The sequence below is a fragment of the Spartinivicinus marinus genome, from assembly GCF_026309355.1.
GTDB classification, from domain to species: Bacteria; Pseudomonadota; Gammaproteobacteria; order Pseudomonadales; family Zooshikellaceae; genus Spartinivicinus; species Spartinivicinus marinus.
This window is the reverse complement of record NZ_JAPJZK010000001.1, coordinates 115344-346029: the sequence shown is the minus strand read 5'-3', so window position 1 is coordinate 346029 and position 230686 is coordinate 115344. Positions and strand designations below refer to the sequence as shown.

The 230686-nt window shown below is 41.7% G+C and carries 204 protein-coding genes, 6 tRNA genes, 2 pseudogenes and 1 riboswitch (2 of these 213 only partly in view); of the genes and pseudogenes, 152 read left to right on the top strand and 60 right to left on the bottom strand.

What is annotated here, in order from left to right; all coding sequences use genetic code 11:
- The 3 genes from OQE68_RS01620 to OQE68_RS01610 form a co-directional block, all read right to left on the bottom strand.
- Positions 1-659, bottom strand: partial view of a PqiB family protein gene (locus OQE68_RS01620; RefSeq protein ID WP_180568477.1) — the 5' portion only. 1684 nt of this gene lie to the left of the window's left edge; 659 of the gene's 2343 nt are visible here — the first part of the coding sequence; it begins with the start codon at positions 657-659; its stop codon lies off the left edge, out of view.
- Between the two features lie 144 nt (positions 660-803).
- Positions 804-1460, bottom strand: a complete 657-nt coding sequence (locus OQE68_RS01615) for a paraquat-inducible protein A (RefSeq protein ID WP_266195431.1) — start codon at positions 1458-1460, stop codon at positions 804-806.
- Positions 1450-2058, bottom strand: a complete 609-nt coding sequence (locus tag OQE68_RS01610) for a paraquat-inducible protein A (protein ID WP_180568478.1) — start codon at positions 2056-2058, stop codon at positions 1450-1452. The genes OQE68_RS01615 and OQE68_RS01610 overlap by 11 nt, the downstream gene beginning before the upstream one ends.
- 115 nt (positions 2059-2173) lie before the next feature.
- On the opposite strand from OQE68_RS01610, the gene OQE68_RS01605 reads away from it, so the two are divergent.
- Together OQE68_RS01605 and OQE68_RS01600 are read left to right on the top strand one after the other, a co-directional pair.
- On the top strand, positions 2174-2683 hold the full coding sequence (locus tag OQE68_RS01605) for a GNAT family N-acetyltransferase (RefSeq protein WP_180568479.1): 510 nt from the start codon (positions 2174-2176) through the stop codon (positions 2681-2683).
- A 13-nt stretch (positions 2684-2696) separates the two neighbouring features.
- The gene (locus tag OQE68_RS01600; protein ID WP_180568480.1) at positions 2697-2948 is read left to right on the top strand and encodes a YkgJ family cysteine cluster protein; all 252 of its coding nucleotides are present in this window, start codon (positions 2697-2699) and stop codon (positions 2946-2948) included.
- A gap of 138 nt (positions 2949-3086) precedes the next feature.
- Here OQE68_RS01600 and gltA read toward each other — a convergent pair whose 3' ends face one another.
- Positions 3087-4373: a citrate synthase gene (gene gltA, locus OQE68_RS01595; RefSeq protein ID WP_180568481.1), complete on the bottom strand. Its 1287-nt coding sequence runs from the start codon at positions 4371-4373 to the stop codon at positions 3087-3089.
- Positions 4374-5112: 739 nt separating this feature from the next.
- Between gltA and sdhC the strand changes: the two genes are divergently transcribed.
- From sdhC to OQE68_RS01505, 18 genes are all read left to right on the top strand, one after another.
- Positions 5113-5487, top strand: coding sequence for a succinate dehydrogenase, cytochrome b556 subunit (sdhC, locus tag OQE68_RS01590; protein ID WP_180568482.1), 375 nt, complete (start codon positions 5113-5115; stop codon positions 5485-5487).
- On the top strand, positions 5481-5849 hold the full coding sequence (gene sdhD / locus OQE68_RS01585) for a succinate dehydrogenase, hydrophobic membrane anchor protein (protein ID WP_180568483.1): 369 nt from the start codon (positions 5481-5483) through the stop codon (positions 5847-5849). Before sdhC ends, sdhD begins: the two co-directional genes overlap by 7 nt.
- Before the next feature lie 3 nt (positions 5850-5852).
- On the top strand, positions 5853-7625 hold the full coding sequence (sdhA, locus tag OQE68_RS01580; RefSeq protein WP_180568484.1) for a succinate dehydrogenase flavoprotein subunit: 1773 nt from the start codon (positions 5853-5855) through the stop codon (positions 7623-7625).
- A 10-nt stretch (positions 7626-7635) separates the two neighbouring features.
- The gene (locus OQE68_RS01575) at positions 7636-8343 is read left to right on the top strand and encodes a succinate dehydrogenase iron-sulfur subunit (protein ID WP_180568485.1); all 708 of its coding nucleotides are present in this window, start codon (positions 7636-7638) and stop codon (positions 8341-8343) included.
- Positions 8344-8996: 653 nt separating this feature from the next.
- On the top strand, positions 8997-11834 hold the full coding sequence (locus OQE68_RS01570) for a 2-oxoglutarate dehydrogenase E1 component (RefSeq protein ID WP_180568486.1): 2838 nt from the start codon (positions 8997-8999) through the stop codon (positions 11832-11834).
- Between the two features lie 80 nt (positions 11835-11914).
- Positions 11915-13135 (top strand): 2-oxoglutarate dehydrogenase complex dihydrolipoyllysine-residue succinyltransferase, encoded by a 1221-nt coding sequence (gene odhB, locus OQE68_RS01565; RefSeq protein ID WP_180568487.1) that lies wholly within the window; start codon positions 11915-11917, stop codon positions 13133-13135.
- A gap of 107 nt (positions 13136-13242) precedes the next feature.
- Positions 13243-14685 (top strand): dihydrolipoyl dehydrogenase, encoded by a 1443-nt coding sequence (lpdA, locus tag OQE68_RS01560; protein ID WP_180568488.1) that lies wholly within the window; start codon positions 13243-13245, stop codon positions 14683-14685.
- A gap of 75 nt (positions 14686-14760) precedes the next feature.
- Complete coding sequence (locus OQE68_RS01555) at positions 14761-14892, top strand: hypothetical protein (protein WP_255490858.1); 132 nt, start codon at positions 14761-14763, stop codon at positions 14890-14892.
- Positions 14889-16055 (top strand): ADP-forming succinate--CoA ligase subunit beta, encoded by a 1167-nt coding sequence (gene sucC / locus OQE68_RS01550; protein WP_180568489.1) that lies wholly within the window; start codon positions 14889-14891, stop codon positions 16053-16055. The genes OQE68_RS01555 and sucC overlap by 4 nt, the downstream gene beginning before the upstream one ends.
- Before the next feature lie 2 nt (positions 16056-16057).
- Positions 16058-16933, top strand: coding sequence for a succinate--CoA ligase subunit alpha (sucD, locus tag OQE68_RS01545; RefSeq protein WP_180568490.1), 876 nt, complete (start codon positions 16058-16060; stop codon positions 16931-16933).
- Between the two features lie 455 nt (positions 16934-17388).
- Complete coding sequence (gene ald / locus OQE68_RS01540; RefSeq protein ID WP_180568491.1) at positions 17389-18510, top strand: alanine dehydrogenase; 1122 nt, start codon at positions 17389-17391, stop codon at positions 18508-18510.
- A gap of 240 nt (positions 18511-18750) precedes the next feature.
- A complete protein-coding gene (locus OQE68_RS01535; protein WP_180568492.1) occupies positions 18751-19443 on the top strand; it encodes a DUF599 domain-containing protein in 693 nt (230 codons plus the stop codon).
- Between the two features lie 112 nt (positions 19444-19555).
- A complete protein-coding gene (locus tag OQE68_RS01530; protein WP_180568493.1) occupies positions 19556-20272 on the top strand; it encodes a hypothetical protein in 717 nt (238 codons plus the stop codon).
- 136 nt (positions 20273-20408) lie between these two features.
- Entirely contained in the window at positions 20409-22328 is a 1920-nt protein-coding gene (gene htpG / locus OQE68_RS01525) for a molecular chaperone HtpG (RefSeq protein WP_180568494.1), read from the top strand.
- A 462-nt stretch (positions 22329-22790) separates the two neighbouring features.
- Positions 22791-23042: a BufA1 family periplasmic bufferin-type metallophore gene (locus tag OQE68_RS01520; RefSeq protein WP_180568495.1), complete on the top strand. Its 252-nt coding sequence runs from the start codon at positions 22791-22793 to the stop codon at positions 23040-23042.
- A gap of 21 nt (positions 23043-23063) precedes the next feature.
- Positions 23064-23942: an MNIO family bufferin maturase gene (gene bufB, locus OQE68_RS01515; RefSeq protein WP_180568496.1), complete on the top strand. Its 879-nt coding sequence runs from the start codon at positions 23064-23066 to the stop codon at positions 23940-23942.
- 260 nt (positions 23943-24202) lie between these two features.
- Positions 24203-24979 (top strand): HvfC/BufC N-terminal domain-containing protein, encoded by a 777-nt coding sequence (locus OQE68_RS01510; protein WP_180568497.1) that lies wholly within the window; start codon positions 24203-24205, stop codon positions 24977-24979.
- Positions 24980-25026: 47 nt separating this feature from the next.
- Positions 25027-25485 carry a DoxX family protein gene (locus OQE68_RS01505; protein ID WP_180568498.1) on the top strand — a complete coding sequence of 153 codons (459 nt, stop codon included), beginning with the start codon at positions 25027-25029 and terminating at the stop codon, positions 25483-25485.
- A gap of 94 nt (positions 25486-25579) precedes the next feature.
- On the opposite strand, the gene OQE68_RS01500 is transcribed toward OQE68_RS01505, so the two are convergent.
- Both OQE68_RS01500 and OQE68_RS01495 read right to left on the bottom strand, forming a co-directional pair.
- On the bottom strand, positions 25580-25789 hold the full coding sequence (locus OQE68_RS01500; protein WP_180568499.1) for a hypothetical protein: 210 nt from the start codon (positions 25787-25789) through the stop codon (positions 25580-25582).
- Between the two features lie 41 nt (positions 25790-25830).
- Positions 25831-27045, bottom strand: a complete 1215-nt coding sequence (locus OQE68_RS01495) for a hypothetical protein (protein WP_180568500.1) — start codon at positions 27043-27045, stop codon at positions 25831-25833.
- A 175-nt stretch (positions 27046-27220) separates the two neighbouring features.
- Here OQE68_RS01495 and OQE68_RS01490 point away from each other — a divergent pair, with 175 nt between their 5' ends.
- Positions 27221-28030 (top strand): substrate-binding periplasmic protein, encoded by an 810-nt coding sequence (locus OQE68_RS01490; RefSeq protein WP_180568501.1) that lies wholly within the window; start codon positions 27221-27223, stop codon positions 28028-28030.
- Positions 28031-28096: 66 nt separating this feature from the next.
- Entirely contained in the window at positions 28097-28567 is a 471-nt protein-coding gene (locus tag OQE68_RS01485; RefSeq protein WP_180568502.1) for a hypothetical protein, read from the top strand.
- A 91-nt stretch (positions 28568-28658) separates the two neighbouring features.
- Here OQE68_RS01485 and fabB read toward each other — a convergent pair whose 3' ends face one another.
- Both fabB and fabA read right to left on the bottom strand, forming a co-directional pair.
- Complete coding sequence (gene fabB / locus OQE68_RS01480; RefSeq protein ID WP_180568503.1) at positions 28659-29873, bottom strand: beta-ketoacyl-ACP synthase I; 1215 nt, start codon at positions 29871-29873, stop codon at positions 28659-28661.
- 12 nt (positions 29874-29885) lie between these two features.
- The gene (gene fabA, locus OQE68_RS01475) at positions 29886-30401 is read right to left on the bottom strand and encodes a 3-hydroxyacyl-[acyl-carrier-protein] dehydratase FabA (RefSeq protein WP_180568504.1); all 516 of its coding nucleotides are present in this window, start codon (positions 30399-30401) and stop codon (positions 29886-29888) included.
- Between the two features lie 791 nt (positions 30402-31192).
- Between fabA and OQE68_RS01470 the strand changes: the two genes are divergently transcribed.
- The 6 genes from OQE68_RS01470 to OQE68_RS01445 all read left to right on the top strand — a co-directional run bounded on the left by OQE68_RS01470 (position 31193) and on the right by OQE68_RS01445 (position 36023).
- On the top strand, positions 31193-32218 hold the full coding sequence (locus OQE68_RS01470; RefSeq protein WP_180568505.1) for an NAD(P)H-dependent glycerol-3-phosphate dehydrogenase: 1026 nt from the start codon (positions 31193-31195) through the stop codon (positions 32216-32218).
- A complete protein-coding gene (locus OQE68_RS01465; RefSeq protein ID WP_180568506.1) occupies positions 32219-32569 on the top strand; it encodes a DUF4389 domain-containing protein in 351 nt (116 codons plus the stop codon).
- Positions 32570-32700: 131 nt separating this feature from the next.
- The gene (gene sixA / locus OQE68_RS01460) at positions 32701-33189 is read left to right on the top strand and encodes a phosphohistidine phosphatase SixA (RefSeq protein ID WP_219340026.1); all 489 of its coding nucleotides are present in this window, start codon (positions 32701-32703) and stop codon (positions 33187-33189) included.
- 129 nt (positions 33190-33318) lie between these two features.
- Positions 33319-34116 carry an alpha/beta fold hydrolase gene (locus OQE68_RS01455; RefSeq protein WP_219340027.1) on the top strand — a complete coding sequence of 266 codons (798 nt, stop codon included), beginning with the start codon at positions 33319-33321 and terminating at the stop codon, positions 34114-34116.
- On the top strand, positions 34076-34978 hold the full coding sequence (locus OQE68_RS01450; protein WP_180568508.1) for an alpha/beta hydrolase: 903 nt from the start codon (positions 34076-34078) through the stop codon (positions 34976-34978). Before OQE68_RS01455 ends, OQE68_RS01450 begins: the two co-directional genes overlap by 41 nt.
- 34 nt (positions 34979-35012) lie before the next feature.
- On the top strand, positions 35013-36023 hold the full coding sequence (locus tag OQE68_RS01445; RefSeq protein ID WP_255490859.1) for a patatin-like phospholipase family protein: 1011 nt from the start codon (positions 35013-35015) through the stop codon (positions 36021-36023).
- A gap of 225 nt (positions 36024-36248) precedes the next feature.
- Here OQE68_RS01445 and folE read toward each other — a convergent pair whose 3' ends face one another.
- Both folE and OQE68_RS01435 read right to left on the bottom strand, forming a co-directional pair.
- Positions 36249-36791: a GTP cyclohydrolase I FolE gene (folE, locus tag OQE68_RS01440; protein ID WP_180568509.1), complete on the bottom strand. Its 543-nt coding sequence runs from the start codon at positions 36789-36791 to the stop codon at positions 36249-36251.
- 42 nt (positions 36792-36833) lie between these two features.
- Positions 36834-37451 (bottom strand): Smr/MutS family protein, encoded by a 618-nt coding sequence (locus OQE68_RS01435; protein WP_180568510.1) that lies wholly within the window; start codon positions 37449-37451, stop codon positions 36834-36836.
- A gap of 104 nt (positions 37452-37555) precedes the next feature.
- Between OQE68_RS01435 and prmB the strand changes: the two genes are divergently transcribed.
- Positions 37556-38497, top strand: a complete 942-nt coding sequence (gene prmB, locus OQE68_RS01430; protein WP_180568511.1) for a 50S ribosomal protein L3 N(5)-glutamine methyltransferase — start codon at positions 37556-37558, stop codon at positions 38495-38497.
- Positions 38498-38508: 11 nt separating this feature from the next.
- Positions 38509-39606 carry a chorismate synthase gene (gene aroC, locus OQE68_RS01425; RefSeq protein WP_180568512.1) on the top strand — a complete coding sequence of 366 codons (1098 nt, stop codon included), beginning with the start codon at positions 38509-38511 and terminating at the stop codon, positions 39604-39606.
- Positions 39607-39699: 93 nt separating this feature from the next.
- Here aroC and OQE68_RS01420 read toward each other — a convergent pair whose 3' ends face one another.
- The 3 genes from OQE68_RS01420 to OQE68_RS01410 form a co-directional block, all read right to left on the bottom strand.
- Positions 39700-40725, bottom strand: coding sequence for a sphingomyelin phosphodiesterase (locus tag OQE68_RS01420; protein WP_180568513.1), 1026 nt, complete (start codon positions 40723-40725; stop codon positions 39700-39702).
- Between the two features lie 491 nt (positions 40726-41216).
- Positions 41217-41723: a SixA phosphatase family protein gene (locus tag OQE68_RS01415; RefSeq protein ID WP_180568514.1), complete on the bottom strand. Its 507-nt coding sequence runs from the start codon at positions 41721-41723 to the stop codon at positions 41217-41219.
- A 3-nt stretch (positions 41724-41726) separates the two neighbouring features.
- Positions 41727-42602 carry a LysR family transcriptional regulator gene (locus OQE68_RS01410; RefSeq protein WP_180568515.1) on the bottom strand — a complete coding sequence of 292 codons (876 nt, stop codon included), beginning with the start codon at positions 42600-42602 and terminating at the stop codon, positions 41727-41729.
- 172 nt (positions 42603-42774) lie between these two features.
- On the opposite strand from OQE68_RS01410, the gene leuC reads away from it, so the two are divergent.
- From leuC to OQE68_RS01345, 13 genes are all read left to right on the top strand, one after another.
- Positions 42775-44196: a 3-isopropylmalate dehydratase large subunit gene (leuC, locus tag OQE68_RS01405; RefSeq protein ID WP_180568516.1), complete on the top strand. Its 1422-nt coding sequence runs from the start codon at positions 42775-42777 to the stop codon at positions 44194-44196.
- A gap of 10 nt (positions 44197-44206) precedes the next feature.
- Positions 44207-44845 carry a 3-isopropylmalate dehydratase small subunit gene (gene leuD, locus OQE68_RS01400; RefSeq protein ID WP_180568517.1) on the top strand — a complete coding sequence of 213 codons (639 nt, stop codon included), beginning with the start codon at positions 44207-44209 and terminating at the stop codon, positions 44843-44845.
- 18 nt (positions 44846-44863) lie between these two features.
- Positions 44864-45943: a 3-isopropylmalate dehydrogenase gene (leuB, locus tag OQE68_RS01395; RefSeq protein WP_180568518.1), complete on the top strand. Its 1080-nt coding sequence runs from the start codon at positions 44864-44866 to the stop codon at positions 45941-45943.
- Positions 45944-46010: 67 nt separating this feature from the next.
- Positions 46011-47033 (top strand): aspartate-semialdehyde dehydrogenase, encoded by a 1023-nt coding sequence (locus tag OQE68_RS01390; protein ID WP_180568519.1) that lies wholly within the window; start codon positions 46011-46013, stop codon positions 47031-47033.
- Between the two features lie 430 nt (positions 47034-47463).
- Entirely contained in the window at positions 47464-50367 is a 2904-nt protein-coding gene (locus OQE68_RS01385) for a FimV/HubP family polar landmark protein (protein WP_180568520.1), read from the top strand.
- Between the two features lie 91 nt (positions 50368-50458).
- A complete protein-coding gene (truA, locus tag OQE68_RS01380; protein ID WP_180568521.1) occupies positions 50459-51319 on the top strand; it encodes a tRNA pseudouridine(38-40) synthase TruA in 861 nt (286 codons plus the stop codon).
- A 104-nt stretch (positions 51320-51423) separates the two neighbouring features.
- Positions 51424-52062, top strand: a complete 639-nt coding sequence (locus OQE68_RS01375) for a phosphoribosylanthranilate isomerase (RefSeq protein WP_180568522.1) — start codon at positions 51424-51426, stop codon at positions 52060-52062.
- Positions 52040-53263 (top strand): tryptophan synthase subunit beta, encoded by a 1224-nt coding sequence (gene trpB / locus OQE68_RS01370; RefSeq protein ID WP_266195430.1) that lies wholly within the window; start codon positions 52040-52042, stop codon positions 53261-53263. The genes OQE68_RS01375 and trpB overlap by 23 nt, the downstream gene beginning before the upstream one ends.
- Before the next feature lie 11 nt (positions 53264-53274).
- On the top strand, positions 53275-54072 hold the full coding sequence (gene trpA, locus OQE68_RS01365; RefSeq protein ID WP_180568524.1) for a tryptophan synthase subunit alpha: 798 nt from the start codon (positions 53275-53277) through the stop codon (positions 54070-54072).
- Positions 54073-54244: 172 nt separating this feature from the next.
- Positions 54245-55264 carry an acetyl-CoA carboxylase, carboxyltransferase subunit beta gene (accD, locus tag OQE68_RS01360; RefSeq protein WP_180568525.1) on the top strand — a complete coding sequence of 340 codons (1020 nt, stop codon included), beginning with the start codon at positions 54245-54247 and terminating at the stop codon, positions 55262-55264.
- Entirely contained in the window at positions 55254-56555 is a 1302-nt protein-coding gene (gene folC, locus OQE68_RS01355; protein ID WP_180568526.1) for a bifunctional tetrahydrofolate synthase/dihydrofolate synthase, read from the top strand. Before accD ends, folC begins: the two co-directional genes overlap by 11 nt.
- A 3-nt stretch (positions 56556-56558) precedes the next feature.
- On the top strand, positions 56559-57218 hold the full coding sequence (locus OQE68_RS01350; protein ID WP_180568527.1) for an SPOR domain-containing protein: 660 nt from the start codon (positions 56559-56561) through the stop codon (positions 57216-57218).
- A 358-nt stretch (positions 57219-57576) separates the two neighbouring features.
- Positions 57577-60132, top strand: coding sequence for a hypothetical protein (locus tag OQE68_RS01345; RefSeq protein ID WP_180568528.1), 2556 nt, complete (start codon positions 57577-57579; stop codon positions 60130-60132).
- A 73-nt stretch (positions 60133-60205) separates the two neighbouring features.
- Here the strand turns inward: OQE68_RS01345 and OQE68_RS01340 are convergent, their stop codons facing one another.
- Complete coding sequence (locus OQE68_RS01340; protein WP_219340028.1) at positions 60206-60829, bottom strand: hypothetical protein; 624 nt, start codon at positions 60827-60829, stop codon at positions 60206-60208.
- 360 nt (positions 60830-61189) lie between these two features.
- Between OQE68_RS01340 and OQE68_RS01335 the strand changes: the two genes are divergently transcribed.
- A complete protein-coding gene (locus OQE68_RS01335; protein WP_180568529.1) occupies positions 61190-61975 on the top strand; it encodes a type IV pili methyl-accepting chemotaxis transducer N-terminal domain-containing protein in 786 nt (261 codons plus the stop codon).
- Between the two features lie 40 nt (positions 61976-62015).
- Here the strand turns inward: OQE68_RS01335 and OQE68_RS01330 are convergent, their stop codons facing one another.
- The 10 genes from OQE68_RS01330 to OQE68_RS01285 all read right to left on the bottom strand — a co-directional run bounded on the left by OQE68_RS01330 (position 62016) and on the right by OQE68_RS01285 (position 71063).
- Positions 62016-63584: a cytochrome D1 domain-containing protein gene (locus OQE68_RS01330; protein ID WP_353618538.1), complete on the bottom strand. Its 1569-nt coding sequence runs from the start codon at positions 63582-63584 to the stop codon at positions 62016-62018.
- Between the two features lie 22 nt (positions 63585-63606).
- A complete protein-coding gene (nirJ, locus tag OQE68_RS01325) occupies positions 63607-64785 on the bottom strand; it encodes a heme d1 biosynthesis radical SAM protein NirJ (protein WP_180568530.1) in 1179 nt (392 codons plus the stop codon).
- A 38-nt stretch (positions 64786-64823) separates the two neighbouring features.
- On the bottom strand, positions 64824-65354 hold the full coding sequence (ahbB, locus tag OQE68_RS01320; RefSeq protein WP_180568531.1) for a siroheme decarboxylase subunit beta: 531 nt from the start codon (positions 65352-65354) through the stop codon (positions 64824-64826).
- Positions 65329-65775 carry an Lrp/AsnC family transcriptional regulator gene (locus tag OQE68_RS01315; RefSeq protein WP_219340029.1) on the bottom strand — a complete coding sequence of 149 codons (447 nt, stop codon included), beginning with the start codon at positions 65773-65775 and terminating at the stop codon, positions 65329-65331. Before OQE68_RS01315 ends, ahbB (OQE68_RS01320) begins: the two co-directional genes overlap by 26 nt.
- 111 nt (positions 65776-65886) lie before the next feature.
- Positions 65887-66396, bottom strand: coding sequence for a siroheme decarboxylase subunit beta (ahbB, locus tag OQE68_RS01310; RefSeq protein ID WP_180568532.1), 510 nt, complete (start codon positions 66394-66396; stop codon positions 65887-65889).
- Between the two features lie 14 nt (positions 66397-66410).
- Complete coding sequence (locus OQE68_RS01305; RefSeq protein WP_180568533.1) at positions 66411-66863, bottom strand: Lrp/AsnC family transcriptional regulator; 453 nt, start codon at positions 66861-66863, stop codon at positions 66411-66413.
- A gap of 13 nt (positions 66864-66876) precedes the next feature.
- A complete protein-coding gene (locus OQE68_RS01300; RefSeq protein WP_289623316.1) occupies positions 66877-68187 on the bottom strand; it encodes a cytochrome D1 domain-containing protein in 1311 nt (436 codons plus the stop codon).
- The gene (locus tag OQE68_RS01295) at positions 68148-68501 is read right to left on the bottom strand and encodes a c-type cytochrome (RefSeq protein WP_219340030.1); all 354 of its coding nucleotides are present in this window, start codon (positions 68499-68501) and stop codon (positions 68148-68150) included. The genes OQE68_RS01300 and OQE68_RS01295 overlap by 40 nt, the downstream gene beginning before the upstream one ends.
- Before the next feature lie 275 nt (positions 68502-68776).
- Positions 68777-70477, bottom strand: coding sequence for a cytochrome D1 domain-containing protein (locus OQE68_RS01290; protein ID WP_180568534.1), 1701 nt, complete (start codon positions 70475-70477; stop codon positions 68777-68779).
- 274 nt (positions 70478-70751) lie between these two features.
- Entirely contained in the window at positions 70752-71063 is a 312-nt protein-coding gene (locus OQE68_RS01285; protein WP_180568535.1) for a c-type cytochrome, read from the bottom strand.
- A gap of 263 nt (positions 71064-71326) precedes the next feature.
- Between OQE68_RS01285 and OQE68_RS01280 the strand changes: the two genes are divergently transcribed.
- The 3 genes from OQE68_RS01280 to OQE68_RS01270 all read left to right on the top strand — a co-directional run bounded on the left by OQE68_RS01280 (position 71327) and on the right by OQE68_RS01270 (position 74228).
- Positions 71327-72130 carry a CbbQ/NirQ/NorQ/GpvN family protein gene (locus tag OQE68_RS01280; RefSeq protein ID WP_180568536.1) on the top strand — a complete coding sequence of 268 codons (804 nt, stop codon included), beginning with the start codon at positions 71327-71329 and terminating at the stop codon, positions 72128-72130.
- A 236-nt stretch (positions 72131-72366) separates the two neighbouring features.
- Entirely contained in the window at positions 72367-72807 is a 441-nt protein-coding gene (locus tag OQE68_RS01275; RefSeq protein ID WP_180568537.1) for a c-type cytochrome, read from the top strand.
- A 2-nt stretch (positions 72808-72809) separates the two neighbouring features.
- The gene (locus OQE68_RS01270; RefSeq protein ID WP_180568538.1) at positions 72810-74228 is read left to right on the top strand and encodes a cbb3-type cytochrome c oxidase subunit I; all 1419 of its coding nucleotides are present in this window, start codon (positions 72810-72812) and stop codon (positions 74226-74228) included.
- Between the two features lie 89 nt (positions 74229-74317).
- On the opposite strand, the gene OQE68_RS01265 is transcribed toward OQE68_RS01270, so the two are convergent.
- The gene (locus OQE68_RS01265; RefSeq protein ID WP_180568539.1) at positions 74318-74530 is read right to left on the bottom strand and encodes a hypothetical protein; all 213 of its coding nucleotides are present in this window, start codon (positions 74528-74530) and stop codon (positions 74318-74320) included.
- A 357-nt stretch (positions 74531-74887) separates the two neighbouring features.
- On the opposite strand from OQE68_RS01265, the gene OQE68_RS01260 reads away from it, so the two are divergent.
- From OQE68_RS01260 to OQE68_RS01240, 5 genes are all read left to right on the top strand, one after another.
- A complete protein-coding gene (locus OQE68_RS01260) occupies positions 74888-76717 on the top strand; it encodes a nitric oxide reductase activation protein NorD (RefSeq protein ID WP_180568540.1) in 1830 nt (609 codons plus the stop codon).
- Positions 76718-77031: 314 nt separating this feature from the next.
- Positions 77032-77535 (top strand): CvpA family protein, encoded by a 504-nt coding sequence (locus tag OQE68_RS01255; RefSeq protein ID WP_180568541.1) that lies wholly within the window; start codon positions 77032-77034, stop codon positions 77533-77535.
- 133 nt (positions 77536-77668) lie between these two features.
- Complete coding sequence (purF, locus tag OQE68_RS01250) at positions 77669-79183, top strand: amidophosphoribosyltransferase (RefSeq protein ID WP_180568542.1); 1515 nt, start codon at positions 77669-77671, stop codon at positions 79181-79183.
- 8 nt (positions 79184-79191) lie between these two features.
- Positions 79192-80412 carry an O-succinylhomoserine sulfhydrylase gene (locus OQE68_RS01245; RefSeq protein ID WP_180568543.1) on the top strand — a complete coding sequence of 407 codons (1221 nt, stop codon included), beginning with the start codon at positions 79192-79194 and terminating at the stop codon, positions 80410-80412.
- Positions 80413-80657: 245 nt separating this feature from the next.
- The gene (locus tag OQE68_RS01240) at positions 80658-80963 is read left to right on the top strand and encodes a hypothetical protein (protein WP_180568544.1); all 306 of its coding nucleotides are present in this window, start codon (positions 80658-80660) and stop codon (positions 80961-80963) included.
- A gap of 170 nt (positions 80964-81133) precedes the next feature.
- Here OQE68_RS01240 and OQE68_RS01235 read toward each other — a convergent pair whose 3' ends face one another.
- A complete protein-coding gene (locus tag OQE68_RS01235; RefSeq protein WP_180568545.1) occupies positions 81134-81460 on the bottom strand; it encodes an antibiotic biosynthesis monooxygenase in 327 nt (108 codons plus the stop codon).
- A gap of 241 nt (positions 81461-81701) precedes the next feature.
- On the opposite strand from OQE68_RS01235, the gene OQE68_RS01230 reads away from it, so the two are divergent.
- Positions 81702-83666: a cellulase family glycosylhydrolase gene (locus OQE68_RS01230; protein ID WP_180568546.1), complete on the top strand. Its 1965-nt coding sequence runs from the start codon at positions 81702-81704 to the stop codon at positions 83664-83666.
- Positions 83667-83754: 88 nt separating this feature from the next.
- On the opposite strand, the gene OQE68_RS01225 is transcribed toward OQE68_RS01230, so the two are convergent.
- Positions 83755-84132: a hypothetical protein gene (locus OQE68_RS01225; RefSeq protein WP_180568547.1), complete on the bottom strand. Its 378-nt coding sequence runs from the start codon at positions 84130-84132 to the stop codon at positions 83755-83757.
- Between the two features lie 280 nt (positions 84133-84412).
- Here OQE68_RS01225 and OQE68_RS01220 point away from each other — a divergent pair, with 280 nt between their 5' ends.
- The 3 genes from OQE68_RS01220 to OQE68_RS01210 are packed head-to-tail and all read left to right on the top strand — an operon-like array spanning position 84413 to position 88367.
- The gene (locus OQE68_RS01220; protein ID WP_180568548.1) at positions 84413-85333 is read left to right on the top strand and encodes an AAA family ATPase; all 921 of its coding nucleotides are present in this window, start codon (positions 84413-84415) and stop codon (positions 85331-85333) included.
- 13 nt (positions 85334-85346) lie between these two features.
- Entirely contained in the window at positions 85347-86300 is a 954-nt protein-coding gene (locus tag OQE68_RS01215) for a DUF58 domain-containing protein (RefSeq protein WP_180568549.1), read from the top strand.
- A gap of 6 nt (positions 86301-86306) precedes the next feature.
- Positions 86307-88367 carry a transglutaminase TgpA family protein gene (locus OQE68_RS01210; protein ID WP_180568550.1) on the top strand — a complete coding sequence of 687 codons (2061 nt, stop codon included), beginning with the start codon at positions 86307-86309 and terminating at the stop codon, positions 88365-88367.
- A 6-nt stretch (positions 88368-88373) separates the two neighbouring features.
- Here OQE68_RS01210 and moeB read toward each other — a convergent pair whose 3' ends face one another.
- From moeB to OQE68_RS01195, 3 genes are read right to left on the bottom strand one after another with little or no spacing between them, the layout of a single operon-like run.
- Entirely contained in the window at positions 88374-89795 is a 1422-nt protein-coding gene (gene moeB, locus OQE68_RS01205; protein WP_180568551.1) for a molybdopterin-synthase adenylyltransferase MoeB, read from the bottom strand.
- The gene (locus tag OQE68_RS01200) at positions 89779-90225 is read right to left on the bottom strand and encodes a M67 family metallopeptidase (protein ID WP_180568552.1); all 447 of its coding nucleotides are present in this window, start codon (positions 90223-90225) and stop codon (positions 89779-89781) included. The genes moeB and OQE68_RS01200 overlap by 17 nt, the downstream gene beginning before the upstream one ends.
- Positions 90222-91112 carry a PLP-dependent cysteine synthase family protein gene (locus OQE68_RS01195; protein ID WP_180568553.1) on the bottom strand — a complete coding sequence of 297 codons (891 nt, stop codon included), beginning with the start codon at positions 91110-91112 and terminating at the stop codon, positions 90222-90224. The genes OQE68_RS01200 and OQE68_RS01195 overlap by 4 nt, the downstream gene beginning before the upstream one ends.
- Positions 91113-91411: 299 nt before the next feature.
- On the opposite strand from OQE68_RS01195, the gene OQE68_RS01190 reads away from it, so the two are divergent.
- The 3 genes and pseudogenes from OQE68_RS01190 (at position 91412) to ribA (ending at position 93329) form a co-directional block, all read left to right on the top strand.
- Positions 91412-91897, top strand: a complete 486-nt coding sequence (locus OQE68_RS01190; RefSeq protein WP_180568554.1) for a hypothetical protein — start codon at positions 91412-91414, stop codon at positions 91895-91897.
- A gap of 385 nt (positions 91898-92282) precedes the next feature.
- Positions 92283-92702: pseudogene (ybiA, locus tag OQE68_RS01185) on the top strand (riboflavin biosynthesis intermediates N-glycosidase); the annotation flags it as partial.
- Entirely contained in the window at positions 92694-93329 is a 636-nt protein-coding gene (gene ribA / locus OQE68_RS01180; protein ID WP_255490860.1) for a GTP cyclohydrolase II, read from the top strand. The pseudogene ybiA and the gene ribA, both read left to right, overlap by 9 nt.
- Before the next feature lie 65 nt (positions 93330-93394).
- Here the strand turns inward: ribA and acnB are convergent, their stop codons facing one another.
- Both acnB and OQE68_RS01170 read right to left on the bottom strand, forming a co-directional pair.
- Positions 93395-95980, bottom strand: a complete 2586-nt coding sequence (gene acnB / locus OQE68_RS01175; protein ID WP_180568556.1) for a bifunctional aconitate hydratase 2/2-methylisocitrate dehydratase — start codon at positions 95978-95980, stop codon at positions 93395-93397.
- A gap of 448 nt (positions 95981-96428) precedes the next feature.
- A complete protein-coding gene (locus OQE68_RS01170; protein ID WP_180568557.1) occupies positions 96429-97298 on the bottom strand; it encodes a universal stress protein in 870 nt (289 codons plus the stop codon).
- Positions 97299-97476: 178 nt separating this feature from the next.
- Between OQE68_RS01170 and OQE68_RS01165 the strand changes: the two genes are divergently transcribed.
- A complete protein-coding gene (locus OQE68_RS01165; protein ID WP_180568558.1) occupies positions 97477-98097 on the top strand; it encodes a MiaE family protein in 621 nt (206 codons plus the stop codon).
- 178 nt (positions 98098-98275) lie between these two features.
- Here OQE68_RS01165 and OQE68_RS01160 read toward each other — a convergent pair whose 3' ends face one another.
- Together OQE68_RS01160 and OQE68_RS01155 are read right to left on the bottom strand one after the other, a co-directional pair.
- Positions 98276-99007 (bottom strand): UDP-2,3-diacylglucosamine diphosphatase, encoded by a 732-nt coding sequence (locus tag OQE68_RS01160; protein ID WP_180568559.1) that lies wholly within the window; start codon positions 99005-99007, stop codon positions 98276-98278.
- 2 nt (positions 99008-99009) lie between these two features.
- Positions 99010-99507: a peptidylprolyl isomerase gene (locus tag OQE68_RS01155; protein ID WP_180568560.1), complete on the bottom strand. Its 498-nt coding sequence runs from the start codon at positions 99505-99507 to the stop codon at positions 99010-99012.
- Between the two features lie 301 nt (positions 99508-99808).
- Here OQE68_RS01155 and OQE68_RS01150 point away from each other — a divergent pair, with 301 nt between their 5' ends.
- Entirely contained in the window at positions 99809-101512 is a 1704-nt protein-coding gene (locus OQE68_RS01150) for a glutamine--tRNA ligase/YqeY domain fusion protein (RefSeq protein WP_180568561.1), read from the top strand.
- Between the two features lie 27 nt (positions 101513-101539).
- Positions 101540-102922 carry a cysteine--tRNA ligase gene (cysS, locus tag OQE68_RS01145; RefSeq protein ID WP_219340036.1) on the top strand — a complete coding sequence of 461 codons (1383 nt, stop codon included), beginning with the start codon at positions 101540-101542 and terminating at the stop codon, positions 102920-102922.
- Between the two features lie 87 nt (positions 102923-103009).
- On the opposite strand, the gene folD is transcribed toward cysS, so the two are convergent.
- Complete coding sequence (gene folD, locus OQE68_RS01140) at positions 103010-103867, bottom strand: bifunctional methylenetetrahydrofolate dehydrogenase/methenyltetrahydrofolate cyclohydrolase FolD (protein WP_180568563.1); 858 nt, start codon at positions 103865-103867, stop codon at positions 103010-103012.
- 296 nt (positions 103868-104163) lie between these two features.
- Here folD and OQE68_RS01135 point away from each other — a divergent pair.
- The 11 genes from OQE68_RS01135 (at position 104164) to OQE68_RS01085 (ending at position 113889) form a co-directional block, all read left to right on the top strand.
- Positions 104164-104240, top strand: a tRNA-Pro gene (locus OQE68_RS01135).
- A 33-nt stretch (positions 104241-104273) separates the two neighbouring features.
- Positions 104274-104350 (top strand) — tRNA-Arg (locus OQE68_RS01130).
- Between the two features lie 75 nt (positions 104351-104425).
- Positions 104426-104501, top strand: a tRNA-His gene (locus tag OQE68_RS01125).
- A 24-nt stretch (positions 104502-104525) separates the two neighbouring features.
- Positions 104526-104610, top strand: a tRNA-Leu gene (locus OQE68_RS01120).
- Positions 104611-104762: 152 nt separating this feature from the next.
- Complete coding sequence (gene tig, locus OQE68_RS01115; RefSeq protein WP_180568564.1) at positions 104763-106127, top strand: trigger factor; 1365 nt, start codon at positions 104763-104765, stop codon at positions 106125-106127.
- 82 nt (positions 106128-106209) lie between these two features.
- Complete coding sequence (clpP, locus tag OQE68_RS01110) at positions 106210-106848, top strand: ATP-dependent Clp endopeptidase proteolytic subunit ClpP (RefSeq protein WP_180568565.1); 639 nt, start codon at positions 106210-106212, stop codon at positions 106846-106848.
- 120 nt (positions 106849-106968) lie between these two features.
- Positions 106969-108258 carry an ATP-dependent Clp protease ATP-binding subunit ClpX gene (clpX, locus tag OQE68_RS01105; protein ID WP_180568566.1) on the top strand — a complete coding sequence of 430 codons (1290 nt, stop codon included), beginning with the start codon at positions 106969-106971 and terminating at the stop codon, positions 108256-108258.
- A gap of 451 nt (positions 108259-108709) precedes the next feature.
- Positions 108710-111136 (top strand): endopeptidase La, encoded by a 2427-nt coding sequence (lon, locus tag OQE68_RS01100; RefSeq protein ID WP_180568567.1) that lies wholly within the window; start codon positions 108710-108712, stop codon positions 111134-111136.
- Positions 111137-111372: 236 nt separating this feature from the next.
- Positions 111373-111645 carry a nucleoid-associated protein HU-beta gene (gene hupB, locus OQE68_RS01095; RefSeq protein ID WP_163834458.1) on the top strand — a complete coding sequence of 91 codons (273 nt, stop codon included), beginning with the start codon at positions 111373-111375 and terminating at the stop codon, positions 111643-111645.
- An 82-nt stretch (positions 111646-111727) separates the two neighbouring features.
- Positions 111728-111804: transfer RNA gene (locus OQE68_RS01090), tRNA-Asp, on the top strand.
- A 189-nt stretch (positions 111805-111993) separates the two neighbouring features.
- Entirely contained in the window at positions 111994-113889 is a 1896-nt protein-coding gene (locus OQE68_RS01085) for a SurA N-terminal domain-containing protein (RefSeq protein WP_180570761.1), read from the top strand.
- 281 nt (positions 113890-114170) lie between these two features.
- Here OQE68_RS01085 and fabI read toward each other — a convergent pair whose 3' ends face one another.
- Together fabI and OQE68_RS01075 are read right to left on the bottom strand one after the other, a co-directional pair.
- Positions 114171-114968, bottom strand: coding sequence for an enoyl-ACP reductase FabI (gene fabI / locus OQE68_RS01080; RefSeq protein WP_180570760.1), 798 nt, complete (start codon positions 114966-114968; stop codon positions 114171-114173).
- Positions 114969-115247: 279 nt separating this feature from the next.
- Positions 115248-115679 carry a hypothetical protein gene (locus OQE68_RS01075; protein WP_180570759.1) on the bottom strand — a complete coding sequence of 144 codons (432 nt, stop codon included), beginning with the start codon at positions 115677-115679 and terminating at the stop codon, positions 115248-115250.
- A gap of 117 nt (positions 115680-115796) precedes the next feature.
- Between OQE68_RS01075 and ybaK the strand changes: the two genes are divergently transcribed.
- Positions 115797-116276 (top strand): Cys-tRNA(Pro) deacylase, encoded by a 480-nt coding sequence (ybaK, locus tag OQE68_RS01070; protein WP_180570758.1) that lies wholly within the window; start codon positions 115797-115799, stop codon positions 116274-116276.
- Between the two features lie 11 nt (positions 116277-116287).
- Here ybaK and OQE68_RS01065 read toward each other — a convergent pair whose 3' ends face one another.
- The 7 genes from OQE68_RS01065 to gloB form a co-directional block, all read right to left on the bottom strand.
- Entirely contained in the window at positions 116288-117886 is a 1599-nt protein-coding gene (locus OQE68_RS01065; RefSeq protein WP_180570757.1) for an ABC transporter ATP-binding protein, read from the bottom strand.
- On the bottom strand, positions 117883-118908 hold the full coding sequence (locus OQE68_RS01060; RefSeq protein ID WP_180570756.1) for an ABC transporter permease: 1026 nt from the start codon (positions 118906-118908) through the stop codon (positions 117883-117885). Before OQE68_RS01060 ends, OQE68_RS01065 begins: the two co-directional genes overlap by 4 nt.
- 5 nt (positions 118909-118913) lie before the next feature.
- Entirely contained in the window at positions 118914-119996 is a 1083-nt protein-coding gene (locus OQE68_RS01055) for a microcin C ABC transporter permease YejB (protein WP_180570755.1), read from the bottom strand.
- A gap of 18 nt (positions 119997-120014) precedes the next feature.
- On the bottom strand, positions 120015-121886 hold the full coding sequence (locus OQE68_RS01050) for an extracellular solute-binding protein (protein WP_180570754.1): 1872 nt from the start codon (positions 121884-121886) through the stop codon (positions 120015-120017).
- Positions 121887-121920: 34 nt separating this feature from the next.
- Positions 121921-123801 carry an extracellular solute-binding protein gene (locus tag OQE68_RS01045; protein WP_219340180.1) on the bottom strand — a complete coding sequence of 627 codons (1881 nt, stop codon included), beginning with the start codon at positions 123799-123801 and terminating at the stop codon, positions 121921-121923.
- Positions 123802-124077: 276 nt separating this feature from the next.
- A complete protein-coding gene (locus OQE68_RS01040; protein ID WP_180570753.1) occupies positions 124078-125763 on the bottom strand; it encodes a LysM peptidoglycan-binding domain-containing protein in 1686 nt (561 codons plus the stop codon).
- A 401-nt stretch (positions 125764-126164) separates the two neighbouring features.
- Positions 126165-126944, bottom strand: coding sequence for a hydroxyacylglutathione hydrolase (gloB, locus tag OQE68_RS01035; RefSeq protein WP_180570752.1), 780 nt, complete (start codon positions 126942-126944; stop codon positions 126165-126167).
- Positions 126945-127008: 64 nt separating this feature from the next.
- On the opposite strand from gloB, the gene OQE68_RS01030 reads away from it, so the two are divergent.
- Genes OQE68_RS01030 through dnaQ form a run of 3 tightly spaced genes read left to right on the top strand, consistent with a single transcriptional unit; the run spans position 127009 to position 129020 of the window.
- Positions 127009-127785 (top strand): class I SAM-dependent methyltransferase, encoded by a 777-nt coding sequence (locus OQE68_RS01030; RefSeq protein WP_180570751.1) that lies wholly within the window; start codon positions 127009-127011, stop codon positions 127783-127785.
- Between the two features lie 29 nt (positions 127786-127814).
- Entirely contained in the window at positions 127815-128252 is a 438-nt protein-coding gene (gene rnhA / locus OQE68_RS01025) for a ribonuclease HI (protein WP_180570750.1), read from the top strand.
- Positions 128253-128291: 39 nt separating this feature from the next.
- Entirely contained in the window at positions 128292-129020 is a 729-nt protein-coding gene (dnaQ, locus tag OQE68_RS01020; RefSeq protein ID WP_180570749.1) for a DNA polymerase III subunit epsilon, read from the top strand.
- A gap of 31 nt (positions 129021-129051) precedes the next feature.
- On the opposite strand, the gene nhaB is transcribed toward dnaQ, so the two are convergent.
- The gene (gene nhaB / locus OQE68_RS01015; RefSeq protein WP_180570748.1) at positions 129052-130557 is read right to left on the bottom strand and encodes a sodium/proton antiporter NhaB; all 1506 of its coding nucleotides are present in this window, start codon (positions 130555-130557) and stop codon (positions 129052-129054) included.
- A gap of 550 nt (positions 130558-131107) precedes the next feature.
- Between nhaB and OQE68_RS01010 the strand changes: the two genes are divergently transcribed.
- From OQE68_RS01010 to OQE68_RS01000, 3 genes are all read left to right on the top strand, one after another.
- On the top strand, positions 131108-132805 hold the full coding sequence (locus OQE68_RS01010; protein WP_180570747.1) for a FimL-related protein: 1698 nt from the start codon (positions 131108-131110) through the stop codon (positions 132803-132805).
- 75 nt (positions 132806-132880) lie between these two features.
- Positions 132881-133708, top strand: a complete 828-nt coding sequence (nudC, locus tag OQE68_RS01005) for an NAD(+) diphosphatase (protein WP_219340179.1) — start codon at positions 132881-132883, stop codon at positions 133706-133708.
- A gap of 12 nt (positions 133709-133720) precedes the next feature.
- A complete protein-coding gene (locus OQE68_RS01000) occupies positions 133721-134329 on the top strand; it encodes a hypothetical protein (RefSeq protein WP_180570746.1) in 609 nt (202 codons plus the stop codon).
- An 84-nt stretch (positions 134330-134413) separates the two neighbouring features.
- Here the strand turns inward: OQE68_RS01000 and OQE68_RS00995 are convergent, their stop codons facing one another.
- Positions 134414-134728, bottom strand: a complete 315-nt coding sequence (locus OQE68_RS00995) for an SCP2 sterol-binding domain-containing protein (protein WP_180570745.1) — start codon at positions 134726-134728, stop codon at positions 134414-134416.
- Between the two features lie 305 nt (positions 134729-135033).
- Here OQE68_RS00995 and sohB point away from each other — a divergent pair, with 305 nt between their 5' ends.
- Both sohB and OQE68_RS00985 read left to right on the top strand, forming a co-directional pair.
- On the top strand, positions 135034-136101 hold the full coding sequence (gene sohB / locus OQE68_RS00990) for a protease SohB (RefSeq protein ID WP_180570744.1): 1068 nt from the start codon (positions 135034-135036) through the stop codon (positions 136099-136101).
- A gap of 55 nt (positions 136102-136156) precedes the next feature.
- On the top strand, positions 136157-137155 hold the full coding sequence (locus OQE68_RS00985; protein WP_180570743.1) for a YhdH/YhfP family quinone oxidoreductase: 999 nt from the start codon (positions 136157-136159) through the stop codon (positions 137153-137155).
- 53 nt (positions 137156-137208) lie between these two features.
- Here OQE68_RS00985 and OQE68_RS00980 read toward each other — a convergent pair whose 3' ends face one another.
- The 3 genes from OQE68_RS00980 to OQE68_RS00970 all read right to left on the bottom strand — a co-directional run bounded on the left by OQE68_RS00980 (position 137209) and on the right by OQE68_RS00970 (position 140877).
- Positions 137209-138375, bottom strand: a complete 1167-nt coding sequence (locus tag OQE68_RS00980; protein WP_180570742.1) for a cation:proton antiporter — start codon at positions 138373-138375, stop codon at positions 137209-137211.
- Positions 138376-138728: 353 nt separating this feature from the next.
- Positions 138729-139235: a DUF934 domain-containing protein gene (locus OQE68_RS00975; RefSeq protein ID WP_180570741.1), complete on the bottom strand. Its 507-nt coding sequence runs from the start codon at positions 139233-139235 to the stop codon at positions 138729-138731.
- Positions 139219-140877 carry a nitrite/sulfite reductase gene (locus OQE68_RS00970; RefSeq protein WP_180570740.1) on the bottom strand — a complete coding sequence of 553 codons (1659 nt, stop codon included), beginning with the start codon at positions 140875-140877 and terminating at the stop codon, positions 139219-139221. Before OQE68_RS00970 ends, OQE68_RS00975 begins: the two co-directional genes overlap by 17 nt.
- Positions 140878-141411: 534 nt before the next feature.
- Between OQE68_RS00970 and OQE68_RS00965 the strand changes: the two genes are divergently transcribed.
- Positions 141412-141558, top strand: coding sequence for a hypothetical protein (locus tag OQE68_RS00965; protein WP_180570724.1), 147 nt, complete (start codon positions 141412-141414; stop codon positions 141556-141558).
- A gap of 21 nt (positions 141559-141579) precedes the next feature.
- On the opposite strand, the gene OQE68_RS00960 is transcribed toward OQE68_RS00965, so the two are convergent.
- Positions 141580-141876, bottom strand: a complete 297-nt coding sequence (locus tag OQE68_RS00960; RefSeq protein WP_180570739.1) for a DUF2970 domain-containing protein — start codon at positions 141874-141876, stop codon at positions 141580-141582.
- A 104-nt stretch (positions 141877-141980) separates the two neighbouring features.
- On the opposite strand from OQE68_RS00960, the gene OQE68_RS00955 reads away from it, so the two are divergent.
- Positions 141981-143138, top strand: a complete 1158-nt coding sequence (locus tag OQE68_RS00955; RefSeq protein WP_180570738.1) for a tyrosine-type recombinase/integrase — start codon at positions 141981-141983, stop codon at positions 143136-143138.
- A 177-nt stretch (positions 143139-143315) separates the two neighbouring features.
- Entirely contained in the window at positions 143316-144266 is a 951-nt protein-coding gene (locus OQE68_RS00950) for an isoaspartyl peptidase/L-asparaginase family protein (protein ID WP_180570737.1), read from the top strand.
- Positions 144267-144324: 58 nt separating this feature from the next.
- Here OQE68_RS00950 and OQE68_RS00945 read toward each other — a convergent pair whose 3' ends face one another.
- The gene (locus tag OQE68_RS00945) at positions 144325-144897 is read right to left on the bottom strand and encodes an opioid growth factor receptor-related protein (protein WP_180570736.1); all 573 of its coding nucleotides are present in this window, start codon (positions 144895-144897) and stop codon (positions 144325-144327) included.
- 230 nt (positions 144898-145127) lie between these two features.
- Between OQE68_RS00945 and OQE68_RS00940 the strand changes: the two genes are divergently transcribed.
- The 3 genes from OQE68_RS00940 (at position 145128) to OQE68_RS00930 (ending at position 146758) form a co-directional block, all read left to right on the top strand.
- Positions 145128-145204, top strand: a tRNA-Arg gene (locus OQE68_RS00940).
- Positions 145205-145425: 221 nt separating this feature from the next.
- Positions 145426-146127, top strand: a complete 702-nt coding sequence (locus OQE68_RS00935) for a TIGR04283 family arsenosugar biosynthesis glycosyltransferase (RefSeq protein ID WP_180570735.1) — start codon at positions 145426-145428, stop codon at positions 146125-146127.
- 16 nt (positions 146128-146143) lie between these two features.
- Positions 146144-146758, top strand: coding sequence for a TIGR04282 family arsenosugar biosynthesis glycosyltransferase (locus OQE68_RS00930; RefSeq protein ID WP_180570734.1), 615 nt, complete (start codon positions 146144-146146; stop codon positions 146756-146758).
- 10 nt (positions 146759-146768) lie between these two features.
- On the opposite strand, the gene OQE68_RS00925 is transcribed toward OQE68_RS00930, so the two are convergent.
- The 4 genes from OQE68_RS00925 to flgA form a co-directional block, all read right to left on the bottom strand.
- Positions 146769-147512, bottom strand: a complete 744-nt coding sequence (locus OQE68_RS00925; RefSeq protein ID WP_180570733.1) for a flagellar brake protein — start codon at positions 147510-147512, stop codon at positions 146769-146771.
- A 184-nt stretch (positions 147513-147696) separates the two neighbouring features.
- Positions 147697-148176 carry a flagella synthesis protein FlgN gene (locus tag OQE68_RS00920; RefSeq protein WP_180570732.1) on the bottom strand — a complete coding sequence of 160 codons (480 nt, stop codon included), beginning with the start codon at positions 148174-148176 and terminating at the stop codon, positions 147697-147699.
- A gap of 29 nt (positions 148177-148205) precedes the next feature.
- Complete coding sequence (gene flgM / locus OQE68_RS00915) at positions 148206-148523, bottom strand: flagellar biosynthesis anti-sigma factor FlgM (protein ID WP_180570731.1); 318 nt, start codon at positions 148521-148523, stop codon at positions 148206-148208.
- A gap of 84 nt (positions 148524-148607) precedes the next feature.
- Complete coding sequence (gene flgA, locus OQE68_RS00910) at positions 148608-149330, bottom strand: flagellar basal body P-ring formation chaperone FlgA (protein WP_180570730.1); 723 nt, start codon at positions 149328-149330, stop codon at positions 148608-148610.
- A 1060-nt stretch (positions 149331-150390) separates the two neighbouring features.
- Here flgA and OQE68_RS00905 point away from each other — a divergent pair.
- From OQE68_RS00905 to OQE68_RS00785, 25 genes are all read left to right on the top strand, one after another.
- Entirely contained in the window at positions 150391-153108 is a 2718-nt protein-coding gene (locus OQE68_RS00905) for a DNA-directed RNA polymerase (RefSeq protein WP_180570729.1), read from the top strand.
- 277 nt (positions 153109-153385) lie between these two features.
- Entirely contained in the window at positions 153386-154114 is a 729-nt protein-coding gene (locus OQE68_RS00900) for a phage antirepressor KilAC domain-containing protein (RefSeq protein ID WP_180570728.1), read from the top strand.
- Positions 154115-154722: 608 nt separating this feature from the next.
- A complete protein-coding gene (locus tag OQE68_RS00895; RefSeq protein ID WP_180570727.1) occupies positions 154723-155343 on the top strand; it encodes a hypothetical protein in 621 nt (206 codons plus the stop codon).
- The gene (locus OQE68_RS00890) at positions 155343-155702 is read left to right on the top strand and encodes a RusA family crossover junction endodeoxyribonuclease (protein ID WP_266195429.1); all 360 of its coding nucleotides are present in this window, start codon (positions 155343-155345) and stop codon (positions 155700-155702) included. Before OQE68_RS00895 ends, OQE68_RS00890 begins: the two co-directional genes overlap by 1 nt.
- Positions 155683-155964, top strand: coding sequence for a helix-turn-helix domain-containing protein (locus OQE68_RS00885; protein ID WP_266195428.1), 282 nt, complete (start codon positions 155683-155685; stop codon positions 155962-155964). Before OQE68_RS00890 ends, OQE68_RS00885 begins: the two co-directional genes overlap by 20 nt.
- Positions 155965-156106: 142 nt before the next feature.
- Positions 156107-157594 carry a toprim domain-containing protein gene (locus OQE68_RS00880; RefSeq protein ID WP_266195427.1) on the top strand — a complete coding sequence of 496 codons (1488 nt, stop codon included), beginning with the start codon at positions 156107-156109 and terminating at the stop codon, positions 157592-157594.
- Between the two features lie 3 nt (positions 157595-157597).
- Positions 157598-158305, top strand: coding sequence for a phage antirepressor KilAC domain-containing protein (locus tag OQE68_RS00875; protein WP_180571883.1), 708 nt, complete (start codon positions 157598-157600; stop codon positions 158303-158305).
- A gap of 10 nt (positions 158306-158315) precedes the next feature.
- Positions 158316-158696 (top strand): hypothetical protein, encoded by a 381-nt coding sequence (locus OQE68_RS00870; protein WP_180571884.1) that lies wholly within the window; start codon positions 158316-158318, stop codon positions 158694-158696.
- Positions 158697-158708: 12 nt separating this feature from the next.
- Complete coding sequence (locus tag OQE68_RS00865) at positions 158709-159251, top strand: Gabija anti-defense Gad2 family protein (RefSeq protein ID WP_180571885.1); 543 nt, start codon at positions 158709-158711, stop codon at positions 159249-159251.
- A 10-nt stretch (positions 159252-159261) separates the two neighbouring features.
- Positions 159262-161139, top strand: coding sequence for a DNA polymerase (locus OQE68_RS00860; RefSeq protein WP_266195426.1), 1878 nt, complete (start codon positions 159262-159264; stop codon positions 161137-161139).
- Positions 161140-161416: 277 nt separating this feature from the next.
- Positions 161417-161845 carry a cell wall hydrolase gene (locus OQE68_RS00855; protein WP_266195425.1) on the top strand — a complete coding sequence of 143 codons (429 nt, stop codon included), beginning with the start codon at positions 161417-161419 and terminating at the stop codon, positions 161843-161845.
- Between the two features lie 178 nt (positions 161846-162023).
- Entirely contained in the window at positions 162024-162275 is a 252-nt protein-coding gene (locus OQE68_RS00850; RefSeq protein ID WP_180571940.1) for a hypothetical protein, read from the top strand.
- A 116-nt stretch (positions 162276-162391) separates the two neighbouring features.
- A complete protein-coding gene (locus OQE68_RS00845) occupies positions 162392-162586 on the top strand; it encodes a hypothetical protein (protein WP_180571941.1) in 195 nt (64 codons plus the stop codon).
- Positions 162567-162758 carry a hypothetical protein gene (locus tag OQE68_RS00840; protein WP_180571942.1) on the top strand — a complete coding sequence of 64 codons (192 nt, stop codon included), beginning with the start codon at positions 162567-162569 and terminating at the stop codon, positions 162756-162758. The genes OQE68_RS00845 and OQE68_RS00840 overlap by 20 nt, the downstream gene beginning before the upstream one ends.
- 22 nt (positions 162759-162780) lie before the next feature.
- Positions 162781-162975, top strand: a complete 195-nt coding sequence (locus OQE68_RS00835; RefSeq protein ID WP_180571943.1) for a hypothetical protein — start codon at positions 162781-162783, stop codon at positions 162973-162975.
- A gap of 184 nt (positions 162976-163159) precedes the next feature.
- A complete protein-coding gene (locus OQE68_RS00830) occupies positions 163160-163999 on the top strand; it encodes a hypothetical protein (RefSeq protein ID WP_266195424.1) in 840 nt (279 codons plus the stop codon).
- Positions 164000-164069: 70 nt separating this feature from the next.
- Entirely contained in the window at positions 164070-164567 is a 498-nt protein-coding gene (locus tag OQE68_RS00825) for a DUF3310 domain-containing protein (RefSeq protein WP_266195423.1), read from the top strand.
- A gap of 150 nt (positions 164568-164717) precedes the next feature.
- Positions 164718-164855: a hypothetical protein gene (locus tag OQE68_RS00820; protein WP_180572059.1), complete on the top strand. Its 138-nt coding sequence runs from the start codon at positions 164718-164720 to the stop codon at positions 164853-164855.
- Entirely contained in the window at positions 164855-165040 is a 186-nt protein-coding gene (locus tag OQE68_RS00815; protein ID WP_180572060.1) for a hypothetical protein, read from the top strand. Before OQE68_RS00820 ends, OQE68_RS00815 begins: the two co-directional genes overlap by 1 nt.
- Positions 165040-165273, top strand: a complete 234-nt coding sequence (locus OQE68_RS00810; RefSeq protein ID WP_266195422.1) for a hypothetical protein — start codon at positions 165040-165042, stop codon at positions 165271-165273. Before OQE68_RS00815 ends, OQE68_RS00810 begins: the two co-directional genes overlap by 1 nt.
- A gap of 3 nt (positions 165274-165276) precedes the next feature.
- On the top strand, positions 165277-166821 hold the full coding sequence (locus OQE68_RS00805) for a portal protein (protein ID WP_266195421.1): 1545 nt from the start codon (positions 165277-165279) through the stop codon (positions 166819-166821).
- 3 nt (positions 166822-166824) lie between these two features.
- Positions 166825-167508 (top strand): capsid assembly protein, encoded by a 684-nt coding sequence (locus OQE68_RS00800; protein ID WP_180571853.1) that lies wholly within the window; start codon positions 166825-166827, stop codon positions 167506-167508.
- Positions 167509-167592: 84 nt separating this feature from the next.
- The gene (locus OQE68_RS00795; RefSeq protein ID WP_180571852.1) at positions 167593-168618 is read left to right on the top strand and encodes a major capsid protein; all 1026 of its coding nucleotides are present in this window, start codon (positions 167593-167595) and stop codon (positions 168616-168618) included.
- Between the two features lie 60 nt (positions 168619-168678).
- Positions 168679-169242 carry a phage tail tubular protein A gene (locus tag OQE68_RS00790; RefSeq protein ID WP_266195420.1) on the top strand — a complete coding sequence of 188 codons (564 nt, stop codon included), beginning with the start codon at positions 168679-168681 and terminating at the stop codon, positions 169240-169242.
- Positions 169242-172007 carry a phage nozzle protein gene (locus OQE68_RS00785; protein ID WP_266195419.1) on the top strand — a complete coding sequence of 922 codons (2766 nt, stop codon included), beginning with the start codon at positions 169242-169244 and terminating at the stop codon, positions 172005-172007. Before OQE68_RS00790 ends, OQE68_RS00785 begins: the two co-directional genes overlap by 1 nt.
- A 4-nt stretch (positions 172008-172011) precedes the next feature.
- Here the strand turns inward: OQE68_RS00785 and OQE68_RS00780 are convergent, their stop codons facing one another.
- On the bottom strand, positions 172012-172335 hold the full coding sequence (locus OQE68_RS00780) for an STAS domain-containing protein (protein ID WP_180571605.1): 324 nt from the start codon (positions 172333-172335) through the stop codon (positions 172012-172014).
- A 78-nt stretch (positions 172336-172413) separates the two neighbouring features.
- Between OQE68_RS00780 and OQE68_RS00775 the strand changes: the two genes are divergently transcribed.
- Positions 172414-172881: a hypothetical protein gene (locus tag OQE68_RS00775; protein WP_180571604.1), complete on the top strand. Its 468-nt coding sequence runs from the start codon at positions 172414-172416 to the stop codon at positions 172879-172881.
- 4 nt (positions 172882-172885) lie between these two features.
- Here the strand turns inward: OQE68_RS00775 and OQE68_RS00770 are convergent, their stop codons facing one another.
- On the bottom strand, positions 172886-173278 hold the full coding sequence (locus OQE68_RS00770) for a hypothetical protein (RefSeq protein ID WP_180571603.1): 393 nt from the start codon (positions 173276-173278) through the stop codon (positions 172886-172888).
- 26 nt (positions 173279-173304) lie between these two features.
- On the opposite strand from OQE68_RS00770, the gene OQE68_RS00765 reads away from it, so the two are divergent.
- From OQE68_RS00765 to OQE68_RS00690, 16 genes are all read left to right on the top strand, one after another.
- Positions 173305-173850, top strand: a complete 546-nt coding sequence (locus OQE68_RS00765; RefSeq protein WP_180571602.1) for a virion core protein, T7 gp14 family — start codon at positions 173305-173307, stop codon at positions 173848-173850.
- A complete protein-coding gene (locus OQE68_RS00760; protein ID WP_180571601.1) occupies positions 173851-175785 on the top strand; it encodes a hypothetical protein in 1935 nt (644 codons plus the stop codon).
- 49 nt (positions 175786-175834) lie between these two features.
- The gene (locus tag OQE68_RS00755; protein ID WP_266195418.1) at positions 175835-177706 is read left to right on the top strand and encodes a hypothetical protein; all 1872 of its coding nucleotides are present in this window, start codon (positions 175835-175837) and stop codon (positions 177704-177706) included.
- Positions 177707-177849: 143 nt separating this feature from the next.
- Complete coding sequence (locus tag OQE68_RS00750; protein WP_266195417.1) at positions 177850-179250, top strand: transposase; 1401 nt, start codon at positions 177850-177852, stop codon at positions 179248-179250.
- Positions 179251-179390: 140 nt separating this feature from the next.
- Positions 179391-180581, top strand: coding sequence for a hypothetical protein (locus tag OQE68_RS00745; protein ID WP_266195416.1), 1191 nt, complete (start codon positions 179391-179393; stop codon positions 180579-180581).
- 3 nt (positions 180582-180584) lie between these two features.
- A complete protein-coding gene (locus OQE68_RS00740; RefSeq protein WP_180571952.1) occupies positions 180585-181628 on the top strand; it encodes a phage tail fiber domain-containing protein in 1044 nt (347 codons plus the stop codon).
- 3 nt (positions 181629-181631) lie between these two features.
- Entirely contained in the window at positions 181632-182489 is an 858-nt protein-coding gene (locus OQE68_RS00735; RefSeq protein WP_266195415.1) for a hypothetical protein, read from the top strand.
- 11 nt (positions 182490-182500) lie between these two features.
- Positions 182501-182965 (top strand): tail fiber assembly protein, encoded by a 465-nt coding sequence (locus tag OQE68_RS00730; protein WP_266195414.1) that lies wholly within the window; start codon positions 182501-182503, stop codon positions 182963-182965.
- Positions 182966-183196 carry a hypothetical protein gene (locus tag OQE68_RS00725; RefSeq protein WP_180571971.1) on the top strand — a complete coding sequence of 77 codons (231 nt, stop codon included), beginning with the start codon at positions 182966-182968 and terminating at the stop codon, positions 183194-183196.
- The gene (locus tag OQE68_RS00720; RefSeq protein WP_266195413.1) at positions 183183-183413 is read left to right on the top strand and encodes an HNH endonuclease; all 231 of its coding nucleotides are present in this window, start codon (positions 183183-183185) and stop codon (positions 183411-183413) included. The genes OQE68_RS00725 and OQE68_RS00720 overlap by 14 nt, the downstream gene beginning before the upstream one ends.
- Positions 183403-183552 carry a hypothetical protein gene (locus tag OQE68_RS00715; RefSeq protein WP_266195412.1) on the top strand — a complete coding sequence of 50 codons (150 nt, stop codon included), beginning with the start codon at positions 183403-183405 and terminating at the stop codon, positions 183550-183552. Before OQE68_RS00720 ends, OQE68_RS00715 begins: the two co-directional genes overlap by 11 nt.
- Positions 183545-183718 (top strand): hypothetical protein, encoded by a 174-nt coding sequence (locus tag OQE68_RS00710; protein ID WP_180572228.1) that lies wholly within the window; start codon positions 183545-183547, stop codon positions 183716-183718. The genes OQE68_RS00715 and OQE68_RS00710 overlap by 8 nt, the downstream gene beginning before the upstream one ends.
- 11 nt (positions 183719-183729) lie before the next feature.
- Positions 183730-183969, top strand: a complete 240-nt coding sequence (locus OQE68_RS00705; RefSeq protein WP_266195411.1) for a hypothetical protein — start codon at positions 183730-183732, stop codon at positions 183967-183969.
- Positions 183970-184034: 65 nt separating this feature from the next.
- Positions 184035-185714, top strand: a complete 1680-nt coding sequence (terL, locus tag OQE68_RS00700) for a phage terminase large subunit (protein WP_266195410.1) — start codon at positions 184035-184037, stop codon at positions 185712-185714.
- Between the two features lie 98 nt (positions 185715-185812).
- Positions 185813-186448: a hypothetical protein gene (locus OQE68_RS00695; protein WP_180571675.1), complete on the top strand. Its 636-nt coding sequence runs from the start codon at positions 185813-185815 to the stop codon at positions 186446-186448.
- Positions 186429-186773 carry a hypothetical protein gene (locus OQE68_RS00690; protein ID WP_180571674.1) on the top strand — a complete coding sequence of 115 codons (345 nt, stop codon included), beginning with the start codon at positions 186429-186431 and terminating at the stop codon, positions 186771-186773. The genes OQE68_RS00695 and OQE68_RS00690 overlap by 20 nt, the downstream gene beginning before the upstream one ends.
- Before the next feature lie 25 nt (positions 186774-186798).
- On the opposite strand, the gene OQE68_RS00685 is transcribed toward OQE68_RS00690, so the two are convergent.
- Complete coding sequence (locus tag OQE68_RS00685; protein ID WP_180571673.1) at positions 186799-187845, bottom strand: DUF4917 family protein; 1047 nt, start codon at positions 187843-187845, stop codon at positions 186799-186801.
- 779 nt (positions 187846-188624) lie between these two features.
- On the opposite strand from OQE68_RS00685, the gene OQE68_RS00680 reads away from it, so the two are divergent.
- From OQE68_RS00680 to OQE68_RS00640, 9 genes are all read left to right on the top strand, one after another.
- Positions 188625-189056: a MarR family winged helix-turn-helix transcriptional regulator gene (locus OQE68_RS00680; RefSeq protein WP_180571672.1), complete on the top strand. Its 432-nt coding sequence runs from the start codon at positions 188625-188627 to the stop codon at positions 189054-189056.
- A gap of 686 nt (positions 189057-189742) precedes the next feature.
- Positions 189743-189943 (top strand): hypothetical protein, encoded by a 201-nt coding sequence (locus OQE68_RS00675; protein ID WP_180571671.1) that lies wholly within the window; start codon positions 189743-189745, stop codon positions 189941-189943.
- Positions 189936-190196, top strand: a complete 261-nt coding sequence (locus OQE68_RS00670; RefSeq protein ID WP_266195409.1) for a hypothetical protein — start codon at positions 189936-189938, stop codon at positions 190194-190196. The genes OQE68_RS00675 and OQE68_RS00670 overlap by 8 nt, the downstream gene beginning before the upstream one ends.
- A gap of 46 nt (positions 190197-190242) precedes the next feature.
- Entirely contained in the window at positions 190243-190776 is a 534-nt protein-coding gene (locus tag OQE68_RS00665) for an antirestriction protein ArdA (RefSeq protein ID WP_266195408.1), read from the top strand.
- Between the two features lie 309 nt (positions 190777-191085).
- Positions 191086-191364 carry a hypothetical protein gene (locus OQE68_RS00660; protein ID WP_180571981.1) on the top strand — a complete coding sequence of 93 codons (279 nt, stop codon included), beginning with the start codon at positions 191086-191088 and terminating at the stop codon, positions 191362-191364.
- Between the two features lie 192 nt (positions 191365-191556).
- The gene (locus OQE68_RS00655) at positions 191557-191838 is read left to right on the top strand and encodes a MarR family winged helix-turn-helix transcriptional regulator (protein WP_180571980.1); all 282 of its coding nucleotides are present in this window, start codon (positions 191557-191559) and stop codon (positions 191836-191838) included.
- A gap of 115 nt (positions 191839-191953) precedes the next feature.
- A complete protein-coding gene (locus OQE68_RS00650; RefSeq protein ID WP_266195407.1) occupies positions 191954-192946 on the top strand; it encodes a tyrosine-type recombinase/integrase in 993 nt (330 codons plus the stop codon).
- Between the two features lie 56 nt (positions 192947-193002).
- On the top strand, positions 193003-193248 hold the full coding sequence (locus OQE68_RS00645; protein WP_180568278.1) for an AbrB/MazE/SpoVT family DNA-binding domain-containing protein: 246 nt from the start codon (positions 193003-193005) through the stop codon (positions 193246-193248).
- On the top strand, positions 193236-193631 hold the full coding sequence (locus OQE68_RS00640) for a type II toxin-antitoxin system VapC family toxin (protein WP_180568279.1): 396 nt from the start codon (positions 193236-193238) through the stop codon (positions 193629-193631). Before OQE68_RS00645 ends, OQE68_RS00640 begins: the two co-directional genes overlap by 13 nt.
- On the opposite strand, the gene OQE68_RS00635 is transcribed toward OQE68_RS00640, so the two are convergent.
- Positions 193623-194963 (bottom strand): site-specific integrase, encoded by a 1341-nt coding sequence (locus tag OQE68_RS00635; RefSeq protein ID WP_180568280.1) that lies wholly within the window; start codon positions 194961-194963, stop codon positions 193623-193625. The two genes, OQE68_RS00640 and OQE68_RS00635, sit on opposite strands and share 9 nt — an antisense overlap.
- 331 nt (positions 194964-195294) lie before the next feature.
- Between OQE68_RS00635 and OQE68_RS00630 the strand changes: the two genes are divergently transcribed.
- The 13 genes and pseudogenes from OQE68_RS00630 to OQE68_RS00565 all read left to right on the top strand — a co-directional run.
- On the top strand, positions 195295-196236 hold the full coding sequence (locus tag OQE68_RS00630; RefSeq protein ID WP_180568281.1) for a chemotaxis protein CheV: 942 nt from the start codon (positions 195295-195297) through the stop codon (positions 196234-196236).
- A 95-nt stretch (positions 196237-196331) separates the two neighbouring features.
- Entirely contained in the window at positions 196332-197396 is a 1065-nt protein-coding gene (locus OQE68_RS00625; RefSeq protein WP_180568282.1) for a CheR family methyltransferase, read from the top strand.
- Between the two features lie 350 nt (positions 197397-197746).
- A riboswitch (TPP riboswitch) is annotated at positions 197747-197857 on the top strand.
- 122 nt (positions 197858-197979) lie between these two features.
- On the top strand, positions 197980-198966 hold the full coding sequence (thiB, locus tag OQE68_RS00620) for a thiamine ABC transporter substrate binding subunit (protein ID WP_180568283.1): 987 nt from the start codon (positions 197980-197982) through the stop codon (positions 198964-198966).
- Between the two features lie 158 nt (positions 198967-199124).
- Positions 199125-200717 (top strand): ABC transporter permease subunit, encoded by a 1593-nt coding sequence (locus OQE68_RS00615; RefSeq protein ID WP_180568284.1) that lies wholly within the window; start codon positions 199125-199127, stop codon positions 200715-200717.
- Entirely contained in the window at positions 200710-201324 is a 615-nt protein-coding gene (locus tag OQE68_RS00610) for a thiamine ABC transporter ATP-binding protein (protein WP_180568285.1), read from the top strand. Before OQE68_RS00615 ends, OQE68_RS00610 begins: the two co-directional genes overlap by 8 nt.
- A gap of 205 nt (positions 201325-201529) precedes the next feature.
- On the top strand, positions 201530-203284 hold the full coding sequence (locus OQE68_RS30460) for a calcium-binding protein (RefSeq protein WP_180568286.1): 1755 nt from the start codon (positions 201530-201532) through the stop codon (positions 203282-203284).
- A gap of 197 nt (positions 203285-203481) precedes the next feature.
- The gene (locus OQE68_RS00595; RefSeq protein ID WP_180568287.1) at positions 203482-209580 is read left to right on the top strand and encodes a discoidin domain-containing protein; all 6099 of its coding nucleotides are present in this window, start codon (positions 203482-203484) and stop codon (positions 209578-209580) included.
- A gap of 10 nt (positions 209581-209590) precedes the next feature.
- On the top strand, positions 209591-210457 hold the full coding sequence (locus OQE68_RS00590; protein ID WP_180568288.1) for a rhodanese-like domain-containing protein: 867 nt from the start codon (positions 209591-209593) through the stop codon (positions 210455-210457).
- 163 nt (positions 210458-210620) lie between these two features.
- Positions 210621-211535 carry a transglutaminase-like domain-containing protein gene (locus OQE68_RS00585; protein WP_180568289.1) on the top strand — a complete coding sequence of 305 codons (915 nt, stop codon included), beginning with the start codon at positions 210621-210623 and terminating at the stop codon, positions 211533-211535.
- 34 nt (positions 211536-211569) lie between these two features.
- Entirely contained in the window at positions 211570-223827 is a 12258-nt protein-coding gene (locus OQE68_RS00580) for a fibronectin type III domain-containing protein (protein WP_266195406.1), read from the top strand.
- An 82-nt stretch (positions 223828-223909) separates the two neighbouring features.
- Complete coding sequence (locus OQE68_RS00575; protein ID WP_180568292.1) at positions 223910-228712, top strand: polymorphic toxin-type HINT domain-containing protein; 4803 nt, start codon at positions 223910-223912, stop codon at positions 228710-228712.
- A gap of 3 nt (positions 228713-228715) precedes the next feature.
- Complete coding sequence (locus OQE68_RS00570; protein ID WP_180568293.1) at positions 228716-229516, top strand: DUF3969 family protein; 801 nt, start codon at positions 228716-228718, stop codon at positions 229514-229516.
- A gap of 200 nt (positions 229517-229716) precedes the next feature.
- Positions 229717-229860, top strand: a pseudogene (locus OQE68_RS00565) (transposase); the annotation flags it as partial.
- Positions 229861-230176: 316 nt separating this feature from the next.
- Here OQE68_RS00565 and OQE68_RS00560 read toward each other — a convergent pair.
- Positions 230177-230686 carry the 3' end of an IS110 family RNA-guided transposase gene (locus OQE68_RS00560; RefSeq protein WP_180568294.1) on the bottom strand. 510 nt of this gene lie beyond the right edge of the window, so the window shows 510 of its 1020 coding nt (coding positions 511-1020); its start codon lies off the right edge, out of view — the gene reads right to left on this strand; it ends in the stop codon at positions 230177-230179.

Genomic DNA, 230686 nt, shown 5'->3' with positions numbered 1-230686 from the left:
TATTTTTCATCAATTAATACTTCGATATTCACATTTTTTAAATCATCAGCCAGGTTGTAGTCAACCACTTTGCCGACAATTAATTTCTTATAAAAAACGGGGCTATCTCGGTCGAGTGAGCCTAACTCTTTTGCTTGCAAGCGAATATGCAGCCCCGTTTCATCCTCGACGGGCGGTGGTTCGGTTTGGGCAGTAAAGCGACGCCTGGCGACGCCTTCTCCTGGTCTGATTGCAATATAATTACCTGATACCAGGGTTTCTAAGCCTGAGACTTCAGCAACGGAAATGCGTGGTTTAACCAGCCAAAATTGGGTATTTTCTGTTAGTAAGGATTCGGTTTTGGCGTCCATCTCGATCACTGCATCTACTGCAGAGAGGTCATCAGTAATTACCACTTTTTTGACAACACCTGCTCGAAGCCCCCGAAATAAAACTTCTGTCTTGCCTGCCACGATCCCTGAGCCGGATTCAAATTGAATAACAATATCAACACCAGCATCGCGAATGCCTTTATAAATAATCCAGCCGCCAATCAACAGGGCAATAAACGGCAGTAGCCAAATAGGGGAAATCCCCTTTTTTTGGCTGATAATGGGTTCAGGTAAAGGTGGCTGTGGTATAGGGCTGTTTGTTTCATTCGCATTGGTTGTGTCAGTCAATCGATGGTTCCTCATACCTTGTCAGGCTGTCGCAAAAGTTATATTTAGCCCCCTCTCCCTCTGGGAGAGGGCTGGGGTGAGGGTGTTGAAAATAAATCTAGTGTCCGATATGGAATAACAGGATATTCTGTCACCCCATATCCGCTAGCTTTTGCGACAGCCTCCATTTGTTGGGGAAGCATTATCCCAAATCAGTCGTGGATCAAAACTCATTGCAGCAAACATGGTCATGACCACCACGCCGCCGAATGCACCTGCACCGACTCCTGCTTCAATGGTTGCCAGGTTGCCCATTCTGACGAGTGCAACCAGGGTGGCAATGACAAATAAATCTAACATGGACCAACGGCCAATCCACTCAATCATGCGGTACAGTAAAGTCCGTTGATGGGGGCTTAGCGACCACTTGAATTGTACCGACAGTAATAAAACCGTTAGCCCCAATAACTTTAAAAAAGGTACAGCAATACTGGCAATAAATACCACAGCAGCAATAGGAATCATGCCTGCTTTTGCCAAAGCTATCACGCCTGACATAATGGTATCGGCTTGCCCATTGCCAAAAAAAGCAATTTTAGTAATCGGGTAGGTATTGGCTGGAATAAATAAAATTAAGCTGGTTAAGGTTAATGCCCAGGTTTTTGCCAGGCTATTAGGGTAACGGCTATGTAGCTGGCTATGGCAGCGGGGGCAGCGAATAGCGATGGCTGAGTGATGGTTATGTAGACGACATACTTTATGGCATTCATGGCAAACAATAAGCTGCGCTTGTTGCGCGGTCAGCCAGGACTTAGTTGACACGATATTGCTCCAATAATGACCAAACCTGATGCTTATTGAGAATCACTCGAATAAAAATAACAGCTAATAATAAGCCGATAAAGCAAGCAAGTCCTAACCCAAAGTGTAATTCTGCCAGCTCAAGCAATTTAATCATAGACACTAAAATCCCCAGCATATACACCTCTAGCATGCTCCAGGTGTCGAGCTTTTGATAACCACGGAAAGCTTGAATATGGAGAAACCGAGTTTTTTTGCGGATTATGCCCATTAATACGTAAGTCAATAAAAGGAGTTTGATAAAAGGGGCAATAATACTACAAAAACTGATCAGTAATGCAGTCCACCATAGGTCATGGGTAAAAAGCACATAAATGCCAGCGACAACGGTGTCATGCTGTGATTGGCCTAGCATCCGCATGGATAATAGGGGCAGGGTAATCGCAGGAATAAATAAAATAATCGCGCTTAAACAAAGAGCTAGGGTTTTTTCTACAGTATGAGGTGTATTTTCATAAAGGGTATAACCACAGCGGGGACAGCGTGCTTTACAACCTTTTGGTAGCGGCTTAATTGGCACGAGTAAATCGCATTCGTGACAGGCTGTCAGGGTGTCCATAGGCTCCTAGGTAAGAGATTACAAAAAGACGACTTTAACGGTAGTTGAGTTAATACGATAGTTGATTCTTGTTGAGTGTGATAGCGTTCATTAAAAAGCAAGGGATATTATTGATATGGCAGTATCTGAGTCTAGTAGTACTATTTATTATTTAGAAATGAAGTCACTTGACCAGTTAAACCCGGTAGCTGCGCCAACACTTGATGTGCAATTGCAACGGGCTGGAATTTCCTGTTGGCAATTAAATCGATTCTTATATCAGGTGGTCGGCGAGCCTTGGCAATGGCATGAGAAATTGTCTTGGTCTAAACAACAGTGGCAAGCCTATGTTGAACGGGATGTGCTGTATACCACCTTGCTTTATGTGTCGGGTACACCTGCAGGTTACTTTGAGCTGGAGCAGCAAGCAGCTGATGTGGAGCTAAAATATTTTGGATTGCTACCACAGTTTATTGGAATGAAGCTAGGAGGCTATTTATTATCAGAGGCTATTCGACAGGCCTGGCAGCTGGCTTCAGAGCGAGTGTGGGTGCATACCTGTACCGAAGATCACCCTGCTGCGTTGACAAACTATCAGGCAAGGGGGTTTCAGCTGTATAATACGGAAACCGTTATTCAATCGTAGGTATTAGTGTTACATGCAATGTCGTATGGGGTGTGGTGCTTGCTGTATTGCTCCTTCAATTTCCAGCCGAATTCCTGGTATGCCTGATGGGAAGTTAGCGGGTGAGCGTTGTGTTCAGTTAAATGAGCACAATCTCTGTCGGTTATTTGGTCAACCAGAGCGGCCCACGGTGTGTTTGCAGTTTACGGCAGATACAGCCGTTTGTGGTGAGACGACTCAGCAGGCATTGGTGAATTTGATGGAGTTGGAGGTGGTGACGAATTGAGGTCCTTTTTAGCTCACTCTCCCTCTGGAGGATGTCGCAAAAGCTGGGGATTATAACTTTAGCACAACCCAGCCTCCCCCTTTAAAAAAGGGGGATTGAGGGGGATTTTTATTTGAACTTAATAAAGACTAGAAGGTTCTACTTCCGCTTATCCACCGGTACAAAATCCCGCTTTTCTGAGCCGGTATACAACTGACGTGGACGACCAATTCGGTATGGGCCGCTGATCATTTCGTGCCAGTGGGCGATCCAGCCTGGGGTTCGGCCAGTGGCGAAGATCACAGTGAACATTTCTGTAGGAATACCAATGGCTTTTAAAATAATGCCAGAATAAAAGTCGACGTTTGGATACAGTTTGCGTTTCACAAAATACTCGTCTTCTAACGCAATTTTTTCCAGTCGCTTGGCAATTTTCAGTAATGGGTCGTTTTCCAGGCCAAGTTCTTCCAACACTTCATCACAGCTTTGCTTCATGACTTTAGCGCGTGGGTCGAAGTTTTTGTATACCCGGTGGCCGAAGCCCATTAGACGGAATGGGTCATCTTTGTCTTTTGCGCGGGCAATAAACGTATCAATATGTTTCTCGTCGCCAATTTCTTCCAGCATATTGAGTACAGCTTCGTTGGCACCTCCATGAGCTGGCCCCCATAAGGCCGCAATTCCAGAAGCAATGCAGGCAAATGGGTTGGCCCCAGATGAACCAGCCAGGCGAACAGTGGAGGTTGAAGCGTTCTGTTCATGGTCAGCATGCAGTAGGAAAATCCGGTCCATGGCACGAGCAAGTACGGGGTTAATATTGCTTTCTTCACAAGGGGTGCCAAACATCATGTGCAAGAAGTTTTCGCCATAGCTTAAATCATTGCGTGGATACATGAAGGGTTGGCCGATGGAATATTTATATACCATGGCAGCCAGGGTTGGCATTTTTGAAATTAACCGGAAGGCGGCAATTTCTCGATGGTGCTCGTTACTGATATCCAGTGAGTCATGGTAGAAAGCCGATAATGCACCCACTACCCCACACATGATAGCCATCGGGTGTGCATCACGGCGGAAACCATTAAAAAAGTTTCGCAGTTGCTCATGAACCATGGTGTGGTTTTTGATGGTAGCAATAAATTTTGCTTTTTGCTCAGTTGTGGGTAGATCGCCATACATCAGCAAATAGCAAACTTCTAAATAGTCTGATTGTTCGGCTAGTTGTTCGATAGGGTAGCCACGGTGTAGTAGCACGCCTTTAGCGCCGTCAATAAAGGTAATTTTTGACTCGCAAGCGGCAGTGGATACGAAGCCAGGATCAAAAGTAAAAAACCCTTTGGACGTTAACTCTCGTACATCAATTACATCAGGCCCAAGCGAACCGGAGTAAACGGGTAGTTCATGGGTTGTATCGCCGATGGTCAATTGCGCTTTTTTTTCTGCCATCTAGGCCTCCTATCATGCCATTCTTTTGGAAGGGTAAAACATCATTGGTACGGATATACCCTCTTACTATTGTAAAACACTTAGGGTCTGTTGACGTTTAAGCAAAGAACGCTTTTGGCAGCTTGCAAGTAATTATCAACAAACGCTAGTAAATTGACGAATAAACACCGTCTTAATTATATCTTCCCAGGAGGTCGGAGGATGCCGAAAACCTGCTACGATACCCTCAGTAAACGGGCACAACTATAGAGAGAAAGAGCAGTTTGTCAAATGTATACCCTGCGTGAATGATTATTATGGTTTGTTGAATAATTATTACTGAAAAATTATATAGTTGTTACCTTAAGCTGTTGTAGACTCCGGGGGGAAACAGCTTAGCCTATCTTAGTAGCATATTTAACTAGTTAATAACAGTCTTCTATCTTTGTAATTAATCACTGGTTATTACGTTAAGGATGTATTAATTTTCTGTTTATATAAAATTTGATTAAAAAATAACCTGCTTATGGGCAGATGTAGTAACATTACACAATTGTAATTAATAAACGATCTATTTATACTTCAGCCGCGAATTTGTTGGGGTTACTGGCTAATACAGTCAATGACTTCTAACCTATTTATGAAACGAGCTGCATCCTATAAATAAGTGGCGTCACTCATTTATAGGATGCAGCACGAGTCTTTGTACGCGTCCAAAAGATATCACGCCTGACTGGGCCTGCTTGAGTGTGAAAGAGCCGTGAATAGCAAACGACCTGTAAACTTAGATCTTAGAACTATAAAACTCCCGTTACCAGCGTACACTTCCATCCTCCACCGTATATCGGGTGTCATTCTTTTTGTTGGCATCGCTTTTCTTTTATGTGCTTTGGACTCATCCCTAAGCTCTGAAGAAGGCTTTAACAGTGTAAAAGAAACAATGAGTCATCCCTTCGCCAAGTTTATCACTTGGGGCTTGTTGTCGGCATTAATTTATCACTTTGTTGCTGGTGTAAAACACTTGCTGCTCGACATCGATATTGCTGATGGTAAAGAGTCTGGCTTATTAGCCTCCAAAGTGACACTTGCTGTTTCTGTATTACTGATTCTGATAGCTGGGGTGTGGGTATGGTAACCAATGTAACCAACTTGTCTCGTAGTGGCTTATATGACTGGATGGTACAGCGTGTATCAGCCATTGTATTAGGTGCCTATTTTATTTTTATGATGGGCTATTTCATTACGCATCCTGGCTTGACCTATGCTGACTGGCATGCACTTTTCAGCGGGACGGGTATGCGTATTTTTAGCTTAATGGCCATTGTCGCATTAGGTGCGCATGCCTGGGTTGGTATGTGGACCATCACGACCGACTACCTGACTGAGCAAGCAATTGGCAATAAAGCGGTTGTTGTCCGCTTTTCTGTACAAGCGCTATGTGGCTTTGCCATGTTTGCTTATGTGGTTTGGGGTATTCAGATTTTGTGGGGATTATAATCAATGGCCAATATTCGCACCATTTCCTTTGATGCAATTGTAGTTGGTGGTGGTGGTGCCGGGATGCGCGCGGCACTGCAATTAACTGAGTCAGGTGTTAAAACTGCCTGTATAACTAAAGTGTTTCCAACACGTTCGCACACTGTTTCTGCACAAGGTGGCATTACCTGTGCCATTGCTAGCTCTGATCCTAATGATGATTGGCGTTGGCATATGTACGACACTGTAAAAGGTTCTGATTACATTGGTGATCAGGATGCTATCGAATATATGTGCTCGGTAGGTCCGCAAGCCGTATTTGAGCTTGAGCATATGGGGCTGCCATTTTCCCGTACTGAAACTGGTCGTATTTATCAGCGGCCTTTTGGTGGTCAGTCGAAAAATTTTGGTGAAGGTGGTCAGGCAGCCAGAACCTGTGCAGCAGCAGACCGTACTGGCCATGCTCTGTTACATGCGCTTTATCAAGGTAACTTAAAAGGCGGTACTACCTTCTTAAATGAATGGTATGCCGTTGATTTGGTTAAAAACCAACAAGGTTCAATTGTTGGTGTGGTTGCGATTTGCATCGAAACCGGCGAAACCGTTTATATCAAATCAAAAGCCACAGTATTAGCAACGGGCGGCGCCGGTCGTATTTACCAATCCACCACCAATGCATTGATTAATACCGGTGATGGTGTGGGTATGTCATTGCGTGCCGGTGTGCCAGCGCAAGATATGGAAATGTGGCAGTTCCACCCAACCGGTATTGCCGGAGCCGGAGTGCTGGTGACTGAAGGCTGTCGTGGTGAAGGTGGTTACTTAATCAACAGTGAAGGTGAGCGTTTTATGGAGCGTTATGCCCCTAACGCAAAAGACTTGGCTGGTCGTGACGTGGTTGCCCGCTCGATGATTTTAGAAATACTGGAAGGCCGTGGCTGTGGTCCTAATAAAGACCACGTATTGTTAAAGTTAGATCACTTGGGTGAAGAAACCCTGAATTTACGTCTGCCGGGTATTTTAGAATTATCCCGTACCTTTGCACACGCTGATCCAGTTAAGCAGCCGATTCCTGTTGTACCAACCTGTCACTATATGATGGGGGGTGTAGCAACGAATGTGGGTGGTCAGGCTATCGCTCAAGATAAGAAAGGCAAAGACATGATTGTTGAAGGCCTTTATGCCTGTGGTGAAGTGGCTTGTGTATCAGTACACGGCGCTAACCGTTTAGGTGGTAACTCATTACTTGACTTAGTGGTATTTGGTCGTGCAGCTGGCTTGCAAATTGAGCAGTCATTACGTGAAGGCTTTGACTCCATGGATGCTAGTGACACCGATATTGAAGCGGCGATGTCCCGTTTGAATCGCTTGAATACGTCAAAAGACGGAGAAAAAGTCGCTGAAGTGCGCGCTGAATTACAAAAGACCATGCAGCTTTATTTTGGTGTGTTCCGTGAAGGCAAGAGTATGCAAAAAGGCATTAAGATACTCGAGGAAATTGGCGAGCGGATTCAAAATACCTATTTAGAAGACAAGTCATCTGCATTTAATACTGCACGTATTGAAGCCCTAGAGTTAGAAAACCTCTATGAAGTAGCTTTTGCTACTGCTATGGCGGCTGAAGAACGCAAAGAAAGTCGTGGTGCTCACGCCAGAGATGATTACCCAGATCGGGATGATAAAAACTGGTTAAAACACTCCATGTATTTCCCATTAGAGAAACGGATTGGTAAGCGAGACGTTAATTTCTCGCCGAAGACAGTTGATGCGTTTCCACCAAAAGCACGTAAATACTAAGGGGGAGATCATGTTAGTCAGTATCTATCGTTATAATCCTGAAACCGATAAAACCCCTTACATGCAGGATGTGACCATTGATCTTCCTGAAGGTAAGGATTTAATGGTGCTGGATGTGTTGGGTCTGTTAAAAGAACAGGACCCATCGTTAGCTTACCGTCGTTCCTGCCGTGAAGGCGTATGTGGCTCTGATGGCATGAACATGAATGGCACCAATGGGTTGGCGTGTATTACCCCTGTATCAGAGGCTACCAAAGGCAGTAATAAACTGATCTTGCGGCCATTACCTGGGTTACCTGTGGTACGTGACCTGGTGGTAGATATGAGTCAATTCTATAAGCAGTATGAGAAAATTAAACCTTATCTGCTAAATGACGAGCCAGCACCAGCAATTGAGCGACTGCAAATGCCTGAAGACAGAGAAAAATTAGACGGCTTGTATGAGTGTATTTTATGTGCTTGCTGTTCTACTTCTTGTCCTTCATTTTGGTGGAATCCTGATAAGTTTGTTGGTCCTGCTGGTTTATTACAGGCTTATCGTTTTCTTGCAGATAGTCGTGATACGCACACTGAAGAACGGCTTGCAGAATTAGACGACCCTTTTAGTGTATTCCGTTGCCGGGGTATAATGAATTGTGTCAATGTTTGCCCTAAAGGGCTTAACCCGACTCGCGCCATTGGCCATATCCGGCAAATGCTGCTAAAGAGTGGGACTTAGTAATAGTAATTTTAGGTGTTTCAGTTCATACTGTGCACCTGATTTTTGTAGGGCATTTAAACAGGTAGGTTGAATTATTTACAGTCGTATATTTTTTCTGCCTGTAAATATCTGACAAAATAATCAAAAGTGGGCAAGTCCTTTTAATTATTTTGGTTAGATGTACTTATACTAATTGCTTTTGGTAATAGGTATAAAACCCAAAGCGTCAGTTGGTTGAGTATTTCCGACAAGTGCCCTACATGCAGGGTTAACTGTATTACAGTGCGAATGCATTTATAAATGTACGTGTAAGAATGTACTTGCAATCGTGTGTTTATAAGAGTGTATTTATAAGGGCGTCTTTTTAAGAATAGGCTTTTAAAAAGGTGCTTTTAAATTGATGTATTGTAATGCAACTGAATAGCCGGAGCTGGTAGCCTGTGTTTAATTTTTCGTTTAAATACAACTGCCGTTATGCCCCGGTTTTTGTGTGAGTGTTAGAACCGAAATATAACGAGTCTGTTTGTCGGCCTATCTGGTAAAGCAGCTTAAGCTTATTTGGTCAACAAGTAATAAGCTGTTTAGCCCTAGATAAAAGCAGTTTTGCTTGATCAGGGGTGAAAACCTGACAAAACTTGCCGGATAGCTGTCTTACTCATGGGGTAATAAGAATGCAAGAAGGTGTCATGCACCAGATGTGGCGGACGGCGCATATATCTGGTGGCAATGCAGCTTATGTAGAAGAGTTATACGAGCAATTTTTGCGTGATCCAAATGCCATCCCAGAAGAGTGGCGTGATTATTTTGAAAAGTTGCCACAAATTGAAGGTGTTAGTGCTCAAGATGTTTCGCATGCAACGATTCGAGAACACTTTCAGCTATTAGCCAAACAACGATCTACCTCCCATGTAATGGCACCGGTTTCCGTTACTTCTGAACACGAAAAAAAACAAGTTCAGGTAATGGAGTTGATTGAGTCATTCCGTCAACGGGGTCACCAGAATGCTAAGCTTGATCCTCTAAATCTCCAGCAGCGCCAGCAAGTTCCAGATTTAACGTTAGAACACCATGGGCTTAATCAAGCTGATTTAGACACCGTTTTTCAAACAGCCTCGCTCTCTTTTGGTAAAGACGAAGCCACCCTTAAAGAAATCTGGCAAGGTTTAAAAAATACCTACTGCTCTACCATTGGTGCTGAGTTTATGCACATAGTGGATTCAGAAGAGCGTCGCTGGTTTGAGCAACGCCTAGAGTCTAATCGTGCTCACCCTACCATCAGCAAAGAATCCAAACTGCACTTGTTAGAGCGATTATCTGCAGCTGAAGGTTTAGAGAAATATTTAGGCACTAAATACCCAGGGACTAAACGTTTTGGCCTGGAAGGGGGCGAAAGCTTAGTGCCGATGGTTGATGAGCTTATTCAACGGGCCGGTTCTTATGGGGCCAAAGAAATGGTCATTGGTATGGCACACCGGGGCCGATTGAATTTATTGGTGAATATTCTGGGTAAAAACCCAGCCGATTTATTTGATGAGTTTGAAGGGAAAAAACTTCAGGATGAAGGTTCTGGTGATGTGAAATACCACCAAGGTTTTTCATCTAACGTGATGACGCCGGGTGGCGAAATTCACTTAGCGATGGCTTTTAACCCTTCACATTTAGAAATTGTTTCGCCTGTCGTTGAAGGTTCGGTAAGAGCTCGTCAAGATCGTCGTAACGATGTTAATCGTGATTTAGTGGTGCCTATTAATCTTCATGGTGATGCTGCATTTGCAGGACAAGGTGTGGTGATGGAAACCATGCAAATGTCGCAGACTCGTGCTTATAAGACAGGTGGCACTATCCATATTATCATTAACAATCAGGTTGGTTTTACCACTAGCCGCCAGGATGATGCCCGTTCAACAGAATACTGCACCGATGTAGCTAAAATTGTTGAAGCGCCTATTTTGCATGTGAATGGTGATGATCCAGAAGCGGTATTATTTGTCACTCGCCTGGCTTTAGACTACCGGATGCAATTTAAGAAAGATGTGGTCATTGATTTGGTTTGTTATCGCCGCCGGGGCCATAACGAAGCGGATGAACCATCGGGTACTCAACCACTGATGTACCAGGTTATTAAAAATCAACCAACCACGCGTACTTTGTATGCAGAGCGCCTGATTAAAGAAGGTACGTTAACTGCAGAAGAAGACAAGCAAATATTCGAAGGCTATCGCACAGCACTGGATAATGGCCAACATGTCGTGAAAAGCCTGGTAAAAGAGCCTAACAAAGAACTATTTGTTGATTGGGCTCCCTATATCGGTCATGAGTGGACTGCAAAACACGACACTCAGGTAGATATTAATGTACTGCAAGAGCTGGCTAATAAACTACACGACATTCCTGATGGTGTTGTTGTACAACGCCAGGTTGGGAAAATTATTGAAGATCGCCGCAAAATGGCAGCGGGTGCTTTACCCATTAACTGGGGCTTTGCGGAAACCATGGCTTATGCCACGTTATTACATCAGAACAATCCCATTCGGATTACGGGTCAGGATGTCGGTCGTGGTACTTTCTCTCACCGTCATGCGGTACTGCATAATCAAAAAGACGGTGAAGCTTATATTCCGTTAAAAAATCTTGCCGAAGATCAGCCAGCCTTTGATATTTATGATTCATTCTTATCAGAAGAAGCGGTGTTAGCATTTGAGTATGGCTATGCAACCACTACCCCAAATGCATTAGTCATTTGGGAAGCACAATTTGGTGACTTTGCGAATGGTGCTCAGGTGGTTGTCGATCAATTTATTACCAGTGGTGAGCACAAATGGGGACGTTTGTGTGGATTAACCATGCTGTTGCCCCATGGCTATGAAGGGCAGGGTCCTGAGCACTCTTCAGCTCGGCTAGAACGTTATTTGCAATTATGTGCGGAACATAATGTACAGGTTTGTGTACCTACAACGCCTGCTCAAGTGTTCCATATGCTTAGGCGACAAGTATTACGTCCTCTGCGTAAGCCGCTGATCGCATTAACACCCAAGAGTTTGCTTCGCCATAAACTTGCTGTTTCAACCTTAGAAGAGCTGGCAGAAGGTAGCTTCCATACAGTATTAGCAGAGGTGGATGATATTAAGCCAGCTGACGTTAAGCGTTTAATTATGTGTAGTGGTAAGGTTTATTACGACTTACTGCAAAAGCGTCGTGCAGAAAATCTTAACGATGCAGCAATTATACGTATTGAACAACTTTACCCATTCCCCCATGACGATCTGGAAGCTGTGTTTGCACAGTATCCAAATTTAGAGCGTGTGGTGTGGTGCCAGGAAGAGCCTATGAACCAGGGGGCTTGGTACTCTAGCCAGCATCATATGCGACGGGTGATAGCAGAGCATCCTAACAAGCAGCTGTATTTAGAATACGCAGGTCGGGAAGCCTCTGCAGCCCCTGCCTGTGGTTATATGTCAGTGCATGTGGAAGAGCAGCAAAAGCTGGTAGATGACGCTTTCACTATTTAATGATTGAAGGGCGTGTAACAGCGCCTTACTTAAAGATTGGGTAACAAGCAGTAAACATTAAAGGTTTTTAAGGAAACAACATGGCCACTGAAATAAAAGCACCTACTTTTCCGGAATCAGTTGCTGACGGCACCGTCGCCACTTGGCACAAAAAAGTGGGAGAAGCCTGCAGCCGCGACGAATTATTAGTAGATATTGAAACTGATAAAGTGGTTTTAGAAGTCGTTGCCCCTGCTGATGGTGTGTTAAAAGAGATTGTCGCTGCTGAAGGCGATGTGGTTGAAAGCGAAGCGATTATTGGCGTATTTGAAGAAGGTGCTGCGGCATCTGCGGCACCAACCGCAGGAACTGCTCCGGCTGCAGAAGCTGCTGCGCCAGCCGCTAGTCAGGCAGCAACAGGTGAAGCCATTTTAAGCCCAGCCGCTCGTCGAATTGCTGATGAACATGGTCTTGACCACAGTGTAATTAAAGGCACGGGTAAAGGTGGCCGAGTCACTAAAGAAGATGCATTAGCGCATGCTAAGCAAGCAGGACAGTCAGCACCAACCACTGCTTCTCAACCAGCCACTGCACAAGCACCGGTTGCCAGTGGTGGTCCTCGTGAAGAAAAACGCGTACCCATGAGCCGTTTACGTGCTCGTGTAGCAGAACGTTTAGTACAAGCCCAACAAACTGCAGCGATGTTAACAACGTTTAACGAAGTTAACATGAAGCCCGTTATGGAACTGCGCAACAAATACAAAGACGTGTTTGAAAAGTCTCATAATGGTACTCGCTTAGGCTTTATGTCATTTTTCGTTAAGGCTGCAGTGGAAGCGCTGAAGCGTTATCCAGCCGTAAATGCTTCTATTGACGGTAATGATATTGTTTATCATGGCTATCAAGATGTCGGTGTTGCGGTTTCTTCTGATCGTGGTTTGGTCGTACCTGTCTTACGTAATGCTGAAAATATGGGGTTGGCTGAAGTTGAAGCGAAAATTCGTGAATATGGCTTAAAAGCGCGGGATGGCAAGTTATCGATTGATGAAATGACTGGCGGTACCTTCACTATTTCTAATGGTGGTGTATTTGGTTCACTTATCTCTACCCCTATTTTGAACCCACCACAAACCGCTATTTTAGGTATGCACAAAATTCAAGAGCGGCCAATGGCAGTGAATGGCAAAGTAGAAATACTACCAATGATGTACTTAGCACTGTCTTATGACCATCGTTTACTTGATGGCAAAGAAGCAGTGACTTTCTTAGTGGCTATCAAGGAAATGCTAGAAGATCCTGCTCGTATTTTATTGGAAATCTAAGCACCTAATTTATTCTCAGAATAATGAGGTTGCTGCCTTTAACCTAGGTAAAAGCAGCAACCTCCAGGCTTATTTGCCAAGCGCAAAATTGATTTAGGACATTAAACATGGCTCAAAAATTTGATGTTGTGGTAATTGGTGCAGGCCCTGCCGGTTATGTTGCAGCTATTCGTGCTGCGCAGTTGGGTTTAAAAACGGCTTGTATTGAAAAGTGGATTGGAAAAGACGGTAAAGTGGCTTTAGGCGGCACTTGTCTTAATGTAGGTTGTATTCCATCAAAAGCCTTATTAGATAGCTCCCATAAATACGAAGAAGCAAAAGATCATTTTAAAGTGCATGGCATTAGCGTAGATAACGTTGATATTGATGTCCCTGCCATGATTAAACGTAAAGACCAGATTGTTAAAAATCTAACGGGTGGTGTAGCCGGTTTATTTAAAGCTAATGGCGTCACTGCCTATGAAGGCGCTGGCAAAGTATTAGCAGGCAAGCAAGTAGAAGTGACTAAGCGTGATGGCAGTGCTGAGCTATTGAATGCTGAAAATATTATTATAGCGACTGGCTCTAGCCCAATTGAAATTCCACCAACACCATTAACAGAAGGCTTAATTGTTGACTCAACAGGTGCTTTAGAATTCCAAGAAGTACCAAAGCGTTTAGGTGTAATTGGTGCTGGTGTTATCGGTTTAGAGTTAGGTAGTGTTTGGGGTCGGCTAGGTGCTGAAGTGATTGTACTTGAAGCAATGGATACTTTCTTGGCTGCAGCTGACCAGCAAATAGCCAAAGAAGCAGCCAAGATTTTCAAAAAGCAAAAGTTAGACATTCGCTTAAACTGCCGGGTCACAGGCTCTGAAGTTCGCGGTAACGAAGTGGCTGTAAAATATACCAATGAGAAAGGTGAAGAGTGCGAAGAACTTTTCGATAAAGTGATTGTTGCAGTCGGCCGTCGTCCTTACACAGAAAACCTATTAGCGGATGATTCTGGCGTTAAGATGGACGAACGCGGCTTTATTTTTGTTGACGACCAGTGTCGTACAGAAGTGCCTGGCATTTATGCAGTAGGTGACGTTGTTCGTGGTCCAATGTTAGCCCATAAAGGCTCAGAAGAGGGCATTATGGTGGCTGAGTTAATTGCTGGCCAAGCCGCTCAAATGAACTACGATTTAATTCCTTCGGTTATTTATACTCATCCAGAAGTGGCTTGGGTCGGTAAAACCGAAGAAGAAGTCAAAGCCTCTGGCGAGCCCTATAAAGTGGGTACCTTCCCATTTGCTGCCAGTGGTCGGGCAATGGCTGCCAACGACACGGCAGGCTCTGTTAAAGTGATTGCACACGAAAAAACTGACCGTATTTTAGGGGTTCACGTAGTTGGCCCAAGCGCAGCTGAACTGGTTCAGCAAGGTGCTATCGCTATGGAATTCGGCTCTAGTGCAGAAGATTTAGGCTTAACAGTTTTCTCACATCCAACCTTATCTGAAGCATTACATGAAGCGGCATTAGCGGTTGACGGTCATGCTATTCACATCGCCAATAAAAAGCGTCGTAAGTAATTAGGTTTGGCAGCTCGGTTTTAAGAAAGCCAAGCTGCCTTTTTGCTATAGCAATGCGAATTTAGGCTACTCTAAATGTCGATTGCTATAGTTTTTTATGGGGTTAACAGGGCTTTAGCATTTACATTATGTAAATGGCATAGAGTACTGTTGATTGAGTTAAGTGCAACTCGAATTACAGCACAACAAACGGTAGAAGAAGCATGAATCTTCATGAGTATCAGGCGAAGCAATTATTTGCTGAGTATGGCCTGCCTGTCTCCAAAGGCTATGCGGTAGATACCCCCGAAGCAGCTGCTGAAGCCGCTGATAAAATCGGTGGTGACAAGTGGGTGGTTAAAGCGCAAGTTCACGCAGGTGGACGCGGTAAAGCCGGCGGCGTTAAGCTGGTTAGCTCTAAAGACGAAGTACAAGCCTTTGCAGCTAATTGGTTAGGTAAGAACCTAGTGACTTACCAAACAGACGAAAAAGGCCAGCCAGTCAGTAAAATTTTGGTGGAGTCTTGCACTGATATTGATCAGGAGCTGTATTTAGGTGCAGTGGTTGACCGCTCAACTCGCCGTATTGTTTTCATGGCTTCCACTGAAGGTGGCGTAGAGATTGAGAAAGTTGCTGAAGAAACCCCAGAAAAAATTCTGAAGGCAATTGTTGACCCATTAGTGGGTGCTCAGCCTTATCAAGCCCGTGAAATTGCTTTCCAATTGGGCTTAAATCCAGCTCAAATTAAGCAGTTCACCAAAATCTTCTTAGGCTTAGCCAAGCTATTCCAAGACTACGATTTAGCGCTGCTTGAAATTAACCCGCTGGTTATTACCTCTGAAGGTAACCTGCATTGCTTGGATGGCAAAATTAATATCGATGGTAACGCTATGTACCGTCAGCCTAAGCTAAAAGAAATGCATGACCCTTCACAGGAAGACGCCCGTGAAGCCCATGCAGCGTCTTGGGAGCTTAACTATGTTGCATTAGATGGCAACATTGGTTGTATGGTGAATGGTGCTGGTCTGGCGATGGGTACCATGGACATCGTTAAGCTGCACGGTGGTGCCCCAGCTAACTTCCTAGACGTGGGTGGCGGTGCAACTGAAGAGCGGGTTGCTGAAGCATTCAAAATTATCTTGTCTGACGACAATGTAAAAGCGGTTTTAGTGAATATTTTCGGCGGTATTGTTCGTTGTGACCTGATTGCTGACGGTATTATTGGCGCCGTTAAAGATGTTGGTGTCAATGTGCCAGTTGTCGTACGTCTTGAAGGTAACAATGCAGATTTGGGTGCTAAGCGCCTGGCTGAGAGTGGCCTGGATATTATTGCTGCTACCAGCTTGACCGATGCTGCCCAGCAAGTTGTTAAAGCCGCGGAGGGTAAATAATAATGAGTATCTTAATTAATAAAGACACTAAAGTTATTTGCCAAGGTTTTACCGGTTCTCAAGGAACTTTCCACTCAGAACAAGCCATTGAATACGGCACTAACATGGTCGGTGGTGTGACGCCAGGTAAAGGTGGTCAGACTCACTTAGGCTTGCCTGTTTTCAATACCGTTAAAGAAGCGGTTGAGCAAACGGGAGCAGAAGCTTCTGTTATTTATGTTCCCGCGCCTTTCTGTAAAGACTCTATTTTGGAAGCGGCTAACGCTGGGATCAAATTGATCGTTTGTATCACTGAAGGTATTCCAACGTTAGATATGCTGGATGCCAAAGTGAAGTGCGACGAGTTAGGTGCACGTTTAATCGGTCCTAACTGCCCAGGCGTAATCACTCCCGGTGAATGTAAGATCGGTATTATGCCTGGTCATATTCACAAGCCAGGTAAAGTGGGTATCGTTTCTCGTTCTGGTACCTTGACTTATGAAGCGGTTAAGCAAACTACTGATCATGGCTTCGGTCAATCTACCTGTGTTGGTATTGGTGGTGATCCAATCCCAGGTAGCAACTTTATCGACATTTTAGCAATGTTCGAAAAAGACCCACAAACTGAAGCCATCGTCATGATTGGTGAAATCGGTGGTACCGCTGAAGAAGAAGCGGCGGCTTACATTAAAGCCAATGTCACTAAGCCAGTGGTTTCTTATATTGCAGGTGTAACTGCACCTCCAGGAAAGCGGATGGGCCACGCCGGTGCGATCATTTCTGGTGGTAAAGGTACCGCTGACGAGAAGTTTGCTGCATTAGAAGATGCTGGCGTTAAAACGGTTCGCAGCTTGGCTGAGATTGGGAATGCGTTAGCAGAACTAACCGGCTGGAAATAAATACGCTTCACGAATGCACTTTAGGGGGTGTTGTCTGCACAACTCACCCTAGTCACCTATATATCATAGGCTCCTAGGGCTTCGTTGTTTGACAGCCTACCCTAAAGCACCTTCGTTTTGCGTATTAAAAAGTCAAGTTCACAAAAAAAGCAGTCTTTTTAGGCTGCTTTTTTTGTGGTTGAAATTAATAGATGTTAATTCTTTTAATGGCGTTAATTTTAGATAAATAAACTAATTAAAACTAAAATTTGAAGTAAAATTCTGTAAATCTGTCGCTATACTGAGCAAATAGTCCTGTACACCCTTCGCTCGGGTATAGGTATATAAATTTTCTCAATAAAATCGCTGCAAGCCAATGGATGCCCCGCATCCGCTTTGTAGCAGTATGCAAATAATTTATACCTAAAAGGGTATAACGAAGTAGTAACCATTATAACGATAGGGGGTCTGTTGCTATGTTAATTGGTGTACCTAAAGAGATTAAAAATCACGAATATCGAGTTGGCCTGACACCAGCAGCGGTTAAAGAATTAGTTAACCATAACCACCAAGTGTTTATTGAAACCACAGCTGGTGATGGCGTTGGTTTTTCTGATGCTGATTATCAAGCAGTAGGCGCTACTATCCTGGATACAGCAGAAGCTGTATTTGAAAAAGCAGAAATGATTGTGAAGGTGAAAGAGCCCCAAGCAGTCGAAAGAAAGCGTCTAACTGAAAAGCACACGTTATTTACTTATCTGCACTTGGCTCCTGACGTACCTCAAACAGAAGACTTAATTGCTTCTGGGGCGACTTGTATTGCTTATGAAACGGTGACTGATCCTGCTGGTCGTTTACCGCTATTAGCCCCAATGTCTGAAGTGGCTGGCCGAATGTCTATTCAAGCGGGTGCTCACTGTTTGGAAAAATACTGCGGTGGTCGTGGTGTTTTATTAGGTGGTGTTCCTGGTGTTGAGCCTGCCAAGGTTGTGGTATTGGGTGGTGGTGTTGTTGGTAAGAATGCTACCGCCATGGCGGTTGGCCTGGGTGCCGATGTTGTGGTACTGGATAAGTCAGTTGATGTATTACGTCAATTAGACCTGGTATATGGCAATCGAATTAAAACTGTTTACTCCACTGAGCAGGCGATTACTGATCATGTTCTTAGTGCTGATCTGGTGATTGGTGGTATTTTGATTCCTGGCGCTGCGGCACCTAAGTTGATTACCCGTGAGCACATTAAGGCTATGAAGCCTGGCGCAGCGATTGTTGATGTGGCGATTGACCAAGGTGGCTGTGTAGAAACCTCTAAGCCAACGACCCATGCTGATCCAATTTATATTGTGGATGATGTGGTGCATTACTGTGTTGCTAATATGCCTGGTGCTGTGGCTCGCACTTCTACAATGGCGTTGAATAATGCCACTCTGCCTTTTGTGATTGAGTTGGCTAACAAAGGTGCGAAGCGTGCGATGGCTGAAAACCCTCATCTATTGAATGGTTTGAATGTGTGTCGTGGAAAAGTGACTTGTGAAAGTGTTTCAGTGGCACAAGGGTTAGATTATGTACCTGCTTCTGAAATGTTGAATGCTTTATAAATAGACTCTTCGATTTCCGGTTGTTTGTTACCCCGACTTGCCGCAACATTTGTTGCGGCTTTTTTTTGCCTTTTATTTTGCCGGTAGTTACTTGTAATTAGACTGCAACAGTTAACGGTTACTTTGTTGGTCGTCGTGATATCTGCTTATTTACCCATAAGTTGTTATTAGGTAGTTATAGAAACTGAAGGCTGTTATCGAGCGCAGCACTGGTTTTTTGTAGTAGTACTGAGGTATGGCATGGTTGGGCAGTGGTTAGATGTGTTGGCAGTCGGTTGGTTTTTCTGTAGTTGGACTGGCTACAGTTGGTTTGCCTGGCATTATGGCAAGGTGACCCCTTGTTTAGCCTCAGTATTGCATCTTTACCGCGAAGATTGGATGAGGCGGGTGCTGACTAGAGAAAACCTAATAGCTGATACCAGTATTATTGCTAATTTAGAGCGCAATGTGTCTTTTTTTGCCTCCACGGCGATTTTGATTGTTGCTGGCTTAGTCACTACGTTAGCTGCAACCGATGAGGCGATTGGTTTTTTAAGTAACATGCCGCTGGTGTCTTCTACTTCCCTGCAATTATGGGAATACAAAATTCTGATTATGATCATTATTTTTGTCTACGCATTTTTCTCCTTTACCTGGAGCTTACGGCAGTACAATTTCAGCTCAGTATTGATTGGCAGTGCCCCACGGCAAGATGAAAATGATGTGTCGGAGCCGGAGCGAGACAGCTTTGCGATTCGTTCAGCCAGAGTATTATCTATGGCGGGCAATCAGTTTAACTATGGACTTCGCTCTTTCTACTTTGGTTTGGCCACCCTGGCTTGGTTTATAACACCCTGGTTGTATATGGTTGCAACCACCATTGTCGTATTAGTGCTCTATCAACGAGAGTTCCAGTCATCCGTATTAAAAACAATGCTTTATACTGAAAAGTAACCGCTGTATTGCACTCTAGTCAGTAAAAACGCAACAGCTTGTCGGTAAGTGTTTGCTAATTACCTGGCTCCTCACTAACCTTTGCCTCTTTTTTGAAATTGACTGGTAAAGTATGGCGTTTACGTTGCTGGCTTTAGGGCTTGCTTTGTTTGTTAGTGGGGGAGGCTACTTTTTTTGGCTTGCCTATCAGCGGTACTCAATCTTGGGTGTTTTGTGTATTGTGCCGCCTGTAGCTGTTTGGCTTGGGCTTCGTCACTGGGAGCAGGCTCGGTTTGCCTGGTTAACCCAGTTTATTGGGGTGGTTAGCTGCTGCTGTGGGTTAACAGTCATCAAACACGAACAGCCAGACACTTGGCAGCATTGGTCTGAACGCACTTATGCAACTGTATTTCAGGTGGTGGTTCAATTGAGGCAATTGCCTGTCAAAGAGCAATACCTGGCTTTACTTGCTCAGTTTGAAAAAAAGCCTACAGAGGAACCATTAACAGGTTTATTAGCAGGAGAGCCGTTTAACCCCAGCCAGGTTATTTACACAAATGAACAGCTGGTGTTTAACCAGCTGGGGAAAGATAACGATCTGCCTGAAATGTCTCTTAGTATTCATTTACCTGAAAAACATTGGCATTTGCTTCATCATCAGGGGGAGCTGAGTTTGGTCGATGCACCTTTTGCAGTAAGCTGGTACAGCAATACTAGGGATGATGCCGCTTGGGAAGAGCAGGTAGGTATTAAGCGGTTTAAACTGATACGCCTTTATAATCGTCAATTGGCGTTTGACCTGCAACTTGATGATACCAGTCAGCTATTTGGCTATGCTGAATATCGCTAGTAAATCTCTTTTCTTTTTTAGTTATTGAAAAATCCATAACTATCCCCATTTAGCCATTAACTAAGTCATTTACTAACAGCTGGTTTAGTCCTGTTAGTAATTATCTTTTGTATTGTAAAAATAGGTAATAGTCAGCATGACAGTGGAAACTAAAAAAGAAACGTTAGGTTTTCAAACTGAAGTAAAGCAACTGCTTCACTTGATGATCCATTCGCTTTACTCCAATAAGGAAATTTTTCTTCGTGAGCTGATTTCTAATGCTTCCGATGCGGCTGATAAATTGCGCTTTGAGGCGTTATCTAATGCCGATTTGTATGAAGGTGACTCTGACCTGAAAGTGCGGGTGAGCTACGACAAAGAAGCTAAGACTGTTACTATCAGTGATAATGGTATTGGTATGACCCGTGAAGAGGTGATTGAAAACCTGGGGACGATTGCTAAGTCAGGTACCGCTCATTTTCTTAAGTCATTAACGGGAGATCAGCAAAAAGATGCTCAGTTAATTGGTCAGTTTGGAGTTGGTTTTTACTCGGCCTTTATTGTGGCGGATAAAGTGACATTGACCACTCGTCGTGCAGGCGACCAAGCAGCAGTGTGCTGGGAATCTGAAGGAGAGGGTGAGTTCACTATTGAAGAAGTGGAAAAAGCGGCTCGTGGTACCGAAGTAACCTTGCATTTAAAGCCGGAAGAAACAGACTTTGCTGATGGCTATCGGTTACGCAGTGTGATTCGTAAATACTCTGACCATATTGCTATCCCTGTGGTGATGAAAGAAGAAGCAGCAGCACCAACAGGCGATGAAGAAAAAGATCAAGAAAAGGCTAAAGAAGAGCCAAAAGATGAAGTTATCAATACTGCTAAGGCAATGTGGACTCGCCCTCGTACAGAAATTTCTGATGAAGAGTACAAAGAGTTTTATAAGCACATCAGCCATGACTTTGGTGAGCCATTAGCCTGGAGTCATAATAAGGTTGAAGGTAAGTTAGACTACACTAGCCTTTTATATATTCCTACCAACCCGCCATTTGATATGTGGAACCGGGAAGTGCAACATGGCCTGAAGCTTTATGTGCAGCGGGTCTATATCATGGATGAAGCGGAGCAGTTCTTACCATTGTATTTGCGGTTTGTTAAAGGTGTATTGGATACTAATGATTTGCCATTGAACGTATCCCGTGAAATTCTGCAAAAAGACAGCAAAATTGATTCTATCCGCAGTGCCTTGACCAAGCGGGTTCTGGATATGCTGGAAAAACTGGCGAAAAAAGATGCAGAAAAATATGCCACTTTCTGGAAAGCCTTTGGCCAGGTCTTAAAAGAAGGCCCTGCAGAAGATTTCACTAATCGTGAAAAAATTGCCAAGCTGCTGCGTTTTAGTACTACTCACACCAATAAAGCCGAGCAAGATCAGTCACTAGAAGACTACGTAAGCCGGATGAAAGAAGGGCAGGACAAGATATACTTCATTACGGGTGAATCGTTCAATGCAGCCAGCAATAGCCCTCATTTAGAAGTCTTCCGTAAAAAAGGCTTGGAAGTCCTGATACTGCACGACCGTATCGATGAGTGGTTAATGCAGCAACTAGGTGAGTTTGATGGCAAGCAGTTAGTCGATGTGGCTAAAGGTGAGCTTGATTTAGGCAAACTGGATACCGAAGAAGAGAAAAAAGTCCATGAAGAAGTGGCTAAGGAAAAAGCTGACCTAGTTGAAAAGGTAAAAGAAGCTTTGGGTGATAAAGTCGCTGAGGTGAGAATATCCCATCGCTTAACCGACTCACCTGCTTGTTTGGTTGTTGGTCAGTATGATATGGGCGCTCAAATGCGTCGAGTATTAGAAGCGGCTGGCCAAGCAGTACCTGAAATCAAGCCTACCTTTGAAATCAACCCTGACCACCCACTGGTTGAAAAGTTACATAATGAAGCGGATGTGGATCGCTTTAACGACTTAACTGAAGTACTGTTCGATCAAGCGAATTTAGCAGCAGGCGGTCACTTAGATGATCCCGCTCAGTATGTACACAAGTTAAATAAACTGTTGTTGGAATTATCGAACTAAATTGTTTTTAGTGTTAAAAATAATTTAACGCTAAAATGAAAAGCCACCTAAAACATCGGGTGGCTTTTTTATGATAAATAAAAAAATAATACGTTAATCTTTTGCTTGCTTCTATTTCTCAAATTCACCTCAAATATTCTTAAAAGTCATTTTTGGATCATTGCTTTTCAAAACAATAAAGAAATCTGAGTCATAATTAAAAAATAATATTAGGTTAATCTAATGTCTGGTGTGATTAAATCTGGTGACATGTGGGGTAATTATTCTTTTTAGTTATTAACGGTTGCTTTGTGATTCCAGTAACACTTTTAAATTTATTTGAAAGTAAATCCAAAAGGGGGAGGTCTTAAAGTACGAGATGGTAATAGTGATCTAATATTGTAGAGATTAGACACATGTGTGACTAATACGAATGTGAGAATTACCATCCCTTTACGCAAATATGAAATTTAGGAGTTTATCATGAAAAAAACAGCAGCCTTGTCTGTCGCTTTAGGAACTTTAGTTGCTCTATCTGCTGCTTCAAATATTGCCCTTGCTGGCGATAAAGTGAAATGTTATGGCGTGATTGAAGCTGGTAAGAATGACTGTGCTGCTAATGGCCATTCCTGTGCAGGTCAAGCTAAAGTTGATAATGATCCAAATGAGTGGAAATACATGGCTAAAACAGAGTGTGAAAAACTAGGTGGAACTATTGGTAAGCCTAAAAGCTAATCGTGCAGGTTGATTCTCAAGATGCAAACTGAGAAACAAATATCCAGCCGTTGCCGGGATATCCCGGCAACGGCTGGCATAGGGTTGAGGCAGCCTCATCATCAAGCATTTGCTGATAGTAAACCTGGAATTGATTGGGTTGAGGTGCACTCAGAAAATTATTTTGAAATGAATACACCACCGTTTGATTTTTTAGTGAAGGTGAGAGAAAACTATGCACTTAGCCTTCATGGTGTAGGGCTATCTATAGGATCTACTGATCCTTTAAATAAAAACCACCTTCAACAATTGAAGACAATAATTGATGTATTTCAGCCAGGCTTGGTATCTGAGCATTTATGCTGGGTATCAGAAAATAATGTTTATTTGCAGGACTTGCTACCATTGCCGCAAACAGAAGCAGCAATAAAACATGTGGTTGAACGTATTGATTGTGTGCAAAACTATTTAGGCAGGAAAATATTAATTGAAAATGTCTCTTGCTATTTAAACTACCCACATAATGAAATGCCAGAATGGGTATTTTTAGCTGAAGTAGCAAAACGCAGTGGTTGTGGCATTTTATTGGATGTCAATAATATTTATATTAATGCGTTTAATCATAAATTCTCGGCTTGGGAGTATATTGAAAATATTCCTAAACAACTGGTCGAAGAAATTCATTTGGCAGGTCATCAACAAATTCAAGCAGGTGATGAAACGTTATTGCTAGATCATCATGGTGATAAAGTCATTGATGAAGTGTGGCAGTTATATCAAAAGACGCTGAAGTTGTTGGGAAATATACCTACACTGATAGAGTGGGATACCCAATTACCGGAATTACCTGTGTTATTAGCTGAAGCTGAAAAAGCAAATAGCTATTTATTAAACCAAAGCGAATGGTCTTTAGGGGGCTAACCTGCTACTGCAAGGTTTGCGATAGCAGCGCTAACTGTATTAAAGAGCGTTAGCTGGGTCATCGAGCGATGAGTCCCATGAGTTTATGGTTTGATAAATGATTGGGGCGAAGGCAGTTAAATGCTCCTCGGCAATTGCTCCTGCATTGCCCTAATACATGACATCCATGTCATAATGCATGAACTGCATTTCCACCTTCCTTGGTGGTCAGCGACGACAACAAACCATAAAGATCATTCGCGAAGGGTTAAAATGTAATCATGAGTACGCTGCATAACTGGCTGCACCTATTTTCAGATAGTATTCGAGAAAATGAGGCAGCAATAAAAAAATTTTCTGCACAGTCATCTATAAGTAATATAGCTGAAAAACTAGCGATTTATCAGCAAAATCATTTTGGTAATATTACACAAGCACTACAAAGTACTTACCAGGTGCTTAATGAAATAATGGGAGAAGGACGGTTTAAAAGCATTGCACACAACTATATCAAACAGCATCCACCAAAAGAAGCTAATATTAATCGCTATGGGGAATCGTTTGCACTATTTCTGAAAGAGGAACCCTCACTACAGGATTATCCTTATTTGTCAGAAGTAGCTAAGTTGGAATGGGCAGCACATACTGCATTTTTAAGCCCTTTAGTTAAACCCTTAGATATAACTGTTTTGGGTACCTTGGCTGATGAATCGACAGTAGACTTAAAAATCAGTTTAGCGCCATCCGTCGTATTAGTTTATTCCGAATATCCTGTTCTTGATATTTGGCAAGCGAATCAACCAGGTGCAGCAAGTCGGATGTTGAATATTAGTCAGTCTGAAAACTGCCTGTTAGTGATGCGAGAACAGGATAATTTTTCTATGCAACCTATTACCAAAGCAGAATATATTCTTCTGAAAAGTATTCAAGCGGGCGCTTACTTTAATGACAGTATTCAAGCCGCTTTAGTAGAGGATGAAAATATTAATATTGGCGAGGTTCTTCAACAATACATCCTGCAGGGGATATTCAGTGAAATAGAACCGGTAAAAGCTTAGTTTTATAGAAAGTAACAAATAGAGGCTTTGTTGGGAGAGGTTAAGTTATGTGGCAAAATATTTTAAAAGGCTGGCAACAGTTGACTTGTATATCAAATGTGTGGTTCGCACCGGTTGTTGATTTAATCATGCGTATCTATGTTGGTTTGGTATTCTGGCGCTCAGGTGATACCAAGCTTGATAGCTGGGATACGACGCTATTGCTGTTTGAGCACGAATATAATGTACCAGTTATCTCTCATACTATCGCCGCCTACATGGCAACAGCCGCTGAGCTGGGTTTATCTGTGCTGCTTATTGTTGGACTAGGTACCCGTTTTGCTGCGGCAGGATTATTTTTAATGACACTGGTTATTGAATTATTCGTATTTCCCTACGGATCAGAAGGTCACTCAACCGATCATTATTACTGGATGATAATATTAGGTAGTTTATTGGTTAGAGGCGGCGGCGCTATTTCGGTTGATTATTTTTTATGGAAAAAATGGAAGCAGGGAATAGTTTAATAATAGTTGCTTTTAATAAATAAAAAACCGGCTGAAGGCCGGTTTTTTGTGAGTAACTAGAAATAAATTTCAAATAACTCATTAAATTATAATGCTAAATTTCAACAGCTTTTTTACTGGAAGACTTAATACAAGTGGCTTTTGTTGAGGTACCTGCACTAATCAATTGCCAGCCTTTTTCGCAACCGCATTGGTTGCTAATCAACTTTGCTGGCTTTATTAGACGAAACGGTTTGTCTTTATACAGCCAGCAATAACCCGCAATGGTACCCTCTGGTAGCTCGGTATAGTTTGACCAGAACATTGAGAGGAGGCTTCATCATTTAATTAGTAAGGTAAATAAGATTACCCTACTATAAAGAAGTTTTCTTGCTGCCCCATACTAAGCTTATTACCCGTTTTAGGCTTTTTATTTTTCTTATTAAGATAATCGAGTTCCTGTTGATAGCGGCTTCTCATTATCTCCATTTCGTTAGGAAAGAGGCCTTCTAAGGATAAAATAAACTCTTTTAAGTAACGGTCGCTTTTCATGCGGTTTAAGTAATTGTAAGTTTCATAAGAGGTGATTACATCTCTCCCAGCATTAATATTGTTAATCAACTTCAATGCAGCTGTCTTTTCATTCTCTTTGATGCTACTATTGTTTGATCGATTATAGTCAATCATATGAAGAATCAGTCGTACGGCATAAGGGGTGCCGTAGTCTGGTAGTAAATTGAGTGCCTGATGATAAGCATAAACGGCTCTTTCTTTGTAGAGAGGGGAGTGGCTTTTTTCATAAAGTGACATATCGGCTATTGCAATATTGACCCAAGTGTAATACGAGAAACTGAAGTCCTTCTCAAATTCAGTTTGTAGTTTATGCACTTCTAGCCATCTTTCGGCGTTAACTAAAACCTTTACATAGCTATCTAAAAACTTAGGGAAGAAGTTTTTATCTTTTGTTTCAAGTGCTCTGCTGACTAGGCTTTTAAATTGTTTGGCTGCTGTTGAGTAACTGATTTTTTTTGCTTTTATATTTTTTAATATTTTTTCGACTTCAATTTCTAATGCTGATTTTTGTAGGCTGAGCAGCTGTGATTTGATGTTTTCAAACTCTTTATTGGTAGCAGTTTTTGCTGTTTCTTGCACAGTACTGATGACTTTAGGGAAGATATTTTCTTGGGCGCGATGTAGCGCTTTGTATTGTTCGTTGAGCGTATCAAGCTTGTAACTTAGGCGATCTTCCAATGGTTTAATGGATTTTTTGATATGCTTATCCATGTTTTCTTCTACTTCCTTGTTAATATCTTCTTTTACCTCTGTGATCAGCTTGGGTAGTTGATTGATTCCAAAAAATGATAGCACAACAATTGTAATGCCAACCCAGTTACGCCATGTTGAAATTCGTCCATGCAGCTGTTCGCTGACATCTTTAGTAATTTTTGAAACAGTAATGCTTTCGAACTCTTCTTTAGGAATTCGATAGTAAGAGTGGTCGATATCATCAATCAGTTTAGAGACTTCCTCCTTTAAGCGTTCGACATCCTGTTTGGTTTCTTCGTCGCTTTCTTCTGTCATTTTTCATTATAGGTGTTTCATAATAGATAATGAGGTGCAGCGTATATTAAGGTAAAAGTAGCAGTATCGATTCAGATATCAATTATTAGGGGTGTCTTATGGAAATCTAGATATTAATCGCGAGATGGCATTGCTTGGCTATAATGGATTACATGATTACTGCAGGGTGAAGACGATGTTTAGGTTAATCTTATTATGGCTTGTAATGGTGGGTACAGCAGGTTTTTTGCAACAGGCAAGTGCTCAACAGGAATTCTTGATTGTCGGTGAGGAGTGGCCGCCATTTGAGTTCAAAGATGGTGATAAGGTGGTAGGTATTGATGTGGATATTGCCACTCATATTTTTAAGGAGATGAATATCCCCGTTGTTTTTAAAATGCTGCCATGGAAGCGTGCTTGGAGTATGGTTGAAGAGGGAAAAGCAGATGCTGTTTTCTCGACCAGCTTTAAGGAAAAAAGAGTACCATACCTAATTTACCCTAAAGAACATATGTGGATGAGTGAGTTTGTATTTTTCAATAATGCTGCCAATCAACTTGATCAATTTGAAGGCTATAAAACAGTGGTGGAAAAGGATCTGAAAGTAGGGATTATTAATGGTAACTCTTATCATCCCAGTTTTTGGAAAGCTTTTCCCTACCAAGATGGCTCAACAGAATATGATGGAGCAAAGCTATCGCAATTAAATAAGCAATTAAAAGGAGCGGTTGATATAAAAGTCAATTTTAAAAAGCTTGCCTCTAACCGAGTCGATGTATTTGCTGCAGACAAGGTGATTGGGCAATTTACAGCAAAATTACTAGGGCTTAATAAGGATATTGGTTTTTATGATGTAGCTTTGTACTCAAAGCCTTACCCTATGCCATTTGTCAAAAAATCCAAGTACCCTGATATAGAAAAAGTGGCAATGGAATTTGAAAAGCGATTAAAAGCTTTAAAAGCCAGCGGCCAATATCAGGCAATCATGGATAAGTGGCTTAAGTAACTCAACAAGTAGACTTTGCGCTATAATGTCGTCACTTGTTTTAGTTGAAAAGTGATATATTGAGCTATGCGTCGGTGTCTAGTAGGGTTTTTTAGCAGTTGTTTGAGTCTTGTGGCTGTTGCTGAGCCGTATGTTTATGTAGTTGGTAAATTTCAATTGCAAGGAACCAGTTATGCCCAGGCTGCTTTTCTGGGTAGTAAAAAAATGAAGGATTATGCGGCTTGTGAAGAAGAGTTGAAGAAAGGCCGAAGAGGGCAGTGGGATAAAGTATACCATGTATTAAGACCTGTACGCGGCGCTAGCTATACTGCGGATTATCGCTGTGCAATGAGTGATCAACAGTTTAGTCACTGGCGGGGAGCTGGTGGTCGGATGCGCTACGTTTACTTAGTGGATGTAGCAGGTGATCAACTTGTTGCCACTGAGCATAGCGCCCTTGGTAAGTGTACAAAAGCGTTGAGGGAGGCAAAAGCAAAACTATCATCTTTTGCATTTTGCGGGCAATCTAGTCAACAAGTATTAGAAACCAAAAAATAAGCAGTCATTTGGGTGTGCTCTAGTAAGCATGCAATAAAAAAGGCAAACCAAACAGGTTTGCCTTTTTAGTGTTAAAAGCACAGATAATTAGTTACTTTTCATAGCGACGCAAAATAAGCGAGGCATTGGTACCACCAAAGCCAAAGCTGTTGGACATGATGGTATTTAAAGTAGCTGTTTCTGATTGAGTGACTAGTGGCAAGCCACTGACACCTTCGTCTGGGGTTTCAATATTAGCAGAGCCAGCAATGAAGTTATTTTCCATCATTAACAAGCTATAAATAGCTTCATGTACGCCAGCAGCACCTAATGAGTGGCCAGATAAGGATTTTGTGGAGCTAAACTTAGGTAGTTTGTCACCAAACACACGTTTCATGCCGTTAATTTCAGTGATATCACCCACAGGAGTACTAGTGCCATGTACGTTAATGTAATCAATAGGGGTGTCAACTGTCGCTAATGCTTGCTGCATACAACGAATGGCGCCTTCGCCTGATGGGGCAACCATGTCATAGCCATCAGATGTGGCACCATAACCCACTACTTCGGCATAAATTTTGGCACCACGGGCCAGAGCATGTTCCAACTCTTCAACCACAACCATACCGCCACCGCCGGCGATAACAAAACCATCGCGATTCGCATCATAAGGGCGTGATGCTTTTTCCGGTGTTGCATTATATTTAGATGAAAGTGCACCCATGGCATCAAATAAGGCAGTTTGTGACCAGTGCTCTTCTTCACCACCACCAGCAAAGACGATGTCCTGCTTGCCCATTTGGATTTGCTCAACAGCATTACCAATACAGTGGGCACTGGTAGCACAAGCTGAGGTGATTGAGTAGTTGATACCTTTGATTTTGAAGGGGGTAGCCAAGCAGGCAGAAACGGTTGAACCCATGGTTCTAGGTACCCGATAAGGGCCTACTCGTTTTATGCCTTTTTTCCGTAAAATATCTGCTGCTTCAACGATATTTTCAGAAGATGCACCACCAGAACCAGCAATTAGCCCGGTACGATGATTGGATACCTGCTCTTCAGATAAACCTGCATCTTCGATGGCTTGCTTCATTGCTAAATAAGCAAATGCAGCGGCTTTACCCATAAAGCGGATTTGTTTTCTATCAATATGAGCACTTAGGTCAAGATCAACACTGCCTGCTACATGGCTACGAAAGCCCATTTCTTCGTAAGCAGGGTTAAATTTAATACCTGAGCGACCTTCTTTTAAAGAATTAAGGACTGCTTCTTTATCATTACCTAAACAAGATGTAATGCCTAAGCCAGTAATCACTACTCGTTTCATGTTTTGCTAGCCTTAAAATGAGTCAGTGGATGTAAACAAGCCTACTCGCAAAGTGTCGGCTGTGTAAATTTGTTCGCCATCAACGCTTACACTACCGTCAGCGATACCAAGAATCAATTTACGAGAAATAACCCGCTTCAGATTAATATGGTAAGTCACTTTTTTGTGGGTGGGTAAAATTTGCCCAGTAAACTTGACTTCACCGCTGCCAAGCGCTCTACCACGACCAGGTAAGCCTTTCCAACCTAAGAAAAAGCCCACTAGCTGCCACATTGCATCTAAGCCTAAGCAGCCAGGCATCACTGGGTCGCCTGGGAAATGGCAGGAAAAAAACCACAAGTCAGGGTTAATATCGAGTTCGGCAATAATTTCACCTTTGCCATAGGCACCGCCCACTTCGTCAATATGAGTGATTCGATCAATCATCAGCATATTAGGGGTTGGTAATTGTGCATTACCCGGACCGAATAATTCGCCACGGCCACATTGGAGTAGTTCTTCACGGGTAAAAGCATGTTTACGGGTCATTCGCTATACCTAAGCTAAGTTCAATACAACAACAATGTTTATTTGGGGTTATCTGGCAATAAGTTAGGCTAATCCACGGGGCTTAAAGGGTAGTTTAAGTGGGATGGTTAACTTAAATAATGATATGCATGTTGCTGGGGAGTCACTATTCATCATTTTCCTCATGGGTTGCCAGTATATCACTAAATGCCTATGGAATTAATGGGGTTTGCAACTTTTTAATCTAACTAAAACACAATTAATGATTCTGACATCATGGTTATCTTGGTTTAGCCAGGCCATTGGTTGTCACATGTATTACTTATTATAAGCTGTATATTTGATCACTTTTAAGCGGGATAAGCTGTGACAGCAAATAGTCTTTCATAATGAATAAGTTGTTTCTACCTGTAATGAATAGTGATTTGGGGCTGCAATTTATAATAATTATCCAGCTAGCGCCAGATTGGAATGAAAACAGCTGTTTTAATTTTGTTGGTGTTGTTTGATTAATGATCAGTTGCTTGTATTGAACGGGCCTCAGGAATGAAATATAAATATTAGCTGATATTGAGGAAACAGCAGTCTTATTTCTGAAGGTAGTTGAGGCTGGCCAGCTAGATTGCGACACTTGCTAGCGAGAGTGGAGTGGAAAAAAGTGCACATGGGTGATTGACTACTTCTTGTATGTTGGCCTTGCTAAAAAGCAGGCCTCAACTGTGTTATGCTTGAGATATTTTAAAGCGGTATAAAAAAGCTCTAGAAGCAAGCCCTAACGAAAGCCCTAATGAAAGCTCTAAAGAGAACGGCAGATGAAGCGAATAGTTGCAGTATTAGGTGGTGGTAGTTTTGGTACTGCCATTGCAAATATCCTGTGTCATAATGGCCATCAGGTCAAGCTATGGCTGCGTGATCACCAATTAGCTGATCATATTAATCATCAACATGTTAATAATCGTTATTTTCCTGATTACCCGTTACACCCTGCTCTTATTGCTACGACAGACCCGGTTCAAGCAGTAGCGGATGCTGAGCTGGTTTTTATTGCAACCCCCAGCAAAGCCTTTCGTGCCACTATTCACCCTCTTCAACAACAACTGGCGGGTAAGTGTATTGTCAGTACCACTAAAGGTATTGAGGCTGACAGTTTTATGTTGATGAGCCAAATTCTTCAACAAGAGATTCCAACGGCGAAGGTGGGTGTGTTAAGTGGACCTAACCTGGCAAAAGAAATTATGGCAAAGGGGCTGACTGCTACCGTGATTGCCAGTGCAGATAATGAGCTGCGTCAGCTGGTTCAGTCAGTATTACATTGCGACTATTTCCGTGTGTATGGTAATGACGACATGTTTGGGGTAGAGCTGGGTGGGGCCCTGAAAAATATTTATGCCATTGTGGCTGGTATGGCCGAAGCAATGGGGATGGGGGCGAATACCAAAAGCATGTTGATTACCCGTGCATTAGCAGAAATGAGCCGATTTGCTGTAAACATGGGGGCAAATCCCATGACTTTTATAGGTTTGGCTGGAGTGGGTGATTTAATTGTGACCTGTATGTCACCTCTTAGTCGAAACTTTCAGGTGGGGATGGCATTGGGTCAGGGGAAATCCTTGGAAGATGCTGAGGCTGCATTAGGTCAGATAGCAGAAGGCGTCAATACCCTACAACTGGTGAAAGATCAAGCAGATCAAATAGGGGTTTATATGCCACTAGTGTCGGGTCTTTATGAAGTGGTTGTAATGAAGCAGCCGGTTGAAAAAGTTGTCCGCAGCTTAATGCTGGGAGAACAAAAGACAGATGTTGACTTTAGTGTCACAGAACTATTAGCGAGGCAGTAAATGGATCAGTTGGTAAAACAGAATATCAAGTCAGACTCCCAATGGCTAAGGGTATTGTTTATCGTACTCTACGGGATAGCCTATCAAGTTGCAGAGTTAGTAGTGCTATTTATAGTGATAATTCAAATACTATTTTCGCTGTTTACTGGTGAACCAAACCAAAAACTGACCCAATTTGCTGATGGGGTGAATCGGTTTATCTTCCAAATTCTCCAGTTTATTACTTACAAAACTGACGAGAAGCCGTTTCCTTTTCAAGACTGGCCAGAGCCTTCAGCGCAAGTTGGAAAACCTTCAGCTCATTTAAAACAGCCTGCGCCTGATGAAGATGCACCAATTGCAAATAAGTAGCCCTCAGCCGCATTAAACAGTGCTGCCAATGGTGAAAAGGCAGCTAATAACTAACAGGGTGGCAAACCAGTAGGCTCTTGTTGAGTAATGCTAGGAAACTAGGAAACTAGAAAACAGATATTTAATAAGAAATGATGCAGCTATTGATTATGCGTCATGGTGATGCTGCCATGACTATACCTGATGCAGCAAGAGTCTTGACTCAGCAAGGTGTACAACAAGTGCAACAGCAGGCAAACCAGCTGCTGCAGGAACAGCTGATTCCAGATCAAATTATTGCTAGTCCTTTGCAACGTGCCCAACAAACTGCAGAACTAGTGGCACAAGCAATAGCGCCAGCGGTTAAGGTAAAAACACTGGGCTCGTTAACCCCAAATGACTCTCCTCAGACAGCATTACAAGCACTTGATGACAAAGCAAATTCGGGTGAAGTATCGCTCGACACAGGCTGTATATTAGTGGTGAGTCACTTGCCGCTAGTGGCTGTATTGACCAGCTTACTGGTTGAGGGACATCAACAGCGGGCTTTTACTTTTATGACCGCTGATGTGGTTGTCCTTGAAGCTGAAGTGATAGCAGCAGGATGCTGTCAATTACTCAAACAGCTTCGGGTGCAGTAAGTATTGCGGTTTTAATAGCCTGCTTTAGTGAAAGATATAGCACTAGTGAGTCAAAAATAGATAAAGCAAGCTTGATTTGTAGTAAGCTAACATATGTTTTAAATGACTGTATGTTAGCGGAGCTGCATTTTGACTCCTATTCACTTTTCTCATGCGAATGGTTTCCCTGGTGAAACCTATCAAGCGTTATTTCAAGCACTAGAGCAGCGTGGTCTTAGTGTTGATTACTTGTCTTTGCATGGCCACAACCCCCGCTTTCCTGTTGCTGATAACTGGTTGGGGCTGGTGGATGAATTAATTGAAACCATAAAGCAACGTCATCAACGGCCAGTGATAGCCGTTGGCCATTCGTTAGGCGGGGTGTTATCTGCTTTTGCTGCAGAGCAACAACCCCACTTATTTAAAGCGGTTATTTTATTAGACTCGCCAGTATTAACAGCCCTGGACTGCTCAATTGTTAATCTGGCAAAACGGCTGGGGCTGATTGATAAGATTACTCCAGCGGGACGAACCAAAGGTAGAAGAAACCTTTGGGTGAGCAGGGAAGAAGCTAAGCAGTATTTTTCAAAACGGTCTTTATTTGCCCAATTTACAGAACAGTGCCTGGATGATTATGTTGAACATGGGCTAGTTGATCATAATACAGGTGTTGCCTTAAGGTATGACCCTGAAATAGAAGTCTCTATCTATCGAACTATTCCTCATATTAAACTCAGCAAACACTATAAAGTGCCAACAGCGTTGGTTTATGGAAAACAAAGCGATGTCATAAGACGGCACCAAGTGTCTATGATGCGTCGGCAGCGAAATTTTTATGTACGTGAAGTGGCAGGTAGCCACATGTTTCCTTTGGAAGACCCTATTGGCACAGCAGGACAAATCATTCATGCAATACAACAGCTCCGGCCTGGTTTCCCCTTTAATTGAAACAACGTTAAATACAGCGCGGCCTATTACCATCAAACATCAAGGACAAACCTGGGCTGGATTGGCATGGGGGCCCGCCGATAAAGCGCCTTGGCTGGCTTTTCATGGTTGGCTGGATAATGCAGCCAGTTTTGCTCAGCTAGCCGCACAGTTACCAGACCAGCATATTATTGCTGTTGATTTAACTGGGCATGGTAAGAGCCATTTTAGGGTTGGGGAAGGTGCTTATTTATTATGGGATTATGTAGCTGATATTCGTTCTATTTTAATGGGGTTGAATATTGATCAGGCATCATTAATTGGGCACTCGTTAGGGGCCATCGTTTCGGCTATGTATGCAGGCTGTTACCCAGAAAAAGTAGCGCGGCTAATTTTATTAGATGGGCTAATTCCATTTACCTGCCGTGATGAAGATACTCCCCAACAGTTGCGCAAAACCTTAGAGCAAGAGCCTATTTTAGTTAAATCAAGCCGTAGTTATGAATCGGTCAGACAAGCAGTAAAAATAAGACAGCTACAAGGTAAGTTGTCTTTTGAAGCGGCTTGGCTGCTGACAGCTTATGGGCTTGAGCCAGTGCAAGGTGGCAGTAGTTATCGCTGGCGTTATGACTCGCGTTTAAAATTACCTTCACGTTGGCGTTTAACAGAAAACCAAGCAGGTGCTTTTATCAAAGCAATTCAAGCTAAACTTTTATTACTGGTGGCAGAACAAGGACTCTTTCCCGATAAACTACAACAGTGTGCCAATCATTGGTTGGCTGAAGCCGCTTGTATCGTCGTTCCGGGCCATCATCATTTTCACTTAGAGCAGGAAACAGTAGGAACAATCGCTGATGAAATCCATCACTGGCTGAGTGAATAACAACGGTTATCTTAATGAAGCAATGTAAAACCCTATGAGTAGTACACAAGAGATCGTTACCATCGCTAATATGCAAAAAACAGTATCGTTAGTATTGGGTAGTGGTGGAGCAAGAGGTTATGCCCATATTGGTGTCATAGAAGAACTCACGAGTCGTGGTTATCAAATTAAATGTATCGCTGGCTGTTCAATGGGGGCATTAGTGGGTGGTATTTATGCCGCTGGCAAACTGTCTGATTTTGAAGCTTGGGTAAGTGAGTTGAACACCCTTGATGTAGTAAGGCTGTTGGATTTGCGCTTAAAAGGTCAGGGGGCTTTAAAAGGCAATAAAGTATTTGAGGTATTGCGGGAAATGGTGGGTGACTGTGCCATTGAGTCGCTACCAATCCCTTATACGGCAGTTGCCACTGATTTAGAAGCACAACGTGAGGTGTGGTTCCAATCTGGCCCCTTGCTTGAAGCCATACGTGCTTCCATTGCCATACCCAGTATTTTTACTCCAGTTCGAATTGGGTCACGACTATTTGTTGATGGTGGCGTATTAAACCCGCTGCCTATTGCCCCAACGGTATCTGCCCATAGTGACTTAATTGTTGCGGTTGACTTAAGTGCTGATGATGATGGGCTTGATCTGCCTACTAGTCAACAGGTAGTGGTTCAGCCTCAGGCGCCGACAGCTCTTGATCGCTGGTTTGCTCAGCTAAAGTTGCGTACTCAAGGGTTTCGTGAGTCGCGTAAAGATGAATTTACCAGTGTCGTAGAAGGGGACGACCCCGTGTTAAAGCGGGGGATGCTGGATATTATCAACGAGTCTTTGGAAACGATGCAGGGCGCATTAACACGTTACAAGCTGGCGGCACATCCGCCGGATGTTTTAATCGGTATTCCCAAAAGTATTTGCCGCTTTTATGAGTTTCATAAAGGGCCAGAGCTAATTCAAATGGGGCAGGTGATTGCTAGGGATGTGTTGGATCGGTTTGAAGCTCATCAGCGGGAAAATGGCGGGAAGAATAATGGAAATGGCGGCAAAGTGGTGATTCGGTAGTTGGGGGTGGCAAAACTACACTGCTAGTGCCTTCTCCTTTTGATGGCGTCGCGAAAGGGTGTTGAAAATAAGTCTAGTGTCCGATATGGAATAACAGGATATTCTTCCGCCGCGCTTGAAGTGCCATCCCTGGCCCATCAAGCGCTAAAAAGGCATCCATGCCTTAGCTATGAACACCCTGTCACCCCATATCCGCTAGCTTTTTGCGAAAATATTTCGTCTTACTTAATCTTTAATCAGCGATAAAAACTCAAAGCGGGTATTTTCGCTTTTTCTGAATTGACCCAGCATTACAGAGGTTTTCATTACGGAGTTTTGCTTTTCAACGCCTCGCATCATCATGCACATATGCTTGGCTTCAATCACCACCGCAACTCCTTTGGCATTTGTCACTTGCTCAATGGTTTCGGCAATTTGTCGGGTCATGTTTTCTTGAATTTGCAGGCGGCGGGCAAACATGTCAACAATGCGGGCAACTTTGGATAAACCTAAGACGTTGCCTGTTGGTAAATAGGCGACATGGCACTTGCCAATAAAAGGCAACAGGTGATGTTCACAAAGCGAATAAAGCTCAATGTCTTTTACTAACACCATCTCATCGTTATCAGAAGGAAACAATGCGTCATTAACGACTTCCTCAAGACTTTGTTGATAGCCGCGAGTTAAAAACTGCATTGCTTTGGCAGCACGCGCTGGAGTGTCTTTTAAACCAGGACGGCTGACATCTTCGCCAATGGCTTCGATAATTTTACTAAATGCCTGTTCCATGATGTAACCTTGCCTAAATTTGAAGGCATACCCTACGTTAAGCTAACTAACGGGTAAAGTATTTTTTTGCCTTTTACGGCCCCCCTTTTTTTTAAGCAGAATGAACATTGAACCATTACCACCGGCATGGGCGGGAGTGGTACAAAAGGCAATTACATTGGGTAGTTGCCTGAGCCAAGTATTCAGGTAGCTTTTTAAGGTAGGGCGTTTGCCAAAGTTGCGATGGGACTTGCCATGAATGATTTTGACGCAGCGATAACCTTGGCGTTGGCAAAACTGTAAAAATTCAACCACAAGCTTGCGGGCCTCATCAATACGATAACCGTGTAAGTCCAGTTGGTAATCAATTGAAAACTTACCCTGCTTCAGTTGCTGGAAGTGACCTAACTGGATACCGGGCTGGTAATACTCTACTTTTTCTTCAGGCCCAATTAGTGGAACATAACCTTCAGACAAACCATCTACAGTTACACCGTTGGTGTCGACAGTTGCCGCTTGTTGTTTAGCTTGTTGGGTGGCTGATGGTTCTGGCAGCTCTGAGGGGATAGCGACAGTGGCTGGTTGAAAAACAAAATCCACATCATGCACTTCAGCCAAAAATTCTGCAATTTCATTGGCTGGTAATGGAGGGGGAGTGGTGTTTTTCGGCTGCTTTGGCATACTGCTTTAATACAATATATCTAAATTGCGCTACAATAGCGGCTCTAATGCTTTCACTCAAGGCTACCTTTTAAAATAGATCATATTTTTGCTGGAGTATTTTTGTGCAGCTACAACAAACCCCATCGTTTCAAGGGTTAACTACCATCCGAGATTTTATCCGCTGGGCCTATAGCCGATTTAATCAGGCCGATTTGTTTTATGGCCATGGTGCAGATAACAGCTGGGATGAAGCTGTGCATTTGGTGTTACAAAGTTTGGCGCTACCCTGGGATATAGAGCAGCCATTATTTGATTGTCATTTAACTGATGATGAAAAGCAGCATGTCGCTTCTTTAATTAATCAGCGAATTGAGCAGCGAATTCCAACAGCCTATCTGGTCAATCAAGCCTGGTTTTGTGGGTTACCTTTTTATGTAGATGAGCGGGTGCTGGTTCCTCGCTCGCCCATTGCTGAATTAATTAATAACCAGTTTCGTCCTTGGCTGGTCGCTAGCTCCGTTGATCGTGTGCTGGATTTATGTGCAGGCAGTGGCTGTATTGGTATTGCCTGTGCTTATGCGTTTCCAGAGGCGCAAGTGGATATAGCGGATATTTCAACAGATGCACTCCAGGTGGCGACCATTAATGTTGACCAGCATGAGCTGGCTCACCGAGTATCACTGGTGCAATCTGATTTATATCAAGCATTATCTCAGCATCGTTACCAACTGATCGTGAGCAATCCTCCTTATGTGGATGCTGAAGATATGGCAGATATGCCAGCTGAGTTTCATCATGAGCCGGCTCTGGGGTTAGAAGCGGGTGATGATGGGTTAGATTTAGTCAAACATATTTTAGCAAAAGCAGCTGACTACTTAACCGATGATGGGCTATTAGTGGTAGAGGTGGGTAATAGTCAGTGGGCGTTAGAAGAACAGTTTCCACAGGTGCCGTTTACCTGGGTGGAGTTTGAACAGGGAGGCCATGGTGTGTTTGTATTGAGTGCTGCGGACTGCAAACAATTTCAGCCAGTATTCCAAACTCAGATTAATAAAGCAGTTTAGGTATAAGAACAATGTCAGGAAACACATTTGGTAAGTTATTTACGGTCACTACCTTTGGTGAAAGTCATGGCCCTGCTTTAGGCTGTATAGTTGATGGTTGCCCACCAGGGTTGCCGGTTAGTGAAGCCGATTTGCAATTGGAACTGGATCGCCGTAAGCCAGGTACGTCTAAATTTACCACTCAGCGTCGGGAGCCAGATCAGGTAAAAATTTTATCGGGGGTGTTTGAGGGTAAAACCACAGGCACGCCGATAGGGCTGGTGATTGAAAATACGGATCAGCGCTCAAAGGATTACTCCAATATCAAAGACCAGTTTCGCCCTGGCCATGCAGACTATACCTATACCCAAAAATACGGCTTTCGTGATTACCGTGGCGGTGGTCGCTCGTCTGCCAGAGAAACAGCCATGCGAGTTGCTGCGGGGGCTATTGCCAAAAAATACCTGGCCCAGCAAGGAGTTATTATTCAGGGCTACTTATCTCAATTAGGTCCAATTGAGCTGGACTGTGTGGATATGAGTGGGGTTAACCAAAACCCGTTTTTTTCCGCTGATCCTGACAAAATCCCTCAGCTTGAAGACTATATGCAAGCGCTAAGAAAATCGGGAGACTCAATCGGTGCAGAAGTGACCGTGATGGCGTCAGGGTTAATCCCCGGTTTAGGTGAACCTATTTTCGACCGGTTGGATGCAGACATTGCCCATGCTCTAATGAGTATTAATGCCGTTAAAGGGGTGGAAATCGGTGATGGCTTTGCCGTGGTCAATCAAAAAGGCACTGAACATCGGGATGAAATAACCCCAGAAGGTTTTTTATCAAATCATGCGGGTGGCGTATTAGGTGGTATTTCCACTGGACAAACCCTTGTGGCCCGGATGGCTTTAAAGCCCACTTCCAGCCTGCATTTACCAGGGCGAAGTGTCGATATTCATGGTCAACCGATCGAAGTGGTGACCAAAGGTCGTCATGATCCTTGTGTTGGTATCCGAGCCACACCTATTGCCGAAGCCATGTTAGCGCTGGTATTAATGGATCATTGGCTGCGCCATCGAGCTCAAAATGCTGATGTGGTATCACCCACGCCGGTAATTTCAGGAGAGGTTAAATAGTAAGACGTTTTATGTATATTTGAATTTATTCTACAAAAAAAACCACCGTTATTATAAGGTGGTTTTTTTTGTGAGTTTAATTTTTTTAAAAGCTTAATAATAGGTGAAAGTACTAACCACAGGGTAATGGTCTGATAAGTCGCTATAGTAACCATTACTGTAAATACCCTGTCCCCAGCTACCGCTTAAATAACTCCAGTACCAGCTTTGATCTGACTTTAATGGAATAACTTCCATATTAGTAGTGCTACGAGGCTGTTTATAGCCGTTATGACTCATCACATAGTCTAAAGTGTCATTGTAAAATAAGCTGAATCCACTGGAATAAGCGTTGGCTTTCGCTACCCAATTGGTGCTGGAAGAAAATGAACCATAGTTTGATTGAATGTAATTAAGTTGGCATTGGCAAGCTGCCTTCATATCATTGACATGCTGGGACTTACTAAACTCGACATTTAAATCCCCGGCAATAATGACCGGCTGGTAGGAAGGTACCTGCAACGTATTTTTAATCCAACTATTCATTTCTTTTAATTGATTCATGCGATAATTATGGGCATCGGGTGCATCATTTTCATCCGCTTGCAAATGAGTGCCGACCACATTAAATGTCATGCCATTTTTACTGATTTTAACTAACGCAGCGCCTTTGTTAGCCCAATAGTCCCAGGTTTTAGAGTGGGAAGTTCGATAGATATAAGCATGTTGCTCAGTTATAGGATAACGACTCATAATAAATACGCCGCCTCTAATCACAACGGCACTACTAGAACAATCACCATTGAGGGAATGCCAGCCATAGCCAGAGCAACTTTGTCCGACTACGGGTGTGCTATAGGGATAAAGGTCTGCTAAATGAGAGGTAATTGTTGAATATGCACTATCTGTAAATGCTTCATTAAAAATAATAACATCAGGTAAATTATTTAATTGTCGAATAGCATTGGGTGTACGTTGCAGCCGATTACTTTGGTCCCAGTTTTGATAGCCTAATTGCATGATATTAAAAGTCATCACGCGAAGTGAGGTAGCGGCGTTGGAAACAGAGGAAAATAAAAGAGAAAGTGGTACTAATAAAACCAAAAAAGCAATGCGCTTTTTAATATTAAATAATGTCATGGTACACCTTCAAACCAGTTGTATTATTTATTTAATTAAGTGCGCACTGTGAAGGTTAGATACTATACAGATCACTTTTTTGTGTAAACGTACCTCTCATATCAGTTTGGAATAAATAAAATTAATCCCATTAGGCATGATTGTTATTTATTCGGTTTTGGTTGGTTGCAGCATTTTTTCTCACAAAACAATATAAAAAATTCAGGGTTTATTGTTGAATCAAAGAGTTAGCGTTATTTGATTGAACATGCTATTAAAGAATTTCGAACCGGTATGCCTGCAAAGTAAAGTCTTGTGAATTTGCTAAAATGCCAGGGGCGGTAAATTATGAGAGGTGTCCTTTACATTCCAAAGATAGATGCCTGTGTCAATCTTATCTTTACAACGCTTTGCTTACAGTTTCTATCTTTGGTTTATGCTGGGCTTAATAAGGCTAAAGTGATCTGAATATTCGTGTTGTCTGAATATTCGTGTTGATAGTGATAAACCCGTTAAATTAATTCCGCCAATACCTCTTTGGGTTTTAAACAGTCCATCACTTCACCACATTTTTTACTAATTTCCTGCCAGTTTTTAATATTGCAGCGGATGCGGGTAACACAGCAGGTGGGTATCATCTCGCTGAATTTGGGGTCTAAGGTTTCGATGGTTTCTTCAATGCCAGGGTTATGACCAATAATCATTAATCGCTGGCAGGCAGCAGGTGCTTGTTTAATGACATTGAAAATCGCTTTTGCTGAGGCATCATAAAGCGCTGGGTACCAATCAACCTGGTCAGGGGGAATCGCTAGCGCGGGCAATAGTAATTCTGCCGTGGCCTTGGCTCGGGCTGCTGGGCTGGCAAATACGCGATCAGGGTGCCAGTGCTTGTCGGCTAATAGCTGTCCCATTAAGGGTGCGGTTTTTTTGCCCCGTTTGTTTAAAGGCCGATCAAAGTCAGCCAGTGAGTCGTCTTTCCAGCTGGATTTGGCATGGCGTACTAGTAATAGTTCCTTCATTTATTAAGTTCCTTTAGCAGCTTGTAATAGCTCAATAAACGCCTTGGCTGCATTTGACAGTGTTCGCTCTGGATGATGAATATAGCCCAACTGTCGGTTAATAGACTGGGTGTTTATAGGTAATATTCTAAGACTATCATCTACCATTGCTTGTGGCAGCACACTCCAGGCCAGCCCTACGGCAACCATCATTTTAATGGTTTCTAAATAGTTGGTGGCCATGGCAATGTTAAGGTGTAAACCCGCTTCGTTAAATAATGATTTCACGATATGGTGAGTAAAAGTATTGCTACCTGGGAAAATAGCACTGTAATTAATTAAGTCCTCTAACGTTAGCTGCGCTTGTTTAGCCAGCGGATGGTCTGGTGCAGCAACAAATACCAATGGGTCATCCCAAATTTTTTCTGAAGTGACATTCGTGCTAGGAGTAGGCGCTAAGGTAATTACCGCTAGCTCTACTTGCCCTTGCTGAATACCCTCATAGGCCCATTCAGAGTCAATAAAGTTAATATCCAAAGCAACATCAGTGAACTGAGTGGTAAATTGCTTTAGTAAAGGCGGGAGGCGATGTAGGCCAATATGGTGGCTGGTGGCCAGGGTCAGGGTGCCTGAGATGTTACCGGTTAAATTTTGAATCTCACGCTGTGTATCTGCAATGGTGCTGATTATCTGATAAGCCTTGGGTAATAACACTTTTCCTGCTTCTGTCAGGCTAATTGTGCGGCCAACGCGGTCAAATAATTTAGCATCGAGCATTTGTTCGAGTACCGCAATGCGTTTACTTACTGCTGGCTGAGTGAGATGGAGTTTTTCTGCGGCTACTGAAAATGAACCGTTTTCAGCAACCGCAACAAATGCGTTAAGAGAGTGTGTATCCATAGGTTGTTAAGCTTGATTGATTTAGTATTCCAATTTTTTATAGACAATCTAAAAATTATTAATTTGTTTTATTTGACTGCTAAGCCTAGCATATAACAGGCATATGAAAAGCATTACAGGGTATGTAAGCCCTGCAAAAGTACCCTGGTGGCTCTGATGAGGATAACGAAAAATGACTGCTAAAACCCTATACGACAAGTTGTGGGAGATGCATTTGGTGGCTGAGCAAGATGATGGTTCGGCGCTGATATACATTGACCGCCATTTATTGCACGAAGTGACCTCGCCACAGGCCTTTGAGGGACTAAGGCTGGCTGGCCGTCAACCCTGGCGACGTGATGCTAACCTGGCAACCCCTGATCACAATGTACCTACGACAGTTGCTGAACGTCAGGCAGGGATTGATGGCATCCTTGATCCAGTATCAAAAATTCAGGTGAAAACTCTGGATGATAACTGCCAGTCATTTGGTATTACTGAGTTTGCCATGAAGGATCGCCGGCAAGGCATTGTTCATGTGGTGGGGCCTGAGCAGGGGGCAACACTGCCTGGAATGACGGTGGTTTGTGGTGACTCTCATACTTCTACTCATGGGGCTTTTGGAGCTTTAGCTCATGGTATTGGTACTTCTGAAGTAGAGCATGTATTGGCTACCCAGTGTTTGGTGGCGAAGAAAATGAAAAACATGCTGGTGAAGGTTGAGGGCAAGCTGTCTCCTTTTGTTACGGCAAAAGATATCGTGCTGGCCATTATCGGTAAAATTGGTACGGCGGGTGGTACAGGCTATGCCATTGAGTTTGGTGGTTCTGCGATTCGCTCGTTATCAATGGAAGGGCGGATGACCATTTGTAATATGGCCATTGAAGCAGGAGCTCGGGCAGGCATGGTGGCTGTCGACCAAACGACCATTGATTATGTAAAAGGCCGACCATTTTCCCCTAGCGAAGCGCAGTGGCAACAAGCTGTAGCCAGTTGGCGACAGTTGGTGTCTGATGATGGCGCTCATTTCGACAAGGTGGTAGAACTAGCGGCAGCAGAGATTCAACCACAAGTCACTTGGGGTACATCGCCAGAAATGGTGGCACCCGTGGTGAGTCGTGTCCCTGATCCTCAAGACGAAACAGATCCTACCCGTAAAGAAGGTATCCAACGCGCTCTGGAATATATGGGGCTAAAACCAGGAACGCCAATCACTGATATCAAGCTGGACCGTGTATTCATTGGTTCTTGCACTAACTCGCGAATTGAAGATTTGCGAGAAGCGGCCAAAGTCGTTCAAGGTAAAAAAGTCGCTGCCAATGTTAAGCAGGCAATGGTGGTGCCAGGGTCAGGGTTGGTGAAAGAGCAAGCTGAGCAGGAAGGGCTGGATAAAGTCTTTATTGAAGCCGGTTTGGAATGGCGTGAACCTGGTTGCTCAATGTGTTTAGCCATGAATGCCGACAAACTGGGCCGTGGTGAGCACTGTGCATCGACTTCAAACCGTAACTTTGAAGGCAGGCAAGGGTTTGGTGGGCGGACCCACTTGGTGAGTCCGGCAATGGCGGCAGCAGCGGCTATTTATGGCCATTTTGTTGATATTAGAGCGATTGACTAAGGAGTAACCCATGGAAGCATTTACCCAATTAACTGGCGTGGTGGCTCCTTTAGATCGTGCCAATGTTGACACTGACATGATCATCCCCAAGCAGTTCTTAAAGTCGATTAAGCGTTCTGGGTTTGGTCCTAACCTGTTTGATGAGTTGCGCTATCTGGATGAGGGTAAGCCCGATCAGGATTGTAGCAACCGCCCGTTGAACCCAGACTTTATGTTAAATCAGTCTCGTTACCAAGGGGCGAGTATTTTATTGGCTCGGGAAAATTTTGGTTGTGGCTCCAGCCGTGAACATGCGCCTTGGGCTTTATTGGATTACGGCTTTCGCTGTGTCATTGCGCCAAGCTTTGCGGATATTTTTTACAACAACTGTTTTAAAAATGGCATTTTGCCTATCGTGGTTGCGGATGATGAAGTTGATCAGCTATTCCAGGGCCTAGCAGTACAGGAAGGCTATCAACTGACAGTTGACCTTGAACAACAGACCATTACCAAACCTGATGGTAGTGTCATTACCTTTGAGGTAGACGACTTTCGCCGTGAATGCTTGTTGAAAGGTTTAGACGAAATAGGTCTTACATTAGCGAAGTCTGATAAAATTAAAGCATTTGAAGCGAAGTATAAACAGCAAAATCCCTGGTTATTTAGTTAAAGGTAAGTAGGTATTTAAATGAGTAAACAAATTTTAGTATTACCTGGTGATGGGATTGGACCAGAAATCGTTACTGAGGCCATTAAAGTACTGGCAGCGGTAAAAGATAAATTTCAGCTAGCGATTGACTGGCAAGAAGGCTTGGTGGGTGGTGTGGCCATTGACGCAGAGGGGGTGCCATTACCTGAGTCGACCTTGGCTCAAGCTAAAGCAGCCGATGCCATTTTATTAGGTGCTGTGGGCGGCCCTAAGTGGGATCAGCTGGAAATGGCTAAACGGCCTGAAAAAGGCTTACTGGGTTTACGAGCTGAGCTACAACTGTTTGGTAACTTGCGCCCTGCTATTCTTTATCCCCAACTGGCAAATGCTTCCACCTTAAAACCAGAAGTCGTGGCTGGCTTGGATATTCTAATTGTACGAGAACTGACGGGTGGTATCTATTTTGGTCAGCCTCGTGGTATTAAGACCTTAGACAACGGTGAGCGCCAGGGTTTTAATACTTATGTGTATAGCGAGTCTGAAATTCGTCGGATTGCAAAAGTCGCATTTGAAGCAGCTCAAAAGCGTCAGGGTAAGCTTTGTTCAGTAGATAAAGCCAATGTATTAGAAGCAACTGTCTTATGGCGAGAAGTGATGGAAGAAGTTGCTAAGGATTATCCCGATGTTGAGTTAAGCCACATGTACGTGGATAACGCAGCGATGCAACTGGTAAGAGCCCCAAAACAGTTTGATGTGATTGTCACAGGTAATATGTTTGGTGATATTTTATCGGATGCGGCGGCAATGCTGACAGGCTCTATTGGTATGCTACCTTCCGCATCACTGAATGCTGAAGGTAAGGGTATGTACGAGCCAATCCATGGTTCTGCACCTGATATTGCAGGCAAGGAAGTGGCTAACCCGCTGGCAACCATTTTATCCATTGCGATGATGTTGCGCTATTCACTGGGCTATCCAGAACCCGCTGATGCAATTGAGGCTGCTGTTAAGCAAGTATTAGCCGATGGCTTACGTACTGCTGATATTTACACAGAAGAAACAGATACCCGGCAAGTGTCGACTAAGGCTATGGGGGATGCTGTGGTTGCAGCGTTGTAACCTTTACGCAGCAAAAAATTAATACCTATTCAAAATTAATTAACTCATTAATGGGAAGTAAGCACGTATGACTAAAACATATGATGTGGCTGTGGTTGGGGCAACCGGTGCAGTCGGTGAAGCTATGTTGTCGATACTGGAGCAGCGGGATTTTCCTGTGGGTAAAATATACCCTTTAGCCAGTAGCCGTTCTGCAGGAAGTACTATCTTATTTAAAAATAAGCCAGTTGTAGTAGAAGATTTAGCCACCTTTGATTTTAGCAAAGTACAAATTGGCTTGTTTTCAGCCGGGGGAAGTGTATCGGCAGAATACGCACCAAAAGCAGCAGCGGCCAGCTGTGTGGTCATAGATAATACCTCCCACTTCCGCTATGACCCTAATGTGCCATTGGTGGTGCCAGAGGTTAATCCTGAAAAAGTAGCGGACTATACTAATTGTGGAATTATTGCTAATCCAAACTGTTCTACGATTCAAATGTTGGTAGCTTTAAAGCCATTTTATGATGCAGTTGGTATTAGTCGTATAAACGTTGCGACCTATCAAGCTGTCTCAGGAACAGGTAAAGACGCTATTAATGAGTTGGCATCACAAACAGCCACCTTATTGAATGCTAAAGGAGCAGAAGCTAAGGTTTATCCTAAGCAGATTGCATTTAATTTGCTCCCACAGATTGATGTTTTTCAAGAAAATGGCTACACCAAAGAAGAGATGAAAATGGTGTGGGAGACCAAAAAGATATTTGGCGATGAAGGTATCTTGGTTAACCCAACCTGTGTGAGAGTGCCTGTTTTTTATGGTCATTCAGAAGCAGTCCATATTGAAACCAAAGAAAAGATTACGGCTGCTCAGGCACAGGAGTTGTTGAAAAAGGCACCAGGTGTCGTTCTGTTAGATGAGCATCAAGATGGTGGTTATCCTACACCTGTTACTGAGGCTGCTGGTGAAGATCCCGTCTACGTCGGGCGTGTCAGAGAAGATATATCCTGTGACAGAGGTCTCAATTTATGGGTTGTAGCGGATAATGTAAGGAAAGGGGCCGCTCTTAACAGTGTACAAATTGCCGAGATATTGATAAAAGACTATATATAATTGATACTTACTTAACGATTTGAACCTTATTTCTAGCTTTAGTCTAACCGGTTAAGGCTAGCATTTTGTTGTATTTGCAAATCTAAGATAAGAATAGAGTGGGTAAGCGGGCTACTTACCTGCTCATTGTGTCTTATAGTTATATACAGATTGACCAATCGCGTTCAGGCTGAGTTTGTTAGAAAGCTTGCTTTTCTACAAGCTCGCCCAGCATTCACAGGAAGTCTATGTATTCATCGTTTGGGATCAATTTATGGATCGCGAGGGGAAATGTATTGACTTGCTTGTTTTTAAGGCGGTTACCAAAACAAGTGGCAAGTAGCCAAAACAAGTAGAACTGGGAAACAAATAATTGGTCGTGAAGTGTATGGCAGAAAGACCCAACTCCTTAGAAATCGCAAGACTAAATGATAATAAAGGATTGAGAATTATGGTGCGCAAGCTTGTAGTGGCAATGGCTGCAACCGGGGCCTTGTCATCTGGGGTAGTAAATGCCCTGGGCCTTGGGGATATTGCCCTCAAATCCGCCCTCAACCAGCCTTTGAATGCTGAAATTGAACTCATCCAGATTAGAGACCTGAACGCTAATGAAATATTACCCAATTTAGCTACCCGAGAAGACTTTAACCGAGCGGGTGTAGAAAGAATTTTCTTTCTAAACAACATGAAGTTTGCGACGGTGGTTCGTCCTAACGGCTCTGCCTACATCAAAGTCTCCAGTAATAAGCCAGTTCGAGAGCCTTACTTAAACTTCTTAGTCGAAGTGCACTGGCCCAGCGGTCGATTGCTGCGTGAGTACACCGTGTTGCTAGATCCACCGACATTCACTGAGCAAGCCCCAACAGCGGTTGAGGCACCCGCTACAGCTGAGCCAGTGGCTGAGCGTCCCGCTCCAGTCGCAACACCGACTACAGCTGAACCGACCACGGTTACAACAACCCCAACTGATACAGGCTTCCAGGGCGGGGATTCTTATCGGGTTCAAGCAAACGACACCCTTTATGAAATTGCCGCCAAAGTTAAGCCTTCCAGTCAAGTTACTGTTCAACAAACGATGTTGGCTTTGCAGCAGGATAACCCTGATGCCTTTATCAACAACAATATTAATCTGTTGAAGAAAGGTAAGGTACTGCGACTACCGGATGAACAGCGGGTTAGAAATGTGTCTGTTAGTGATGCAGTGACCCAAATTAAGCAGCAAAATCAAGCATGGAAGCAAGGCACAACAGAACTAGCTGCACCACAAATTGATGCGACGCCTCGAACTGATGTTGAGCCAGTGGTAACGGAAACCACACAGGATGGTAAACTGACCATTGTCACATCAACAGCCAACCAGCCAGACGAAACCGGTGCGGATACGGGACAACCTGAAGGTGTTTCTGATACGCAAGTGAGCGAGCTGAAGAATGAGCTGTCACTTGCTCAGGAAAATCTTGATAAATCACAACGGGAAATTGAAGAGCAAGGCGCAAGACTGCAGGAGTTGGAAGACCAGATTGGCACCCTACAACGCCTGTTGAGCCTGAAAGATGAGCAGCTGGCTGCTTTGCAAACGCAATTAGCAGAAGCGCAAGAACAAGCTGAACAAGCAACGCAAGCAGTGACTCCAGAAGTTGTGGTTGATAAACAGCCTGTTCAACCCACCACTACCCCAGAAACTACCCCAGAAACTACCCCAGAAACTACCCCAGAACCTAAGCCAGAGCCGGGTATTATTGACCAAGTACTCGCGAGCCCGGTGTTATTAGGAACGGTGGGAGGTGTTATTGTCATACTAGTTGGAGGGTTATTCCTCTGGTCTCGGCGGCGAGCGCAAGAAGATGAGGAGTTTTACGAAGAGTTTGAGGAGGAAGGCCTGGGGGAGGACCAAACCGTCGTTAGCGGAGTGAGCGGCGGTGGTGCTGAAGAAGCATTGGAAGTGGCAGAGGAAGAGCCAACAGAACCTGTAACACCGCAAACAGCCGATCCAATCGGTGAAGCTGATATCTATATTGCTTATGGGCGTTTCTCTGAAGCAGAGCAGTTGTTACGTAACGTAATCAATGATGAACCTTCTCGTAGCGACTTACGAGTGAAGCTGCTGGAAGTGTATGCCGAAATGCAAGATGCCAATGCGTTCAGCCAAGAGCTACAGGAGTTGCACGAGCTAGCTGATCAAGGAGCTATTCAACAGGCTGAGGCGCTAAAAGCAAAGTTTGGTGATGCGTTGGCTTCAGCAGCTCCCAGAATTGCTGCTGAGGAGAAAGATGAGTTTGCTAGCTTAGAGCAGGAGCTAACCGATGAAGCCTTGACGATGGATGATCTTGATGAAAGTTTATCCCTCGATGACTTGGATTTAGAAGGTGAGCTTAATCAACTGTCTACTACTGCTGAGACAGATGAGCTAAGTCTGGATGATTTGGAAACGAGTCTAGATGCAGAGCTTGAGGATGAAGAATTTGGTTTAGATCTTGGTAGCCTGGATGAAAGCATTGAAGAGCCTGCTGCGCTTGAAGATGAGCTTGATCTTGAGTTAAGCCTGGATGATGAAGTTGCCTCTGAAGAGGTGGCAGAAAGTCTTGATGAATTGTCTTTAGATTTGGAGCCCTCAGCGGAAGTTGAAGATCTGGACAAAGCTTTAGAGCTTGACTTGAGTGACTTAGAAGAACTGCCTACAGAAGAAGAGTTTAGCTTGGATGATGAGCTGAGCTTGGATATGGAGTCAACCTCGACTGAGCTGGAAGAGAGTTTAGATACCTCACTGGAAGACCTTGAGCTTGACTTGAGTGAAGATGCACTTGATCTGGAAGAGCCTGTAGCAATAGAAGAGCCAGTAGCGGAGATAGCAAAAGCCCCCGAGCCTCCTGTTGAGCAGCCAGCGCCGACTGAAACATTAACTAAGGCTGAAAATCTGGGGCTCTCTGAAGAAGAGGAAGCCTTTATCTTAGACTCTGACGCAATGGAAGATAATCTGGCTGACTTGGATGCAGCTACTGAAAGCCTGGCGGCGGAATTGGCAATTGATGACTTGGATATGGATGACGATATGGATGTAACTGCTGAAGCACCTGTCACAAGACCTGCCCCAGTAGAAGATCACGGCACTGCAACAGCAGTGGCTGAGCCTAAAGTACAAGCTAAGCCTGCAGTAGCAAAAGCCCCTGCTGGTCAAGAGCAGGATTATGAGTTCCTGGCTGATGCCGATGAAGCGGCGACAAAACTGGATTTAGCTCGGGCTTATATTGATATGGGAGATCAGGATGGTGCTCGGGATATTCTGGATGAAGTCATGACTGAAGGTAATGATGTACAGAAAAAAGAAGCACAGGGACTGTTGGATAGCATGGACTAGCGATAATCAGTAATATTTTCCTCACCCCAGCCCTCTGCTAAAGAGGGCGCTTAAAAATCGATGGTGGGTAGTAATCAGACAGTAGGGAGTAATGACTCAGGTGCAATCCCATGATTCAGTCGCTGATCGGCAGCCAGCGACTGAAGTGGCTCAACGCTTTGCTGCCAGTATCGAATATGATGGTTCCCATTATCATGGCTGGCAAGCCCAGCGCTCAGGTATCAAGACCGTTCAACGTGCAGTAGAGGCAGCTATCAGTGAGGTGGCTGATCATCCTCTAACAGTGATTTGTGCAGGGCGGACTGATACCGGAGTACATGGTTGTAATCAAATCATTCACTTTGATAGCACTGCAATACGCTCTGAGCGAAGCTGGGTATTTGGTGCCAATAGTAACCTTCCTAATGATATCTCAGTACGCTGGGTTAAACCGGTGGATGATAGTTTTCATGCTCGTTTTAGTGCAGTGTATCGTCGTTATCGCTATGTCATTCTAAATACCCCAGTGAGGCCTGCCCACTTACCCAATGGGGTCACCTGGAACTATCGGCCCCTGAATGTGGCCTTGATGAGTGAGGCTGCTCAGGCTTTAGAAGGCGAGCATGACTTTAGCTCGTTTCGGGCAATCGGCTGTCAGGCCAAGTCACCAGTTAAGACGATTCATCATTTGCGGGTAGAGCGCTTTGGTGACTTAATTGTTATCGATGTCAAAGCCAATGCATTTTTACATCATATGGTGCGTAATATTGCTGGGGTATTGATGGCCATTGGCTGTAGTAAACGCCCTATCAGCTGGGTAAAAGACGTATTAGCTGCTCGTGACCGAACTCAAGGGGGAGTCACTGCACCACCTTATGGCTTATATTTTGTTGATGTAGGCTATCCTGAGCAATTTGATTTACCTTCCCCTCCCTTAGGCCCATACTTTCTATCACCCTGGCTGACAGAGTAGTTAGTACTAGTCACTGGATAGAATGATTTTGTTTTGAATATCTGGGTTTTGAATAACTGGGTTTTAAATAACAGGGTTTTAAATAACAGGGTTTCGAGTTGTATATGAATCAACGTGTAAGGGTAAAAATTTGTGGTATCACTCGGCTGGTGGATGCGAAGGCAGCCGTGAATGCGGGTGCTGATGCGATTGGCCTGGTGTTTTATGAACAAAGCCCAAGAGCGGTGAATATTCCGCAAGCAGCTGAAATAGCAAGTAGCCTAAGTCCATTTATTACTACTGTTGGTCTGTTTGTGAATGCAACAACTGACTATATACAACAAGTGTTAACAGACGTACCGCTCGGGTTATTGCAATTTCATGGTGATGAGCCTGAAGTTTTTTGTCAGCAATTTAATAAACCTTATATAAAAGCCCTTCGAGTGCGAGAAGGGATGGATATTAACCGTATTATCGGGCAGTATAAGTCGGCGGCAGGTATTTTATTAGATAGCTATCGCCCCGGTATTCCTGGTGGAACCGGTGAAACTTTTAATTGGCAGTGTATTCCTGCTCATCCCAGCAAACCGATTATTCTTGCCGGTGGCTTATCTGCCAATAACGTAGCAATGGCTATTCAACAGGTGAGGCCTTTTGCTGTGGATGTAAGTGGCGGGGTGGAGCAAGCAAAAGGTATTAAGGACCCTGCCAAAATTAATGCGTTTATTCGAGAGGTTGCCAGTGTCTCAACAATACAGTGTTGAAGATCTATTAAAACTACCCGACAGCCGAGGTCATTTTGGGCCTTACGGTGGTCGTTTTGTATCTGAAACCTTGATGGCGGCATTAGCTGAGTTAGAAGAAACTTACCACAAGTTGTGGCGAGATCCAGACTTTCAAGCAGAGTTTGATAAAGACTTGGCTCACTATGTTGGTCGTCCATCTCCACTGTATTTTGCTGAGCGATGGTCTAAGCACCTGGGTGGTGCTCAAGTTTATTTAAAGCGTGAAGATTTAAACCATACCGGTGCCCATAAGGTGAATAACACCATTGGGCAGGCATTGTTGGCTAAACATATGGGCAAGCCTCGGGTGATTGCTGAAACGGGAGCCGGTCAACACGGCGTTGCCTCAGCAACCGTAGCGGCTCGCCTGGGCTTAGAGTGCCATGTCTATATGGGAGCTGAAGACGTTAAACGACAAGCGTTGAACGTATATCGGATGTCACTGTTGGGGGCCGAAGTGATTCCTGTTGAGTCAGGTTCGCGTACCCTGAAAGATGCTTTAAATGAAGCCATGCGGGACTGGGTGACCAATGTAGATAATACCTTTTACATCATTGGGACAGTGGCAGGGCCTCATCCTTATCCTCAAATGGTCCGTGATTTTCAATCAGTCATTGGTCGTGAAGCGCGTAGTCAGTGCCTTGAGCAGACTGGTAAATTACCCGATAGCATTGTGGCTTGTGTTGGGGGGGGCTCTAATGCCATTGGCTTGTTTTATCCCTTTATTGGGGATACCTCCGTTAACATTATCGGAGTAGAAGCGGCTGGCGAAGGCTTAGCCACAGGTCGACATGCAGCACCCTTATGCGCTGGTAAACCAGGGGTATTGCACGGTAATCGTACTTACTTAATGGAAGATGATGCTGGACAGATTATTCATACCCACTCTATTTCAGCAGGCTTAGATTATCCTGGCGTAGGGCCTGAACATGCTTGGTTAAAAGATACGGGTCGAGCAGAATATGTGGCTGTTACTGATCAGGAGGCATTAGCCGCATTTCATCGTTTAACTCGTATGGAAGGGATTATCCCAGCTTTAGAAAGTAGCCATGCGTTAGCTTATGTAGAAAAGCTGGCACCCACGATGGCAAAAGATCAGGTCATTGTGGTCAATTTATCAGGCCGTGGCGATAAAGATATTCATACCGTAGCGGCAATTGATGGCGTGGACTGGAGCTAACGGGGCGAACAATGAGTCGAATACAATCTTGTTTTGAACAACTGAAAAAAACACAACGGAAGGCGTTGATTCCTTATGTCACTGCTGGTGATAATTCACCTCAGCTTACTGTCCCATTAATGCATGCTATGGTGGAAGCGGGAGCCAACATTATTGAGTTAGGAATTCCATTCTCTGATCCCATGGCTGATGGACCTGTGATTCAGCAGGCTTGTGAGAGAGCGCTGTCCCACGGGGTTACGTTGTCAAACGTATTAGCGATGGTGGCTGAGTTCCGTAAGAGAGATAATCAAACGCCTGTTGTATTAATGGGATATCTCAACCCAGTGGAAGTGATGGGGTATCAAGCATTTGCTGAAGCTGCTGCTGATGCGGGTGTCGATGGTGTTTTGACAGTGGACTTACCTCCTGAAGAAGCTGGCCCGTTGGCTGATCAGCTAAAAGCAAAGGATATAGATATTATCTATCTACTGGCCCCCACGACAGCGGAAACTAGAATTAAAACCATTTGTGATAGTGCCTCTGGGTTTATTTATTACGTTTCCTTAAAAGGCGTTACTGGGGCTGCTACCCTTGATGTCGATGCAGTCAATCGTCAGCTGACACGGATTCGGCAATATACCCAGTTGCCTGTGGGTGTCGGGTTTGGTATTCGAGATGCTGAAACTGCCAAGGCAATTGCTCAAACGGCAGATGCTGTAGTTGTTGGTAGTGCAATTGTTAAAAAAATTGCAACAGGTACTGATGATCAAGCCACCATTGCTGCGGTTAAAGACCTGCTAGGCTCGATACGTCAAGCAATTGATTAAAAAGTGCTGTTTGGCGTTTGCCTCTAACCTTATTTTTGAGCAAACGTCAACCGTTCTTATATAGGGTTTTATCGTATTTTTTGTTTGTAGCGGAAGTGCTAGGGTATTGCCCCGGATTATTCATAGGGGTTCTGCATTAGCACCTCCGCTTTGTTATTTTAGGTAGCAACTTATGGCTAATTGGTTATTAGATAAATTTAATCTGCCGTCTTTGTCTGGCTCGAAAAAACACAGTAATGTGCCAGAAGGGCTGTGGAAAAAGTGCGTCAAGTGTGGGGCAATTCTGTATCAGCCAAAGCTTGAGGAAAATCTCGATGTGTGTCCAAAATGTGACCACCATATGCGGATTTCTGCTAGCACACGTTTAGATTACTTTTTAGACCCAGAAAACCGTGAGGAAATTGCTGCAGACTTAGAGCCGGAAGATCGCCTGAAATTCAGAGATAGTAAGAAATATAAAGACCGGTTAAATGCTGCACAAAAACAAACTGGGCAAAGAGATGCACTATTAGCCATGAAAGGCACCGTTCAAGGTGTGCCAGTGGCTGCAGTAGCCTTTGAGTTCTCCTTTATGGGTGGCTCAATGGGGTCTGTCGTGGGAGAGAAGTTTGTTCAGGCTGTAAATGTGTGTTTGGAGCAGCGTTGTGCTTTGGTTTGTTTTGCGGCCAGTGGTGGGGCGCGAATGCAGGAAGCATTATTTTCCTTAATGCAAATGGCAAAAACCAGTGCTGCACTGGAAAAACTAAAAGCTGCGGGTTTACCTTTTATTTCTGTTTTGACCGACCCAGTTTATGGTGGGGTTTCTGCCAGTTTAGCAATGTTAGGGGATGTTAATATTGCTGAGCCAAATGCATTGATTGGTTTTGCTGGTCCTCGAGTTATTGAGCAAACCGTTCGGGAAAAACTACCTGAAGGCTTTCAGCGCAGTGAGTTTTTATTAGAGCATGGCACGGTTGACATGATTTTACAGCGAAGCCAGCTTCGTGAGCGAATTGCCTCATTATTAGAAAAAATGACTTTTTATTTCACTGCGGAATTGGCTGCTAATGAGGTGGCAGCTGAAGAAGAGACGACAGCTGCTGTTGATCAGCCCCAGAGTGATGAAGCCAGTGAAACCAGCGAGCCAGCCGCTGAAGCAAGTACCGCAAATACGGAAGAACAACCTGCAACAGAACCTAAAAATGAGGTTTAAACAGTTACCTGAGTGGCTCTCTTGGTTAGAGGGCCTTCATCCTACTGAAATTGATCTTGGCTTAACGCGTATTCAACAGGTTTTTACCCAGCTTAATCCAGCTAAACTTGGCAAGAGGGTAGTGACGGTTGCGGGCACTAATGGCAAAGGCAGTACTATTGCCATGCTGCAGGCAATTTTGCAACAGGCGGGCTACCGGGTAGGGGTATATACCTCCCCTCACTTTTTACGCTATAACGAGCGGGTGGTGATTAATGGCCAGCCAGTATCGGATAGCCAGTTAATCGCCGCCTTTCATGCCGTTGACATCGCTAGGAAAGATATCTCCCTGACCTACTTTGAGTTTGGCTCCTTAGCAGCTTTTTGGTTGTTTCAGCAACAGCCACTAGATGTTGTATTACTTGAGGTAGGCTTGGGTGGCCGGTTAGACGCAGTCAATATTATTGATCCTGATGTCGCAGTGGTGACCAGTATTGGTTTGGACCATGAAAACTTCCTAGGTAATGAGTTAAATACGATTGCCTGGGAAAAAACCGGTATTGTTCGATCAGGCATTCCACTGATCTACGGTGATGAAACCCTGTATCCATCGGTTATCCAACGAGCTGAAACGGAACCGTTTCAGTTGTTGTGTAAAGGACAGCATTTTACTGCTGAACAGCAAACTAAGACCTGGATATTTAAAGGCAAAACAAACGTTGATGAGGCTGGGGAAGTGGTTGATTGTGAAATACCTGATCTGCCTTATCCTTCGTTGCCTTTTACCAATGCGTTAACTGTTTTGCAAACACTGCAACTGTTATCTTTACAAGTACCTTATGAAGCCATAGTGAAAGGCTTAATGGGTGCTAGCTTATTAGGTCGTTTGCAAATTGAGCATGTAACGATTAAAGATAAACCCGTTAAACTGATTTTAGATGTTGCTCATAACCCGGCTGCAGCACACATGGTGGCACAACGTTTAAAACAAGCCCATCATTCTCAGCGTGCTGTTTTTGCTGTTTTAGCTGATAAAGATGTCGAAGGTATCGTAGCAGCGATGACTCCTGTCATTAATCATTGGTATATCAGTCAGGTTGATGCCGAGCGGGCTTTCCCTATTGATGGATTGCAGGCTATTTTTGCAAATCAGGCAATAAAAAATGTGCAGTCATTTTCGCAAATTAAATTCGCCATTGAACAGGCTGTACAAGACGCTGAGCCCAATGAGGAAATTATCGTGCTAGGCTCATTTTATACTGTAGCAGAAACGTTAGCGTTAATTCCATGCTGGGTTGAGGAGCAACAATAAATAATGGATGACGGCTTAAAACAACGGTTGGTTGGGGCGATTGTTCTGGTGGCATTAGCCGTAATTTTTTTGCCGCAATTATTTGACCAGGAAACCCCTTATCAAGTGGTAAAAGTGCCTATTCCACAGCCCCCTGCATCAGTCGTGGAGCCTGCTTATATTGAGCAGCAGCGTCAGCGGGTGGCTGAGCGCCAAACAGAGCTGGTCAGTAAAGAGTTAGCCAGTAATAAAAGTGAAGAAAATGAACTACAAGACAACACTCAGCCTACCGTTGAGGAGCAAGTACCTGTTGAGCTGATAACTGATGATAGGGATATAGTTGTTGATGAAAATAATACAGCCCAGCACGCTGAGGAAAAAACCGACACTATTGAAACTGATACCCAGCAGACGATTCTTCCTAGCTTAGATCAGCAGGGAGTGCCAGTGACCTGGACATTGCAGTTAGCGACTTTTGGTAATCGAGCGAATGCTGACAAATTATTAAGAGAACTAAGGGCGGCGGGCTATAAAGCTTATAGTAAGCAAGTAGCCACTGGCCAAAAAAGCTTAACTCGGGTATATGTCGGACCATCTTTATCCAAAGACAGTGTTATTCAGCAGCAGCAGTCTATTGCTAAGCGTTGGTCATTATCAGGGTTGGTAATGCGCTTTAAACCTTAGTTTACTGCTATTAACAGTGTTGATATCTCTTTGCGAAAGTTGTTTAAAATTAGCTGTGACCACCATGGATGGTGAAAATAAAATACCTATCTCCCCTCCTTTCTTGTGTTTTGGCAAATTTACCAAACCCCTCTGCATGGTTAATTTTTATAACCGAAAAACTAAACTATAAAGTCTCTTCACTAAAGAACTGTTTTTTTATTGGATTAATACTAGCGTGTTGGTATGTAATTAATGTAAGTATTTTTTTAGATATAGCTAATATAGCCATGGGAAGGCTGTTTTAAAGAATTTAATAATAATAAAAATTAAAACCTAAAAAATCACCCAGATAAATTAACAGGTGAGGAGTTGTCTTATGTCTTCAATGGATCGCCTGGATGGCCTCAGTCGTTTAAGTCAACTGGATGACAGTAATAATCGTACAATAAGTGAAGGGGAGCTGTGTACAGCTAGCCATCGTGGCCGACGGCTTAGTTTAGCGCTTGCAACTTCTTCAGAGCAAAGGCAAATGGCTGGCTTATTTCAGCGTAGCCTAAGTGTGCCTGCGGGATGGCAGCCAAAGCAAGTGGAAGAGCCAAACAATCAGACTCTATTTCGTTGGACTGATCCGCACGGCCAGTTTTCTCGGCAGGATACCCAGCAGTTGTTGCAGGTTTTACAACAACAAAATACCCAGGCTCTTGTACTTAAAAATCCAAAACAACAACAGCTATTAAGTAATGCTTTTAAACAACTTCAGGCTTTGCAAACCTTATTGGGTCACAAAGAACAGGTTAATTTAACGGTAGCTGAAGTGGACAGTTTGCAACAAGGGTTAGCAAATTTATCTCAAGCATTGCCAAAAGGTGATTTAAAAGAACTCACCCAGTTACTGGCGGTTCAAGTAAGAGTGAAAGGGCTGTTAATTGCCAGAGATGAATTAAAAGCCCAAATGTATCAGCAATTGAAGCGTTTTGAGCAGCCCGGTAATAACTCGCAAATTAATTTATCATTACAGCTGACAGCAGGGGCTGGCTTATTTGGTCTTGACTTATTAAAAGGCAATGTAGGTATTGATGTTGGTTTGTATGTGGAGGCTGATGATGATACGGGCATTTTAGAATTTCGTACCGGTGGTTTGCAGTTAGGTATCACTGCTGGTGAAAAGAAAATTATGCAAGCTTCAGGTGATGTCAAAGTAACAAAAGGGGTGGTTTACAATGATAACTCCTTGAGTGATTTTATTGACCGACATGTAGATAATATGATGGGAGCCTTATTTACGGCTGGAGCAGGAAAAGGAGTTAAACATCTCAAAGGATGGCAAGAAAACCGTCAGTTTGCTGGTTTGCAGCAACAGGCATTAGCAGGACAGCATCGATTAAATAACTTATTGTTAAAACAGGGGTTGGCCAGTCAAGTTGAAAGTCAAGTATTGCAACCTAAAGAAATACCTTTACGAATTCCCATTGTTAAAAAGCAATTTAATGCGGGTTTACAGTTATTTCATCGAGTATTTCAGGGTACTTACTCTCGCATAAAATTCACAGGTGATGTGCATAAATATGATAGGTTGTTGGATAGTATAAAAGAGGATAGTAGTCGTATTCAGCGTTTTAAAAAGCAATATTATATGCCGAGCATTAATCGACTTGCTGAGGTTAATGAAAAAAATACTGCACAATTAGCATTACCTGACCGAGCCAAACGAATAATTGACGAGCTTGCTGCTGAGTTTGAACATTATAGCCAAATTGTGCAGTTTTGTGACTATGCTAAACAACATCCAAGGCAAGTAGATAAACAGCAACTTAAGCAAGCTAGGCAAGTAAAAACTTCAATTGAGGCCAATCGAGGTGCTAAAGGGCGTGGTGAGTTTACTAAAGCGGTAATAGTTGCTTATTCTGCACTTCAGCAAGTTTATCAAGCCAGCACATCGGCCTCCCATGCGAGTCATGAGGCAGAAAGTGTTACTCATTTTGAAAACCGTTTAAAACGACCACTTTTTCATATATCTGATAAAACCTTTTTAGAAAAATTAAGTTTCAAAGCAGATGGTGAATTTAAACGTAATTACGAAAGTGGCACTTTTGCAATATCCTTACCTGCAGAGCACGCAGCTTTAGGTATTAATGTTAATTATTTTAATACTATTAAACACCCTAACCATTATCGACAAGGGGAGTTTCTAGAGTTTAATCTTACTCTTAAGGGACAGTTGGGTTTAAATGACCTCACTAGCCTGATGGCATCTGAACGAGCTGCATTTAGCGGGTTAAATAGTATTTTTCAGGCTAATGGTAGTGATGCCAGTATTTCTGCTGAAGAAATTGCTAAACAAGTGGGCGATAGTTTAAGTTTTGCTGGTGATTTTGGGTTAGAAGCAGGCGCCAGTGTTAATATTCGGTTAAGACGCTCTGAAAATAATAAATGGGCATTGCAGTTTGTTCGTTTAGGTACCCAATCTGGTATTAATATAGCCGGTGGAGCTTCTGCGCCTGTGGCACCTGGTGTGGAAGTGGGTGGTAAAGTTAAAGTAAATGCCAGTCAAAGCACAGTACGTCGTGAATGGCTGGGAAATAACACCTTAAGTTATATTTTACCCATATTTAATACCTTGCAGGGAACGGATCAAGCCGGTCGATGGGATGCTTTTATACAGCGTCATCAAGCAGCGTTCGGTAAAATTTTCCGTAATATTGCTACTAGTAGAACGACTATCCATCAAGAAGTGCAGAGCTTATTAACGCAGATTGGTAATGGTGACTTAAAGGCTCGTCTTGAAAAAGCGGTTGCGGATTATAAGCAGCAACCGACTCAAGTGAATTTTGAGTTGGCTAACGAAGCTTTTAATGCATTTTTGTTTGAGCAGCGGGAGGTGTATAAGGCGAAGAATAAACCGCAGTGGACTGATAAAACAGGTGATGCTTGATATATCATATTTTTAATAAAAAGGTGTAACCCCTATAATCGGTTACACCTTTTTACAGTATGACGTTTGGTGATTAAAAGTGTACTGATTGATGCTTACATCTGTATACATCAGCAATTACTGATGTTGGCTGAGAACCTCTAGTCGAAATTATCTTGGTAATATGATAGCGGTTGCCACCCATCATGTAGCTTTGATTTGCCAGCTCTGGCTCAATATTTTTAGGATGTGTTTTAGGGACTGTGTAAGTGCCTAGTACTTTACAGAGGTTGTTTTCTATTTCAGCAAAAGAAATTGCACGTACTGCGTGAGCACCAGGAATCAGTGTGGTGCGGGAATTATCATTAATTGTTGCGGTTGGGGAGCTTGGGGTTCCTTCGCCGGTAGTGAGATCACAGCTGTATAGTTCTGCTACCACACCTGTTGGTTTTGACTTTATCGTAGATAAGACTTTGGAAATAAAGTAGCGGTTACCACCTTTTTGATAGGTAACATTTTTTAATTCACGAGAAACATTGTTAGGGTGAGCTTTGGTGATAGTGTGGGTACCTACAAACTGACACTCAGACTTTCTAGTGACCTCTTGCGGTGTCATAGCTTTAATGGTTTTCGCTTCAGGGAAAACAGCTATTTTCCGTGTACCACATCCGACTAGAGCGGTGCTTGCAATAACAGTCATGACTATCGTTTTTTTCAAAGTTAACATCCTGCTTATAATCCAAGTTATCTCTAAACCGTGACATACTACTATTAACTAATCAATTAATAAACATTTTATCTACTAAAAAACCTTAAATACCCTACAAATATACCTGATAGAGAGTATATGAGGGTAAATACCTATATTCTTTTAATATTAGTTTTATTTTTAGCTATTTACTCCCATTCACTTTAGCTAAACCTAAAGCCAAGAAGCTGCTCAATATTAGGAATTGCGAAAATAGCAGTCAAAAAATGATTGTTCAACAACTTTGGCTTAGTTGACCTCAAGCAACACTTTATTTTGTGTAATATGTATAACGGAGTAGCATTATCTCTCTGTTCTGGTACTTACCTTATGCACTTAAAACCTTCTCTGTTAGCTATCATCTTGACCTGTTTATTTCTTCAACCATTTGAGTCTGTTGTGAATGCAGCTGAACTAACGATAGATGAGATCATTAATATTGCTGGTCGGCAGCGAATGTTAACTCAAAGAATAGCAAAGTCTTACTTACTCATTGGGCAAGGCGTGGCTACGGACAAGTTTAACCAACAGTTACAGGCAGGGCAGCAGTTATTTGAGAAACAGCTGGTTCAACTGGCGAGCTTTCTTAAAAATCAACAGCAGGATGTATTATTAGTGCCAATGCAGGGCCAATGGTCTACATTTAGTCAGCTTGTGACACAAAAGCCTCAATTTAATCAAGCAGACAATGTGATAAAGGAAGGTGATCGCTTATTGGCAGCTTGTGAGCAGTTAGTAATAGTACTTGAACAACAGGTTAAAGGCAAAAAAGGCAGGTTAATTAATCTTGCAGGTCGCCAGCGCATGTTGTCACAAAGGATTGCTATGTTATACGCAGGTTTAAGTTGGCGAGTAACTGGAGGTGATCTTCAACAACATTTGCAAGCAGCTGTTGATGAATATGACCGAGCATTAGTAATGTTGAGGAGTTCAAGTGTTAATAATGAAGCCCTTAACTCTGCATTAGATAAAGTTATTTCACAATGGCGGTTTTCGCGATCTGGCTTTAATTTTATGAAAAATAATCAATATGTACCCTTTGTCATAGCTGCTACAACTGAGTTTATGTTGAAAAAAATGGAGGGTATTACCAGCCAGTATGAAGCTATTCATTAGAAGCTTATATACCGGTTATGAATGATTTTTAGTTGCTAAGTTAGTGACTCGTTCCTTCTGCATAATGGGTTTTATTATAGACATTATATTTACCTGAAGGCTTTTTCATGGGTAAGCGTTTAATTTCCTGGAGTGTCTTAGCATCATAAACAATAAGTGCGCCATCCATATCCCATACACTCAGTAGCGCATAGCGACCATCTTTACTGAATTCAACATGCGCTGCATTTTTCCCTGGCATAGGAGCTAGCGTTTTGATTATTTCTAATTGCTGTTTATCAATAATATGTACTTTTTCTTTGTTCGGTCCAAAAAACACATCAGCCCAAGCATAAGGAGAATTCTTATGACTGCGAATAAAAAAGCCAGGGCCTTCGGTTGGGATTTCTTTAATGACTTTCCAGTTGTTTATATCAATAATAGATATGATACCTTTTTTAATATTTGGCGTAGCCATTACCGATTGCTTGTTAATAGTCCAATAAATACCTGAGCCTAAGTGGGGAAGTCCGGTTAAAGGGATAGAGGCAATTTTTTTACCTTGATCAAGTTGAATGACATTGCCATTATGGGTTTCCCGGCTGGTACCAACTAAATGTTGATAGTTTGCATCAAAGAAAAAATCATCGAGATAATCCGTCACAGGAATTCGCTTGATGGTAAAAGGGGATGCTGGTAACAATAAAGACTGCTCTGGAAGTACAGATAACTGCCTCAGTTGGTTGGCGCCCTGTTGATTATATGGAATTTCCCAAACTTCTTTGACATCCTTGAGTGCAACAATAAAGCTATTACGAGGAGGGGCAGTATAAACTGCACTGACTCTTGAAGGCTTTCCATGGCCATCACTTACCGGAATAATATCTTTCACAGACAAATCCTGGCTGTTGAGTAGTACCAGTGTATTTGGTAAATAATTGGCTGCCATAAGATAATAACCATCTGCACTGGCTGCTAGGTTACGAGTATTTAACCCAACTCGAACCTCTGCAGTCGTTTGTAAACTATAGAGATCAAACTTACTTACCCAGCCATCCCGTGAGGCAAAATAAACAAAGCGCCCATCTGGGGAAAACTTAGGGCCGCCATGTAAGGCATAATGACTTTTGAATCGATGTATCGGTGTAAACGTATCGCCGTTTAAAATGGTGACATGGTGATCACCACTTTCCACAACGACAAACAGATTCATTATGTCTGCCTGATATGTGGGTTTTTTGGGTAATTGGCTAGTTGGGACAAGCATACGATGAGAGTTTTTAATTGCTGTTAGGTTCCATTGGGGCGCTTTAGTTGGAGGCTGATAAATAAATTTAACTAAAGCAGTTACCTGTTGCTGATTCAAAACCGAGGAAAAGCCAGGCATTTGAGTGGCGGGCCTGCCATCATTAATAACCTTTTCTGCTACTACAGGTTTTAGACGAGATAGATTGCCTGGTAATAGGGCAGGCCCATGACCCCCTAAGCGATTTTTACCATGACAAGTTTGGCAGTGTTGCTGATAAAGTACGTTTTCATCTATAACTGGTTTTGTTTGAGCATACCCTAAGTTATTTAGTTGTGATAATGAAACCAAAAAATAAGTGGCAAAAACAACTATTTTGTTCACTGATATCTACTCCTTTATTCATTTATACTTGTACCACCGCAATTTCGTTATCATGTAAATAGCAACCTGGATCTTCGCCCCAAACATCACCGGTAAGTGCATAAGAACGGGTGCGGGTGTTACCGCCACAAATTGAAAACTGCTGACAATGGGAGCATCTTCCTGTTATTCTTCTTGGGTGTTCGCGCAAACCAGCTAATAATGTATCATTATTATCAAACCAAATTTTATTAAAAGATTTATCTTTAATATTTCCTAAACTGTAGCTCCACCAGTAGCTGTCAGGGTGGACATTGCCCATATTATCAATATTGGCAATATGGATGCCTGTAGCATTTCCACCCCATTGTTTCAGATGCTGTTCTAAAAGTTTAATTTTCTGCTTTCGTTCAGTATTGTTTAATGATTGAGTGGCTATGTGCTGTTTGGCCCATTGTAGCAAAAAAGGACCATCTGCATCATTATTACCAGTTACAAAATCGGTATTACGTTGTTCAATAAGATGTTGATAGCTTCGTTTAAATAATAATTCAATAGCATTACGGGTAATTCGCTTTGATGCATCTAATTTAGCACTGCGTTTGCCACGGCCAGAGTAGTTTAGGTGTGATAAGTAGAATTTATCTACATGAAGATCTTCCATTAAATCAAGCAACTGAGGTAGCTCACAGGCATTTTGTTCCGTTAACGTAAAGCGAATACCGACTTTAATATTAGCTTGTTTACAGTAATTAATTGCTGCAAGCGAAGCTTGGTAACTGCCTGTTTGCTGGCGAAATTGATCATGGGTTGTTTCCAGGCCATCTACACTAATACCAACATAATTAAATTGAGCGTTGGTCACCTGTTGAATATTGTTTTTGTTGATTAATGTCCCATTAGTAGATAAAGCAACAAAAAAGCCCAAGGCACGTGCGTAAGCTGTTAGTTCGTATATATCAGGCCTTAATAGTGGCTCGCCGCCAGATAATATTAATACAGAAACATTAGCTGCACGTAAATCGTCCATCACTTGCTTTGCTTCTGTAGTGGTTAGTTCGTTGTGAAAATGGGTGTTGGCAGAGGTGGAGTAACAGTGGCGACAAGTTAAATTACAGCGTCGTGTGAGATTCCAGATAATGACAGGTGCTTTAGGGGGGGATGGAAAAGGAGGAGGGGACTCCTGCGTTAAGCAACGCATAAATTGACTGATCCGGAACATAGTAGTTGCACTTTTAATTTATAGTTGTAAAGAGTCATTTAAGGTAGTAGTCGTAGTCCAGTTTTTTTCAGAATTTTACTGCTTACTAATACATCATCTGATTGATAGGCTTTTCCCAGTACATCACGAATTTGGCTACGATAATTTTCCATAGTAGCTTGTTTGCGAGCATGGATCATCGCAAATAAATTAAATGGCCACTCTGGTAAATGTCGTGGTCGAAGATAGCAGTGGCTGACAAAAGGCAATTGGGCAATTCGCTTACCTAAGAGGTTAGCTTGAGAGTCTGTTACATCCCATACTGTCATACCATTATAGCGATAACCTAGTCGATAGTGATTAGGGACAGCAGCAATACGGCGAATAACGCCTCGTTGCTGTAACTGTTGTATAATGACTAGTGTCTCAGCTAGTGATACTTGCAATTGTTCTGCTAGCCATTCAAAAGGCTTAGGTATGACAGGTAGCCCTGATTGTGTCAGAACCACTAGTTTCCGTTCAATAGGCGTCAGTGAATTGCTCAGTGGTTGGCTGGAGTGGAGGTTAAACTGGGAGGTATAAGCCGACATAAAACTCCTCCTGTTTTGGCATATTATAAACGCGTAAGCCAGTAAGAGACTCTATTTGGGTAATAATATCGACTATTTCATCCGTTTTTTCTGTGGCTATGACAAACCACATATTAAATTGATGTTGACGTTGATAATTATGAGCAACTTGAGGGAACTGATTAACAATAGCAGTGACTTTATCAAAGTCTTCGCTGGGCACTTGCATAGCTACTAAGGTAAAGGCACCACCAAATTCATTAATATCAAATAATGGACCAAAGCGTGTTAGCAAGCCAGAATCAAGCATTTTTTGCAATTTATCAATAACCTGTTGCTCAGTGCAAGAAAGTTCATTAGCAATGACTTGAAATGGATACTCGCAAATGGGTATGCCTGTTTGTAAGCGGTTAAGCAGTTGTCGATCTAATTTATCCATCATTTATACCCTTCGCGAATTATCTTTAGGGTTTGTTGTCGTCGCTCAAAAACATAAACTCATGGGGATTCATCGCTCGACGGCCGCCCCTAAAAACCATTCGCATTGGCTATATTATGATTTGCGAGGGCTATAACGCCCCCCCCTTTGTTTATACACTTTATTACTAAACAGTATTTCATAAGGCACTTTTTGTAGTTGATGCCGCGCAATAATTTGTTTTATTTCATTTAAAACCTGTTGTTTTTCCTTACCATGAATCATACAAAATAAATTATAGGGCCATTCAGGTTGTTGTCGTTTACGTTGGTAACATAAGGTAATTGCTGGTTCGTTGGCTAATTTTTCACCAGCTCGCTCTACATCTTCATCATTAATATCCCAAACCACCATAGCATTGGCATGATAACCTAACCCATGATGACGAATAACTAAGCCAAATCGGCGGATAAGCCCTTGCTGCTGCCATTGTTGTACAGTTTCTAATAATGCTTGTTCAGATGTTTGTAGTTGTTCTGCCAATGCTTTAAATGGCCTATGCTCAAATGGTAAGCCCTGTTCTAAAAATGCTTTTAGTCTTTCTTGTTGGCTTAATGTTAATTGATAGTTAATTGCTGATATCATGAGTAGAGGTGCCCTTAACTATCCCAGTTAATCGGGAAAGCTAAATCTATATAAAAAGCTTTTTCCATGGGTAAAACTAAAGGAGTAAGGTTTATATCTTGGGTAATCTGATTAATTACTTGAATTAAGTGGTCTTGGTCATAGGCAGTCACTACAAACCAAAGGTTATAATAGTGGTCTCTCGCATAGTTATGATTCACTTCTGGATATTGATTAATTTTTTCAGCTACAGTATCTAATTCATCTGTTGGCACCGCTAAAGTAACCAACGTACTTGCGCCAGCAGCACTGTGGTTAAAAACAGGGCCAAACCGAGAGAGAATATTGTTATCTGTTAGTTGTTGGAGGGAGTTAATAATATCAGATTCTGATACACCAAGTTCTCTTGCGATTGCTTGATAAGGTGTCAAGCTAATGACACTTAGTTTTTGGAATTGACTAATTAGTTGTTTTTCTAATGCTTGCATTATTGACCCCCGCTCATAAACCAATTTGATGTGCTCGACTGGTAAAGAAAATACCACTTGGACTATCTACAGAAAATGCGGCTAATTTTTTGAACGTAGTAGGGTCATAAACTTGTACTTCATTACTATCCCTTACCGAAAGCCATAATTGTTCTCCTTTGGGTGTAAAGGACATATGAAGTGCAGCCTGTCCTGGCATAAACTGGTGTACAACTTGATAGGTTTCTGTGTTGATAACTTGTATGGTATTGTTATTAGGGTAAGCAAAATTAACCCATACTTGACGTCCATCGGGTCTAGCGACAGCAAAAACAGGTTGACCATGAACTGGAATGGTAGCAATTTGTTGCCATCTTTCTGTATCAATCACCAAAATGTTGTGTTGCCCGACTGCTGGTACAAAAGCATAATGCCCAGCCATAGCCCAGCCTTCTAAGTGAGGCATTTTATAAACAGGCAGTGTGCGCTTATTTTTATTATAATTTGGCAAAATCTGTTTAACGCCTTTTTCTAAGTGCCATAAGTCCAGCAAAGCGAAGCCGCTCTCACCAAATAATCCCGCAATATAGTAGCGGCCATTAGGTGTAATTAATGCATCATATGGTTGCTTGCCAATTTTAGGGTATTTCTTGACTTTCCACTCTTCGTTATTGTCGTGGTTAATATAGTCAGCAACCCAAATTTCATTGGTATCAAATAGGCTGAAAACAAAACGGTTACCTGGTGCATCTACTAATCCTACCACTTTACTATAAATGACTTTCTTTTCTGTGTTTGTGCTCAATGGCGTGGCTGTAATATCGGCGACAAGTTCTAACGTGTCTGCTGAAAATATTTTGATGCCACCTGGTGTATAGTTAGACACAGCGATCCATTTACCATTTTGACTAATGGCTCCACCAATACTGTTTCCTGACTGAATAATTCGGTGATCAATTCTATCTTGGAGTAGATCAATTTTAGTGAGCCCTCCATCTCTAGCAAAAATATAGGCATAACGTTGATCACGAGAAAATACGACAGAAGCGTGTGATAAATCACCAAGTTTGTCGACTTTTGCTAAGGGTTCTTGTTGTGTTGTATTGACAATTTGGATAGAGCCAGTCGCTCGTCCAATGATTACCCCTAAGTCACCCGTTGGCCTTAGCTGATGATTTTGTAACTGACAAGCACTTAGCGAAATAATGAAAAAGGTAAGTAATAGGGGAGAGTAAATAGTGTTCTGAACGTATTTTGTAACACTTTTAGGAATTAAGCCTAACTGTTTTACTGTTGTAGAAAGACTCATTCGATGACTCCGGTTTTTAACTGTTGTGCTAACCATGTGGCATCCTGGGTTGAGAGTAAGCCCTGCCAGGGGGGCATAGCAGTACCTGGGCGACCATATAGAATGGTATTAATAATTAATTCAATAGGCTTATCCTCAAGGTTTTTCATTAATAGTGGTGGTCCCAAACCACCTTTTAACAGCATGCCATGACAAGACCCACAGTCCTGTTTTAATAGATGAAGCAGCGCTTGTTGCTTTTTTATACTTGGAGTACGATGACTTGTTTCAGCATAAGCGAAAAGGGAACTATTAATCATTAAAATCAATGAAAAAAATAAAGTAAATGATGAAGAAAATCGTCGTACCATCGGCTTTTACCTGGTTGTTATAGGACTTCCCCCCTCATCCTAACCTTCTCCCCACAGGAGGGTGTCGTAAAAGGGTGTTGAAAATAAGTCTAGTGTCCGATATGGAATAACAGGGTATTCTTCCACTGCTCTACAAGGCCATCCATGGCCTTTAGCGCTTTAGCTGTTCCTGACAGCAGTTCCAGAACACCCTACTCCATATTTCCCAGCTTTTTGAGAAACTTTCCCTGAGGGAAGAGTTTAAATACTTATCAGATTGGTTGTAAAAATATCTCCTAATAAATATCAAATCGAGTATTATGAACGTTGAACTTTCCTGTAGGTGTTACTAGGCGTTTATCATCAATCACTTTTTTCAGCTTTAACGTTTTATCATCTACTACAACAAGTGCTGAACGTTGCTCTTTACCATTCCATACAGAAAACCAGACTTCATCACCTGCTTTATTATATTCAGGCTGAGTCACTCGTTTTGGTCCTTCACCTAAATTGGCCCATTCAGCAATAGGTAATACTTTATAGCCTGCATCTAGGTTTTTGAGGGTAAAGACTGCAACGGATTGACTGATTTTCTCATCAGGGTTAAGTGGTGTGTCAACATAAAGGTGTTTAGATTTAGGATGAGTTTTTATAAAGAGGGAACCACCGCCTTGGCCTTGTAATGTATCCACTTTTTTCCAGGCATATTGAGGATGCTTGCTAGGGTCAGTACCAATAAGGGCGATTGAATCATCTCCAAGATGGCTTGTCGCCCAAACTGGGCCATATTTAGGATGAGTAAAGTTAGCCCCCCGTCCTGGATGAGGTATTTTACCCACATCAACAATAGCTTCTAACTTGCCTTTACGTGAATCGATAACAACGATTTGGTTTGATTTGTTAGCCGCAGCCAGGAAGTAGCGATGAGATTTGTCCCAACCACCATCATGGAGAAAGCGGGCTGTATCTATAGAGGTAGATTTAAGATTATTAATATCCTCGTAGTTAACCAATAGCACTTTACCAGTTTCTTTAACGTTGACAATAAACTCCGGTTTTTCATGAGAAGCAATAATCGCTGCAACACGTGGTTCTGGGTGATATTCTTGCGTGTCAACGGTCATACCACGGGTGGAGACTATTTTTAATGGCTCTAATGACTCTCCATTCATGATGACATATTGTGGTGGCCAGTATGATCCTGCAATGGCATATTTGTCTTCAAAGCCCTTGAACTTAGATGTTTCTACTGAGCGAGCTTCCAAGCCTACTTTAATTTCCGCAACACTGGCAGGTTCTTTCATCCATAAATCAATCATATTGATTTTAGCATCACGGCCAATCACAAATAAATAGCGTCCTGATGAAGATAAACGGGAAATATGCACGGCATAGCCAGTATTGATAACTTTAACAATATTTTTCGTATCACCATCAACTAAGGCTATTTGTCCCGCATCTCGTAAAGTAACTGAAAATAAATTGGATAAGTTGAGTTTATTTAATTGCTTTTTAGGTCGATCTTCAGGTTTGATAGCGACTTTCCACGTTGCTTTCATCTCCTTCATACCAAACTCTGGTGGGGTGGGTGGGTCGTGCTGAATATAGTTGGCCATGAGCGTAACTTCTTCTGGGCTAAGCTCATCTTTCCAGCTAGGCATGCCACCTGGAGAACCAAACTTAATAAAGGTTTCTAAATATACTTGGCCTTTTGCTTGTGTTTCCTTCGGTACTAAGGCTTTTCCTGTTGCGCCTTTTCTAAGTACACCATGACAACCAGCACAACGTTCAAAATAAATTTGTTTGGCTTTACTAAAATCTGCATCTGATAAGTTGGGTGCACCAGGGGTTCGTACAATTTGAGCACTTGCAGGTGGTACCGTTGAAGAAGTGCCCTCATATTGTTTGGGAGCACTGGATTCTTTTGCAAGAAGAGGCGTTGAAATCGGCAATGAACTTGCCAAAAAAACAGATAATACAAATGAGGGATAACGCATAATTGCAGCTCTCCTTTAGAGTGCTTATACCTATTGTTATGAGTTATTTATAGGTGGTTATACCCTTCGTATTGGATATACTAACCGCTACGCACTTATAAAATTAACTTTACATATAAGATTAATTTACTTGTGATGGATGAAAAACACCCTTAAACTCATTTATAAAAGGCATAGTAATGCTATAACTACTGTAGTTTTAAAAATATACATTTTAAATGTAACTATTTTTTTAAAAGATTATTCATTTTAAAAAGCTTTATTTTAAAGAATTTTATTTTAAAGAACTATAGTATGCAGCAAGGTTGTTTATATCATCATCGTTAAGTGATTTGATAATACCAGCCATCATGGGGTCATTACGTTTGTTATCACGAAAGGCCTTCAGTTGTTTAATTAGATAGCCTGACTTTTGTCCTGCTAAGTTTGGCCATAAGTCATTAGGGCTGATTCCATTAACACCATGACATCCATTACAAAGCGCTGCTTTTGCTTTGCCTGCTTCGATGTCTCCTGCGGCTTGCGTAGTGGTTAATGTGGCTGATAGTAAAGAAAAGCCGATTAAAAATAGAGGTAGGATTTTCATTTTACATCCTCAATCAGGATACAGCATAATTTATTATTGACGGTTATTGATTGCTACACTGAGGCAGACACTACGCTTCAGGTGTTAATAAAATAACAGTATTCTTCTTATAATTTGATAATAGCGCGATAAAAAAAATAAAAATTGATCAATATCAACATAGTTTAAGGTCAGGCTTGTTGCTGTTAGGAATGATGATAGGCTGATCATATCCTACGTTTTGGGTATATCATTGCTTTGTTAGCATGAGAGAATGCAAAAAAATGACATCAGCCAACAACCTTCAAAAGTCCATGTTACCTTATTATCAGCCTCAAGCGAATGAGGTTGAGTTATTTGAATATGCTTTTCAACATCAATTGCCTGTATTGATTAAGGGGCCAACAGGGTGCGGTAAAACGCGTTTTGTTACTCATATGGCAGAACGTTTGAAACGTTCACTCTTTACAGTGGCATGTCATGATGACTTGACTGCTGCTGATTTAGTTGGTCGGCACTTAATTGGACCTGAAGGTACATGGTGGCAAGATGGTCCGCTAACCTGTGCGGTAAGGCAAGGAGGAATTTGTTATCTGGACGAGGTAGTGGAAGCGCGAAAGGATACTACCGTTGTACTACACCCGCTGGCAGATGATAGACGAGTTTTACCATTAGAACGGTTAGGTGAACAGTTGGTGGCTGCACCTGAGTTTATGTTGATTGTTTCCTATAATCCAGGTTATCAAAACTTATTAAAAGGGATGAAGCCTAGTACCAAGCAGCGCTTTGTTTCAATCCGTCTTGATTACCCTAATGCAGAGACTGAGAGACAAATTGTTGCTAATGAAGCTAACACTTCTGAAGGACTTGCAGGTCGTCTAGTAGAGCTGGCCACCGCTTTAAGACGGTTGGAGCAGTATGATTTAGATGAGGTGGTTTCAACTCGATTATTGATCTATGCGGCTAAGATGATTGATAGTGGTATGTCTGCCCATTATGCTTGTCGAGCCTGCTTAGCAGAGCCTTTAACTGATGATATTGCAATAGTAGAAGCATTAATGGACGTCGTTAGTATTTACTTTGAATAAATGGCAATGCTTTTCTCGAATGATTATTAGGCTGAAAATACTCTCATAAATTTCCACATAAAAAAAGGGGTTAAATAATAACTTTGATAATCGTTGATTTTTATCAATAGATGCTCGTTTACATCTTATTACACTGAACATGCCTGATAAAACGTTTGGTATCCACACAAGCTGTGTTGTTATTTGTTAAAAAACAGTTGAAGTGAATATCTTGATAAAGCAAAAGGGGATAAACCATGTCAGATCGATTTACCAAAGGCATGGCCAGGAATATATATTACGGAGGCAGTGCTTTTTTTGTATTACTATTCTTGGCACTAACATTTCATACAACACGAGAGTTACCACAACGAGATCATCGTGAAAATTTAACTGAAGCAGTAGCAAACGGTAAGCTGATATGGGAGGAAAATAATTGCATCGGCTGTCATACGTTATTAGGTGAGGGAGCTTATTATGCGCCTGAGTTGGGAAATGTATTTTATCGTCGAGGTGGAGAGGATAGCTTTAAAGCTTTTTTTCAAGGATGGATGAAAGCACAGCCTCTAAACATACCTGGTCGAAGACAAATGCCACAATTTAATTTAAGTGATCAGGAAATAGATGATTTAGCTGAGTTTCTTGAATGGACCTCAAAAATTGAGGTAAATGACTGGCCACCCAATCAGGAGGGTTAACAGTGCTACATACATTGAAATTTCAATCACAAGCGGTGGCAAAACCTTATTTTATTTTTGCCTTAATTTTATTTGCAGGACAAGTATTATTTGGCAGTATACTTGGTTTGCAGTATGTGATAGGTGATTTTCTATTTCCTGCTATTCCATTTAATGTAGCAAGAATGGTGCATACTAATTTACTCATAGTATGGCTATTATTTGGGTTTATGGGGGCCGCATACTACCTGGTTCCTGAAGAATCCGATGTAGAATTACATAGCCCAAAACTGGCTATGTGGCTTTTTTGGATATTTGCAATTGCGGGAGTGCTAACAATCTTAGGGTACTTAATGGTGCCTTATGCTAGTTTGGCTAAATTAACAGGTAACAGACTATTACCCACGATGGGACGAGAATTTTTAGAACAGCCAACAGTCACCAAAATAGGTATTGTTATTGTTGCATTAGGGTTTCTCTATAATATAGGAATGACAATACTCAAAGGCCGCAAGACAGTTATTAACATGATTCTAATGACCGGATTGATTGGTTTAGCAGTGATGTTTCTATTTTCATTTTACAACCCCGAGAACCTTGCTTTAGATAAATACTTCTGGTGGTGGGTAGTACATCTTTGGGTAGAAGGTGTATGGGAATTGATTATGGGTGCAATATTAGCCTATGTGTTAATTAAAATAACGGGGATTGATCGCGAAGTTGTTGAAAAATGGCTGTATGTCATAGTTGGTATGGCCTTGATAACTGGCATAATAGGTACTGGGCATCATTATTACTGGATTGGTCCACCTCCTTATTGGAAGTGGTTAGGTTCAGTATTTTCTGCTTTAGAGCCATTACCCTTTTTTGCAATGACATTATTTGCTTTTAATATAGTCAATAAACGACGTCGTGAGCATCCAAATAAAGCGGCTACATTATGGGCCTTGGGTACAGCATTGGTTGCCTTTTTAGGTGCAGGGGTATGGGGGTTTTTACATACATTAGCACCTGTTAACTACTATACCCATGGTACTCAAATTACAGCAGCACACGGTCATTTAGCTTTTTATGGTGCGTACGTAATGATTGTATTGACTATCATCTCTTATAGTATGCCTAAATTAAGGGGGATTGGGGAGTCTAACAGTAACCGCGCCCAAATATACGAAATGTGGGGATTTTGGTTAATGACATTGGCGATGATTTTTATCACTTTGTTTTTAACTGGCGCAGGTATTTTACAAGTTTGGTTACAACGATTGCCAGAAGATGGACAAGCTTTAAGCTTTATGCAAACACAAGATCAAATAGCTATTTTTTACTGGTTACGCTCAATTACAGGAGGTGTATTTCTAATTGGAGTGGCTACCTATTTTGTTAGTTTCTTTGTCGGTGAAAAAAGTGAGGTGACTGAGGTAGCAGTGGCGGCTAACAGCTAATATAATATTTTTATTACTTACTTTAAAGGTAGTAATAGAAACGCAACCGATATTTTATCAAAGCGTTGAAAAAATATCGGTTGCATTACTTATTCTACATTTAATAATTGATCTAATATATCCAGTGCATCCTCAACTGATGAATGCTCAATATTATCCTCAAGTAGCTTGTGTGCCTTTAGCTCGTAAATTCTCTTGAAAATTGCCCGTATGAAAAATTGGTCTAGTGATATATCACTGTTGCCTGTTAGTACTTTTGCTTCTTGCACTAAATGTTCGGGTAGTGCTAATGAATATCGCATGGTAATTATCCAGTTAAGTTATAGTAATTATAATACTCGATAACAGTCAGGATGATTTTTGTCCAGTTTTGTTTAATGTTTATTGATCTAAGTTAAAACTAGTGATCCATGTGTAAGCTTGGATAAGTGTCTTCAAAGCTATTCTCTTTTGACAAAGTGCTTTTTTGTATGAATAGATAGCTCACCTCAAGAAAACGTAACATAGCCAGAGGAAACATGGGAAAAAGTTGTTACCTTTTCTTGTGCATGATCCAATAGGCATCTACATTGTATTACCTTGATATTGGTCAAAGGTCGTTGGGTTAATTATTTATATGCTTTAAGCACTCGTTTTTAGCAGGGGATGGATAAAAAAATATGGAGGAGTGGGTAGGCAGCCTTTGGCATCGTTTTATTACTCGCCAAAGTATTGATGAGTTTACATCCGTACAAGTGAGTTTGGTTGAGGTAAAGCGCTCAGTTGGGGTATTGTTTCGTGCGCTAGGGGGAGAACCAGGCAAACGCATTGAGCCAGCCACCCCTAGAGCTTATCAACAGCGGCGTCGACTCATACAACAGATTGCGGGTACTTGTTTACAAACCTGTGTTGCTTGGCAAGATGATGAATCACTGCGTTTACCGCCAACAATTGCCGTCTTTCCAACAGCAGAATTAAATCGTTCTCTTTACCTGTGGCTAACAGCACTGGCTGCCCATCAAAAACAGCCTTTTAGGCATTGGGCATGGGATAATCAACAGCTTGTACAACAATTGTTGGTGAGGTATCCCGGCTTAAACAGCTTGTACCAGCAGTTAATTAAAGCACTATTACCATTACGCCCTCCCATCGATCGTTTATCTGTTATAGAAGCCGCATTGGAGCAAGCAGTACAAACTGCACTACAGCAGCCGGGTAGTGTTGAGACATTTCCACGTTGTAATGTGGCACCGCAACCAATACCTGTATGGTTGTATCCTTCTGCTAACCTGCACGTATCCTGTCAGCCTTCACCACAGGAGCCTTCAATAGAGACCATAGCCAGTTCAGAATCCCCGCCTCAGCAACTAGCGGTTCGCAAACGTGCCGAGCGAATTAATGACGCTAATGAGCGGGATGGATTATTGGTGTTTAGGCTGGAAAACTTGTTTAGCTGGGCTGAATACAGCCATTTGAATCGCTGTTCTGATGAAGGCGATGATGATCAAGCAAAACGCGTAGCTGATGACTTAAACTGTCTTGCAATTGCTCAGCAGCGACCCGCGCGTTCAGCGCAATTACGGGTAGACCTGGATTTACCAGCAGCTAGTCAGGATGACATTCCGATAGGGGATGGTATTTTACTACCAGAGTGGGATTTTCGACGGCAGCAGCTGGTTCCAAACCAGTGTCGTATTCAACCAATGTTGCCTAAATTAGCAACAGCCGCCGAGCTACCTAAAAAACTGGTAAAAACGGCTAATACTTTACGAGCTCACTTTGAACGTTTCCGTACTCTGCGTCACTGGCAACGTCATTTACCACAAGGAGAGGAGCTGGATTTAGCCGCTTGGCTGGATTTTTATATAGAGGCTCAACATGCTCAAAGCCCTGAGCAGGGGTGCTACCAAAGTTATCGTCATCATCAACGGGACTTATGCTGTTTGTTGCTGGCTGACTTATCCATGTCTACCGATGCCTATTTACAGCAGCATGGCCGGGTGATTGATGTGATACAAGACAGTTTGCTGTTATTTGCTGAAGCGTTACAAGCGGTGGGTGATCCATTTGCTATGTATGGATTTTCTTCTGTAAAGCGCCAGCAGGTTCGGCTGTTAATGCTTAAAAATTTTCAAGAGCAATATAACCATCAGGTGAGAGGACGTGTTTTGGCTCTACAGCCAGGTTACTATACCCGGATGGGCGCGGCTATTCGCCAAATGACCAAGGTCTTAGCCGCACAGCCGGAATCGAAGCGACTATTGTTGTTGATTAGTGATGGCAAGCCCAATGATATTGATCATTATGAAGGTCGTTTTGGCATTGAAGATACCCGGGAGGCAATTAGAGAAGCTAAACGGCAACAGATAAAACCTTTTTGTATTACTATCGACCAGCAAGCCGCTGATTATTTGTCTTATATTTTTGGTGTTGATGGGTTTACCGTCATTCGTCAGCCAAGGCAATTACCTCACCAATTACCCCAACTTTATCAGCAGCTAACGGGTTAATTTAATGGCACCGCACGACCGTTGTTTGTACTGTAATTCTCGTGTAAATGAGAGATTAATTAATAAAGAAGCAGACTGCCCCATTTGTGGTATGCCCTTGCCCAATCAGTCAACTTTTTCAAAAAAAATTAGCAGGCAAAGGTGGTTTAAATTAGGCTGCATTTTATTGGGACTTTTTTGTGGACTGATGATTTACTGGTTGCCGCGTTAAACAATTATTAGAGGTGCCCTAAACGGTTTCTGCTTGGGTAATTGGATTAGCTTTGTTAGAATCCCTGCGTTTTGCAATTGACTAATGCGGGGCCATAGTGGTTGTGAGTTTAATCTGGGTCGATTGGCTAATTATTGGCATTATTGTTATCTCCAGTTTGTTAAGTATCCGGCGTGGCTTTTTCCAAGAAGCGGTTTCCATGTTAGCTTGGTTAGCCGCTATTATTGTGGCATGGATGTTTGGTGGCAGTTTATCGCTGTTGTTTGCCGACTATGTTGCGACGCCCTCTGTGCGGGTGGTCCTTGCTTGTATCGTCTTATTTTTAGCAACTTTATTATTAGGTGCCATTGTCAGTAAGCTGTTTGGTGAGCTGGTTAAAGCAACGGGGTTTACGGGTACTGATCGCTTTTTAGGCATAGTGTTAGGCGCTGGCCGGGGGGCTTTGTGTGTCGTATTACTGGTTGGCGTGGCAAGTTTGCTACCAGTACAACAAGACAGCTGGTGGCAGCAATCCCAGTTGATTCCCCACTTTTTAACCATAGCTGACTGGTCTCGGCACCATTTAATGGAGCTAATCGCTCCCTACATAAATACCAATGCACAATAAAATATCTTAAAAACACCTGTATTGACCTACAATACAGGTGTTTTTCTTTGTGCATAAGCAAACTAAAATGGGTCTAACAAGCAGGCTCACAAGTTCTAAATGTCTAGCTGTAAAAACTGAATGAGGTAGCTTCATGTGTGGGATTGTCGGAATAGCGGCAAAATCGAATGTTAATCAGGCCCTCTACGATGCATTAACGGTGTTACAGCATCGAGGACAGGATGCAGCGGGTATTGTTACCTGTGCTGATACTCGGTTTTACCTGAGGAAAGACAATGGTTTAGTGCGCGATGTATTTAGAACTCGTCACATGCAGCGGCTGATGGGCAATATGGGGATTGGCCACATCCGTTATCCAACCGCAGGTAGCTCCAGCTCAGCTGAAGCACAGCCATTTTATGTAAACTCGCCTTATGGCATTACGCTGGCCCATAATGGCAATTTAACCAATGTTGAAAAAATCAAAGAAGATTTATTCAAGGCCGACCTTCGTCATATTAATACCAACTCAGATTCAGAAGTACTATTGAATGTATTTGCCCATGAGCTTCATGCATTAAAACAGTTAACTCCCTCACCTGAGCATATCTTTCAAGCCATCAGCAAAGTTCATCAACGCTGTGAAGGTGGCTATGCAGTGATAGCTATGTTAGTGGGTTATGGCATTGTCGGGTTTCGTGACCCTAATGGTATTCGCCCAATGGTCTTTGGTGAACGGCAAACTGAAGCGGGCACTGAGTATATGATTGCATCTGAAAGTGTGGCGCTGGATGCTCTGGGCTATAAAGTGATTCGGGATGTAGCGCCAGGAGAAGCCATCTTTATTGATGCAGAAGGTCAACTACATAGCCAGCAATGTGCACCTGCCTCTAAATTGCAGCCCTGTGTATTTGAGTTTGTCTACTTTGCTCGACCAGATTCAATTATTGATGGTAGCTCCGTATATAAGGCCCGGCTGAAAATGGGAGAAAAGCTGGCGGATAAAATTCTTAGTGAACGCCCTGATCATGATATTGATGTGGTGATTCCAATTCCAGACACTAGTCGTACATCAGCATTACAGCTGGCTAATCGACTGGGAGTAAAGTTTAGAGAAGGCTTTATTAAAAACCGCTACATTGGTCGCACCTTTATTATGCCTGGCCAAACCGAGCGGAAAAAATCAGTTAAGCAAAAATTGAATGCCATTGATTTAGAGTTTCGTGGTAAAAATGTCATGTTGGTAGATGACTCGATTGTACGAGGAACTACATGTAAACAAATTATTGAAATGGCAAGAGACGCGGGCGCGAAAAAAGTCTACTTTGCTTCGGCTGCACCTGCGGTACGTTACCCTAATGTATACGGCATCGATATGCCAACTGCCAGTGAGTTAATTGCCCATGGTCGTACCGATGAAGAGATTGGCACATTAATTGGTGCCGACTGGCTAGTTTATCAGGATTTAAACGACTTGATAGGCTCAGTTACAGAAGGCTGCAAAACCCGGTTTGATGGTTTTGAGTGTTCAGTATTTGACGGTAAATATATTACAGGCAATATTGATCAAGCATACCTGGACCGCATTGAATATGATCGTAGTGATGCGGCTAAGGCTGCTCGGGTAAAGTCCGACAATGCCATCATTGACCTGCATAATGACGAGTAACGGATAAAATGTCAGAACAAATTTTTGATAGCGACTGGTATGGCTCCGATTTATCTGAAGCGGAGTTTGCAACATTAGCCGTACGAGCAGGCCAGCGAAGAACCCCAGAAACAGAACACGCTGAGCCTATTTTTACAACATCAAGCTATGTTTTTAAAAGTGCCGCTGATGCAGCAGCCCGATTTGCCGGCGACATACCGGGTAATGTGTATTCTCGTTATACCAATCCAACAGTGAGAACCTTTGAAGAGCGAATTGCTGCCTTGGAAAAAGGAGAGCAAGCTGTTGCAACGGCTTCAGGAATGGCTGCTATTTTATCCACCTGTATGGCATTGTTGAAGGCAGGTGATCATATTGTTTGCTCTCGAAGCGTATTTGGCACTACGACTAATATTTTTGATAAAGTGCTGCGCAAATTTGCTATTGACACAACATTTGTCGATTTGGTTAATATTGAATCTTGGCAAGCAGCAATTAAACCCAATACCAAAATGCTGTTTTTAGAAACGCCATCTAACCCATTAAGTGAAACGGCTGATATCCGGCAGTTAGCGGAATTGGCTCATCAACATGATGCACTACTGGTAGTGGATAATTGTTTTTGCACGCCGGCTTTGCAACAGCCACTCACCCTAGGTGCAGATGTTGTCGTCCATTCCGCGACCAAATTTTTAGATGGCCAGGGCCGTTGTGTTGGTGGCGTTGCGGTTGGGCGCAGTGAGTTAATGAATGAAGTGTTGGGGGTTATTCGTACCGCTGGCCCTTGCATGAGTCCGTTCAATGCCTGGGTATTTTTAAAAGGCCTAGAAACCCTTTCGCTACGAATGGAGCGCCACTGCTCTAATACACTGGCACTGGCTGAGTGGTTAGCGCAACAGCCGGGGATTAAAACAGTGCATTATGCTGGGCTAACAAGTCATCCACAACATGAGCTGGCTAAACAGCAACAAAAAGCATTCGGTGGTGTATTATCGTTTGAAGTAACAGGCGGTAAAGCAGAAGCCTGGCAATTTATTGATGCAACCAAAGTTGTGTCAATCACAGCCAACTTAGGCGATGCCAAAACGACAATAACCCATCCTGCGACCACTACTCATTGCCGACTGTCTCCTGAAGATCGCGCTAATGCAGGTATAAAAGATTCACTTATTCGCGTAGCTGTTGGTTTGGAAGCCATTGATGATTTAAAAGCAGATATGGCGAGAGGCTTGGCTGCAATTAATAAATAGTGAACTCTACAAACCATTATTAGTGGTTCCATTTAATAAAAAAGCCAGAAGTAATGCAAAACTTCTGGCTTTTTTATGTTTGAGGAATAATTTTTTGGAAAAATAGTAAATTTATTTCTTTTTGTATTATTCATTAACCAGAATCCTAAAGTAGGACAAAAATAATACTTGCACTTTATTAGAAAAAAATTAACAATGTTTTTGCTCATAAGGATGGAGTGAGTGTTAATCACATTAAGGAATAAATGATGAAAAAAATACTAATTGCCACTGTTGCTGTTGTATCCGCTATAAATGTATATGCAAACCCATGGTTTGAAAATACTTCGGCGATGTCTGAGCAATTTAATGCGGCAGCTCAGTCATTAAAAGCAGCCTATTATATGGATGTTCCGCTTGCCGAAAATGCTTGTAAAGAAACATTATTGGAAGAATATGGGCATCTTAGTTCGCCAGAAAAAGCAGAAATATTAGCTGGTTTGATGTGTAGTGCCAGTTCTGATAAAAATTTAGTAAAGTTGTTAGAAAAAGCAGCCATGAAAGTTGAGTAATATTTGGTTTTTTTAGAGTGACGTAAATCCTTTTAAAGAGGATCTTTCACTGACTCTAGTTTTAATAAGTATTTTAATGAACCCAAGGAATCTTGGCACCTTGGGTTCGTTGTGATATTTTTTTAATATTATTAAAGGTGCTCAAATGTCCTAAAAGTATCCAAATATCCTTATGATTCTCCGCAGCTACTTCCTGCCTGACAAGCGACAACTGTCGATAGTTCTTTGTTGATGGTGTTGTTGTCAACTATGGCCATATATGCCTGAGTTAACTGACTTTCCATAAATTGATTAGCTACAGCTTGTGCTGCTGCTTCTGATTCCCAATAATTAATACTTAGCCATTCATGAGTTACATTGTTAAAACTTAATGACCGGTAAAGGAAACCGGATTGTTGTTGAATAAACTGTTGCAAAGTCTGATTGGCTGTCTCCAATTCGGTTTGAGTGGCACCTGCTTTTAATTTGAAACGGAATATTTCGATAAACTCAGACATGTTTTCTGCTCCTGTTTTGACTATTAAGTCGGATCTACTAAAGTGAGATTACTCATCTCACCTGTTTATTGGGTCATACTTGAGTGAGGGTGATATGTTAAAAGGGGGCTCCTGACAGCATTCTGTCAGTATACTTTTGGCGAATCTTTTAAATTTCGTTTTGTAGGTATACCTTGTGTGGCTTTGGCTTTGGCAAGTAAAAAACAATAAACGAACAACACCGCAATAGGATAAGATGGCCATGAATCGTCTACAGGGATTAGTAGAGGAGTGGGGAATAATTGCTGCAGTAATTTTACTGATTTTTATGTCAGTAGAGTCATCAGAAAGTAATGCTGTATTGACGGGGGCAGAGACAGAAGGGACAGAAATACCTGGCAATGCCAGTGCTATAATATCCCAAGCGGCTTTTACTCCCACAGTAAAAGCTTGTCCTACTCAAAAAGGCCGTGTGGAACGGTATTGGACACTTACTGATCAAGCTGGTCGTGAAGCTTATTGGCAGGGCTTCAATGTATCTGGCAGTGTCAAGCTGGCTGAAACGGGTTTTAAACCTTTCAAAAATACTGCCGATGCACGGCAAACCTTTCAACAAATTAAACAACAAACTGGTGCCAATATTGTGCGCTTTACCCTCGCATGGGAAGGAGTACAGCCTGAGCCGAATTATATTGATCATCAATATTTAGCTGATATTACCGCACAATTAAAGCAAGCGATTGATCAAGGCATTTATGTCATTCTAGATTATCATCAGGATTTATTTAGTCGTCATCTGTTTAATCAAAAATCATGGCATACCGGCAATGGGGCACCTGCTTGGGTTGTGCCAGATGAAGATTATCCTCCTGAATATTGTGGGCCTGTTTGTTTTAGCTGGAGCCAGCATAATATTACTGATAAAGCCGTACGATTGGCTTTTCGCCGGTTTTGGGCCGATGCCACTGTACAAACCTCGATAGGTCCTATTCGTATCCAAACTGCATTTTTAGATCAGCTGGCCGCTACGCTTGATTATATTCGTGAGCAGCTCACCAGTGATGAGCTGTCGTATATTCTAGGGGTGGACCCATTTAATGAGCCTGTCGATGGGGGGATGGAAGGGCTTTCACCCAAGGAGTGGGATAATCAGGTACTGTGGCCTTTCTATCAGCGAGTCCGTCAAGTGATGGATAACACGGGCTGGCAACAGCAATATGTCTATGCAGAACCACTAGTGTTTTGGAACACCAATGCCGGTGTGGTAAAAGCAACGGGTGGTCATCATTTAAACCAACCACCAGGCAAAGGTTTTATATTTAATAGCCACTATTATGATGCAGCAAGGATGAGTTGGCGATTGCTCTCTGTGAAATCTGGTAGTTATATCGATGCTTTTGACCAAATAAGACAGGAGGCCAGTTTTTTACAGCTGCCAATACTAGTGAGTGAATTTGGTATGTGGCTTCATGGCAAAGGCAGTAAAGATCCTATTCGAATGCTCAAAGGCCAACGCCAAGGAATGGCCTTATCTCAGTTAACAGACGATAAGCGGCCAGCCTTTTGCTCTCCATTTATTTCCGCGACTCAATGGCACTGGGATATTTATTATGACAACCATCATGAATACCAAAACGGCAGCCCTGATAAGTTGAACACTAAGTGGGATGCCTGGAATGATGAAAACTTTTCTGTAGTGTCTAACTACGGAAACACATTTAATTTGCCTGCGCCTTTGTTACAACGAGCTTATCCAGAACGGATTGCTGGACAGTTATGGCATAGTTATTTCAATGACGTTGTTATGGATAAAAAAGGGAATTCGCTCAACTGGGTTGGGATTAAGCCATTAGGTGGTGATATTGTAAAATGGCAGAATCACCCTTTTTTTTGGGCAGCCTGGCGAGGGGATGTAAGTGGGGATAGCTGGTTTTATTTACCAACTGAGTTGGTAAATAATGGTTTTATCGTATTGACGGACCAGTATTTCGTGAGATCAGAGCAGCTATTTGATCAACAGATTACCGATATTAAATGGGAACCAGTAACAAAAGGGCCCTTAATGGCAGGAGGGCGTTTGGTAGTCAGTCACCATAAAGAGACAGACCAGTTTTTATTGGTTATCGCTAAGCAAGACAGTTTGGAAGAAATTAGCTGGTCAGCATTACAACAGCAACTAAAAATAACCATTAATAGTCAGTTAAGCCCGTTGGTGGTATCTAAGTAATCATTAACAAACCTTAGGCGAATTGCTTAAGGTTTGTAAGGGAGGTTTAATTCGTAATACTAGCCAGTCTTTGGTTGGCGACTGTTAACTATCCAAGGTATTCAATGATTATTCTGGATATTTTCCCATCAAGACCATTTTTGTAATGGCTTTCTACCTTAACGTTACCGTTATCTAGGTTTGCACTGCTATTAAAACTACTCACGACAACTGTATCACTAATATCGCCAATAATAGTGATTTTAGCCCAGTCATCGTCTTTGCTTGCTGATGGGCTGTCATACACCCACATAATAGTAGGGCCTGGAACACCTTCTAATTTCATTGACCTAGCTTCATCATTTTGAAAGCCGTAGTCTCCTTTTTTACACTCAATATCGTAACTTTCGCCACCACTTAGTATGTTTCCCACTCTATCTTGTGTTGCGCCATTACCTTCCCAAAAAGTGATTTGTCCTTTTGACATATATACTCCTATCCTTGAATAAAAAGTGAGCTTGAATTGTTAGTCTTGTTTGTTGCTACTTTACGATTTTGATATTGCAACCAACGTTAAGTTAGCACAAAAGCGATTGTGTCATTGTTTACATGTGAATATTTCTGCTATGAGTATTCTTCATAGGCTGTATTTGTTTTGTAATGATAATGCAAACTAATAAACATTTATTCACTTGATTTTAACACTCAAGTAGGTAGATTTGGTTGATTGGCTACACCCGTTGTTTTAAATTAGGCCTTTTTAAAATATGCAAGAATTAATAGAAGCATGTATTACAGAAATTCAAAAAGCACTGATTGGTAAAGAGCAACAGATTCGCTTGTCATTATGTTGCCTGTTTAGTGGTGGCCATTTACTGATTGAAGACTTACCTGGCATGGGCAAAACCACCTTTGCTCATGCTTTAGCACAGGTGATGGGGTTTAGTTATAGCCGGGTGCAGTTCACCAGTGACTTACTGCCCGCTGATATCCTAGGAGTGTCGGTTTTTGAAAAAAAATCTGGGCAGTTTGTGTTTCATCAAGGGCCCATTTTTGCTCAAGTAGTACTAGCTGATGAAATCAACCGGGCCACGCCTAAAAGCCAAAGTGCATTGTTAGAGGCGATGGAAGAACGACAAGTGTCGATTGAAGGTGAAACTCGTCAGTTACCTGAGCCGTTTTTTGTGATTGCTACCCAAAACCCAATGTCTCAAGCGGGTACCTTCCCTCTACCAGAGTCTCAATTAGATCGCTTTTTAATGCGAATTTCCTTGGGTTATCCTGATCCTGCTGCCGAGCGTGATGTATTATTAGGCAATAGTGGTCGGGTACAGCTGAGTCGAGTGAAGCATATTGTGAGTGCTGATCAACTCAAGCAAATTCAGCAGCAAGTTGTGGATGTTAAGCCGGCAGATGCCGTATTGGATTATTTGCAGCGATTGTTAACTCATACTCGCCAAAGTGAAGACTTTGCCTATGGTTTATCGCCTCGAGCAGGTCTGGCATTACTGCGTTGTGCACAAAGTTGGGCATTTATGGCAAACCGTGACTACTTAATTCCGGAAGATGTGCAAATGGTGCTGCCAGCGGTGGTTGAACACCGGCTCCGTGAACATAGTGATATGCAAGGTAGAACTGGTGAAGCGTTGGGTCAGCGATTATTACAGGCCGTACCTGTCGTTGTTTAATGAGAAGGCCTTAATGAATATTGCAAAACAGTGGCAAGCGTATTTCAGCAGCTGGTTAAATCGGCGTATTCCTCCTAGTCATCAAGTCATACTTAATCAAAAACGGCTTTTTATCTTGCCCAGTCGCACTGGATATATTCTGTTATTTGTAGTGTTGGCAATTTTTCTGGCCGCTGTTAACTATGAAAATAGCATGAGTTTTGCTGTTGCCTTTTTGTTAATCAGTTTATTCGTAGTCGCGATTTTGCATACTTACAATAATTTAGCGGGTATGGAGCTGATAGGGGTGAATGGGGGGACAGCCCATGTGGGTGATGATGTTGGGTTTGAGTTAAAGCTTAAAGCTAGCACCCCAAAAAAAGGCCATGAGTCAATACATTTATATTGGCCACAAGGTATACCCCAGTTAGCATCCATCGAACCTGCAGGTGAAACAAATGTGAAAGTATTTTTGCCTGCTAAACAACGAGGCTATTTTAAACCTGGCCGGCTTTGTATCGAAAGCTACTATCCACTGGGTTTATTACGTTGCTGGACTTGGGTGGACTTGGATATTACGGCACTAATTTATCCAAAACCGGTTAAATGCCATCTGCCTTATTTTGAGTCTGCCAGTATTGAAGGGCAAACCTTGGCTAAAGATGGAGTAGAGGACTTTGCGGGGTTGCGAGACTATCATCCAGGAGATGGATTACGCCATATTGCTTGGAAGCAATATTCAAAAACTGACACCTTGTTAACCAAGGATTTTTCTGCATTTACTGATCGACGGCGCTGGTTGGACTGGGAGAATATCCCAGGGGCTGACCTGGAAATAAAGTTGTCTCACCTGTGCTATTGGTGTATGCGTTGTGAGCAGTTTCAGGAAGATTATGGGTTACGTTTACCTGGCATCACGATAGAGCCAGGCCGGGGGCAAATGCATTTGCGCCGCTGCCTCACTGAGTTAGCATTATTTCAGGTGTAGTTCATCATGAAAATTGGCCATCAACAAATACCCCGCTCAGGTCTTATTTGGCTATTACTCACTCAGGCATTGGTTATTTTACCGCAGCTGTCTCGATTGCCTATTTGGGTTGTGGTGGTTGCCATTATCTGTGCATTGTGGCGGATAATGATTTTTCGCAGTCGCTGGTCATACCCTAAATTATGGATAAAAGTCCTGGTGGTTGGGGCGGCTGTTATTGGCACCTTATTTCATTATGGCACTATTGTTGGTTTGGAGGCAGGTGTTGCCTTATTAGTAACCACCTTTTTATTAAAGTTATTGGAAATGAAAAATCTACGGGATGCTTACCTGGTGATTTTTCTAAGTTATTTTGTGGTGGTCACCGAGTTTTTATACTCACAGAGTATTTTGGTATCCAGCTATATGCTGTTTACCTTACTGGTTATTACCTCTGCGCTAGTAGGGTTGCATACTCCCCACTTGGGTTTTCAGCCATGGCGCACTTTCAGAAAAGGTGCGGTATTAGTTGTTCAGTCAATTCCATTAATGATTTTATTATTTTTGTTCGTACCACGAATCAGCCCATTGTGGCGGGTGGAATTTCCACAAACCAATGCTAAAAGTGGCGTTAGCGAAACCATTAGCCCTGGTGATATTGCCAATTTAAGTAAGTCTGATGGGCTGGCATTTCGCGCAACCTTTAAAGGTGATATTCCCCCTAGGGACTTACTTTACTGGCGTGGGTTAGTTATGAGCCATTTTGATGGTCGCCGCTGGACCCAAGGGAGTCGTGAATTAGGACAGGCCAGTAAATTATCAACTAATCTTGCCCAATTAAAGTCACCGTTACTGAGCTGGCCTAACCTGCCTGCCCGATGGGAAAGGCGCATGGAAAAAATAGGGAAAGTTTATGAGTATGATGTGATAATTGAACCTACTCAACAGCATTGGTTATTTAGCTTAGCCAACCCTGAAAACAATGATAACAATATAGCCTTAGTTAGGGATTTTCGCTTAGTAGCTGCCCAGCCTATTACCCAACGAACGCAGTATAGTGTTAAGTCATATCTGGATAGTCATCAAGATAAAGATTTACCTGTGTGGTTAAAACGATTGAATTTACAGTTACCTCCCTTTGGTAACCCAAGAGCTAGAGTAATGGCTCAACAGTTTTGGGTGAGCAGTGGTAAATCCGTTGAAAACTATATTGAAAAAATATTAGTCCATTTCCGTCAGGAGCCTTATTTTTATACATTGAAACCGCCTTTGCTAGGACGTGATAGTGTTGATGAGTTTTTAATAAATAGTAAAAGAGGCTTTTGTGCTCATTATGCCAGTGCATTTGTATTCCTAATGCGTACAGCTGGAATACCAGCACGTATGGTGGCTGGCTATCAAGGAGGAGAAATTAATAAAGCCGGTAATTATGTGCAAGTCAGGCATTTTGATGCCCATGCCTGGGCGGAAGTATGGGTGCCGAATCGAGGCTGGGTGCGAGTAGACCCAACGGCAGCAGTAGCGCCAGAACGAGTAGAAGAAGGCTTGGAAGCTGCTGTGGCAGAAGAGGGTAGTTTTTTAGCGGAGAGCCCATTATCTCCCTTGCGGTTTCGTAATGTACCTTTCTTAAATAATGTAAGGATGCAATGGGAACTACTGGAATATCAGTGGCAACGCTGGGTGCTTAATTATGATCAAGCTGCTCAGCTGGAGTTATTTGAGCGCTGGTTTGGTGGCAAAAACTGGTATGTCATTGTGTTTACTATTGCAGGCAGTATGTTTGCCCTCATTGGCTTACTGGCATTATGGATTATCTGGCGTCAACGGCCACAAGCCAAAGACCCGGCAAGTCAGTGCTATTTGGCTTTTTGCAAGCGTATGGAAAAACATGGGCTGATACGAAATATTGATGAACCACCCCATACATTTTTAGCGCGAATAAAACAGCGACAGCCAAAGCTATCAGCTAAAGCAACAGTAGTCACAGAGCTTTATGTCAAACTAATGTACCAGCCTGCGGCGCTAACACCACAAGAGCACAAGGAGCAATTAGTGCAAATGAAAAGTGCAGTGAAGAGTTTGCGTTAGTCGTATTTAGTACTTCACCATGGATGGTTCAATCTCATTTGCCCAGGCAATTATACCACCGGACAGATTCACTAGTTTTTTAAAACCATGCTGAAGCAGTAATTCGCAGGTTTTAGCTGAACGGCCACCGGTTTTACAATGCACAATGATTTCCTGTGTTTTATCAAATTGATTTAATTGGCTGGCGACTTCTGCCATGGGAATATGAACACTATTTTTGATACGACAGATATTGACTTCGTATTGTTCTCGTACATCTAAAATGGTTAATACTTCCCCTGCATCAATTCGTTGTTTTAATTGTGCGACGGATATTTCCTGATATTGTTTTTGGGCTGGTTGCTTAGGTATGCCACAAAACTGTTGATAATCAATAAGCTTGGTAATGCTAGGCTTATTACCACAAACACAACAGTTTGTGTCTTTTTGTATTGCCAATTCATCAAAGCGCATACTTAATGCATCATATAGAATCAAACGGCCGCTGAGGCTTTCGCCGGTATCTGTAATGATTTTAATGGCTTCTGTGGCTTGAATCGTAGCAATGAGTCCAGGCAGTACCCCTAATACACCACCTTCTGCACAGGAAGGGACCAATCCTGGGGGGGGAGGCTCAGGGTATAAACAGCGATAACAAGGGCCGTCTTGATAATGAAATACTGTCGCCTGGCCCTCAAAGCGGAAAATACTGCCGTATATATTGGGTTTATTTAATAAAATGCAGGCATCATTAACCAGGTAGCGGGTAGGAAAATTGTCGGTACCATCAATAATCAAATCATAGTCTTTAATAATATTCAGCGCGTTATCTGTCGTTAATGCTTCATTATAAGTACTAATATTGACATATGGGTTGAGCGCTGTCAGTTTGGCTTTGGCTTGTAACACTTTTGCCGCATCCAAATCATTATTGGTAAACAATATTTGTCTTTGCAGGTTAGACTCTTCAACTACATCATGGTCAATAATGCCAAGTTTGCCAATACCTGATGCGGCCAAATAAAGGCTCAATGGTGAGCCTAAACCACCCACACCAATAATTAATACCCGAGCGGCTTTTAATTTTAATTGGCCAGCTTCACCTATTTCTGGCAGCATCAAATGACGGCTATAACGGCTTAACTCGGCAGGTGACAGAGCTTGTTCGGCTATTGAACCACCAGCAATTGCAGGGACTATACGTAATTCGCTGTTTTTTGGTAACTGTGTTTGCATACCATGTTGTTGCTTAATATCCACTTTATTCAGATATAAATTAACAAAGTTACGTAATTGGCCTGCTTCATCAAATAACTGTAATTTAAGCTCAGGGTATTGACTACACAAGCTGTGTATTGCTTCTTCAACCGTATTTGCCTCTAATATGAGGCTGCTTTGTTGCTGAGTAAAGCGACGTAAAGGTGATGGAATTTTAATAGTTGCTTGCATGAGTGTTTCCATCCACTTGAATGGTTTCAGGAAGAAATTGGTTGCGGTTATTGGTGAGTTGCCATGAGCGATAGCTGGCTATTTTGCCGTTTACCACTGAAATAATAATATAGCTAATCCCAGGCCAGGCATGTTGACGGTCGAACTCAGAAGGCTCATCAGGGTGGTCTGGATGCGAGTGAACGATACTAATAATGCTCAAGCCTTGTTGATCAGCATTATCTTCAGCTTCTTGATAGACGACTGGATCGATGAGAAAACGTCGTTGACTATTGGCTGTTATTTGATTATTACAGGGGTAATAGTAACAACTTGTCGTATAGCTGGCTTGCCAATGGCCAATAATCAAGCCACAACTTTCACTTGGATAACGTTGCTGGGCGTGGTTCAACATAGCGTGGTTTATTTCCGTTGTAATATAAATAGTCATGACCAGAGGCCTGCACTGAAATAGCGTTCGCCCAAATCGTTCAAGAGTGTCACAAAGACCCCTGCAGATACCTGCTTCATTATTTTAGTGCAGGCTGCAAGGTAGGCACCGGAGGATTGGCCCACAAAGTAACCTTGGTGAGCCAATGCATAGCAATATTCTTTGGCCTCATCAGCCCTGATGGGTACCCACTCATCGACTAAATGTTGCTGAAAAATATCGGGAACAATATCGGCTAGCTCTCCTAAAGGTTTTAATCCTTCTATTCCTGGCCATCGCTCTGGCAGTACAGCGCAGATTTTTATAGTTGGATAGACTTCTTTTAAACGGCATCCAATGCCCGTCAGTGAGCCCCCGGTACCTACACCACCAATAAAGTGGGTGATCGGGTGTTTGACTTGATTAATAATTTCACAACCGGTGCCTTGATAATGGGCTTCAACATTGTAAGGGTTGGCATATTGATTACAGAAAAAAAACTGATCGGGTGATTCTTGATAAACGGATCTGACATGATGAAGTGCTTTGTCATATCCTTCCAAGGGATCCGTTTCGATTAATTCGGCACCATGAGCTTTAAGACGGCTCTTGCGTTCTTCACTGGCATTGCCTGGAATAACAATGCAAACATGGCGGTTAATTGCTCGGCCCAACATGGCATAAGAAATGCCTGCATTGCCACTACTGGAATCCAGTATTACTCTGTTTTCTGGAAGCTGACCGCTGTTCAAGGCATGAAGCAACATGGATTTAACTGGCCGATCTTTAAGAGAGCCACCTGGATTGACCCACTCTGCTTTGGCATAAAGAAAAATATTTTTTTTATCAGGGCTAAAGTAGCTTAAGTTGATTAGTGGGGTATTGCCTACTAAGTCGAGCAACTCCATCGTTTTTCCTTCCAGTAGTAACCTGGTATTTTAGATATAAAAATAAAGTGGTATATACTCACAGCGAAGGGATATAAACAACAATCGTGAAAAGTATATAAAATCGTGAAGAGTATATAAAGTGTTAGCGTAATCTATAAAGTAGGCTACAAATTTTGAGTTAATAGAAGAGTCTTTTTTATACGGTTTTTATCTATAGCTTGGGTGGCGCTGAGTTGAAAATGCTTAAATGACTTTTTATTTCTTGGCTGAATAGCGTTAAAATGACCTTAATTGTTCTCCTATTTGAGGGATAGGTAATGCAGTGGGCAGAGTATCGACAGGAATTTAATCATTGTAATCAATTAATGATGATTTGTATTAATAATTTGACGTTACAAGATTGGCTAAAAATTATTGAGTTTTTTAGTTTGACCAAGGCAAAACTCCATTTATTCAAAAAAGGAAAGCCCGTAATACAGCCTAATACTATTGATGAGTTAACTCAATTGCTAGGAGATGATAGCCTGTTAGCGATAGATTTAGGAAAAATCCAGCTTTTTGGTATTTTGAAATGTAAGGCAATATTAAAACTGCTATTTAGCTCATCACAAATAGATTGTGAGGTAAATGCAAAAGTTGTATTTAGGGTAATGACTACCCTAGGACGACAATTGAATAAACCCGTGATGCTAGTGACAGAGCAAAATAGAGCTCGACCTATATTTTACTACTTACCCCACCAGGGTTTGACGTATTTGTCTTTAATGAGTCAAACGACTAATTATATACAGTCGGTGCATTAGACTCTGATATATCCTTTGTATTGGGTGTATAAGCATATTTTGCTGTTAAGATTTCATACAATTCATGCTGACTGCCGAGTAATCTCCTATAAAAAACCATAGATAAGTAATGCCTAAAATTAACTTAATATGATGGTTAGTTTTTCGTCTTAGCGTTAGGCTATATTTTGACTGTTTGGTAGTATATTGATTTATAAGAAAATATTTTATTTGATAGATGAATGATGATGTAAATATTTAATCATTTGGCTGTCATTTAATGTTCTCATTCCTTTATTAATTTATTTGCTTGCTACTACTGGCCAACCCTTTGCAGTTTGTTGGATAAATTGAATCAAAGTTTTTATAAATAAATTAGCCAGTAAGTTTGGCAGGGAGTAGAGAAATGAATAATGTGATTCGTTTTTACGAACCTGATCAGTCGTATGGTTTTTTATCTAATTTTGCTGAATACCCTATTATTGTCGATGGAGTAGAGTGGCATACCAGTGAACACTTTTATCAAGCCAGCAAGTTTATGGCCAGGGATATTACCTCTCAAATTTATCATGCAGCAACACCAACAGAAGCCTTTCAGTTAAGTCGAGAGTATGACCGTCAGGTACGTAGTGATTGGGAACAAATTAAAGACAATGTGATGTTGAGGGCGCTACGTTGTAAGTTTTCACAACACAATCAATTAGCTTATTGGTTAGTGGCTACAGGAAATAACATACTTGCCGAGCATTCTTTTAAAGACAGTTATTGGGGGGATGGTGGTGATGGCAGTGGACTTAACCGATTAGGTGAGTTGTTAATGCTAGTACGTGAAGAGCTGGCAGGGCAGCACCCGCATCAACTGGTTCGTTATGTAGAGTCGGCTCAATTACCGATGGATATGGGCACTTTTACCATGCATGGCTTTGTGGAAAAGAAAACCGGTAAGGAGCATGTCGCGTTAAGTTATGGTGAAATTGATACGAAAAAACCGGTATTAATTCGTTTGCACTCTGAATGTTTAACTGGTGATGCATTATTCAGCTTGCGTTGTGATTGTGGTTTTCAATTAAATAAAGCATTAAAAAATATTGTTGAACATGGTAACGGCGTATTACTTTATTTGAGACAAGAAGGGCGAGGTATTGGCCTGTTAAATAAAATCAGAGCCTATCACTTACAGGATGAAGGTGCTGATACTGTAGAAGCTAACGAAAAACTTGGCTTTGCAGCTGATATGCGGCGTTATGACTTCTGTAAGGGGATTTTACACTATTTTGGAATTAATGAAGTAAAACTGATGACGAATAACCCGCGAAAAGTGAACTCATTGACCAAAGCGGGCATTAATGTCGTGGAAAGAGTGCCATTAAGAGAAGGACGTAATCCTTACAATAATAATTACTTGAATATTAAAGCAAGAAAGTTAGGCCATATGTTGGATGAAATTGTTTAGCCGTCACTTGTTGTGATACAAAAAAACCGGCAGAGTTGCCGGTTTTTTTATTTGGTTGCGAATAATTAGGCGGTTGCTTTATCCGTTGCAATAATTTGATTAGCGGCTTGCTGGAACGACTCTATCTCATTGAAGTTCATATAGCGATAGATATCTTTAGCCATGCTATCAATATTTTTCGCATAATCCATGTACTCTTCAACGGTCGGTAACTTGCCCAAAACGGATGCAATAGCGGCTAATTCTGCAGAAGCCAGATACACGTTGGCGCCATCACCTAGTCTATTTGGAAAATTTCGAGTGGAGGTTGACACCACGGTGGCTCCAGGAGCAACTCGTGCCTGATTACCCATGCATAAAGAGCAGCCTGGCATTTCCGTTCGAGCACCGGCACGGCCATAAATATTGTAATAACCTTCTTCCATTAGCTGGTGTTCATCCATTTTGGTTGGTGGTGCAATCCACAACCGAGTGGCCATTTGGCCTTTCATTTGATCCAGTAATTTCCCTGCAGCTCGGTAATGACCAATATTCGTCATACAGGAGCCAATAAATACTTCGTCGATTTTATCGCCAGCCACTTCTGATAATGGTTTAACATCGTCTGGATCATTTGGGCAGGCTAAAATAGGCTCTTTTACCTCAGCCAGGTTAATATCAATAACAGCGGCATATTCTGCATCTCCATCCGCTTCCATTAACTCAGGGTTAGCCAGCCAGGCTTCCATGGCTTGAGCACGGCGTTCCAAGGTTCTTGCATCGCCATAGCCTTCTGCAATCATCCAACGCAATAAAGTGATATTAGATGTGAGGTATTCAATAATAGGTGCTTGATCAAGCTTAATCGTACAGCCTGCAGCAGAACGCTCAGCAGAAGCATCAGATAACTCAAAAGCCTGCTCTACTTTCAGGTCAGGTAAGCCTTCAATTTCTAAAATACGACCAGAGAAAATATTTTTCTTGCCTTTTTTCTCTACCGTTAGCAAACCTTGCTTAATTGCGTAGTAGGGAATTGCATTCACCAAGTCACGTAAGGTGACCCCTGGCTGCATTTCACCTTTAAACCGAACCAATACAGATTCAGGCATGTCCAGTGGCATTACTCCCGTGGCAGCAGCAAAAGCGACTAAGCCAGAACCTGCTGGGAAGGAAATACCAATTGGGAAACGGGTATGTGAGTCGCCGCCAGTACCTACGGTATCGGGCATTAACATGCGGTTTAGCCAGGAATGAATAATGCCATCACCTGGGCGCAAAGAAACACCACCCCGGTTTTTAATAAAGTCAGGCAGGGTGTGTTGGGTATCGATATCCACTGGTTTTGGATACGCTGCTGTGTGGCAGAAGGACTGCATCACTAAATCAGCAGAAAAACCTAAGCAAGCTAAGTCTTTCAGTTCATCACGGGTCATTGGTCCAGTGGTGTCTTGTGAACCCACGGTAGTCATTTTTGGCTCGCAGTATTGACCAGGTCTTACCCCTGCTACCCCGCAAGCACGGCCGACCATTTTTTGTGCTAGGGTGTAGCCTTTGCCTGTGTCAGCTGCATCGGCTGGACGCTTAAATACCTCAGATGGCTCAAGGTTTAAAAATTCACGAGCCCTATCCGTTAAGCCTCGGCCAATAATTAGTGGAATACGGCCACCAGCGCGTACTTCGTCTAAAATGACATCAGTTTTTAAGGTGAACTCGCAGATAACCTCGTCACTATTGTGCTTTTGCACTTTTCCTGAGTAAGGATAGATGTCAATCACATCTCCCATATTCAGGCTGTTAACATCGCACTCAATAGGTAGAGCACCAGCATCTTCCATGGTGTTAAAGAAAATAGGTGCAATTTTGCCACCTAATACAAAACCGCCATCGCGCTTATTTGGAATATAAGGAATATCGTCACCCATATACCAGAGCACGGAGTTGGTTGCTGACTTTCTAGATGAGCCAGTACCAACAACATCGCCTACATAAGCCACAGGGTGGCCTTTTTCTTTTAATTGCTCGATCACTTCCAGTGGATTACCTTCTAACCCTGGTCGTGGGTTTTTTAGCATAGCCAAGGCATGTAATGGAATATCAGGGCGCGACCAGGCATCTGGCGCTGGGGATAAATCGTCAGTGTTGGTTTCCCCTGGTACTTTAAATACGGTTAAAGTAATTTTTTCTGGTACAGAAGGTTTTTTTAGAAACCACTCAGCATCGGCCCAAGCTTGCATGACTTTTTGAGCATTGGCATTACCTGCCTTACATTTATCAGCCACATCATGAAAAGCATCAAACATTAATAAGGTATGCGACAGTTGTTCAGCAGCAAGCACTCCTAAACTGTCGTGCTCTAATAGTTCAACCAGCGTGGCAATGTTGTAGCCACCCAGCATGGTGCCTAACAGTTTAGTTGCATGGGCTGGGTTGATTAAGGGAGAGTTGACTTCTCCTTTAGCAACGGCGGAAAGAAAGCCTGCCTTTACATAAGCAGCTTCGTCTACTCCCGCAGGTACTCGGTTAGTAATTAAGTCGAGTAGAAAATCTGCTTCACCCGCAGGCGGGCTTTTTAGTAGTTCAATTAAACTGGAAACTTGTTCGGCATTGAGAGGTTTCGGCACAATACCTTGTGCGGCGCGTTCTTCTACATGGTTGCGATAGGCTTCGAGCACTGTAATACCCTCATCAGTTAGGCCTGCCTGTTATTATTGACTGGCAGATCATTGGTCACGGTTGTTATAGAGGCTATGTGGTTAAGAGGTGTAAGTAATGAGGTTGCTAAATAAAGTTCAAATTGTTGCCTGTTGATTGTAAGGCACTTGCAACCCATTACTACTAATGAGTATACACTACGCTGATAAGACTAGAATTAGTGTGTGTTGTATGTGCAGTTGACTCCTCTGGCGATGATCTAACCAAAGTAGGTTTGTGCAAAATCATCTATACCTTATGCAGAGCCCCTTAACGAACCTGTTTTGCGCCAGGAGTATAACGCATAGGCTGTAAAAAAGTTAAGGTAATCATAAGACTGGCGTTGCCATAATCGTTATTCACTAAAAAAATAGTGGATTAGTCAACGCTTCAGTGACAGCTGTTGCTAACTTTTTGTTCCTGGTTTAGTTACTTATTTTCCAATATAGACTCCAAACTATCCATAAATTGATTGGGTCTTAAGGTGAGAATGTCACAGTCCAGCTCATCAAGCAGGTATTCAGCGGTATTACCTATTACTGCTCCACTGAGTCCTTTGCGGGCAACAGTACCCAATACAATGAGTGGTGCATTTAACTTTTTGACCAGAGTTGGAATTAGACTGGTAGCAGGGCCTTCTCCAATGTGGAGTTGTTGTGGAGACATTGAAAACATGTCCAGATATTTTTGGCATGCTTGACGGTACTTGTCTTCTAGTAAAGCTGCATTCTGGAAGACTGGATCAGGTGATGAAAGCATTGGAGGGGGATAAGCAGTGATAATATGGCAATCGCTTTCAGAAAACTCGGTGATTGCTTGTGCATAATTAACAATCACATCATTTAATATTTGGTGGTTGTCATCCTGCGGATAAGCATCAATGGCTGCAACGATAGGCTGTTTGCACCAGCTGCTGGTTTGCTTAACAATAAGCACCGGTACTGTCGTATAGCGAAGCACCTTCCAATCTACAGGTATGTTAATTAACCGTTTAACTTCATTTTCTTGAATCGCTTCTTTAATGATTAACTGACAACGTTCGGCTTGCTGAAAGTGAATAACAGTTTCGTGAAAAGACTCATGCCAGGCCTGGTGAGGTATGGCATTTAGACCCTCCTGATGGAGTGTGCTGGCCTGGGCATTAAGCCAGTCCTCCCACTGATTATTTGGTCGCTTATTGCAAGCCAGTAAATGAATTGTGGCGCCTGTAGCTTGGGCAATTAACTTTGCCCTTTTTAACGCGAAAGAGCCTGTTGCTTCTGGATTGACAACAACCAGTATTCGTTTAAGCGCTTCCATAAGAGCTCCTTAGCGAATTTTTAAATACACAAAAATGCAAGTCAGGTTATGATAATAAGGCTTAATTTAAACGTCTGTTTGACTTGTATCAAGCTCATTTGCAAAACAAGTTAGGTTAGGGCTGTTGTAAGTGTAAACGCATCCGTATAATGCATGGCTTTTTACTACCGCGTTTGTTATGAAACAGTTACCTGAGCTAAAAGACTTTTTGTTGTGTGAAACCCCAGCTAGCTGGGTGTCTGCTGCGTTACAGCATCCTGAGGTTTTGCTGATTGATCATGCCCATTGCGAGAAAAAAGCAGCCGCTACGGCATTAAACTTGATGTTTCGCTATGTGGATAAAGTTGATTTGTTAAATAAAATGTCTCGGTTAGCCAGAGAAGAGTTACGGCACTTTGAGCAGGTGCTGGCTATTATGGTGAAGCGGGGTATAGAGTACTCCCACCTCAGCCCTTCCCGCTATGCAGGAGAGTTGCGCAAGCTGGTAAGAACCCATGAGCCAGCCAGACTGGTTGATACACTTATTGTGGGCGCGTTTATTGAGGCGCGTTCTTGTGAGCGGTTTGAAAAACTTGCCCCTTATCTTGATGAAGAGCTGACTAAGTTTTATCTCTCATTACTTAAGTCAGAGTCACGGCATTTCCAAGACTATTTAACCCTGGCAATTGAAGCAGCTGGTGAGCCGATTGATGAGCGAGTGGCTTTATTTGCGGAAAAAGAGCAGGCACTGGTGTTGGCTTTAGACGACGAATTTCGTTTTCACAGTGGGCCGCTAGAAGCTGTTACCGCTGAGTCATAAAAAGCTATTTATTGGTTGATGGGCCAGGGAAGGCCCTTCAAGAGTGGCGGAAGAATAGCCTGTTATTCCATATCGGACACTAAATTTACTTTCTGCCCCCTTTTGCGACAACCTGGAGGGGAAGAAGGAACTTAGCTAGAAGTATTTTTGCGATACCTACTATGGGTTGATAGGAAAGTTATAGATTGATAGGAAAAGAATCCAGCTGATATTGACCATCCAGCTGCCAACGCAATACCCAGCCATTGTTATCCCAGTCACCCAGTACTATCCGTTTGCCAGGTTTTCCATTTAGCCCAGTTAAATCATGAATATTCGGACGATGAGTATGGCCATGAATCATGATCTCCACTTGGTGATCAGCCATCACCTGAAGTACTTCTTCTGGCGTTACATCCATTATCTCCAGCGATTTTTGCTGCCCGGCTGTTTGGCTTTGTTGACGAAGCTGCTGGCCAAGTGCAATGCGTTCTGGAATTGACATGGCAAGCAGTTTCTTGATCATCTCTGGATGACGAAACTGTTGGCGAAAGGCCATGTATTCAGCATCTTTTGTACAGAGACTATCGCCGTGCATCAATAAGACTTGTTGGCCATATAAGTCGACGACAGTTGGGTCGTTAAGTAGCTGACAACCCGTTAATTGACAAAACTGCTCGCCGATTAAAAAATCACGATTGCCGTGCATAAAGTAAATAGGCAACTGCTCGCTTAGATTTTTCAGGCTAGCCAAGATAGGCTGATGAGCTGGCTGAACGGCATCATCACCCAGCCATACTTCAAAAAAGTCCCCTAAAATATAGAGGCTATCAATGCCTTGAGTTTGCTGGGCAAGAAATTGCAAAAACGCCCGAACAATTTCCGGGCGCTCTGCTTGTAAGTGTAAGTCAGAAATAAACAGCGTTGACATTGTTACTCTGCAACGATTTCAGCGGACTCAATAATCACATCTTCTTTGGGGACGTCTTGGTGAAATCCAGCAGAACCTGTGGCAACTGCACGAATTTTTTCCACAACATCCATACCGTCAACCACCTCTCCAAATACAGCATATCCCCATCCATCTGGTGATTTAGAGCGGAAGTTAAGAAAGTCGTTATCAACGGTGTTAATGAAAAATTGAGCGGAGGCTGAGTGAGGGTCATTAGTTCTAGCCATTGCGATAGAGCCTTTTTTATTCGCAAGGCCGTTGTCGGCTTCATTTTCAATAGTGTCGCGAGTTTCTTTTTGATTCATGCCAGGTTCAAAACCACCACCTTGAATCATGAAATCTTTAATGACGCGATGGAAAATAGTACCGTTATAGTGACCACTTTTTACGTATTCTTCAAAGTTAGCCGCGGTTTTTGGCGCTTTTTCGTGGTTAAGTTCTAGCTTAATGTCACCAAGGTTGGTGTGAAGAACGATCATGGTAGTGCCTTAAACAGGTTAAATGGATGAAGAGCTGCAAGTTGATCAGTCAATCTATTAGCCAGCTCATGTTGAAAAAAGCTGTAATTACAACTGCTCAATATTTAATAAATAATAAAGCAATTTTTAGGTAAAGCCTAAAGATTGCTTCTTATCTGGATTCATTGGCGGTTATAATAACCGTTTTGCTTATGCTACGGAACATTTTATCCAAACGATAAGTGTGCTATGTGTGGCGAAAAGCAATCAATCAAAATTTACGGGCGAATGCTAGCCCCGTGAGGTGAAGCTTTTAATTATTATGGCTACAAACGACACTGAAAATAATGTGGTGAAACCAACTAACTTTATTCAACAAATAGTGGACCGTGATCTGGCGGCTAATAAAAATGATGGCCAGGTTCAGACACGCTTTCCACCAGAACCAAATGGCTACTTGCATATCGGTCATGCGAAGTCTATCTGTCTTAACTTCGGTTTGGCTGAGCGCAACGGCGGTGCTTGTAATCTGCGTTTTGATGACACTAATCCTGAGAAAGAAGAGCAGGAGTATATTGAGTCCATCAAGCAAGATGTTGAGTGGTTAGGATTCCAATGGCAGGGAGAGGCTCGTTTTGCTTCCAGCTATTTTGATCAGTTTTATCAGTATGCAATTGACCTGATTAAAGCAGGCAAGGCCTATGTTTGTAGTCTGTCAGCTGACGATGCAAGAGCGTATCGCGGTACCCTGACTGAACCAGGCAGAAACAGCCCATACCGTGAGCGTTCAATTGAAGAAAACTTGGCGTTGTTTGAGCAAATGAAACAGGGCGAGTTTGATGAAGGCGCTCATGTGCTTCGAGCAAAAATTGATATGGCCTCGCCAAATATGAATTTGCGAGACCCCATTATTTATCGTATTCGTAAAGTTGAGCACCATCAAACAGGCGATAAGTGGTGTATTTATCCCATGTACGATTTTGCTCATGGTATTTCTGATGCAATTGAAGGCATTACTCATTCGATTTGTACTTTAGAGTTTGAAGATCACCGGCCACTTTATGATTGGTTTTTGGATTATTTGGATGTGCCATGCCATCCTCAGCAAATCGAGTTTGCTCGGCTGAATTTGAATTACACCGTCACCAGTAAACGTAAGTTAAAGCAGCTAGTAGATGAGCAAATTGTTGATGGCTGGGATGACCCCAGAATGCCAACTATTGCTGGCATGCGGAGACGAGGTTACACGCCAACAGCGGTGCGTAACTTTTGTGATGCGATTGGTGTCACTAGAAGCGATGGGGTGGTTGATGTTGCCATGCTGGAGCATGCCTTAAGAGATGATCTAAACCAACATGCGCCTCGGGCAATGGCAGTATTAAGACCCTTAAAAGTGGTGATTGAAAATTACCCAGAAGGTCAGGTAGAAATGCTGAAAGCACCAGTACACCCTCAAGATGAGAGTCGGGGTACTCGTGAATTGCCATTTGCCAGAGAAATTTATATTGATCAAGAAGACTTTAAAGAGCAAGCAAACAAGAAGTTTAAGCGCCTGGTACTAGGTAAAGAGGTGCGGTTGCGTAATGCTTATGTGGTTCGATGTGATGAGGTCATTAAAGATGAGGCAGGGGATATAGTTGAGCTGCGTTGTAGCTATGATGCTGAAACATTAGGCAAAGATCCAGAAGGGCGTAAAGTGAAGGGGGTGATTCACTGGGTAACGGTTGAGCACTCAATTCCTGCTGAAGTGCGCCTGTATGATAGGTTATTTAATGATCCAAACCCTGATGGCCATAAAGAAGCAGATTTTAAAGACTTCCTTAACCCTGAGTCATTGACCGTATTAGAAAACTGTCGTTTGGAGCCAGGCTTGGCTACTGCCTCACCGCAGCAGGCCTATCAGTTTGAGCGTGAAGGTTACTTCTGTTTGGATAGTAAAGCCGCTAAGTCTGGACAGCGCGTATTTAACCGGACAGTCACGTTGCGTGACTCCTGGGCCAAGATTGAAAAAAGCAGTGAAAGCTAAAAGCTAAAAGAAGGATAAATTAGCGTGTTGCAAATTTATAACTCTCTTACCCGAAAAAAAGAAACTTTTCAGCCATTGGTACCTGGAAAAATATCCATGTATGTGTGTGGGATGACAGTATACGATTACTGTCACCTTGGACATGGTCGGGTGTTCGTTGCTTTTGATGTTATTGCTCGTTATTTGCGAGCAAAAGGTTACGACATTAACTATATCCGTAATATCACGGATATTGACGACAAAATTATTCGCCGTGCCCAGGAAAATAATGAAGACTGGCAGTTGCTGGTTGATCGCTTTGTTGGCGCGATGGATGAGGATTTTGCTGCGCTGGGTATTCAGAAGCCGAGTCTTGAACCCAAAGCCACTGAGTATATTGATCAAATCATTGCCATGGTGGAAACTCTAATCAATAACGGCATGGCATATCCGGCTGACAATGGCGATGTTTATTATGTGGTAGAAAAGTTCGACAGCTATGGTCGGCTTTCTGGCAAGGTGCTGGATGAGCTACGCTCGGGTGCTCGGGTTGACGTGGGGGAAGCAAAACGAAATCCACTGGATTTTGCGTTGTGGAAAGCAGCTAAGCCTGGCGAGCCTGCGTGGGATTCGCCTTGGGGCAAAGGCCGGCCAGGCTGGCATATTGAGTGTTCAGCAATGTCTACCTGCTGCTTGGGTAATACCTTTGATATTCATGGTGGCGGGCCAGACCTTAAGTTTCCTCATCATGAAAATGAAATTGCTCAATCGGAAGCGGCAACTGGTGAAAAATACGCTAATACCTGGATGCATGCTGGCCCTTTGCGCCTAAACGATGAAAAAATGTCCAAGTCACTGGGTAACTTTTTTACAATTCGTGATATTTTGGCGAAGCATCCTGCTGAATTGGTGCGGTTTTATTTATTGGCTAGTCATTACCGTAGCCCAATGAATTATACCGAAACCAGTATTGATGAAGCGTTTAGTGGGCTGGAACGCCTTTATACGGCATTACGTGGACTAGATCTGTCGCCTGAGGTGGTTACCAGTCAGTTTACTGAGCGCTTTAACCAGGTCATGGATGATGACTTTAATACGCCAGAAGCGTTAGCGGTTATGTATGACTTAGCTCGTGAAGTTAATCGAATGCGTAAGGTTAATCAGCTTGAGCAAGCTACTGTTTTGGCGGGTGAGCTGAAACAGTTAGGGGATGTGCTAGGTATTCTCCAGCAAGAACCTGAAACTTTCTTTAAAGGTGGTGGAGAGCAAGCGGTTGATGCTGAGCAAATTGAGCAGTTGATTGCTTGTCGTAATCAAGCACGGGCTGAAAAGAATTGGGCTGAGGCGGACCGTGTCCGTGATGAGTTACAGGCCATGGGAGTGGTACTGGAAGATAGCCGTGAAGGAACAACCTGGAAACTTGATCGGTAAATACTGGTAGGGTTTTCTACGAAACCAACAAAGGCCATATTATACGGCCTTTGTTGTATCTGCATTGGGTAAGTTGACAGTTAGGTATTAATAGTTATGTAATTCAGTTGCCGCATAGTAGGTGTTTTCAATCAGGGTGGCGACTGTCATCTGCCCAACACCGCCAGGTACAGGAGTAATCCAACCTGCTCGCTGTTTGGCTACAGTAAATTCTACATCACCCACTAAGCTTCCATCATCCAGGCGGTTAATCCCTACATCGATAACAATGGCGCCAGGTTTAATCCATTCGCCTTTAACAAGTCCTGGTTTTCCAACGCCTACCACCACAATATCACCACGACAGACTTCACCTGCTAAGTCTTTAGTAAAACGATGGCAAGTGGTGACAGTGCTGCCAGCTAATAAAAGCTCTAAGCTCATGGGGCGGCCAACAATATTGGAGGCGCCAACAATGACTGCATGCATACCATGCAAGTCTACACCTGTTGTTTCCAATAAAGTCATAATCCCTTTGGGGGTGCAAGGTCTAAGTAGAGGCATTCGAGTTGCTAGACGACCCATATTGTAAGGATGGAAGCCATCAACATCTTTATCAGGGAGAATCCGCTCTAGGATTTTCTCAGGCTGAATATGGGCAGGTAAGGGGAGTTGAACTAATATGCCATCCACTGTCTGGTCTTCATTGAGTTGGTCAATTACGCCAATGAGGTCCTGTTCAGTGGTTGAGTTGGGCAAATTAAATGACTTGGAAATAATGCCCGCTTTTTCGCAAGCTTTCTTTTTGTTGCCAACATAGACAGTTGAGGCAGGGTCATCGCCGACCAGGATTACAGCTAGCCCAGGGGGACGAATTCCTTTAGAAGTGCGAGCTGCAACGCCCGCTGCAACTTTATTAATAACATCTGCGGCAATGGCGCGGCCATCAATGATTTGTGCGGTCATAGGAGGGTTTCTAGATTACCAATTTAGAAAGCGTGATAAAGGTATAATTGTGGCATGAATCGGCAAGGAGGCAAAGTAAGGGTTGGCTTAGCTAAAATAAAATGAGTAGTCAATATTTGTTGGGTAAGTGCTTAATTGATGAAAAGCTGCTTAAGTACTGATCATAAACGGATTTTTTTACTAAAAAAGCAAAACAGGCATTGACGACGGCAGGGAGTCTCAGTAATATGCGCACCACTCGTCGGGCAGCACGGGCTTCACCAAGAAGCTAGCGTTTCGAAGTGGCTTGAGTCAAGCGGGGTATAGCGCAGTCTGGTAGCGCGCCTGCTTTGGGAGCAGGATGTCGGGAGTTCGAATCTCTCTACCCCGACCAGCTTGATCTCTAGACTATAGCCTGGTAAGTTAGGCGCCCGTAGCTCAGCTGGATAGAGCATCCGCCTTCTAAGCGGATGGTCGCAGGTTCGAGTCCTGCCGGGCGCGCCATAAGACGAGTGAAGTCATAGTTGAAAAGCTATGCAGACTAAGTAAGTATGCAGTAAGATTTGTACGAGTGCAGTGGTGGGCGTAGCTCAGTTGGTAGAGCTCAGGATTGTGACTCCTGCGGTCGTGGGTTCGAATCCCATCGTCCACCCCAAATTTGAAAATTTGTTAAGTTTTAGCGGAAGTGGTGAAATTGGTAGACACGCTGGATTTAGGTTCCAGTGCCGCGAGGCGTGAGAGTTCGAGTCTCTCCTTCCGCACCAATTAATTTGAAATGGGGATAAGCGTGCTTATCCCCATTTTTGTGTTAACAGGCGAAATTTTAGAGGGGAATAGGACTATCCCATTGATAGTCGAGTGAGAATTTGTTTTATTACGCCCTTCTAACAGTTTTTAGGTTTAACGAGGAACAATCATGCAAGTCTCACTTGAAACAACTTCTGGCTTAGAGCGTCGCATGACTATTGTTGTACCTGCGGAGCAGGTAGAAAGCAAAGTTATGGAGCGGCTTAAAGAGACTGCCAAGCGGGTACGCATTGACGGCTTTCGTCCTGGCAAAGTCCCTTTAAGTGTAGTTAAGCGCCGCTATGGTAAAGCGACTCGTCATGAGGTTGTAGGTGATGTAATGCAAGCTTCATTTGTTGAAGCGATTCAACAACAGTCACTTAATCCAGCCGGTATGCCTTCTGTCGAGCCTACTAAGATGGAACCGGGTGAAGACTTTGAATTTGTTGCTACGTTTGAAGTATATCCTGCCATAGAACTAGCCTCGCTTGCCGATATTAAAGTTGAAAAGCCTGTTGCTGAAGTAACAGAAGCCGATTTAGACAAAATGCTCGAAAACTTGCGTGAGCAGAATAAGGTTTGGAAAGAGGTTGATCGTGAAGCGGCTAATGGCGATCAAGTAACTATTGATTTCGTTGGTAAAATTGATGGGGAAGTTTTCGAAGGCGGTTCTGCGGAAAATCATGAGTTAGAGTTAGGCTCTGGTCGTATGATCCCAGGCTTCGAAGAACAAGCTGAAGGTATTAAAGCTGGTGAAGAAAAAACCATTCAAGTCACTTTCCCTGAAGACTATCAAGCAGAAGAATTAGCTGGTAAGTCTGCTGACTTTGATATTACAGCCAAGAAAGTAGCTGAAGCTACCTTGCCTGAATTAAATGATGAGTTATTCGCTAAGTTTGGTGTTACCGAAGGTGGTCTTGAAAAATTCCGTGAGGAAGTGCAAAAGAATATGGAGCGAGAGCTTCGTCATGCCATCAAGACTAAAGTGAAAAACCAAGCCATGGATGCTTTGCTTGAAGCGAATCAGGTTGATGTACCAAAGGCGCTGGTTGATGGTGAAATCGATCGGTTACGTGAGCAAGCCGTTCAGCAGTTTGGTGGTAACCAGCAAATTGATCCAAAGAACTTACCAGCAGAGCTATTTAAAGAGCAAGCAGAAAAGCGCGTTAAACTTGGCTTGCTGGTAGGTGAGCTAGTCAAAGCGAGCAATATTGAAGTTGATGAAGACAAGGTAAGAGAAACAATTGAAGACGTCGCTTCTGCTTATCAAGAGCCAGCGCAAGTGGTTGACTGGTATTATAATAATGAGCAACAGCTTAATGAAGTTCGCTCACTGGTCTTGGAAGATCAGGTGGTTGATACTATTCTCAAAGAAGCAGAAGTAACAGAAGTAAGCTGTGGCTATGAAGAAGCCATCAAGCCTGCACAGGCTAAAGAAGATACGGCTGAAAAAGAGTCTGAAGCAAACACTGAAGACGGCGCAGCAGAAGCTTAATCCTGTAAACCCTTCCTGAAGTACCGGTCCACTAGACCGGTATTTTATTTCAGCTCCGTCAAATAGGGAGTGATGCAACGAAATGGCTAAAATCATTACCGGTGGATATGCCGACCCCATTGTAAACTCTGGACTGGTGCCTATTGTTGTTGAACAGACAGCACGTGGTGAGCGTTCCTATGATATCTACTCAAGGCTATTAAAAGAACGGGTTATCTTCCTGATAGGCCAGGTTGAAGACCATATGGCCAATTTGGTAGTGGCTCAAATGCTGTTTTTAGAGTCTGAAAACCCTGATAAAGATATTCATCTTTATATCAACTCACCTGGTGGTTCTGTTACAGCAGGGATGTCTATTTACGATACGATGCAGTTTATCAAGCCTGATGTCAGCACCATGTGTATTGGTCAGGCTGCAAGCATGGGTGCACTGTTATTAACAGGTGGTGCTGCAGGTAAGCGTTATGCGTTACCTCACTCAAGATGCATGATTCACCAGCCGTTGGGTGGTTTCCAAGGTCAAGCTTCTGATATTGAAATACATGCCAAGGAAATCATGTCTATAAAGAATAAGCTGAACCAGGTACTTTCGAAGCATACTGGCCAGCCACTTGATGTGATTGAGAAAGATACTGATCGTGATAATTTCATGAGTGCTTCTCAATCAGTTGAGTATGGCTTGGTTGATGCAGTACTGGAAAAGCGTGCTGTACCAGAATAATCTAAGCTTAAGGTAGCAGAGGGGAAAACCTTCTGTTTTTCACGCTTCTACTTGAAAACTAGGCGCAAAGGCTACATCTTTGAATGTAGCTGAAATAGTTGTCTCAGTAGGAAATTTAGAATGACTGACGAAAAAAATGGCAAAGGTGAAGATAGCGGCAAGCTGCTTTACTGTTCTTTTTGCGGCAAAAGTCAGCATGAGGTTAGGAAGCTTATCGCTGGGCCCTCTGTATTTATCTGTGACGAGTGTGTAGATCTGTGCAACGATATTATTCGTGAAGAGGTGCAGGAGAGTAGCCCAGATAGTTCTAGCGACAAATTGCCCACACCAAAAGAAATAAATGCAATACTGGATGAATATGTTATAGGCCAGTCTAGAGCCAAGAAGATTCTTTCAGTTGCCGTGTATAACCACTATAAACGCTTACAGCGAGGCGGCAAGAAAGAGAAAGAAGATGTAGAGCTAGGCAAAAGTAACATCTTGCTGATTGGCCCAACAGGCAGTGGTAAAACTTTGCTGGCTGAGACCTTGGCTCGGTTGTTGAATGTGCCTTTTACTATTGCTGATGCCACTACCCTGACAGAAGCAGGCTATGTGGGTGAAGATGTAGAAAACATTATTCAGAAGTTACTGCAAAAATGCGACTATGATGTGGACAAAGCCCAAATGGGTATTGTTTACATTGATGAAATTGACAAGATTTCCCGTAAGTCTGATAACCCATCTATTACCCGTGACGTATCCGGAGAAGGGGTGCAGCAAGCGCTGTTAAAACTGATTGAAGGAACTGTTGCGTCCGTGCCACCTCAAGGCGGTCGTAAGCATCCTCAGCAAGAGTTTCTACAGGTAGACACCTCTAATATTTTATTTATCTGTGGTGGTGCGTTTGCCGGGTTAGATAAGGTTATTCGTGATCGCTCTGAAAAAGGTGGTATTGGCTTCTCTGCTGAAGTGAAGAGTAAGGACACCAGCAAAAAAGTGGGTGAAACCTTGAAAGACGTTGAGCCAGAAGATTTGGTGCGTTATGGGTTAATTCCTGAGTTTGTTGGGCGTTTGCCAGTGATTGCTACCTTGGATGAGCTTGATGAGCCCGCCTTGATTCAAATATTGACTGAGCCGAAAAACTCGCTAGTTAAGCAGTATGGCAGGTTATTTGAAATGGAAGAGGTGGAAATTGACTTTAGAGAAGAAGCTTTGAGTGCTATTGCTCAAAAGGCGATGGAGCGAAAAACCGGTGCACGGGGGTTGCGTTCAATTTTAGAGTCAGTGCTTTTAGATACCATGTATGATATTCCTTCTCAGGAAGATGTTAGCAAGGTGGTCATCGATAAATCGGTGATAGAAGGGGATTCAGAGCCGCTACTGATATATGAAAATAGTGAGCAGCAAAAAGCGCTGCCGGATGACTAAATCAACTATAATTAAATGGGGCCTTTAAGGCCCCATTTTTTTATGGATGAACGCATTGCTTGTCGGTATGAGTACAGAGCTGCAGTGAGATCAAGGATAAGCTTGTTTTTCATTGCTTCGTCCCCATGTTATAACCAAGGTTTGTTGGTAATAGCCTGGTGCCTGTTATTTATTTAAGAATAGTGTTGTATAACTGGCTAGTCCGAATCCAGAGCTGAACGTTGATCGACTAGTTTTAAGTAAACAGTTATTGAGTAATGCTGCTTGGCTAAATCAAGTGGAGCATAGTAAACAGCACTAAATGCCTAAACAGCAGCTGTTATGTGGTAAAAGTATGTTGCAAGTAGGCTTGTCTGTTATTAGCAAAGGTGTTAACCAGGCTGGCTTAACATAATGAATTCACTCGCTGTATGGTTGTATGCAGCAAAAAGTAGTTACTAGGGGGCTACTTATGGAGACATATGATATCTCCGATCGACCTGATGTTTTTGAATTACCGCTATTGCCCTTAAGGGATGTTGTGGTGTATCCCCATATGGTTATTCCATTGTTTGTAGGTCGTGAAAAATCGATCAAAGCATTGGAAGCCGCAATGGAAAAGGATAAGCAAGTACTGCTTGTTGCCCAAAAAGATGCTTCAGATGATGAGCCTAACCAGACAGATATATTTGATATTGGAACGGTTTCGACAATTTTACAGCTGCTCAAGCTGCCTGATGGTACGGTTAAGCTTTTGGTTGAAGGTGGCCATCGGGCCCATATCGAAAGCCTTTCTGGGGATCAGGATGAATACTATAGTGCTTGGGTTACTCCTCTAAAAACAATTGAGGCAAAGGAGCGTGAGTCTGACGTACTGACCCGCTCATTAATATCTCAGTTTGAACAGTATGTGCAGCTCAGCAAAAAAGTACCTGCTGAGGTGCTGACTTCTCTATCCTCTATTGATGATGCGGAGCGACTGACTGATACCATTGCTGCCCACATGGCACTGAAAGTCCATGAGAAGCAAAAGATTTTGGAAATTAGTGATCTTCATAAGCGAATTGAGCATTTGATGGGGATCATGGAGTCTGAAATTGACCTGATGCAAGTTGAAAAACGCATTCGAGGTCGGGTGAAAAAACAGATGGAGCGGAGCCAGCGCGAGTATTATTTGAATGAGCAAATGAAAGCCATTCAAAAAGAGCTGGGCGATATGGATGAAGCACCCAATGAGACTGACGAGCTACAAGCCAGGATTGATGCTTCTGGAATGACTAAAGAAGCTAAGGAGAAAGCTGGTGCAGAGCTGAATAAGCTGCGGATGATGTCGCCTATGTCAGCAGAAGCGACTGTGGTGCGTAGCTATATTGACTGGATGGTGAATTTACCTTGGAAAAAACGTAGTAAAGTACGTCATGATCTCAAGCAGGCAGAGAAAATCTTAGAAACAGACCATTATGGTTTGGAAGAAGTTAAAGAGCGGATTTTAGAGTACCTGGCAGTTCAGCAACGAGTGCGCAAACTGAAAGGGCCGGTACTTTGTTTAGTGGGGCCGCCAGGCGTGGGTAAAACCTCGCTAGGTGAATCGATTGCTAGGGCAACTAACCGTAAATTTGTGCGGATGGCATTAGGTGGTGTCCGTGATGAAGCTGAAATACGCGGTCATCGTCGTACTTATATTGGCTCTATGCCAGGCAAACTGTTGCAAAAAATGGCTAAAGTGGGCGTAAAAAATCCGTTATTTCTGCTGGACGAAATTGATAAAATTGGTTCAGACATGCGTGGAGATCCGGCTTCTGCCTTATTAGAAGTGCTTGATCCAGAGCAAAATAATACCTTTAATGATCATTATTTAGAAGTAGACTACGACTTGTCGGATGTTATGTTTGTCTGTACCTCTAATTCGATGAATATTCCTGGACCGTTATTGGATCGAATGGAGGTTATTCGTATTCCAGGCTATACCGAAGATGAAAAAGTAAATATTGCTTTGCGGTATTTGATACCCAAGCAGAAAAAGCTTAACGGTTTAAAGGAAAAAGAAGTCGAATTTGCAAAAGATACGGTTCGTAGTTTAATTCGTTACTATACTCGTGAAGCCGGAGTGCGTGGTTTAGAGCGAGAAATTGCGAAAATTTGCCGTAAAATAGTTAAAGAACATGCATTGGGTCAAGAAGGTATTAAAGATGTCGTCTTGCCAGAGCAACTTGAGCTTTACTCCGGTGTTAGAAAGTTCAAGTATGGTTTAGCTGAAGAAGAAGACCAGGTTGGTCAGGTGACAGGTCTAGCCTGGACTCAAGTAGGCGGTGAATTGCTTACCATTGAAGCCATTGCTGTGCCCGGTAAAGGGCGTATTACCAAGACTGGCTCACTGGGTGACGTGATGCAGGAGTCGATTCAGGCTGCTTTGACAGTGGTGCGCAGTCGTTCACAAGTGCTGGGTATTCCCAGTAATTTTCATGAAAAAAACGATATTCATATTCATGTCCCTGAAGGGGCTACACCGAAAGATGGCCCCAGTGCAGGCATCGGGATGTGTACAGCTCTCGTTTCTGTGCTGACAGGTATCCCTGTGAAAGCAGAAGTGGCAATGACAGGTGAGATTACTCTACGGGGTCAGGTGTTGCCTATTGGTGGTTTAAAAGAGAAATTATTGGCCGCGCATCGTGGTGGAATTAAAACAGTGATAATTCCAGATGAAAATCAGCGTGATTTAAAAGAAATTCCTGATAATATTAAGGAAGACTTGGAAATCCGCCCTGTGAAGTGGATTGACGAGGTGCTAGGGATTGCTTTGCAATATATGCCAGAGCCTCTACCTGAGACTGAACAAGTAGTAAAAACATCTGAAGATCAACAGACAAATGAGTCTAATGAGCGTATTAATACGCACTAATTAGGGGTTTACCTTGACAGTCTTGAAAGCGAGTTGGTATAAATCCCCACTCGCTTTGGCATCACGGGTCAGGCGTCTTGTTGAGTTTTGCTGCTTCGTTAAAAAATAAATTAAACATTGCGTAAATTAGCAGCATGGTCTGGCAAACAGATTTGTGTTGATGCGCGCTTACCAAACACAGTTTAATGAATGTTGTGTTAAGCGTTTACTAAATATCTCAAAAGAAGGGGAATAGAGTGAACAAATCAGAGTTAATCGATGCAATTGCAGCTTCTGCTGATATTTCTAAAGCTGCTGCCGGTCGTGCTCTTGATGCAATGATCGACTCAGTCACCAAAGCTTTACAGGGTGGTGATCAAGTTGTTTTGGTGGGATTTGGTACTTTTTCTGTCAAAGAGCGTGCAGCACGTACTGGACGTAACCCACAGACAGGCGAACCAATTCAAATACCTGCTGCAAAAATTCCAAGCTTTAAAGCTGGTAAAGCATTGAAGGATGCCGTAAACTAAGCGCCTTCAAGAGGGCAGTTGAGTTTGGCTGCCCTTAGTAATTTATGGGTTAATTGTTAGTAATAACATTTACCCAGAGTTTGGAGCGGTAGTTCAGTTGGTTAGAATACCGGCCTGTCACGCCGGGGGTCGCGGGTTCGAGTCCCGTCCGCTCCGCCAAATACTAAAGGCGCATCAATTGATGCGCCTTTTTTATATGTAATAAACCTGAATTATAGGGTAGTAATAAAAATATTTGTCTGGCTATGTGTCGTTAACTATTGTATAAGCCGGTTTCTTACATAGAAAAGCACATTGAACATAACGAAATAACAGTGACAACTGGCCACCCAGTTGTGCGAGGTTAATATGCTGCAAGGTATCAGGGATAATGCACAAAGCTGGATAACAAAGGTTATTGTTATCTTAATTATATTTTCTTTTGCTATTTTTGGGCTTGAGTCCATTCGTCTAGTAGCTACCAGTAATGGTGTTGTTTCTGTCAATGGCGAAGATATATCACCCCAAGAAGTACAACGAGCAATGACGCTGCAACGCAATCAGCTGATACAACAAATGGGGGATAATTTTGATCCTTCATTAATTAATGAAGATGAGCTACGTTCAAGTGCTATTGAATCATTAATTAATGAACAAATATTGGTTCAGGCGGCTGAAGACGCAGGCATGTATGTTACTGATCAAGTCATTAATGAGTATATTCTGCAAAATCCTAGCTTCCAGGTGGAAGGTCAATACAACAAAGACCGATTTCAGTTAGCTATCAGCTCGTTGGGGTTGTCTCCTCAACAATTTCGTCAGTATTTGCGTCAGCAAGTATTGGTTAACCAATATACAATAGGTGTTAGTGCTTCTGATTTTGTGTTAGATAATGAAATTAATACAGTACTAAAGCTTGATCAACAAACTCGCAGTATTCAGTATCTTACTTTGCAGCAGGATAAAATAAAGGCTGCAATTAAACCAACCGAAGATGAAATAAAAGCGTATTACGAAGCTAATAAAGATGATTTTAAAACCCCTGAGCAAATTCAAGTTGACTATGTGGTACTAGACCGTGCCAATTACTTGGAGGCTATAGAGGTTTCTGATAAAGAAGTGCAAGAACGTTATGAAGCACTTGTTGCTGACTTAGAAAAAGAAGCTAAAAAGCGCCGCCAAGTTGCGCACATCTTATTTGAGATTAACGATGATTTAACAGAAGAAAAAGCTAAAGCGCTTGCTGATGAAGTGAAGCAAAAATTAGCTAATGGGGGAGACTTTGCCAAACTAGCTAAAGCTTATTCCAGTGATAAAGTATCTGCAGAAAAAGGCGGTGATTTAGGTGTTGTTGAAAAAGGCTTTTTTGGTGAGGAATTTGATTTAGCATTGGCTGACCTTAAAGAGGGAGAGGTGTCTGAGCCAGTTAAAAATGATTTTGGTTATCAGATTATCAAGGTGACAGGTATTGATAAGGCAGAAGTACCAAGCTTTGCTCAAAAGAAAGATGAAATAGTGAAGTCATTAAAACAGGAAAAAGCTGAGCTGGCTTTTGCTGAGAAAAAAGAAGAGTTTGGTTTAAAAGCCTATGAGTCAGATTCTTTAAAAACGCTGGCAGATGAGTTTGAGCTGGCTGTGCAAACCTCTGATTATTTTGATGCCAATGGTGGAAAAGGATTATTTGCTAACAAGGTGTTAGTTAATGAAGCCTTTTCTGATGAAGTTATTCAAGATTCAGAAAATAGTAAAGCCATTGAGGTGGATGAAGGTAAGTGGGTTGTTGTTCATTTAAAAGACCGTAAGCCTGCTGCAATTAAGCCACTTGATGAAGTCGCTGAGACAGTAAAAACAGCGATCATTAATAAACAAGCTGAAGAACAAATCAAAGCGCAAGCAGAGCAATTATTGGCGAAGTTAAAAGAAGGAAAAGCTTTGGAATTAGTAGCTAAAGAGGCAGGACTTGAGCTTAAAAAAGCAGAGAATATTAAACGAAGTGCAGCTACTTTACCTCGCCAACTGGTAGAAGAAAGTTTTAAAATGCCCCGCCCAGCTGAAGATAAACAAAGCTTTAGTCAGACCACATTGTTAGGAGGTAATGTAGCGGTTATTGCTTTAAGTTCGGTGAAAACACCTGAAAAAATCAAAGAAGATGGACAGCAGAAGCAATTTCTCACTCGTTATTTGACAGGTCAGCAAGGTAGGCAAATGATAGCCTCACTGCAGCAAAATTTAAGAGAAAATGCTGACATAGAGCGTAACTTATAAGTTTTAAAGTAATATTGGGAAATAACCAAAACCGGGCAGCTTGATAATGAGCTATCCGGTTTTTTTATGCCTTTTAATTTAAAGCAACCAGAAAAACTGGAATTTAAAATAGAGATAGATATATGTAGTAATTATTGTTGTAAAAGTGAGAAAAGAGGGGAGTGTTGCACGCAGCTTCTTACTTACTTAATGTAGGAAGTACTTTTGTTTGAAGCAGGGTACAAGCCAGAGGAAGTTTAGGCGTGGAGGGTGAGTATAATCACCCTCCTGAAGAGAAAAGACTATTCTTCCTCCAAAGCACCCATTGCAGTAATATTGAAACCGCCGTCTACATAAGTGATTTCGCCGGATACACCACTGGCGAGATCTGAACACAGAAAGGCAGCAACATTACCGACTTCTTCAATAGTCACATTACGACGTAAAGGTGTTTGCTTTTCGTTATAGCTAAGCATTTTTCTGAAACTTTTTATTCCAGATGCTGCAAGAGTACGAATAGGACCAGCAGAAATAGCATTGACCCGAGTGCCATCTGGCCCCATGCTAGTCGCTAGATAACGTACAGAAGCTTCTAGGCTTGCTTTTGCTAGACCCATGACATTGTAATTAGGCATAGTCCGCTCTGCACCTAAATAAGACAAGGTAAGTAATGAGCCATTGCGTCCTTCAAGCATCGCTTTAGCAGCTTTTGCTAAAGCGATGAAACTATAGGCGCTAATATCGTGAGCAACTCTAAAACCTTCACGGGTAGTCACATCGACAAAATTGCCTGTGAGTTGGTCACCAGGGGCGAAACCAACAGAGTGAACAATAATATCAACGCCGTCCCACTTTTTATTTAATTCAGTGAAAACATTAGCAATTTCTTCATCATTGGTTACATCACAAGGAAAGCATAGCTCAGGGTTTGACCCCCACTCTTGAGCATATTCTTCCACCCGAGACTTTAGTTTGTCATTTTGGTAAGTAAAAGCCAGTTCAGCACCTTCACGGTGCATGGCTGCAGCAATACCAGAGGCAATTGATTTTTTACTGGCAACACCGACAATTAGTGCCTTTTTTCCAGCTAAAAAACCCATAATAATCTTCCTAAATTTTAAGTTAGCCGATGACTATTCTGGACTTGATACCCTTCACGTTGGTTAGGTATGCCAGGCTAGCCGTTTAACTTGTTTGTAAAATAGACAATAAAGTGTGGGAAGTATATTGGAATCTGGCCAAAATTGCGAATGTAAATCAGCTTGGTGAGACTGGCTAGAAGTTTGGTGCAAGTGTTTGCTTGTTTTTGAGGGTTTCGCAAGCCAGGTTGATTGACTGTGCTGGTTTATTAAGACAGGCCTTATCATGTCCATGACATTCTAAAATTTAATATGCTCTTTAGGTGGTTGCTTAGGTCCTTGGTTGTCAATATCATCTACATCTTGGAAGTTAAAAAAGTTACCACTTTGGGTAAGAATTTGTTTGACTAAAAAGCCTACTTGAATAGATTCTGCTGTAGCATCAATGGGCTTTTTACCAAATAAACTGGCAAAAAAACCAGGATAAGGACCAGCCCATGCTGTCGAGCAAAACCAAAATTCGCTTTCAATGTCTTTTGTAATAAAGATCTTGATGTCTTTCCCGCAGTAATGACCAATCAAAAACCAACCAAGGTCATTTGAGGTGATTTTTATACAAGGCACTTTATGGTTGGGAAGCTCAGACATTAGATAATCTACGATGGCCTTGCCTGGAGGAGAGCTATTAAGCGCTTCATCATGTGTGCTAAAAAACATCCATAGTTGGCTCATTGAAATTATACTACTCGTTTTAATTTTGAAAACAGGCTGATATAAGGTATATAAGCACGCTAATATAAGAGCAACAGAAACTAAGGATAATCATAAGCTAAAAGGTAGTAGGATTCTATGACACCAGCTGTAATGGTAGCTAAGAAAGCTAAGATAGATTTTTTTCTTCATGAATATAGTCATGACCCAACAGCAGTATCTTATGGGATGGAAGCGGCAGAAACACTGGGCTTGGAGGCTGACAGAGTTTATAAAACACTGCTTGTACAACTCTCAGGGAGCAAGGAGTCGCTGGTAGTTGCGTTAGTGCCAGTCAATTCGCAATTAAATACTAAAGCAGTTGCCAATTACTTTAAGGCAAAAAAAGCCGTTATGGCTGAGCCTATTATCGCAGAGCGTACAACGGGTTACTTAGTAGGAGGGATTAGTCCGTTAGGCCAGAAAAAGGTATTGCCGTTGTTGTTGGATGAATCTGCAATGGCTTGTAAGTCAATTTTTATTAGTGGGGGCAAGCGAGGCTTAGAGATAGAACTCGACCCAAACGATTTGCTTGCACTCACCCGAGGCAAAATAGCAGCGATTAAAAAAAGCGGCTAAAAAAACAGACTTTACAAAAAAGCAGCTTCTATTAACGCTTTTGTATAGGGGTGGTTGGGTTGATGAAATATATCGTGTGTCTCACCTGTTTCGATACATTGGCCTTTTTGCATCACCATAATTCGGTGGCTCATGGCTTTAACCACCGCTAAATCATGGCTGATAAACAAGTAGCTTAGCTGGTATTTTTGTTGTAGGTTGCGTAATAAACTAACGATTTGGGTTTGTACCGTACGGTCTAAGGCAGAAGTGGGTTCATCTAAAATAATAAGTTTGGGTTTTAGTATTAAAGCTCTAGCAATTGCTATCCGTTGACGTTGACCACCTGAAAATTCATGAGGGTAGCGATGCCGGATGCTGGGGTCCAAACCAACTTCACTGAGTGTTTGACAAATTTCCAGGTCAATATCTTCGACAGCCAACTGGCTTTGGTGGATACTAAGACCCTCACCGATTATTTGACCAATGGACATTCGTGGATTTAGGCTACCAAATGGATCCTGAAAAACAATTTGTATATCGCGACGTAGCGGGCGGAATTCATGTTGATTCAATGAGCTGATGGCTTGACTATTAAAATGAATATCGCCTTCACTGGGTATTAATTTTAATAAAGCAAAACCTAGCGTTGACTTACCAGAGCCACTTTCACCGACTACCCCTAAGGTTTCCCCTTGTTTAATAATCAAATCAGTGGGCTCAACGGCTTTTATAAAATCGAATGTGCGTTTAAAAATGCCTGCTGTTAGGGGAAACCAAACCTTTAACTGTTTTGCGGCTAAAATGGGTTTTGCTTCTTTATCAATAGGGATTGGTGTGCCTGTAGGCTCCGCGTTAATCAATAGCTGAGTATAGGGGTGATTAGGGTGCTTAAACAATGTATCACAGGGCCCACTTTCAACAATATTACCGTCTTTCATAACAGCAACTTTGTGGGCGACGTGTTGCACGAGATTGAGGTCGTGGCTAATTAATAAAATAGCCATTTCTAATTCAACTTGTAGTTGTTCAATTAACTTTAATATTTGTAATTGAACAGTGACATCTAGTGCAGTAGTTGGTTCGTCAGCAATCAATAGTTTTGGTTTGTTTGCCAACGCCATTGCAATCATTACCCGTTGGCGTTGCCCTCCCGATAATTCATGAGGGTAAGCATTAAGGCGTTGTTTGGCATTATGAATTTCAACTTGCTCTAGCAGTTCAAGAGTCTGTTGTTTAATCTCAGCTTTGCTGATTCCAGGTTGGTGTAATTGAATAATTTCACCTATTTGTTTAGCAATCGAATGGAGTGGATTAAGTGAAGTCATGGGTTCTTGAAAAATCATGGCAATGTCATTGCCTCTGACTTTTCGTATGGTTTCGGTCGGTGCTACGAGTAAATTTTCACCATTCCAAAGAGCTTTGCCACTGGTTTGGCAAGCTGGTGCTGGGGGGAGTAGTTGAAGAATGGACTGGGCGGTTACTGATTTACCTGAGCCACTTTCACCAACCAACGCCAATGTTTCACTGTGATTGATAGTAAAGTTAACCTTATTTACAGCCGTAAATGTTTGATTAGCCTGGTGAAAACTAACGGATAACTCTGCTACCTGTAACAAACTTTCACTCACAGTTTTATTTTCCTTGGATCAAATGCGTCACGAGCTGCTTCCCCAATAAAAACTAATAGCGTTAACATAAGTGCTAGGGTGATAAATGCAGATAGGCCTAACCAGGGAGCATGTAGGTTGTTTTTACCTTGGGCGACTAATTCACCCAGAGAGGGTGAGCCAACAGGTAAACCAAAACCTAAGAAGTCTAGTGAGGTAAGGGCGGTAATACCTGATGTTAAAATAAATGGCATGAAGGTTAATGTCGCCACCATGGCGTTGGGTAAAATATGGCGAAAAATAATTAATCCGTTGGCCAAACCTAACGCTCTGGCGGCCCTGACATATTCGAAATTTCTTGCCCGTAAAAATTCGGCCCTTACTAAGTCAACTAGTTGCATCCAGCTGAATAACAGCATTATACCCAGTAACCACCAGAAATTAGGGTTAACAAAGCTAGATAAGATGATCAGTAAAAACAGTACAGGTAAGTTTTGAAAAATTTCAATTAATCGTTGGCCAATCAAATCAATCTTGCCTCCATAGAAGCCTTGGAGGGCTCCAACGGCAATGCCAATGATAGAACTGATAACAGTCAGGGTTAAGGCAAACAATACTGAAATACGAAACCCGTAGATAATGCGTGATAATACGTCTCGAGCCTGATCATCACTGCCTAACCAGTGGTTGCTGTCAGGCGGTGAAGGTGCGGGTTGAGGGAGCTCGTAAACAATAGTGTCATAACGATAGGGGATGAGAGGCCATAGTATCCAGCCATTTTTTTTAATTAACTCTTGAATATAAGGGTCTTTGTAATCAGTTTCAGTTTCAAACTCACCACCAAAAACTGTTTCGGCATAGCTTACAACAACGGGGAAGTAATAGTTATCTTGGTATTTTAATAACACAGGTTTGTCATTAGCAATCCATTCTGCAAACAAGCAAATAATAAACAAAATACAAAATATCCATAATGAATAATAGCCTCGCTTATTTGCTTTAAAGGCTTCCTTGCGGCGTTGATTAATTGGGCTTAAAGGCATGCTGGCTAACCCTCACGGCTCTCGAAGTCAATTCTAGGGTCTACCAGCATGTAACTAATGTCGCCAATCAGCTTGAGAATGAGACCAATTAGGGTAAAGATAAACAGGGTGCCAAAGACCACGGGATAATCCCGTTGTATGGCAGCTTCAAATCCCAATAACCCTAAACCATCTAGAGAAAAAATGACTTCAATCAGGAGTGAGCTGGTAAAGAAAATTCCCACTAATGCGGCAGGAATTTGTGCAATAATAATTAACATGGCATTACGAAACACATGGCCATAAAGAATTTTATTTTCGGCTAGTCCTTTTGCCCTTGCTGTTATAACGTACTGCTTATGAATTTCATCGAGAAAAGAGTTTTTGGTTAACATGGTTAAAGTAGCAAAGCTACCAATAACAATAGAGATAACAGGCAATGTGATATGCCATAGGTAATCTACGATTTGTTGTTGTGCACTCATCTCATCAAAATTATCAGATGTTAAGCCGCGTAGTGGAAACCAATCTAAATAGGTTCCACCTGCTAAAAATACGATAAGTAGAATAGCAAATAAAAAGCTGGGGATTGCATAGCCTACAATGATCACGGTACTAGTCCAGATATCAAAGTGTGAGCCATCTTTAACTGCTTTTTTAATGCCTAGTGGGATGGATATAAGATAAACCAACAGGGTGCTCCATAACCCTAATGAAATTGAAACGGGTAACTTATCAATAATAAGATCAATTACTTTTTTATCATGAAAAAAACTTTCGCCAAAATCAAATTGTGCATAGTTTTTTAGCATAATAAAAAAACGTTCGTGAGCAGGCTTATCAAAACCATAGAGCTTTTTGATGTTTTCAATCAGCTCGGGGTTGAGTCCTTGTGCTCCTCTGTATTCACTGGCTGGTTGGCCACTGGCAATGCTATCTGATCCAGTGCCCAAACGGCCGCCGATACCCGTATCTAAGCCTTGCAATCTAGCGATCATTTGTTCAACTGGGCCACCAGGGGCTGCTTGAATAATAATAAAATTAATTACCATAATCCCTAGTAGGGTAGGGATTATGAGGAGCAGCCGACGAAGAATATAGTCAAACATAACTCTAATGACCAACCATTATTGTTTAGTGAGCTTTTTAGCTTTAGCGGAGTCATACCACCAAGTATTTAGCCCTACAGCATATTTAGGTGGTTGCTCAGGCATGCCAAATTTATTCCAATAAACTAAACGAGTCTGATTAAGATAGTATTGTGGAATTACGTAGTGATTCCACAACAGTACCCTGTCAAGGGCTTGAGTGCTTGCAATAAGTGTTTTTCGGTCTGGTGCTTGTATGATCTTACTAATTAACTGATCAACTACAGGATTCTCTATGCCGATATAGTTGCGGCTTCCCTTGATATTCGCTTGACTGGAATGCCAGTAATCGCGTTGTTCGTTGCCTGGGGAGGTAGACTGGGGAAAGCCGCTTACTATCATATCAAAATCAAAGCTATTGCGGCGTTCAATATACTGTTGAGTGTCAATTTTACGTATGGTCATTTCTATACCCATACGCTTTAGGTTTTTTTGAAAAGGCAAAACAATCCGTTCAAAGTTGGCTTGGGTTAGTAACACTTCAAAGTTAAAAGGCTCTCCTTTATTATTAACTAATTGCTTATTTTTAATCTGCCAGCCGGCTTGCTTGAGCAAACGTAATGCCTGCCGTAAATTGTTACGTATATTACCACTGCCATCTGTTTTGGGGAGGGTGAATGGTTTAGTAAATAACTCACTTGGTAATTGCTTTTTAAAAGGGTCTAATAATACTAGTTCTGCCTTACTGGGTGTTCCTGTGGCAGCAAGCTCTGAGCCAGCAAAGTAGCTATCAATGCGTGTATAGCTATTATAAAATATCGTTTTATTTTGCCACTCAAAGTCATAGGCATAACCAATGGCTTCACGCACTTTGAGGTCTTTAAACTTATCTCGGCGAATATTGAAAATAAAAGACTGCATAGCAGCAGGGGTATAATCAGTAATGCTAGCTTTGATTAAGTGACCTTTTTTTACAGAGGCAATGTTGTATTCGGTAGCCCAGCTTTTAGCACTATTTTCTACTCGTAAGTCATATTTGCCAGCTTTTATCGCTTCAATAGCAACGGAGGGTTCTCGGTAATAATCAAAAATGAGCATATCAAAATTGTATTGGCCTTTATTTACCGCTACATTTTGTCCCCAATAGTCTTTTACACGTTCATAGTGAATAGAACGACCAGGGTCTACTTTTGAAATTTTATAGGGGCCACTGCCTAAAGGAAATTCTAGGGTGGTTTTTGTGAAATCATGCGTTTCCCAATAATGCTTGGGTAATATTGGAAACTGGCCAACGATTAGGATAAGCTCTCGATTCGTTTTAGTATCAAATTCAAATTTAACAGAGTGATTATTAAGGGCTGTCACTGTTTTGACATTATGATAATAGGTTTTATAAAGCGGGTGCCCTTTTTCGGTTAATAAATTAAAAGTGAAGACCACATCTTCAGCCGTAATAGGGTGGCCATCATGAAACTTGGCATTTTTTCTTAAATGAAAAGTGATCCAAGAGCGATTGTCGGGCCACTCCATTGATTCTGCAAGTAAACCATACTTGGTAAATGCTTCATCATAACTTTGAACTAATAATGTGTCATAAATATACCCCCCACCTAAATAGGCCATACCTGCTGCTGGTACACCTTTGACAATAAAAGGGTTTAAACTATCGAAACCGCTACTGCTGACAGTAGCTTGTTTAAATACACCACCTCTGGGGGCGTCAGGATTCGCATAATCAAAATGGGTAAAATTTGCTGGGTATTTAGGCTGGCCATGCATGGCAATGGCATGGGTTTTATGAATGACAGGATTTTTTACTTCAGCTGCCAAAGCAGTTTGTTGGAAACAAAGTAGCCAGATAAACTTAATGGTAAAAATAAAGGCGATGTTATTTTTATTTTTAAACCTCATTAGAAGTTCCCTATAATCGTTTATTTTTTATATTTTACCCATCTGTTTTAAACCACCAGCTTTCTAAACCAAAATAGTAGGGTGGTTGGGTAGTTGGTTTATTAAATTTATTCCAATAGGCTACCCGATAATGATCGGTATACCAATTGGGAATAATATAGTGTTGCCACAGTAGAACGCGGTCAAGTGCTTGAGTATAGAGCCTGAGTTCTGGCCGGGTTTTAGCTGTAATAACTTTTTCAACCAGGTCATCAACAATAGGATTTTTAATTCCAGAAAAATTCAATGTACCTTCTGTGTCAGCAAACTGAGAGTGAAATAAATCTCTAAGGCTCTGGTTGGGCGTGAGTGATTGGGTGAAGGCTAGACTGGTCATATCAAAATCAAATTGATCCAGGCGACGTTTGAACTCGGCACTATCAACTAGCCGAATGGACATTTGTATACCAATTCGCTTTAAGTTTTTTTGAAATGCTTCCCATACTTTTAATAAGCCACGATTTCGAGCCAGCGCTTCAAATTGCAGGGGCTGTTGATTGTTGGGATTAATTAATCTGCCTTGTTGTAATTGCCAACCTGCTTTCTTTAGTAATGTTAATGCTTGCCTTTGTTGTTTGCGGTTATGTCCGGTGCCTTGAGTTTTGCTGAGGGTAAATGGTGTAGTTAATACTTTTTTATCAAGCTTAGGGTATTGTGTTAATAACTGCTTTTCAGCTTTAGAGGGTAAAGGTTGACTGGCTAAATCTGTGTTTGCAAAATAACTGTTTGTGCGTTTATAAGCTGAATAAAAATATTGTTTATTGATCCACTCGAAATCAAATGCCATGCTGATGGCTTGACGCACCCGGACGTCTTGAAAGAAAGGTCGACGAGTGTTGAAGAAAAAAGCTTGTAAACCAGCAGGGCGCTGATGAGGTATTGTCGCTTTTATAATACTGCCAGACTGAACGGCTTGAAAATCATAACCTTGTGTCCAATTTTTTGCGATGGATTCAAAGTAAAGGTCATAACGGCCTGCCTTAAATGCTTCGAAAGCCACGGTAAGATCTCGATAAAACTCCACTTTTACTTTATCAAAATTGTAACGCCCACGGTTTACTGGTAAGTCTTTTCCCCAGTAATTAGCTACTCGCTCAAAGATAAGGTAATGACCTGCTTTAACGTCAGTGATCCGATAAGGCCCGCTATTTAAAGGGGGGGTTAAGCTTGCTTGCTTAAAATCTTTACCTTTCCAGTATTTTTTAGAAAATACCGGTAGTTCGCCTACCCGTAGGGCTAAGCTCTTACGATTAGTGCCGTCTAACGTAAATTTTACCTTGCGGGGGGCTATGACAGTTGCTGACTTTATATCCTGATAAACTGCTTGATAGCGAGGGTGGCCATGCTTAATTAGGGTATTATAGGAAAATACCACATCTGCTGCGGTTACTGAGCTGTTGTCATGAAAACGGGCTTTTGGATTGAGGTTAAAAATAATCCAACGGAAGTCGTCTGGGTACTCGATAGTTTCTGCTAGTAGCCCATAGGCCGATTGAGGCTCGTCTCCGACACGGTTGGTTTCAGAGGTGCCCATCAATAAGGTTTCGTTTAGCTCATTGATACCATACTGAAAAAAACCAGGTGTATTCATGGGACTGATTCCTTTCAATGTATAGTAGTTTAGGGAATCAAAATTGCCATGGCCCATCAGTTTAATCTCACCCGCTTTAGGGGCTGCTGGGTTAACATAGTCGAAATGTTTAAAATTAGAGGGATACTTTAGATTTCCATGTAATGCGAGACCATGGCTGATGGTTACCTGCTCTTTTGGGTAACTTGACTGACAGTATGAGAAAGCGATCAGTGACAATAAGATAGTCAGCCACAACAAAGTAGTATCTGCTAATGAATGCCTTTTCTGTAATAAAAATTGCAAGACAATTGGCCCCCTTTTACTTTCTGTAAGTCTAGCAAAGAGAGCAGGGGAACCATTGAGATGTTGTAGCGGCTTGTATGGGCACCTCTAATCATTGTTTATAGCCTCTGCGCAATCTGACGGGTTCTTGCACAAGACGGCTTGTGCAGTGTAAGGCTGGTTGTTTTCCCATACAAGCTAACACAGAGACAGTAAGCAACTATTATTAGATAGAGGTGCCTTTAAATGCAGCAACCTCTTGAAGAAGAGGCTGCTAAAAGGGGGGAAATGGATTTGCTAACGAGCTTTAGTTACATCCACAAACAGGGTCAATAATTGACCAGGCTTCAGGTGACGTTTTTCAATTTGATTCCATTCTTTAATTTGTTTTACTTTGACATTAAATTTACTGGCGATGTGGTACAACGAATCCCCGTGGCGAACTCGGTAGCGTACTTTTCTCACGATACCATTATTGCCTTTGCTGGCTGGTTGCCAAATCACCAAGGTTTGGCCGGGTTTTAAATAGTCACCTGGTGCCATGTTATTCCAGGCTGCCAGTTTGCGCATCGAAACGCGGTGCTCCCTAGCGACAGACCAGAAGCTATCACCCATTTTAACCGTATGCGTTTTTTTGGTTCGACCTGGTCGCTGCCGGTGTTGTTGTATTTGTTTACGCTGCGCGGCTGACAGAGAGTAACTAGCCAATGAACGTGAGGGCTTAGCGATTAGTAAGGTTTGTCCTGCTCTTAGAAAATACCCCGATAAGTTATTGGTGCGTTTAATTAGACTTGGCTGGGTATTAAAGCGTTTAGCAATTTTGATTAGATTATCGCCTGACTTGACTCGATAGCGATGCCATTGGAGGCGGGCATCAGCAGGTAATTCCGCGAGTTTTTGTTTAAATTGTTCAGCTTTAGCAATAGGGACCAAGAGATAATGGGGGCCATTAGGGTCAGTAGCCCACTGATTAAAAGCAGGATTCAGCTGGTACAGTGAATCTAAATCCATATCGGCTAGTTTAGCCGCTTGTGCTAGATCAATTTGCTGGCCAATGGCTACTTTCTCTAGCTGTTTTTCATCATTAATCGGAGGAAGCTCTAGACCATAAGTCGCAGGGGCTGATACCAGCTTTGCTAGTGCCATCAGTTTGGGAACGTAGCTTCTGGTTTCTTTGGGCAATGACAGAGACCAAAAATCTGTTGCTTTGCCTTGAGCTTTATTCTGTCTTATTGCTTTAGATACGGTGCCTCCACCAGCATTATAGGCTGCTAATGCCAGCTCCCAGTTATTAAAGCGTTTATAAAGCAGCTCTAAATAATTAAGCGCAGCATTGGTAGAGGCTGCGATATCACGGCGTCCGTCATACCACCAATTTTGCTTTAGGCCAAAATGTTTGCCAGTTTGAGGAATAAACTGCCAAAGCCCTGAAGCTCGGCCATGCGAGTAAGCAAATGGGTCATAGGCGCTTTCAATCATGGGGAGTAAAGCTAACTCGGTAGGCAGTTGGCGCTTTTCTATCTCTGCTAGCACAAAGTAGAGATAAGGCTCAGCTCGATTAGACAGTTTGAGAAGATAGCGTGGATGCTTTTTTAGCCACTTTACCTCAGCTGCCAAGCGCGGTTGATTTTGATCCAGATTTAAAGCTAGTCCTGAGCGGAGCCTATCCCATAAATCAGTTGAAGTATCTTCAGCTAATTCTTTACTAGCTAACTCTTTTGAAACGGCTTCAACGGGCTTATTGATGGAGTCGGTAGAAATAGGGGAGGTTAAACTATTATGTAGGCTGCTATTGGTGTTGTGATCATCAGAGAATATACTCAGCTTGGACACTGAGGGCAATTGCTGGCAACCAGCAAGAGTTAGTAAGCTAACAATAGCGATGGACTTTCCTGCGAGTGGGAGGGAGTTTCGACGCAGCTGCTGATGCTGGGAAATTGCCCGAGGCGCTTTAATGTGCTTTAACCACTGATATAACTGCATGAAAACCCGCTACTTATTTTCAACTAAATCAACCATTCAAACAGATTTCTCGATAGTTAGTTTAGGCTAACTTGACTGTCTTGATAGTAAAGACAGTTGTTATGCTATTTAGTTTATAAAACTAAACGGCTAATATCTGTTCAGAAAAAGTGCAAAGCATATCATGAAAAAAGTGAGATGCTGTAATATTTTTAAACTTTGTGTAAGTAACGGCAGACCTGCGTAGGGCTTGATAGTTAGGAGAGTACCTCTTTATTGCCTCATATCACGTTTAGCCCGAAAAACTTATCAGAGCGCTTAAAACTGGAGTAGCAAGCTTGAAGCAACATGGTAACGGGCTATTCAGTATCTTATTTTTATTGGCTACAGTTAAAAAGCAATGGTTTGAAATATCGCTTCGACTAGAACTGGTCTTTCCATTGACGAATCATGGCAAATACTTCAACTGGGCTATCTAGTGGTTTACCAGCATGTTGGCTTGCTGCTTCTTGAACAGCAGTTTGCTGGCAGCGAAGAAAGGGATTGGTTGCCAGCTCGTCACCCAGTAAGCTCGGTACAGTGGGTTGAGACTGTGAGCGTAGTTGTTTCACCTGATTAATGCGTTCTTGTAGTTTGCTGTTGGTGGGCTCAACGGCACTGGCAAAGCTAAGATTGGCACTGGTATATTCATGAGCACAGTAAATGAGAGTGTTAGCCGGAAGAGCCGCAATCTGACTAAGCGATTGGTACATTTGTTTAGGTGTGCCTTCGAACAATCGGCCACACCCACCTGCAAACAAAGTATCACCACAAAAGAGAGTGGGCTGAGCCAGTAATTGGTCACTATAATAGGCTATATGGCCTCGCGTATGACCGCCAACTTCAAGGACTTGAAATTCAGCGCCTAGCACATCTAGTACGTCACCTGCTGCGAGTGAGTGTTGAATTCCCTTAATGTTTTCATTAGCTGGGCCATATGTGACAGGGTTGTGTTGCTTTAATAATGTCTTCAAACCTCCCACATGATCATAGTGGTGATGGGTAATTAAAATGCCTGTCAGGGTAAGTTGGTGCTGGTCTAGGTATTGATTGACAGGCGCTGCATCACCTGGATCTACCACCCAAGCCGTATGTGTATCTGAACAGCTGAGTAGCCAAATATAGTTATCATTAAAAGCGGAAATGGGGCTGACGTGAATCATTGTTAAGCGTATCCTGTCAATAAAGAAATGAAAGCAACTGACTACAACAGATAAAGAGCCTGCCATGCTGTTTAATAATACAACAGAACCTGATCGCTGGTTCAGTGGCCAGCATCGGGCATTTTACCGGCTGCTGCCAGAGTTGCACCATTGGTTATCCTCACCTTTGGGGGTGCGACTACTCGCTATCCAAGCTCAACAATTAGAGCATTGGTTACCTTATATTTTTGGTTATCATCTGGTGCAAGTAGGTGTTTCTCCAGATTTACGTCTGGTTGATACCTGTAGAATCGCCCACAAAGTCATTTTAACCCCTCGTTTAATTACAACCAACTGCTCGCAATTACAAGGTTCCCTCACGGAATGGCCGATACAACCCAACAGTGTTGATATGGTGCTTCTCCATCATGCGTTAGAGTTTTTTGAAAACCCACACCGGCTGCTTTTTGAAGCGAATAAAGCGATTATTCCAGGTGGTAAGCTCATTGTAATTGGGTTTAACCCTTATAGCTTATTGAACCTGTGGCGTGGCCTTGGGTTCCCTCATTACAAGTTTTTACGTCAAGCACACTTTATTCGTCCAGGGCGCTTACAAGACTGGTTTAAGTTGTTAGGGTTTTCTCTGGATAAAGTATGCTATCCGGCTGTAAAGTTGGCGGATACCTACTACCCCACCAAATTGGATCGTTACTGTGAATCCATTGGGCTAGGCATTGGTAGTTTTTATATAATGCAGGCCACCAAGGAAACTGTGGGGATGACGCCAATTAAGCCATTATGGCGACCAACGGCTCCTAAGGTGGTGACACTACCCCTGGCTGAACCAACGACCAGGCGATAAGTCGTTTTAATTGGATAAATGAGCGTTTGATGAAGCAAGTTGAAATTTTTACTGATGGTGCTTGTAAAGGTAATCCAGGACCTGGAGGGTGGGGGGCTCTACTCCGTTATGGAGGGGTTGAAAAAGAGCTATTTGGTGGTGAAGAAAACACCACCAATAATCGAATGGAATTAATGGCGGCGATTGAAGGCCTGAAAGCTTTGAAACGTTCCTGTCAAGTGAGTATCACCACCGACTCTCAATATGTACGCCAAGGTATTACCCAGTGGCTACCTCGTTGGGTTGCCCGTAACTGGCGTACATCATCTAATCAACCAGTCAAAAATCAGGACTTATGGCAGCAGCTGGCAGAGCAAACCAGTAAGCATCAGGTAGAATGGTGTTGGGTAAAAGGTCATAGTGGCCATCCAGAGAATGAGCGAGCGGATGAGCTAGCAAACCAAGGTATTACAACGCTTTTGTCGTAAATTTTTTATCAACACAAAATTGAATCAGGTAGCAACACGATGCGCACAATTGTGCTGGATACTGAAACCACAGGTATTGATCCAAAGCAGGGCCACCGAATTATCGAAATTGGCTGTGTTGAGGTCATTAATCGCAAGCTAACGGGTAATTCTTACCACCAATACATTAATCCTCAGCGTGAAGTGGAGCAGGAAGCAATTGAAATTCATGGTATTACTAATGAAATGTTGGTGGATAAACCGGTATTTGCTGAAATAGCGGCTGACTTTTTTGAGTTTATTAAAGGCGCTGAGCTGGTTATTCATAATGCACCCTTTGATGTGGGCTTTATTAATCATGAGTTTGGGCTGTTAGCCAGCAATAATCCTGGCACCGTAGAAAACTATTGTCGTATTACTGACTCATTAGTGTTAGCAAGAAATAAACACCCTGGCGCTAAAAATAATTTGGATGCACTCTGTAAACGTTATGGAGTTGATAATTCAGCACGGACTTATCATGGCGCATTATTGGATGCGGAAATACTAGCAGATGTTTATTTGCTAATGACGGGTGGGCAAACGGCACTTGCTTTTGGAGGCAGTTCTCAAAACCAAGGAGGAGGGCAGAGTAATCAGGGGCAAATCAAGCGGCTTGCTGCTGATCGGCCACCTCTACCTGTGATTAGCGCTACCGCAGATGAGTTAGCTGCTCATGAGGCAAAGCTTGATGTCATTGCACAGCAAGGCCAATGTGTGTGGCGAGATAAGTATGAGAGTAGTCATTGATAAGGGGCTCTGAAGCCCCTTGAAATGACTACTAAATAAAGTGGGTTACCATGAAATAACCCACTCCACCTAGAACTAGCGTGTAAGGCAATGCCATGATCACCATTTTTCCATAGGAAAGGCGAATTAAAGGTGCTAAGGCAGACGTTAGCAGGAATAAGAATGCAGCTTGGCCATTGGGCGTAGCCACACTGGGTAGGTTAGTACCGGTGTTGATAGCGATAGCTAGCTTTTCAAAATGCTCTTTACTAATCAGGCCATTATCAAATACCTGTTTCACTTCGTTAATATAAACAGTGGCAACAAATACGTTATCGCTGATCATTGATAATAAACCGTTAGCAATAAAGAACATGCCAGGTTGGGCGGATACATCCATTTCTAATACCCAGTTTATGATAGGTGAAAACAGATGCTGGTCATGAATAACCGCTACAATACCAAAAAATACGACAAGTAGTGCGGTAAAGGGGAGTGCTTCTTCAAAGGCTTTACCAATTTGATGTTCTTCAATTATGCCCGTGAAAGCAGTAATTACCACAATCACCAATAACCCAATAAAGCCTACCTCTGCTACATGAAAGGCAAGCCCTAAGACGAGTAAAATGCCCGCAATAGCTTGAATGATTAAACTGGCAATATCCTTTTTATTACGTTGTGCCGCTTCTTCTTTGGCAAAGTCAACCAAGACAGCTCTAACACTTTCAGGAATTTGCTCACCATAACCAAACCAGTGAGTTTTCTCTAAGACAATGACAGTTAATAAACCTGCCGCAAGAACAGGCATAGTGACTGGCATCATGACCAAGAAGAAGGCAATAAAATCCCAGCCTACTTTTTCTGCAATTAATAGGTTTTGTGGCTCACCCACCATGGTACACACGCCACCCAGGGCTGTACCAACAGCGGCATGCATCATTAAACTACGCAAGAAAGCTCGAAATTGCTCTAGATCGCGCCGATGAATATCCACAATACTGTCATCAGCATGGGGGTCATGTTCTGAGTGTTGGAATTTTTTACCTGAGGCAACTTTGTGATAAACGGAGTAAAAGCCTACGCCAACACTGATAACGACCGCTGTCACTGTTAACGCATCAAGGAAGGCGGATAAAACAGCAGCAACAATGGAAAATAACAGTGATAGAATGACTTTTGAACGAACAGAAATCAGGATCTTGGTAAAAGTAAACAGCAGTAAATCTTTCATAAAGTAGATCCCTGCAACCATAAACATCAGGAGCAGGATAACGGGAAAGTTTTGTTCTACTTCATGCTTAAGTGCATCAGGTGATGTCATCCCCAATACAATGGCTTCGATAACCAGTAAGCCGCCTGGCTGTAATGGGTAACACTTGAGTGCCATGGCTAAGGTGAAAATAAATTCTGCAACAAGCGCCCAACCGGCAATAGTGGGTCCCATTAGAGATAAAATAAAGGGGTTAATAATTAGGAATCCGATAATGGTGTATTTATACCAGTCGGCGGCGTATCCCAAGAAGTTGTGCATAAAAGCACTTTTAAGAGTGCTTGGCATAAATGGTACCTACTTACTTATCCATTATTTTGTTATGCGCGATTGTAGCCTGGTTTAGGTGCTGACTTTTTTAGCTTAAAAAAATGAACTTTATTTAACCAAAAACTGTCGGCTAATAAGCTACTCACTATGACAGTTTGACCATGGCATGAGGCCTGATCGCAGCGCATTATATCGCTTTTGGTTATGATTAGAAGCTCAAGCAGTCAATCCTCCTCTATAAAAGAGCAGTCATCTTAGCTAGTTAGTAACTGATTTTTTATTAATTGCTTGGTATAGTTGGCATACTCTGTGTGTTCTCATTACTATAATGCTTGTTAAGTATTTTTTTTATGATCATGGTTGCGGTTAGTTTAGACTATAAGCAATCAGTGTGGTCAGCTTTCCACAGAGTAAGTGCATGTTTTGCTGTGCCAAGGGAATCGTTCATAATTACACTTATACAAAACGATAGGTATATTACTGTGTAGCTTGGCTGAGCAACTAACTATACTAATCATGATAACGGGCACTGCTGGTTTAATTTATTGAGGTTTGGAGTTTTCGACGAATGGCTGGAGCTACATCACTTAATCTGGTTCGGGAAGAGTTGGAAGCAACCATCCAGAATGCAGAGAGTAGTCTAGAGAGCTTTATAGAAGATCGTGAAAATAGTGGCCACATTCAGTCTTGTGTCGATTATCTTCAGCAGATTAGGGGAACACTCAGTTTAATTGAAATGAGTGGTGCTGAGCTGCTTGCTCAGGAAATGGTCAACCTGGCGACTGATATTCCTGCTGGTGCATCACAAGAAAAAGACGAAACGTTAAGTGCATTAGGAAATGCTCTATTTGTTTTAAATCGCTATCTTGAATATTTGCTATTAAACAAAGCAGAGCTGCCTGAGTTATTGATACCCACCATTAATGATATGCGTGAGGCTAGGCATCAGCCTACTTTACCTGAAAGCCACTTTTTTGCCGTACGCCTTGATACGCCACTCGATTTACAGCCCAAAGCAGAAGTTAACCAGGACGAGCTGCTACAAAGTACCCGCCGACTGCGGCACATGTATCAGATTGGGTTGCTGGCGCTATTTAAGAATGAACAACCCCACAGCAGCGTAGGATTGATGTCACGAGCAGTTTCTCGTCTATACAGCCTATATGGGCATTTAAAAGTAGGAAAGCTGCTATGGGCAGCAGCAGCAGCGCTAGATGGCTTTAGTGCTGCACAAATGCAAATCACTAAGCCTAGAAAGTTATTATTTGGTAAAGTTGATAGACAAATTAAACGGTTACAGGGTGACAGCCAAGAAACCGCTTCACTGGAGCCACCAAAAGGTTTACTGAAAGAACTATTGTATTTAGTTGCTCTTGCCGATACTGATACTCCCAAACTCGTCAGTGTCAAAAAACACTACAACATAGTGGCTTTACCGTTTACTGATCATTCATTGGCTGAGGAACGGTCTATTCTGGCTGGGCCTGGTAATGCCGTCTATAAATCGGTGTCCTCAGCGATCAAAGAAGAGTTGGCAACCATTAAGGATATGCTGGACTTGGTTGAGCGTGGGGCTGGCCAAACAGATAATGATTACACTGATATGCTGGCTAGTATCAGCAAGCTGGAAAAGACTTTGATTGTAGTAGGCTTACTGTCAGCGGCTCGCTCCTTACAGGCGCAGTATAAAGTGGTAGAAAAATGGCAGGCGGCTGGTAAGTTAGAGGATGAAAAAGAACTGCTCAAACTAGCTGATGCGGTACTTTATGTTGAGTCTATGGTTTCAAGCCTGGAAAGTAATCAGGTACGCTCATCAGAGCGAGAGTCAGCGACACCCGGTGAAGAATCAACCACGATGGCCAACAATCAACTGGCTGAAGCAAAAATTGTGGTGGTTGGAGAGTCGCAAGCAGGGTTGGCAATGGCCAAGCGAGCAATTACGGCTTATATGGAGTCTAACTGGGATAAAGCCCACTTAGGTAATCTACCTACCACATTGCATGCGGTAAGAGGTGGTTTGTATTTTATGGGATTAGAGCGTGCAGCCAATATTTTAGAGGCCTGCACTAATTTTATTGACCAGCGAATCATCCATGGTAATGAGCCGCCAACCAATGAAATGTTAGAAACCCTAGCTGATGCATTAACAGGCTTGGAGTACTTTTTAGAGGGGGTTGAGAGCACCAGGCAAACTGCATCTGAGGTGCTGGAAATGGCTGAAACCAGTCTGGCTGACTTAGGTTTCCCGGCGAAAGAAGTGGCTTAGTTTTTAGCACCTCATTGTAGAGAGGCTCCACTCACACTCTGATGATTCGCCTTTTAGTAAAGAAGTATCGGAACGATGTTTGCTCACTTAATGGATAATCTGGCTTACCAGCCGATTTGGTATTCTGATAATTATATTGAAGCTGATCGTTACTTATTGTTTTACCAACAGCAGTTGGTGGCTACCGAAAGTCAGCAGTGGCTGTGGTCTGCTAAAGACTTAGTTGACCAGCAAACTGTCGTACCTTTAGCTAGGTATCAGAATCAAATCCTATTTTTGGCTACATTAGAATCAATTGAAACAGTTGATTCTGTCCAGTTAATCGGCTTACGTCGAGCAATGTTGGCTGCAACAGCTAATGAACGACAACTGTTGGGTTATGCAGGCCACTTGGTTAGTTGGATGGAACAACATCAATACTGTGGTCGTTGTACCAGGCCGTTACAGTGGCATCCCGTTGAGCGGGCAAAGCAATGTGAGTGTGGTGCACCGCCCCTTTATCCTGCTATCTCCCCTTGTATTATTGTGCTGATCACCCGTGGTGACCAGGTTTTGCTCGCCCGTTCCCCCCGTTTTCCAGAAGGTGTATTTAGCACCATTGCAGGTTTTATTGAGCCTGGTGAAACCATTGAGCATGGCGTTATTCGTGAAGTAGCAGAAGAAGTAGGTATAACTATAAAAAACCTGCAGTACAAAGGTAGTCAGCCTTGGCCATTCCCCCAGTCGCTAATGATAGGTTTTCATGCTGAGTACGACAGTGGTGAAATTGAGGTAGATGGGGACGAAATTGAAGCTGCTGACTGGTTTAGTCTTAGTGATTTACCTATTTTGCCATCGCCCATGTCGATTGCTCGTTGGTTAATTGATGATTACATAAAAGAAAGTTACAACCAGTCCAGTTAGGAGTTAACACAAATGATGTATATGTTACTGGGTGGTGCAATATTATTACTTGGCTTATTAATTGTACTACTTGGAATAAAACTACTGGTTGGAGGTAACTGGTTAGTAGGTTGGTTAAAAGGTAATTTGGCTTTGTTGATTACTGCTCTAGGCATTGGGCTTGGCTGGAGTGCTTTAGATTTATTTAGTTATCAGCCACTTCGTTATGATCAGCAGTTGGCCACCATCGACTTTATTAAGCAAGGGGATAACAAGTATCGGATGTCCTTGTTGCAACCGAATACTAAACTATTTACGCAAGTGGTTTTTGGGGAAAAATGGCAGTTGAGTGCCAGGGTATTTCAAGTCAGTCCTCAGTTATTAGGGTTTGGTATGTCTCCAGGTTTTCGACTAGATAAGCTAGCGATTCAGCAGGGCGATAAGCTATCTACCCAATGGATACGTCAGAGTGAATATGGCTTTGATCTGTGGGCTGTGATGAACCATCTTCAGTGGACAGAGCCCACAGTAATTACTGCTCATCATATTAGTGATTGGTTTGAAGTAACTGACAAACTGAGTTTTGCTGTGATGGTCACTGCAACTGGCTTAAAAATAGAAGCGATTGAAACAGAGCAGTAGTGGTATTTTATCAGCTGAATTATATCAATAGTTATACTTCGAAAGCTGACCCGGATACTCAGCTAAGTGAGTTCCGGGCTAGTCTTAACCAAGTGGAAATAGTTCAGAAAGCCGAGTGGCTAGCATAACATCACCTTCTGCACGAAGCTGCCCAGCCATAAATGCCTGCATACCATCAACGCTACCATCCATAACTCCAGTAAAGGTATCGCCATCCATGGTGAGAGTGACTGACGGGTCGTCATGAGAGCCTTCAACCATGTCACAATTGCCGTCTTTTACAATAATATGGTAAGTGTTATTTTCAATTTGTAATTGAAAAACGACATCCATGCCGGCAGCTGCATCAGCATTGAACTTACTTTTCATTTGGTTCAACGTTTCAGTTACGTTACTCATAATTAACTGGTTCCTTCTTAAGTTTATATTGCTTTTTTACCGGCTAATAATAGCTCAGGTTTGCTGTTGAAAAGCTGTACTCAAACTATTAGATCAGTTACTCAACTCTTGCTTAAAAAGTTACTTAAAAACAATCTATTCATACGTTTGTTTGAGTCTAGCATACTCTATAATCGGTTGGCGAGCCTTGTTTGAGTGCTGTGTATTCCTGCTTATCATCATGTCAATTTTTGTATTTAGCATGATATGATTATCATTAGCAGCTGTATTTTTAATCCCTGAATTAATTGCTGGAGAACAATACTTTGGAATTTTTAGCTGATTTTGGTTTGTTTTTAGCCAAGGTGGTTACCCTGGTTATTGCCGTATTAATCCTGGTGGCAGGGGTCATTGCCTTAGGTAGTAAGCAAAAAAAAGGGGCTTCAGGCCATATTGACGTGAAGAATCTGACTAGTGACTTCAATGAGCTGGTTAAAGACATTAAGTCGGTCATTTTGGATAAAGAGGATTTAAAAAAAGAAGCCAAGGCTGAAAAGCAAAAAGAAAAAGAAGAAAAACAAGCCAAAAAAGTATTAGCTAAAAGTGATCAACTGACAACGGGCGACACTGAGCGACAAAAGCGGGTTTATGTGCTTGATTTTGACGGTGATATTAAAGCGTCAGCAGTGGATGCATTACGTGAAGAAATTTCTGCTGTATTGAGCATGGCTGAACCACTAGATGAGGTGATTGTTCGGTTAGAAAGTGCTGGTGGCATGGTACATAGTTATGGGCTAGCCGCATCTCAACTGGCTCGCATTAAAGAGCGGGGGATTCCACTTACGATTGCAGTTGATAAAGTAGCTGCCAGTGGAGGCTATATGATGGCCTGTATTGCCGATAAAATAATTGCAGCACCATTTGCTATTCTTGGCTCTATAGGAGTGGTTGCTCAACTGCCCAATTTTCACCGGTTACTAAAAAAACATGACATTGATGTTGAGATATTAACTGCCGGTGAGTACAAGCGTACTTTAACGATGTTTGGTGAAAATACTCAAAAAGGACGGCAGAAGTTTATCGATGATCTGGAAGATACCCATGTACTGTTTAAAGAATTTGTTTCTGAACATCGCTCTGCCATTAATATTGAAGAGATTGGTACGGGTGAGATTTGGTTTGGCCGACGAGCTAAAGATAAACAGTTGATTGATGAAATAAAAACCAGTGATGAGTACATCTTGGAACAGATTGATCAATCAGACGTATTTCATGTGTCATATGAGCTGAAAAAAACACTGCCAGAGAAGTTAGGTTTGGCAGCTAATATCGCACTTGATCGATTATTACTTAAGTGGTGGGATCGGATTAATCAGGCACGTTTTTACCAATAATGGTGTGTGGCAATACCCCATGATGTTCCGTTGATGGTTTAACAGAGAGGAAATAATGACAACATTTAAGGCGCTTTGGGTACAACAAAATGCTGTTTCCAAGTTTTTTACTCAAGAAGTAGTCGAGCGTCAAATCGACCAGCTACCAGCAGGAGAGGTATTGGTTAAGGTTCATTATTCTTCATTAAATTATAAAGATGCCCTATCAGCAAAAGGCAATAAAGGTGTTACTAAGCATTATCCTCATACACCTGGTATTGATGCGGCTGGTGAGGTCGTTGAGTCTGCTACTCAAGACTGGCAGCCAGGGGATAAAGTGATTGTAACAGGGTACAACTTGGGCATGGATACACCCGGAGGATTTGGCCAGTATATTCGTGTGCCGGCTAACTGGGTATTTTCATTGCCTGAAGGTATAAGCCTGTATGATGCTATGGCGTTAGGGACGGCTGGGCTGACAGCGGCATTATCGTTAACTAAGTTGCAACAAATGGGGGTGATGCCTGATTCTGGTGAGGTTTTTGTCACTGGTGCCAGTGGTGGTGTGGGTAGCTTAAGTATTGCCTTGCTGGCTAAGCTGGGCTACACCGTTGCAGCCTGCACAGGAAAACTAGAGCAGGCAGAATATTTAAGTCAGTTGGGTGCAACAAAAATAATTGATCGAGAAACGGCCTTTGAAGGGGTTGATCGTCCTTTGTTATCAGAACAGTGGGCGGGGGCAATAGATACAGTGGGTGGGGATATTTTATTCAATGTAATTAAGTCATTAAAGTATGGTGGCAGTGTTGCTAGCTGTGGTTTAGTGGCATCCCCTAACTTTCAAGTCAATGTATTCCCATTTATTTTAAGGGGAGTCAATTGGTTAGGCATTGACTCGGTAGAGCTACCACTTAACACCAAACAGCAGATGTTTACTAAGCTAGCCGACGAATGGCGTATACCATTACTTGATAAAATAGTTCATGAAATTACCCTAGAAGAGTTACCCCACTTTATAGAGTCTATGTTTAAGGGTCGGTTAGTGGGGCGAGTGGTCGTTAATTTGATGAATTAACTCAAATACTTCACCAGCGATCAACAATTCTGTGGTTTGGTGAAATATTTAAATTAGTCTCGCCGCAACCGATCAGATACTGCGATGGGTGACTTAAAGTTAAAGACCACAATATAGGAAGATAACAAAAAGGTGATAATAGCCGTCGCCTGGATTACATGAGACGCCTCAGTACCAATTAAGCCACTATTGGCTGCAATATAAGCGATTAAAATAGAAAACTCGCTCACTTGCCCTAAACGAAATCCCACTTCCCAGGCAGTACTTTTCTTTTCTTTTAAATATTGCATTAAGCTACGGAAGATTGCTGGTTTTAGGGTAAGAGCGAACAAACTGAGTAAACAAGCTGGTACAATCACGTCAGCCAACAGCCCAAGATTAAAGCTGGCACCTACCGAAAAGAAAAACAGAATTAAGAAAAAGTCGCGTAGTGGCTTTAGACTGGTGGCAATGTAAAGGGCGATTGGGCTAGTAGCAACACTAACACCGGCAATAAAAGCGCCAATCTCTGCTGATAGACCTAACAAGTTGGCTAATTCTGCTAAGCCTAAACACCAGCCAAGGGCTAGCAAAAACAAATACTCATGGAAGCGATCAAACTTTTGCATTAACCGTAGCAGTACATATTTCACTAATACAAATGCGAGTATGACCAATGCAGGTAACGCCAGTAAGGTTAAAAGTATAGCAGAGCCGCTGGCTTCTTTTTCGCCACCATAAAGAAACAGTAGCACCACAATAGCCACTAAATCTTGCAATAGTAGAATGCTGACTACCAGTTCACCAGTATGCTTATGGTGCAGTACTGTAGTAGGTAAAAGCTTGATACCAATAATTGTGCTGGAAAACATCATCGCAGCACCAATAATTAAACATTCCTGCTGACTAAAACCAAAGGCTAAGGCAATCACATAACCAGAAGCGGCAAAGGCCAATGAGCTGATTAAGCCAATTAACGCGGTCTTTTTCAGCATATGGGCTAAATGACCAGGCTGCATATCTAACCCAAGTAAAAACAATAGAAAAATGATACCAATATGGGAAATATCGCTGAGTAGTTTGGTATCGGAAACCAGCTTTAATCCATAAGGCCCAAGAATGGCGCCCAGTACAATGTAGGCAACCAGCAACGGTTGGCGAGTATATAAAGCGATAGAAGCGAGCGCTGCGGCTCCTGTGAAGATTAAAAAAAACGAAAATACTAAAGAGCCGTTATCCATTGAGTATGTGTCTATTGTTTTGCTGGCTGTAGTTTGGAGTATATACCTTTCCCGAATGACTTTTAGGGTTTGTTGTCTTCGTTTGACTATCAAGGATGGTGGGAATGCAGTTTATGCAGGAGCATTTAACTGTCTTCACCCTAATCATTTATCTAGCAATATAAACTCATAGGACTTCATCACTTGATGGCTTTCCCTAAAAGCACTTCGCTTTGGCTATACGCTAAAGAAACTTAGCGGTCATTAACTGAATTGTATTATACAGCAGTTGTATTTTTAGTGGGTCTAAGGAAGTTGGATTTTTTAATAAGGAAGTAGAGTGGCTTGATTTTAATCAAGCCACTTGGAAAGAATTATTCTGCTTGCATTCGCCGTCTGAACAATGGCTGAGGCTGGTCTACCGCTGCCTGATAGGTTTCACTAAAATCTTTCAGGCCATTTAAGGCATCATCAATACAGCGATCAGCACGAATGGCAAAAGCATTAAAGCCGCAACGAGCCATATAAAATAGCTGGTCTCTTAGTACGTCTCCAATTGCTCTCAGCTCGCCAAGAAAACCAAAGCGCTCTCGTAACAATCGTCCAGTTGAATAGCCACGTCCATCAGTAAATTGAGGGAAATTAATAGCAATCACCGGTAATGATTGTACTTGTGAGGCTAATAACTCAGGTTCTTCATGGCTGTCAAGCCAAACGCCCACACTACCTTGATGGTTAGCATAGCGCTGTTGGTTTTCAAGCCAGTCGGCCAGTGGCACCAATAGGTTGCCTTCTGGCAGTGGTTGATCAGCAGCAGGCGCAGTTTCTAGCAGCTGATAATTATCATCAATAATATCCTGATTTTTAATGAGCTTTGGCATAAACTTGCTCCTTAAAAGGCTTAATACCAATACGACGATAGGTGTCGATAAACCGCTCTTCTGGGGTTCGTTGACTGACATAAACTGTGAGTAGTTTTGCGATAACGTTAGGCACGTCTTCTTTCGCGAAGGAGGGGCCTAGAATTTTACCTAGTGATGCGTCACTGCCAGCATTACCACCAACCTGCACCTGATAAAACTCTTCGCCTTTTTTATCAACACCTAAAATGCCGATATGGCCTACATGGTGGTGACCACAGGCATTCATACAGCCAGAAATGTTTAAATCTAATTCGCCAATGTCGTGTAAATAGTCCAGGTCATCAAAACGGCTTTGGATAGCTTCAGCAATGGGAATGGACTTAGCATTGGCCAGCGCGCAGAAGTCACCACCAGGACAGCAGATAATATCAGTCAGTAAACCAATGTTGGGGGTAGCAAAGCCATGTTGAATAGCGGCTTGCCATAATGGATATAAATCATTCTGTTTAACATCGGCTAACACCAGATTTTGCTGGTGGCTGACTCTGGCTTCCCCAAAGCTATATTGATCAGCTAGGTCTGCAGCGGCTTCTAGTTGCTTATCAGTAACATCTCCAGGGGCAACCCCGGTGGGTTTTAGTGAGAAGGTGACAATACTGTAGCCTGGTACTTTATGTGCGTTAACATTTTGCTGATACCAATGATTAAAGTTAGGGTCGTCTGCCAGTTGTTGAGCGAGCTGCTGACTAGTCGCTGGTAAGGCTTCGTAAGCAGGAACAGAAAAGTGGCTAGTAACACGATTAATTTCTTGTTGAGTTAATGTAGTTGCACCATCTTTAATGTGTTCCCATTCTGCTTCGACTTTTTGGCTAAACAGCTCTGTGCCCAAGGCTTTAACTAGAATTTTGATACGTGCTTTATATTTGTTGTCGCGACGCCCATAGCGATTATATACCCGTAAAACTGCATCCAAATACGACAGTAAGTGCTGCTCGGGTAGAAACTCGCGGATGACTGTCCCAATTAATGGTGTTCGTCCCAGTCCCCCACCGACAATCACTTTAAAACCGATTTCTCCTGCTTCGTTTTTTACCAGGTATAAACCAATATCATGCACTAAAGCTGCTGCACGATCTTGTTTGGCTGCATTGACTGCAATTTTGAATTTACGAGGTAAAAAGGCAAATTCCGGATGGAAGGTTGACCATTGTCGGATAATTTCACAGTAAGGGCGTGGATCAACAATTTCATCGGCAGCAACACCCGCAAACTGGTCAGTGGTGGTATTGCGAATACAGTTACCACTGGTTTGGATCGCATGCATTTGCACTGTGGCAAGCTCAGCCAGAATATCGGGTACTTGTTCTAGCTGTGGCCAGTTATATTGAACATTTTGCCGGGTGCTGAAGTGAACGTACCCTTTATCGTATTTTCGAGCAATTTCCGCCAGCTTGCGAAGCTGCTTAGACGATGCCATACCATAAGGAATAGCAACCCGAAGCATGGGGGCAAACCGTTGAATATACAGACCATTTTGTAACCTTAAGGGTAGAAACTCGGTATCAGCCAGTTCGCCAGCCAGGTAACGCCGGGTTTGTTCTCTAAACTGTGTAACGCGCTCATCAACGATCGTCTGGTCGTATTGATCATATATGTACATGCTGGGTCCTGATCAACTGCTAATCCTGGTAATATTACCCACTTATTTCTGAGTGCTAGCCAGAGTTTGGGGTATCTGATGAAATATTCGAGCTAGCAGGCTGCTGGCAGTGTATTCATTAAGTTGCAGCAGCATAAGCATTTATGAATAGGCAGACGTTTGCCATTCTGTGGGGTAAAAATAGCAGGATATCTATATGCGATAAATGAATATTTTTCTATATATCTAGAATTGATAATTATAAAAATAATAAGGCCAGAGAGTCAGTAGAGATGAAGCGGTTACCTTTATTTTACATATGGGTTACTAATAGGCTATTGCTCATGGGAGGTAAAAGGAGTAGAAAGTTAAAGAGTAAGCAGCAGCAGTAGTAGTAGATGATGACTAAAGCGAAAGCTGACCAACTAATGATGAAGTGTTAGCAGGCTGCAAATGCAGTATAACGTTAACGCCAGTATGGAAAGCCATTCGCGAAGGATATAAGTAACAATAAATAAAAGCAGGCTATAACAACATCACCAACAGGAGGCAAGGATGACTGAAAAAACAATGACTAATACCCAGCACTCTGAAAACAATGAATCTCAATCATACAGCGATAGCCGAGTGGATGCGATTGCCGCAGTGAGCTTAATTTTAATTGTGGTAGCAACGGCTGTCTTTTGGGTGAGTGGGCAATAAACAAAACATATTGAACTGTTGCTACAGTTGGTGCAACGCCAGCTGTACGGCAGCATAAACCAGTAAAATAAAGACTAATGTAAAAATAAGGCCGGCAATGACAAAGTGACTAAACTTGCCGCTTTTAAAATCCCGTTCTCGATTTTTCTGACTTTGGACTCCAAATGCAGCGGCTAAAACACTTTGTATCGTCGCGAGTAGACCTGTTCCCTCTGGTTGACGTTGGTGACTGGACGGCGGCGGAGTATGAGGTGGAGAAGCACTGGATACTGTTTGCTCAGACAGGCGCTTAGTGTTGGAGTGCTGGTTTGGTTTCATCGAAGCCTCCCTATAGTGACTTCCCTATTTGCTTTCAGCTAGACTGCCATGATTCTAATGGTCTTGCCAATACTCAAGCTATATAAATAAAGTGCGTTTTGTTCATGTTAGATATTATTCTCCATGGTTCTCAGATTACTTCAGAGCAGTTGCAAAAAACAGCAAAAACAGCCGATGAGCTGACAACATCGGCTTTGTCAGCCAATAATGATGTTGCTGCCATTCAAGCATTTTTAGTGGAGGCCGGGGTCGGGTCTGAACATACACTTCGACGCTATCGGCGGGAATGCCTGCGATTTATTGCTTGGGTGCACCGTTATCTCAACAAACAGTTAATCAGCTTAAAGCGAGAAGATATTTTAGCTTATCGACTCTTTTTGCAAGCGCCAACCTCAACCTGGCAGCAAGCTGGACTAATGATACCTGAGCTACCTGGGTTTATTCCTTTCCCTAATGCATTAACTAACGGTAAAAGTGTTGATGCGGTAATGAAAGTAGTGGGTTCTTTGCTGAGCTATTTGCATGCTCAGGGTTATATTCAAATTAATCCAGCATTTCGCTTGAAACCCTTAGGAGAAAATACGGCACTTGGTCACCAACAACCCAAAGCGTTTAATCGAGAAGAGTGGCAGTTTGTAATAGATGGCATTCGTCGTTTACCAGTAGCGACTGCAGGGCAGCGAAACTTTGTTGAACGAGCACGTTATATTGTAGCAGTGGCTTATGGTACAGGGATTCGAGAACACGAAATGGCAACCCATACCCACCAAGCGATTATCCAAACTGACTTGGGTTATGAGTTAAATATCTTAGGCAAAGGTGCCATGCGTCGATTGATCCCACTCAATGAGGGAGTAGTAGACGCGATTTGTCGTTTTCGTCACTATCATAGTTTAGATAACACCCTTAAAGCAGACGACTTTCCATTTGCTTCACCTATTAAGCCAGTTAAACAACAGGCACAGTTTGCCGGTAATTTGTCTACCCGACAGTTACGGGCTTTTCATCGCCAGTTATTAACTAAATTGACTGATCAGGCGGGAGCTGAAATATCGGCAGAATTTACAGCCAGTATATTGAGTAAAGGGTTCCATACCTATCGGCATACGGCAATTACTCATTTGGCCAACCAGCCCAATGCAATGATTGAACGAGTCAGGTTATTTGCTGGCCATCAGGATATTAATACCACAAAGCTGTATATCCTCACAGAACGGGAAGAGTTGCAAACATATATTCAAGATCATTACATTCAGTGGTGATTATTAGACCATCCTAACTATAAAAACACGATGTGTTATCTTGATGCTCTTTTATCCCCTGTTGGTAGTGCCGCAAAAGAGTATGGGGGAATGAATATGGAGTATTTGCAACAAGCCTCAGTACTTGAGAGTGAGCCGATAATCATCAATTAAAATCAAGTGAGCCAAGGAGTATGTATGAGTAACTATGTGTTGTTAATTCATGGTGGGGCGGGCCAGTTACCTACGGATTTTTTGACTGCCGAGCGCGAACAGGCGTATATCCAGCAACTGTCTATTGTTTTGAGTCAAGGCCAGCAAGCCTTAGCCGCTGGGGCCAAGGCCGAGCAGGTTGTGGTAGATGCAGTTGCTTGGTTGGAAAACTGTCCATTATTTAATGCAGGGTGTGGTGCCGTATTAACCCATGCAGGTACCTTTGAATTTGATGCAGCATTGATGTTAGGAAATCGCCAGTCAGGGGCTGTGATGGCAGTAAAACAATGCAAAAATCCGATTATTGCTGCCCAACAAGTGCTGCATAATAGTGTACATAATACCCTGGCTGGCCCTGAAGCAGATGCTTGGTTATTGGCTCAGGGGGTTGAGCAGGCACCACAAGATTACTTCTTAACCGAGCACCGACTGCAACAACTTCAAGAGGCTCGGGAAAATCAACAAGTACAGCTGGACCATAGTGATAATGGGCAAGTACAACAACTTTTAAGTCAATCATCAGGGGAGCCTTCGATGGGCACGGTGGGGGCGGTTGCATTAGATGCTCATGGTGAATTGGCTGCTGCTACCTCAACCGGTGGCGTCACTAACCAGCTACCGGGACGAGTGGGAGATAGCCCAATTATTGGGGCAGGTACCTTAGCAGATCAACGAAGCTGTGCTATTTCGGGAACAGGCATTGGTGAATATTTTATTCGTTATACCGTAACAGCGGAAATTCACTACCGTATGCTATTGGCTGACCAAAGCCTTACAGAAGCAGCTGAACTGGTGGTCAATCAGAACTTACCTGCAGGTACTGGTGGAGTGATTGCGGTTGATAACCATGGCCATTGGACGATGCCATTTAATACCACTCATATGTTTCGAGGGGTGGTTACCCCTAAACAGTTACATGCCTTTATTGGTAAATAAAATAAGGCTCTATATGGATTCCTAGGGGGGTAGGGGTGTTGAGGTTGACTCGAAGGCATTACGAGTCACGATTATCGGTAAGTGCTTGCTGCCAATGTTGATAGGTGACTAGACCAATGGTACTGCTGTGTTCTTGGAATATCACTTGTAAACAATTAAATAAGGCTTCTGCATACTGGGTTAGCCCAAGTTGACAAAGTGATTTAATAATACGAGTAAATCTTAAGTAGTTATGATTGCCGGGGGTGAGCCAGCAACGGCTGGCACAGGCAAAATGCTCTGCTGAACGTTCGATAATGACTTGGTCTGGTTCATTGTGATGGAGTGTAAGCCCATAAAAATCCAGCATTTTGTTTAGGGAGCGAAGCAGGTTAGTTTGGATACTGGATTGTTGTTTGAACACTTCAATAGTAGCGGCATTCAACAAGGGGGTCGTAGAGTTGAAGCCAGTATCAGTAATGGGGAACAACCATTGAATGTAGTTATGGGTGTTTTCTAGTTGGCCTGCTGACCATCGCAAAATCTCATCTAACTGACGGCCATAACTATCACCCTCCTTTTGGTTATAGAAGTTGATAAGTAATTGATTGGCCCGTTCAGTCATGGTATTGGCATACTTGGTGGCAGCCATTACAGCATCTATGAATGTATTTTAGCTAAAATATTGAGGCTGAGGGGTTATAAATGCTATTTCTATTACAGCCGTTTGTCACAATGAGGTATTCATTTATAGTGTTTGCTAAACAAGCGTGTTGGAATAGGAAACGTTTAAGTTAATTTTCCGAGTTTAGCTTATTAATTTTGACACGGCTTTTCAGGGTGGTTGCATTCAGTGATTGAATCAGTATTATAACTGCTGCTGTCCCTGTAGCTCAGCAGGATAGAGCAAGCGCCTCCTAAGCGCTAGGTCGGTGGTTCAAATCCACTCAGGGACGCCAATTTACACTTTAAAATCCATCTAGTTTCCTATAAATTTTCAAAACTGCCTGCCCTAAAAAACACCTAATAAGTATCTAAAAAGCACTTAACACTTAAATTTAACACTTAATAAGCACCTAACCTGAAGCATACTGTAATGAGTGAGTACTGGTTGAAAGAATTGATGCTTTCTGTTTGTCTTTATTCTCTAACAAGTGACGAGTGAAACTGATAAGACAATATGAAATGCTCAATTATTATTCCTACCTTGAATGAGTCTGATGATATTGTTGCTAGCTTAACCCCATTGCAAGCCCTTCGTCAGAATGGCCATGAGATAATAATTGTTGATGGTGGGAGCACTGATAATACAGTCGCGCTTGCCAAACCTTGGGTGAATCAAGTTATTAGCAGTGGGCCTGGTCGAGCACGACAAATGCAAATTGGAGCTGAGCAGTCGACAGGTGACGTACTGCTGTTTCTACATGCTGATACTTTCCTACCTGGCAATGCTATTACCTTAATCCATGATGGTTTAGGGCAAGCAAATAGTTGGCAGTGGGGGCGGTTTGATGTGACATTATCAGGCAATCACTGGTTGCTAGCATTAACTGCAAAGCTTATGAGTTGGCGCTCTCGTTTGACTGGAATTGCAACGGGTGATCAGGCGATTTTTGTGCGGCGAGAGTGTTTTATGCAAGTGGGTGGTTATCGTTTGATGCCTTTAATGGAAGATGTTGACATCTGTAAACGACTGAAGAAAATTTCAAAGCCATTATGCATTGTTAACCCGGTGGTGACTTCCAGTCGACGTTGGGAACAGCGTGGAATTATTCGCACTATTTTATTAATGTGGAGTTTGCGGCTGGCATTTTTTATGGGTGTATCACCACAACGTTTAGTGAATATTTATTATCCGAGAAATAAAATAGAAAATGATTAAGCCGGTAATTATTTTAATGGCTAAACCCCCGATTGCCGGTAAGGTAAAAACACGATTAACACCTTATTATTCAGCGGGGCAAGCAGCGAATATTTATAAAAAATTGCTCTTGTGTACTGCGAAGTGGATAAATGAGTTACCTAAGCATTATCTGCGAGTATTGGCACTGGCTGAGCAGTTAGACCATGATTTTTTTAATGATTCCGCCTTTAGTCATTGGGAGCGCTATTTGCAGCAAGGGAAAGACTTAGGCGAACGGATGGCAAATGTGGCTCAACATTATATGAAGCCGAACCAACCTGTTATCTTAGTGGGTGGAGATTGTCCGGTTTTAAATGCATCATTATTCCAACAAGTATTGATGAGCTTATCTAACAGAACAGAGTCGCCTGATTGTCATCAATATAGCTGTAACAAAGTAGCCATAGTACCTGCAGAAGATGGAGGGTATGTGCTAATTGCTATGCAGCAATTTCTTCCTTATTTATTTGAGAACATTCAGTGGGGTACTGAGCAGGTGTTGGAGCAAACGACTAGGCAACTTCAGTCTAATAATGTGTCTTATACTTTATTTCCAGCATTATGGGATGTGGACCGGCCAGAGGACTATCAACGTTGGTGTAATAACTAAAACTATTCACTTATTTGACTAATGCCGAGCGCTGTAACTGATTCACATAAAGCTCTACATAACGTTGCTGGAGTCCGGTAACATGAAGAAACATCAGGCCAAGAAACAGATCTCCGGTGGCTTCATCTTTATGAATTTGGCGAATTTGAACTGAGCATTCTAACTCATGTTGATTATGCAGTGGCATTGAGAAGCTTTCTGCAACCTGACCCACTTCGGGCAAATTTTCTTGTAATTGCTGGCTGGCAACGGCCACTTGACAGCCAGTGGCAGAAATATCGATGACCTGGGTAGTCACTGCTGGGGAATCTTCTGTTAGTTTAAGAGCTGCTGTTACTGCAGGGTGGCTGGGTAATCTAACCCGAAAGGCTTTTCGCCGTTGTAAATACCACAATTTACTAGGAAGTTTAAAGTTGTAATAAGGAATACCAGCTTCATCTTGTTTGATCTGTTCTAAAACAACATTGTCGAAAGTGACTTTAACCCCTTCATAAAAGGTATAGACAGAAAATGACTCGCCTTGCTTAATCAGTGGGTTACCGTCAATTGGGCTCAGTTCATCTAAAGCAAAGGTTTGGTTGTCTAAGTCAACCCCAATAATGAACGTTTTATAACTGATGTTACGACTAGGAAAATAAATTTTAATTGGTACTTTTGCTTTTAAAATACCCGTTAGTACACCAGATACTTCTTGAGGAGTTCGTTTTAATTGGTATTTTTCTTCTATATCTAAATCGTCAGATAAATAACTCATTCGGTTTTCCTGCCTACAAATCCATTGCTTTTGGCTAGTGACTTTCTTATCTACTTGCTTGCTTCTTACCCTTACCAGTTATTTACTCACAAGACAAAGTAACCACTTTATAATGACTATACACCGAAAAAAGAGGGTATACATTAGGGTAGTTTACCTAATGGCAGGTATTTGAATGTGCTATTTATGCTGTGCCTAGAATGTGTGAGTCTTGATAGGCAGAGGTGTCACCTTGAGCGCCATATAGCTTGATGGAAGCCTGGCTTTGACCTCGATAGATAGTCAGCAGCTGATGGAGCGTTTGTTGTAAGCGGTTTAGTACACAGCCATTGATTTCATTGAGGGTTTGGCAGTAGGCCAAATGACTTTTTACCGTCTGCCAATATTTACGAGATTCAACCTGTTGGGGGGGGGGGAGTGTTTGCAGCCACTGTTCCAGACCTTCATCGTTAGGAGTAAACCCAGCTTGTTTAAGTGCTTCACTCCGGTGTTGGGCTGTTTGACCCAGGCGATTAAGGCAATCATTTTTAATGGTTAACAGCTGATGAAGCTGATCAAGATCCCTATCACGCAGAGCATGTTGCTCTTTCTCTAATAACTCAGTTAACTGGCCAAGCGTAGTTATGTCAGTGGAAAGCTGGTGTTGAAGGGTTTGATTAATCATGACGGTTTACCTTAAACAACAATTTCCCGTTAACGTAATAGGCTTTCTAGCTCAAATAATTTGTCTGCAATTTTTTCTGGATTTACAGAGTAGCTTCCCTCAGCCAGTGCCGCTCTAATGCGGGCTACTTTCTGTTCATCCACTTGAGGTTCTTGTGAAGCTTTTTGCTGGAGTTTTTGTAATTGTTTGGCTTCTGCACTCAACTCGACAGACACCTGTTTAGGTGGCTGAGTATTTTGCTCGGATTGAGGCTGCAGGGTGCTTTTAGCTGCTTTTTCAGCAGGCTTTGCTTGGGCGCTTTTGAGACTGCTCTGTTGACCAGAGGCGCCATTAACATCGTTAACCATCGATTAATCCTTTTAGTCTGACCGTCTAACTTAGTATAGCGGCCAACTGAAGAATAACTTTAATGACAAATTCAAGTTGTTTAGTTAAAGCGTTGCTTCAACGGTATAAGCATCTTTAACCACTGCTTGAATGACCCGCTTAGAGCGAATATTGCGTACTTTAATTAATTGCCCTGGTTTACCATCTGAAAGTGCAACACCTTTTGCGAGCACGCTAAAATTGCTGGTATTAGCATGTATAGCAACTTGTGTGCCTTTCTTGATTGCCATTGCCTGAGTAATGTGGTTTTGAGTAATTGGTTGGCCCATTTTAATTTGCCGGGTAACCACCTTGCCTAGCAGTCTTGATGGCTCAGGAAAGTAACTGCCTCGTAATTTGCTGATATCTTGTTCCAACTGTATTAAATCATTTGAGGTAATAACCTGGCCTTTTTGTAACGTCTGGCTAGCGGCAATGACTTGCCGATAGAGCTTGACTTGGGTGGCAACATATAGACTCCAATAAGGCGATTGGAGGCATTTTATTTTATGGGTGGATCTACCAATAAGATTTTGGCGACGCTGGCTAGGTTCAATCGTTAACTTATTCGCGCAAGGTTGCAGGTTAAGCCTGGGATCTATGGGGCTGATATGTATCTCATAACGCCCACTACCAAGTTGCTGAGTGTAGGTTTTTAGCTGATTTTCAAGATAGCCATATAACAACTGTTGAATGGAACGATGAACAGGGTTACTCCAGCTGGCCATTGTTGTTACAGCAAGCCCAAAAGCTAACAGTGACCGTATAATCGCACTATGAATGTTCATAATTTGTCCTAAGCTAAGAGTATGGTCTATAAGTATTTCACTAACCAAAACATTAGCGTCAAAGTTATAGAGAGTCAGGCAAGTCTCATGCCTGGCAGAAAATAATGTTGTAGTGGGGCAAGGTAACTTTACATGGCCGGTGTATTAGACAGTGTCAATCAGCGAGTTACTAACCACTAACAAGACTTCTCCTTATTAACTTCAAAACGTATGTTCTTAGCTCAGAAAATCTCTTCCGAAATTTTTCCTCATTTGTCCAACAATCCCCTATAGTCTATCCAAATTTGTAGCAAAAAATGAAGCAAAATTTGTAGCAAAATTTTGGGCTGTTTTTTCAGTGGATAGGGTCTCTAAAACGGAGCAGAAAGGAAAGTTCTAGTGCTCAGTTTTTGTAGCAAAAATCAGAGCAAACAGTCGATTTTTCAATTAAAACTGTCATCTTTCTGAAATAACACTCTAAGGATGACCAGTAAGACAAAATATAAACACTCAATTAAAATAGCTGTTACATTGGTCATAGTTGAAGCTTTTATGTATCAATCCTACAGCAGTACAGATAAGTTAACATAAGGAGGTATGCATCCAGAAAGGAGATATGAATTTAACCACGTTCAACACATTTAAAATAATATAAAACACCCCTTAACCGGGACTAAATAAAAATAAACAACAAAAGTGTATCAGTGGCCGCCAAAAGCACCCACAAGACCGATAACAATAAACTACAGATAGTGTCTACTACGCCTGTTTCCTACAGTCTTTCTTAAATACCACACCTTTCGACCAATGGGTCACAAATAAAACCTAAATCTATCTTGCAATATGTTTACAAATATATTTCTAATGCATTAATGTATTAGTTCCAAATTTACATATATCAAGTAAGAGGAGGTATAAGCTATGCCATAAGAACAGCAATAGCAGTGCATAACAAAATATAAAAGTAAACCCAAGGGCTACCTTAACGCAGCTCTAGGGGATTCTTTTGCCTAAATAATTTCAATAGTGAAACAAAGTCAATTAACTGCAAATAGTGCAAAATAAGAAGGAATAAAGAAAAATGAAAACATACGCTAACCTTAAGCGCAGTGCAGGTACTGAGGAAGACCAAGTTAAACTTGAGGCATCTATGGCCGAGGCAGGCCGTGACCGCTTCAGAAAGCAAATATTAAAAGCCATGGAAAAAGAGGAAGAAGCAGATACAACATATGGCAGACGCCTTGTGTCTTCTGAAACAGATGACCTAGCAGATGCCCTAGACGCTTGGAAAGAAAAAGCAGAGAAGGCAGCTGGTAGACAACATACAGCTTTGCGCTTTTTTAATCTTCTTGATAGCCGCACAATCGCTTACATCAGCTTAAAGATTCTCTTAAACGGGATTACAAGAGAGCAAAAGTTAACCAAAACAGCTAAGGCCATTGGTAAAGCAGTTAACATGGAAGTCGAAATGCGTAACCTGAAAGAAGAGGATGTACGCCTTTATCGTGGTGTCCTCCGCTCAGCCGATAAGAAAAGCCAGTATCACCGGAAGGTGGCTACAGCCCGTTTTATTGTGAGTGAGGATGGCGCTAGCTTGCACCAGTGGACAGAACAAGAATGCTTCCTTGTTGGTAAAGTGCTAATTGAGCTGATTGTCGAAAGTTTATGGTTAATACAAGTTGAGCTAGTAACGCGCAAAGATTCGCGTGAATATGTCTTATCACCAACAAGAAAGTGCTTAGACTGGATACGCAATTCAAACGCACTACACAACAAGTTTGCTGCTATTTATGAGCCAATGGTGGTCCCGCCTTTTCCTTGGCAAGACCCTTTTACTGGAGGATATTTAACTAATCAAGTAGCACCTATCACCTTGGTTAAAACTCGAAGCAAGTCATACCTGAAAAAACTGGAAAATCAAAAAATGCCCTTAGTTTATAAGGCTCTAAATAAAATTCAAGCGACACCATGGCGCATTAATTTACCACTGCTTGATTTACTTTTAACACTAGCAGAAACCGATAGCGAATTAGGAGGTTTACCAAGAGCAACTGATTTACCCTTGCCTGAAAAACCTAATGACATTGATATAAATGAAGATGCTAAAAAAGAGTGGAAAATGACTAAGGCTGATGTCATGAAGCATAATATTAGAATGGATTCAAAGCGCATCTCCTTAGCCATGACTTTAAAAACAGCAGAAAAATATGCTCGATTTGAGAAAATATATTTTCCTTATCAATTAGATTTTCGTGGTCGTGTTTATCCCGTAACAAATGGCTCCTTGTCCCCTCAAGGTGCTGATTATGTCAAAGCCTTACTCCAGTTTGCAGAAGGTGAAAAATTAGGGACACAAGAAGCGGCGGATTGGCTAGCGGTACACATAGCTAATTTGTGGGGTGTTGATAAGGTGTCCTTTGAAGAGCGTATAGAATGGACAAAGGAAAACTCAGACATGATTTGTCGTATAGCTGAGAACCCCTATGATAATCGCCAGTGGACAGAAGCAGATAAGCCTTTTCAGGCTATTGCAGCAGCCCTTGAGTGGAAAGGCTATATTGATAACGGGTTAGAACATGTTTCACGCATAGCTGTAGCTCTTGATGGTTCTTGCTCTGGTCTACAACATTTAGGCATGGCCTTACGTTGTGAAGAAACTGGAGCAGCTGTTAATTTAATTCCTTCAGATAAACCACAAGATATTTATCAGCGTGTAATTGATAAGGTTTATCCAGTACTTGAAGCTATTGTAGGTAAAGGTTGGCAGGACTTAAGTTTACAAGGTATTGAGAAAAGGGCTGAGGAAAAAATTGAAGAGATTTATATTAAAAGAAAAAATAGGACAAAAATAAAAGTAGCATTTTCTGAGTGGAAAGAAGAAGTTAAAAAAGATAAAAGAAAAAAAGACGGTACCCCAGTAAAAAGGTCAGCAGCTGAACAGGAGGCGCACGATTTATACCATAAAATAATGAGCACATATGCTTGGTTATCTTACGGCTACGATAAAGAAAAAGGCTGCATGAGCCGTAAAATTGCTAAAAGAAATGTAATGACTTTCCCTTATGGCAGTAAAGAGTATGGTTTCAAAGAACAGCTTATGGAGGACATAATTAAACCAGCAAAGCTTGAGGGAAGGCATTATGGCAATGGTATAGGGATAAGTGCGCCTGAATGGTTCCAATTATGGAATAGAACTGGGTATGGTTTTATGTCAGCTTCGCAAATGGCATCATTAATGTATGATGGTGTGATTCAAACTGTTGTTAAAGCGGCTGAAGGTATGCAGTGGCTGCAAGACGTAGCTAAAGTTGTTGTGAAAAATGGCGAGGCTTTAACTTGGACAACTCCGCTTGGCTTTCCTGTTCAGCAGAATTATTGGAAAGACCAAAGTAAAAGAGTGCGTACAAGTTTTCTTGGTAATACGAGAGCTGAATTTAGTATCAAAGTTGCTACAGCAAATGTCGATAAAGCCAAACAAGCTTCTGCTGTAGCTCCAAACTTCGTTCACTCACTTGACGCTACTCATCTAATGCTCGTTGTCGCTAATTCAGATGAAATAAATAATTGGGCCTTGGTTCATGACTCTTTTGGCACACTACCCAGTAGAACAGGAGACCTATTCAAAAGCATTCGGTATGCATTTTATGAGCTATATACAGAGCATGATGTATTTAGCCAGTTTAGGGACCAGGCAGAGCAACAAGCGCTACCAAAGGATAGAAATAAAATACCACCAGTCCCGTTCTTTGGTAGCCTGGAGCCTTCTTTAATCTTGGATTCACAGTATAGTTTTGCCTAATTGGTTCCATTTTTGTATCTAAGTTTAAAGCCCTAGTTAACGCTGGGGCTTCTTCATCTATATGCTAAGCAAAAATGGAGTGCGAAAGTTAAAAATGCGAATCGCTACAGGCCCCGTCATCCGTGGCTTTGAGTTACCACGCAACTTAGACAATTTTAAAATTCACCTTTCTGACTAAAAAACAATCAATGAAATTAACCTAAAGATTAACTTTAAGATACCTATAGCCAACTAAAGATAACTCTCATTATCTCCTTAACTGAAAGGACCTCAATCAATGAATAATATTAATTCTTCATCTCTAACAACTACAGCATCTATCATCATAGAGAACGTAAATATTCGCCAAGATTCACAAGGCAGATTTTGTCTTAATGATTTGCATAAGGCTGCTGGTGGTTTGAAGAAAAGTCAGCCTAGTGACTTTTTAAGACTTACTACTACACAAGCATTAGTGGCTGAGATTTCCACTCCGGGAATTCCCGGACTGCAAGAAAATCAAGCACTTAGCGTAATTAACGGAGGTCCGGACAGAGGAACCTATGTTTGCAAGGAACTTGTCTACGCTTACGGCATGTGGATTAGTCCAGCGTTTCACCTAAAAGTAATCCGTACCTTTGATGACCTAGTAACTGGTCGATTAAAAGTACAGCAGGAGGAAAGTAACCTTTTATCTCGTGCCCTAATTATTGCTGATAAAAGATTAAATGAGTTGTTGCCCAAAGCCGCCTTCGTAGACAACTACATAGAAGCTAACGGCACCCTTGGCCTACGTGAAGCTGCCAAAACGCTAAACATAAAGCCCAACTACTTTACCCAGAAGCTACGCGAAGAACGCATCCTCTACTACAACGTGAAAAAGCAGAACGTAGCTACACAAGCCTATATGGACCGTGGTTACTTCGTCGTTAAGACAGCGTTAAACAGTGCTAATGAAATGGTTTACCAGAGCACCCGCGTCACACCTCGTGGCATGGAGTGGTTAGCTAAACGCTTCGCTGCTTAAGCTCTTCTTGTCGTGATTTAGTAATAGTGGAGTTGAACTCAATAGATTCAACTTTCCTGAAAAATACGTACTGAGAAAAGCCGAGGAGTAACCAAAAAAAAGAGGTGTCATAGAAGTTAAAAATATTATGTATGAATTCAGGTATTATGTTTTGAAAAAAAGGTAAATGAAAATCTACCCAGTGCCCTATATCTATAAAAACAATGACTTTCAATGAAAGAAGCATTACCCCCAAAAGAAAGCAACAAGTACTGTTTAGTATCAGTATTATTAGTACAAGGTTAAGTAACTTTTCTTTCATATTCATAAAATTCTAACAACCTACCTCATTGTAGTATAACTCATGAGCTTTACGCAGACATTTAGACTTGATACTCCATCGAAACTTTATGTATGAGCTATCCAAGCATTAAATACTTTCCCTTAAATTAAAATCAAAAGGATTTCCCCATGACTAATTTGACACGCGCCTATCTTCACTTCTGGGACCACGGCAAGATACTACCTTTAGACCTTGCAGCTCGCCTAATAGAAGATGGGTATAACGTAGAAGCCCTTGAACAGAAAGAAGTAAACAACGAGAAACAACGGAGAAACAAAAAGCACTAATGGCAAAAGAAAATTTTATTACTCCTCGCGGTACCCTTGGCCCTTACCCTCATTTAAATACAGCAGACACCAAATTTGATGCTGATGGTGTATACGACGCAAAGCTTATTTTGTCTCATGAAGATGCACAGCCTCTCATTAATGAAATAGACAAACGCTTTGATGCATACTACCAAGAGCAGTGTAAAAAGCTGAAAAAGAAAAAGCTGAAAAAATCTGATTTGCCTTATGAAGAGGATGAAGACGAAGGCACAGTAACTTTTAAGTTTAAAATGAAGGCAAAAATTAAAAAGAAAGATGGCACCGAGTATGCCAGGCGTCCCGCTTTATATGACACCAAGAATAATATAATTCCTGAAGATAAAGTCTTGGGTCAAGGTAGTGAGGTCCGTATTTCTACTGTCTTCTACACTTGGTATACCCCCTCAATAGGTGTAGGGCTCACGCTACAACCACAAGCAGTCCGTGTGTATAAATACGAGGAACCAAACTTCACAGCGTCAGCATCTTCTTATGGTTTTGATGATGAGGAAGAAGGCTTTACCTTAGATGATGAAGCCCCATTTGATGCAGAGGAAGAAGAAGCAGAAACTGACGAGGAGGACGACGGCGACTTTTAGTGAAGCAACCTATCACAGTTAAAACTAAACCCCTCTCAGTCAATGAAGCCTTCCTTGGCCGCAAGGTAAAAAGCAAGAAATATCGTGATTACGAAGAAATATTAATAAGCACCTTACCTGACGTATCCGTACCTGAAGGTAAATTAACGCTAAAACTTCTTGTTTCTTACAGTAATAGTAGAGCTGACATTGATAATGCCCTTAAGCCCTTCATTGATGTTCTCCAAAAAAGATATGACTTTAATGATAATAAACTTTATCGCTTAGTTATCGAAAAGAACATCGTAAAGAAGGGCGAAGAATTTCTTAAATTCCAATTGATACCGTATGAGAAACAAAATGGCAAAGAAGAAAACTAAGAAACCCCAGCGCCAAATAGTCACTGAGCACATTTTAAAATATGGCCACATTACCCGCAACGAAGCTATTGGCATGTACGGCATTACCCGTCTAGCTGCTGTGGTCCACGATATGACAAAGAATTATGACGTGCCTATCATTGCTAAGCAGGAGGACACTGATTATTCCTACTCTTTCCGCTGGGACTTTTTAGACAAGGTTAGAGATATTAAGCACGCACGCGATTTAATGCATAAGCATGACTTCGCATTTATCCACTAGGGTTGTAAGCCGCGAGCCATGTCCCAGGTGTGGCTCACAGGATAATGTTGCAGTTTATGATGATGGACACGCCAATTGTTATACCCCTAACTGCAACTATTTTCTTAAAGCCAATGGAGAGGAAGGAGGGAGTAAAAAATCAGTGTCACACTCTTTAATTGAGGGTAATTATAAAGAACTAGTTAAACGCAAAATTAGTGAGGAAACATGCCGTAAATTAGGCTATAAAATAGGCCGCTTTAAAGATAAATCCGTTCACATTGCTAATTACGCTTGCCCTAAAACACGAGTCGTACAAGCCCAGAAAATACGCTTTCCTGATAAAACTTTTACAATACTTGGAAATACCCGAAAGCTTCCCTTTTTCGGCTGGCACACTTGGCGTAACGGTGGGCGCAAGCTTGTAATAACTGAAGGTGAAATAGACGCTCTCTCAGTCTCTGAGGTCCAAAATAATAAATATCCTGTTGTGTCCTTACCGAACGGAGCCTCTTCTGTTAAGCAAACCTTCATTGATAACAAGGCTTATCTCGATGGCTTCGAAGAAATTATTATCATGTTTGATAATGACGAGGCGGGCCAGATAGCAACAGAAGAAGCTTGTCGTTTACTTGGTGCTAAAGCTCGTGTTGCCTCTCTCCCATTTAAAGATGCCAATGAAGCGCTTGTGGCAGGGCGTAGTGATTTAATTATACCTGCCATTTGGGACGCAAAGCCTTATAAACCCGCTTGTATATTCACTGGTGAGGAAGTCTTAGCAACAGCTTATCAAGAGCCTGAAATGGGCTTGTCCTGGCCATTCCCCACGTTAACCCAGGCAACCTACGGTAAAAGACCAAATGAAATGTACGCCATCGGCTCAGGCACAGGTTGCGGTAAAACAGATTTATTAAAGGAGGATATTGCCCACAATATTAGGGTCCATAACGAAAAGTGCATGACCTTTTTTCTTGAAGAACCTAATTTACAGCTAACGTTAGACACTATCGCTGGCAAGGTGGACTCAAAGTTATACCACGTTCCTGGTGCTGAGTATGACAAGGAACAGTTTAAAAAGACCAGGGAAAAAGTAGCCAAAAATTTATTAATGTATTCTGTGGATGGCAATACCGAGCCTGAAGATATTCTTCAATATATCCGGTTAGGCGTTGAAGGTTACGGAGCACGTCATGTCTACCTAGACCACATCACCTACATTATGGATGCAGTAGGAGAAGGCCAAGGACTTGAGGTCTTAAAAAGCTTTATGCGTGGCCTGAATGATTTGAATAAAGAGCTGCCCTTTACCCTTTATTACGTTTCGCACCTACGAAAAAAAGACGGTAAAAAGAGCCATGAAGAAGGCGGCCGCGTTACCCTTGACGACTTTGCGGGAGGAAAAGCTAATGTTCAATATGCCAATTTCACCTTTGCCCTTGAACGAGACCAACAAGCGGAGGAAAACGAAGAAAAAAATAAAACTGTATTTAGGATACTTAAGGACAGATATACCGGCCAGTCCACGGGAACCACAATACAGCTGCTGTATGACCCCGCCACTGGAAGGAAGCAGGAATATAACCCCTTCGATGCTGTAGACGAGCAAGACCGAGAAAATAAAACAGAGCCAGAACAGAAAGAGGATTTTTAATTAGTGCAAATAATTCCATTTCAATTTAATACCTCATCAATCCGTGTCATTGATAAAGACGGTGAACCTTGGTTTGTGGCTAAGGATGTTGCAGTTTTACTAGGATATAAAGAGCCACGGAAAGCTGTTTTAAGACATTGTCTTGGGGGGATGAAACGCCCCCTACCTACAACGGCAGGCATTAGAGAGTTAGTAATCATTCCAGAACGCGATGTTTATCGACTCATCATGCGCTCAAAGCTGCCTGAAGCCCAACAGTTTGAAGATTGGGTTGTTGGTGAAGTTCTCCCCAGTATTAGGAAAACAGGCAATTATGGCTTATCAAAAATTGACTGGGGCAACACAAGCCAAGTTGCTGGTCTCTTAGCGCAATCAATAGAGCGTGTTCAGGAACAAGATAAACAAATTGCCGAGTTAAAGCCTAAAGCTAACTTTCATGACCGCGTAGCAGTCCTTGACGAATCTACCAGCGTCGAAAAAGCAGCAAAAATAATTGGCACAGGTCGTAATCGTTTAATGGCATTCTTACGTAGAAATGAGTGGGTCACAATGCGCAACGTGCCTTATCAAGCAAAAATAAATCAGGGCCTAATGGATGTAAAAATTAATCCTTGGACAGATAATTATGGAAGATTGCATGAAAATATTACGCCTCTCGTGACAGCTAAAGGTTTAGTTAAGCTTCAAAAAATGTGGGATAACGAATATTAAGGACTTCTAAATGGATATACCGCCAGTATTCAGGGCTACTGAGGAAGAGATGAAACATTTTGCACATGTTCATCTATTAAATCATCTAGGTTACTCGATGCGTTTATTGGAAACTCTTCCAGTAGGCGGACCTCTAACTACTGAAGATACTCCTACTGAGTTAACCTTGGTAGTTGCAGACCTTTTAAAATTTCATTCCTATATTCCAAGTAACGTATATAAAGAAATACCTAAGTACGCGTATGCAGTAAGGAATTTTCGTAGGGCACTGTCTGATAATAAAAAAGAAATAGAAGAAGCCTTTCAAAAAGTTTTAGATACAGCTAAAAGTGTTAAAAATCTAATTCTTGATGAACTCATTGCTATAGCAAAAAAACAATACGAAAAATGAAAGGACTTCTAAATGAAACTTAAGCCTATACCGCTTCCGTGGTCCACTTTAATTAATGATTTAAGTGCAGCTAAAGGAACTAAGGCAGTCTACTTAGCAGGAGGTGCACCACGAGATTACCTATTAAATAGGCGCATTAAAGATATAGACCTTTTTGTTTACACCGATAATTACTTAAATATTCGTGACTGCTTAGAGGGGCTTGGGTCCACCTTAGTACGTTCTGTTGGCAGTCCTGACGGTTTTTACGAAGGCTTAGCGCATGAACGTGGTATCCAAGCGATTGACTATTTTGATGGGTGTGGCGAAGAGATACAAATTATCTACCTAGCATATGACATGCCCCTTGTAGAGCTGCTAGAAGGTATGGACTTTGGGCTTTGCCAAGTAGGGACTGACGGTAAAAGCTGGACATTTACGGAAGCCTTTATTAAAGACTTGGAAAACCAGACCTTAACGCATTACCGCTACTTTGAAGCTGAAAAGCGGATGAAGGAAAGGTACGCCCGGCTTAGTAAAAAGTATCCAAACATGAAATTAAAATTCGCTTATTAAGAGGAGGTAAATGTCTGCAATTGAATTTGATATAGAAACTAACGGCCTTCTTGATGTCCTCTCAAAAATCCACTGCATTTGCACCTACGATAAAGTAAACGATATAAAAGAAAGCTTCCGCCCTAATGAAATTATGGATGCTATTTTATACCTTGAAGACGCCGACGAGCTTATAGCACACAACGGATTTGGGTTCGATTATGTAGCAATTAAGAAGCTGTACCCTCGCTGGAAACCTCGTGGCGTATTGCGTGATTCCCTGGCAGAAAGCCGCCTCATCTACTCAAACCTGAAGGACATAGATTTTGAGAAAGGACGGAAAAAGAAGTATGCCTTACCAGGAAAACTGTACGGCTCTCATTCTCTCAAGGCTTGGGGTTACCGTTTGGGCGTGCTTAAGGGCTCCTTTGCCGAAAGCACAGATTGGCAACACTTTTCTGAGGAAATGCTCTCTTATTGTGAGCAGGACGTGGAGGTCACTAGAAAGCTTGTAGCCCTGCTAGAAAGCAAAAATTATTCGCCTATGGCATTGGACCACGAGAACCGTATTTCTGCTCTCATGGCACTACAGGAGCGCAACGGTTTTGCTTTTAATAGGTCTGCTGCAATTAAGCTTTATCAAAAACTCGCACAGAAAAGGGCTGTAATTAAGGAGGATTTAATTATTTCCTTTGGCTGGTGGAATAAAAAGAAGGATGTCAAAAAGCCTAAAAAATCGCTGAATTATAAGGACCCTAAAAGAGCAAGCGTTGTTGAAGGAGCAACTTATACAACCTTTGAGCGCATCACCTTTAATCCTGCTAGTCGTGCTCATATAGCCTTGAGACTTAAACAGCTTTACGGCTGGGAACCAAAAGAATTCACGGATAAAGGCCAACCGAAAATAGATGAATCTGTTTTAGGTCGCTTAAATAATCCTCATGCTAAAGCCTTATGTGAATATTTATTGGTTAATAAACGTATAGGCCAATTAGCAGAAGGTGATAACGCGTGGCTTCGCCTGGAGAAAAACGGTTTTATTCACGGTTACGTCAATCCCAACGGAGCAGCCACAGGACGTGCTACCCATGCTTTTCCCAACGTTGCCCAGGTGCCAAGTACAAGGGCTGAGTATGGGACAGAGTGCCGTTCCCTCTTTACTGTGCCTGAAGACTGGTGTCTTCTAGGTAGTGATGCTGATGGCTTAGAACTTCGCGGTTTAGCGCATTACATGGCTCGTTATGACAAGGGCCGCTACGTTAAAGAAATTCTATCAGGTGATATTCACTGGGCAAATGTAATTGCGCTTGGGCTTGTGCCTAAAGGTACACAACGAGATAAGCATAACTCAGAGCATAATTATGTAAGGGATGAAATAGCCAAGCGGTTTATCTACGCTTTCCTGTACGGTGCTGGGGACCAGAAAATAGGTGAAATAATTAAAACCAATGCTTCACCAGAAATGCAAAGAAAAATAGGAGCAAAATATAAAAAGCGTTTCTTAAATAACTTGCCTGCTCTTAAATACTTGCTTGATACCGTAAAGGCAACTGTTAAAAAGCGTGGTTATCTCATTGGCTTAGATGGAAGACATATACACTGTTCATCACAACACGCAGCTCTAAACTACTTACTCCAAGGTGCCGGTGCTCTTATCTGTAAACGTTGGTTACTTGAGATAGAGGACTTGTGCCAAGCTAACGGTTTAACTCACGGCTGGCATGGTGACTACGCCTTCTGTGCGTGGGTTCATGACGAGGTTCAGATAGCTTGTCGTACTGAAGAAATAGCAAAGCAGATAGGTGCTTATTGTGAGCAAGCAATGGAAAAAGTAACGGAAATATTTAGCTTTAGGTGTCCATTAAAAGCCAGTTATGACTTAGGGTTAACTTGGGCGGATACACATTAATTTATCTTATATGATGAACCCAACATAAATGCCGTATGCTCCACCGAAAAAAAATAGCCCTACAAAGAAATAAAAAAACAAAGGATTATCATTTTTTGTAAACTGGCGGTCAATATCACTAAACAACCTGACTTTTATCTCGCCTTTTCTAAATGAATAGACTGCATATCCCATAGTCAGAATACTTATAATAATTACAGCAATTTGCAGTATATTCATAGTAGCTTGTATAAATAAGTGTAGCTTTTATTTATCAAGAATAGCATACAAGGAGACAATGCACTTAACACTATTCTCACTTCTCTTTTTACTAACCGCCTGCACCACAAACCCACCACCTACTGAAGAATTAAAGTGCCTAGCCCTCAACATTTATCACGAAGCCCGTGGTGAGGGCTTAATGGGCATGTTGGCAGTAGGTGAAGTCACTATAAACCGTGTGTATGATAAGAAGTGGCCTAACTCTATATGCTCAGTGGTCTATCAGGACAAGCAGTTCTCATGGACTCACGACCAGCTAACAGACAGCATGGAGGAAGAGGAAGCTAAGCACCTATCACAACTAGTAGCCAAGCTAATTCTTTCAGGGGTGAAGCTAAATTTAACCAAGGGAGCAACACATTATCATGCAAATTACGTAAGGCCCTACTGGGCTGAATCTTTAATCAGGACCACAACAATTAATAATCACATTTTTTATAAATAAGCATAAGAAACCTTAATGAACTTAATCTTCAGTCTTATCACAACTCTTTTTGTTCTATGGGCTTTAACAATTCCGCCTGATGTTGTCCTGACGCGAGATAAAAGGGTGAGTGGGGCCTAAATAAGTACACTATGGAGCATCATTGCGAAAACTATATAAATAATAAGGAGAATAAATAATGCCGACTCGTGAAGGTATCCAAAAGCACTGGGAAGTAATCGAAGCATTTAAAAACGGGAAAGAAATAGAGTCATATTGTAGACGGGAAAAGGAATGGCTTGACGAGGATTTTCCTACCTTTAACTATTCAGAAGAATTTAGGATAAAGCCTGAAGAAGTATACAAGGTGGATGATTTTGTAAGAGTTACATTTCCCGGTTTACCTGCCGAACTAGCAATAGTGGCCAATGTAGCCCGCGATACTTACTGACTAATCAGTATAAGAAACGGACAGTGTTGGGCTGAGCCTAAAGTATTTAAAGGGGAAAGGACTAAAATACCCAAATCAATATTAGATAAGGATGGAGATTTAGACCTAGAAAAAGTATGAATGACGTTCTCTGCAATCAATTAGAAGTAGGCGATAAAGTCCTTTACTCCACTATAGGCTCATACCTTCTCCCTGGTCTCGTAGAAAAGCAAGATGAATATTTAAAAGACTATTTATGGGTTGATGGCTGCCGTTGTTACTACAAGACTGTTATTAAATTGGAAAATAATTATGGAAAACAAGCCGGTTAAGCATTTCGGTGGTGACCTAAATATTACTGTAGGTGAATTTAAACAATTCCTTGAAGAAAGTAATGTGCCTAATGAAACACAAATGCATGTCGGTGGTGCTGATTTTGGTTTACTCATGCTAAAGCGTGGCTTCTACGATGAGGTTATGGATTGCTTGGCTTTTACAATTTAAATAGAAAATAACAAGGGTAAAAATGACTAAATATTTACGCAATAACTCTCGGATTACTGTAGGTGAACTAAAAGACTTTCTTGAAAAAAATAAAGTGCCTGATTATGCGCTGCTACAAATAGAAGACAGTCAGAAGCCATATTGTGGCTCAGGGCGATTAAACGCAACTAACGCTTTCTACGACACAGAAGAAACAGCCTTAGCTTTTGAATTTTAATGAGAGGAAAAATAAATGATTGAATTGACAACAAAGGATGTAATTACCGTTGGTGACCTCAAGCAATTTATAATAGAGAACGAAATACCTAACGACACCATGTTATACAGCAAGGACTTTGAAAAGCTTGCTTCATGTGTAACAGATAAACTTTATTATGACGTTACAGATAGGAGCTTAACATTTGAGTTCTAAAAAAGTAGGACTCCTCGACACAGATATACTTTGTTTTCAGGCTTCCTCAGCCGCTCAGACAGCTATCAATTGGGGCAACGATTGGTGGACTTATCATGCGGACTTCAACACTGTTCGGTCCATATTTGAAGGTAAAGTAGATTACATTATCAAGGCTTGCCAAGTAGACGAAGTAATTATGTGCCTAACGGACGCAGAAAACTTTCGTAAATCTATTTATCCAGAATATAAAAGTAACCGAAAAGAAGTACAAAAGCCGTGTGCTTATGCTGGTATCGTTGAGTACGTTAAAGATAATTACGAAACCTTCCAGCGGCCAACGCTAGAAGCTGATGATGTAATGGGCATTTTGGCAACGTGGCCTAAGTACAAGCCTGGAGCATCTAAAGTTATTGTGTCCGAGGATAAGGATATGCGTACCATAGGTGGCGTATATCTATTTAATCCCAACAGAGACCTTGAACCAACCTTTAATAGTGAAGAAGACGCAGAGCTGTACTTTATGCAACAGGTGCTCACAGGAGACGTAGCCGACGGTTACCCAGGCTGCCCAGGCGTTGGTGAGGGACTAGCAAAAGAGCTGCTTAAAGGTGGCTTAAAGTTTGAGCCTTACGAGCACACATTTAAATCAGGTCTACGCAAGGGGACCACAGAAATAAGGTGGCAAAAAGTTCCTTCTATCTCTCTCTGGGAAACTGTTGTGTCTTGCTACGAAAAAGCTGGATTAAGTGAGGAGGCCGCCTTAATTCAAGCCCGGTGTGCTCGGATACTAAGAGCATGTGATTATAATTTTAAAAATAAGGAAGTAAAACTATGGAATTATTCTTAATTGATTTTTGTGTGACATTTATTACTGGCGGTATTATTTATTTAATTGCAACTCAGGAGAAGAAAGAAGCTTGAACTTTAATATTGGCGATGTCGTTGCACCAAAAGATTCATATTTTGATAACGCTTATCGGGAAGGTATAACACCAAGCTTGCACCGTAACCGTGTTTATAAGGTGGCTGATACTTCTCCGCGCGCCGTCCATTTAGAAGGTGAAGGTATATATTTCTCTGGTCACTTTGAAACGATAAGCGAAAATACTTCAAGTGAAGCTACTGTGGAAAAAGCTATTCAATATAAGTTTAATGAACCTGATTACTTCAAAGAACTAGAGCAATACGTCGACAGTACCTACAGCCAGCACTATGCATCAAAAGGCGTACAAACAGCAGAACTTATTTTCGCAGATGCCCAACGTGGTCTACATTACACATTAAGTAACATTGTGAAGTACGCTGACCGCTTTGGGAAAAAGGACGGTAAGAATAGACAGGACTTACTGAAGATAGCTCACTACACCATACATGCCCTTCATTGCTTAGATAAACTGGAGGATAACAATGGCTAAGAAGAAAAAGAAAGACAAAGAACCCAAAATAACAGCACTGGATTACCTAACGTTAATTTCTGAGACTCTACGAATACAAGACACAATGGAACTTAAACGGTTTCTTGAAGACGGCTCAGTGGAAACTTTCATCGTGAGGAGAGCTGATTAATGAAAAAAGCTATTGAAACAGTTATTAACTACTTCCTTGCAAGAGAAGAAGATAAAACTATTTTTACTTACACCCTACCTAATGGGCGTAAAGCATACTTAACCTGCATTCTAGTCGTTGACGAAAAGGCTGATTAATGGACGAAATAGACCTAATTAAGCATAAAGAATTAATTCACTTCTTAGATAAAGAGTTTAAATTCAACACACCACAGCCTAGCGATAGTATTGCAGACATTATGTATGCCGCTGGTGCTAGACATACAATAGATGCACTTGTATTCGGACTTAAAGACCAAGAGGAGGGAGCTTACCAGAAGTAATGTGTTCATCAAGACGCCCCAAAATCCCCCAGCAACCACCACCTACACCGCCGCCTCCACCTCCCCCAGAACCCGCTCCAGCTCCCGCTCAGATAGCTACACCCGACAAGGGTAGCGCTCAGAGTCCATCAGCTAAAAAAGCGAAAAAGAAAAGTGGACGGTCATCATTACGAATTAATCGGGCGACTCGCGTAGGTGGCTCTGGTGCTGGCTTAAATATTAATGCAGGTTAGCCCTTGGAGTTAAATAAAAGTACAGCTAAAGGAAGATACGAAAAATTAAAAACAGAGCGAGGTCCCTTTCTCGAAAGAGCACGTAAATGTGCAGAGCTAACCATTCCAACCTTAGTTCCCCCGGAGGGAGCCACAGGTCACACAAATTACGCAACGCCTTATCAGTCAATTGGCGCTCGTGCGCTTAACTATTTAGCTGCTCGTTTCCTGTTAACCTTGCTGCCACCTAATGCTCCCTTTTTTAGATTAAAAGTAGATGACGAAGTAATGAAAGAGGTAAACGCAGGAGACAAAGGCAAAGTTGAGCAGGCACTTTCAGCGATTGAAAGACAGGTGATGGACGAAATAGAGCAAATGGCTTTACGTGTCGCCTGCTATGAAGCCCTTAAACACTTAGTTGGCACAGGGAATGCTTTGCTCTATATGGACCCAAAAGATAATAAGACGCGTGTCTTTCACCTATCATCTTATGTTATCTCGCGGGACCCACTAGGCAATGTGCTTGAAATAATTACGCACGAAACCCTGAGCCCTTCTGTGCTGCCAGAAAAAGTCCTGATGTATCTGGCAGAAGGCAATGCAGATAAAAAGGAGGAGTTGTCAAACCAGAAAACACTTAACTTATATCGTCATATTAAACGAGTAAAAAATCAGTGGGTGTCGTATGAAGAAATTAACGGAAAAGAACTACCTAATACAAGAGCTATATTCCCGCTTGATGGTTCCCCTTGGCTACCTTTACGCTTTACCACAGTTGATGGAGAGTCTTATGGTCGCTCTTATGCTGAGCAGTACTACGGTGATTTACATAGCTTAGAAAAGTTAAGCAAAGCTATTGTAGAGGGCTCTGTTGCGGCTTCTAAAGTTCTTCTTTTTGTGCGTCCTGATGCAGTTACCAAGCGTAAAGATATACAGGAAGCCCCCAACGGAGAAACAGTAAGAGGTGACGTTAACGATGTTGGTGTCCTGCAATTAAATAAGTTTGCTGATTTTCGTGTTGCTTCTGACACAGTGCAGCAGTTAACCCAGCGCATAGCAGCAGCTTTCCTAATGAATAGCAGTGTGCAGCGAGACGCTGAACGGGTAACTGCTGAAGAAATCCGCTTTATGGCTCAAGAATTAGAAACGGCGCTAGGTGGTGTCTATTCGATATTAAGCCAGGAATTCCAATTACCTATCGTTAAAATAATTCTTAAACGGTTACAACGGAAAGACAAAATACCTCCGCTTTTTGACAAGGTGCGTCCATTTGTAACGACAGGTATTGAAGCGTTAGGTCGTGGTCAAGACTTAGATAAATTAACCACATTCTTGCGTTATCTTGAAGTTTTAGGACAAGAAACCATAGCGCGTGAATTAAATCTTAACGATTACATGGCACGTCTTGCGGCATCCATAGGCATAGACACAAAAGGCTTAATTAAGAGTGCAGACCAGAAAGCAGAAGAAGCTAAGCAACAGCAAGAGGCAATGAGCCAACAAATGATGCAGCAGGCGGCACTTAATGCTGCTGGTCCTGTAGCAAATAATTTAACTAAAGGAGAATAATATTTGGACGTAAACGAACAAGAAAATAAAACACAGGAACAAGAAACAGAAGTAACCGAAACACAGCCGCAAGAAAGTCAACAAGATATACCACAAGACCCGCCTCAAGCTGAACCTGAAGCAAAACCCGAAGACCAACCAAAAGCTGACGTTGACGAGGAGCAAGTTAAAAACCTCGTTGAACAGGCTGGTCTTGATTTTAATGTATTTCAAAGTGAATACGAGGCTGGTGGTAAATTATCTGATGAAAGCTACCAAAAGCTAGAGGCTGCTGGTTTTCCTCCAGAAATTGTTGATGCTCATATAGAGGGCTTGCGTGCTACTGAAGAATTACAAATGCAGGCTTTATATAACACAGTTGGAGGTGAAGAAAATTTAAACCAGCTTTTATCCTGGGCTGGTCAACACTTGAAAGAAGAGGACATTAATTCCTTTAATGAAATAGCAGCTAATGGAGACATGAGCCAACTCTCGTTAGCTTTAAATGGCCTCAAGGCACAATACGAATCACAAAATGGTTCAATGCAAATAACGTCGTATAGCGGGACACAGCCTCAAGTCACTACTGATATTTTCCATTCACAAGATGATGTCCAAGAGGCAATGTCAGACCCACGCTACGGCGTTAATGAGACTTACACAAAAGAAGTTGAAGCAAAAATGATGCGAACAATAAACGCACGTTAATCCCGCCCTTCTTTATTTTACCCTTCCTAAACAATCTTCGGTGTTGCCATTCGAGCGACACCACCTTTTCCGCAATGGAGCAAAATGACAACAAATTCAAACTTTCCTTTAGCACAAACAGTTTCTTTCACTGGACAACAAAATAAATCAGGCGATAAACGAGAGCTGTTTGAAGAACTTTTTGCTGGTGAAGTAATAAAAACCTTCAAAAAGAAAAATATCATGATGGACAAGCACAAGGTCAAAACAATTAAAGGTGGCCGGTCTTGGTCCTTCCCCTTAGTAGGCACTACTGGTGCTAAGTACCACGTCCCAGGGCACGAGATTCAAGCAGACTCAATTGCTCACGCTAAACGTACAGTTACAATCGATGAGCTGCTAATAAGTCCAGTCTTTATTGATAACTTAGACGAGGCAATGAATCATTATGATGTACGAGCTACTTACTCTTCAGAGTGTGCTCACGCCTTAGCTAATGCAGCTGACCAAAATATTTTACGAATGGCGTGTAAAGCAGCAGCAATCACAAATGAAGAACAATGTGTTGCTGCTGGCCTTACTCCTGTTGAAGGTGAAACATTTACAAATAATATTACCTTCGCAAAAGCAGGAGATGAAAAAGTGGGTTCAAAAATCTTTAACGCTTTAATGCAAGCAGCTGAAGAACGAGCATTAAAAGACGTTACAGAAGAAGCTTACTGTATTATGAATCCAACCACGTACTACGCACTGTTTAATGACACAGATATCTCTAAGCTAATCCATATTAATCGTGATGTAGGTGGAGAAGGCTCTGTAGCTAAAGGCCATGTGGCAGAGTTAGCAGGTTTTAAGTTGTACATGAGTAATAATCTGCCAAACACTAACGAGACAGCAGGCTTAGTAGGTACACCAGAGTCTCGCGTTCGTCCTGATGCATATCGTGGTGATTATTCAAAAGTCGCAGCTATTGTTATGTCACCAAGTGCTGTATGTACTGTGAAATTATTTGATTTACAGACAGATAGTGAGAAGCAGGTATCTCGGCGTGGCTGGTTCTTTGTCGCTGAGTACGCTATGGGTCATAACATCTTACGCCCAGCGTGTGCCATGACAATTTTGAAAAAATAAATACTAAATCGGGGGAGTACTTAGCTCCCCCTTTATTTACTTTTACTTCTTATTTATAACATGAGCATAATTGTTTTAAGCGCAGTAAATGAAATGCTGCAATCAATAGGCGAAAGCCCAGTCACTTCATTAGGCAGTGGCTTTCTTGAAGCAGCTACAGCACTCGACTTACTGGATAAACAAAATGAAAAGATACAGGCAATTGGCTATCCTTTCAATACTGAGAAGAATTTTAGATTAGCAAGAGATATCGACGGAATAATCCACTTACCTGACAACACCTTAAAAGTGTGTGGTCCTCTCATTGATAACGGTTATGTGAAACAAAGAGGACGCAAACTTTATAACAGCAAAGAACAGTCATTTACCTTTTCAGCAAGTGTCGTAGTTAACTTAGTCCTGAAGATTCCCTTTGATGAACTGACAGTCACAACGCGTAATTATATCACGCTTAAAGCTGCTCGAATTTTCCAAGACAGAATAATAGGTGCTAATGATTTACACGGCTACCAAAAGCAAGACGAGGAAGAAGCAAGAAGACTCTTCTTAGATGAAGTAGACACTGAAAAATACAACATATTCCACGGACCGATGAGGTATGACTTACAACGGGATTTATTTTAGTGCTAATTGAAAAACCAATACCTAACTTAATTAATGGAGTCTCGCAGCAACCGCCGGGAATCCGTTTGCCGACCCAATGTGAGGAACAGATAAATGGCCTATCTAGTGTAGTCTATGGGCTGCAAAAAAGACCACCAACGGAGCACTTAGCAAGAATATCTAGCTCTAGTTTTACCGGCTCTTTTATCCACACAATAAACAGAGATAAATGGGAAAAATATATTGCTGTCATTGCTAACGGTGATATTCGTGTTTTTGATTTAAACGGAAAAGAGCGGACAGTTAAAAAGCCAAGTGGCGTAACTTATTTAAAAGCACATGACCCAGCAACAGCCTTTTCAGCTGTCACAGTAGCCGACTACACCTTTATAGTTAACAAAGAGCGTATAGTCAGAAGTTATGACCCAACAAAGAATATAAAGCTCACGCCGGTTAACCAGCGATACCAAACAATAACAATTACGCCTATCGTGCCAGCTTACAAAGATGAGCTGTGGAAAAGGGAAAAATGGTTTCGTTGTTGGTCACTTTATAAATGTCGTGTAGGTGGCCGTACTTATTCTTACTCAGCCGAGAATGGTGGAGCTTCTGGTTTCGCCTCATACCTTGCAGCTAAGCTTAGAGATGACACAGGGCTTCACGTAGTTAATAACGGCCATGCTGTCGAAATACCTTTAAATAGCGGCCAGCAGCCGTTCCCAGTAGCCGACGAGAGTGCTACAAGTTACCTCACTTGGGATACCCGCACGTATTACAGAGATAAGCGGGAGGGCGTCGAGAGGATTACAGAGAAGACAAACCCAAGGTGTACTTATTCACGTATTAGCGGCATTGTCAGGAGCACGACAAGTACTCGCCTAATTGGGTATAGGAGTGAAGGAGGAGATATTCTTCCAGCGCCAACGCCTACAAATAAAATGGGTATTGTGCATGTTCGTGTGGGCGACTACGGGACAACATATAATGTTAATATTAATGGTGTTCTTCAAGGACAAGTTAAAACAAGCGATAAAAATAGAACGGAAATTTCTACTGTAGCGATTACTGAAGGACTGTATTCACAGTTAAGTAAAAAACTAAGTGCTTCTTTTACAGTGGCACAAAAAGATAATGTCATATCAATTACTGCAAAAAATGCTAACGCAGACTTTACGTTAACTTGTAGCGACAGTTTAGGTGATAAAGCTATTTTTGCTTGTAAAGGACGTGTCCAATCGTTTACCCATTTACCTGCTACATGTTTCCACGGCTTCACAATTAAAGTAGCTGGTGAAAATGGTATTGCTGATGATGATTATTATGTGCAGTATCAAGAAAATACTAAAGGAGAAAGAACGTCGGGCTCATGGGTTGAAGTAGCTAAGCCAGGATTAAATAGGCGACCTTCACCACAAACTATGCCTCACCGTTTAGTGTCCAATGCTGATGGCTCTTTTACTTTTGAAGCTATCGATTGGGACGCAAGAAAGGCTGGTGATGAGGATACAGCACCTGAACCATCCTTTATCAATAAACCCCTCAGTGACATTTTCTTTTTTAAAAATAGGCTTGGCTTACTCTCAGATGAAAATATTATCTTTAGTGAGCTTGGGTCCTATTATAATTTTTACCCGGCAACCGTGGTGCAAATGCTGGACACAAACCCCATAGATATTGCTGTAACCAATGACACAGTATCCTTATTACGTCATGCAGTCCCTTTTAATGAGACTCTTTTATTATTCTCAGATTTAACCCAATTTATTATTCGTGGGCAAGACCGATTAACAGCAGAAGAAGTTTCTGTCGATGTTACAACACGTTTTGAGTGTGAGCTTAAAGCTAAGCCTGTAGGAGCCGGAAAAAACGTTTATTTTTCAACAAGACGTGGTAATGCAGCAGGTATAAGGGAATATTACGTGGACCCTGAAAGTAAGGTTAATGACGCTGCTGATATAACTTCACATTGCCCGACGTATATTAAAGGCAGCGTAAGGCACCTGTCGGCTTCTTCAAATGAGGATATGCTACTCACAGTTACAGACCAGGACCCAAGCTCACTCTACGTATATAACTACTACTGGCAAGGGAACGAGAAATTACAAAGTAGCTGGTCCCGCTGGGAGGTAGACGGCGTTATTCTGGCAGCTTCTTTTATGGAGTCCAATATAGTGCTTGTGGTCGATAGAGCTGATGGCGTTTGCTTGGAGCGTATCACGTTAACCAAGGTCAATGAGCCAGAGTCTCGCTCGTTCCCAACAGAGATTAACTTAGACCGCCGCTGTTTTATTCCTAAAGGTGACAACAGGCCATATCAGGATAACAGGACACGAGCCGTAGATATTGAGGGCAACATTTATGAAGGCGACAGGTTAACTGCATTCTTTGCTGGTGGCGCTAAGCAGGACTGCTACATTGGCATACCTTACCGCTTTTATTATCTCTTTTCTGAGCAGGTAGCGACTGATGGAAATAAGGTGGCTATTTTAGAGGGCCGTTTGCAGCTTAAGCGCTTTACGGTGTCCTACGTTGACAGTGGGTTCTTTCAGGCATTCGTGGAGCCTGAAGCCAGACCAGAGCAAAGCTACACATTTACAGGTCGCCTTATTGGGTCCACTAGAAACCGTATTTCACGGGTGCCCATAGAAAGCGGCAAGTTCTCTTTTAATATCCAGTCTGAAGCAAGCAAGGTAAAAATAGCGCTTCACTCTGATTCACATTTACCACTCACATTTCAGGCGGCACAGTGGACAGCTCGATTTTACAAAAGGAATCAACGCATTTAATTAGCTAAACGTCTACAGCTTCCTTTATTTCAACATGCTTGCCTAAAAGAGCATTATTTATTAATTCCGTAACCTCTAGTTTAGGGCTAATGATTGTTAAGTGGCCGCAATGTTTTTTAACTATTGAGCTTATTACAGCTAAATCACCCATACCCATAGAGTCAATGTGCTCAATTCCTGACATATCTAAAATCACATTGGCATTATCCTGACTAATCCGTTTGCTTAACTTTTTGCTTAGACTGAATCTGTTTCCTGCAACTAAGTTCCCAGTTATACAAGCGATTAGTGTTTCTCCAATTACTCTGCAGTGAAATGTAAATGACATACGACTATACCTCTCCTGCAATTGTTGCAATATATCTATGCCATATGTGCAGCATATATATTAACTTAAACATAAAATATGAAAACTAGTAACTTTAAAAGACATTCTTCAATAAAAATCCGACAAGCGGATAAAAGTGATTGTTACTTACTGGCTACACGATTGAGACAACAAGATTTAGATGAGTTAGAAGCTCTTGGGGTTACGCCTTTGGATTCGCTATTACACGGCTTGCGTCATGGTGTCGAGTGTTATACTGCATGGGAGAATGATAGCCCCATTGCTATGTTTGGAATAAGCGAGCATGACGGTACAGCTGTACCTTGGCTTTTAGGAAGTACAGCATTAGAAAATAAAGGAAAAAACCTCTGTAAGCTTGGTAAAAAGTATATTCAGGACTGGTTAACTAAATATTATTACTTAGAAAATCATGTACACAAAGATAACTCTATAGCAATTAAGTGGCTAACGTATTTAGGTGCGGAGTTCGGTCCCAAAGCTTATTTAGCTAAAGATGCTTGGTTTTATCCTTTTTGTTTTTCGTAGTTTATTATTTTATTTTTGTTAACTTATACTTATGTAGATACTTACTATCTTGTATTTTTTGCTGTAATATTTCAGTTGCCCATCCGTAGTCAGAGTATAGGCTGATTACTTTATCTGTTACTGACGCTAATTTATCTTCAAGATTATCTATAGTGTTCACTACATCGTGTGGAGTCTCAAATTCAACTATAATAATGTCTCCTTTAGAATTACCTAGTAATTTATTTATTGTAGAGATGTTTTTTATAGCTCTATCTGAGAGCTTGTTTTTTACCTTCTCTGTGCTGCTCAATGAAGTTAATGAGCTAATGTCTATTTGCAATTTACCTAATAACTCTTTAATTAAACTTCTTGTCTCTACAGATAATTTGTTACTTATCTCATGCTCTTTAGTCATAAAAACTCACCATAATAAATTAACTTATGTGTCACCCAGCAATTCCCGCAGCAATCGCGGCTGTAACCTCTGCTTATAGTATACATGAGCAAGGCCAGCAAGCCGCTTTTCAAGATGCTCTCGCAGAGCACAACCAAAATAGGCAGAATAAAGCCTTATTAGAAGATTACAAAAATCAGAATTCGCAATTAAATATTCAAGAAGCCGAAGAAGACGATGCGGCTACCGAAGAAAAAATACGAATAAAACGTGAAACCCAGAAGCGTATCGCAGAAGCTCGCGTAAGCTCAGCGGAAGCTGGCGTTTCTGGTCTATCCATCGACTCCCTTGTTAGCGACATAATTAGAGGAGGTGCCAATAACGTTAGCACGATAGAAAGTAATTTAGAGTCATCCGCTTGGCAAAGACAAAGAGAACGACAGGCGCTGTGGAATAATGCCCGGTACGGCTTACGGTCACACGCCAGTTATAAGCCAAGTAAGATGGCTAAAAGTATTGGGTCTGCCTTGCAGATAAGTAGCGCTGCTATGGGTGCCTATTCTTCTGCTGGCGGCTCCTTTGGAGGAAGCTAAATGATAAGACAAAAAATAGATAGAGGTGGTCAATATAGACGACAGGTAAGCGCTAGGCCCACAACTTCCTTTGCCTCTGCTGCTCCCGTCACTGGTTCAATCGACCCACAAAGTAACGCGTTAATCCAAGGGTTAACTTCTTTTACGCAAAGCCTCGCAGGAGCCGTACGCCAACAGCAGCAAGCCACCTTTGAAACACAAGCCTTAACAGCTCAGGCAAATATGAGTGCTTATAAAAAAGAAGCTTCAGAGTACCTGGATAACACGCCTGATGGTGGCTTAGGTGATGCAGGGCAATATCAAGAAGAACTAGGCAAACTACATAAGAAGTACTTCAGCAGCATTATGCATGGTCGTTTAAAAGAGCGAATAAATACAGAAATAGACGCTTGGAATACAGGACACTTAGGTGCACTCCAGCAAAATGCAGCTGCTAAGCAACGCCTGGAGCTGGGCCAGAATGTCCTTGAAACAAAGGTAGAGGAATTAGGTGCTCTGCTTGATAAAGGTGAAATAAATCAAGACCAGTATAACCAAGAAATAGGTGCTGTATTTAAATACGCCCGTGAATCTGAAGCTATCGCAATGAGCGAGGAAGATGTAGGCCGCTTTGCGATTCAGTTGCAAGAATTAAATGGACGGAATCCAGCCTTAGCAAAGGCGCTGGAAAACTCGGAGCTACTCTCAGTTGGTCACAGGGCAACCCTGAAGAAACAAAGGGCTGAAGCTGAAGCTATGCAGCCAGCTGAACGACAGCTGAAGCAATTAGAAGTACAGCCTACAATTGAAAAGCTAATGTCTCAAAATCAGCTAACCCGCTCTTGGTTTAAGCCCTACGTTGCTAAAGGCATCTTCACGGCTGGCCAAGTGCAAACTTATTTAAATCAACAGAAAAAGCTACAAGAAGAAGCTGCAACTAATTTTAATTACCTCGCTATTTTTGGGTCTGAAAACGTTAAACATCTTCAGCCAAAAGACCAACAAAAGGCGCTGCAATTTAGCCGCCAGGAATATATAAAGCAATACGGGTCCAAGCATGGCCAAGACATTTTCGATGTAAAGTTACGGAAAAATGGCATTGTTTATAAGCCGTATCAGTCTACTTTGCGTGCTGGTCTTCCCTCATTAGGCGCTGTTATAACCTCTGAAAAAGACATACCGAAAAATACCGTGGAAGCGGTTAATCTTTATAAGCGGTTGGAAGCTATGGGTATGGTTGATATGTACCTATCCAATGAAGAGGCTACTGCTTATGCTGCTATTGATGCCTATGTGGAAACAGGCGATACAATGGAAGAAGCTTTAAATAAACATTTAGCTGTCGAGAATGACCCAAACACACAACATCTTGTGCCTACCTGGAATGAGTTAAACGATGTGGCAGCAGATATTAAGAGCGAGATGGCGCCTTATTGGGGGGATGCTCCTCCTATGTTGTCGGGTCTTGAAGCTTCTGCGAAGGCTATGTATACCAATTTAATTAAACGCAAAGTAGCGCCGGACAAAGCTAGAGAGCTTGTTGTTAATCGAACAAAAAATACCTATGACGTTATCGATGGCCAATTAATTAATAAGCGTTTATTGGGTTTTAATTATGATAAAGCAGATTTCACTGCACGTTTCCGTCATTTAATCGACCACTATAAAAAAGAAAATCCTGCTATTGATGCAGATGAAGAGTTAGCCCTTGAACCTATGGAAGGCGGCTTTTTCCGTTTGGTCGATAAAAAGTCTGGTTTCCTCTACTTCGATAATAACCACAAGGCTTACCGTTTCTCTTATCAGCAAATGATGGGGCAAGGTGACGACTCTGTTTCTCAACTAATGAAGCAGGATAAATTAAACCAATTAAGGGAGGCAATTAAAAATAACACACCTGAAGCAAGAGCAAGAAAGCTTAGTAATTACGGATACGTCCCCCAGCGAGACCGATAGCACTTTTCCTGGTCAACTGAGTGAACCAGCCGACACTGATATAACTTCCATGCGGCCTATTTCAGATAGGCAATACGAGCAGTACAACGCTTACATAGAGCAAAAAGAAGATGCGCTAGCGGACAGCGTTTCTACCAGCGAATTTATTTCTACCACACTTGACGAGCACTGGATTTCATCTCATGCATTAAGACAACTTAACCGTGACGACCTTGTACCAGACCCCTCGTGGGTCCCTTCAATGGAAGAATACGACCAGTTAATTAATGGGATACCTGAAGATTTACACGACGAATTTAATAGTGCGGTAAGTCGTGGTCATGCCTTTCAAATTAGGAATGAGATTTTAGAGTCCTTAAAACGAAAAGAAACGCTAATGTCTCAAGGTGCCTTTATGGGGATTAGTGCTGGTTTGGCTGCCTCCATCATTGACCCTGGCGCTTGGGGAATGGCCGTGGCAACTGAGGGCTTAGCCTCGCCACTCTTAGCAGCCCATAAAATTACCCGGTTTAAACGTATTTTATCCTCTGGTCTTCTTACAGCGGCAAGCTCAGCGACAGTTGAAGGCTATATTGCATCACAGGACCCAACCTATGATGCTACTGATGTGCTCATTGGTTCAGCTGCATCTTTCTTAATGGGAGCTAGTATAACAGGCTGGCGTACGCGGTTTGCTGCTAAAGCTGATGAGTTTAGGCAAGCAGCAGAACTTGAAGAAATACGACAAGCTGGTGGTGAATTGAGTGAGGCAGGGAAAAATAAATATAAAAAGCTTCTCAATAAAGATGGTTCAATTCCAACTCCAGACGAACGTATAGCCGCTATTTTTGAAGATGGCGCAGAGCGTGGAACAGAGTTTGGTAAGCAGCGCTTTGACAGAGCAGGCATTAATTTAAGCTCAGATTTAGACGAAGTTAGAGGACTTTCAGCCGCTTTAATGTCAGATGCATTAGGCGGAAAGAAAGGCGAGCTAGTTAAAGAAGCGGCTAGCGTCTGGAAGCGTATGAAAACCGATGGTTTTATGGTTGCCTTTTATAAAAGCCACAATCAACATTTTAATAACTTTTTACGTGCTGAAGGTATTTCTACTGTTGGGTCCAGTATGAAGCACCAGCACAGAGAGCGCTTTAATGAGATGGTAACCCGTTATATTCGCGGAGAAGCCATTGATAATGTGCACGTAAAAGCCCATGGAGATATGCTGAAAGACGCCTACAAGCGTATTTTATCTATGGCGAAGAAACCCCAGGGTGACGAGACTATACCGAATGCTGTACCTGTGCGGGGCTCTGAGGAGGTAGATTTTAATGAGTTTTACAGCCCTCGACATTGGAGCGCTGCAAAGATAGTCCAGCAAATTCAACAAGCCGGTTACACCAGAGTTCAACATACCATAGCTGGTGCATTTAATAATGTTGAAGGCGAAGCTGCTTTAGAACTAGCTGGGGCTTTTATCGATATTATTACCACGGCAAAAAAAGGTAATGTTAATTTACCTCAGTTAAATAAAGCCATTAATGAAAATATTTCTGAGCAGTTAATTAATGATTTTGGTCTTGATGCAAATAAAGCAGCTGAAATTGCTAAACGAATCCAAAAGGCCATTAAACAAAAAGACCAGGGGAAAACAACACGCTTAAAGAGTCGTGTGGACCTTGACGAAAATAAAATAGCTGACTTGCTGGAGAATGACTCAGAATTACTTTTCCTTAATTATTCCAATACGATGCTGGGTCACATTGCCTTAGCCCGCCAAGGAATAGACAGCGAGGGCACCTTTAAGACAGCCATGGAAAAAATCGAGAAGAAGCGAGCGTATAACCCTGGTAAAACAGAAGCTGAGAGGACACGCCACAAGCTCGAAATAAAGCAACTGTACGATGCCTATAACTCGATTCCGAAGTTTTTAATGCTTGACTAGCACGATGAGAGAGATTCAGAAGACTGGACTACAGGTATTGCTCCATTTCTTCGCCTAGCAAAGAACGATCAACACGACACCTGCAGACCAGTGATGGTGTAGTATATCGCGCTTGTATTTCAATAGCGACTTGATGACGACTTGTGTTGATTACCCCTATTCCCCATGTGATAAAGTTTGTTCAAACTCTAAACGACACCTTGACTGTTTCTTTTCAATCTCCTGGATTAAGTCGTATCCAGTGTCGCTGGTTAACTATTATGCTGATGGGAATTGGTGTCACTGGTGTATTTTGCTGGGCTGTTTTTGAGCGGTGTAGCTTAGGAGCATTCAAGCAGGACCAATTACGTTGGATGTTTTACCATAGTAAAATTGCCTGGTCATTGTTGTTGCAAGCCAGTGTCCGACAAGTACTCAATCACTATCATATTACGAGAGGAGTACTCATTTTTGACGATAGTGATAAAGTCCGCTCCAAGAGAACACGACGTATTAAAGGTGTGCATAAAATAAAACATAAAAAATCCGGCGGCTATGTTCAAGGGCAAGAGCTAGTGTTTATGCTACTGGTGACACCTGTAGCTACCTTACCGATTGCTTTTCGCTTTTATACACCTGATCCAGCGTTAAGTGCTTGGCGTCAGAAAAATAAAGCCCTAAAGAGGCTGGGTATTCCTGGAAAAGAAAGACCCAAAAAACCTAAGCCCAACCCAGATTATCCGACCAAACAAGCTTTAGCACTTGAGATGGTTGAAGCATTTTCATTGTCATTTTCTGATATAAAGATTAATGCGGTCATTGCTGATGCACTGTATAGCACAGCAGAATTCATGGATAAGGCTTCCATTGCGACGGGTGGTGCTCAAGTGGTGAGTCAATTACGCTCCAATCAACTAATCCTTTCCCAAGGAAAAAAAGTACGACTTACACATTACTTTGCACGCCAAACAGGCGTCGATACCAAGTTAATTATCCGAGGCCAAAAAACACAGTCAATCACCATGCTGGCGGCTCGGGTTTATGTGAAAGCCCATGGTAAAAAGCGGTTTGTGGTTGCTTTGAAATATGAGGGAGAAAAAAATTATCGATATCTAGTGGCATCCGACATGTCCTGGCGGCATGGTGATATTGCTAGGGTTTATACATTGAGATGGTTAGTTGAGGTTTTCATTGAGGACTGGAAGCAACATGCTGGCTGGAACCGATTGGCCAAACAACAAGGCGAAGAAGGATCAACGCGAGGCGTGATCATGAGCCTGCTGTACGACCATATGTTACTGCTACATCCAGAGCAATCCGTCCGCCTTGAAAATAAGCAGCCCGGGCTTCCTGTTGGCTGTTTGACTGAGCGAATCAAAACAGAAGCCCTAATAAAAACTGTAGAAGCAGTTGTCACGGCTGATGAACCAAAACAGCAACTGAAAGCCTTTACCGCTGCAATAATCAGTGTGCTTCCTGAGCGCCGCTCGAAAAAGCATTTAGCGGGTTTAGATTTGGGCAAACAAGAGCCCACTGACTCATTAAAATACAGAGCGGCTGCATAAATAAATTAGCAGTTATGTCAACCTAAAAAAACTTCGGAATCGAGTATAACCACCTTGTCGGTCGTCCCATTGATACAGACCCTACAGCCAGAAGTAGCCGTACTCTTCGGACAATAAGAAAGCTCCAATATGCCCGCAACATGAACCAAGTGGGCTTTGCTCAGCTGATGGAAATGGGACCAGCTTTAAGTCACGTTGGTTGGCTTCAATTTATGAAGCATGTGCCAGAGCTACGCAAAATGATTAAACGCATGGAGAATGGTAATTATAAAGATAACCTACTAGAAGAACTTTCAGACGCGATGGGTGGCTGGGCTAATGGTCGGCTTATGCATCAGGTGACTAATCAAATAGACGACTTTGGTGCGACTTTTAATGGGCATACAAATAAGTGGGATAAGCTGGAGCGTGGATTAGACCACATGGGCAAGTTTACAGCTAACATGTCGGGTTTCCATTCAATTAACCACATGCTCCAAAACCTAACTATGAAAGGTATGGCTCAAAATTTTCTGGATTATAGCCTGAAAAATAAAAGAGTTATGTCAACAGATAGATTACGGGAGCTTGGTATTGATGATGAGTTGCTATCCAAAATAAAACACGAATACAGGCATGTTGAAAGTAAAAACGGCAAATTAACCCGGATGAATTTCGATAAGTGGGACCCTGACGTTCACGCTAAATTTTCTTATGCAATAGGCTTGTGGGGTAGACGGATTATTCAGGAGCAAGACTTTGGTGACGGTGTTTCCTACCTGATGAGCAAGGAGCTTGGCAAAACCTTAATCCAATTCCGCACCTTTGCTATCACTGCTTACTCAAAACAGTTGTTGCATGGTTTAAAGCATAGGGACCTACAAACCGCTTCTCTGTTCCTACATTCAACTTTCTTTGCTGGTCTTGTCTATGTTGGCCAAACTCATTTACAAGCGACAGGCAGACACGACAGGCGGGAATTTCTACGTAAGCGGCTAGAGCCAGAAGCTATCGCAAAGGCAGCTTTTCAGCGCTCAGCGTATGCTTCAATATTCCCCATGTTTGCCGATAGTGCCGCTGAGATGGTGACTGGCGAACCTTTCTTTAATTCACGTATGTCAGAACTAGCGACAAATGTTTGGACAGGTAACGCGTCATACGATTGGATAGAAAAAGCTTCTTCAGGTGTGTCAGGTATCGCCAGAGCAGGACTAAGCAATAATTACGATTTTTCACAAAGGGATTGGAATAATTTATATCGCACGTTACCTTTTCAGAACATGTTAGGCATACAGCAGTTTTTACATAATTTAGGCACAGACTTACCCAAATATTCGGAGGACAGATATTAATTAATGGCATTATCATACAAAGATTATATTGCCGATGGACAAACCAAAGACTTTGCTATTCCTTTTAAATTCTTAAACTCAAACCACATTAAAGTTTATGTTGCCGGTAAACAAGCTAACTGCTCAATAAATAATAATGTAGCCTCTTTATCCTCACCGCCAGCAGCTAATGTTGTGGTCCGTGTTAAACGAGAGACACCACTACATGAACGCGCCGTTGATTTTGATGATGGCGCTATTTTATCTGAGGCAGTCTTGGACATGGCAAATGAGCAGCTTTTTTATGTTGCTCAGGAAGTGCTCGATTATTCCGAGGGCTTACTGAAGATGAAAGAGGATGGTCAATTTAATGCGTTAAATAGACGGATTAGAAATGTTGCTAATCCAATTGAAAATAATGATGTTGTAAATCTAGGCTTCATGAATTCGCAATATATTCCTGCTGCGCGAGCAGAGGCCGACCGTGCAAAGAATGAAAGAGAAACGACAGAACGGATTAGGGCGTCAACTAATCAACTAAAAGTTGACACAGAGCAAACATTAAATGAAGCTAGAACTTTTACTACTTCAATTAAAGGTGATACTGAGGTATTAAGAGGGAAGACTGAACAACACATGGTGACTGCCAATGCGCACAAAGAGAAAGCTATTGCAGAAGCAAATAAGGCAACGACGGAGGCTAATCGCGCACATGGAGAGGCCAACCGAGCAAAAGGCTATGTTGAGAAATATAAGCCAGAAGTAAAAGGCGCTTGGACTTTTGATGATTATGTTCAGTGGCCCACCCTTGGCGTTGGTCAAGGGCGCGCCGCCATCTATAACGACGGAACAACCCATAAATGCCTGATGGTCCACGGCAATAATTCAGTAGGAACCGGTGAGTATCGTGTGGGCCTTTGGAACCATGTAACGGTACATGGCGCTTTTTATGTAACGGGTAAAGCATCAATAGGAGGTCATGAAGCCTATCATCAAGGCAATATTAAAATAAGCTCGTCTAACCCTTCAGGGGGTACTCACGGCCATATTTGGCTTAAATACAGTTAATTTATGTCAGAAACTTTCTTAAATATTAATAATTCCTGGCGTTCCCTAGATACGGCCCTTGTCAATGTGCACGGCTCCTGGCGTGAGGCTGATGTCTACGTCAATGTAAATGGGACCTGGAAATTAGTTTCATTAAAGCGTACTACAGTAACTGGTGGCGTCAACTTTGATTTATTTGGAAATTTACTACCCCACGTTGGCGGTGCCAGTAACATTGAAATCACTTTAACAGGCACTTTCCAAGCTTCTACGACAAGTAACGTGGCCTTGGCGTTAGGCACTCACTTTGCCGGGAGGAAAGTTAAAATAATTAATAATGCCCTCATTTTAGGTAAAGAAGGTGCCGGAGGTCCTGGCGGTCATGGAATAAAAAATAATAACGGCACAGGGCACGCAACAAATGGACACGGAGGAGGAGCTGGTGGTACAGCGTTATGGATTAACCCTAGTCACGGCTGCAAACGCTTAGAATTCTACAATACATCAGGTGGACGTATTTATGCCGGTGGTGGTGGCGGAGGCGGCGGTGGTGGCTCATGGGGCCAACGGCGTAACGATGGTGACCGTCATCAGTTTGTAGGCTCAGGCGGTCACGGTGGTAGAGGGGCTGGCTCAGGTGGATATGCAGCAGGAGGTGCCGGTGGTAGTGGCAGAGAGACTGCCCGAGGTGGGGCAGGGGGCCATGGCGGTAACTACGGGGCAGCAGGTGCTGGAGGAGGTCGTGGATTCAGTATCATGCAGTTTCCCAAGTTAGGCTCGGGTGGCGCTGGAGGCACAGCCGGTATAGCTATACACAATGTTGGGTCCATTGCTTTAACTGGCTACAGAGATACAAGTTACATAATAGGAAGGAGAATTTAATAAAATAAAACATGAAATTTAAAATAATAAATTACCACAGAAATACAGGCTCACTTGATATTGAGCTGGAAAATGGATTTAAAATAAATATTGGTCTTGACTCCCTCATTGATGAAGATAACCCAACAGAACAAGCGTTAATAAAAGCAATATCCCGGTCCCTGCCTGAAGATGCCTACTTTAACCGTAATATTCCAGAAGCCCCTGTCATAAGCACCATGCTTAACAAGCTGTATAACCCAGTTGTTACCGAGGACCACTCAGAGATAAGCACCTGGGACATTATACGCGGCCACAGAAATAATTTATTGCGTGCTACAGATTGGACCCAAATGCACGATAATAAACTGTCTGAGGAGCTGAGAAAGACTTGGTCTTCATACAGGCAGAAGCTAAGAGATATACCGCAAACAAATAATGAACCACAGGAAGTAACGTGGCCAATTCCACCAGATACAGAAGGACTTGATATATAAGTGCAAGACTGGTTTAAAACCTCCCTCCCTGCAATTTTAGTTACTCTCACATTAGCCTTTGGCAGCTACGTCGTTCTTATAGAGCAGCGGTTAAGTAATTTAGAAGCTAATTATAAGCACCTCGAAACGCTAACTCAGGTAGTTAATGATTTAACCAAGCTGAATTATAAAATGGATAAACGTATTAGCATTATGGAGACAACACTATTAGGTGCAAATGAGGAATTATAAAAAAGAATATAAAGAATATCACAGTAAACCTGAACAGAAAAAGAGACGCGCAATGCGTAATGCAGCAAGACGCTTAATGATTAAAAAGGGTCTCGCTAAGAAAGGTGATGGTAAGGACGTAGACCATAAAGATAGAAACCCCTTAAATAACAGTGTTAGAAATTTGCGAATAACAAATCAAAAGAAAAATAGAGGATGGAGAAAACATGATAAATAGTTTTATTTTACGATTTCTTGCGACAAAACTAGTGAAGAAAATAGTCCTAACCTTGTTAAAAGAAATGGCTAAACGGACTGATAATAAAATAGATGATGAAATTGTGGCTATCGTTGAAAAGGAAGCTCTAAATGACTGATGACTTCACTAAGACACTGGTAGATTACGAAGAATTATTTAGACAGATTAATCACCCATATAACTTAATCGAGCACGAAAACGGCTATTTTACGATGTCTTATGCAACTGCTGTGGGTAAAGAGTCAGCCTTAGAATTTCGTCCTGATGGCTCTTTAATTAACTAATAGGAGACTTTTTGACTGATAAAGACGTAAACGTATTATTAGCTCAGCTACACAAAGAGCTAGCCGAACACCTTCTTGAAAAACTCCGCAACGGAGAAATGAAAGCAGCAGAGCTAAACGTGGCTCGCCAAATGCTGAAAGATAACCATATTAATGAATTTCCTTCCCCAACGAGTCCGCTAGCTGAACTTGAAAATAAACTGAATGAAGTAGACCCATTCGACCCGGACGACGTTCGTTATACCCACTAAATAAACAAGCTGAGGGCTGCTCTAAGCCCTCCTTGTTCCCGCCTATATTAACCCACCAGGAATTAATGAAACAAAGAGAGAAAGAACTAGAACACCGATTAAAGACAGATTTTGTATTCTTCTTAACTGTTATATGGAAATACAAAAAACTACCTAAACCAACCCCAATACAGATAGATATAGCTAAATACTTACAACATGGACCAAAACGGAAAATAGTCATGGCTTTTAGAGGGGTAGGTAAAAGCTGGATTACAGTTGCGTATGCTTTATGGCGTCTTTATTGTGACCCTCAGACAAGAGTACTTGTTGTTTCTGCTTCAAGTACACGCTCAGGCAATTTCACAGACTTTGCACGTAGACTTTTAGAGGAAATACCTTTTTTACATTTTTTGCGTCCAAGGAAAGGACAAAGAGATACTAAAATCGCATTCGATGTGGGGCCAGCAGACTCTGATGACAGTCCTTCCATACGTTCTGTTGGTATTAAAAGTCAAATTACAGGCTCCCGCGCTGATTTAATAATTGCTGACGATATAGAAGTTACAAATAACAGTGAAACTCAACTTGCCCGTGAAAAAATAGCTGAAGCAGTTAAAGAATTTGATGCAGTTTTGAAGCCTAATAAAGAAGCGGGAATTACCTATTTAGGAACACCCCAAACAGAAATGTCTGTGTATAATACACTGTCAGAACGAAATTATTCTGTTCGTGTATGGACTGCCTTATATCCTGACCCCTCTGAATTCCCAAAATGGAAAGGGCGTTTAGCTCCATTTATTGAAGAAAAAGCTAGTAATAATTTAGCCCTAGTGGGTAGAACAACAGAGCCGCGTAGATTTACTGATTCAAACCTAGCAGAAAGGCGTTTGTCTTATGGTACGTCGGGATTTGGTCTGCAATTTATGTTGGACACAAGTTTAAGTGATGCTGAGAGATATCCACTTAAATTGGCTGACTTAATGGCGATGTCCCTTGACTTAAAACGAGCACCTATTGATTTAGCTTGGTGTAACTCTACCGATAAAGTCATAGATGTACCTACGCTTGGCTTAGATGGTGACCGCTTTTACTCGCCAATGTGGATGGACAAGGAAATGGCAGAATATACAGGCTCTGTCATGTTTATTGACCCAAGTGGCAGGGGAGCCGATGAAACCAGTTATGCTGTGGTCAAGTTTTTACACGGCTATCAGTTCCTAATTGACGCTGGCGGTTACCGTGATGGCTATACGCCTTCCACCTTGCAAAAATTAGCTAATACTGCCCAGCAGCATAAAGTGAACATGGTGCAAGTGGAAGATAACTTCGGTGATGGCATGTTCATTGAGTTATTTAAGCCCATCCTACGAAAGGTACACAGTTGCCAAGTTGAGGGCAAAAGGGCTAAGGGACAAAAAGAAAAGCGTATTATTGATTCGCTTGAGCCTGTCATGAGCCAGCACAGGCTAATAGTCGACACCCGTCTTATAGAAAAAGATTACAAGGAATGTGAGGGTGATTTTAGCTATTCCCTCTTTTACCAGATGTCACGCATAACACACGACAGAGGAGCCCTGAAGCACGATGACAGGCTTGAGGCTGTCGCAGGGGCTGTTGCGTATTGGGTTGAGCAGATGGCGCTTGATGGAGCTGTGGAGGCTGAGAGGCACCGAGCGGAAGCACTGGAAGCTGAGTTTGAAAAGTTTGCTGAAGATTGCCTAGGGTTTAAGTCAAAGAAAGAAGTAGGGACTTTTTGTAGTTAATTTTACCACTTCACATAACACCAAGGTTGTACTTATACACCTTGCACGACCTTGGTATTATTAGCGACTACTTAAAGATGGACCTCAAAGGGGTTGTAATGAGAAAGAAGTTATTATTTGGGTTGGCCTTGTGCTCACTGACAGCCTTTAGTTGGGCTTGTAAGGAAAAGCACGAGGATGAAGGAAGGCCTGAAGATTTCTGTCATAAAGCTGTGTGCACAGCTGTAGCTGAGGATGCCGAGTGGCCAGAGGAAAAAGCTACTGATGGATTTCTTGTAGGCTCCTTCCACTTTACATTTGTTGTACCAGCACCTGATGCAGTAAGGACAATCGGTAACCAAGGGGCAGGCTTAGTTTATAAGGATGGAAAAAGGATTAGTTACCGTATTGTTGACGGCCACAAAGAGTTGACCAGTGCTTTAGATTACACTTTTAAAACCTCGGTAAAAGAGCTGCCTAAAAAATTACCTTTCAATAACTCTGCGACAGGCATTTTATATATCACAAAAGGTATGTTTGAAGCGGATGCCAAACTGAAGAAATATCACAAAGGCCCTTGGAAGGCTTATGTTGGTGTTGGCTCTGAGGCAACCTCTTTAGTGCTTGCGAATAAGCAGTATACGCATCAGGTCTTATTTATGACTTTAAAAGGTGGTGCTGAGAAGTACCTTAGCCAAATTTTAAACTCGCTTGAACTGGATAAGGTGCATACAAATGCCGTTGCTACAAAGTGATAAAGAAAACATCTCAAAAATTATAGCTATTGTTTTTGATTTACATGTCCCGCCTCATAATGTAAATGACAATGTGGTCAGGGCTACTGAAGAGGGCATAAGGAAGCTAGAAAGCTGTGCGGGTAAGAGTCATGCTTTAGGCACTTTACTCCAGTGTATTCCAAAAAGCCCTAACGTTTACGGTTGGCTTGCGTCATGTGGGACCGCTGTTAAATTTAGACACGCTGCTGAAGCGGACCCAGCGGGAATTAAGTCAAGTGTAATGTGTATGAATGGCTCCTCACAGATAAAGACGGCGATACAAGCTGCAGCCATTGGGTTTTAGTTTTTGGGGGAGCTTTAGGCTCCCTTTAGGCAGTTGCTGCTTGTTTTTTCTTCTCGAATAGGCTATCCCAAGCTGTGAATTCTGTTATGTTTGCCATTTGTTCTAAGATGATGTTGCTTTCGTGAGTTTTCAGTCTTTTGGACCAGAATTCTAACCTATCTTCCTTTGTATAACCTCCATCATCTTTTCCTGCTTCTTCCCACTCAATTATTGCTTTTTTCTTCTTGGGGTAGAGGGATATCAATTCGTTAAGGTGTGTGTCATAACCTGAGTATCCAAATATAATTATGGTTTTATTTTTTCCTATTAGGTGCTTCAATACTGACCAGTATTTTTTTAGTAAAGGGGAGTTTTCAATAATAAATTTTTTATGTTCAACACTGGTTAGTACGATGTGTTTACCTTTCGTTTTACCATCAACCTCATCAATGTCTCCAGTTGTATTGTTGTATAACTTTGTTACTGTATCGCGCAATTTTACAATCCCATGAGAATTGTTTACAAAATAAGGAGAACCATGCAAATGTAAGTACTTCGGTTGAGTTTCTATTTTCCAGTTGAATTCTTTAGACTTGTAAACCATATAGCTATTTCTTGAGTTTATGGGGCCAAACAAAAATCCATCTGCAATACTTTGGTCTGTACGGTACTTATGTTTTAAAATGCCTTTATATAATAAATTGTCATAGTTTAAAGTAGCAATATGGGATGTTGTCCTCATTATGTAGCTGTATAAATGATTAATAAAATCCTCAATGACAGTATATGGGACTAAATTATGAAAATAACAAGATACTTCGTAAACATAATCATTCAAAATTGTATCTAGCTCTTTTAGTTCGCTTTTTTCTTGAGGTATATTCAGTAGCCTACAAGCCCTATAGGAAAATAAAGGTAACTGTAGTTGTCCTAACACCTCCTCATTATCAGGTAGTGTATTGGAAATAAATTTTCTTATTAAGTCTATTTTAGGGTGGATATTATTAACTGAATCTAAAGCGCTTTTAAGCGTATATTTTGAGGGAGCAATAGCCATTCCCAATCCATTACCAATAATAACAACACTTCCCATTACACTATCCTTGTGACAGAAATAAGACAGTATATAAACGTAAGTACCATGATGGTAAAGTTAAGTTTTTGTGGCAGAACTGTTTCGATGTATAAATAACAATCTTTTTGTACAAAAAGCAGGCACGAATCTTAAAAAGGCCAATCGCTGAAGCCCTTGGTATCCGGGGGCTTGAGTTACCACGCAACTTAGAAGACATTTCCCCCTGGGTTGAAATATAAGATTTAACCTTAAGATACATATAGATACTTAGAGATTATCTTAAGGATGCCTAAGCTAACTTTAAGACTCCTATGAATATAGATGACTTAAAGCTCACCTTAGCTAAACCTTAATACACCTTCAGCTTTGTTCTTCTTTGTTGTTTATTTCCCAATTAATAAGAAAAATAATTACCTACTAAGACACAATATCTGTAAGCTACTCAAGACCAAGGCTAAGCTTTACCTTGGTCATCTTTTAGCTGACTTTTAACTCTCCTTTAGTCATCTTTAAGTAAACCTCCAAGCCCAGCTTCTCCTTTTGTTGTCCATATAATACAGCCGTGGTCCTGCCCTCTCTTCATATGCCGTGTAAGCTGTTTTATCCTTATCCTGGTATGTTTTCATGGCTAAAGCTTAAAGTGCCTTATAGCAACTCTGAGGGCGTCTAGTGATGTGCTTCTGTTGTTGTATTATCAAGGTTAAATGCACTAGATGTCATTAGAGGGGCTGAGAGGCTTTGTAAGCTCGCTTCAGGCCAACCCATCTCCATTTATTGGTGTGAGGTAAAAGCGACTTGTGAGGATTCTCAGGAGCTATACACGACACATTGGACGTAGAGGGAGCGTTGAGGTAGACTTTGGCTCTTTTGGATTGATATTGAGGATTGGTGTTTCTGTGGTGCGGATGAAGGATATTGTACGAATTAGGCAAGCTTTACTGGAACACAATATAACTGCTTTTCAGTTTGAAATACTATTAGCTGTTGAGTTGAATGAAGGGGCTACATTACTCGAAATAATGAGCCGAGGCTTTTTACCTACAACAAGCACAGTCTCTACAGTAGCTTCTCCGTTACAAAGACTTGCTGAAGGTACACCCAGAACAAGAGGACGGGGTTTTATAAGAAAGCTAAAAAGTACGCATAATGCAAATGCAAATGAGCTGTACCTAACAGAAACTGGCCGTACAGTGTTAGATGATATTAAAACTAAAATTGATTACAAATAATTTTTACCAAAAAATCTGAGTAGTCTTTTTGAATAAAGCTCAATCGCAATTTCCCCCGTAGCCTTCCAACAATATAAGCTGTTTGAGTGCAATAGTCACAACTTTTAGTCACATGCGCATGCTCACGCCTTATAAAACAAGGGCAGGAAATACATATACTGTTTTATCCAGTATTATTATCTAGTGCTTTCAGTTGTTTTGCTTTTTATTTTTCTCTTTGTTTTTAATATCCTGTTTTTACTCTTGACGTAATCAATACATTTTGATAGCTTATTAATGGTCGAACGGCGCGACTTAAAAAACAAATTAATACTTCCTATACATCTTAGGGGCAAAGAGAAAGATGTAAAAATAAACCCCAAGTATTGATTTAAATAACTTACTGTTACCTCCTTGGTTCTCTTTAAGTTTTCAAAAATAGTCGAGCAGCACGACCAATAAAATGTTTTTTATAATCTTACTCAATATAAATAACCACCAGCATTCTACAGCACGCCACTGTAAGCAAGCTCTTTAACAATTTGGTTAGTAGCGTACGGATTTAGTGAGAGTAATATTTCACCTCCTCACGCTATACACAAAAAGCAAGTGCGCTTTAAGTAGGTCATTAGTTATCTAGTGGCTTACCTAAAGCCTACTTAAAGAAAATAAATATAAATTAATTTAATAAAAGGAGACCACAGCCAATGGACCTATCATTAAATAAATGTAGCGCAGAGACGCACGCAGGCCCTACATGCATCTTGTGCAACCAAAGAGCCTACAGCTTACACCTAGTCACGGCTGAGAGTAGCGAGGGAGCAAGTTTTATTTGTGGTCTACTTTGTCCGTCTTGTCATGGCCAAGTGCTTAATAATAAAGAGCAAGGAGAGCAATTAAATGACTAATTACATAGCAGGCTGGAATGTTCCGGGCTATTTGCCTGAAGTTGAACCGGCCACATTTAGCACCCACAGCGAAGCCTTAGATTATATAAAAGATGAGATTAAGAAGCACATAGACCTACTTATAGACTCAGGCCAGAGGGAGCAGATAGCACCTAACTTAAAAGCTTTATGCTGTCTTGAGCACTGCCAGAAGGAAGGTAAGCCTGTTGCTGTCTTCTTCGCTGATTATGTTTATTGGATTCAGCCAGAATAAAAATAATTATTTGTTTTTTCTCTATTAATTAAAAGGATATTTAATCATGGCAACAATCACTTTCTACTCTCTCTATGACTACAACTGTGGTGAACTCCTTGCTAAAACTTTTGACCTTGACAACTATGAAGAATGCGCCGAATTAATCAGCGATATACATGCATGGCTACAAGAACTAACCAAGCAGATTAATGACGGGGTTCTTCGCGAAGAGTGGATAGTCGCTGATTATGAGGATATACCCGAGAAATATGTGGGAGAGCATAGCCTTGATTCGGAATATTTTACTTACGTTTCTGTCCTTAACGAGCTTAGCGAGTGGTACATGAATGACGCTGAGAACATACTGCAAGCCTGGATTGACTACGGCTACCCATTAGACGCAGAGCAGGTAAAAGACGCTTACGTTGGCCACTATGCGACACCTCGCGACTTTGGAGAGGAATATTTAGCAGAGCTTGAAGACTTGTCTAACATTCCTGAACGCTTGCGCTATTACATTGATTGGGAACGAATGGCAGAAGATGAGCTAATTAATACCTACTGGGTATCAAAGGGCTATACCTTCTTTCGAGTATAAAACGAGTAGATAGCCTGTAGATAAGTTAAAGCGAGTAAATAATAATAAATACACTAATTGTTCTACAATAGTGAAGCATTTCACCTGCCGCAACTCTTCTTAATCATATATACAGTACATGTCGAGTATCTAGCATAGGAATAGATGTCTTTCTGGAACTTTTCTTTACAAAAGTGTGGTCTAATTCACTGTACATGTATACAATAAGACATTTGTGTTACAAGCGTTCCGTAATACAGCCAGCTTACGCACCTTGAGTAGTAAATGTAAGCTTACTCCAGAATTAAATTCACTGATAAAGGAGAAGTAATGGATAAAAACTCAATAGGTGAAAGAATGAATTTAAGTGAATTAATTTACGCAGAACACACCGACCTCGTATTTAATGCCCTACTAAGCGAGGAGGAATGTCAAAGCGAGTACCAAAGCGTTAAACATTGGTGGTCCATCAGTCCCCAATTAGGCCATGAATTAGCGAGTAATTCAATAGCGGGTATTTACATACTTGAGCATGCTTATGGAACTTGGCTTGGGCTGACTGAAGAAACCCGCGACGTAGAGAGTGCAGTGAGGCGTCTGTTTATTTAATCACCTATAGTTTAATTGCACTACATTACATTTTGAACTTATGTTCTGTTGTTACGTAGTGCTTTTTTATGTAACATATTCGGAGGGAATAATAAATGATTACAAATCATACATAACTGAGCATATATAGACGAGACCCCCACAATGTATAATAGAGGAAAGCTTTTAAAGCTACAGAACTTAGTAGTAACGTTGCATAAAGAAGATTTAGGAATGTCACTAGTTCAGTTTGCAGCCTTACTAACTATTGCAAGAGAAGAAGGGCAAGGCATTACTGAAGTTAAAGATAGGCTAGGATTACCTAAAGCAACCGGCACAAGAACTATTACAGCTCTAACAGAGCGCGCTGGACCAGGAAAAGAAGGCTATGGACTTGTTGATGTCCGCTTTGACCCAATGGATGCAAGGCGAAAAGGTTTATATTTAAATGAAGCGGGCAAGGAGTTTGTTGCTAAGTATGTAAATATGATTTAACTCTTTTTCTGGTCCATACGAGGTTAGCGAATTTGCATAACCTCACTTTCCTATTTTTTTCTTCCTTCTCTTTCTCCTCAAATTAAATAAACACCTATCATCAAAAGGAATTCCTATGGCTATCCGTAAGCGTGGCCAAAGGTGGCAAGTTGACGTATATATAAATAAAAATAGAGTACGTGAAAACTGTGCTACCAAGGCAAAAGCCCAAGCAAGAGAGGCTGAGTTATTAGCAGTCAAAGCAGGCAATGAAGAAAACACGCAAGCTCCCCAGCAATACAAAAAGCTAACCTTAAGCGAGCTATTAGAGTTGACCACAGCACGTTATTGGACCGGTACAAAAAGCGAGGTGGTGCAATATAAGACAGGAATGCAGATAATAAAGTTGCTTGGTCCGTCCACATTAGCAGCTGATATTAATCTTAATACAATTGATGCCTTTATTAGCTCTTGTAAAACTGAAGGCAACGCGCCAGCAACAATAAATAGAAAAATAGCTGTCTTACAAAAAATGCTCCGTTATGCCCACGAGCGCGGCTATATTTCCTCAATGCCACGCTTTGAGCGCATGAAGACAAGGCAAGGCCGTATCCGTTACCTATCATATGAGGAAGAAGAGCAGTTGCTTTTATTAGCTGATAAAGATTTGGCCGACTTTATTTGGCTCGCCATAGAAACAGGTGGCCGACGTTCAGAAATATTTAAATTAAAGCCGCAAGATATTCTTGAAAATAAAATTATTTTTAGCGATACGAAGAACGGCAAAACGCGCTCAGTCCCATTAACCAGAAAGGCCAAAGGTGTCTTACAGCGTCGTTTAGAATCTGCTGGCAACCTGTGGCCTACCCAATGGACAATCGACAGCATTACTCAAGCCTGGGCCAAGCTGCGTAAACAGATGAAGCTGGAGCACGACACTGACTTTGTATTTCACTGTACCAGACACACATGCGCTACCCGCTTACTTAGGGCTGGAGCCAGCTTGAGAGAGGTTCAGCACTGGCTAGGCCATTCGAATATTACGCAAACGGCTATCTATGCTCACCTTGAAGAAGACGCCTATTACAGCCTTGCAGAGCGTCTAGATAACAGGAGGAAACAGCCTTGACCAATCTTACCTATAAGCATAAAGTAAGGATAAATGATATAAGTAAGGAAAAGACAATGAGCACAGCAACGATAACCAGCAAGGGACAAGTAACAATTCCCAAGGAAGTCAGAGAAGCCTTAGCTCTCAACACTGGCGATAGAATAGAGTTTATTCAGATTAATAATGAACGCTTCGAGATTGTAGCCGTTAATAAGGATGTAACAGCGCTTAAGGGCCTCATTAAGAAGCCTAAGAAGCCAGTTTCAATTGAGGAAATGAACGAAGCTATAGCCGCTCAGGGGGATGAATGTTCGGATTAGATACAAATGTATTGGTGAGGTATATAACCCAGGATGACCCAAAGCAGGCCAAGCTTGCGACTTCCTTAATTGAGACCAAGCTAAGTGAACAGGTACCCGGCTACATTACGTTAATCTCCTTGGTTGAGGTCTTTTGGGTCCTGAAGCGTGCTTATGGAGCAGGCAAGGCAGAGCTACTAGAAGTCATCACAACAGTACTAACGACTAAAAAGTTTGTTGTTGAGAATCACCGTGAAGCCTGTAAAGCCCTGCGCTTATACCAGGAAGGCAATGGCGACTTTAGCGACGCCTTGATTGCAGTTTTAAGCCTTAATGAAGGCTGCGCTAAAGTTTACACCTTCGATAAAAAAGCCTGCTCTGTTGGTATGTCCCGTTTAGATTAAAATATCTCTCACGCAACTAAAGTCTATCTGTTGCATACTTTCATTGAGCAGCTTTAAACTGAACCCTGAGCCATAAATTCCGTGGGTCATATCACCTTGAGAGTGTCCTAATAAAGCTTTTAGGTGCTCATTAGGAACCCGACTTTCGACTGCGAAATCTCTAAAAGTATGCCTTAAACTGTGTAATACCTTAGTATCTGCAAAGCCTAGCTCCCGTTTAATGCCGGTAAACCAGTTGGTTAACGGTCTACCAAAAGCGCCTAAGGTTGGGTTTACATCAAACAGTTTCTTATTACCTTTTCGGGACTCAAAATATTTGAGAAAATCAATTTTGATAATGTCCTGATGCAGCGGAATTACGCGAGCTGAATATTCAGTTTTTAATTGATGGTCCCCTCTATCATGAATATCAATATAATAAAAATCACTATTAAATTTAATGTCATCAACATCAAGTTGTACAATTTCATCTCGGCGTGCTCCTGTATAAAGAAGGAGTACTGTCATCCAGAAGCGCCAACATTTTTCGGCTGTTTTCTCAGGTAATACGGCTTGCTGAAATAATTTTTGGATTTCTTCAGGGGTAAAGGAATCTCTGCCAATAGGACGTGTTTTTTTGCCCTTTGGCGTTAATTTTTTTAGGTAGTTCTCTGAAATATAATCATATGATTCAAGCCACCCAAAAAAAGCTTTGTTACGCGTAAAGTGTATTTTAACTGTTACAGGTGAAATTGAAGGTGCTCCATTGTCTCGCATTTCTTTCCACGTCATCGTTTTACCAGCGCCTAAATGGCGGTTACGTGGGTACTCATACAGAGACTGAGCAAAGGAGAGGGCAACTTCCTTATTAATCTGATTTACATGCAGGTTACCCATGATATCCAAAAGTATACGAAATGAGGTCAAATAGCAGGACCTAGACTTAATACCCCACTCAGTTTTAACTTTTTCAGCTTCAAAGAGCCGATAAGCTTCTTTTAGAGTTATACCTGGCTCTTCAATATTCGGTTCAGGTGTAGCTTCAGGAATTCCCCCAGGTCTAATAATATTGGTGGGCTGTAAAAGGGGGCTGTCTTTTGCCGTGTGAATGCTCAGAGCTTCTTCAAGTACCTTCAGCACAGCTTCTCGTTGATTTGTTGCTTCATAGCACCGCATTTCATAAATAGCGGCATTAATAGTACCCAAAAGTGTTACGGCCTTTACTTGGGCAAGCTGCTTTGATGTAGTTCTTAATGAAAGTGTAATAGCTGTTTTACGAAAGACTTTTCTTAAATCCGGCGGAATAACTTTTCTGAAATGATAAGTGCCTCCACGTTGTACTATATTTTTCATACGAACACCTTTTCGCTGTTGAGTTGTATCAAGGGCTTCTTAAGTGGACGAATGAGAAAAAATTTGTAGCAAAAAAAGCTAAAAAAGTTGTAGCAAAACTTGAGTTGCTTAAGGAAGAGATGAGGCGAATTTTTGAAAAAGCCAGGTTTTCTGCGGTCTAAAGACTAAGTGAGTACGCTTTAAAACTTTGCAAATTCCCAGATTCGCCTAAGCTAAGAGTATGGTCTATAAGTATTTCACTAACCAAAACATTAGCGTCAAAGTTATAGAGAGTCAGGCAAGTCTCATGCCTGGCAGAAAATAATGTTGTAGTGGGGCAAGGTAACTTTACATGGCCGGTGTATTAGACAGTGTCAATCAGCGAACCCAGCTAGTGGGGCAGAACAGGCTGGAACTCCTATTGTTTCGGCTGGCAGGTCCACAGTTGTATGGCATTAATGTCTTTAAGGTAAAAGAGGTTTTACAATGCCCGAAAATGACCTTGATGCCGAAAAGTAGCCCTGTGGTACGTGGAGTGGCTAATATTCGGGGGGGAACAATTCCCTTGCTGGATATGAATTTAGCTACTGGTCATGATTTATTAGATAACGTTGAAAATTGCTTTGTTATTATTACCGAGTATAACAACAAGGTGCAGGGATTTATGGTGCGAATGGTCGATCGCATCGTTAACATGAACTGGGAAGAAATTCATCCTCCACCTAAGGGTACAGGGCGAGACCACTATTTAACTGCAGTCACTAAGGTAGACGATAAACTCGTTGAAATTATTGATGTAGAAAAAATTCTTTCTGAAGTGTCACCGATGACTGAAGAAATCAGTGAAGGGGTTATTTCAGAAGATATTACCCAAAAAGCTGTTTCTCAGCATGTATTAATTGTGGATGACTCTGCGGTTGCGCGTAAGCAGGTTCAACGCTGTCTTGAAACGCTGGGCTTAACCGTTACTGCAAAAAGTGATGGTCGAGAGGCTCTAGACTTTCTGAAAAATATGGCTGATGAAGAAAAGAATATTTCGAATGAATTACTATTAATGATATCAGATATAGAAATGCCAGAAATGGATGGCTATACCCTGACAACTGAAGTCAGGAGTGACCCACGAATGAAAGATCTCTATATTATTCTACATACTTCACTCAGTGGGGTTTTTAATAGAGCCATGGTAGAAAAAGTGGGCGCTAATGATTTTATTGCTAAATTTAACCCTGACTTGTTGGCGAGCACTGTTATTGGTCGGCTGGAAGATGCGGCAGCAGCGCAGGAGGGATAACTATTTGATCGGAAGCACAACGAATTGAATGATAAACACAACACACATTAAAAAGTGCGTTATTTTTTATTGATGGTAAAAGTGGAGTTATAAATTTGACTCAGAGCGGGCTTAGTTCCAAGGTAGCGTTAAGTGACTTTGATATATTTAGCCAATTTCTTGAAAAAGCATGCGGGATTGTATTGGGTAAAAATAAGGAATACCTGGTCAAAAGTCGGCTAAGAAAAATTCTTAATGACAATAAAATCGATACCCTTGCGGAGCTGGTAAAAACAATTGAGCGAAATCCTCGTGATGTTTTGCGAGGCAAAGTAATTGATGCTATGACAACTAACGAAACCTTGTGGTTTCGTGATAATTATCCTTTTGAAGTATTTAAAAATACTATCCTGCCAGAACTGTGCAAACGCTATCCAAATCAGCGTTTGCGAGTTTGGTCTGCGGCATGTTCCAGTGGGCAAGAGCCGTATTCAATTAGTATGGCGACCGATGAGTTTGAACGAACCAGTCTTGGTCAGTTAAAAGCAGGCTTGCAAATAATAGCGACTGACCTGTCTAATAAAGTGTTAGCTGAATGCCGTACAGGTGAATATGACTCATTAGCCTTGGGAAGAGGCTTATCAGATGAAAGATTAAAGCGCTATTTTAATGAGCTACAAGGTAAGCGTTGGGAAGTTAAGCCTGAGATAAAAAAAAGAATTGAATTTAAAGAGCTGAATTTACAAGAGAGCTATGCCTCTTTAGGTAAATTTGATGTGGTTTTTTGTCGTAATGTGCTTATTTATTTTTCGGCTGACTTTAAACGAGATATTTTATCTCGTATCCATAAAACACTGAAGCCTGGAGGCTATTTATTTTTAGGTGCATCTGAAGCCTTAAACGGGTTAGCTGATTTATATGAGATGGTTCAGTGTCGGCCAGGCATTATGTATGTATCTAAAGGCGAGGATGTTTTTGCCAGAAGCTCTACTAAATCCTCAACATTTGGTAGTTCAACGGCATCTGCTAAAACTTCATCCACCACATCTAGATCTACAGCCGCTACATCACCAACGACGAGACCATCAACGTCCCGTTCGGGTGTTAGCTCAAAAACAACCTCAAGCACTAAAAGTCAACCTTCAACGTTTAAACCTAAACCTAAGCCCACTGATCGCTAATCCACTGGTAGTTACAAAAATCAACGTGAGCATAGTGCAGGTGAGTACGTTCCTAAAGAGCCAATCTATCTTGCTTTTTCACCAATAATAAGCGAGCAAAATATTATGTAACTATTTTGTCCTGTACATAGCTATTTTGGACAAAGGGATGGAACAATTGACCCTATAGGGAAGTTATCAAAAATTTTGCAGCGATATCATATGAAGCATGGTGAGCGAGCAGAGTGATACACTTGAAGTTATGTTTTTAGAAAGTTCGTTACTGCAAAAGTGCTGTTATTGCCTTATTTAGCAAGATGTGTAATAGCAATCATACCCTTTGGGCAATGATTGCAGGCATGAGTGGCTATGAGCTACAATTGGGGCGTCGTTGGGGTGCTGGGCTTGTTAAGTGTGGCTGAGATTATACCCATAAACCTGATCCAGATAATGCTGGCGTAGGGAGTTGGTTAAGATAGCCTGACTATTTGATAGTTGCTACCTCCTTAAATTTTATCTCCCCCAGTTTGGTCAGTTAAGTATAAGTATTCTGAAGGCTACTGTTATTGGTGGCCACTCATTCGGTATTGGGGGAGTTGTTTGAATGAAAACCATACAAACAGGGTTATTCATATTACTGTTAAGTGTTACTTCTCTTGTAAATGCAAATGTTTTAACTGTATACACCTATCAGTCCTTTGTTTCTGAGTGGGGGCCAGGCCCCAAGTTGCAGGCAAGCTTTGAAAAGCAATGCAACTGTCAGATTAAGTGGGTTGGCTTGGATGATGGCGTTAGTATTCTAAACCGATTAAAACTTGAACGAACTAAAACCAAAGCAGATGTAGTCATTGGTCTGGATCAAAACCTCTTAGTTGAAGCAAATAAGTTGGGTATTTTTGCTGGGCACCAGCAGGACCTTTCAAAATTAACACTACCAATGGCCTGGAAAAATCAGCAGTTTGTTCCCTATGATTATGGCTTTTTTGCATTTATCTATAATCAAGAACGCTTAAAACAGCCCCCACAGTCATTTGCAGAGTTACTTGCTGATAAAAAATTGAAAATCATTTATCAAGATCCTCGTACCAGTACCCCTGGCCAAGGTCTTATGTTGTGGTTGAATGCTATTTATGGAGATAGCGTAGCAGCAAAATGGCAGCAGCTTACACAGAAAACAGTAACTGTGACCAAAGGCTGGACTGAGGCGTATGGTTTGTTTTTAAAAGGGGAAGCCGACTTAGTTTTAAGCTATACAACATCTCAGGCCTATCACGAAGTGGCTGAGCAGGATACCCGTTATAAAGCTGTGGAGTTTAAAGAAGGACATTACCCTCAAATAGAAGTCGCAGCTATTATTAAAGGAACGCAGCAAGCAATACTAGCTAAACAGTTTTTACAGTTTTTATTAACACCAAATGTCCAGCAGCAAATAGCGACTCATAACTGGATGTTGCCTGTAGTGGAAACCACTCTACCAGAAGGGTTTAATAATATAATTAAACCAAAAATGGTGACGCCATTTACTGCTGAGGAAGTAGCTAAAAATAGAAAACAGTGGATTAAGCAATGGCGCCAGGCAGTAGTAAAATAGCTATAGCCTTCGTGAATGAGCTTTATATCCCTAGGTCACAAGTGCATTGTTGTCGTCATTCCTCACCCCAATCACCTGTTATTTATATACTTATGAGGCCTCATCGCTCGACGGTCTCGCCTAAAAAAAACATTCGCATGGCTACTATAAGAGCATAAATGTTATTTACAACAGCCGCCTGGTTTGGCTTTATTATTGTCAGTTTGATTTTTTGCTTCACTACAGCGGCATTAGTTGCTTTAGCCAGCGAAGGATGGGGAGCGTTTAATTGGCAAACGCTACTGGATCCTTATCTTTTGCATATAACGGGTTTTTCGCTAAAGCAAGCATTATTGTCTACTGTTATTAGTTTACTCTGTGCAATACCTGTTGCTAAGCTGATTGGATGCCGACAGTTTAAAGGTAAGCAGGGGTTATTAACCACTTTTAATTTATGCTTTGTATTACCGACTATTGTCGTTGTGCTTGGAGTCGTATCTGTTTATGGCCGTTCTGGTTGGCTTAATCAATGGCTCAACAGTGAACATTCAATTTATGGGTTGCCAGGAATTTTATTATGCCATGTTTTTATTAATTTCCCTTTTGCGACTCGGGTATTGGTTAATGCAATCGAGCAGATTCCAGTTAATCAATGGCGTGTAGCTGAACAATTAGGGTTTAATCGCTTTTACCGGTTTTATTGGTTAGAATGGCATGCAATAAAAAGTCAATTATTCCCATTATTGGGTCTTATTTTTTTGCTGTGTTTTAATAGCTTTACCATTGTGCTCGCCATGGGGGGCGGTCCTCAAAGTACCACTTTAGAAGTGGCTATCTATCAGGCATTGCGTTATGACTATGAACCTGGTTTTGCTGTTTTGCTAGCGACACTTCAATTAGTAATAACAGCGCCCATTGCATTAATGTTGTTTTATTATCAGCCTGCATTAAAACAAACTAAAAAATCAAGTTATCAAAAGCCGACAAGTTTATTAGATAAATGGTTGCTAATACCGGTGTTGATAGCAGTAACGGTATGGGTATTACTCCCTTTTATGGCACTAATAAAAGAAATAATTAATTGGCAGGCTGTCATAAAGGTTTTTTCTCTGTCGTTAATCAATGCGGGAATAAAGTCTTTAATTATCGCAGTGAGTACATCATTCCTCACTATCTGTATGGCGCTTGTTATCAATGCACTGTTATTTAATCTATCCAGTCACTATAAAGCAAACAGCCTCTTAAGGCCTATTAGAAGACAGTTCGGAGCGGCTATCGCTGAAGGGGTAAGTGCTAATATTTTGTACTTTCCAGCCATTGTATTAGCAACTGGCTGGTTTATTTTACTATGGCAGCTTAGTGATGTTTTTCAGTATACCTTGTGGCTGGTTATTATTATCAATGTATTAATGGCAATGCCATTTGCTATTAGAATCATTAAAGTGCCTTTTTTTCAAATAGCAAGCCATTACCAACAGCTATCAATGCACTTAGGGGTCACAGGTTGGCATTGGTGGTGGGTAGTGGCATGGCCAGCATTATCAACCGCTATTGGCCAGGCTGCAGCATTAGCGTTTGTACTTTCTCTTGGTGATATGGGAATTGTTGCTCTCATCGGTGACCCTGATTTTATTACTTTACCCTTGTTGGTTTATCAATACTTAGCAAATTATCAGTATCCACAAGCTGCTGTATTATCTGTAGTATTATTAATCAGTTGCTTTATTTGTTTTTATTTAATTGAGAAGCTGTTTAGGCGACAGAATGCTTGAGTTATTAAGTGTGCAAGTCAAACAAGGCGATAACCTATTTACCTATAATAGCCAGGTTAATAAAGGTGCTTTTTGCCGTATAGTAGGGCCAAGTGGCGTAGGAAAAACCACCCTGTTAGAAACCATTGCAGGCTTTAATCACATAGTGGCAGGGGAAGTCAGCTGGCAAGGGCAGTCATTTACCTATCAGAAGCCAGAAAGTCGACCAGTGTCGATGATGTTTCAACAGGATAATCTATTTACCCATTTATCTGTTTATACAAATATTGCCTTAGGTGTAAGGCCTTCAGCTAGATTAAATGAGGCAGAAAAACAGCAGCTGCAGCAACTTTGTTTGCAGTTAGGAATAGTTGATCAACTAGATAAATTACCACCACAGTTATCAGGTGGCCAGCAACAAAGAGCGGCTTTAGCAAGAGCGATTATTCATAAAAAACCAATTCTATTGTTGGACGAACCATTCAGTGCTTTGGATAAAAAGCTCAGAGAAGACTGTATAGCTTTAACCGATACAATGCGAAAACAATATAATTTAACTGTGCTAATGGTTACTCATCATCCAAAGGAGCTAGATCAGGTGGCCACTCAAACGATTGAAATTAGTTAACTTTCCTTCTAAAAAAACAATAGACACAAAACATACTGTTTTATAAGCTGGTTTTGCTAAAAGAAAGCATGAATTCGAATAATAAGGTAGTAGGGTAAAGCTATTAACTATCCTTAGTATGATGTTGATAGTTTATTAGGGTACTTCTAAAAATAGCATTTTTAGAAGTACCCGTAAGTGTTACCCTCGTTAGCAAGGACTAGCAATGAATATAAATAATATAAACGAAAATACCACTGATGCAATCACTATCACCACTACAACTAATGGTCATTTTTCTGATGTGATCGCTAACCATCAAACAGTCACTTTTCCAGCGGATATTCAACAAGCAGATCTGGCCGTATGGCGTCGAGGTAATAAGTTAGTTATTGAGCACAAAACAACTGAAGAAAGGATAGAATTTAATTATTGGTTCACTTACACCAGTAGCCACTACAAAACCCAGCAATTGCAGTTTAATAATGGTAGTAAGCTAACCCTGGCTGAAGTAGAAGCAATTGCAGTTTATCAAGGTACCGATAATGGTGAACAGTTGGTTGGATATCGTGAGCTGAGTGAAACCATTCATGCGCAGGGTGGTGATGATAAAGTCTTTAGTCGAGGAGGAGACGACACCATTGATGCTGGAGCGGGTAATGATTACGTAGATGGTGGATCAGGTAATGACACTATTACTGGTGGGTTAGGTAATGATGTTTTACATGGTCGCTCTGGCAATGATGCTATCCATGGTGGTAAAGGTGATGATCAATTGTCAGGTGGAGTAGGTAATGATCACTTAGTCGGTGGTGCTGGAAAAGACGTGTTATTTGGTGGAGAAGATCATGATATTTTACTAGGTAATGCTGGCAATGATTATCTGGATGGTCAGGAAGGTGATGATCAGATTAACGGTGGTGATGGAAATGACCAATTAATGGGAGGTACTGGTAATAACCAATTAGTTGGTGGAAAAGGTGATGATAAATATGTGTATGGTGGCGGTTTTGACACCATCAATAATGAAGGCGGTGGTAAGGACGTTATTATATTTAATAATGTACTGCCTGCAGGGCTCACTTTTGCCAAAGATAATAACGACTTAATTATTACTGTTGATGGGGATAGTCAACAGGGTATAAGGGTGATTAATCACTTTTTGGGTGGTGATTACTCTATTGACTTGGTTCAACCTGCTGAAGGTTACGCTTATTCATTAACAGAAATCAATGCACTGGCAAGAGCCAATGAAATACCTGAAGGTGAATCTTATCAAGCATTTGTGGAAGATACAGATGAGAGTAACCGGTTTTCAGCCACTCGCTTTGCCGACTGGGTAGAGGCAAATGGTGGCGATGATACCGTCTTTGGTATGATGGGTAATGATTATATAAAAGGTGGCAAAGGCGATGACCATTTATTAGGCGGTAATGGTCGTGCAAACCAAGCCGATGGTGATGATATTTTAGAGGGTGGCGAAGGTAACGATATTTTATATGGTGAGCAGGGTAATGATCTGCTAAAAGGTGGTACTGGTAACGACCATTATTATTATCAGGCAGGAACAGGCAAAGATACTATTGATAACAGCGGTGGTGGTAGGGACGTATTATTTTTTATAGACATCAACCGCAACCGGCTATCTTTTTATCAAGATAAAAAGGATTTAGTTGTACTTGTAGATAACGATAAAAACCAGCAAGTAAGGGTATTAAATCATTTTAATGGGGGAGACAGTGCTATTAGCTTAATTCAACCAGACGATGGTTTTGCGATGAACCGCCAGGCTTTCGAAACACTGGTTAAGCCTTACCCAAATACAATAGATGACTTCTCACTAGAAAATACAACGACTAATGTAGAATCACTTATTCATGCTATGAGTGGCTTTGTTAGTGAACGTGAGTTGAATACCACAAGAGCTGAAGTTACAGCAACAGCTGAAGTATATAGTGCTATTACAGTTAACTTAACTTAGTTGAGGTAATTAATCTTCATCTAAGAATAAAAGGCCTACCCTTTTGATTTTTCGATAGGAACAGTTGGAAAGGTAGGTTATTAGTCAACTAACGTCTTGTAACAAATACACTACAAACCCCTCCTTTTAGCTAATTGAATTGGCATTCAGCATGTGATAGATTTCACGACCTTTGCCGTCTTGTGGTGTATAAACCATTGGCAAGGAGAGATGGAATTTTAACCAGTTGTTGGGCTGAAGTCGTCATGAGACAGTATTTGCGTTGCCTGTATTTGCCTTTTTTTTTTCAGTTACTGCTAACAACCTCATCTCAGGCAACTGAGTCTCTGTGTGCCGTTGTTAAAATAGAAATTTCTCAAGAACTAACCATGGAGCGGCAAGCATTTGAAGCTTCTATGCGTATTAGTAACACGCTAGATACTTTTGCCCTGGAAAACATAAAAATTAACCTGTCAATTCAGGATAGTGAAGGTAACGAAGTTAAGAAAACGTCAAATGCTAGTGACAGCAATGCGCTTTTCTATATCCGTTTACTAGATAGTCAGCAACGAGGCATTACCAATGTCATTAAAGGTGATCAAGGAAGTATTACCAGTGGCATTATTGAGAAAAAGCAAACTGGTGAACTTAAGTGGCTGATTATACCTACTAAAGGCGCAGGTGGAGAAGATACGACAGGAAAAGTCTATCAAATCAGTGCTACTCTCGAAATGAACTATGGAGGCAAGGAAGAAAGCATTCAGGTCAGCCCTGATACTATCTTGGTTAAACCTCAACCAAATTTAGTGCTTGATTATTTTTTAACTCAGAAAGTTAATGGGGATAATCCATTTACACCAGCAATTGAGCCTGTTGAGCCTTATTCATTGGGTTTAAGAGTAACCAATACCGGCGCAGGTCCGGCCTATAATGTTAAAATCAAGTCAGCTCAACCAAAGATTGTAGAAAATAAACAAAAATTAGCGATTGGTTTTAAAATCCTTTCAAGTTATGTCAATAATCAGCCTGAAAAGAAATCTTTATTGTTAAATTTTGGCACCATTGATAGTCGTAGTGTGACTACTGGCCGATGGATGCTTGAGACGCCTTTAACAGGTGAGTTTATAGCATTCTCTGCAAAGGTGACACATTCTGAAGACTTAGGGGGGGATTTAACTTCATTAATTGAAGGCACCAATACCCATTTTCTGTTAAAGGATGTGTTGGTCGATTTACCTGGTAGAGATAATACTAAAGACTTTTTAGCGCATAATAATGATGAAAGCCTTTATGTTTACGAATCACAGTATATTGCTAACTCAGAAGGCCTTTGCCAAAACTGTATCCAGGTAAACGCATTAGCTGCCAGGTTGGAAGCCGAAAGGCATGAAAACAAGCAGTTGATTAGAAAGCTTGTGGTGACTAAGCCAACTGATCAATCAAGCCATATTAAAGTTAATGACCCCTACTCTGGCGAAAAAGCATTACTAAGTGTTGTGCGTAAAGATGGTACCAGGCTAAATCCCAATAACTATTGGCTGTCCAAGTCCATTAAAGCTGACAATATTCACTTTGATTACTACTTGAATATATTTGATGTAAAAAAAGTTGAAGAATATAAACTCTACTTTAGTGAAACAAAGCAGCTACCATTAGCCATTCAAGATTTGCCAGATAGGTTAGGCCATGAAGGAGGCCAAATTGGCTTTATTGTCAAAGCAACCGCTGGTAGCCAAACCAATATTCGTTTAAAAGCTAGTCAGCTGCCAATTGGTGCCTCATTTAAGGATAAAGGAGACGGTAATGGTGTGTTTCTTTGGTATCCAAAGCCAGGGCAGTCAGGCCTCTATAACGTAAGTTTTGAAGCCTCAAATGATACAGAAACGGCTTCTAAAAACACCAGTATTATAATAAGGCCCAAAAATGACACAGATGGTGATGGTTTGCCTGATAAATGGGAGAAAAAGCATTTTGGCGACTTGAGTCATACAGGAGAGTTGGATAGTGATCAGGATGGCTATACGGACTTTGAAGAATATCAAAATCAAACGGATCCAAACCAAAAACCACAGGTGCTAACCAAGCCTAAACTGGTTGCTCCATTATATGGTTCAGAAATTACGACTCGTAGCCCTGATTTAATTGTTGAAAATACTCGCCATGGTGCCAATGAGCAAGTTAGTTATCAGTTTGAGCTTTATCAAGATAGTGAGTTTACTCAGTTATTGGCTAAACAAGAGAGCGTCGCTGAAGGGCAAGGTAGCACGGTATTGAATATCTCTACCCTGATTGATGGCCAGGAAAAATTAGCTGATAATAGTTTTTATTACTGGCGTGCTAAAGCTGTTACCCATAACCGCTCTAGTGATTGGGCGGTAGGAAAGTTTTTTATTAATCTTGAAAACGACCCGCCAGCTTCAGTGAACATTACTGAACCTGCTAATTTATCTGTGGTACCTACATTACAGCCTGTTATTAAAGTCAATAATGCCAGTGATGTAGATTTTGATGAAATTCGTTATGGCTTTACTGTATATAAAATAATAAATACTGGGCAAGATGATAATGATGAGATAACCAAGCAGAAGGTTGCAGAAGTTAAGGGTATTTTAGCAGATAAGACAGGTACTACCCAGTGGCAAGTACCACTACCACTAGAAGAAGATCAACAATACATCGTAGTGGCTTCAGCAACGGATGAACATCAGGCAGCCACACACTCAAAGCCCATTAGCTTTGTTATTAGTACAATAAACAATCCACCATCAATACCTGAAGTCATTTCACCCGCTAAAGCGACTGTTATTGCTAAAAAAGAGAGCATTCAATTAACGGCAAAAACCAGTCTCGATCCAGAAGGGCAATCAGTTACTTATTTTATTGATGTTGATAAGGTAGATAGTTTTGACAGTCCTTCATTGAAGCAGTACAAGCTAACCAGTGAAGGAAGTACTGTTGAGCAGATAGTCAATCTGGAAGATAACACACTTTATTATTGGCGAATTAAAGCATCTGATGGTCTCAGCCATAGTGAATGGCAAATAAATAATTTTTTTGTCAATGTGGTTAATGATCCTCCTAGTGTTCCGACACCGTTAAATCCTGCCAATAAAGCTTGGATAGAAGTATTAACACCCAGTTTATCCAGCCATTCAGCTGCCGATGTTGATGGTCAAGTCACTTATTACGAGTTTCAGCTATTTTCAGATGAAAACTTAACTAATTTAGTGCTGAGCCAAAAAGTAACTGAACCCATGGCAGCATTGACAACAGTATTACAAGATAATACACATTATTACTGGCGAGTTAGAGCAATTGATGAAAAGGGACTAGAAAGCGACTGGTCAGCTATTTCTTCATTTTTTACTAATCATGATGGTGTCAATGATAAACCCACTTTAGCGTTTACTTTGCCAGAACAAATAACAGCTGATGGTAATCAGCTTAAGCTGAGTTGGCAGGATACAGACCCGGATAGTAATGCACAAATCACCTTATTTTATGGTGAAAATGTCATTATCCAGAAAAACCTAACAGAAGACCTAGATGCAGAAAATGATGAATACCAATGGGATATTTCTGGGTTTGAGCCAGGCCAATATAGTATCTATGCAGAAATTAAAGATGAAGAAAGTTCAGTAAGGGTTAATTGTTGTACGCTGATAGTTAATCCCAAACAAGGTAACTTAATCATAGAGCCAGTAACGGATTTAGTGACGGATGAATTTGGAATAAAAACTGCAACAGTCAATATATCTCTATCAATGCCACTGCAAGAGGCAGAAACAGTTGTTGTTAACTTTGCGCTTAGTGATCAAGCTGAAGCAACGATTCTTAATCAACAAAGCTATTTGTATTTTGATGTAAATAACTGGAATACACCTCAAGCTATTACCGTTATGGGCAAAGATGATTGTGATAGCGATGGTGATCAGGCGTTTCGTTTAGTTTTTGATATCGTGGCCAGTGATGAATCGCTTTATAGTGAAACGACTGTAGAGCCTATAACATTCACTAATCAGGATAATGAAGTTACAGAACAAACCTTGTTTATTTGTGATTATTTAAAAGAGCAAATAGCAAGCACAGAAACAAATTGGAAGACAGTTAGAATCAAGCCAAAACTGCGTAATAAAGGCCCTAGCTTGACTTCTGTTATTGCTAATGCTGTCAGTCGTACTGACTTGTTAAAAATTGCTGGCAATAACCAAGTAAGCTTTTCGGAAGTGATAAGTGGTAAACAGGTTACTAGCAATAATTGGTTAACTGTCACTTATCAAGAAAATCTAAACCTGGCAGCTATTAAATGGAATATTCAACCTGGTGAGTCTTTAACTGAAGTAGCTGGAACTGAGGATAATGATCACTTGGTCGGCTCTGACAATAATGATTACCTAACGGGTAATCAGGGTGATGACATATTAGATGGCGGAAAAGGCAATGACATCATTCTTGGTGGCCAGGGTGGTGATCAATATATTGGTGGCGAAGGGAATGACACATTTATTGTAGCAGGTACCAATGCGGGCTTAGATAGCTTTATTGGTGGTGAGGGTGAAGACAAGATTTTAGGAACTGATGCTGATGATATTATTCAGGTTAATTCACTCACTACTGGGTCTAGTATTGAAATAATTGATGGTAAAGCAGGTAATAATAAAATCTTTGGTACAGATGCAGCTGATGAAATCGATTTAAGTCAGACCCAAGTTAAGAATATTAATACTATTGATGGTAAGAGAGGCAATGATTTAATAAAAGGCTCACAAGGGAATGATAATATCATTGGTGGACCGGGAAATGATCTGCTGTATGGCCTTGAAGGTGATGATAGCTTCTATGTTAATGGTATAAATAATGGCTTTGATATTCTAGATGGTGGAACTGGGGAAGATAAACTTATTGGTTCTGCTGCAAACGATGTATTTGGTATTAAACAAATTACTTCTATTGAAATCATTGATGGTCAAGCGGGGGTTAATAAAATTATTGGCTCAACTGCTGATGATGAATTGGACTTTAGTCATACCCAACTTAAAAATATCAGTCTCATTATTGGAGGCTTAGGTAATGATGTGATTAAAGGATCACCAAACAATGATGTTATTTATGGTGGTGCAGGCTATGACATTATCGAAGGAAATGCTGGTGATGACACATTTTTGTTTAAAGACCAAGATGCGAATGGAGACTGCTTTGATGGTGGAGAAGGATATGACACATTAATCGGATCTGAGCAACAAGACACTTTGTATTTTAATTCAACGTTTGCTCGAAACTGTCAAGCCATTAAGTCTGTAGAAGTGATTGATGGTAATGGCGGGGAAGACATCATTTCTGGCTCTCCATCAAATGATAAGATTGATTTATCCACTATCGAGCTACAAAGTATTGAAAGAATTGTTGCTTTAGCTGGTAATGATGAAGTTATTGGCAGTTCAAATGATGATGTTATTGATGGTGGTGATGGTGATGATATCTTATCTGGCTATAAAGGAAATGACTTGCTAATAGGAGGGCATGGCAATGATACTTATAAGCATCAGATAAATGATGGAACAACTACTATTAGTGAGTCAGGTTTAGATGGCGATAACAATATTATTGAGTTATCAGGTATTGTTAAAGAACAGGTATGGTTTAATACCCGCAATAATGATCTGATTATTTCAATTTTAAATAGCCATGATCAAATTATTATTAATGACTGGGTTACGAATCAAACAGCTATTAAAAGTATAAAAACAGAACACTTTGTGTTGGAGTCATCTAGTATTAATCAACTCCTAGAAACAATGAAAGCAATAGGAACGCCTGAGAATGGTAGCTTAGTATTGAATGCTGAACAGACTCAGCAAATTAACGAGTTAATAGCACTGACTTGGTTATCTAAAGCAGGTACTCCTGAGTTAACTAATCTTGCACTTCATGCGACGGCACACTCCTCATCTAATGAAGTATCTTACTTACATCAGGATTTAGTGAATGACGGTAAAGCAGATACCCGTTGGTCCAGTGCTTATGATGATGCAAGCTCTATTTATTTAGACCTTAAGCAACTGGCGCGAATATTCAGTGTTCATCTTAATTGGGAGGTGGCTTATGGTAAGCGTTATGAAATCCAGGTGTCTAATGATGGCCAACAGTGGCGTACTATTTATCGAAATAATAATGGTAAAGAAGGGCTAGAAGTACTTGAGTTTACCCCTGTTATTGCCCGTTATGTAAAAATGCAAGGCATAAAGCGTGGTACCCATTGGGGTTACTCGTTATGGGAATTTAAAGTGTTCGGGTTTAATACATCAACTGTTGACTAATGTGTTGTTCATGCTTCGAGTTATTTTATTGTTAAAACTGCTTGTTGTATTTCTGGTGCAGTCTATTCAAGCTGCTCCAGATGTAAAGCAATGTCCAGCAACTAAGGAATACTTAGAGCAAGTCAGGTTGGCGGAAAATATTAGTCAACCTGTAGATTATGCTTGCTTTGTTGATATCGGTGAAATAACCATAGCTGATTATCTGGTTGTTGATGCCCGTGAGCCTCGACATAATAAGGATGTATTAATTCCTTCCAGTATTAGAATGTCAGCGAAACAATTGGCTACTCATGAGTTTTTAAAAGATAACAAGCTACTACTACTGGGTGAAGGATACAATACAACCCAAATGGCTAATCTTTGTTATCATCTGGTTAAAAGTGGCTTTAATGAAGTAAAAATAATCAATAATGGTATCTGGGCATGGCATTTAGCGAGTAAGCCATTATCCGGTAAAGAAGGTGATATAAAACAATTAAATCATGTGTCAGCTAACCAGGTTTTTCGAGCTTTGCATAATGATGGTTTTTACTTACTTGTTAGTGATATGTATCAACAGTATTTGACAAAATTAATAGGCACTAATCAAACATTAGCTGATTTGTTAAACAACAAGGTTATTTATTTTCCAAAGAAAACAAAAGAGTTGAGTGCTTTTATTGAAAAACAAATGCAACGAATGACTGCTATGGGACAATATCCAACTTTTGTTCTTTTGGCAGACGGGCAATTAAAGCACAATTTAAATAAGCAATTACCACTTAGAAATCTGTTTATCCTGTCTGATAGTATTCAAGCGTTGCTTGTAGAATACGCAAAGTCAGAACGAACCGCCCAGCGTTATGGGGCTGTACCCAATCGCTATCAGTGTCAATAATATACTCTTCGCAAATGATTTTTAGTCTTTGTTACCATCGCTCTTCACCCCAGTCATTTAGTTTATCTAAACTCCTGGGGATTCATCACTTGGTGGCCTCGCCTAAAATATCCTTTGCTGTGAGTCTATATTTTTACACTTAAAAACAGTTTATGATGAATATATGCAGAAACCAGTTATTATATTGACATCCTTACTCATTCTGTTAGTGGTGCTGATAGGAGTAGGCTATTGGGTGATTAATAGCCAGCCCGCTAAAAGTACTGAACAATTAGTTAATGACTTAAAACCAGTGGCTAAACAGGTTCGGTATAGCTTTTTAGTTGAAAATAGAAGTGACCAATATATTAAATCAGCTCAATTTGAGGCTTTTGCTCCTGTAACAAGTACACCATTTCAACAGGTTATTGATATTAAGAGTAATTATGACTATCAGCTAAAACAAGACAGTATTGGCAATCAATCATTGGTATATGCTTTAGCTGATATTGCACCTTATAGTCAGAAACAAATTACTATTGAGGTAAAGCTGGACCTGTATGAGCGTCAACATCAGCGGTTTTTAACTGGTTTAGCGCACAGCCAGCTAACTAAGTCAAGTAACTTTATAGAAGTTAACCACCCAACAATTAAACAGGTGGCTGCTCGATTTGAAAATAAGCCCAAACAAGAGATGCCATTGGTCATTACCCAGTGGCTATATGACAATATCAAAGCCGTTGATTATATAAAAGAAGACCGTGGTGCGTTATATGCACTTACCCACTTAAAAGGTGACTGTACTGAATTTATGTATGCATTTATTGCATTAATGCGCCAACTTGAATCACCTGCAATAGGTGTCGCTGGTTTTATAGCTGAAAATAAAGTGACTGTATTACAGCCAGCCAACTATCATAATTGGACTGTTTTTAAGCAAGAAGACAGTTGGCAGCTGTCAGACCCATTAAATAATAATCTTGAGCAAGCTCAGGATTATATTGCGTTTAGAATTATGGTTGGCGATAATTCGCCAGATTTTCTACGTGCCCAACGGTTTTATCGTTATGATAAGCGCTTAACAGTAACGATGAATTAGCATTACCTGGACTAAAACTAACGGTGTAGTATCAATGGAATATATTTGGGGTTTATTCCTGTTTTTTGTTGTGTTGTGTTTTTTCAATAGAAAACAAGTGACTTTTTATTTATTGATCAGTCTAGGTTTGATGGTTGGTGCTAATGCAGATGATATTACTTCCAGTACTTCAGAACATATAGGTAAAACAATAAATTTTGAAGATGACTCTTTAGGTGACTATTACTGGCATCGTAGTGGCGCAGGGGCTTGGGAAATTACCGCAGCAACGAATGATGATGGACAGGTATGGCGCCCCGTGATGGGGCAAGGACAAGAAGCCTTCGTTAAAACCCATGTCAATGTCCCTGTAAAGAGTATGTTGTATTTCAAGGCCATCAAAACCAAAGGACCTGAAATGCGGCTTTACATTGATGGGAAGTACAATAGTAATTACCACTGGTATAGTTACCATGAGTACAATGCCCAGTATGCAATTCCGTTAGAACCCGGCAAACACACGATTGAGTTTCGTGCAGCACAGACAGATGCTGGTGGGTATTTGGAATTAGATAATTTAATTTTACCGGCCTTGGTTGATTCCGATAATGATCAAGTCAGGGATGGCTGGGAATATGAATTTTTTAGTAAATTAGACCAAGATTTTCAAGTGAAAGAAACGGATACCGATAGTGATGGATTAACGGATTTAGAAGAGCATACCCACGATACCAATCCTACCAAGGCAGATACCGATGGCGATACGTTATCAGATCAGTGGGAAGTTCGTTACCAGTTATCCCCGCTTAAATATGATGTCATCACAGACACAGATAAAGACGGTGTACGTGATCTTGAGGAATGGATTGCTCAAACAGATCCTACGGATCCAAACGACAAACGTCGTTTATTGATTGATTTTGAAGATGATCAATTAGGCGGCTATTACTGGCATCATAGTGGCGCAGGGACTTGGGAAATTACCGCAGCAACAAATGGCGATGGGCAAGTATGGCGCCCCGTGATGGCGCAAGGGCAAGATGCTTTCGTTAAAACGCATATTAATGTGCCTGTAAAAAGTATGTTGTATTTCAAGGCCATCAAAACCAAAGGGCCAGAAATGCGGCTTTACATTGATGGGAAGTACAATAGTAATTACCACTGGTATAGTTACCATGAGTACAATGCCCAGTATGCAATTCCGTTAGAACCAGGCAAGCACACGATTGAGTTTCGTGCAGCACAGACAGATGCTGGTGGGTATTTGGAATTAGATAATTTAATTTTACCGGCCTTGGTTGATTCCGATAATGATCAAGTCAGGGATGGCTGGGAATATGAATTTTTTAGTAAATTAGACCAAGATTTTCAAGTGAAAGAAACGGATACCGATAGTGATGGATTAACGGATTTAGAAGAGCATACCCACGATACCAATCCTACCAAGGCAGATACCGATGGCGATACGTTATCAGATCAGTGGGAAGTTCGTTACCAGTTATCCCCGCTTAAATATGATGTCATCACAGACACAGATAAAGACGGTGTACGTGATCTTGAGGAATGGATTGCTCAAACAGATCCTACGGATCCAAACGACAAACGTCGTTTATTGATTGATTTTGAAGATGATCAATTAGGCGGCTATTACTGGCATCATAGTGGCGCAGGGACTTGGGAAATTACCGCAGCAACAAATGGCGATGGGCAAGTATGGCGCCCCGTGATGGCGCAAGGGCAAGATGCTTTCGTTAAAACGCATATTAATGTGCCTGTAAAAAGTATGTTGTATTTCAAGGCCATCAAAACCAAAGGGCCAGAAATGCGGCTTTACATTGATGGGAAGTACAATAGTAATTACCACTGGTATAGTTACCATGAGTACAATGCCCAGTATGCAATTCCGTTAGAACCAGGCAAGCACACGATTGAGTTTCGTGCAGCACAGACAGATGCTGGTGGGTATTTGGAATTAGATAATTTAATTTTACCGGCCTTGGTTGATTCCGATAATGATCAAGTCAGGGATGGCTGGGAATATGAATTTTTTAGTAAATTAGACCAAGATTTTCAAGTGAAAGAAACGGATACCGATAGTGATGGATTAACGGATTTAGAAGAGCATACCCACGATACCAATCCTACCAAGGCAGATACCGATGGCGATACGTTATCAGATCAGTGGGAAGTTCGTTACCAGTTATCCCCGCTTAAATATGATGTCATCACAGACACAGATAAAGACGGTGTACGTGATCTTGAGGAATGGATTGCTCAAACAGATCCTACGGATCCAAACGACAAACGTCGTTTATTGATTGATTTTGAAGATGATCAATTAGGCGGCTATTACTGGCATCATAGTGGCGCAGGGACTTGGGAAATTACCGCAGCAACAAATGGCGATGGGCAAGTATGGCGCCTCGTGATGGCGCAAGGGCAAGATGCTTTCGTTAAAACGCATATTAATGTGCCTGTAAAAAGTATGTTGTATTTCAAGGCCATCAAAACCAAAGGGCCAGAAATGCGGCTTTACATTGATGGGAAGTACAATAGTAATTACCACTGGTATAGTTACCATGAGTACAATGCCCAGTATGCAATTCCGTTAGAACCCGGCAAACACACGATTGAGTTTCGTGCAGCACAGACAGATGCTGGTGGGTATTTGGAATTAGATAATTTAATTTTACCGGCCTTGGTTGATTCCGATAATGATCAAGTCAGGGATGGCTGGGAATATGAATTTTTTAGTAAATTAGACCAAGATTTTCAAGTGAAAGAAACGGATACCGATAGTGATGGATTAACGGATTTAGAAGAGCATACCCACGATACCAATCCTACCAAGGCAGATACCGATGGCGATACGTTATCAGATCAGTGGGAAGTTCGTTACCAGTTATCCCCGCTTAAATATGATGTCATCACAGACACAGATAAAGACGGTGTACGTGATCTTGAGGAATGGATTGCTCAAACAGATCCTACGGATCCAAACGACAAACGTCGTTTATTGATTGATTTTGAAGATGATCAATTAGGCGGCTATTACTGGCATCATAGTGGCGCAGGGACTTGGGAAATTACCGCAGCAACAAATGGCGATGGGCAAGTATGGCGTCCCGTGATGGCGCAAGGGCAAGATGCTTTCGTTAAAACGCATATTAATGTGCCTGTAAAAAGTATGTTGTATTTCAAGGCCATCAAAACCAAAGGGCCAGAAATGCGGCTTTACATTGATGGGAAGTACAATAGTAATTACCACTGGTATAGTTACCATGAGTACAATGCCCAGTATGCAATTCCGTTAGAACCAGGCAAGCACACGATTGAGTTTCGTGCTAAGCAGGTTAGTGCTGGTGGATACTTTGAGTTAGATAATTTAATTATTCCAGCACTACCCGAAACAGATCATCCGTTGTCTACTGCCCCTGTCTCCTTAAACAACTGGCAAGAATACGACTATGAAGGTGGTTCTGCTGGTGATTGGCGAGTTTCTGATAATGGTCGTTATGTTAAGCAGCATATAAATGGTGAGCCTACTTTCTTTATTAGTGATTTTGAGCTGGCAGGAAACCGGTTTGAAGGTAAATTTAAAGTTGAAGATACAGGGGATGATGACTTTATTGGTTTTGTTTTTGGTTTTAAAGATTTAGAAAGTCCTTTTTATTTATTCTCATGGAAAAAAAATAATCAAGGAGCGGCAAAAGAAGGCTTTAGTATTATAAAAATAGTAAAACCAACATCAAATAGAGACTATTTTTGGAATCTTACTAGTAACGAACATATAAAAGTGCTTAGCCAAACGTTTGCTAGTGATAGAGGCTGGGCTCCTCATAAAGAGTATCGATTTAGTTTATCCTACCAAGTAAATGGTAATATTCGTGTGCATATTTATGATGTAGAAAGTGGTGATCTACTATGGGATAGTGGCTTAATTGTAGATGAGGAGCCAATCGGCTTAGGAAAGGTAGGCTTTTATAACTTCAGTCAGGAGGATGTCGTTTACGAAGGTTTTACTACTGCTACTCTACAAAAACCTATCGCTAAATTACCCAAGACTATTCAGTTTTCTGCGAAAAATACCACAGCTGTTATTGATGCATCTAAAACAACTGACTTGGACTCTCTTAATGGCCATAGCCAGCTAACCTTTAAGTGGGATATTAATAATGATGGTAGTTATGAGTTTGAAGAACTTGGTCAGCCAGCATTATCAGTTGCTTTAACTGAGTTAATCAGCCATGGTTTAGCTTTTGGTCAAAAGTTAGCGGTTAAATTAACAGTCACAGATGCAGACGGTTTATCTGATGAGGCAACTACGCAAATTAGTTTAAAATCTTCTCAACCAACCATTGAAATAACAAAAGCTGACGAACTGATTACGGCAAATCAACCATTTAATTTTACTGTAAAAGTAAATGATCTTGATAATGAACTAGGTCTTGGAGAGACGACTTTAGTTGCTGTCGATAAAAAACAGGCTAATTCTATAAGTGACTTTACTAATCCTATAGTTAAATCTGATCAAAATGAGACAGAAGTTACTATTCCCTATTCAACAATCTATAAGCTATTCACTGATGGATATAATCAACTCTATATTAATGTAATCGATTCGCAGGGGGTTATTAACTCTACAACCATTCCACTTACCTTTGCTAAACCCGATATTCAGCTTGAAGATAAAACGATTAAAGGAAATTTTATTGCAGGTGAACCAGTAGAAGTTAATGCGGAGCTAGTCAATAAAGGTAAAGGACCAGCAGGTAATCAGTGGGATTTGTGCTTATATTTGTCTGGCAATAATACTATTGATGATGCTGATACCTTGCTTGGCAAAATAACAGGTGATTATATTGATGCTAATGGATCTATTAAATTAACTCATAAAATTACCTGGCCAGATATTGATACAGGTAAATATCACATCTTACTTAAGGCTAACTGCAACCAGGCACAAGCTGAGGATGAAATAGACAATAACACTGTTGATACTGGTGTATATAATGTTCAGCGCACTTGTAAACTGATTGAGTTAACGTCGAATACACAAGTGTTAAATAAGGAAAATAACAGCTGGTCAGGTAAACTGGTGTTCAACCGGCCAATGAATACAGGTGTAGTACCTAAAGTGTTGTTTAAAAATAGTAATGGCCAAACTATTAAAACACTTGAGAGTGGTACATGGCAGTCAGATACTGTATTTGTCACTGAGTTAGTCAGTTTTGATAAACCAATTGAAACGGGTTTACAAGTCAGTGTGGTTGATGCAGCTGATGATGTTGGCAATAAAATGCTTCCTGCTGAAAACCAATTGGGTATAGAAGTAGATACTATTGAGCCAGCCGTACCTACAATAACTGCACCAAAATCTGAACTTACTTTTATTAATAGCTATAACTTTAGGTTTACAGGGACTGCACCAGCAAATACAGTTGTGCAAATAAATCAAAGTGAAGTCACGCCTGTCGGTGATCAATGGCAACTATTAGTGGGTAACTTGAAAGAAGGTGCCAATGAATTTGTGATTTCCAGTAAAGATAAAGCAGGCAATCACTCGGCAACAATTACTCGCAAAATTATTGTAGACACTGTTAGACCCACTATAAATCAGTTTACCCCTAAGCCTTGGACTAATCAGGTTCCTAAGCAATTAACTATTCATATAGAGGAATCGGGTAGTGGGGTTGATATAGTTAATAGCCGAATTTTGGTGACACGAAATAATGTAATCCTACCAGTAGAGACAGATTTATCTACTGATGGCAAACAGGCGATTATCACCTATGGTGAGGCTTTCTTGGAAGGTGCTTATCACATTAAGGGATTTATTGTAGATAAAGCAGGCAATCAGTCTACCCCGATCAATTATCAGTTTACGATTGATTATTCTTCACCTAAACCATTGGTGTTTCAAAACTATCCAGCAGTGACTGCCAGTAAAAAGGTATTACTGAAAGGCCGTAAAGAAGCAGGTGCGGCAGTTTATTTAGAGGATAAGCAAGTTTTCAACGCAACTGACTCTAGTGTATTTAGTTATGAGGTGGAATTAACGCCAGGTATTAATCACTTTCAGTTTAAGCAAGCGGACAAAGCCAATAACTTCAGCGAACCCACCAATATTACCATTCGCTTTGATGATCAGGCGCCTGGCAAAGTGGTGGCTTCTGTTAATGGTGAAGGCAGTGGTACGGTCGCGGTTGTTGATTGGCAAGGGTATGATGTGGCGGCTAATGGCAATGATATCGCCCAATATCATATTTATTTGTCTGATCAGCCATTTACTTCAGTAGCGGGTTTAACGCCGTTGGCAAAATTACCTGCTACTCAAAAGCAATATCAATTAACGGGCTTACAACGTAATAAAACCGTTTATGTGGCAGTTATTGCGGTAGATCAGCAAGGTTTATTGATTGAAGCCGTGGAGTCTAAGCCTGTTGAGCCTAAAGATACTGAGGCTCCTCCAGCAATTACCCAAATTAAAGTTGAAGCGACTGATAAAAAAGTACGTGTTAATTGGCAGCCAGTCACTGAAAGTGATGTAGTGTCTTATAAACTGTATTGGTCTCCAGAAGGGAGTATCAGTAGCGAAAGCAATGCAGTAAAGAGTAAGACGATTGCCGTTGACAAGCTGAAGTATGTTAATGGTTGGGCGTATTTTGATATTGCTGGGTTAAAACCTGCCACAGCTTATCAGGTAAAAATTACGGCTATTGATCAGGAAGGTAATGAGTCTACTGCTAATCCTCGCCAGGCAGTGACTTATTTAAATAATCCAGCCGGTTTAAGCGCAGAGCCTAATGATAGTCGGGCTACTTTAACTTGGTCGGCCGTTCAACCAACAGCACTGATTAAACAGTATAAGGTTTATGTCAGTGACACTACTTTTAACTCGGTCAGTGGTTTACAGCCTAAGCTGGTAGTCAATAAAAATCAGCTAACAGGCACTATTACTGGTTTACAAAATGATCATCCTTATTTTGTAGCAGTGACTGCGGTAAATACGGCAGGTGTCGAAAACCCAGTGGTACAAACGATTCAGGTAACCCCTGTTGCCGATCAAGAAGGGCCTGAAATAGAAAGCATTCGTTTTATTCAGACGACAACTACCCATGAGCTGAACAATAACCAACTAATGGTAACGGGTAATGGGCGGTTGGCTATTAAAGCTGACGATTCAAGTGGTATCAGCCGAGTGGAATTCAGTTTACAAGGCGAGCGATTAGCAACCGTTACTAATGGTTCGCCAGACTATCTGCTGCCACTGCAAGTGAGTCAATTAACTGAAGGTGACAATCAGTTACTTATAAAGCTATTTGATCACTTGGAAAATGTGACTGAAAAATCCATCATTTTAACTGTAGAGCTGGCTGCACCCACAGCGCCTGTCCTTACAATACCTGCAAATGTTAATGCTGGTATTAATAATAGGGAATTACGCATTAATCGTGATGAGTTCACTTTAAGTGGCACCTCAGAAGTTGATACGACAGTAACGGTATTGGTAAACGATACGCCTATTGCGGAAGCTATAACGGTCGGTAGCACTGGCCGATTTAGTCAGACTATTAGTTTACAAGAGGGTGAAAACGTTATTAAAGCCGCTGCGCGCTATATTGGTCACGCAAAAGCCAGCCAATTCAGCCAAACAATAAAAGTGACAGTGGATCATTCTCAACTGCCTGCACCTGGTAATTTCACAGGTATGGCAAAGCGCTTAGGTCAGGTGGCATTGAGTTGGCAGCCTATTCATAGTGATTTGCTAAAAGGCTATGCAATTTATCGGTCAACTACTGATTTTACCCGCGTAGATCAACCTGGTGTTGTACAGGTGAATAATAAATTACTGACAACGGATACAGGCAATGACACGTTAGCGGAAGATGGTCAGTATGTTTACCGGGTAGCCGCAATTAATCAGTTGGGTACGGTCGGTGAATTATCTAAGCCGATAACGATTACTGCGGACAGTACGGCACCTGTGGTAGAAAAAATTGAATATCAACCTGAAGTACAAATGGATGGTATCTTTGGTGTAGGTTCGGTAGCGGTAGTAGTGACTTTTAGCGAGCCGCTACGAAATACACCACATTTTGCTATTGCGGTACCAGGTAGCCTGCCATTAACAGCGGAATTAACGGCTGATTATGACAACCCTCGGGTGTATAAAGGACATTTTGACATTACCTCTAATACGCCTTCAGGTACTGGCCATGCCATTGTGACAGCCCATGATGCAGCAGGTAATCGAGGTACAGAAATTCAACAAGGTAAATCGATTAACATCGATACGTTAAGCCCTGAAATTGCCAAACTAGTTATTAACCCATCTGCCCCCATTGTTAATCAAGTGGATGAAACTGGTAATGGCCAACGAGTAGAGGTGTTGATTACCTTAAAAGATACCGTACGCACAGGGACTCAACCGATTTTAATTCCTTATATTGAGGATCAAAATAGCCGACAAGTGCTGGCTGATTATGCTGACGGCATTAGTTTAACCCTTGATCCACAGTCTCAGCCTAACCAGCCGGTTTATATTGGTTATCTTACTTTGCCTGCTGATGTGGGGTTAGATAATGCGGGTGAACCTGTGGTGGAATATTTAGGTTTTGATTTCCAGGCAGAAGACCGTTTAGGTAATCAGGCGACTGGAATTAAAGTAAAACATAAATTCCAGGTTTACCAAGGGGATTTACCACCTTTAACAGCACCAACAGGGGTTGCTGCAACGGCCTTAGCGGGTGGTAAAGTTCAACTTAATTGGCATTCAGTAGCAGAGGCTGATGGTTATGTGGTTTATCGTAAAAACCAGGTAGATGAGGACTTTACTTCATTAATTGAGCTAACCAATGCTGAATTAGCGAATGAAGCGCCTGGTTATCTAGACGGTAAAAACGCTCCATTAGTGGATGGTAATTATTGGTATGCTATCGCTACGATCAGAAAGCATAATGGTCAGCGTGCTGAAAGTGCTTTAAGTGAGGTAGTAAAAGTTGTAGCCGATGGTGAAAAACCACAAGCCCCTACGGAATTTAAAGCCCAATTAACAGGCAAAGGGGTAGTGGCTGAATGGCAGGTACCAGCAGGTGAGCTGCAAAATGGTCAACTGCGTTATCAGCTCTATCGGTTGCCATTAACAAGCCTGGAGGAGTTAACAACATTAGCTGACTATCAGCCAGTGTTAACGCCAATAAAAGGGTTAAAAGCACTCGACTCAGCGCCATCAATTAATGAACACCTTTATTTTGTTACGGCCATTGACCCTGCGGGTAATGAATCAGCCCCATCCAATGCGGTTTACTTAAATACCCAACTGTTGCCTGTCGCTGATGTAAAAATACGCTTACCGTTAACCGGTAAACCAGAAATTAGCTGGCAGCATAATGGCCAAAATATTAATGGCTATAAAGTAGGTGCTGTAGATATTAACGATGTGCGGTCATTGCATGATCAGCTATTACCAGAACCTCAGTTTGTTGATTCTGATTATGTCGATAGTCAGTTAAATCGAGGCCAATTAGGTGAAAGAATCTACCAAATCAAGGCAGTTGATAATAATGGTAAGGAAAGCCTGGCCCATGATATTGCCTTGCCTGCATTGTCCACTGAATTGACAACCGTTGCTGGTGAACAACCTCAGCTTTATCGTGGCATTATGAATAAGCTGCAATTTAGAGTGGCTAATTTAGGTAAACAAACAGTCAATAATGTTAAGTTAAAAATTAGCTTGAGCATTAATGGCAAAACCTATATCCACTGGTCTGATGGTTTTACAGTTGAGGCTGACAATATTACAGATGTTCCAGTGGTAATAGGGGGATATGAGCAATTACCTGGCGTGGTTACTTTAACCATGGAAACTATTTGGCAACCCCATTGGATATCTAATCGTAACCCTGGCCAGCAGGTAACCATAGTGCAGGAAGCATTAGTGACTGTTAGTCAGGCAGGAGTAGAAGCTACTATTATTGCCGATGAGTTTGTCCGAGGAGCAGTGGGTAAAGCGCGCTTGCAAATCAATAACCCAACAGATGTTGCCATTGAATTATTGATGGCGAAAGGGAAACAGCCTTCAACTGAAGTCCGTTGGGTATTGGAAGATTTAGCAGGCAATATTTTAAGTACGGCACCTGTTAAGCAGTTGGTGGGAGATGTCGTACAACTACCTAATAAATCAGTAGTTGCTCGTGTAGCCCCTGATACAACCTTCACTTCAGCCGTTACTGAAATCCCAGTACCAGCTGCGGCCCCGGATGTGGTGGTGTTAAAGCTGGAAGTGGATAAACTCCATTATCAGCTAAGCAAGCCAACATCTGTGGCGATTAGTGGTACTCAGGCAAGTTATCAACTGACGTTGCAAGAAACGCCTTATATAGCAGAAGTGACAACCGTTGATAAAACTGAGCTTTATGAAGGGGAAACGGTAACCATTAAAGGACGTGCGGTTGAACGGGCTAATAATAACTCTGTAGCCAATGTACCTGTGAAGGTGGTGCTATCTGTAAGAGGTTTTGAGCGTGAATATTCTGTTTATGCCAATGAAACAGGCGAGTTCAATTTAACTTTTACCCCTGGCCGTGGTGAAACGGGTGAATACACCGTATCTGTCTTGCATCCAAGTATGCTGACTCGCCCACAACAGGCAACATTTGTGGTGAAAGGGGTAGAAGTATGGCCTGCAAAGGTTAATGTGAGCATTCCTCGTAATTATCAGCAGCCAATTAAGCTGAATGTGAAAGCTGGGCATCATACGGCGTTATCCAATATACGTTTAAAATATCGTCCGCAATTGGCTGAAAACGGAGAAGCAGTTACTGCACCAGCAGGCGTTAATTTTAACTCTGTGGCTTTAGAACAGTTAGTGGCAGAACAACAAGGGGTATTATCACTAACATTAAGTGGTAATAACTTGGCACCTGCCAGTGGTCAGTTGTTGTTTGATGTATTAGCCACGGATGAAAGCCAAGAAAAACTAGTTAAAACCGTTCAGGTTAATTACACCTTTACCCAAGCCAAACCGGCATTAAAAGCAGAGCCCAGTTATATTCGCACTGGCTTAGCCCGCGGTGAAGAAGAGTCACTCTTTATTAACCTGAGCAATGTTGGGCAAGAAACTGCACGACAATTGACGTTAGCCCTACAGGATAGCCAAGGCCAACCGGCACCTGATTGGATAACCCTGGGTACACCGGCACAATTTGGTGACTTACAACCAGGCATTGAACAAAGTATTCAGTTGCTGGTGCAGCCAAATGAGCAGGTGGTAGAAGGTGAATATCAATTTAACCTAGTGGTTTCAGGAGAAAACTGGCCAGCTCAATCCATTCCTGTGTTTGTGGCTGTATCACAATCGGGTAAAGGACAGGTACATTTTCAGGTGGCGGATATTTACACCAATACCTTCGATGAAAATGGGGTATTAATTCCAGGGTTGGTTAACACGTCGATTCAATTACAAAATGTAGAAGTGCCCAGTATTACCTTTGAAGGTAAAACGGATCAAAATGGTGAATTATTAATTAAAGATATCACTGCTGGCCGTTACAGTTATCGGGCTTCCGCATTTGATCATAAAGCAGCGACAGGTACTTTATGGATAAAACCTGGAATTACCACGGCAGAAGAAGTCTTTATGATGAATCAGCTGATTTCAATCGAGTTTTCGGTAAAAGAAATTACTCTGGAAGACCGTTATGACATCGTATTAAATGCTACTTATGAAACCCATGTACCAGCACCAGTGGTGGTATTTGAGCCGATGTCTATTAATTTACCCACCATGGAAAAAGGGGATATTTACCAAGGGGAAATTACGTTAACCAACTATGGCCTAATTAAAGCAGAAAGCATGAAAGCAAATTTGCCGGCAGGTGATAATTTTGCACAAATTGAGTACTTGACGGAGATACCTGAGGAGCTGGAACCAGGCCAAGTAGTAGTTATTCCCTTTAAAGTGAGAGCATTAAAAGACTTTGTACCTAAAGGAGATGGTGAAGCAACCGGTGCAGGTTGTATAAACCATCGTTACGAAATTTCGGTGTCTTATAAAGGCCAGTGTGCTAATGGCCAGTGGGTACCGGGTGGAACCATTGTGTTATTGCAATGGTCAGCAGCAGGCAGTTGTAGTACTTCCAGTGGTGGCACAACAGGTGGTGGTGCTCACTATTACTATGGTGGTGGCGGAGGCTGGGGTACAAGCTACTTCCCGAGCCCAACCACTACTGAAGGGCCAAATGATAGCTTCTGTGGCGGCGGTGGAGATGACCCCTGCAGCAATTTAGGTGGCAGTGAGCCAGCAGAATAAAATCCTTTAATTATTTATGTTGTGCACTTCTTCAGTTGAAGAGGTGCACAAGAGAGTTGTTGTCTTTTTTATGGTGGTAGATATGACGGGGTGGTTAAGGTCGTTGATACGGCTTGGTTATTGTTTATTATTTTTATTTTCACTTTTAGGGGGGCAATTAACTGTTGCTGCGCCCGGTATTATTCTATTGGAAGAAGAACCTCGCCACACAGGAATATTTAGGTTAAAAGAACTGGATATTTGGTTGCAAGCTAAAGGCTCCCCAGCGCGTATTATACGAACTTATCAGCCTGGTGTAGGTTGGGCTTGGAATCGACGTTGGGTTAATTTATCACTGAAAAAAGTAGAAGAAGAAAAACAATTAATTGGTGAGTTTTCAGTAGGTGTTGCCTCTGGGTGTGATACTGGCCCGAATACAGTTTCTGTTGATGCACCAGGCTCAGAAAATGAAGAAGTTACTCCTGCACAGCTGCACTATACTCAATGGGATTATATTGTCAGAGATGAAGTAAAATATTATCGGTTGCCTAATAGTAAGCGGTTTGGGAAAGGTGGTACTCATATTATTGGTACCGAAACAGGGTATCGTTGGCAAAACCGGGAAGGTAACTGGATTGAATATGATCAAACTGGCGCTATTTTAAAATATGGCGATGCGGAAGGAAATGAAATCACCCTAAAAAAAGATGGCCAGGGTCGTATTCATCAGGTAATTGATAAACAGGAGCGGGTATTATTTACCTTTAATTATATTGGCGACAGTGGCTTAGTCGAATATATTACTGATTACACTGAGCGCAAAGTACAATACCACTACCAAAATGGTCAATTAGTAAAAGTCACTGATGTTAGGGGATACGACTGGCAATATACCTATAATGAAGCAGGTCATTTATCCCAGCGAATTGATCCAGAAAATAATATCACTCAATATCAGTATGCCGAAACACGAGTGACTGGCATTACTCGTGCTGATGGTTTAACCACTCGTTATCATTATGACTATGATAGAAAAAATCGTTATTACCATTTCACCATTAAAACACCAACAGGAAAAGTCATTGAGCGTCGCATAGTCAATGGTGAACCACCTGAAAAGAAAAAAAAGAAACCTCGATTTGCTGACGGTGTTGTTCGTAGTGCTGGAGGAGGCGGTAGTGGCGGCGGCTGTTCTGGTGGAGGCGGGAGCAGTGGTAGTAGCGGAGGGAATGCTGTTATTGGTGGTGGCTTTGAAACTGTTAGTGTTAAGAAAAAGTCAAGAAGTAAAATAAAAGAAATTTACCGTGAACATATTAATGGCGTATTAATACAACGAGTTATATTTAACGCAGAGACGAATGTAAGAACAATTTTTGACAAAGAAGGTAAAAAAACAACAATTCAGGATGATATTTGGGGCAACCCACTTGAATTTACCCATGCTGATGGTACGGAAGAAGTTTTTAGTTATGTAGGTTCTTTTAATTACATTTCAAGCTATGTTGATCGACAAGGTGTTAAATACTCCTTTAGTTATGATAGCGCTGGCCGTTTAACCGCAACAACTGACGCTGTAGGCACTGATGTCTCTAGAAGTGTCTCTTATAGTTACGGTTCAAATAGTGATACTAATGGTAGTACAGTCACTACAACATACAGTGGTCATAATGGCGCTAATGTATCTGAGACTGCTTACTATGATGACCTGGACCGTCTAGTAAAAGTTAAGGATGGTGAAGGCCATATTACCCAATATACGACTAATGTATTGGGTTTAAAACTAACCAAAACTACCCCAAAAGGCTATATCTATCACTATGAGTATGACCTGGCAGGCAATTTAATACAGGAAACAGACCCACTGGGAAGAACTACCCAATATGTATATGACAAAGCTGGCAATCAAATAAAAACCATTGAGGCCAATAAAGCAGAAACTAATTACGGTCATAATGCTCTCAATGAACATATTACTACGACAGATGCTACAGGTTATCAATTAACGCGCACTATTGATCGAGGTAAAAACCAAGCGCATATTAAAAATGGTGATCATACCTCAACCATTCAATTTGATAGTAATGGGCGAGTCGTTTTATTTACTGATGCTGAAGCCAACAAAGTCAGCTATCAATATGAAGAAAGCCGTCTTAAGAAAATTACTTATCCAAATTTTGAGCAGCAGTTTAAGTATAATGAACGTCGCTTAGTTAGCCATGTTGATACAGTGGCTGATGGCAAGACCCGTACACGGCGTTTTCAGTATGATATTGTTGGGCAGGTTACCGAAGAGATTGATGCCAATAACATTCAAACTGCTTTTAAATATGACGAGTTAGGACGAGTCAGCCAGGTTACTAATGCAAAAGGTGGGCAAACCACGTTTGAATATAATCATTTAAACCAAGTTATTAAAGTTATCGATGCTGAAGAGGGAGAAACGCGTTTTAGTTATGATAAAGATGGTTTGTTAACAGCTGAAACCGTTGTGGTTGCTTCGGGGCAGGAGCGGATACGGCGTTATAGTTATGATCCTGATGGCAACTTAAAACAAAGTATTTCAGCGGGTGGTGAAAAAAGGCTTTATCATTATGATGAAGTTGGCCAATTAATTAAATTGGAAGTTTTTACTCAGCAAGCAGATGAAAAGCCGGCTCGTGTAGTTGAATTAACTTATGATGTGGTAGGGCTGTTAACCCACTATAAAGATAATGAAGTTGAAATTAGCTACCACTATTCAACGTTAGGTGAATTGGAAACAACCACAGTTAACTATGGGCCTTTTAGTAAGACGTTTACCTATGGCTATAATGAGCATGGTCAAATCCAAGCTTATACCACACCAGAAGGGGTTACTTATGAATATAGTTATACACCTAATGGTGAATTTAAATCACTTAAAATCCCTTCAGTTGGTCAATTAATTGTTAACCAATACCAGTGGATGTCACCGGTTGAAATTACCTTACCTGGTGGTACAAAAATAAAACGTACGGTTAATGGTTTTGGTAATTTAGTTGATAATCAATTAATTGACCCTGCTGGCAATATTATTAGCAGACAGCAGTATCAACATGATGCTGTTGGTAACATTATTAGTCGTACTGATAAAAATGGAACCGCTCAGTTTAGTTATAATGCTTTATATCAACTCACAGGGGCAGACTATCCTCAGCCATCTAATGAAAATATAGGGAGTGGTTTACCACAATTAGTAGATGAACAGTTTGGTTATGATGGCGTAGGTAACCGCACCCAATATAATGACCAAACCGTTTGGCAGTATAATCAAGCTAATCAACTGGTTAAGCAGGGTGATATACGTTATCGCTATGATGCTAATGGTAATTTAATCGAAAAAAGCCATGGTGCGAAAACGACCAAGTTTTTTTATAACGAATTAGAACGCTTGGTCAGGGTAGAGGATGGATCCGGTCAGGTAATTGCCCGTTATGGTTATAACTTGTTTGGCCACAGGCTATGGAAAGAAACCAATGGTGAAAAGCGTTACTTTTTATATAACCTGAATGGATTGGCTGCCGAGTACGACAGTAGCGGCCAGCTAATTCGCGAATACCAATTTGTCCCCTATAGCCCTTGGATGACCAATCCATTATTCCAACGGGTAGATGGCCAACTGTATTATTTCCAAACAGATCAGGTAGGTGCCCCCACCCGGATGGTGGCTGCTAATGGTAAGGTGGTTTGGTCTGCGAATTACCAGTCATTTGGTAAAGCCATTATTAATAAGGCAGAGGTTGATACGCCGTTACGATTCCCTGGCCAATACCATGATAAAGAAACAGGGTTAAACCATAACTATTGGCGAGATTATGACCCAGAGCTAGGTCGATATATAGAGTCAGACCCTATTGGTTTAGGTGGTGGGGTAAATCGTTATTTATTTGCCAATGCTAACCCTATCATAAAGGCAGACCCTTATGGCCAAGCACCAATTATACCTGTTGCAATGGCTGTTGGCTCTGCTGCCGCAGCAGCTGCAAGTCGTTGCTTTGCTGCTTGTGTGGCAGAAGCAGCGATTGGCGCAGCAGCCAGTGCACTCATAGACTGGTATAACAACAATTGTAGTGAAGGTTCATTATCCTCTTTTGGTGAAGAAGCACTCAGTGTTGCAAAGGAGTGTGCTGGTTTTTGTGCAAGACCATGGAACTGGTTTAGGCGTTATAAAGGTTTTAGTAAAAAGAAAAACCCAAGAAAGAAATCTCCTTGTCAGTGTTTTATTGCTGGCACCTTGGTTAAGACTAAAGAGGGCTTAAAGCCCATTGAAGAAGTTGAAAAAGGGGAGCTGGTTGCAGCCAGGAATGATGAAACGGCAGAAAATAGTTGGCAACCTGTTTCAGCATTAATTGCCCATCCAGAGCAAATTTTATATGTCACATTAACGGATGATGAAGGGCAATCGGAAACCTATGGAACCACTGAAGAACATCCATTCTGGGTACAAGGTAAAGGCTGGGTAGAAGCCAGTGAACTCAGGTTAGGTGATGTTGTTGCCTCCCATGATGGACGAGTCCTGCAAGTCGGTGGGGTCAGCCTTTCAGATGAACACTTACCGACGTATAATTTAGAAGTAGCCAATGCCCATACCTATTTTATAGGTGAGCTTGGAGCTTGGGTGCATAATGAGTGTAAGGAGGTTTTTAACTCAATAAAAGACTCACCAAAATATCCTAAGGGATTTAGAGCGCGACACAATGGTACCACAACACATACGGTAAAAAATAAGGAGTTGTTGGAGGTATTGAGACAGCATGAAGCAGGTAAGTGGCAAAAAGTTTATAAAGATGGATTTGATGCACAGGGTAATAGAATTTCAATACATTACTTTAGGAGTCAGTCAGGAAAAGTTTTTGATGTCAAAACTAAAAACTATTGGAGTAATTGAACGGTGGATGCAAAAAAAAATGAAAAGTTATTTTTAATCCTTAGTCTTGGCTTAACAGAAAGTATTAAGAAAGGTGTTGTTAGTATAGACGAAGCAGAACAGTTATTGTTCTCTCCAAAAATAATACAACTGTTTACAAAGCTTGGATTTAGTAAGGAGTTAATTGATTTAGTTTACTCAGGTATGGAACTTGAGGATTTAGAAAGTCTTTTGCCAAATCAGCTTACAAATAGCTTATCACAGATGTCTGCTGATGCTGTAGGGATTTTGCGGAAAATGCCGAGACTGGAGTTAGCCTTGCCTTGCTGGTATGAAGAAATACTTAGTCAAAAGAAATTAGATTTTAATATAGAGAACAATGAATTATTGATAGATAAACAAAATACAATGACTAAAATTTCAGTTAATCAGAACACTTTAGACCAACTTTTTTTAAAAATAAGCACTTGGGAAGATTGGATAGAAATTGAAAAAAGAATATTTAAGTTGAATTGTTGGTCAGAGAGAAATATTAGTGAGATTAATAATATACTTAAATCTGAACCCATTAAAATTGATGGCGCTTATTGGTTTCCAGTGCCAAACCAATATGATGTTTCTGAAACTATTGAGTTTTTGTATGAAAAATATCAGCAAATGGCATTTAAAAAAATAGAGCCTGAAGCATATGAAGAAAATATGAAAAATATATCTGAATACGGAAAAAGGTGTGTATTTTGTGAAAAATATGCAAAAGAGTATTTTGGTGATATGTGTCCGGCTTGTGGTAGTGAGCTTTTGTGGTTACCTCTTAATGAAGATTAACTGACGATAGAAGTATTTTTACTACGATAAAGAAACTAATAAAAAGAGTGAGTCTATCTCGCGTTAGTCATGAACAGGTGTCGTTGGACGCGACACCTTTTTTATATATAGGGTAATAATAAGGACAGCCACTAAAATTTGACAACACAGAAGTGTCATCTAAACTTAAAGTAATAGTCAAATAAAAGAGGTGGGCCTATATGACTCGTGCCCGTCGTGAACAGGTGGCATTGGATGCGACGCCTTTTTACCATTGTATTACCCGCTGTGTTAGGCGAGCATTTTTATGTGGTGAGGATAAATTGACAGGGTGTAGCTTTGAGCACCGCCGTCAATGGATTGTAGGACATTAAGTGTAGGACATTAAGGACATATATGGATGCCCGGCCTATGTCAACTTCTTTCTTGTTAAACTATTTCATTTTTGTTACCCAATTATCCAGCTAGCTGGCACAGAAATGAAAAAACGGCAAAAGACATATATCCGGCTTCTATGATGGCAATTAGTGCACCGAGCCTTAATGAGATTCAAGAAGCCTTTGTCGCCTATGCATCCAACAGGTCTTGATGACCGGTGTCCTCACTCAGGTTCTGACAAAGGCATAACCGTTTTTTATTTCATTAATGCAGCAACGCTGCCGTTGTGGGTGAGTAAACTATTTATGCTACAGCCGGATTATAACTTTCTTTTTTAGCCAGCACAGCCCAAGCAATTCGTGCCAATTTATTTGCAATGGCAACTATGGCTTTGCACACATGCATTCGCTGACATAAAGCATTAATCCAACGACTAAATTTATCGTTTTTCTTGTGGCTCCAATTCATTAAAGCCCTAGCACCATGTATGAGTAGTCGCCTTAAAGTACGATTTCCCCGTTTGGTGATACCACCTAATTTATTACTATCTCCACTCGCATATTGTGAAGGGGTTAAACCAATCCAAGCAGCCATATGACGACCATTTTTAAAATGATGTGGGTCGCAGATAGATGCAATTAATGCAGTAGCTGTCACTGGACCTATACCAGGTATATTAATTAATCGTTGGTAGTCTTCATTATCTTTAACGGAGTTGTCAGTCATTTCTTCTATATCATTGATGCGTTTATCTAAATAATCCCACTCTTGGTAAAGTGATTGAATAAACTGCCTTGCTTTGACGGTTAATGG

What these genes read in the sequence shown, in the direction of transcription:
- OQE68_RS01610 (WP_180568478.1), bottom strand. Translation starts at nt 2,058, where the DNA reads ATGGACACCCTGACAGCCTGTCACGAATGCGATTTACTCGTGCCAATT.
- OQE68_RS01605 (WP_180568479.1), top strand. Translation starts at nt 2,174, where the DNA reads ATGGCAGTATCTGAGTCTAGTAGTACTATTTATTATTTAGAAATGAAG.
- OQE68_RS01600 (WP_180568480.1), top strand. Translation starts at nt 2,697, where the DNA reads ATGCAATGTCGTATGGGGTGTGGTGCTTGCTGTATTGCTCCTTCAATT.
- gltA (WP_180568481.1), bottom strand. Translation starts at nt 4,373, where the DNA reads ATGGCAGAAAAAAAAGCGCAATTGACCATCGGCGATACAACCCATGAA.
- sdhD (WP_180568483.1), top strand. Translation starts at nt 5,481, where the DNA reads ATGGTAACCAATGTAACCAACTTGTCTCGTAGTGGCTTATATGACTGG.
- sdhA (WP_180568484.1), top strand. Translation starts at nt 5,853, where the DNA reads ATGGCCAATATTCGCACCATTTCCTTTGATGCAATTGTAGTTGGTGGT.
- OQE68_RS01575 (WP_180568485.1), top strand. Translation starts at nt 7,636, where the DNA reads ATGTTAGTCAGTATCTATCGTTATAATCCTGAAACCGATAAAACCCCT.
- OQE68_RS01570 (WP_180568486.1), top strand. Translation starts at nt 8,997, where the DNA reads ATGCAAGAAGGTGTCATGCACCAGATGTGGCGGACGGCGCATATATCT.
- odhB (WP_180568487.1), top strand. Translation starts at nt 11,915, where the DNA reads ATGGCCACTGAAATAAAAGCACCTACTTTTCCGGAATCAGTTGCTGAC.
- lpdA (WP_180568488.1), top strand. Translation starts at nt 13,243, where the DNA reads ATGGCTCAAAAATTTGATGTTGTGGTAATTGGTGCAGGCCCTGCCGGT.
- OQE68_RS01555 (WP_255490858.1), top strand. Translation starts at nt 14,761, where the DNA reads ATGTCGATTGCTATAGTTTTTTATGGGGTTAACAGGGCTTTAGCATTT.
- sucC (WP_180568489.1), top strand. Translation starts at nt 14,889, where the DNA reads ATGAATCTTCATGAGTATCAGGCGAAGCAATTATTTGCTGAGTATGGC.
- sucD (WP_180568490.1), top strand. Translation starts at nt 16,058, where the DNA reads ATGAGTATCTTAATTAATAAAGACACTAAAGTTATTTGCCAAGGTTTT.
- ald (WP_180568491.1), top strand. Translation starts at nt 17,389, where the DNA reads ATGTTAATTGGTGTACCTAAAGAGATTAAAAATCACGAATATCGAGTT.
- OQE68_RS01535 (WP_180568492.1), top strand. Translation starts at nt 18,751, where the DNA reads ATGGTTGGGCAGTGGTTAGATGTGTTGGCAGTCGGTTGGTTTTTCTGT.
- OQE68_RS01530 (WP_180568493.1), top strand. Translation starts at nt 19,556, where the DNA reads ATGGCGTTTACGTTGCTGGCTTTAGGGCTTGCTTTGTTTGTTAGTGGG.
- htpG (WP_180568494.1), top strand. Translation starts at nt 20,409, where the DNA reads ATGACAGTGGAAACTAAAAAAGAAACGTTAGGTTTTCAAACTGAAGTA.
- OQE68_RS01520 (WP_180568495.1), top strand. Translation starts at nt 22,791, where the DNA reads ATGAAAAAAACAGCAGCCTTGTCTGTCGCTTTAGGAACTTTAGTTGCT.
- bufB (WP_180568496.1), top strand. Translation starts at nt 23,064, where the DNA reads ATGCAAACTGAGAAACAAATATCCAGCCGTTGCCGGGATATCCCGGCA.
- OQE68_RS01510 (WP_180568497.1), top strand. Translation starts at nt 24,203, where the DNA reads ATGAGTACGCTGCATAACTGGCTGCACCTATTTTCAGATAGTATTCGA.
- OQE68_RS01505 (WP_180568498.1), top strand. Translation starts at nt 25,027, where the DNA reads ATGTGGCAAAATATTTTAAAAGGCTGGCAACAGTTGACTTGTATATCA.
- OQE68_RS01500 (WP_180568499.1), bottom strand. Translation starts at nt 25,789, where the DNA reads ATGTTCTGGTCAAACTATACCGAGCTACCAGAGGGTACCATTGCGGGT.
- OQE68_RS01495 (WP_180568500.1), bottom strand. Translation starts at nt 27,045, where the DNA reads ATGACAGAAGAAAGCGACGAAGAAACCAAACAGGATGTCGAACGCTTA.
- OQE68_RS01490 (WP_180568501.1), top strand. Translation starts at nt 27,221, where the DNA reads ATGTTTAGGTTAATCTTATTATGGCTTGTAATGGTGGGTACAGCAGGT.
- OQE68_RS01485 (WP_180568502.1), top strand. Translation starts at nt 28,097, where the DNA reads ATGCGTCGGTGTCTAGTAGGGTTTTTTAGCAGTTGTTTGAGTCTTGTG.
- fabB (WP_180568503.1), bottom strand. Translation starts at nt 29,873, where the DNA reads ATGAAACGAGTAGTGATTACTGGCTTAGGCATTACATCTTGTTTAGGT.
- fabA (WP_180568504.1), bottom strand. Translation starts at nt 30,401, where the DNA reads ATGACCCGTAAACATGCTTTTACCCGTGAAGAACTACTCCAATGTGGC.
- OQE68_RS01470 (WP_180568505.1), top strand. Translation starts at nt 31,193, where the DNA reads ATGAAGCGAATAGTTGCAGTATTAGGTGGTGGTAGTTTTGGTACTGCC.
- OQE68_RS01465 (WP_180568506.1), top strand. Translation starts at nt 32,219, where the DNA reads ATGGATCAGTTGGTAAAACAGAATATCAAGTCAGACTCCCAATGGCTA.
- sixA (WP_219340026.1), top strand. Translation starts at nt 32,701, where the DNA reads ATGATGCAGCTATTGATTATGCGTCATGGTGATGCTGCCATGACTATA.
- OQE68_RS01450 (WP_180568508.1), top strand. Translation starts at nt 34,076, where the DNA reads ATGCAATACAACAGCTCCGGCCTGGTTTCCCCTTTAATTGAAACAACG.
- OQE68_RS01445 (WP_255490859.1), top strand. Translation starts at nt 35,013, where the DNA reads ATGAGTAGTACACAAGAGATCGTTACCATCGCTAATATGCAAAAAACA.
- folE (WP_180568509.1), bottom strand. Translation starts at nt 36,791, where the DNA reads ATGGAACAGGCATTTAGTAAAATTATCGAAGCCATTGGCGAAGATGTC.
- OQE68_RS01435 (WP_180568510.1), bottom strand. Translation starts at nt 37,451, where the DNA reads ATGCCAAAGCAGCCGAAAAACACCACTCCCCCTCCATTACCAGCCAAT.
- aroC (WP_180568512.1), top strand. Translation starts at nt 38,509, where the DNA reads ATGTCAGGAAACACATTTGGTAAGTTATTTACGGTCACTACCTTTGGT.
- OQE68_RS01420 (WP_180568513.1), bottom strand. Translation starts at nt 40,725, where the DNA reads ATGACATTATTTAATATTAAAAAGCGCATTGCTTTTTTGGTTTTATTA.
- OQE68_RS01415 (WP_180568514.1), bottom strand. Translation starts at nt 41,723, where the DNA reads ATGAAGGAACTATTACTAGTACGCCATGCCAAATCCAGCTGGAAAGAC.
- OQE68_RS01410 (WP_180568515.1), bottom strand. Translation starts at nt 42,602, where the DNA reads ATGGATACACACTCTCTTAACGCATTTGTTGCGGTTGCTGAAAACGGT.
- leuC (WP_180568516.1), top strand. Translation starts at nt 42,775, where the DNA reads ATGACTGCTAAAACCCTATACGACAAGTTGTGGGAGATGCATTTGGTG.
- leuD (WP_180568517.1), top strand. Translation starts at nt 44,207, where the DNA reads ATGGAAGCATTTACCCAATTAACTGGCGTGGTGGCTCCTTTAGATCGT.
- leuB (WP_180568518.1), top strand. Translation starts at nt 44,864, where the DNA reads ATGAGTAAACAAATTTTAGTATTACCTGGTGATGGGATTGGACCAGAA.
- OQE68_RS01390 (WP_180568519.1), top strand. Translation starts at nt 46,011, where the DNA reads ATGACTAAAACATATGATGTGGCTGTGGTTGGGGCAACCGGTGCAGTC.
- OQE68_RS01385 (WP_180568520.1), top strand. Translation starts at nt 47,464, where the DNA reads ATGGTGCGCAAGCTTGTAGTGGCAATGGCTGCAACCGGGGCCTTGTCA.
- truA (WP_180568521.1), top strand. Translation starts at nt 50,459, where the DNA reads ATGACTCAGGTGCAATCCCATGATTCAGTCGCTGATCGGCAGCCAGCG.
- OQE68_RS01375 (WP_180568522.1), top strand. Translation starts at nt 51,424, where the DNA reads ATGAATCAACGTGTAAGGGTAAAAATTTGTGGTATCACTCGGCTGGTG.
- trpA (WP_180568524.1), top strand. Translation starts at nt 53,275, where the DNA reads ATGAGTCGAATACAATCTTGTTTTGAACAACTGAAAAAAACACAACGG.
- accD (WP_180568525.1), top strand. Translation starts at nt 54,245, where the DNA reads ATGGCTAATTGGTTATTAGATAAATTTAATCTGCCGTCTTTGTCTGGC.
- folC (WP_180568526.1), top strand. Translation starts at nt 55,254, where the DNA reads ATGAGGTTTAAACAGTTACCTGAGTGGCTCTCTTGGTTAGAGGGCCTT.
- OQE68_RS01350 (WP_180568527.1), top strand. Translation starts at nt 56,559, where the DNA reads ATGGATGACGGCTTAAAACAACGGTTGGTTGGGGCGATTGTTCTGGTG.
- OQE68_RS01345 (WP_180568528.1), top strand. Translation starts at nt 57,577, where the DNA reads ATGTCTTCAATGGATCGCCTGGATGGCCTCAGTCGTTTAAGTCAACTG.
- OQE68_RS01335 (WP_180568529.1), top strand. Translation starts at nt 61,190, where the DNA reads ATGCACTTAAAACCTTCTCTGTTAGCTATCATCTTGACCTGTTTATTT.
- nirJ (WP_180568530.1), bottom strand. Translation starts at nt 64,785, where the DNA reads ATGTTCCGGATCAGTCAATTTATGCGTTGCTTAACGCAGGAGTCCCCT.
- ahbB (WP_180568531.1), bottom strand. Translation starts at nt 65,354, where the DNA reads ATGTCGGCTTATACCTCCCAGTTTAACCTCCACTCCAGCCAACCACTG.
- OQE68_RS01315 (WP_219340029.1), bottom strand. Translation starts at nt 65,775, where the DNA reads ATGATGGATAAATTAGATCGACAACTGCTTAACCGCTTACAAACAGGC.
- ahbB (WP_180568532.1), bottom strand. Translation starts at nt 66,396, where the DNA reads ATGATATCAGCAATTAACTATCAATTAACATTAAGCCAACAAGAAAGA.
- OQE68_RS01305 (WP_180568533.1), bottom strand. Translation starts at nt 66,863, where the DNA reads ATGCAAGCATTAGAAAAACAACTAATTAGTCAATTCCAAAAACTAAGT.
- OQE68_RS01300 (WP_289623316.1), bottom strand. Translation starts at nt 68,187, where the DNA reads ATGGTTAGCACAACAGTTAAAAACCGGAGTCATCGAATGAGTCTTTCT.
- OQE68_RS01295 (WP_219340030.1), bottom strand. Translation starts at nt 68,501, where the DNA reads ATGGTACGACGATTTTCTTCATCATTTACTTTATTTTTTTCATTGATT.
- OQE68_RS01290 (WP_180568534.1), bottom strand. Translation starts at nt 70,477, where the DNA reads ATGCGTTATCCCTCATTTGTATTATCTGTTTTTTTGGCAAGTTCATTG.
- OQE68_RS01285 (WP_180568535.1), bottom strand. Translation starts at nt 71,063, where the DNA reads ATGAAAATCCTACCTCTATTTTTAATCGGCTTTTCTTTACTATCAGCC.
- OQE68_RS01280 (WP_180568536.1), top strand. Translation starts at nt 71,327, where the DNA reads ATGACATCAGCCAACAACCTTCAAAAGTCCATGTTACCTTATTATCAG.
- OQE68_RS01275 (WP_180568537.1), top strand. Translation starts at nt 72,367, where the DNA reads ATGTCAGATCGATTTACCAAAGGCATGGCCAGGAATATATATTACGGA.
- OQE68_RS01265 (WP_180568539.1), bottom strand. Translation starts at nt 74,530, where the DNA reads ATGCGATATTCATTAGCACTACCCGAACATTTAGTGCAAGAAGCAAAA.
- OQE68_RS01260 (WP_180568540.1), top strand. Translation starts at nt 74,888, where the DNA reads ATGGAGGAGTGGGTAGGCAGCCTTTGGCATCGTTTTATTACTCGCCAA.
- purF (WP_180568542.1), top strand. Translation starts at nt 77,669, where the DNA reads ATGTGTGGGATTGTCGGAATAGCGGCAAAATCGAATGTTAATCAGGCC.
- OQE68_RS01245 (WP_180568543.1), top strand. Translation starts at nt 79,192, where the DNA reads ATGTCAGAACAAATTTTTGATAGCGACTGGTATGGCTCCGATTTATCT.
- OQE68_RS01240 (WP_180568544.1), top strand. Translation starts at nt 80,658, where the DNA reads ATGATGAAAAAAATACTAATTGCCACTGTTGCTGTTGTATCCGCTATA.
- OQE68_RS01235 (WP_180568545.1), bottom strand. Translation starts at nt 81,460, where the DNA reads ATGTCTGAGTTTATCGAAATATTCCGTTTCAAATTAAAAGCAGGTGCC.
- OQE68_RS01230 (WP_180568546.1), top strand. Translation starts at nt 81,702, where the DNA reads ATGAATCGTCTACAGGGATTAGTAGAGGAGTGGGGAATAATTGCTGCA.
- OQE68_RS01225 (WP_180568547.1), bottom strand. Translation starts at nt 84,132, where the DNA reads ATGTCAAAAGGACAAATCACTTTTTGGGAAGGTAATGGCGCAACACAA.
- OQE68_RS01220 (WP_180568548.1), top strand. Translation starts at nt 84,413, where the DNA reads ATGCAAGAATTAATAGAAGCATGTATTACAGAAATTCAAAAAGCACTG.
- OQE68_RS01215 (WP_180568549.1), top strand. Translation starts at nt 85,347, where the DNA reads ATGAATATTGCAAAACAGTGGCAAGCGTATTTCAGCAGCTGGTTAAAT.
- OQE68_RS01210 (WP_180568550.1), top strand. Translation starts at nt 86,307, where the DNA reads ATGAAAATTGGCCATCAACAAATACCCCGCTCAGGTCTTATTTGGCTA.
- moeB (WP_180568551.1), bottom strand. Translation starts at nt 89,795, where the DNA reads ATGCAAGCAACTATTAAAATTCCATCACCTTTACGTCGCTTTACTCAG.
- OQE68_RS01200 (WP_180568552.1), bottom strand. Translation starts at nt 90,225, where the DNA reads ATGACTATTTATATTACAACGGAAATAAACCACGCTATGTTGAACCAC.
- OQE68_RS01195 (WP_180568553.1), bottom strand. Translation starts at nt 91,112, where the DNA reads ATGGAGTTGCTCGACTTAGTAGGCAATACCCCACTAATCAACTTAAGC.
- OQE68_RS01190 (WP_180568554.1), top strand. Translation starts at nt 91,412, where the DNA reads ATGCAGTGGGCAGAGTATCGACAGGAATTTAATCATTGTAATCAATTA.
- ribA (WP_255490860.1), top strand. Translation starts at nt 92,694, where the DNA reads ATGCTAGTACGTGAAGAGCTGGCAGGGCAGCACCCGCATCAACTGGTT.
- OQE68_RS01170 (WP_180568557.1), bottom strand. Translation starts at nt 97,298, where the DNA reads ATGGAAGCGCTTAAACGAATACTGGTTGTTGTCAATCCAGAAGCAACA.
- OQE68_RS01165 (WP_180568558.1), top strand. Translation starts at nt 97,477, where the DNA reads ATGAAACAGTTACCTGAGCTAAAAGACTTTTTGTTGTGTGAAACCCCA.
- OQE68_RS01160 (WP_180568559.1), bottom strand. Translation starts at nt 99,007, where the DNA reads ATGTCAACGCTGTTTATTTCTGACTTACACTTACAAGCAGAGCGCCCG.
- OQE68_RS01155 (WP_180568560.1), bottom strand. Translation starts at nt 99,507, where the DNA reads ATGATCGTTCTTCACACCAACCTTGGTGACATTAAGCTAGAACTTAAC.
- OQE68_RS01150 (WP_180568561.1), top strand. Translation starts at nt 99,809, where the DNA reads ATGGCTACAAACGACACTGAAAATAATGTGGTGAAACCAACTAACTTT.
- folD (WP_180568563.1), bottom strand. Translation starts at nt 103,867, where the DNA reads ATGACCGCACAAATCATTGATGGCCGCGCCATTGCCGCAGATGTTATT.
- tig (WP_180568564.1), top strand. Translation starts at nt 104,763, where the DNA reads ATGCAAGTCTCACTTGAAACAACTTCTGGCTTAGAGCGTCGCATGACT.
- clpP (WP_180568565.1), top strand. Translation starts at nt 106,210, where the DNA reads ATGGCTAAAATCATTACCGGTGGATATGCCGACCCCATTGTAAACTCT.
- clpX (WP_180568566.1), top strand. Translation starts at nt 106,969, where the DNA reads ATGACTGACGAAAAAAATGGCAAAGGTGAAGATAGCGGCAAGCTGCTT.
- lon (WP_180568567.1), top strand. Translation starts at nt 108,710, where the DNA reads ATGGAGACATATGATATCTCCGATCGACCTGATGTTTTTGAATTACCG.
- OQE68_RS01085 (WP_180570761.1), top strand. Translation starts at nt 111,994, where the DNA reads ATGCTGCAAGGTATCAGGGATAATGCACAAAGCTGGATAACAAAGGTT.
- fabI (WP_180570760.1), bottom strand. Translation starts at nt 114,968, where the DNA reads ATGGGTTTTTTAGCTGGAAAAAAGGCACTAATTGTCGGTGTTGCCAGT.
- OQE68_RS01075 (WP_180570759.1), bottom strand. Translation starts at nt 115,679, where the DNA reads ATGAGCCAACTATGGATGTTTTTTAGCACACATGATGAAGCGCTTAAT.
- ybaK (WP_180570758.1), top strand. Translation starts at nt 115,797, where the DNA reads ATGACACCAGCTGTAATGGTAGCTAAGAAAGCTAAGATAGATTTTTTT.
- OQE68_RS01060 (WP_180570756.1), bottom strand. Translation starts at nt 118,908, where the DNA reads ATGCCTTTAAGCCCAATTAATCAACGCCGCAAGGAAGCCTTTAAAGCA.
- OQE68_RS01055 (WP_180570755.1), bottom strand. Translation starts at nt 119,996, where the DNA reads ATGTTTGACTATATTCTTCGTCGGCTGCTCCTCATAATCCCTACCCTA.
- OQE68_RS01050 (WP_180570754.1), bottom strand. Translation starts at nt 121,886, where the DNA reads ATGAGGTTTAAAAATAAAAATAACATCGCCTTTATTTTTACCATTAAG.
- OQE68_RS01040 (WP_180570753.1), bottom strand. Translation starts at nt 125,763, where the DNA reads ATGCAGTTATATCAGTGGTTAAAGCACATTAAAGCGCCTCGGGCAATT.
- gloB (WP_180570752.1), bottom strand. Translation starts at nt 126,944, where the DNA reads ATGATTCACGTCAGCCCCATTTCCGCTTTTAATGATAACTATATTTGG.
- OQE68_RS01030 (WP_180570751.1), top strand. Translation starts at nt 127,009, where the DNA reads ATGCTGTTTAATAATACAACAGAACCTGATCGCTGGTTCAGTGGCCAG.
- rnhA (WP_180570750.1), top strand. Translation starts at nt 127,815, where the DNA reads ATGAAGCAAGTTGAAATTTTTACTGATGGTGCTTGTAAAGGTAATCCA.
- dnaQ (WP_180570749.1), top strand. Translation starts at nt 128,292, where the DNA reads ATGCGCACAATTGTGCTGGATACTGAAACCACAGGTATTGATCCAAAG.
- nhaB (WP_180570748.1), bottom strand. Translation starts at nt 130,557, where the DNA reads ATGCCAAGCACTCTTAAAAGTGCTTTTATGCACAACTTCTTGGGATAC.
- OQE68_RS01010 (WP_180570747.1), top strand. Translation starts at nt 131,108, where the DNA reads ATGGCTGGAGCTACATCACTTAATCTGGTTCGGGAAGAGTTGGAAGCA.
- nudC (WP_219340179.1), top strand. Translation starts at nt 132,881, where the DNA reads ATGTTTGCTCACTTAATGGATAATCTGGCTTACCAGCCGATTTGGTAT.
- OQE68_RS01000 (WP_180570746.1), top strand. Translation starts at nt 133,721, where the DNA reads ATGATGTATATGTTACTGGGTGGTGCAATATTATTACTTGGCTTATTA.
- OQE68_RS00995 (WP_180570745.1), bottom strand. Translation starts at nt 134,728, where the DNA reads ATGAGTAACGTAACTGAAACGTTGAACCAAATGAAAAGTAAGTTCAAT.
- OQE68_RS00985 (WP_180570743.1), top strand. Translation starts at nt 136,157, where the DNA reads ATGACAACATTTAAGGCGCTTTGGGTACAACAAAATGCTGTTTCCAAG.
- OQE68_RS00980 (WP_180570742.1), bottom strand. Translation starts at nt 138,375, where the DNA reads ATGGATAACGGCTCTTTAGTATTTTCGTTTTTTTTAATCTTCACAGGA.
- OQE68_RS00975 (WP_180570741.1), bottom strand. Translation starts at nt 139,235, where the DNA reads ATGCCAAAGCTCATTAAAAATCAGGATATTATTGATGATAATTATCAG.
- OQE68_RS00970 (WP_180570740.1), bottom strand. Translation starts at nt 140,877, where the DNA reads ATGTACATATATGATCAATACGACCAGACGATCGTTGATGAGCGCGTT.
- OQE68_RS00965 (WP_180570724.1), top strand. Translation starts at nt 141,412, where the DNA reads ATGACTGAAAAAACAATGACTAATACCCAGCACTCTGAAAACAATGAA.
- OQE68_RS00960 (WP_180570739.1), bottom strand. Translation starts at nt 141,876, where the DNA reads ATGAAACCAAACCAGCACTCCAACACTAAGCGCCTGTCTGAGCAAACA.
- OQE68_RS00955 (WP_180570738.1), top strand. Translation starts at nt 141,981, where the DNA reads ATGTTAGATATTATTCTCCATGGTTCTCAGATTACTTCAGAGCAGTTG.
- OQE68_RS00950 (WP_180570737.1), top strand. Translation starts at nt 143,316, where the DNA reads ATGAGTAACTATGTGTTGTTAATTCATGGTGGGGCGGGCCAGTTACCT.
- OQE68_RS00945 (WP_180570736.1), bottom strand. Translation starts at nt 144,897, where the DNA reads ATGGCTGCCACCAAGTATGCCAATACCATGACTGAACGGGCCAATCAA.
- OQE68_RS00935 (WP_180570735.1), top strand. Translation starts at nt 145,426, where the DNA reads ATGAAATGCTCAATTATTATTCCTACCTTGAATGAGTCTGATGATATT.
- OQE68_RS00930 (WP_180570734.1), top strand. Translation starts at nt 146,144, where the DNA reads ATGGCTAAACCCCCGATTGCCGGTAAGGTAAAAACACGATTAACACCT.
- OQE68_RS00925 (WP_180570733.1), bottom strand. Translation starts at nt 147,512, where the DNA reads ATGAGTTATTTATCTGACGATTTAGATATAGAAGAAAAATACCAATTA.
- OQE68_RS00920 (WP_180570732.1), bottom strand. Translation starts at nt 148,176, where the DNA reads ATGATTAATCAAACCCTTCAACACCAGCTTTCCACTGACATAACTACG.
- flgM (WP_180570731.1), bottom strand. Translation starts at nt 148,523, where the DNA reads ATGGTTAACGATGTTAATGGCGCCTCTGGTCAACAGAGCAGTCTCAAA.
- flgA (WP_180570730.1), bottom strand. Translation starts at nt 149,330, where the DNA reads ATGAACATTCATAGTGCGATTATACGGTCACTGTTAGCTTTTGGGCTT.
- OQE68_RS00905 (WP_180570729.1), top strand. Translation starts at nt 150,391, where the DNA reads ATGAAAACATACGCTAACCTTAAGCGCAGTGCAGGTACTGAGGAAGAC.
- OQE68_RS00900 (WP_180570728.1), top strand. Translation starts at nt 153,386, where the DNA reads ATGAATAATATTAATTCTTCATCTCTAACAACTACAGCATCTATCATC.
- OQE68_RS00895 (WP_180570727.1), top strand. Translation starts at nt 154,723, where the DNA reads ATGGCAAAAGAAAATTTTATTACTCCTCGCGGTACCCTTGGCCCTTAC.
- OQE68_RS00885 (WP_266195428.1), top strand. Translation starts at nt 155,683, where the DNA reads ATGGCAAAGAAGAAAACTAAGAAACCCCAGCGCCAAATAGTCACTGAG.
- OQE68_RS00870 (WP_180571884.1), top strand. Translation starts at nt 158,316, where the DNA reads ATGGATATACCGCCAGTATTCAGGGCTACTGAGGAAGAGATGAAACAT.
- OQE68_RS00865 (WP_180571885.1), top strand. Translation starts at nt 158,709, where the DNA reads ATGAAACTTAAGCCTATACCGCTTCCGTGGTCCACTTTAATTAATGAT.
- OQE68_RS00860 (WP_266195426.1), top strand. Translation starts at nt 159,262, where the DNA reads ATGTCTGCAATTGAATTTGATATAGAAACTAACGGCCTTCTTGATGTC.
- OQE68_RS00855 (WP_266195425.1), top strand. Translation starts at nt 161,417, where the DNA reads ATGCACTTAACACTATTCTCACTTCTCTTTTTACTAACCGCCTGCACC.
- OQE68_RS00850 (WP_180571940.1), top strand. Translation starts at nt 162,024, where the DNA reads ATGCCGACTCGTGAAGGTATCCAAAAGCACTGGGAAGTAATCGAAGCA.
- OQE68_RS00845 (WP_180571941.1), top strand. Translation starts at nt 162,392, where the DNA reads ATGAATGACGTTCTCTGCAATCAATTAGAAGTAGGCGATAAAGTCCTT.
- OQE68_RS00840 (WP_180571942.1), top strand. Translation starts at nt 162,567, where the DNA reads ATGGAAAACAAGCCGGTTAAGCATTTCGGTGGTGACCTAAATATTACT.
- OQE68_RS00835 (WP_180571943.1), top strand. Translation starts at nt 162,781, where the DNA reads ATGACTAAATATTTACGCAATAACTCTCGGATTACTGTAGGTGAACTA.
- OQE68_RS00820 (WP_180572059.1), top strand. Translation starts at nt 164,718, where the DNA reads ATGAAAAAAGCTATTGAAACAGTTATTAACTACTTCCTTGCAAGAGAA.
- OQE68_RS00815 (WP_180572060.1), top strand. Translation starts at nt 164,855, where the DNA reads ATGGACGAAATAGACCTAATTAAGCATAAAGAATTAATTCACTTCTTA.
- OQE68_RS00810 (WP_266195422.1), top strand. Translation starts at nt 165,040, where the DNA reads ATGTGTTCATCAAGACGCCCCAAAATCCCCCAGCAACCACCACCTACA.
- OQE68_RS00795 (WP_180571852.1), top strand. Translation starts at nt 167,593, where the DNA reads ATGACAACAAATTCAAACTTTCCTTTAGCACAAACAGTTTCTTTCACT.
- OQE68_RS00790 (WP_266195420.1), top strand. Translation starts at nt 168,679, where the DNA reads ATGAGCATAATTGTTTTAAGCGCAGTAAATGAAATGCTGCAATCAATA.
- OQE68_RS00780 (WP_180571605.1), bottom strand. Translation starts at nt 172,335, where the DNA reads ATGTCATTTACATTTCACTGCAGAGTAATTGGAGAAACACTAATCGCT.
- OQE68_RS00775 (WP_180571604.1), top strand. Translation starts at nt 172,414, where the DNA reads ATGAAAACTAGTAACTTTAAAAGACATTCTTCAATAAAAATCCGACAA.
- OQE68_RS00770 (WP_180571603.1), bottom strand. Translation starts at nt 173,278, where the DNA reads ATGACTAAAGAGCATGAGATAAGTAACAAATTATCTGTAGAGACAAGA.
- OQE68_RS00765 (WP_180571602.1), top strand. Translation starts at nt 173,305, where the DNA reads ATGTGTCACCCAGCAATTCCCGCAGCAATCGCGGCTGTAACCTCTGCT.
- OQE68_RS00760 (WP_180571601.1), top strand. Translation starts at nt 173,851, where the DNA reads ATGATAAGACAAAAAATAGATAGAGGTGGTCAATATAGACGACAGGTA.
- OQE68_RS00755 (WP_266195418.1), top strand. Translation starts at nt 175,835, where the DNA reads ATGCGGCCTATTTCAGATAGGCAATACGAGCAGTACAACGCTTACATA.
- OQE68_RS00745 (WP_266195416.1), top strand. Translation starts at nt 179,391, where the DNA reads ATGAACCAAGTGGGCTTTGCTCAGCTGATGGAAATGGGACCAGCTTTA.
- OQE68_RS00740 (WP_180571952.1), top strand. Translation starts at nt 180,585, where the DNA reads ATGGCATTATCATACAAAGATTATATTGCCGATGGACAAACCAAAGAC.
- OQE68_RS00735 (WP_266195415.1), top strand. Translation starts at nt 181,632, where the DNA reads ATGTCAGAAACTTTCTTAAATATTAATAATTCCTGGCGTTCCCTAGAT.
- OQE68_RS00730 (WP_266195414.1), top strand. Translation starts at nt 182,501, where the DNA reads ATGAAATTTAAAATAATAAATTACCACAGAAATACAGGCTCACTTGAT.
- OQE68_RS00720 (WP_266195413.1), top strand. Translation starts at nt 183,183, where the DNA reads ATGAGGAATTATAAAAAAGAATATAAAGAATATCACAGTAAACCTGAA.
- OQE68_RS00715 (WP_266195412.1), top strand. Translation starts at nt 183,403, where the DNA reads ATGATAAATAGTTTTATTTTACGATTTCTTGCGACAAAACTAGTGAAG.
- OQE68_RS00710 (WP_180572228.1), top strand. Translation starts at nt 183,545, where the DNA reads ATGACTGATGACTTCACTAAGACACTGGTAGATTACGAAGAATTATTT.
- terL (WP_266195410.1), top strand. Translation starts at nt 184,035, where the DNA reads ATGAAACAAAGAGAGAAAGAACTAGAACACCGATTAAAGACAGATTTT.
- OQE68_RS00695 (WP_180571675.1), top strand. Translation starts at nt 185,813, where the DNA reads ATGAGAAAGAAGTTATTATTTGGGTTGGCCTTGTGCTCACTGACAGCC.
- OQE68_RS00690 (WP_180571674.1), top strand. Translation starts at nt 186,429, where the DNA reads ATGCCGTTGCTACAAAGTGATAAAGAAAACATCTCAAAAATTATAGCT.
- OQE68_RS00685 (WP_180571673.1), bottom strand. Translation starts at nt 187,845, where the DNA reads ATGGGAAGTGTTGTTATTATTGGTAATGGATTGGGAATGGCTATTGCT.
- OQE68_RS00675 (WP_180571671.1), top strand. Translation starts at nt 189,743, where the DNA reads ATGGACCTATCATTAAATAAATGTAGCGCAGAGACGCACGCAGGCCCT.
- OQE68_RS00670 (WP_266195409.1), top strand. Translation starts at nt 189,936, where the DNA reads ATGACTAATTACATAGCAGGCTGGAATGTTCCGGGCTATTTGCCTGAA.
- OQE68_RS00665 (WP_266195408.1), top strand. Translation starts at nt 190,243, where the DNA reads ATGGCAACAATCACTTTCTACTCTCTCTATGACTACAACTGTGGTGAA.
- OQE68_RS00660 (WP_180571981.1), top strand. Translation starts at nt 191,086, where the DNA reads ATGGATAAAAACTCAATAGGTGAAAGAATGAATTTAAGTGAATTAATT.
- OQE68_RS00650 (WP_266195407.1), top strand. Translation starts at nt 191,954, where the DNA reads ATGGCTATCCGTAAGCGTGGCCAAAGGTGGCAAGTTGACGTATATATA.
- OQE68_RS00645 (WP_180568278.1), top strand. Translation starts at nt 193,003, where the DNA reads ATGAGCACAGCAACGATAACCAGCAAGGGACAAGTAACAATTCCCAAG.
- OQE68_RS00640 (WP_180568279.1), top strand. Translation starts at nt 193,236, where the DNA reads ATGTTCGGATTAGATACAAATGTATTGGTGAGGTATATAACCCAGGAT.
- OQE68_RS00635 (WP_180568280.1), bottom strand. Translation starts at nt 194,963, where the DNA reads ATGAAAAATATAGTACAACGTGGAGGCACTTATCATTTCAGAAAAGTT.
- OQE68_RS00630 (WP_180568281.1), top strand. Translation starts at nt 195,295, where the DNA reads ATGGCCGGTGTATTAGACAGTGTCAATCAGCGAACCCAGCTAGTGGGG.
- thiB (WP_180568283.1), top strand. Translation starts at nt 197,980, where the DNA reads ATGAAAACCATACAAACAGGGTTATTCATATTACTGTTAAGTGTTACT.
- OQE68_RS00615 (WP_180568284.1), top strand. Translation starts at nt 199,125, where the DNA reads ATGTTATTTACAACAGCCGCCTGGTTTGGCTTTATTATTGTCAGTTTG.
- OQE68_RS00610 (WP_180568285.1), top strand. Translation starts at nt 200,710, where the DNA reads ATGCTTGAGTTATTAAGTGTGCAAGTCAAACAAGGCGATAACCTATTT.
- OQE68_RS30460 (WP_180568286.1), top strand. Translation starts at nt 201,530, where the DNA reads ATGAATATAAATAATATAAACGAAAATACCACTGATGCAATCACTATC.
- OQE68_RS00590 (WP_180568288.1), top strand. Translation starts at nt 209,591, where the DNA reads ATGCTTCGAGTTATTTTATTGTTAAAACTGCTTGTTGTATTTCTGGTG.
- OQE68_RS00585 (WP_180568289.1), top strand. Translation starts at nt 210,621, where the DNA reads ATGCAGAAACCAGTTATTATATTGACATCCTTACTCATTCTGTTAGTG.
- OQE68_RS00580 (WP_266195406.1), top strand. Translation starts at nt 211,570, where the DNA reads ATGGAATATATTTGGGGTTTATTCCTGTTTTTTGTTGTGTTGTGTTTT.
- OQE68_RS00575 (WP_180568292.1), top strand. Translation starts at nt 223,910, where the DNA reads ATGACGGGGTGGTTAAGGTCGTTGATACGGCTTGGTTATTGTTTATTA.